Source organism: Rhodoferax potami, from assembly GCF_032193765.1.
GTDB classification, from domain to species: Bacteria; Pseudomonadota; Gammaproteobacteria; order Burkholderiales; family Burkholderiaceae_C; genus Allorhodoferax; species Allorhodoferax potami.
In genome coordinates this window covers 2,445,100-2,669,958 of the sequence record NZ_JAVBIJ010000001.1, presented here as the reverse complement: position 1 = coordinate 2,669,958, position 224,859 = coordinate 2,445,100, and the positions used below count along the sequence as shown (strand labels likewise).

Below are 224,859 nucleotides of genomic sequence, written 5' to 3'. Positions count from 1 at the left end.
GGCGAGTTGCCGGATGATCCGGTCGCCATGAAGCGGATCGCCAAGTCCGTGGGCTACCCGGTCATTATCAAAGCGGCAGGTGGCGGTGGCGGACGCGGTATGCGTGTGGTTCACACCGAAGCCGCGTTGGTCAATGCGGTTGCCATGACCAAGGCGGAAGCCGGTGCGGCATTCAACAATCCGGCGGTTTATATGGAGAAGTTTCTCCAGAACCCGCGGCACATTGAAATCCAAATCCTCGCGGACAAGCACAAGAATGCGGTTTACCTTGGCGAGCGCGATTGCTCGATGCAGCGCCGTCACCAAAAGGTGTTGGAAGAGTCCCCCGCGCCGGGCATCAACCGCAAGTTGATTGAACGCATAGGGGAGCGTTGCGTCAATGCTTGCAAGAAGATCGGCTATCGCGGAGCGGGAACTTTCGAATTCCTCTACGAAGACGGTGAGTTCTACTTTATTGAAATGAACACCCGTGTTCAGGTGGAGCATCCGGTCACTGAAATGGTGACGGGTATCGATATCGTGAAGACGCAGATCATGGTGGCTGCCGGTGAAAAGTTGCCGTTTACCCAGCGCCAGATTGAAGTGCGCGGTCACGCCATCGAGTGCCGGGTGAATGCCGAGGATCCTTACAAGTTCATCCCTTCGCCAGGACGCGTCACCATGTGGCACGCGCCGGGCGGCCCGGGTGTCCGTGTGGATTCGCATGTGTACACCAACTACTTTGTGCCCCCGAACTACGACTCCATGATCGGCAAGATCATTGTGCACGGCGATACCCGCGAGCAGGCGATGGCCCGCATGCGTACCGCGCTGGCGGAGACGGTCGTGGAAGGAATCAATACCAACATTCCTTTGCATCGTGAGTTGATGGTGGATGCCAAGTTCATGGACGGTGGAACCAACATCCACTACCTGGAGCACTGGCTGGAACAACACAAGCGATAAGGCGTTGCATGTTTGAATTGCGTTTGATGTGTCCCGAAGACCGGGTCGAAAACCTGAGTGATGCGCTGGACGCATTGGATGCACTGAGTGTCAGCGTTGAAGACGCTGATGCCCAGACGGATGCCGAACAGGCATTGTTTGGTGAGCCCGGTATGCCTCCGCCGAAAGACGGATGGCAGCGCTCACGGGTGATTGCCTTGTTTGCAGAGCGCACGCAAGCCGATGAGGCTTGTGCGCTGTTGCAGGCCCAGGATTTCTTTGAAGGCTGCCAGGTTCTGGGGATCGATGCCTTGGAAGACCAGGATTGGGTGCGCTTGACCCAGTCGCAGTTTGCGCCGGTGGAGATTACCCCTGAGTTCTGGATCGTGCCTACATGGCACGAGCCTCCCGCGCAGGCCAAAGAGGTGATTCGCTTGGATCCCGGACTGGCTTTTGGTACCGGCACGCATCCGACGACGCGCATGTGCTTGCGCTGGATCGCAGGCCACGGTGCGACAGGTCGAGTGCTGGATTACGGGTGTGGCTCCGGCATTCTTGCGATTGGGGCAGCCAAATTCGGTGCGACTGAAGTGATCGCGGTCGATATTGATCAGGCCGCGGTCGACTCCACAGTGCTGAATGCGCAAGCTAACCAGGTGGAGCTGTCTGCCGGTTTGCCCGAAGCGGCTCAGGGCGAGTTTGATGTGGTGTTGGCCAATATATTGGCGACCCCATTAAAAGTGCTCGCGCCCTTGTTGCGTGCGCATGTCAAGACGGGCGGGCACCTCGTGCTGGCCGGAATTCTGGAGCGCCAAGCGGACGAGCTGAAAGCGGCCTATGCGCCTTATTGCACCCTTTCGGTGTCAGACACCGAAGACGGGTGGATCTTGATGACAGCTGCCGTATAACTGCGGTGTTTGCGACCACTACAATGTGACGCAATGAGTCTGATTACCCAGTGCCCGGCATGCTCCACGATGTTCAAAGTCGTGCCGGACCAGTTGCGTATTTCAGATGGCTGGGTGCGGTGCGGTCAATGTGATGAGGTGTTTGATGCCAATGCCCACTTGCACACCGCAACAGAAGCACAACCGGCCCCAGAGCCCGAGTCCCGTGAAGTGGCTGCGCCTACCAGTCCTGACCCGGACTGGGCTGCCTCTCTGCGATTCGAGTCTGACGATACTGCTCCACCTGAAAAGGTCGCTGTTGAGCTGCTAGACGCAGAGACTCCGCCTCCTGAGCCGTGGTCTTCGGCGCCCGCACAACCGGTTGACAACGATCCTGCGCTGGATGATTTCCTTGCCCAGGGCCCTGGCGCTCTCGCCGGTGGGGCAGAGCCGGATACGCCACCTCTGGAGTCTGATAACAAGAGCGATCTAGACGCCCTTGGTTCGCCCGCGCCCCGCTATACGCAAGCAACTCCGTCTCCAGCAACTGGCGAGCCAAAGCTCTCATTTATGCCCAAGGGCGATGGGCTTGTGTTTTGGGACCGGACCTTGGTCAAGTGGGGTCTTGCCGGGATTGCTGGTGTATTGGTGCTCGCCCTGGGGTTGCAATACGCGTATGTAGAGCGCGACCGCATTGCCGCTTATCAGCCTGAAGCCGTTCCTGTGTTGGAGGTTCTGTGTGAGTGGGCCGGATGCCAGCTCGCACCCTTGCAGTCGATTGAAGCGGTCGTGATCGACAGTTCTTCGTTTACCAAACTCCGTTCGGACGTATACCGTTTGAATGTGGCCATCAAGAATACCGGTACGGTTCCGGTGTTGCCTCCCTCTTTGGAGCTCACGCTCACCGACATGCAAGACCAAAGCATGATTCGCAAGGTGTTGGCGCCACGTGATATCGGCTGGATGGCGTCCACTCTGGAGCCCGGTGCCGAGTTCACTGCGTCATTGCCGCTTGCCGTGAAAGCAGCTTCGCCTACAGAGCGGGTTTCTGGGTACCGTTTGCTGGCTTTTTACCCTTAACAGGCGAGTCGCAACGAAAAAAAAGCCCGGACCTTCAAGGTTCCGGGCTTTTTTGTAGGTGCAGGCTATTAAGGCTTGCTGGAAGTTGGAAACGGCCACGCAGCTTGCGGGTTCAGTGTGGTTTGCGCTGCTGGAGCGGCTGCCTTGGCAGCCTTTTTTGCAGGGGCTGCAGGCTTTTTGGCTACTGCGGCTTTCTTCGCGGGAGCTGCTGCTTTTTTGGCAGGAGCGGCCTTCTTGGCTACTACGGCTTTTTTCGCGGGAGCTGCTGCTTTTTTGGCAGGAGCGGCCTTCTTGGCTACTACGGCTTTTTTCGCGGGAGCTGCTGCTTTTTTGGCAGGAGCGGCCTTCTTGGCTACTACGGCTTTTTTCGCGGGAGTTGCTGCTTTTTTGGCAGGAGCGGCCTTCTTGGCTACTACGGCTTTTTTCGCGGGAGCTGCTGCTTTTTTGGCAGGAGCGGCCTTCTTGGCTACTACGGCTTTTTTCGCGGGAGCTGCTGCTTTTTTAGCAGGAGCGGCCTTCTTGGCCACTACGGCTTTTTTCGCGGGAGCTGCTGCTTTTTTAGCAGGAGCGGCTGCCTTCTTCACTGGGGTTGCTTTTTTCGCTGGAGCGGCTTTTTTTGCCGCTGGTTTTTTTGCAGTTGCCATCATGTTCTCCTTGTTCAAGGTGCAAAGAGCACTTCCTGCTACGTATTTGGCAGAAAGCGATTCATGCCACTGGACGCAGTTCCAGTGGCATGAACTTGGTAACGCCCGCCCTTCGTTGTGATCACGCGATCTACGAAAGGTGGCGAAAACTTTAACGGCATAACGAGCAAGTTAATCCCAGGACAGCGCGCCGCCGGACTGGTACTCGATAACACGCGTTTCAAAAAAGTTACGTTCTTTTTTGAGGTCAATCATTTCGCTCATCCATGGAAATGGATTTTCTTCGTTCGGGAACAAGGCCTCAAGGCCGATCTGTGTCGCACGGCGATTGGCGATGTATCGCAGGTAGCCCTTGAACATCGAGGCGTTCATGCCCAACACGCCACGGGGCATGGTGTCTTCGGCGTAGCGATATTCCAGCTCCACCGCCTTCTCAAACAGTGTTTTGATCTCTGCCTTGAATTCCGGTGTCCACAAGTGCGGGTTCTCCAGCTTGAGCTGGTTGATCAAGTCAATGCCGAAGTTGCAGTGCATGGACTCGTCCCGGAGGATGTACTGGTACTGCTCTGCTGCACCCGTCATTTTGTTCTGGCGGCCGAGCGCCAGAATCTGGGTAAAGCCCACATAGAAGAACAAGCCCTCCATCAAGCAAGCAAACACGATCAGCGACTTCAGAAGCGTCTGATCGGTGGCAGGTGTGCCGGTATGGAAGTTGGGATCCATGATCGCTTCAATGAAGGGGATCAGGAACTCATCTTTGTCGCGAATCGATTGGACTTCGTTGTACGCATTGAAAATCTCGCTTTCGTCCAGGCCGAGAGATTCCACGATGTACTGGTAGGCGTGCGTATGGATAGCTTCTTCAAACGCCTGGCGCAACAAAAACTGGCGGCACTCCGGTGCAGTGATGTGGCGGTAGGTGCCCAACACAATGTTGTTAGCAGCCAATGAGTCGGCTGTCACAAAGAAGCCGAGGTTGCGCTTCACGATGCGGCGTTCATCCTCTGTCAGACCATTAGGGTCTTTCCACAACGCGATGTCGCGGGTCATGTTGACCTCTTGTGGCATCCAGTGATTGGCACAAGTGGCGAGGTATTTTTCCCAAGCCCACTTGTACTTAAATGGCACCAATTGGTTAACGTCGGTCTGTCCGTTGATGATGCGCTTGTCTGATGCATTGACGCGCTTGCCACTGGCGCTGGCCTTGGCCACTTGCACTGCTTGGGACATGGAGGCGCTGTACGCCGAAGTGCCTGTCGCAGACGACACCGACGCCTGCGCGCCCTGACTGTTTTCAGACGGATTGCGCGCGTAATTCGACGGCGATGCGGGCTTGACTTCTTCGTCCCAGGACAACATAGTTTTTTCCAATCTTCGGATTATGTGAGCAGTGAATTGAATTGAAAAGCGTTCATTCAATTCACTGAAAATTTGTGTTGCTCACGAGCATCGCAAGTGGTCTTGCGATGCTGATGAACTTACTGGCAGGACTCGCAGGTCGGGTCGTCCACGCCACAGAATTTGATGTCGGTCGCAGCACTACTAGACAGCTGCATCTGCTCTTGCGCAGCCGCCGCAGCGGCTTCAAGTGCGCTCGACATCTTGGGTGTGCCTTGGCTTTCATTGCCGGAAGACACCGCGTTCAGGCGACCCGCGCTGACGGTGGATTTCTCCACGTGCGTAGCAGACATGGTGCGGAGGTAGTAAGTGGTCTTGAGACCACGCAACCAGGCCAGCTTGTAGGTCTCATCCAGCTTCTTGCCGGAGGCGCCCGCCATGTAAATGTTCAGCGACTGTGCTTGGTCGATCCACTTCTGGCGACGTGCGGCAGCTTCCACCAGCCAGCGTGTTTCTACTTCAAATGCGGTGGCGTAGAGCTGCTTGATTTCTTGTGGTACACGGTCGATCGGGTGGAGGGATCCGTCAAAGTGCTTGAGGTCCATCACCATGACGTCGTCCCACAGGCCCAGTTGCTTCAAGTCGCGTACCAGGTAGCTGTTGATGACCGTGAATTCACCGGACAGGTTGGACTTGACGGACAGGTTGCCGAAGCAAGGCTCGATGGACGCATCCACACCAATGATGTTGGAAATCGTCGCTGTAGGAGCAATCGCTACGCAGTTGGAGTTGCGCATGCCGTCTGCTGCAATTTTGTTGCGCAGAGCATCCCAATCCAGCGTAGATGAGCGATCTACCTCTACGTAGCCACCGCGTGCGGTGGCCAGCATATCGATGGTGTCCAGTGGCAGGATTCCCTTGTCCCACAGGCTACCCTTAAAGCTGTGGTACTTGCCGCGTTCGCGTGCCAAGTCTGTCGATGCCCAGTAGGCGTAGTAGCTGATCGCTTCCATGGATTTGTCGGCAAATTCAACGGCAGCTTCGCTGGCGTAGGGGATGCGCAACTCGTAGAGGCTGTCCTGGAACGCCATCAGACCCAAGCCAACAGGACGGTGACGCATGTTGGAGTCACGTGCCTTTTTCACGGCGTAGTAGTTGATGTCGATCACGTTGTCCAGCATGCGCATGGCAGTCGAAATCGTGCGCTTGAGCTTATCGTGGTCGAGTGCACCATCTTTCAAGTGCTGCAGCAAGTTCACAGAACCCAAGTTGCAGACGGCGGTTTCGGTGTCGGATGTGTTCAGTGTGATTTCTGTACACAGGTTCGACGAATGCACCACACCTGCGTGTTGCTGGGGCGAGCGGACGTTGCAAGCATCTTTGAACGTGATCCAAGGATGACCGGTTTCAAACAGCATGGTCAACATCTTGCGCCAGAGGTCGCTGGCCTGCAGGGTGCGTGATGGCTTGATTTCACCGCGAGCAGCCTTTTCTTCGTAAGCCACGTAGGCCTTCTTGAAGTCAGCGCCGAACAGATCGTGCAAGTCGGGCACGGTAGATGGGGAAAACAGTGTCCATGTACCTTTTTCCATGACCCGGCGCATGAACAAGTCAGGAATCCAGTTCGCCGTGTTCATGTCGTGGGTGCGGCGGCGGTCATCGCCGGTGTTCTTGCGCAGCTCCAGAAACTCCTCGATATCCAAGTGCCATGTTTCCAGATAGGTACATACGGCGCCTTTGCGCTTGCCGCCCTGGTTCACCGCTACAGCCGTGTCGTTGACCACCTTCAGGAACGGGACCACGCCTTGTGATTCGCCGTTGGTTCCTTTGATATGGGAGCCCAAAGCGCGTACGCGGGTCCAGTCGTTGCCCAAGCCGCCGGCGAACTTCGACAACAGTGCGTTTTCTTTGATGGATTCGTAGATGCCGTCCAGATCGTCGGGCACTGTGGTCAAGTAGCAGCTCGACAGTTGCGAACGCAAGGTGCCGCTGTTGAACAGGGTAGGCGTGCTCGACATGAAGTCGAAGCTGGAGAGCACTTCATAGAACTCAATGGCACGTGCTTCACGGTCAATCTCATTCAGCGACAGGCCCATGGCGACGCGCATGAAAAATGCCTGTGGCAGTTCGATGCGGGTCTTGCCTTCATGCAGAAAGTAGCGGTCATACAGGGTTTGCAGACCCAGGTAGTCGAACTGCAGGTCTCGGCTGGCCTTGAGGGCTTGACCCAGGCGCTTCAAGTCGAATTGCTGCAGTTTTTCGTCCAGCAGTTCGGCTTCGACGCCGCGCTTGATGAAGCCAGGGAAGTAGTCCGCATAGGCTTCTTGCATGTCGGCTTGCGCCACATCACGACCCAGCACTTCGCGGGAAATGGTGTGAAACAGCAAACGCGCAGTGGCGTAGGTGTAGTCGGGGTCTTTTTCGATCAGGGTCCGCGCTGCCAGGATGGCTGCCTTGTACACCTCGTCCAAGGGGACGCCGTCGTACAGGTTGCGCATGGTTTCTGCCAAGATGGGGGCAGCCTTGACGTCAGCACCCAAACCACTGCATGCCGTCTCGATGCGGGATTGCAGTTGGGCCAAGTCCAGAGGTACGCGCTGGCCATTGTCGATAACGTGGATCACCGGAGCGGCAGGAGCCTCGGTGGCGACTTGTTTGGCACGCTCTTGAGTGCGGCGCTCGCGGTACAGCACATACGCACGGGCGATTTCATGGTGACCACCGCGCATCAGGCCCAGCTCTACTTGATCCTGCACGTCCTCAATATGGAAGGTGCCGCCGCCCGGACGGGAACGTACCAGCGCGCGAATCACTTGCTGCGTCAGGCCATCGACCGTCTCGCGCACGCTGGCGGATGCTGCGCCTTGGGTGCCGTGCACTGCAAGAAACGCTTTCATCATGGCAACTGCAATTTTGTTCGGCTCAAATGGCACCACTGCGCCGTTGCGGCGGATGATCTGGTAGTGCGAATAAGCTTGCGTCGCCGGCGTTTCGTTGCCGGGAACGGGGGACAGCAGCGGGGCGGGTGCCGTGGGTACGGCCGTGGAAATAGATTGCATAGTTTCCTCGTCTAAATCGGGTGTATTTTTGTGTGATCTGTGTGCCGCGTGGCTTGCTGCGACTAAGGGGCTTCGCACCCGCGCATCAACCAAGGCACACTATATCTGGGGTCTGGGGTGCTTGCAACCCACTACCGGTAGTGTATCTGCTCAGCACCCTTATATTTTGATCAGGGCCTTTGCCCTTCGCATTCCACTTGCCGGAAAGGGTGCATCAAAGCCTTGATTGGCGTAAAGTTTTCAAGCCGAATGAGGTTTGATGCGGCTTGCAGCAGCATTTGGCGTGGAACGGCACGATGGATGCGGGTGTCGTGCTTTCAGGGGCGTCTGATCGACACTCAAAATTTTTTCAGAAGCTTGGCGATCTGTTCAAGACTTGTGGCTTTCTTGCCATGGAGCGGGTAACTCCCAGTCCGAAATTGCACCCCAGAGCTTCAGTCGTTCCCACTCGAATCCGGGACCCGGGTCGGTCTTCCTGCCGGGCGCAATATGCTCATGGCCCGCGACGTACCGGATTGCATAGTTCTGCGCGATTGCCGCACACAAGCGCTCCAAGCTCTCGTATTGATGGGCGGTAAACAAGTCGTTGTCCATGCCCTCCAACTCAATGCCAATCGAGTTGTCGTTGCAATTGGGTTTTCCGCGATAGGTGGATGCGCCCGCGTGCCAGGCACGTGCATCGCAACTGACAAACTGGCACACAGTGCCCGTGCGCGTCACAAAGAAATGGCTGGAGACTTCCATGCCCCGGATCGTTTGGTAATACGGGTGCGCATCCCAGTTCAGGGTATTGGTGAATAGTTGGCGCACACCGTCGCCTCCATATTCGCCGGGGGGCAGCGAGATAGAGTGCAGTACTACCAAGTCGGTGTCTGCATCTGCAGGCCGTGAGCCGAAATTGGGCGAGGCCTCGTGGAGCGCTTCGCTCCACCAGCCTTCTGACCAGCTGCCGGTCGCACCTCGGGGGGGGTTATTCCGGTTTTCCATCGTCATGTTCGGGCGCATCGATGGACAAGCGCTCCATCCGGTAACGGATTTGCCGCAAACTGATGCCCAAGCGCTGGGCTGCAGCGGTCCGGTTGAAACGGGTCTCACGCAGGACGTGGATCAGGATTTCACGCTCCTGAGCGTCCAAATGGCTTTGCAAATCGGCGGGGATGCTGAACGAGCCGGGCTCAGACGCCGGTGCCACGGGGGCGGGCAGATCCGTCGCGCCCAAACCAGCGGGCTCGAATTCGTGGCCATGGGTGTCGAGTTCCAAAACATCGCCTTCAGACAACGCCAACGCGCGATGCAGCAGGTTTTCCAACTCCCTGACGTTGCCCGGGAGCGGCAGCGCTTTCAATTGCGCGAGCAGGTTTGCTGAGAGCGAGGGCGCCGGCACACCCGTCTCTTCACAAATTCTGGCGACCAGTGCCCGGCAGAGGGCCTCCAAGTCGTCTCTGCGCTCCCGCAGCGGTGGCAGCTGCAGGTCGATCACGTTCAAGCGGTAATACAAGTCCTGGCGAAAGTGCTGTGCCGCAACCTCCGCCACCAGATCTTTGTGGGTGGCGCTGACCAGGCGGACATCCACACTCTCCTCCTGGTTGCTGCCGAGAGGGCGGATTTTTCGCTCCTGAATTGCCCGCAACAGCTTGGCTTGCATCGCCAGAGGCAAGTCGCCGATTTCATCCAAAAACAACGTGCCGCCGTGTGCCGCCTGGAAAAAACCTGGCCTGTCTTGGGTCGCGCCGGTATAGGCACCCTTGCGGGCGCCGAAAAACTCCGCTTCCAGCAAAGACTCCGGAATGGCACTGCAATTGACCGCCACCCATGGCCCGGAGGCCCGGTGACTGTTGGCATGCAGGGCTCGCGCAGCCAGCTCTTTGCCGGTGCCCGACTCGCCCCGGATCAGCACCGGCGCCATGCTGCGCGCCACCTTGGCAATACGCTCCTTCAGGGCCACCATGGTGTGGGATCGCCCTACCAACTGATCCAGCGCTTTGGCGCCTTCAGTGCCAGTGTCGGCAGGGCCCTTAACAGATCGCTCGGTGTGTGCGCCAGCGCCAGGGCTGGTGCCACCCAAGGCTGCCATGACCGCGCTGCGGAACTGCTTCAAGTCCACGGGCTTGGTCAGGTAATCAAATGCGCCGGCCTTTAGCGACTCGACCGCATTCTCGGCCGAGCCATACGCCGTAATCACAATGCAGCGCTCTTTGCTTTTGAGCTCACGCAGAGCGTGCAGGATGTCGATACCCATGCCGTCGGGCAGGCGCATATCGGTGATCACTAAGTCATATTTATGGGCGGCGACTGCATCCAGGGCCTCGTGTACCGAGGCAGCGGTGTCTACCTGATGGCCTTCGCGCAGTAGTGTGAGCTCATACAAGGTCCGCAGGTCCGGCTCATCATCGACCACCAGGATGCGGGCGTTGTTCAGTACAGGGATGCTTGCCATAGAGAGTTGCCGTCGGTGTCCTGGGTCATGGGGCCCTTGATAAGGCTCAGTGTCAGCGTGAAGTCATTGCCTTCGTGGAGTTGCCCACTCCGGATGCGGGCGCTGCGTTGGTACCGCAGGGTGGCACCGTGGCGTTCGCAGAGTTCGCGTGAAATGTACAGCCCTAAGCCGCTGGAGCGGCTCTCGGACGAGAAAAACGGCTCAAACAAATGCCGCTCCACCGTCTGGTCCATACGGGCTCCGTCGCTCCACACCGAGACGCAAGCCGCAGTGTCGGTGTAGGTCACCGTGATTTGCACAGCTTCCAGCTGTTTGCTCGCGTAGCGCAGCGCGTTGTCGAGCAGATTAATCAGAACTTGGCGCAGGTGCTCCGGGTCAAAGCGCACTGCGTGTGGACGGGGGTCAATGTCGATACCTATCAGCCCGCCAATGCTCTTGTGTTGTGCCCAGTCTTGCGCCATGCGGTGAACCGTCTCGCTCAGGCCATACAGGGCGTCGTGTTCGCCTGCAGATGTGGTGCGGGCACGGGCCACATTCAAAATGTCGTCCACGATTTTGCCCAGCCGCTTGGCATTCTGGCTCACCATCGTAGTCAGGCGCAGTTGCTTAGGATCCTGCAGCTCCTCAGACAACAGCGCATTTGCCTGCGCAATCGCGGCCAAGGGGTTGCGTATTTCGTGGGCTACGGCGGTCGACATGCGCCCCATACTGGCCATCTTTTCGGTGCGGATGCGGGCCTCCGCATGGCGCTGGTCTTGCAAAAACAGCACACACAGACTGTCCTCGCCGATGCCTTGAGGCGCCGCGAGCCGGGTCCGCGCCAGTACCTTGAGCGCACTGCCGTGGTCGTGCACGAGTTCCACCTCGGCTTCCTGGCTTTGGCCACTCCCGTGGCTCAGCCGGGTGAGTAGCAACAGCGGGCGCCATGCCGGGTCTGCCTTCAGGTCAAAGAGTGCGGAGCGCAGCCGGTCTTCGTCGCCCAGCAGGGCACGAGCCGCCGGGTTCGCGGCCCGCACGATTCCGCGCTGATCCACAATGACGACCCCCTCGGGCATTGCCTCAATGACCAACTCGTTCACCTCACGTTGGATGGAGGCTGCCAATTGGTTTTGCCGGGCCCGGTGCCCCTCATTGGCCAAGCGAGTTGCCAGTTGGTTGGCCAAAAAGGCCACCGCAAAGTAGCCAATGCCGCTGAGCCCCGCCTGGGCAAACGCAGCCGGGTTGTCGATGTCGTTGACCAGCTGTGTCCAGCTGGCGCCGCCCAGCAGCAGCATAGTCACGCCAGCCGCCGTGCCCAATGCCAGCCGCAGCGAGCCCAGCACCGAGGCCAGCAACACCGGCAAGGCGAACAGGGGTGTGTAGTTCAGGTTGTTGCCGTTGAGCCACTGCAGCGCTGAAAAAACCAGAACATCAATTCCGATCAGCACGCCCCAGGTTTTGCTGAACGCACCGCCCAAAGGCCGGGGTTGCAATAGCAAGCGCGCCCCCAGCGTACTGACGAAGTACACCGCGGTGATGACCAGCAAGGTTTTGCTGTGTGTGGTGCTGGTGACAAACAACGTGGTTTGCAGGCCCACCAAAGCGGCTCCCAGCACCCAGCGCGCGGTCATAAAGGCCTGCCATAGGCGCTTGAAGTCACTGGTGTCCGGCGTTTGCTCGGGGGGCGCCTCCAGCGATGACGCACCAAACCAAGAGTTTTCGCCCGGGTCGTTCGTCATCCGTTTTCTGCCAAGCGCAGGTGTTCCGCGCTGCAATAGGCGCCACGCTGGCCTTGCACCAATTCGCTAGCGGGCACATGCAGCTTGCAATACGCACAAGCCCCCATGGCGACGCTGCCTGCCTTGGGCGGCGCCTCCGGCGGCGGTGCAGTGGGCGGGCGCTTGGCTTTCTGGCTGCGCCAGTACCAGATCACCCCGAAGATGACCAGCAGGATCACCAGGTTCTTCATGCCGACCGGCCCAACAAGACTTCGAGCACAAACCGGGACCCCACATACCCCAGCAACAACAGCACACTGCCGGTGTAGAGCACCGCCACGGCGCGTTTGCCCCGCCAGCCGAAGCGTGCGCGGCCCAGCAGCAAGACGGCAAACGTGATCCACGACAGTACCGAGAAGACGGTTTTGTGATCCCAGTGCCATGCGTGGCCTTTGCCATAGACCACATCGCCAAACAGATAGCCCATGCCTAGCGTGGCAGTCAGCAGTACGAACCCGGCCGCGACAAACCGGTAGGTCAGTCGCTCCAGAGTCAACAAGGGCAAACCACTGTGCGGGTCTGCGGCTTGGCGGATGCGGGCCTCTGCGCGACTCATCAACCACGCGTGCACTACGGCAGTACCAAACAGCCCGTAGCTGGCGACGCCAAAGGCCAGGTGCGTCGGCAACCAAATGGTTGCCGTGCTGGGCAGGGGGGCGCCCGGGAAAATGCAGGCCAACAGCACCGCCGCCGCACCCACTGCAGACAAGGCCCACCGGGTTTGGAGTTGCGGGTAAATCTGGCTTTCAATCGCGTACACCGCAGCCACGACCCACGCCGTCATGGAGAGTGCGGTGGCAAAACCAAAGTAGGTGGGCGGCAAAAGCAGGCCCCAGGCGAGTGCCGCCCCGTGCAAAAACCAGGCCCACGCCACCCATGCACGGGCTGCGTTGGAGCTCAGGTGCGCGGCCCTGAGTGCCGGCCACGCATAAGAACAGGCCGCCAAAACCGACAAGGCTAAGCTGGTGGGGGACGCACTGGCTAAAATCATGTGCACAGTTTAGCGTTTTGCTCCCTGCCGGCACTGTCCGGCTCACACCGCAGGTTGCGCCTGCCGGAATACTTCAATATGGCCTCCGCTCTTACCGACAAACTTTCCCGCCTCGTTAAAGACCTGCGAGGCCAGGGGCGTATCACCGAGTCCAACGTCACCGACATGCTGCGCGAAGTGCGCATGGCGCTCCTGGAGGCCGACGTGGCCCTGCCGGTGGTGCGCGACTTCATTGCCCGGGTGAAAGAAAAAGCACTGGGACAAGAGGTGCTGGGCTCCTTGCAGCCCGGCCAGGTGCTGGTGAGTATCGTCAACCGCGAACTCTCCGCCACCATGGGCGAAGGCGTAAGCGACATCAACCTCGCTGCCCAGCCGCCCGCGGTGATCTTGATGGCCGGTTTGCAAGGTGCCGGTAAAACCACCACCACCGCCAAGCTCGCCAAACACTTGATCGAAAAGCGCAAAAAGAAAGTGCTCACGGTATCCGGCGACGTGTACCGCCCCGCGGCGATTGAGCAGTTGAAGACGGTGACTGCGCAGGCTGGCGCGGAGTGGTTCCCTTCCACGCCCGATCAAAACCCGGTCGACATCGGCCGTGCCGCGTTGGACTACGCCAAAAAGCACTTCTTTGATGTGCTGCTGGTCGACACCGCAGGCCGCTTGGCGATTGACGAAGCCTTGATGGCGGAAATCAAAAACCTGCATGCAGCGTTGAACCCGGTCGAAACGCTGTTCGTGGTAGACGCCATGCAGGGCCAAGATGCGGTCAACACTGCCAAGGCCTTCAAGGAAGCCCTGCCACTGACCGGCATCATCCTCACCAAGACCGATGGCGACTCGCGTGGTGGTGCTGCGCTGTCAGTACGCCAGATCACCGGCGCACCCATCAAGTTTGCCGGTACCAGCGAAAAGCTAGATGGACTAGAGGTGTTCGACGCCGAGCGCCACGCCGGCCGCATTCTGGGCATGGGCGACATCGTGGCGCTGGTGGAGCAGGTTACCGCCGGTGTAGACATCGAAGCCGCCAAAAAGCTGGCGGACAAGGTCAAGAGTGGCGCAGGTTTCGACCTGAATGACTTTTTGGCCCAGATCCAGCAAATGAAGCAGATGGGCGGCCTCTCCAGCCTGATGGACAAGCTGCCTGCCGCCATGGCGGCCAAGGCCGGCCAGGTGGACATGGACAAGGCCGAGAAAGACATCAAGCGCAAGGAAGGCATCATCCACAGCATGACGCCGCTGGAGCGCCGCAAACCCGAGCTCATCAAGGCCACGCGCAAGCGCCGCATCGCTGCCGGTGCGGGCGTGCACGTGCAGGAAGTCAACCGCATGCTCAAAGAGTTTGAGCAAATGCAAGAGATGATGAAGAAGATGAAGGGCGGCGGCATGATGAAGATGATGAAGCGGCTCGGGGGCATGAAAGGCATGCCCAAGATGCCCTTCTGATGGCCGAACACACGCAGCAACAAGTATTGAAGGGCATCGGCCTGGCCATTCTGGCCATGGCCTGCTTTGCCACCTTGGATACCACCACCAAATGGGTGTCGCTGAGTGCCCCGCTGATGGTGGCCATGTTTTTCCGCTATGCGTTTCAGGCCCTCGCCACCACGGCGATTGAGCTGCCCCGGCAGGGGCGCGCCTTGCTGCAGACCGAGCATTTGGGCTTGCACATCGCGCGTGGCGGTTTGTTGCTGGCGACCAGCATCTTTGCGTTTCTGAGCCTCAAGCACATGCCGGTGGGCGAGTTCACCGCCATCGTGCTGCTGACCCCGCTCATCGTGACACTGCTGGCCGCCCGCATGCTGCATGAAAAAGTGTCGCGCCTGCGCTTGTTGCTCGTGGCCGGCGGGTTTGCCGGTACCTTGGCGATCGTGCGGCCTAAAGGAGCAGATTTCAATTGGGCGCTGCTGTTTCCAGTGTGCGTGGTGCTGGCCAATGCAGGCTTTCAGCTGCTCACTAGCCGCATGGCCCGCACCGAAGACCCGATGACCATGCAGTTCTACACCGGCTGGACCGGTGCATTGGTGGCTGCGGTGGCATTGCCCTTTGCATGGGCGCCTATCACTTCGCCAGCGGTTTGGAGTGGCCTGCTGTTGATGGGCTTTCTGGGGAGTCTGGGCCACTTCATCTTCATCCAGGCTTTTAAGCGCGCGCCGGTGGCGGTGCTCATGCCCTACATGTATGCCCAGATTGCGTTTGCCATGCTCGGTGGTTGGTTGATGTTCTCCCACGTGCCTGACCACTGGACCTTGGCTGGCATGGGGCTGATTGCGGTGTGCGGCGCGGCAGGGGCGTGGCTCACCGCGCATGAAAGCCGGGCCGCGGCGGAGGCGCCGGAGCACTGAGTGCTGCACGGTGTAGAGGAAATCAGGCTGAAGCGCAGGGGCTGGGTTGAGTCTGCACGCTTGGTGGGCATCGTATTGTTGATGTGCGTGTTTGTGGTGTTGACCATCGCTTACGCGTAATAACATGCAGCAGCGCCAACTTTTCTCTTACCCACCATGACAAACAAACACAAATGGCTGTTCACGGCTATCTCCTTGGTGCTGGTGTTTGTTGGGCTACTCGCCATCGTCACAGAAACCCACACCGGATCGTCGAAGTACACCGGCATTTGGACGATGGTGGGCGACGACGCCATATGGTTTGGCAAAACCTGCCTGCTATTGGCGGTGCTGCCCCTGATCGTCTGGCTGCCTAAATCTTGGGTCGGCTACGGTGTTGCAGCATGGTGGTTGGGCCTGATGGCATGGCTGTTTCTGCCATTCGTTTTGCGCTAGCCCACCCGCAGTGTCAGAGTGCATTTTTAAGCGAAAAGAGGCACTGGCCCCTATGAAGTATGCGCGAGCAGCTCCTAAATCAATAGCAAGTCAAAGCATCCGCCCCGTCTTCACAAACCGGTCGTGCCACGACAGCGCCTCGTTCAGGATGTGCGGGGTGTGGCGGCCGGGGGCTGTTTGCAGGGCGCGGTTGAAGTAATCGCGCAGGGCGGGGCGGAAGTCGGGGTGGGCGCAGTGCTCGATGACGAGTTGGGCCCGCTGGGTGGGCGACTTGCCGCGCAGGTCGGCTAGGCCTTGTTCGGTGACGATGATCTCCACATCGTGCTCGGTGTGGTCGGTGTGCGAAACCATGGGTACGATGCACGAGATGGCGCCGTCTTTGGCGGTCGAGGGCGTCATGAAGAACGACAGGTAAGCGTTGCGGGCAAAGTCGCCTGAGCCGCCAATGCCGTTCATGATGCTGCTGCCCATGATGTGGGTGGAGTTCACGTTGCCGTAGATGTCTGCCTCGATCATCGCGTTCATGGCAATCAGCCCCAGGCGGCGTATCACCTCGGGGTGGTTGCTCATCTCTTGCGGGCGCAGAACGATGCGCTCGCGGTAGAAATCGATATTGGCGTTGAACTCGTCCAGCGCCGCCGGGCTGAACGAGAGCGCCGTGGCTGAGGCCATGGTCAGCTTGCCGGACTTGATCATCTCCAGCATGCCGTCTTGCAGCACCTCGGTGTAGGCGCTCAGGTGGTTGAACGGGCCTCGGTTCAGCCCGATGAGCACCGCGTTGGCAATATTGCCTACGCCGCTCTGCAGCGGCAGCAGGTCGGCCGGCAGGCGGCCGGCGTTTACCTCTTGCTGCAAGAAGTTGATGATGTGGCCGGCAATACGTTCGGAGGTTTCATCCGGGGGAGAAAAGGGCGAGTTGCGGTCGTGCTCGCTGGTTTCCACCACCGCAATCACCTTGGCCGGGTCGCAGTGCAGGTAGCAGTCGCCAATACGGTCCCCGGGTGCCACCAGCGGGATCGGCTGGCGGTGCGGCGGAATGCGGGTGCCGTAGTAAATGTCGTGCATGCCCTCCAGCCCGGCGTGCTGATGGCTGTTGACTTCCAGAATGATGTGGTCGGCCAGGTCCAGCCAGGTCTTGTTGTTGCCCACCGAGGACGAGGGAATCAGCCGTCCGTCCGGCAGGATGCCCGCCACTTCCACCACCGCCACTTTGAGTGGCCCGAGAAATCCGAACCACGCCAGCTGCGCCACATGCGAGAGGTGGATGTCGGTGTACTGCATCTGCCCGGCGTTGATCTGCTTGCGCACCGTGGGGTCGGACTGGTAAGGCAGGCGCATGGAGACGCCGTGCGCTTGGGCCAGCGCGCCATCCAGCTCGGGCGCGGTGGAGGCACCAGTCCACAGGCCGATTTGAAAGTCTTCGCCCGCGGCGTGCAAGGCGTCCATCCGCTGGGCTAGCGCCTGCGGCACTGCCTTGGGGTGGCCGGAGCCGGTAAAGCCGCTCATGCCCACATTGGCGCCAACGGGGATGAGCGCGGCTGCGGCTTCTGCAGACATGATCTTGGCCTGAAAGGCAGGATGTTGAATACGGCTGGCCGTTGGCATGTCAAAAAGCTCCGGGTCGGTGGCGTGAACGTGGCCGGTTCGGTGAATGCCGGCGCGAGCCATCTTACGTCCGCCTTGCGGGTTTACCCGTGGGAGTTTCTTGACTTAAGGCAAGCAAAAAGCAGAAAGGGCTCCCGAGGGAGCCCTTGGCTTACAGCGTGTCTGCTTAAGCGTTGGCTTGCGCTTTGCGGCGGCGTACCACGGCACCCAACAAGCCCAAACCTGCGAGCAGCATGGCGTAGGTTTCTGGTTCTGGGACGGGGGTTACCGGAACGCTTTCACCTTGAACAAACGCGCCAACGACCAGCATCTTGGTCACGGCCGTGTCTGTGTCGTTGCTATAAATTGCTTGCAGGGTCTTGGCCTCACTGTTCAAGCCAGTCATGTTGATGCCGTGGGTAAACACAGAGGATGTTGGAAGGGCATCACGAATCTCGAAGTAAGTGCCTGCAAAACCGTATTCACCCAGTGCCTTAGTGAAGCTGGTGCTCAATGACGACAAAGCACCAAAGGTAATGCTAGTGTGCGCATTAAGGGTGAAACTCAAGCTGGCGTAGCTAATGGCGTCGTAACGGTTGTTGTTGTTGCTCCCGCCTTCGGCCATGAAGACTGCGGCGTCGAAACTATTGCCGGTAATGCCGGTGGTAGAAAACGCATCAGCGGAGTTCGCAATGATGGGGGCATTCGTAGAGGTCGTTAGGACTTTTTCGTCGAGCGTGTTTCCGAAATTGTCGCGAACCGTTGCGCGCTTGTACAAGTCAGGCTGGCTGCTTACGAAACCACCGCTGCTGAGGGTCACGGTGAAGTTGGAAATGGACGCGAAAGAATTTGAAGCTGCGAATGCTGGCAAGGCGGCAGACATCGAAAATGCTGCGGAGACGGCAAGCAGGCTGAAACGCGAAAATGACATAGGGCTCCCTGTATGAATAGTGGTACACGGAGTATCCCTACAGAACGCAAGGTCGCCCATAGGCCGTTCGGGTAAACGCCACAGGGCTTGGCGGCCCACGGACATGCCTCTCTTGCCGAGGTGCACGCCAACAGTAAAAAGGGCCCCCTAAGGAGCCCTTGGCTAAAGGCAAATCGGCTTAAGCGTTGGCCTGCGCTTTGCGACGGCGTGCCACAGCACCCAACAAGCCTAAACCTGCGAGCAGCAGAGCGTAGGTTTCTGGTTCTGGCACTGCCGGAATCACCGCGCCATTGCGCACGCTGAAGTTGTATTGCCCTTCAACACCGGAGTCGAGTTGGTTGTGCGTCAATGCGTTGCTGCCGGAGTTCAGCAGCGCTCCGTTGACGGCTGAGCCTGCAAGTTCAAAAGACTTGGTGGTCCCATTGGACCAGCCCGCGCGTGCAGATGAACCGCCGAATCCATTGGTGCCGCCGCTGGCGCTACCGGTTTCCCAGCTGATGTTGTCGTAGTTGAATTGAAAGTCAAAGTTACCAGCGCCCGTGTCTGAGCGATCAGTCACGATCAGTTGAAAGGAGTTGGTCTTGTCGGCCTTGGAGTCGAAGTAGCCCACGTTGATCCAATTCACGCCAAACGTCTGGCGTCCATTGATAGTGGCTTGGCCGTATTGGGTGAGTCCGCTGGCGATGTTGCGTGTATCCACATCGGCAAAGAATGGCGCCAGCATTGCGTTGCTGGTGCTCAACAGGCTGAACGGTGTGTAGGTCGGCAACCGGGTATTGAACGAGACGTTGCCGTTGTTGTTCACATACAGCTGATTGAAGCTTTGGCCATAAAAATTGATGCTGAACCCGATATCGACCAAGTCTGTGGAGCTATCGTCATTCGCGGCCAGCGTATTGCTGGTGAAAAGGTTGGCGTCGTGCACGGCCGCCGCCATGGCGGGCGTGGCAACGCACGTGATGGCCAGTGCGGCACTGGCAATGATGTTTTTGAACATACTTTTACTCCCTGTTGATGGAGCTGAAAGTATGTTCAATAACGCTTTGGCGGTCACTGCCGCACCATGGTGCCGATGGACTATGAGATCCGTCAGCTTTGTAAAAACTTGCTACTGCCTGCCGTCAGCACCTCACCCCGCAAAGGTGTAGCTGCGCGTCTCCGTAATCGTCTCAACTACCAACTGCCCTATCACACGCGGATTGCAGGCAAAGTTCACCACGCGGTTGCACTCGGTGCGGCCCATCAGTTCGCCGTTGTCGCGCTTGCAACTCTTGCAAGCAGGACCCGGAATCCCCGCGCGGCGAATGCGGTGGTTTACCCCATTCGTGATTTCGGGCCACTTTGTGGGGGGAGTAGCGGACCACAAACACCACATACAGATTGGCTTCATGACGCTGCAATCATGAAGCCAACGAACTGCGATCAATTTTTCTAGGCCCTGATTGGTGCCCAATACCCCTTGCCGCCCCTCTAATTTCGCAAATAAATCAGTGTCATAGGAATCCGAACAGGCTATTGCCGTTATTCAACCACCCTTATTTAATGAGGAGGTTTCAATAAATTAGGGATGGAAAGTAATGAAAATTGTTGCACTTGTATGTTTGCTGACGGCATCTTTAGCGTCTACAGCGCGCGCTGATAACTTGGTTGTCAACGGTAGCTTTGAGAATGGACTGACTGGTTGGCTAAATGCGGGTGAAGCTCTTCCCTATAAAGACTATGGGGCAACTGACGGAAGTTGGTCCTTGATATTTGCACATGGAAATAACGCTGGATCTGTGCTTTCCCAAGAAATTGACACCATCTCCGGTACGAAATACAGCGTGGCCTTCGATTGGAAATCTACCCACCCGGCCGCATCGAGTGAGCAGAGCCTCTCATTTTTTGCTGAAGGCTCTGCGAAAGTGAAGTTGACGGAACTGTCGGCTTTCGGAAGTTACGGAGGGCCGTTTAATGCCAACAGCCCTTTCTTGCATTTTTCGACAACATTCGTTGCGAATAGCAGCAAGACAAATATCGTTTTTTCAGATTCCAGTGCTTCGAGTTATCAGGCAGATCAAGTTCTGGATCGAATTACGGTATCCACAGTCGCGGCAGTTCCAGAACCAGAAACCTATGCCATGTTGCTTGCTGGGCTTGGCCTGATGGGGATGGTGGCTCGCCGCCGTCAAGCTCAGCAAGGCTAAAGCTCGAATAGATCAATTGTTGAACGGGAGCTTTGGCTCCCGTTTTTCATTCATTCGAATTGGTGTAATTTACCTATGGCAAGCAATGAGTAATGAGTGGCATCACTGGGCGGCAACAGCTAGTGGGAATGCACTTCATATGACATTCGCCGTGCTTCAAATAGAAGCGACGACCTTTGGCGCGGGTCTTGATGCCCTGGGAGCCTGAAAGATCACACAAAGTCCGTTTGGGTCGCAGCCACTTTGATTGACTAACGGACTTTTTGGTCAGGCCACAGTCTCAGCTGTCAGCACTTCACCCCGCAATGTGTAGCTGCGCGTCTCAGTAATCGTCACATCCACCAGCTGCCCGATCAAGCGCGGGTTACCGGCAAAGTTGACGACGCGGTTGCACTCGGTGCGGCCCATCAGCTCGCCGTTGTCGCGCTTGCTGCCGCCTTCTACCAAGATGCGCTGCACCGTGCCTAGGCGCTGGTTGCTGATGGTGGCAATGTTGGCGTTGATGGCGGCTTGCAGCTCTTGCAGGCGGGCCAGCTTCACTTCGTGTGGGGTGTCGTCATGAAGGTTGGCTGCCGGCGTGCCGGGGCGGGGGCTGAAGATGAAGCTGAAGCTGTTGTCAAAGCCGATGTCGTGGATCAGCTTCATCATCTTGGCGTGGTCTTCGTCCGTCTCGCCTGGGAAGCCGACGATGAAGTCGGAGCTGATGCTCATGTCCGGCCGAATGGCGCGCAGCTTGCGGATGGTGCTCTTGTATTCCATGGCGGTGTAGCCGCGTTTCATAGCCATCAAAATCTTGTCGCTGCCGTGCTGCACCGGCAGGTGCAGGTGGCTCACCAGTTTGGGCAGCTTTTCGTAAGCCGCAATCAGGCTGGGTGTGAACTCGTTGGGGTGGCTGGTGGTGTAGCGGATGCGTTCAATGCCGGGGATGTCGCTCACGTATTCCAGCAGGGTGGCAAAGTCGGCCATCTCGCCCGAGTCACCCATGGCGTTGCGCCAGGCGTTCACGTTCTGGCCCAGCAGGTTGACTTCTTTCACGCCCTGGTCGGCCAGGCCGGCAATCTCTACCAGCACGTCTTCAAACGGGCGGTTGATTTCCGTGCCACGGGTGTAGGGCACCACGCAGTAACTGCAGTATTTGTTGCAGCCTTCCATGATGCTCACAAAGGCGCTGGCGCCATCCACCTTGGCGGGGGGCAGGTGGTCGAACTTTTCAATTTCGGGGAAGCTGATGTCGACTTGCGGCTTGTCCAGCGCCTTGCGGGCGTTGAGCAGCTCCGGCAAGCGGTGCAGGGTTTGCGGGCCAAACACCACGTCCACATAAGGTGCCCGCTTGATGATCTCGGCACCTTCCTGGCTGGCCACGCAACCGCCCACACCGATTTGCACGCCCTTGGCCTTCAGGTGTTTGATGCGGCCCAGGTCGCTGAACACTTTTTCCTGCGCCTTCTCGCGCACCGAGCAGGTGTTGAACAAAATCAGGTCAGCCTGCTCCACATCATCAGTGGGCTCGTAGCCTTGGGCGGCGCCGAGTACGTCAGCCATCTTGTCCGAGTCGTACTCGTTCATCTGGCAGCCGAAGGTTTTGATAAAGACTTTTTTGGACATGACGTATCCCGTGAAGATGCTATGAATAAAGGAGCGGATGGCACAAGTAGCGCGTGCGCTACAGGCCGAAAAGGCAAATAAGCCCTTGGGTGGCTTATCGGGAGTACGACGGCTTGGTGGGGTAAAGCGCGACTTCAGTCTCGTTCAATATCCACACGTCGTGCAGCATGGATTGGCTGTCCAGGACGGTCATCACTTGCAGGGTCTGACCGACGGCGCTGGCAGACATCAGCAGCATGCCGTTGGCTCCGCGGATCCGGGCGCCGGGGGAGAGGCGTGCCACCATGTTGTTAAACAAGACTTCGGGTGGTTGCACCACCTGCAGAGTTCCGCGCAAAGCGGTGGATGGGAACGTGCGCACCGTCACAGAGTTGCCATTGCGGTCGGTAATGACCTGTGCGGTGGGGCTGGTTTGCGCCATGCTGCCCAGGGGCAAGGCGGCCAGCAAAGTGAGTGCGCTCAGGGCGCGAAGGCAGCGGTTCATGGTGTGTATCCAGAGGCTGTGAATGAAAGAAGGGCCCGATTTTACCGGGCCCGTCGTTCAGCGGGGCTTTTGCAGGCGCTGCAGCATCAGTTCTTGCGCGATCCGCATGCGCTCCACGGCAGCGGACAGGTTCTTGAACTCCAGCACCTTGATGCTGGCCACCGGCTTGGTGGACTCGCCGCGGCTCAGGGCGTCGACCAAGGTCGTCAGGTTGCGGATGGGCTCAGTCACACTCTTGGGCAGGCTGATCAACAAGTACAAACCAATGCCGATGCCAATCAGCACGCTTGCCATGACGCCGTAGATCATTTTGTTGAATCCCTCGTTGGTCACCGTGGTCAGTGCCAGCGTAGCTTCACTCTTCTGGGCAAAGGTGGTGGCAACGCCTTTGATCAGGTCGGCAGAAAAACGGTCTTTACCCGCCTTGATCAGGTCATTGGCTTCATCTGGCAGCAGCATGCGCGTGCCTTCCAATACAGGTGTTGCCTCTTTGGTCTTGGCGCCCTTGGTGCTGGCGGCTTGCTGTTCGGCGGCCTGGGCTGTGGCCGCTTCTTCCTGCATCTTGTTGGCGCGGGCGTTCACCTCAGCAAACACCTTGGTCATTTCTGCCGCATAAAACTCACTCGCTGCGGCCCACTGGCCCACGCGGCTCAAGTCATCAGCGCTCAAGGCGCCGCTGCTGTTGGCGCGCATGCGACCGAGCAGCGCGGTGATCTTCTCCATCGTGCCGGTCCATTCCTTTTGGTACTGGGTGCGCTTCTCGGGGTTGTTCACGTAGATGAAGTATTCTTTTTCGTACCGGCGAATCTGCTGCGCCATGGTCGACAAATCGGCCAAGTCCACCTGGGCTACGGTGTTCCTACGCGCCACCTCCACCACTTCGCGCTCGGTGTAGCGGCCCATGGTCAGCACGCCGGCGGCTTGCAATATAAAAAATACGATGATGGCAATCAGCCCCACCGTGAGGTTGCGGTTGATGGATGTTGTTTTTTTCATGGCTTACTTTTGAAGAGGGGTGATGGGGGCTGGGGCTGTGGGGGTGCACCGCTCCAGAATGGTCTGGCGGATATGTTCATTGGGCAGTCCGGCAGGCAACTGCTGGCTGAGGTTGATCAGGAACGAGCGGAGGTGGGCTTCGTGGTTGGCTTGCGGCAACGCGTGGCTGGATGCGGTGGCATCCATGGCGTCTTCGACCACAAACCGGGCTGCCACGCCGAGATAGTCGACAAGGACTTGGGTGGCGGTTTGAGCCACATGTTCTGGATTCCACACCTGAGGTTCTGCTTTCTTGAAAGTTCAGCCATGCTTGGCTGGCGACGCCGGTGGCATCGTTTTCAAGAATTCTAGGTGTCGGGCAGGGCTTTGCCTGGGGGTGCGAGGCGAGCGCCCATGAAAAAACCCGCAACGTGTGAACAATTGCGGGTTTTTGATTTGGTGGTCGTAGGTGGACTTGAACCACCGACATCAGCATTATGAATGCTGCGCTCTAACCAACTGAGCTATACGACCGAGACGGGTATTATAGACCAGATTTATTGATGCGTAAAGTTTGCAGCGCGTTTGTTCACAAAAGCGTCCATGCCTTCCTTTTGATCGGCGGTCGCAAACAAAGCGTGGAACATGCGGCGCTCGAAGGCAATGCCATCTGCCAAGGTGCCTTCAAAGGCGCGGTTGACCGATTCTTTGGCCGCCATGGTCGCCACTTGTGAGAAGGCGCAGATTTGCAAAGCGGCGCCCAAGGCTTCCTCTTGCAGCTTGTCCAGCGCCACCACGCGGCTTACCAGGCCGGCGCGCTCGGCCTCGGTGGCGTCCATCATGCGGCCGGTCAGGGCCAGGTCCATGGCCTTGGATTTGCCCACCGCACGGGGCAGGCGCTGGGTGCCACCGGCGCCGGGGATGATGCCCAGCTTGATTTCCGGTTGGCCGAACTTGGCGTTGTCGGCGGCGATGATGAAGTCGCACATCATGGCCAGTTCGCAACCGCCACCCAGCGCAAAGCCGCTCACGGCGGCGATGACCGGTTTGCGGATCGTGCGGATGGTCTCCCAGTTACGGGTAATGAAGTCGCCTTTGTAGGCATCGGCAAAGCTGAACTTGGCCATGGCGGTGATGTCGGCGCCTGCCGCAAACGCTTTTTCGCTGCCGGTGATCACCATGCAGCCGATGGCGGGGTCGGCGTCAAAACCCTTGAGGGCAGCGCCTAGCTCGTCCATCAACTGGTCGTTGAGGGCGTTGAGCTGCTTGGGGCGGTTCAGGGTGATGATGGCAACCTTGTCGCCTTCCACGCGGGTGGTGATGCATTCGTAGCTCATTCAGTGGTCTCCTGTTTTGTGTCGAAATGAGGGGGCTGGGCGCACTATAGCCAAGCGAATTTGCGCCGCGCTGACGCGAGCTGCGGTTTATGCGCCGTCCAGCCAGCGGTTAGCGGCGGCCGCATCGCGCACCGACAGGCGCACCGCCTGGGTGGGGGCCGGCAGGGTGAGGGTCAGCTGCATCAGGCGCTTGTCGCGCGAAACGAGAGCTGTCACTTTCTTGGCCTTGCCGGCATAGAGCATCAGGTCATCCAAGGCCTGCATGCGCCAGGGCATGCCCTCAGTCTGCACGGCCAACCACTCGTCGCCCGCCGCAAAGCCGGCTTTTTCTGCGGCTCCACCCCGCAGCACCTGTTGGATGAACAGCCCACCGCTTTCTTTGACTCGCAGTCCGAGTTGCTGGGCGGCCTGGTCGGGCTCGCGGTTGACTTGCACACCGTGCTGCTCCAGCAGTTCGGGCACGGGCAGATCTTTGGTGCTGTGCACCCAGCGGGCCAAATCTTTGGCGAACGAGCGCCCGCCAAGGTCTTGCAGCACGGCCAGCAGGTCTGCCTCGGTCATGGGGCCGCCGGCGCAGCGCGTCCACAGGCCGCGCATGACGGCATCGAGGTGGGTTTTGCCTTCGGCGCGCAGGGTCAGGTCAAGGCACAGGCCCACCAGTGAACCCTTGGTGTAGTAGCTCACGGTGGCGTTGGCGGTGTTTTCGTCTTGGCGGTAGTACTTCACCCACGCGTCAAAACTGCTCTGCGCCACGCTTTGCACCAGCCGCCCCGGGGTTTGCTGGACCTGGTTGATGGTCTTGCTCAAGAGCTTCAGATAAGCGGCGTTGTCGATGCGTTTGGCACGGCGCAGCAGCAAGTCGTCGTAGTAGCTGGTGAAGCCTTCAAAAAACCACAGCAGTTCGGTGTAGTTCTCTGCGCGATAGTCGTAGGTGGCGAGTTCGGCGGGGCGCAGGCGCTTGACGTTCCAGGTGTGGAAGTACTCGTGGCTGATCAGCCCCAGCAGCGTGGTGTAGCCCTCGGGCTGCTTGTGGGTGGTGGGGGCCAGCGTGGTGCGGGGCAGGCGCGGCAGGTCTTTGCGGTTGCAAATCAGGGCGGTGGAGTTTTTGTGCTCCAACCCTCCATAGCCATCGTGCACCGCGGCCAGCATGAAGACGTAGTTTTTGAATGGAATCGGGCTTGGGGCCTCGTCTTTATTGCGGGAGCTGCTATCTTTTTGATACTGTTCAAGTGCGCTTCCGTGCCAGAAGCGCATTTCCGCTTCGCAAATGGCGCGGGTGTCGGCCAGAAGCAACTCGCCGTCAAAGCTGGGCGGTGCGCCTGCCACCACAAAGCGGTGGGGAATGCCGAACACCTCAAAACTGCCGCTCCAGAACGGTCCCATTTCCACCGGGCAGTCGACCAGGGTGTCGTAGTCAGGGGCGTGGTACAGGCCAAAGCCCGCCTTGTCTATAGTGACCGCCGACAGTCCGGTGGCCAGCTGCCAGTCCGTGGTGCCGGAAACCGGCGCGATGTCCAGGGTGTGAGGCTCTGCCGCCGCTTCGGGCACCTGCAGGCACAGGCTGGTGCCATTGAAAAAGCCGCGCTGCGCATCCAGCCAGGCGGTGCGCACCGAGGCGTCAAAGGCGTACACCTCGTAACTGACCTCCAACGGCAGGCCGGCGCGGCAACTGACTTGCCAGGTGGCTTTGTCCAGCTGCGTCACCGGGATGCGTTTGCCGCCTTGCCGACACTCCAGCTGCTGCAGGTGTTTGGCAAATTCGCGCAGCAGGTAGCTACCCGGAATCCAGGCTGGCAGGCGCAGGGTTTGGGTGCTGGCCGGCGAGGCTACGGTCATCTGCACCGTGAACAGGTGGCTGTGCACATCGGGCACTTCGATCCGGTAGTGCACCGCGGATGCGGGTGCAGCAGTTGCGAGGGATTTGGACGACTTGGACGAAGTTTTCATGCCTAAACACCGGTTGGCGCCCGCTATGCTTGCGCGAGCAGCTATGAATTCAGGAGCAATTTGTGAAGGGCTCCGGCCCGCGCCGGGTGCCCAGTGGCTTTAGCTTTTGGCGTCTTTCAGGTGTTTTTCGATTTGCTGGGCGTCAATCGCACCGGGCACGCGGTTGCCATCCTCAAACAGCAGCGTGGGCGTGCCTTGGATGCGGTAGGTCTTGCCGAACTCCACATTGCGGGCGAGCGGGGATGTATCGCACATGGCTGCTGCGGCCGGTGCTGGCTGGTCGCGCAGCATCCAGTCTTGCCAGGCCGCGACCTTGTCTCTGCTGCACCAGATCGCCTTGGATTTTTCTGTCGAGTCCGGCCCGAGGATGGGGTAGAGGAACATGTAGATCGTCACGTTGTCGATCTTTTGCAGATCGCGCTCAAAGCGTTTGCAATAGCCGCAGTTCGGGTCTTCAAAGACGGCCAGCTTGCGCGAGCCGTTGCCCCGCACGATGGTGAAGGCGTCTTTGAGAGGCAGGCTGCTGAACTTGATGGCGGTGAGCTTGTTGATCCGCTCCTCGGTCAAGTTGCGAAGCCCTTTGGTCTCGTACAGGTTGCCTTGGATCAGGTAGTTGCCCTTGGCATCGGTGTAATAAATCTCGACGCCATTGGCCCGGACCTCATACAAGCCGGGGATGCCGGCCGGGCGCACTTCGTCGATGGACTTCAGCTGAGGCACCCGTTTGGCAATGGCCTCGCGGATGGCGGCCTCCTGGGCGAAGGCACCCGTGGCAAAGGCGGAGAGCGCCAGGCCCACGGTGGCAAACAAACGGGGGAAGTGCATAAACAAAATTTCCGGAAAAAGTAAAAAGACGGAGCGAGCCCGGGCGCTTACAGGCCCATGGCCTGCCGGGCAACCCAGTGTTTGAGCGGGGCGCAACTGTCAAAGCCGCGCATGCCCCAGCTGCGGGCGTTTTCCGCCCAGGCGTGGGGGTGGGCAAATAGCTGTTGCAGGGAGTTGCCACTGCCACCCACCACTGCGAAGGCCGCCTTGCGGGCCCGCTCGTAGCGGCGCAGCAAGCGCATATCGTCCACAGGGCGCCAGTAGCCACGGGTATCGAGCACCTGCACCAGCTCGGCCACATCACCCAAACCGAGGTTCAGGCCCTGGCCCGCCAGTGGGTGCACGTTGTGGGCCGCGTCGCCCGCCAATACCCAGGCGCGCCGCTGGCCGTCCAGGGTAGTTGTACCTGTCCAGCGGGTGGCGACGGCATGCTGCAGGGTCCAGCTCGCGCGGGGGCTAGCCAGACGCAGGGTACCCACCGCCATGCGGGTGGCCGTTTGCAGGGCGTTGGTGAATTCCAGATCGGTGTATTGCATCAGGGCTTGTGCGCGCTCTGGGGACACCGACCACACCAGGGCGTGAAAGTTCCCCTCCGGCCCTTGCATCGGCAACAGCGCGGTCACTTCACCTTCGCTAAACCACTGCCGGGCGGTTTGTTGGTGGGGCAGCGAGCTCTCCACCCGGGCGGCTACCGCGGTCTGGGCATAGCGATGTGTTTCGAACTCCACGCCGAACTCGTCGCGGGTGGTGCTGGCGCGCCCTTCACACACGACGGTCAGGGTTGCGGGCTGCGGTGTGTCGACCACAGAAATGAGGGGTTGGAACTGCACGGCCTGGGCGAGCTGTTGCTCGAGCACCGGCACGTCCACAATCCAGTTCAGGGCGTCTACGCCTTGCGGTACCGCATCAAAGCGGACCTCGGCGTCCGCATCGGCCACGACCGCCATGTGCAACACCGGAGTGGCATGGGCGTCCGCCGGCCAGCAACGGATGGCTTCGAGCAGTTGGCGCGAGCGGGCGTTCAGGGCGTATGCCCGCACATCCGGGCTAGACGAGGGCTGGGGGGGCGCCTCAACCAGCGCCACTTTCAGGCGTTTGGCCGCCAAGTGCAGCGCCAGGGTGCGCCCCACGATGCCGGCGCCACGGATACAAATGTCATAGGTTTGGGCCATTCAGTCATTGTAGGAGGGCTGTGCACAATGCTGGCTCTATGCACCAGGAAACCCCCATGACCCCACAATTTGAAGCCGATATTCACGGACACATTGCCGCGCTGATGATTTACCCGGTGAAATCGCTCGCCGGTATCGCGGTGGAACATGCACGCCTGCTGGACACCGGGCTGGAGTGGGACCGGCACTGGATGGTGGTGGATGGCGAGGGGCTTTTTGTGAGCCAGCGCGAATATCCCCGCATGGCGCTGGTGCAGCCGCGCCTGCTGGCACAAGCACTGGAGTTGCAGTGTCCCGGCCTGAGCCCTCTGGAGATAGCGCTCGACGCGCAGGGGCCGCAAACCCGGGTCCAAGTCTGGGACGACATATTGGATGCCCTCGACATGGGGGATGCCGCCGCTCTGTGGTTGCAGCAAGCGCTGGGTTGCGAAGGAGTGCGCCTGGTGCGCTTTGCGCCCGAGGGGCGGCGGGCGTGCAGCCCCCGCTGGACCGGCGGTGCGCAGGGGCACACCCAATTTGCCGACGGATACCCGGTGCTGGTCACGACCGACGCCTCCATGGCGCCGCTCAACAGCCGGTTGGCGGCCGCGGGTTTGCCGCCGGTCGGCATGCGCCGTTTCCGGCCCAATGTGGTGTTGGGCGGAATGGAGGCAAATGATGAAGACCACATGGCGGTCTTGCAGGTCATGGCCGAGGAGGGCGGCGCCACCCCCGCGCAACTCACTTTGGTGAAGCCGTGCGCCCGCTGCCCGATACCCAATATTGACCCCGACACGGCTGAGAGCCACCCCGGCGTGGGGGATGCCCTTCAAAGCTACCGCCGGGACGCCCGCTTGAACGGCGCGATTACCTTCGGGATGAATGCCATCGTGCAGGCCGGCGCAGGCCAGGTGCTGCGGGTGGGGCAGACGGTTGCTGCGTCATACCAGTTTGATGGAGCCGCTGCCCCGTAAGTTACGCCGGCCATGGCGAGCGCTGTGCCCGCGGTCAGCTCGACAGCGAGGAGTGCAAGCTGGCTAGTTGGGTGGGTACAGGCTCAAGAAAACGGATCGGCCGGCGGGTTCGCGGAGATATGCCGGCCAGCACGCCTGCCAACTCGTTGAGGGCTTGTGCAGGTTCGACCGGGTTTTCATGCAGGAGCACGCACGCAGCTTGAAACTGCAGCGTGACCTCGGTGGGCATGCCTTGCAAGGGAATCAGCCCCGAGGCCACCAGTTTGACCAGCCGCTCGGTGAGCACCTGCCGCGAACCGACACCCTCCAGCAGCAGGGCAAACCGCGCGCTACCCACCCGTGCCGCCGGGTCCACATCCCGTAGCACCCGGTGCAGCTTGATCACGGCGCGCAAAAGGCACTGCTCCGCGGCAGGATCCCCCATGTTGTGGCGGATGTGGTCCAAGTTTGCAATGTTCACCAAGACTAGTGCCAAGGGCTCGCGGTGGGTGATGGCGCGTTCATAGGCCTCGGTGAGGTGGGTTTGGAAGGCATGTGCCGTGAGCAAACCGGTCAATGCGTCTTGGGTCGGGAGGTGTTCTGCCCGGGCCACGACTTCTTTGCGGTCATGGGTGGCGCGCCCCAAGGCATAGACCAAGGCGGGCACCGAAGCCGCCACGGTGAGTGTGAGCAAATAGCGCACCGGCCAGAATGCGGGCAGACTGCCGCCGGCCTCCAGCGTCATCCAGATCACCAGGGCGAATTTGGGGGTGTATGTCCACAGCAGCCAAGCTCCCAAGGGGGAGCCCGCCCTCCAGTTCACCGCCGTAGCCAACAGGCTGCAAGCGGTGCCCAGCAGAATCACGATGCCCGAGACCGTATCCGCCAGGGTGCGGTCCAGGAACAGGTAGCAGGCAACCGAGGCCAGTGCAGCAACACCCAGCACGCCGAGCAACTTATCAAACCACGGGTAGTGGGTGGAGAGCGCATACAGGTGCCGCACATAGAGCAGGGCGACCCCGATAGCCAGTGACGGCAGCACACTGCTGGCGTAGTCTGCCCACAAGGGGGCGCCGGGCCAGAGCAGTGAGTTGAGGATGCCGTTGAATTGCGCCAGCGTGAGCGCAATCATCACGCTGTAAAGAGCGGCGCCCAGGTCCGACACATTGCGGAACTCTGCATAGCGCATGAGTGAGACGGCCGCCAGGGTGAGGATCAGCCCGAACATGACGCCGAGGCCAATGCCCTCTGCCAGGCGCTGGCCCTCGCGCAGGTTGGCCGGGACCATCCGCAAAGGGATGGCGAGCGGCTTGAAGTTGCGAATCTGCAGCAACACCTCGGTAGGCTGTCCGGGCGGCAAGTACAGCTCAAATTCGGGGTACAGGCCGCGCACGTTCCAGTGGCGCTGGGCGTGCTTGTCGCCTGCTGTTTGGGGGTACCAGGCGCCGTCTTGTCGCTCAAAGAGCACCACATGGTCAAGGTAGGGCTGGGGAATGTTTAGCGTCCACCGGCCGGTGCTGCCGGTCGCACGAACCAGCGTGAGCTTGATCCAAAGGGTGTTTTTGGCGTTGAGGGGCGCAGCGTGCTCCATGTGGGCGGCTTCAAACGGCGCGGCCCAGGCTTGTGCCGCTGTCGCGTTGCGGCCCGGTTCCAGCCACTGCATGGAGCTGTTTTGAAGGGGCCACGGCTCGCTGTTGTCTGTCAATAAAAGCGGACTGGCAGCGCGGGCTTCGGCGACAAATCCATGCGCCCAACCCGCTCCCGCCCAAAGTGCCAGCGCCACCAACAGGCGCAGGAACAGGTATGGCATACACTTGTCACCCAGTTTTTAGAGGTTTTTTATGAGTTTGAAGTGTGGCATTGTAGGCCTGCCCAACGTGGGCAAAAGTACCCTTTTTAATGCGCTAACCAAGGCGGGCATTGCTGCAGAAAACTACCCGTTTTGCACGATTGAGCCCAATGTGGGCGTGGTTGAGGTGCCTGATCCGCGTCTGCAGCAGCTGGCCGACATCATCACCCCCGAGCGCATTGTTCCGGCCATCGTGGAGTTTGTGGATATTGCAGGTTTGGTGGCGGGCGCCAGCACCGGCGAAGGACTGGGCAACAAGTTCCTGGCACACATCCGCGAAACAGACGCCACCATCAATGTGGTGCGCTGCTTTGAAGACGACAACGTGATTCACGTTGCTGGCAAGGTGGACCCAATTGCCGATATCGAAGTCATTCAGACCGAGTTGTGCCTTGCTGATTTGGGCGCGGTGGAAAAAGCCTTGCACCGTGTAACAAAGCTGGCCCGCTCCGGCGACAAGGAGTCGAACAAACTGGTGGCGATTCTGGAGAAGTGCCAGGCGGCGCTCAACGAAGCCAAGCCGGTGCGTACCTTGGACTTCAGCAAAGAAGAGTTGCCTTTGCTCAAACAGTTTTTCCTGATCACAGCCAAGCCCGCGATGTTCGTGGCCAACGTGTCGGAAGACGGTTTCGAAAACAACCCCTTGCTCGACCGCTTGACCGCGTTTGCGACGGCCCAGGGCGCGCCTGTGGTGGCCATTTGCGCCAAGATGGAAGCCGAACTTTCTGAGATGGACGATGCGGACCGGCTGGAGTTCCTGCAGGAGCTCGGCCAAACCGAACCCGGTTTGAACCGCCTGATTCGCTCTGCCTACAGCCTGTTGGGCTTGCAAACCTACTTCACTGCTGGGGTGAAAGAGGTGCGCGCCTGGACTATCCATGTGGGCGACACCGGCCCCCAAGCGGCTGGCGTGATCCACACCGATTTCGAAAAGGGTTACATCCGCGCCCAGACTATTGCCTTTGATGACTTCATCAGCCACAAGGGTGAGCAGGGTGCCAAAGACGCGGGCAAGATGCGCGCCGAAGGCAAGGAATACGTAGTCAAAGATGGCGACGTGATGAACTTCCTGTTCAGCTCTTGATGGCACTTGCCGCGGCGGCAGCGTGACGCTGTCTTTTGATTGGTTGGCCCTGGGCGCTGCGGCTTGCTGGGCGGTGACCGGGCTGATTTCAGCCCCTCAAGCGCGCCATCTCGGCGCGTTTGCATTTACCCGTTGGCGCATGGGGCTGGTGTTTGTGATGCTGGCGCCCGTGGTCCTGCTCAATGGGGCTTGGCACAGCATCCATGCCGAGCAAGCCTGGGTTTTGATTCTCAGTGGATTGATCGGCATCTTCATTGGCGACACCGCCTTGTTTGCCTCCATGAACCGGCTAGGCCCACGCCGCACCGGGGTGCTGTTTGCCACGCACGCCTTGTTCAGCGCACTGCTGGGGTTTGTGGTGCTGGATGAGCGCATGGGGCCCCAAGCCATGATGGGCGGCGCCCTGGTGGTGGGCGGCGTCATGACGGCGATTGCCTTGGGCAGCCGCAAAGACGAGTCGCATGCCCTGGAGCAGCTTCGCGGCCATATTCCCTCGGGGATCGCGCTGGGCCTGTTGGCCGCCTTGTGCCAGGCAACCGGTTCTTTGATTGCCAAGCCTGTGATGGCCTCGGGGGTGGACCCGGTCGCGGCCACGGTGCTGCGGGTGGGGGCTACTTGTGCCGCCCACTTGGTGCTTCTGTGGGCGGGCGCTTCGGTAGCTCGCACCCAAAACCCCTTGTCTTTGGCCGTATTGGGCAAAGTCGCGTTGAGCGGCATGATCGGCATGGGCTTGGGGATGAGCCTCATCCTGCTGGCGCTGCAGCGTGGCAATGTCGGGATGGTGGGCATCTTGTCATCCGTGTCGCCGGTATTGGTGTTGCCCTTGTTATGGTGGCACCTGGGCCGCTCGCCCGCGCAGGGCGCTTGGTGGGGCGCCGGTCTCACGGTGCTGGGCACGGTGTTGGTGTTGGTCCGTTAAATGGGTCGGTTAATGAGGGGATGCCCGTGACTTCTGTGAATCACACGTTTGCTGACATCGAGCAGTTGTCTACCTTTGATGCGGTGATCGACGCGCGTTCGCCCGGCGAATACGCGTTGGACCATATTCCCGGCGCCATCAACTGCCCGGTGCTGAATGACGAGGAGCGTATCCGCGTCGGCACGATGTACAAGCAGGTCTCGCCGTTCGAGGCCCGCAAGGTCGGGGCCGTCTTGGTCGCGCGCAATGTAGCGACGCACATCGAAAGCTTATTTGCGGCGCACCCCAAGTCGTGGCGGCCGCTGGTGTATTGCTGGCGCGGTGGCCAGCGCAGCGGCTCTTTCACCCACATCCTGAACGAGGTGGGTTGGACGGCCCGGCGCTTGTCAGGGGGCTACAAGTCGTGGCGCCACCACGTGCTTGAAGAGTTGGTGCGGGTGCCCGCGCAATTCCGCTTTCAGGTGCTGGCGGGCCCGACCGGCTCGGGCAAGACCAAGGTGCTCGAAGCCTTGCAGGCCCAGGGACACCAGGTGCTGAACCTGGAGGCGCTGGCGGCCCACAAGGGCTCGGTACTGGGTGGCTTGCCGGATCAGGCTCAGCCGTCTCAGAAAATGTTCGAGACTCAGATACTCCACACCCTCTCCAGCTTTGACCCGGGGCTCCCGGTGTATGTCGAGGCGGAAAGCAAGCGCATCGGTTTGCTGCGATTGCCTGATTCGATTTACCAAGGTATCCAGCAAGGCCAGTGGTGGGGGCTGGATGTGCCGGTGGGGCTCAGGGTGCAGTTTTTGTTGCAGGACTATGCCTACTTTCTGCACAGTGACACGCTTCTGGATCAGCTGGACCGTTTGGTCGCGACCTGTGGCAAAGCCCAAGTGGACCAGTGGAAAGAGTGGGTGGCAGCGTCGCGCTATGCGGAGTTGGTGGAGGATCTCTTGGTCAAGCACTACGACCGGTACTACGACCGCTCCATGCGCCAGCTCCAATCCGGTGAGGCGCGGGACTTTCTCTTGAGTACCGACGATGTCTCAGACGCCGGCTTCATGGACCTCGCCAGCCGCTTGGCACTGCGCTCGCAACTCACCACAGTCGCACCAGTCCGGTAAGTGCCGCCGTCATGGTGATGTAGCGCAGGCATTTGCCGATCGCCATATAAATCACGCACGGCCAAAACGGAAGGCGCAGCCATCCGGCAACCGCACACAAAGGGTCGCCGACGACCGGCAGCCAAGACAGCAAGCAGGCCTTGGGCCCGAGGCGTGTGAGCCATGCAAGGGCCCGCACATGACTGGCGGAGCGGCCATACCGGTTTGCGAGATGGCTGGCCGCGTGGCCCATCCACCAGGTGATGGCTCCGCCAAGGGTATTGCCGGCAGTGGCCACTGCAATAACCCGCCAGAACCAATCCGGCTGCAACTGCACGAGCCCGAAGACAACCGGCTCTGACCCCATCGGCAACAAGGTGGCAGACATCAGCGAGACCGCAAACACCGTGCTCAGCCCGAATTCGGGGAGCGAGAGCCATTGCAACAAAGAGTGAAACCAAGCATCCATAGCGGCCCAGTATAGGGAGCAGAGCGCGGCCGCCGGTGAAGTGCCTGCGCATTTCAATTGCTGAAATTTTGAGCAGTTAGAATGCAGGCCGGGCCCGCTGAAATGCGGGCCTTCACGCTTTCTAACGCCCCCAGCTTTCCTCATACCCATGCAAATCGGCCCATTCGCTTTGGCGAATCACCTCTTTGTTGCCCCCATGGCGGGGGTGACGGACCGGCCCTTCCGCCAGCTTTGCAAGAAGCTCGGCGCAGGGTATGCGGTGAGCGAAATGGTGACCTCCCGCAAGGACTTGTGGAAGAGCCTCAAGACCTCGCGCCGGGCCAACCACGATGGGGAACCCGGCCCGATCGCCGTGCAAATTGCCGGCACCGATGCGCAGATGATGGCGGAAGCCGCGGTCTACAACATCGACCGTGGTGCCCAGATCATCGATATCAACATGGGTTGCCCTGCCAAAAAGGTGTGCAACAAGTGGGCTGGCTCCGCCCTGATGCAGGATGAGCAGCTCGCTATCGAAATCGTGGCGGCCGTGGTGAACGCCTGCGCCCCCCGCAATGTGCCCGTGACCCTGAAAATGCGCACCGGTTGGTGCCAGGCAGAGAAGAACGCGGTGGTGCTCGCCCGTGCCGCCGAGGCCGTGGGCGTGCAAATGGTGACGGTGCACGGCCGCACCCGGGAGCAGGGCTATCAAGGGCAGGCCGAGTACGACACGATTGCGGCGGTGAAAGCGGCCTTGCGCATTCCGGTGGTGGCTAATGGCGACATCACTACCCCTGAGAAAGCGCGTGAGGTGCTGGCCGCGACCGGCGCAGACGCCATCATGATCGGCCGCGCCGCCCAGGGCTACCCATGGATATTCCGGGAAGTGGCGCATTTTCTGGCCACTGGCACACACCTTGCACCGCCGCTCGTGAGCGAGGTGAGAAAGCTGTTGGTCGAGCACCTCTACGACCACTACAGCCTCTATGACGAATTTATCGGTGTGCGCTCGGCCCGCAAGCACATCGGCTGGTATTTGCAGGATCTACCCGGTGGCGAGGATTTCCGCCAGGGCATGAATCTGCTGGAAGACAGCGCCTCCCAGGTGGCGGCGGTCGAAGCGTATTTGGACACGTTGAACGAAAAAATGGATCGCATCCCAGCAAGGGGATCTGCGAACGGTCAGGCAAGGGGACATGACATGACGGAATTGGCAGTATGAGCGGCACGAATTTGGATGATTGCGTGCGCGCAAGCCTGGAGCTTTACTTTGCAGACCTCGACGGCACAGAGCCCGCCGGCATGTATGACATGTTGGTGCGCGCAGTAGAAAAGCCTTTGCTGGAGGTGGTGATGGCGCAGGCAGACCACAACCAATCCAAAGCAGCGCAATGGCTGGGCCTGAATCGCAACACCCTGCGCAAAAAATTGGTCGAGCACAAGCTGCTCGCATAAGCCCCCCACCGGCATCCGCCTTGGTGCGGTTGCCCGGTGAAACGTTTTCTGGTTTTACTTTACTCCCGCACTATGAACGCACAAAAAACTGCATTGCTGTCGGTCTCCGACAAGACCGGCATCGTTGAACTCGCCCAGGCGCTGCACGCTCAGGGTGTCAAGCTCTTGTCTACTGGGGGCACTGCCAAGCTGCTGGCCGACAAAGGCCTGCCCGTGACCGAAGTGGCCGAGATGACCGGCTTCCCTGAAATGCTGGACGGCCGTGTGAAGACCCTGCACCCCCGCGTGCACGGTGGCTTGCTGGCGCGCCGCGACTTCCCTACCCACATGGCCGCATTGGCCGAGCACAACATCAACACCATCGACTTTCTGGTGGTGAACCTGTACCCGTTTGAAGCCACCGTGGCCAAAGCTGGTTGCACGCTGGAAGACGCGATTGAGAACATCGATATCGGCGGCCCCGCCATGGTGCGCAGCGCCGCCAAGAACTGGAAAGACGTGGCGGTGCTGACTGACGCAGCACAGTACGACACCGTGATCGCCGAGCTGAAAGCTAATGGCGTGGTGAGCGACATGACCAAGCTGGGCCTGTCCATCGCTGCGTTCAACCGCATCAGCCAGTACGACGGTGCTATCAGTGACTACCTGTCTGCCATTCAGATTGGTGATGAGGTGCCTGCAGGCGATAAGGCCCCGGTGTTGGACCTGTTCCCCGGTCAGAGCAACGGCCGCTTCATCAAGGTGCAAGACCTGCGCTATGGTGAGAACAGCCATCAGCAAGCCGCGCTGTACCGCGACCTGATGCCTGCCCCCGGCTCGCTGGTGACTGCCAAGCAGCTGCAAGGCAAAGAGCTGAGCTACAACAACATCGCCGACGCGGATGCCGCCTGGGAATGTGTGAAGAGCTTCGACACGCCAGCCTGCGTGATCGTCAAGCACGCCAACCCTTGCGGCGTGGCTGTCGGCGCTAATGCCTTGGAGGCCTACAGCAAGGCCTTCCAAACCGATCCCACCAGCGCGTTCGGCGGCATCATTGCCTTGAATACGGAGCTGGACGAGGCCGGTGCCCAGCAAATCTCCAAGCAGTTTGTGGAAGTGTTGATGGCGCCTAGCTTCACAGCCGCAGCGCTGGAAGTCTTCAAGAGCAAGGTCAATGTGCGCATTCTGCAAATCGACCTGCCCAAGGGTGGAGCGTCGGAATGGGACCAAGGCCGAAACCTGATGGACATGAAACGCATCGGCTCCGGCATCCTGCTGCAAACGGCTGACAACCATGAGCTGGCCCTGAGCGACCTGAAGGTCGTGACGACCAAGCAGCCTACGGCTGAAGAACTCAACGACCTCCTCTTCGCATGGAAGGTGGCCAAGTACGTCAAGTCCAACGCCATCGTCTTCTGCAAGGGCGGCATGACCATGGGCGTGGGCGCCGGCCAGATGAGCCGCCTGGACTCTGCCCGCATCGCCAGCATCAAGGCCGGCCACGCGAATCTGTCCTTGGCTGGCACGGTCGTCGCGAGCGATGCGTTCTTCCCCTTCCGCGACGGCTTGGATGTGGTGGTGGACCATGGCGCGACCTGTGTCATCCAGCCCGGTGGTTCTATGCGCGACCAGGAAGTCATTGACGCGGCCAACGAGCGCGGCGTGTCTATGGTGTTCAGTGGCGTGCGCCACTTCCGCCACTGATCGGCCTGCCATGAACGCTTTGCGATTCGTCACTCTCGTTGGTGCCCTTGTGTTGGGCGTCTCTAGCAGTTGGGCCCAAGGGGCGAACAAGCCGATCCGCCTCGTGGTTCCTTATGCCGCAGGCGGTCCGCTGGACATTACCGCCCGAGTGCTGGCCGAGCGGGTCAAAGACAGCCTCGGCACAGTGGTGGTGGAAAACCGCCCCGGTGCCGGCGGCAACATCGGTGCGGATGTAGTGGCCAAAGCTGCGCCTGACGGTTACACCATCGGCATCGCGGCCACCGCCACGCATGCGGTGAACCCGTGGCTGTTTGCCAAGATGCCCTACAACGCAGCGACGGACTTTGCCGGTATCACGCAGATGGTGCGTGTGCCCAACGTGCTGGTGATGAATGCCGAGGTGGCCCAGCGCCTGCGCATCGGGACCCTGGCGGACCTGATCGCTTACGCCAAGGCCCATCCTGCCAAGCTCAACTACGGCAGCGGCGGCAACGGCAGTGCCGGACACTTGGCGGGGGAGATGTTCAAGAAAGAAGCCGGAATTTTCGCGCTGCATATCCCTTACAACGGTGGAAACCCTGCGCAACTGGCATTGCTCAGCGCGCAGGTGGACTTCAATCTGGACAACCTGGCCACGGCAGCGCCCAATATCCGCTCCGGCAAGCTCAAGGCCTTGGCGGTCACTTCCCTCAGCCGCAGCACAGCCCTGCCGGAGGTGCCTGCCATGTCCGAAACGCTCAAGGGTTTTGCGATTGACACATGGTGGGGGCTGGTCGCTCCGGCAGGTACGCCCAAGGAGCGGATCGCGCAGCTCCACCAGGCCTTTACCGCGGCTCTGCAAGCGCCTGAGACCAAGACCCGCTTCAACACCTTGTTTGCCGAACCCGCACCCTCCACTCCCGCTGCCTTTGATGCGTGGATGCAGGCAGAGCGCCGCAAGTATGAAAAAGTAGTGAAAGACACGGGCGCCCGCGTGGATTGAAGGGCGCTGCATCGATAAAAAAGCCGCTCTTGAGCGGCTTTTTTATGCCTATTTGATCTGTAGCCCTCGCAAAATAAGCGCAGCTAGCTACTATTTTTATAGCAAATCAAGGTTTGGGTGAGGCCTGTATCGGGTCTTGCGCTGCGGTCGATCCGGGCTAGTGGGGATTGCGCGAAAATGGGCGCCATGCAAAACCACATCACCTCCAGCCTGCAAGAGGCGCACACCGCATTGACCAACCTGCTGGCCAACCCGGCCGCGTTGGCGACCATCGAGCAGGCAGCGCAACTGCTGATCGCCACCTTTGAGAGTCAAGGTCGTGTGTACTCCTGCGGGAACGGCGGCTCCATGTGCGATGCCATGCACTTTGCCGAAGAGCTGACCGGTCGCTACCGCAAGGACCGCAAAGCCTTGGGCGCTACTGCTATCAGCGATGCCGGCCACCTGACTTGTGTGGGCAATGACCATGGTTACGAGCAAGTGTTCGCCCGCTACGTCGAAGGCCACGGCCGCCCCGGCGATTGCCTGGTGGCGCTCAGCACCAGTGGCACAAGCAAGAATGTGATCAAGGCCGCCGAGGCGGCCAAGGCATTGGGCATGAAGGTCATCATCCTCAGCGGCAAGCGCAGCGAAAAGCTGGAGCCCTTGAGCGATGTGTACATCTGCACCCCCGGTGGCACTTACGCAGACCGGGTGCAGGAGCTGCACATCAAGGTGCTGCACATCCTGATTGAGCTGATTGAGCGCTACTTCTTTCCAGAGAACTACGTCGGCGAGTGAGCGCGTAGTCCACCCCACCATAAAACAAGGGCTGGAAGCCAAATCGGCTTCCAGCCCTTGTTTTATTTGCGCGAGCAGCTTCTATTTTGATAGCAATTTGAACACGTCACCCGCTGCGGCGACCGTCTCTGCAATGTCGGCATCGGTGTGCGCTGCGCTCATAAAACCTGCCTCATAGAGCGCTGGGGCGATGTAAACACCGCGGTCCAGCAGGCCGTGGAACAGGGTGTTGAAACGCGCGTTGTCGGTGGTCATGACCTTGGAGTAGTTTTGCGGCAGTTCTTTGAAGAAGAAAAAGCCGAACATGCCGCCCTCAGAGTCGCCGCAGAAATCGACTCCCGCTTTGTCAGCTTCAGCTTGCAGGCCGCTGATCAGGGACTGTGTTTTGCGGCCCAGGTCTTCGTAAAAGCCGGGTTTGCTGATTTCTGCCAGCGTTGCCAAGCCGCAAGCGGTAGCCACCGGGTTGCCGGACAACGTACCGGCTTGGTACACAGGGCCCAAGGGCGCCAATTGCTCCATCACCGCGCGCTTGCCGCCAAAGGCTGCCAAGGGCATGCCGCCGCCAATGACCTTGCCCATCACTGTCATGTCAGGCTCAAAGCCGGGAATGCTGCGGGCATAGACCTGCTGGGCGCTGCCGGGGGCGACGCGAAAACCCGTCATCACTTCGTCAAACACAAACAGCGCGCCGTATTCGGTGCACAGTTCGCTGCAGCGTTTGATGAAGGGCACGCTGGCGCGCACGAAATTCATGTTGCCGGCAATCGGCTCGATCATCACGCAGGCCAGCTCTTTGCCGTGCAGGGCAAACGCTTCTTCCAATTGCTGGATGTTGTTGTACTCCAGCACCAAGGTGTGCTGCACCACTTCGGGGGGCACCCCGGCGCTGGTGGGGTTGCCGAAGGTGGCCAAGCCGGAACCGGCTTTGACCAGCAGTGCGTCGGCATGGCCGTGGTAGCAGCCTTCAAACTTCAAAATCTTGCTGCGGCCTGTAGCGCCGCGGGCCAGGCGGATGGCGCTCATGCCGGCCTCGGTGCCACTGCTGACCAGGCGCACCATGTCCATGCTGGGCACCAGTGCCAGGATGGCCTCGGCCAGTTCGACTTCGCGTTCGGTGGGGGCGCCAAACGAGAAACCGTCCAGCGCTGCTTTTTGCACCGCCTCCAGTACCGCAGGGTGGCCGTGGCCCAGGATCATGGGCCCCCAGGAGCCAATGTAGTCGATGTAGCGCTTGCCGTCGGCGTCCCAAAAGTAGGCGCCTTGGGCACGTTGCACGAAGCGCGGTGTGCCGCCCACGGCCTTGAATGCACGCACAGGCGAGTTCACGCCACCGGGAATCACGCGCTTGGCGCGCTCAAAGAGTTCTAAATTACGATCTGTCACAAAATTTCTGCCAGTTAGTGTCGGGTGGAGTTGGGAGGGACTTCGAAGTCGGCTTCAAGGGCACTGATGGTGCTTTCGTCGTCGTCATCGGATTCTGGTTGTGCCCAGAAGAGCCGGTCTGGAATCACGTGCCCCATGCCGGGGCGGAACCCGTTTTCCAGGCATCGGTCCAGGTAACTCAGGGCTTCGGTCACGGCTTCGTTCAGTTCGGTGCCGCTGGCAATCAATGCTGCCAATGCTGCGGAGAGGGTATCGCCTGCTCCCGTGAAGATGGCTTCAAAGCGCTCAAACTTTTCACTGCACAACACAGAGGTGGGCGAGGCCAACACGTTATCAATGAACTGGTCCGGCAGTGGGATGCCGGTGACCAGGGTGTAGGGCACTCCAAAGGCATTGGCCGCTTTGGCGATGTCACGGGCCGAGGGGCTTTTGTCGGCGCTCCAGTCCGGTAGCAGCCAGCGCGAGAGCGTGCTGTGGTTTCCTACCAACAGAGTGGTCTGTGGCAAAAGTAACTCTGTGCAAGCGTCTTGATACAAATCGATCTTGTCTTCCTCCCACCAGGAGAGGTCGGGCATGTAGGCAACCAGCGGGACATCGGCATAGTCAGAGGCCAGTTCCGCAATCGCAGAAAGGTTCTCTGGTGTACCCACAAAACCGACCTTGAAGACCTGTGCAGGAACGTCTTCCAGAATGATGCGGGCTTGCTCGGTGACCGCCTCGTCATCAAAGGGGAAATGGTCCACGATCTCTGTGGTGTCGCGGGCATAAGCACCAGTGACGACGGGCAGGGCATGGGCGCCTACGGACGCAATCGCAGTGAGGTCGGCAGAGGTCCCGGCGCTACCGCTCGGGTCGTTGGCGTTGAATGCCATGACGCAAGCCGAAGGGCCGTCGTCGTCCATGGTTTCGTCAAGTTCGGGGGGAGGGATGCCGACATCTAGAGGCCTCTATTAGGGTAAGTCATCGTGCAGAATGGCGTTCTTTAGATGGGCGGTCGTCTTTTTCACAAAACCTGCTCTATACAATCGTTGGATTCTATTTGAAGGCTCAATAAGCTGTGACTGATACCAAAACTTGGATGTGCTTGATTTGCGGTTGGATTTACGACGAAGCCGCCGGAGCGCCTGACCATGGCATCGCACCCGGTACTTTGTGGGCGGATGTTCCGATGAACTGGACTTGCCCCGAATGTGGTGCTCGTAAAGAAGATTTTGAAATGGTGCAGATCTGACACCCATTGCAGGTGTGAAATTTGCTTGTGCTGACGTATCTCGCCAACGCGGGGAGCATTCCTCTTAACGTATGACCATTCCCACCTTCAAAGTGCTCGTGATAGACGACAGCAACACGATAAGACGTAGCGCGGAAATCTTTCTCAAGCAGGGTGGGCACGATGTCCTGTTGGCAGAGGACGGTTTCGATGCGCTCGCCAAGGTAAATGATTACCAGCCGCACATCATCTTCTGTGACATTCTCATGCCACGGCTGGACGGCTATCAGACTTGCGCCATCATCAAGCGCAACACCAAATTCTCTAGTGTGCCGGTGGTCATGTTGTCCTCCAAGGACGGTGTCTTCGACAAAGCCCGGGGCCGCATGGTCGGCGCGCAGGACTACCTCACCAAACCATTTACCAAAGACCAATTGCTGAAAGCGGTTCAGCAATTCGGAGCTGCCATGCAAGGAGCGAATTGATGCCTATCCAAAAAGTACTGATCGTTGATGATTCCAAAACAGAGTTGCTGTTTCTTACCGAGATTTTGCAGAAGAACGGATTCAGCGTCCGTTCGGCAGAAAACGCTGACGAGGCGTTCAAGCGTCTCACAGAAGACCGTCCGCACCTTATTTTGATGGACGTGGTGATGCCCGGGCAAAACGGCTTCCAGTTGACGCGGGCGATCAACCGCACGCCTGAATACGCTGACATCCCGATCATCATGTGCACCAGCAAGAGCTTGGAGACCGATCGTGTCTGGGGCATGCGCCAGGGCGCCAAAGACTACATCACCAAGCCGGTCGATGCATCCGAGTTGCTAGCCAAAATCAAGGCTCTGGGCTAACGCCGACTTGATATGGCCAACAGAGACGCACTCCGAGAATTACAAGCCCGGCTCGCGAGCCGTTTGCAAGCTGCGAAGACCGAAGGTATGTCGGTGGCGTGGTTGGCCGTGCAGGCCGGCGCCCGGAAGTATCTGTTTCCATTGGGTCAGTCCGGCGAAATCGTTCCTGTGTCCTATCTGCAAGCGGTCCCCTACTCGGTGGACTGGTTCTTGGGTGTCATGAATATCCGGGGCGGTCTTTTCGGAGTCGTCGATCTTGCGGCGTATTTGGCGCAAGACGGGGTGGGTTCCAGGCAGGTAGTTGCCGGGGAGCCCAGTGTGGTGACGCTCAATGCAGCATTGGATGTGAATTGCGCGTTGCAGGTGGATGTTTTGTCCGGCCTGCGCGGCGCTGATGCGTTCACCCAGTCACATGGTCCGGCAGAAGGCTCTCCGCTTTACCTGGGGAATGTGTTCATCGATAGCGCGGGTGAGTCTTGGCAAGAAATCAACTTGCGCGTTCTCTCCCAGTCTCCGCAGTTTTTAAGCATCACCGCTTAGTTCACCTGTAAGGTCTCAACATGTCTGTCGTCGATCAATTGAAGAATTTGTTTTCTAAGAAGCAGCTTGACTCTGAGCTGGACTCGCGTTTGAGTTTGGCTATGCCCGATGTGACTATCGTCAATACAGACAATGAGATGCAACCCGAGTCGCGGAACGCGCCTTTGCAGGGTTCAGCAGCGGCAGCAGTTGAAGAGGCAGCGCCTACAGAGGGCGACTTGATCACCATTCCGGTGCTAGGGCGCAAGACGGTGGTGGAGCACCAGCGGACGTTGTTTGTTCTGTTGGGGGGCGCATTGATTGTTTTGGCCGGCGTTACTTTTTATGCGCTGAATCAATCGGACCGTGTCGCTCAACAATTGGGTGCGACAGGCCAGTCTTTGATGCAGTCGCAACGCTTGGCGAAGTCAGTGTCCCAGGCGGTGGTGGGCAGCGCCCAGGCCTTCCCTGACGTGTCGGACAGTGCCAGTATTCTGTCGAAATCGGTACGGGGTCTCCAGGCAGGTGATGACGAGATGCGCATCAACCCGCTGAGCGAAGACTACGCGCCGGAGCTCGGCAAGGTTCTCCCCCTCGTAGAGCGCGCCGACAAGAACGCCAAGGCGGTGATCGCGCAACAAAAAATGTTGACCCAGATCGGGTCCGCGCTCCGCTTGATTAACCGTCAGTCCTCTGACTTGCTGGAAGTTGCGGAAACCGTTTCTTCCTTGAAGCTGCAACAGAACGCGCCTGCCGCTGAAATTTCTGCGGTCGGTCAGTTGGTGATGTTGACGCAGCGGATTGGCAAGTCCTCCAACGAGTTCCTGACCGCCGAGGGCGTGAGCCCTGAGGCTGTGTTCTTGCTGGGTAAGGACTTGAACACCTTTAAGGAGATTTCAGAAGCGCTGCTGTCGGGAAGCACCGAGCTCCGACTCACCGCCACTAAAGACGAAGCCACCCGCGAGCAACTCGAAGCACTGATCAAGATGTATGAAGAAACCCGGGTACAAGCGGGCGCGATCTTGGGCAACTTGCAGGGCTTGGTGTCTGCGCGTGAAGCGCAAGGCGCGATCATTGCGGATAGCGAACCCTTGCGCCGCAACCTGGAAGACTTGCAGGCCAAGTTGTCCGGTCAAGCTGGTATCGGTGGCGCCTCTCTGGCATTGCTGATCTTGGCGGCGCTGTTTGCGCTGGTGTGTGCGGGTGGACTGTCTTATGTGCAGCTGCAAGACAGCCGCAAGCGTCAAGTGGTGGCCGAAGACCAACGTTTGGAAGCGGAGCGTCAAGAGCAGGAAGCCAAGCGCGTAAACGACGCCAACCAGGCTGCGATTTTGCGTTTGATGAACGAACTGCAAACGGTTGCGGAAGGTGATTTGACCCAAGAAGCGACCGTGACGGAAGACATTACCGGCGCTATTGCTGACTCGGTGAATTACACGGTGGAAGAACTGCGCTCGCTGGTGTCGAACGTACAAAACACGGCGGCCCGGGTGGCACAAACGACCGCAGATGTGGATGCCACTTCGACTGAGCTGCTTGCAGCATCCAACGAGCAACTGCACGAAATTCGTGAAACCGGTAAGTCGGTACTCGATATGGCGGGCCGTATTAACGAAGTGTCTGCACAAGCCCAAGAGTCTGCGACGGTAGCCCGTCAATCCTTGCAAGCGGCGGAGTCCGGTTTGCAGGCGGTGCAAAACGCGATCGGCGGTATGAACTCCATCCGTGACCAGATTCAGGAAACCTCTAAGCGGATCAAGCGACTGGGTGAATCCTCTCAAGAGATTGGTGAAATTACAGAGCTGATTTCTGACATTACCGAGCAGACCAACGTGTTGGCTTTGAACGCCGCCATTCAGGCCGCATCGGCTGGTGAGGCTGGTCGCGGATTCTCGGTGGTGGCGGAAGAAGTGCAGCGTCTGGCTGAACGCTCCGCCGATGCGACGCGCCAGATTGCGGCGCTGGTGAAGGCCATTCAGACGGATACGCAGGATGCCATCGGCGCGATGGAGCGCTCCACGCAGGGTGTGGTGGAAGGGGCCAAGCTTTCCGATAATGCCGGTACCGCGCTGACTGAAATTGATCGGGTGTCCCGCCAAGTGGCCGACCTGATTGAGCAGATCTCGAACGCTGCTTCCCGCGAAGCAGGTTTGGCGAACGTGGTTGCTGACAACATTCAGCACATTTTTGCGGTGACCGAGCAGACTGGTGAAGGTACCCGCGCGACTGCTAATCAAGTGCGTGAACTCTCCCGCATGGCCGAGGAACTCCGTCAATCGGTGTCCCGGTTCAAGATTTCCTGATCGCGTGCCCACGTGACCTTCCGCCCCGTGATTTCCAGGAGTGCCTGAACCCATGTCGTCCAACCTTCTTGATTCCGGAGATAACGAACTCGCTATCGGTGACCTGGGGCCGTTGGCTTGGGTGCTCGAAGAGCTCCGCAAGTCCTTAGACGGAGCCACCAAGGCGATGCGTCGTTTTGTCCGCGATGCTGAAATGGCCCGCGGAGCGGATTTGACGGAGTTGGATGCCAGCCACCTGCGCATAGCGCGCCAGCAGCTGCATCAAGCAGTGGGTGCTTTGGAAATGGTGGGGCTAGAGGCGCCCGCTAAGTTTGTGCGAGCCATGGAAACACTGGCTCAAAAGTTCGTACAAAGGCCGGAGCAGTGCAGCGATGACGCGGCGAACGCCATGGAGCGCGCCAGCTTCGCCTTGACGGAATACCTGGATGGTGTCATCAAGGGCAAGTCGGCTTCCTCGGTGGCGTTGTTCCCGCAGTACAAAGTTCTGCTCGAGATGGCGGGCGCGGAACGGATTCACCCTGCAGATTTGTGGCCACCGGCGTGGCAATGGATCCCGGTGCAGGTGCCCGAAGGTGTGGAGCCGCACACTGCGGGCCCGCAGGTCCGCCGGGAGATGGATCATGCAGTGTTGCGACTCGTCAAATACGGCGAGAAAGAGGCGGCACTTCGCTTGTTGCAAGTCAGTCTGGGCTTGGCTGCCGCAGCGCAGTTCATGGAGGAGCGCACCTTTTGGATGGTCTGCGGTGCCTATTTCGAGGGCATGTCGCAAGACCTGTTTGATAGCGACATCTATACCAAGCGCGCCGCATCGCGCATCCTACAGCAATATGTGGTGCTGACAAAGGGTGAAACTGCAGTGTCTGAGCGACTTGCCCAAGACATTGTGTTTTTCTGCTCCCGGGCGATACCTGCAGACCCCACTGTGGCACCTGTGTTGACGGCAGTCCGCACTGCTTACGGCTTGACCCGCAACAAGCAAGTGGACTATGTCAGTGAGCAGTTCGGTCGCTTTGACCCTGCGATGCTAGTTCTCGCGCGCAAGCGTATCGCGGCAGCTGCAGAGACATGGTCGGCCTTGGCAGGCGGAGATGTCAATCGCCTCAAAGCAGCAGCTGAACAGTTTGCTGCCGTGTCGGAGGCCGTGACCAAATTGCACCCTGAGAGTGGTGAGTTGGCTCGCGGCTTGTCGCAGGTGATCGAGGCAACTGCCCGCTCTGGCGTGGCGCCGACACCGGCGGTGGCGATGGAAGTCGCCACTTCGATTCTTTACCTCGAAGCGGCTTACGAAGATCTCGACCCCACAGACAACCAGTTGGCTGAGCGCAGTGCCCGGTTGGCGCAGCGACTCCAGCATGTGACGGACGGCGAAGAGCCGGAGCCGCTGGAAACGTGGATGGAAGAGCTGTACCGCCGCGTGAGTGATCGCCAAACCATGGGCAGTGTGGTGGATGAGCTCCGCACGACTCTGGGAGATATTGAGAAGTCGCTGGATCAATTCTTCAGGGACCCGCGCGACAAAAGCCCCCTTCGCAGCGTACCCGGGCAGTTCGCCCAAATGCGCGGCGTGTTCTCAGTGCTGGGGTTGGATCAGCCCTCGCTCGCTGCTTTGCGGATGCGCACGACGGTGGAGCAGCTGCTGGTCGATGAGGTCGACGCTTCCACCGCGCCCACAGGCGTGTTCGAAAAGCTCGGTAACAGCTTGGGTGCGTTGGGCTTCTTAATCGACATGTTGAGCTTTCAGCGGTCGCTGGCCAAGACCCTTTTCGTTTATGACGAGAGCCTTGGCGAGTTCAAGCCCGTGATGGGCCGCGAGCGGATGGTGGTTCCAGAGGTGGAGGTCGTGCAGGACGACGTCCAAGACGATCTGGCCAGCTTGGCGGCGGTTGCAGCGGCTGCCCCAACTCCCGCCAGCGCGCCTGCCCAGCCCGCCGCCGCGGACTTGGACGAGGACGATGCGGCAGAGCTCCAGGACATCTTCCTCGAAGAAGCCCGTGACGTTATCGAGCGCGGACGCGAGGCGCTTGCCGCATTGCGTCTGGACCCGACCAATCTTGCAGACCAAACCACTTTGCGCAGGGCGTTCCATACGCTCAAGGGCAGTTCCCGCATGGTCGGTTTGGATGACTTCGGCGAGGCATCTTGGGCGTTTGAGCAGCTCCTCAATACATCGTTGGCCGAACAGCGGCCTGCGAGCAACGCGCTGATGGATGTCGCAGACCAGGCCATCGCCGGTCTGGCGCGCTGGGTCACCGATATTGCTCAGGGGCAAGCATCGGGCTGGAGTGCTGTGCCTTTCCGGGCCACCGCTGATGCATTGCGATTGCATGGCCAAAGCGTGGCACTGGATATTCCGTCAGATCTTCCCGATGCGGTAATTTCCTCGGATGAGGCCCTAATCGAGCCAGAGGCTTCGCTCGCACAAGACGCTCCGTCAATCGAGCAACCTGCAGAAGAAGCGCCGGAGCTGGAGTTGCCTGAACTCGAAGAGATTCAGGTCGACTTTGCAGCCACCGAAATGGGGTCTATCGTTTTGGATGACCTGCCTTCTCCGCCGCCGCTCGAAGAGGCCAAGCCAGATTTCGTGGCAACACAGATTTTCGACTTCGACGCGACAAGTCTGGATACGGCCGAGCCCACTGCGCAGTCGTTGGACTCCGTGGAAAGCGTCGAGCTCTCAGATGTCGACTTGGGTGACTTCGACTTTTCTGATTTCGATGCGCCTTCGCAAACGATCCATGCGCCGCTGGAAACCCGCTTGCTCGATATCAACGAGCTGGAGAGCAGTGAAGCTCCTGTAGCAGATGCTCTGGACGAGCCGGAAGAGCCTGTAGCAGCGGAATTCGATAGCGAAGAACAAGTTGAAGAGCAATCGCAGCCCGCCACCACAGGGCTGGTGTTGCAATTCCCTGAACGTGTTTCTGCAGATCCCGATGAAGGCATGAAGGTCATCGGCCCGCTGCGCATGAGTATTCCGCTCTACAACGTCTACCTGAACGAGGCCGATGAATGGTCTCGCAGGCTGCAAACAGAGCTGGGTGAGTGGGCCATAGAGCTTCAAGAGCCAGTGTCTGACACCGTCATTTCGTTGGCTCATTCCTTGTTGGGCAGTTCCGCAACAGTAGGCTTTACAGCGCTTTCAGAAACCGCCAAAGCCTTGGAGCAAGCGCTTCAGCATGTTCAGTTGTACCGGCAGGTGCAGGCAGACCACGCAGATGTGTTTTGCGACGCCGCGGAAGACATTCGCCGCCTGCTGCACCAGTTCGCCGCAGGTTTTGTGAAAGATGCGGATTCACACGTTTTGCAAGCTTTGCAAGACATCACCGAGACGGAGTTCCCGGCACCTGTGATGGAGTCCGGGGATACCTTGCAAGAGCCGGACGAGGAGTCGGACTTCAATAGCCTCGAGTCGGTCGCGCCCGTGGCTTCCGAGCCACTGCCGCTCGCCGAGCCACAAGCCCCCGCGGATGTGTCCTTGCCGCCCGAAACACCAGCCTCCGAGGCGGTGAACGCGCCAACGCCTTTGCCAGAAGCTGCTCCCCTCATCGTGTTGGATGGGGATGATGAAGAATGGGTCGCGCAAGACAGCCTCGATGTGGACTTGCTGCCCATCTTTGAAGAAGAGGCCACTGAGTTGATGCCTCAGTTGGGGGCCGCGCTGCGCCAATGGGTGTCTCATCCCGACGAGATGGCCGCCCGGCAAGAAGTGATGCGTTTGCTCCACACACTCAAGGGCAGTGCGCGCCTTGCGGGTGCCATGCGCTTGGGTGAAATGGGGCACCGGATGGAGTCTTCCATCGAGACCTTGGGTGCCGAAGGTTTGCAATCTCTGCAGCTAGAACCCTTGCTCACCCGCTTTGATGCGATGCAGGCGGTGTTTGTGGGCTTGGGCAAAGCGCTCCAGGACGCGGAGCAAGAAGCGGCTATGCCGACACCCCCAGTGTCCACGCCGGCAACCGAAGCAACGGCTCCTGAGTCGGGTGTAGCGGCACGCCTGCCCAAGCTGTTGCCCGCAGTGGCGGCTACGGCTCCCCAGCCACGCGCGCAAGGCAACCAATCGGTGCGAGTGCGCGCGCAGCTGTTGGATCGGCTGGTCAACCAAGCGGGCGAGGTCATGATTGCGCGTTCGCGGGTGGATGAGCGAATCGGTCAGATCCGCATGTCGCTGGGCGAGCTTTCGGGCAACTTGGATCGCTTGCGCCAGCAACTGCGCGACGTCGAATTGCAAGCCGAGTCACAAATGCAGTCTCGACTGGCGCAGACCAAAGACTCGCAGCAAGCCTTCGATCCGCTGGAGTTTGACCGGTTCACACGCGTACAGGAGCTGACCCGCATGATGGCTGAGTCGGTGAACGACGTGGCCACAGTGCAGCGCAATTTGCTCCGCTCGGTGGAAGGCGCCGAGGACGACTTGATCGCGCAAGGCCGCCAAGCCCGCGAACTGCAAAAAGACTTGCTCCGCACCCGGATGGTGGAATTCGACAGCGTGTCAGACCGCCTGTATGGCGTGGTCCGCCAAGCGGCGAAAGATGTCGGGAAGCAAGTCAAGCTAGACATCATCGGGGACGCGATTGAAGTGGACCGCGGGGTGCTGGATCGTATGGCCCCCGCCTTTGAGCACTTGTTGCGCAATGCGGTGGCACACGGTGTCGAGATGCCTGAAGTGCGAGTGGCCGCGGGCAAGCCGGCGGCAGGCTCGATTCAGGTGCGGGTCTTGCAAGAAAGCAACGACATCACGGTTGCCTTCAGTGACGACGGTGCCGGGCTGGATCTGGCGCGTATCCGCAGCAAAGCCGAGGCCAAACAGCTGATTGAGTCGGGCGCCGCCATGAGCGACGCTGATGCGGCGAATTTGATTTTTATGCCGGGCTTTTCTACGGCGGATGAAGTCACCGAGCTCTCCGGGCGCGGTGTCGGCATGGATGTGGTGCGTGCAGAGGTGCATGCGCTCGGTGGGCGCATTGAGACCCAAAGCCAAGCAAACGCCGGGACTTCGTTCAAGCTGGTGTTGCCACTGACCACTGCCGTGACCCAGGTGGTGATTCTGCGGATGGGGGATTTCTCCATCGGTGTGCCGGCCAACATCATGGAAACCGTGTTGCGAGTGCCCAGCGGGCAGCTCAAAGACGCATATGCCGCGCAGAGTTTTTCATTCGGTGATGAGTCCGTGCCTTTCTTTTGGGGCGGAGCATTGTTGCAAGTGTCCGCACAAAGTGAAGAAATGGCGGGCAAAACACTGCCGGTGGCCATCTTCCGGAGTGCGGGCCAGCGGCTGGCGGTTCACGTCGACGAAGTTCTGGGCAACCGCGAAGTGGTGGTGAAGAACCTCGGCCCACAATTGGCCCGCTTGCCCGGTTTGGCAGGTATGTCTGTGCTGGCTTCGGGTGCTGTGGTGTTGATCTACAACCCGGTCGCGTTGGCATCGGTGTACGGCGATCAAGCCCGCGCCTTGGTGACGCAGCGCCAGGATCGCAGTGCACAAGGCACAGAGCGAGCCGAGGCACAGCAACCAGCCACAGTGGTTGCGGCTACCCAGCTGCCACTGGTGCTGGTGGTTGACGATTCGATCACGGTGCGACGCGTGACCCAGCGTTTGCTCAAGCGTGAAGGTTACCGTGTCGCGCTGGCGAATGACGGCTTGCAGGCCTTGGAGCGTTTGCAGGAAGAAGTGCCTGCGGTGGTCTTGTCTGACATTGAGATGCCGCGTATGGACGGCTTCGACTTGGCTCGCAACATCCGTGCAGATGCCAAGTTGCGTGGCCTGCCTATCATCATGATCACGTCGCGCATTGCCGAGAAACACCGCGAGCACGCCCGCGAGCTCGGTGTGGATCACTATCTCGGCAAGCCCTACTCAGAAGATGAACTGCTGGGCTTGGTGCGGGCTTATTGCTCGGCGGCGGTTCCCGCCTGATCCCCTGACTTTTTGAGAAAGCCATAGCGCGCCAAGGTGCGCTCCCTGGCTTGCGCATGGTCCACAACGGGAGCAGGGTAGTTCACGCCCAACTCCACCCCGGCGGCGAGCAGCTCCATCGGCTTGGCGGCCCAAGGTGCGTGGATCGCTTTGTCTGACAGGCCCGCGAGTTGGGGGAGGTAGCGCCGGATGAACTTGCCCTGCGCATCAAAGCGCTCGCTTTGGGTCACCGGGTTAAAAATCCGGAAATAGGGTTGCGCATCGCAGCCACTCGAGGCGACCCACTGCCATCCACCGTTGTTGGCAGACAAGTCAAAGTCATTGAGATGGGTCGCGAAGTAGCGTTCGCCCCAGCGCCAATCCAGCCCCAAGTGTTTGACCAAAAAGCTTCCGGCCACCATCCGCAAGCGGTTGTGCATATAGCCGGTCTGGTTGAGCTGGGCCATCGCGGCATCAACGATCGGGTAGCCGGTGCGGCCCTCGCACCACGCCGCATACAGGGCTTCGGCGTGCTCGCCGCTCTCCCATTGGATGTGGTCGTACTCCGGTTTGAAGGCGTGACGGGCCACCCGGGGAAAGTTCGACAGAATCTGAAAATAAAAATCGCGCCACGCCAGTTCTGCGAGCCAAACAGATGCCCCTTGGCTCCCGGCACGCACCCGCTCCAAGGCCAGGTTGACCAAGTGCCGGATGGACACAGTGCCAAAGCGCAAATGAACACCCAGGTAGCTCGGGCCCTTGAGGCTAGGGTAGTCACGGGCCTCGCCATAGCGATCCATGCGCACCACAAAATCGTTCAGCAGCGTCTGGCCTGCGGCCTCGCCGCCGTGCATGCCGAGTGATTGAAGATTGGTCGCCTCGAAACCCAGAGCGGTTAGGGAGGGGATGCCGCTGCCCAATTCATGAGGCACCGGGGCCAATACTGCCGCTATGTTCTCGGGGAGCTGATGTTGGGCCACGGTATTCGCCCCGATGCGGGCCAGCCAAGCGCGGTGATAGGGGGTAAACACGCCGTAGGGCTTGCTCATCTGCGTCAAAACTTCGCGCTCTTCAAAAATCACCTGGTCTTTGACCAGTTTGAGCTGGCAGCCTTCGCTCAGTAGTTGTTGCTGCACGGCGGTGTCGCGCTCAAGGGCTGCGGGCTCGTAGTCCCTGGCTGCGAATACTGCTTGCACATCCAAGCGCGCTGCCAACTCGGGAATCGCGTCCACCGAATCCGCATGCAGAACGATCAACCCGCCTCCGCCCGGTGCCATCGCGCCAAGCCGGGTGTGCAGTTCAGAAACCGCGCCATGAATGAACTCCACACGCCGGTCCTGCCGGGGAAGGTGGTTCAGGATTGCCTTGTCGAACACAAAAACGCAATACACCGCCTCGCAAGATGCGGCCGCGAGAGCCAATGCCGCGTTGTCTTGGGTGCGTAAATCGCGGCGGAACCAAACCAGCCCTTTGGAGAATTCAGATTGCATGTCAGCCGTTAAAATCAGGGAATGTCCGGCGATTCTGCACCTTTCAATCTCACCCATCATTTCCTGATCGCAATGCCCGGGCTGGACGATGAGATGTTCTCCAAAAGCGTGGTCTTTTTGTGCGAGCACTCAGAGCGCGGGGCCTTAGGCCTGATCATCAACAAGCCCGCAGACATGCCGTTGACGGCGTTGTTCGACAAGATCGACCTGACCTTGCAGCGGGCAGACCTGCTCGAGCAGCCGGTATTCCAAGGTGGCCCCGTACAAACCGAGCGCGGCTTTGTCTTGCACGAGCCCGTGATCACCGGAGGCCCTGAGGCCGGCGAATCTCTTTATGCCTCCACCATGACCATACCCGGCGGGTTGGAGATGACCACCTCCCGCGATGTGCTCGAGGCGCTGTCGATGGGCTCTGGCCCCAAACGTGTGCTGGTCACCTTGGGTTATGCAGCTTGGGGCGAAGGGCAGTTGGAAACCGAGTTGGGCGAAAACAGCTGGCTCACCACGCCCGCAGATCACGCAGTCATTTTTGATACGCCGGTAGACCAGCGCTACGACCGGGCGCTGGGCCTGCTCGGCCTGCAGTCGTGGATGATTTCTCAGCAAGTGGGGCACGCATGAGCGAGGCCGCGGTGCCCGTTCCCGAGGCATTCACGACCTTCATTGCTTTTGATTTCGGCTTGAAGCGTACCGGCGTTGCGGTGGGCAACCGCTTGATGCGAACCGCCCAGCCGCAGGGCTCCATCCATGCCGAAGGCAATGCCCGCTTTGACGGCGTGGCCGCCAAGCTCAAGGAATGGCAGCCCGACGCCATCGTGATCGGCGTGCCCTACCACCCCGATGGCGCCCCGCACGAGAACACCGCGCGCGCCAAAAAGTTCGGCCGCCAGTTGCAGGGGCGATTCGGCCTGCAAGTGTTTGAGGTGGACGAGCGCTACAGCACCACCGAGGCGATTGCCAGCGGCGCCAAAGACGCCGATGCCATGTCAGCCTGCATTATTTTGGAACAATTTTTGAGGAACCTCCCGTGACCACTTTGGCTTTGGATGCAGAGGCGCTGTACCGCGAACTCCTGCGCGGCGTACAGCAGTTGTGCAATGCAGATACCCGCTTGGTGGGCATCACCTCGGGCGGCGCCTGGCTGGCCGAGCGCCTTCAGGCGGACCTGAAACTCGCAGGCAAGCACGGCACGATCTCTTCCGCCATGCACCGTGACGACTTCGCCAAGCGTGGCCTGTCCTCCGGCGGCCAGACCCAGTTGCCCTTTGATGTGAACGGCGCCGACATTCTGGTGCTGGACGATGTGCTCTACACCGGCCGCACCATCCGCGCAGTGATCAACGAGCTGTTTGACTATGGCCGCCCCGCGCAAGTTCGCTTGGCAGTGCTGGTAGACCGCGGCGGGCGCCAGTTGCCCATCCAGGCCGAATTCGCGGCCGCTCGGGTCAGCTTGGCAGCCAACCAGTCTTTGGCTCTGGCGCGCAGCGCTGAGGGTGTGTTTTCTTTTGATGTGCAGGAGGCCTGAGCATGTTGTACAAGCGCAATCCGCAACTCAACAAACACGGCGAGCTGATCCACCTGCTGTCCACCGAAGGGCTGCCCAAAAACATCCTCACCCACATTCTGGACACCGCCACCAACTTCGTGTCGCTCAATGACCGCGAAGTCAAAAAAGTGCCCCTGCTCCGCGGCAAAAGTGTGTTCAACCTGTTCTTTGAGAACAGCACCCGCACCCGCACTACTTTCGAGATTGCGGCCACCCGACTGAGCGCGGACGTTATCAACCTCGACATCGCGCGCTCCAGCGCCTCCAAAGGCGAGTCCCTGCTGGACACCATCGCCAACCTGAGCGCCATGGCCGCCGACATGTTCGTGGTGCGCCACAGCGAGTCCGGGGCGCCCTATCTGATCGCCCAGCACGTCGCACCCCATGTGCATGTGATCAATGCCGGCGATGGCCGCCATGCCCACCCCACCCAGGGGCTGCTGGACATGTTCACCATCCGGCACTACAAAAAAGACTTTTCCAACCTCACGGTCGCCATCGTGGGCGACGTGTTGCATTCGCGCGTGGCGCGCTCTGACATCCATGCGCTGACCACTCTGGGCTGTGCCGAAGTCCGGGTAGTCGGCCCCAAAACACTGGTGCCCTCCGACATGGCCCAGATGGGCGTGCGCGTGTGCCATACCTTGGAAGAGGGCATCAAGGACTGCGATGTCATCATCATGCTGCGCCTGCAAAACGAGCGCATGAGCGGCGCGTTGCTGCCATCTATGCACGAGTTTTTCAAGAGCTTTGGCCTTACACCCGAGAAGCTGCAACTCGCCAAGCCCGACGCCATCGTCATGCACCCCGGCCCCATCAACCGCGGTGTGGAAATTGACTCGGCGGTGGTGGATGGCGCACAAGCCGTGATCCTGCCGCAGGTGACCTTCGGTATCGCCGTGCGTATGGCGGTCATGAGCATCGTCGCGGGCAACGAGGCCTGAGGCCCCAGATTCAAGGACTGAAGCAATGCAAATTCTGATTCAAGGCGGCCGCGTTATCGACCCTGCCAGCGGCACCGACACCGTGGCCGATGTGGCCATCTCAAGCGGCCGCATTCTGGCTATTGGCGCTGCGCCCGCCGGCTTTGCCCCGCAAACTACCATCAACGCCCAAGGCTGCGTCGTCGCGCCGGGCCTGGTCGATTTGTCCGTGCGCTTGCGTGAACCCGGCCACGAGCACGAAGGCATGTTGGCCAGCGAAACCGCCGCCGCGGTCGCGGGTGGCGTCACCAGCGTGGTGTGCCCGCCCGATACCGAGCCGGTGCTGGACGAAGCCGGTCTGGTCGAAATGCTGCGCCACCGCGCCGAGCGCTTGCACCAGGCCCGCGTGTTTCCTCTCGGTGCTTTGACCCGCAATCTGCAAGGCGAAGTGCTTACCGAAATGCTGCAGCTCACCCAAGCCGGCTGCGTGGCCTTCAGCCAGGCCGAAGTGCCCTTGCTCAATACTCAGGTCACCCAGCGTGCCCTGCAGTACGCCAGCACCTTCGGCTACACCGTGTGGCTGCGCCCGCAAGAGGCCTACCTCGGCAAGGGCGTAGCTGCCAGTGGCCCCTTGGCTACCCGCATGGGCCTCTCCGGCGTGCCGGTGGCTGCAGAAACCATTGCCCTGCACACTATCTTTGAGCTGGTGCGCTCGACCAAGGCCCGCGTGCACCTGTGCCGTATCAGCAGCGCCGCCGGCGTGGAGTTGGTGCGCCAGGCCAAGGCCGAAGGCCTGCCCGTGAGCTGCGATGTGAGCATCAACTCCCTGCACCTGACCGATGTGGACATTGGCTACTTCGACAGCCGCATGCGCCTGAACCCGCCCCTGCGCCAGCAGCGTGACCGCGATGCCCTGCGCGCCGCCCTGGCCGATGGCACCATCGACGCGCTGGTCTCTGACCACAACCCCGTCAGCGCGGATGAAAAAACACTGCCTTTTGCCGAAGCCGAGCCCGGCGCCACCGGCCTGGAGCTGCTGCTGAGCCTGGCCCTCAAGTGGGCGCAAGAGAGCGGCTTGGGCATGGCAGAGGCGGTGGCCACCGTCACTAGCCGCTCAGCAAACGTCTTGGGCGGCGCGTTGGGCACCTTTGCCGCCAGCGCAGGCCGGCTCACAGCAGGTGGCGCAGCAGACATTTGCGTGTTCGACCCTGCCGCCCACTGGGTGGTGGAGCCATCCGCACTGGTGAGCCAAGGGCAGCACACCCCGTTCGGTGGCTACGAGCTGCCCGGCCGGGTGAAAGCCACGTTGGTCGGCGGCCGCGTGGCCTACACCGCAGCCTGAAGCCGTACCGAGCCACAAGCCTATGCGCCAACTCAAAGCCTTGTGGCGAATCAGCCGAGTTCTCCTGCACGTGCTGGCGGGCGCATGGCGCATTCGCACGGTGTTCCCCCGCCTGACGCAGCCTGAGCGTGATGCAGAAGTTCAGGCCTGGGCCCAGGCCATGCTTGCGCGGCTAGCTATCAAATTGGTAGTAAACGGCACGCCACCCGCAGGCGGTCCGGTGCTGCTGGCGGCTAACCATATCTCCTGGTTGGATATCGTGGTCATCCATGCGGCGCGGCATTGCCGCTTTATCTCCAAGGCCGATATTCAGCATTGGCCCGTGGTGGGCACGCTGGCGACCGGTGCCGGCACGCTGTATATCGAGCGCGAATCCCGCCGCGACGCCATGCGCGTGGTGCACCACATGGCCGAGCGCTTGAGCGCAGGCGATGTGCTGGCCGTGTTCCCCGAAGGCACCACCGGCGACGGCACCCATGTGCTGCCTTTTCATGCGAACCTGCTGCAGGCGGCTATTGCGGTGAATGCGCCCATCCAACCGGTGGCCCTGCAGTTTGCCGACGACCAAGGCCAGCAAAGCTTTGCCCCTTGCTACATCGGAGACGACACCCTGCTCGGTTCCCTCTGGCGCACGTTGTGCAGCGACGGCATTCAGGCGGTGGTGACGTTTGGAACTCCGCAAACCGCCGACGGGCGCGACCGCAGGACGTGGTCGGCCGCTGTGCGGGAAGACATCATTGCGCTGCGTCAGCGCTGATTTGCTCACTTTTTGATAGCTGCTTGCGCATATCTCATGGGCGCCAGAGCCTGATTTGATGCAAAAATGGCTGGTGCCCCCGACAGGAATCGAACCTGTATCTGCCCCTTAGGAGGGGGCCGTTCTATCCATTGAACTACGGAGACCGGACGCGGGATTGTATCGGCCTGCGCGCGGGGCATCCCCCGTCGCAGAGTGCTGCCTACTTGGTCAGCTGCCGCATGGCCTCTTCCAGGCCTTTGAGGGTGAGGGGGTACATCTTGTTTTGCACCAGCTGCTGGATGACCGCGATGCTCTGGCGGTACTGCCAGACGCCTTGGGGCTCAGGGTTGATCCAGGCAAACTTGGGGAAGGCGTTCATCAGCCGCTGCAGCCATTCGGCTCCGGGCTCTTCATTGTTGTACTCCACGCTGCCGCCGGGCTGCAAAATTTCGTAGGGGCTCATGGTCGCGTCGCCCACAAAGATCAGTTTGTAGTCCTTGTTGTACTTGCGGATGATGTCCCAAGTATCAAACTTCTCAGCAAAGCGACGGCGGTTGTTCTTCCACATGAAGTCATAGACGCAGTTGTGGAAGTAATAAAACTCCAGGTGCTTGAACTCGGTCTTGGCCGCGCTGAACAGCTCTTCCACTCGCTGGATGTGGTCGTCCATGGTGCCGCCCACGTCCATCAGTAGCAGCACCTTGACGTTGTTGTGCCGTTCCGGGCGCATCTTGATATCGAGGAAGCCGGCGTTGGCCGCAGTCTTGCTGATGGTCTCGTCCAGGTCCAGCTCGTCTTCATGGCCTTCGCGGGCAAATTTGCGCAGACGGCGCAGCGCCACCTTGATGTTGCGGGTGCCGAGTTCCTGGGTGTCGTCGTAGTCTTTGTAGGCGCGCTGGTCCCAGACCTTCACGGCGCTGCGGTTGCGGCTCTTGTCCTGCCCGATGCGAATGCCTTGCGGGTTCTGTCCGTAAGCGCCAAAAGGGGATGTGCCGCCCGTGCCAATCCACTTGCTGCCACCCTCGTGGCGTTCTTTTTGTTCTTCGAGGCGCTTCTTGAGCGTCTCCATCAGCTCGTTCCAGCCCATGGCCTGCAGCTTGGCTTGCTCTTCAGGCGTCAAAAACTTCTCGAGGTTTTTGCGCAGCCATTCGGCTGGAATGTCTTTGGTGAAATCGCTGACCTGCTCGATACCTTTAAAGTAAGCCCCGAAGGCCCGGTCGAACTTGTCGTAGTGCTTCTCGTCCTTCACCAGTGTGGTGCGGGCCAGAAAGTAGAAGTCGTCAATGCTGTAGCCGCTGGCCTCGCCCTCACCATCCGCCGGATGCGAGTTCGGCCCTACCACTCCTTTTTGCAGCGCCTCGAGCAGGGTCAGGTATTCCTTGACCGAGACGGGTAGCTTGGCGGAGCGCAGGGTGTAGAAGAAGTCCAGCAGCATGGGGGTGCCCTCAGGTGCGCGGTTTGTCCAACAGGTACAAGAGCTGTGCCTTCACTTCAGGCCATTCGCCGCAGCGCAGGCTGTACATCACGGTGTCGCGGATGGTGCCGTCGCGGCGCAGGGCGTGGCCACGGATCACGCCGTCCTTTTTTGCGCCCAAGCGCTCGATGGCTGCTTGGGACGCGAAATTGAAGTTGTCGGTGCGCCAGCCCACCACATGACAGCCCAAAGTCTCGAAAGCGTGGGTCAGCAGCAGTAGCTTGGCGGTGGTGTTGACGTGGCTGCGCTGGCTGCTTTTGGCGTACCAGGTCCAGCCGATTTCGACGCGCTTCACTGCCGGCACGATGTCGTGGTAGCTGCTGCAGCCCAGCACCTTGCCAGTGGCCGTTTCGGTGACGGCGAAGGCAAAGCGGTTGCCAGCTTCGCGCATGGCGAGCGCGTCTTCGATGTATTTGCGGGTGTTTTCCGGCTCGGGGACCGAGGTCACGCGGATATTCCAGAGCTCGCCGTCGGCCGCGGCAAGGCGCAAGCCCGCTTCGTGCTCCAGCGCCAGCGGAAGCAAAGTGATGCCTCGGGCACTCAGGATGACGGGTTCGACGAATGCCATGGGCTTAGTCTGCCTTGTCCTGGTTGCGATTGCGCCAGCGGCGCGCAGCCTGAAGGCCCAGTCCACCGCCCACACCCACCAGCACAATGCCGCCGATGCTGGCGGCTCCGTAGCCCTGCGCGAATACATCAAGTCCTAACAAGCGGCCCAACCAGAAGCCCAGTAATGCACCACCCACAAAGCCTATGGCGTCGGATAGGCCTTCGATCAACGGATTATTTTTCATCGGGTATGGCTCAGCGGTTGTGGCGTTGCATGAACATCAGCTTTTCAAACAGCGTGACGTCTTGTTCGTTTTTCAGCAGCGCACCCACCAGCGGGGGCATAGCCATTTTGTCGTCTTTGCTTTGCAGGGCTTCGGCCGGAATGTCTTCAGCCAGCAGCAGCTTGAGCCAGTCCAGCAGTTCGCTGGTGGACGGTTTTTTCTTGAGGCCCGGCAGGTTGCGCACCTCGAAGAAGGTTTTCATGGCGGCGCTGACCAGCTCTTTTTTCAGGCCGGGGAAGTGCACATCCACAATGCTCTGCATGGTGGCCGCGTCCGGGAACTTGATGTAGTGGAAGAAGCAGCGGCGCAAAAACGCGTCGGGCAGCTCTTTTTCGTTGTTAGAGGTGATGAACACCAGCGGCCGGTGCTTGGCCTTGATGAGCTGGCGTGTTTCGTAGCAGTAAAACTCCATGCGGTCGATTTCGCGCAACAGGTCGTTGGGGAATTCGATGTCGGCCTTGTCGATTTCGTCAATCAGCAGCGCCACGGGTTGGTCGGCGGTGAAGGCCTGCCACAGCACGCCCTTGATGATGTAGTTGTTGATGTCTTTGACGCGCTCACCGCCATCCACATCCGAGAGCTGCGAGTCGCGCAGGCGGCTCACGGCGTCGTACTCATACAGGCCCTGCTGGGCCTTGGTGGTGGACTTGATGTGCCACTGCAGCAAGGGCATGCCCAAGGCATCAGACACCTCTTCGGCCAGCATGGTTTTGCCGGTTCCGGGCTCGCCCTTGACGAGCAAGGGGCGCTGCAGGGTGATGGCGGCGTTGACCGACAGCATCAGGTCCTGGGTGGCAACGTAGTTGGAGGTACCGGTGAATTTCATAGCAAAAGCGTCTGTGTTGCTGCTTGATAGCGATCAAACATAGGGGTTCTACGGAGGGCCTTCTCGATATAATGGTTTCACAAAACCACCACGTCATCACTCTGTGATTGTCATCGCAAAATGAACAAACTTCTCTTGTCGCTGTCCGCCGCGCTTGTCGCTTCTGTGACCGTTTTCGCTGCTCATGCTGAGGGTGTGCAGGGTGATGTGAAGGCGGGAGCCAAAAAGAACGCCATGTGTATTGGCTGCCATGGCATCGTGGGTTACCAGTCCAGCTTCCCTGAAATCCACAAGGTCCCCAAGATTTCCGGGCAAACCGGCCAGTACATTGCGGCCTCGTTGAATGCCTACAAGAAGGGCGAGCGCAAGCATCCCTCCATGAAGGGTATCGCGGCCTCCTTGACCGACCAAGACATCGCGGACTTGGCGGCTTATTACGAAGCCAGTGGTGTGGTGGCCGGTGCCCCTGCACTGGGCAAAGCGGCTGCAGCCTCTGAAAAGGTCAACGCACTGCTGACCAAAGGCAACTGCGCCTCCTGCCACGGCGAGTCTTTGAGCAAGCCTATCGACCCGACTTACCCCAAAATTGCCGGCCAGCACAGCGATTACCTGTTTGTTGCGCTCAAGGCTTACAAAGTTGAAGGCAACGCCAACATCGGTCGTGGCAACGCGATCATGGGTGGTATTGCCAAGCAGTTCAGCAACGCTGAACTCAAAGAGCTGGCGAATTACGTGGGCTCCTTGCCCTCCGATTTGCAAGTGGTGCCGCAAAACCGATTCAAGTAATCGCCACTGCCTCCCTCAACTCAAAGCCGCTGTTTCAGCGGCTTTTTGTTTGGGGGCGCGTTAAGTCCGTGCCGGGTGAATCGGGATGACAGGTTTGTCTTGACCGCCCGAGACATAGTAGCTGGGGCATTGGTATCGGGCGATGTCATGGCCGTGGAGCGGAAACGAACCACAGTTGGACCAACGGCGCAGCGGGGAGTGATAGATACCACATTGAAATTTTTCTGCGCCTGCAGGCTCCAGAAACATGCATTGGTGGTTCATGCAGCAGTTGCCGCACTGCACGCATTCACCTTCAATGTGCTCCGGCACTTGTTTCACCTGGCCAGCCACGTCCCGGAAGTAATGCAGTGCAGGGCCCTGCCGCAGCGCCTGAATATGGGTCAGCGTTTTGCGCATGGTGGTCCGGTAGCGGAGCAGGTATCGCCGCCGCCAAAACACCAGGCTGGCTACGGCCGGAGCCACCGGAACGCTGAGATACGCGCAGCCAATCAACGCATGGGTAGCCCAGTGGGCAAGTCGGTGTCGCAAGGCAGGCTCCGGTAGCAAGTTTCGCAGCATGCTAGGGACGGATTGCGGCAAATCCATGACACGGCTGCGTCACGGGGCGTGTCACGCAGGCTTCATAACCCACGGGCAGCATGCGCAGCTTTACTCTCTGCAACGCTATGCCGAACTCCAGTCGCCCCATGCCCCGAGCGTTCTACTTGTTGTTGGGTGTTCAATTTCTCTCCACCCTTGCGGACAACGCGTTTTTGATTGTGGCGATCGCCCGGGTGATGGAGTTGGCAGAGGCGGATTGGCGGATACCAATGCTCAAAATCGGGTTCACCGTGTTTTATGTGGTGTTGGCACCATTTGTGGGGCCCGCGTCAGATGCATTCCGCAAGGGGCGGGTGATGGTGTTGTCCAACGCATTCAAGGTCATTGCCATGTTGCTGTTGTTGCAGGGGGTGGATCCTCTGCTGGCCATTGCGGTGGCAGGGTGGGGTGCCGCTCTTTATGCGCCGGCGAAATACGGGCTGATGACCGAGTTGCTGCCGCCCGCAGCGCTGGTGCGTGCGAATGGATTTTTTGAAGGGGCCACGGTGTGTGCCGTTATTTTGGGCACGGTTCTGGGGGGACTCTTGATCAGTCCCCTGTTGCTAGCCTGGCAGCCCGCTGAGGGCAGTGCTTACGCGGGGGGCATGGTGGTCTTGCTGCTGTTGAACAGCATCGCCATGGTGGTGTGCCTCTGGATCCCCGATAGCGGCGCCCGCTACGACGCCCATTCGATTCACCCGCGTACGTTGGTGTTGCGGTTCTGGCGCGAAAACCTGGTGCTCTGGCGCGACAAGGTCGGGGGCATGTCCATGGCGGTGACCACCTTGTTGTGGGGCGTCGGCGCCACGCTGCAACTGGTCGTGTTGCGTTGGGCGCACGAGGCGTTTGGCCTGCCTCTGGATCAAGCCGCCTACCTGCAGGGGGTAACCGCTCTGGGTGTCGTGGTCGGCGCCATCGCTGCGAGCCGATTTGTGGTGCTGGAGCGGGCTGTCCATCTGTTGCCGCTGGGGCTGTTGCTGGGTGTTGTGATACCGATGATGCTGTGGGTGCAGTCGATTTATGCCGCCGCGGTGCTGATGATCGTGGTGGGCGCTATGGCTGGGTTTTTTGTAGTCCCCATGAACGCGCTGCTGCAGCATCGGGGTTACACCTTGCTCACAGCGGGGCGCTCGATTGCGGTGCAGGGTTTCAACGAAAACGCAGGCATGCTGGTCATGCTGGTGGTTTACGCCGGTGTCACTGCGCTCAACCTGCCTTTGCACACCTTGATATGGGGCTTTGGCATCATGGTGGTTGTGGGGATGGCGCTGGTGTGTGGGCTCTACCGCGGGCAATGGTGGCCGCTGCGGGTGGCGTGAGCGACGCCAAACTGTCAAAAAAGCATCATCAAGCTGTTATGTGCGGTGCCTAGTCTCGGGTGTGTGAAAACCTCCGACGACCTCCTCATCGAGTCCTTCGCTCCGCAGCTCTCCAGTTTGCGGATTGCCGTCGTGACAGAAACCTTCCCCCCTGAAGTCAATGGCGTGGCCATGACGCTGGGGTGGCTTGTCAACGGCATGCTGCAAAAAGGCCACTCAGTGCAGGTGGTGCGACCGCGCCAGCCGCGCGAGCAAGCTGGATTGCAGCATGAGGGGCTGGATGAAGTGCTTTCCAAAGGCGTGCCTTTGCCGGCTTACGGTGAGCTGCGATTTGGCATGCCCTCCAAAAGCCGTCTGATCAAGCTCTGGGGGGAACGCCGACCCGACATCGTGCACGTGGTCACCGAAGGGCCGTTGGGTTGGTCTGCGGTAGCGGCAGCGCGCAAGTTGCAGCTGCCGATCACCAGCTCGTTTCACACCAATTTTCAGAGCTATTCGCAGCACTACGGCATTGGCCTCCTAAAGACGCCGATCGAGTCTTACCTGCGCAAGCTGCACAACCGCACCCAAGCCACCATGGTGCCCACCCGCAGCCTAGTGCAAGACTTGACCGCACGAGGCTACGAGAACGTGACGCTGCTGTCGCGCGGCGTTGCGCTGGAGCAGTTCGGCCCGCAACACCGATCGGATGCGCTGCGCCGCCAATGGGGCGTGCAGGGCGATGAGCCCGTCATCCTGCTGGTGGGGCGCTTGGCCAAAGAGAAAAACGTGGGCTTAGTGGTGGCTGCGTTCCGCGCCATCAAGGCCCGTGTGCCGAATGTGAAGCTGGTGTTTGTGGGCGATGGCCCTCTGCGCAAGGCGCTGACCGAGGCGTGCCCGGAAGCCACCTTTGCCGGTGTGCAAAAGGGCGGCGACCTTGCTGCGCACTATGCGTCGGCGGACCTGTTTTTGTTCCCGAGCATGACAGAGACCTACGGCAACGTGGTGCCCGAAGCATTGGCCAGCGGGCTAGCGGTGGTGTCGTACGACTGTGCCGCAGCGCTGGAGTTGATTGAAAGTGGTGACAACGGGGTGTTGGTGCCCACAGGCGACGACGTGTCTTTCGTCAATGCCGCAGTGCAAATGGCGGTGGACCCTGAACGCATCGCGCGCTTCCGTGCGGCGGCTGCCAAGGCCGTGGCCGACCGCAGCTGGGATGCGGTGGCCGATACCTTCTTGAACACCTTGCGCTCGGTGCTGGAGCGCCACGGCAGACCTTTTGCGTCGGCCGCAGCGAGCAGGGCAAGCGCCTCAGGATTGCCAGCGAAGGAGCGGCTGGCCCATTCGCACCCGCGACCCTTGCTCTAAGCCTGCGTCGAGCACAAAGCCTTTGGGCGCCAGCACGATCACGGTGGAGCCATGCTGAAACCAGCCCATTTCCTGCCCGCGCTCAAAGCTTGCGTTACAGGCGATCTTTTTGGGGCCGGTGTACTTCAGGTGAAGCAACACATCCAGAAAGTGCAGCCGGATGCTGGCTACCAGCACCGCAGCCACCGGCACCAATGCCACGCGTTGCCCCTGCAGCGGGCCCGGGCCGTTCAGCCGGGTTCCGATGAAGGCGCGCTCGTTTTTACAGAACAGTTTTTCCACCCGCTTGAGGGCAATCGGGTTCACGTTCCAGGTGTCGCCCGAGAAGTAGCGCACTTCGTCCACGGTGCAGTGGTGGGGGGCGTGGAAGCGGTGGTACATGCTGGATGTGAGGCGCAGGGTGACAAAGCTGCCGTCACGCCATTCGCTGACGTCTGCGTCCGGGCCCAACAGGTCTTCCAGGGTGTACGGGAAGCCTTTGGCCTGGAACACGCGGGTGCCTTCAATGGGGCCGCTCGCGCCCACGATGGCATCGACCGGGCTGGTCATGGCATCCACATCTTGTGCCACGGGTCGTGCGCCGTCTTTGAGTTCGCGGGTGAAGCAGTCGTGCATGCTGGAAAAGCGCTGTTTTTTGGCTTCGCGCAAGTCCAGGTCGCTAAAGAACTTCCAGATACCGATCGAGGCATCCCGCACCAGCGGCTGCTCGATCTTGCTGAACCACCCCAGAAAGCGGGTGAGCGCCTGGCGCGGAATGCGGTTGGTCAGCATGAAGTTCAGGTCTTCCTGGCTGAGGATTTTTTGAATCTGTGCACGTAGTTGCATGGTGATTGTTGATAGTGAAGTTGGATTGAAAGGTGAATGTCGTGAATGAATCTCTAGAACTCCAAACCCTGCTGTTGGCCGGCGTGGGCACGGCGGCGGCCATAGCGGCTTTGCGCAAATTGAAGGCGCGTGCCGAGCTCTCGCTGGCCAAGCACCGCTCGCTGGCAGGCCATCCGCGTAATGCGCGTTTGCTGGCTTCTTTGCTGCCCAACTACAGCTACGACGAGCAGCAGGTTTTCGCCGTAGACGGCGCACCAGTCGATGTGGTGGCACGCCGCAAGGCAGCATTTGCCGCACTGGTGCAAGGTATTGCACAGCGTTACCCCAAGACCTTGGAGGCGGGCGCCTCGGTGATCGATGGCTTGTCGGACATGCAGTTCGTCAGTGCCTACCGCGTGCCTTACCAGTTCAAGTCCATGGTCAAGCAGGGCTTGAAGATCGGCTCGTTTTTGCAGTCGTCTTCCGGCGTCACCGTGACCGATCTGGACGGCAATGTGTTCATCGACCTCACCGGCTCGTATGGAGTGAACCTGATGGGCAATGACTTTTACAAGGAGTGCATTGACGAAGGTGCAGCCATCGCCCGCGACCTGGGTCCGGTGCTGGGGGCTTACCACCCGATCATGGTGGACAACGTGCAGCGCCTGCGCAAAGCCTCGGGCATGGACGAGATGTCTTTCCACATGTCCGGCACCGAAGCGGTGATGCAAGCGGTGCGCCTGGCCCGCTACCACACCGGCCGCAAGAAGCTGGTGCGCTTTTGCGGTTCCTACCATGGCTGGTGGGGTGATGTGCAGCCCGGCATCGGCAACCCGATGACGGCCAAAGATACCTTTACCTTGTCTGAAATGGGCGAGGGCACTCTGCGCGTGCTGCGTAAGCGCCGCGACATTGCCTGCATCTTGATCAACCCCTTGCAGGCCCTGCACCCCAATATGCCGGCGCCCAGCGACGGCTCTTTGCTGGACGGTTCGCGCAAAGCCGGGTTCGACAAAGCGGCCTACGCCGCGTGGCTGCAAACCCTGCGCACCATTTGCGATGAGCGCGGTATTGCGTTGATCTTTGACGAGGTGTTTGTCGGCTTCCGCCTGGCGCCCGGTGGCGCACAGGAATACTTCGGCGTGCGTGCCGATATGGTGACCTACGGTAAAACACTGGGTGGCGGGCTGCCCATCGGCGTGTTGTGCGGCAAGCGCGAATGGATGCGCCGCTTCCGCGATGAAGCACCCGCAGATATCTGCTTTGCCCGCGGCACGTTCAATTCGCACCCCTATGTGATGGGCGCCATGAATGCCTTTATGCGCAGGCTCGAAACACCCGAGGTACAAGCGCTCTACACCGATCTGGACGGTGTCTGGAACCGCCGCGCATCGCAGCTTAACCATGCCATGGAGGCGGCGGGTCTGCCGGTGCGCGTGGCCAACCTGTCGACCATTTGGACCGTGACCTACACGCAGCCCGGCTGCTACCACTGGTTGTTTCAGCACTATTTGCGTTTGCAAGGGCTGGCCTTGAGCTGGGTGGGAACCGGTCGCATGATCTTCAGCTTGAATTTCAGCGATGCGGACTTTGAGGAGGTAACCCGCCGGTTTGTGGCGGCAGGCCAGGCGATGCAGCAGGATGGTTGGTGGTGGACCGATGGCGCCCAGACGCACAAGGTCATCAAGCGCCGCATCCTGCGGGAGATGCTGGCCGCCAAGTTCTGAGCCGCAGAGGGCCGGAACCTGGCGACGGGTTCCGGTCAGGTGGGTGCGTGGTCCATATTGCCGCGGGGCTCAATGAGTTCGCCACGCATCAGGGCCAGAGGTGCCTTGTAGTAAAGCTTGATGTCGTGGAAGGGGTCGGTGATGATTTTGGTCATCCACACCAGACCGGACAACACGTCTTTGATAAAGAAGAGGTGCACGGTGCGGAAGATCAGGCCACCCACGCCCACGGCCAGCCAAAGTTCGCCGGTATGACGGGCAAAGGCTTCAAAGCCGGTGGTGGCCTCGTAGTAGCCGAACAGGGTGGGGTCGATCCAGAGCATCACAGGGGCTGCGGCCCAGATGGCCATGAGCACCACTTTGCGCTGCAGGTTGTAGCCGACCTTGATCTCTTCTTTGTATTCGTGGGTGGCCTTGTTGACCTCGTCATAGCCCCGCGGTTCAAAGAAAAAGTGGCCGGATTGGCGGGCCGTCATCGAGATCAGCCAGGCGACCAAAGCCGCCACGGCGGGGTCTTTGAAGAGCAGCGCATAGGCCACCACAAAGCTGATCGCGCTGACCAAGTGCAAAGACTGGTTGATGCGGCTGTGGTGGTAATAGCGATGGTCATCCCAGCGCTGGATTTTGAGTTGCTTAAAAAATTCCTGCATGGACGGAGTCTCCTGTAAACAGAAGATTCATGCTATCGCCGCATGATGGCAGCGGCGTGACAAGGTCCATGACAGTTGCGTGAAAGCGCAGGCTCAGTCTTTGGTGGCGTGGCGCTGCACGCAGTCAATATAGGCATTGCCGTCGGGTGGCCGGCCGGCCCGCTGGCTTTCCCAGAGCATGGTGCCCAGGCACTCCATGGTTTCGTGATGGGCCTGGTGCAAAGAGTTCCGCTTGTGGGTCAGCAGCTCCACCGCCTGCCGTATGCCCCGCGGCTGATCGATGCTGCACTGCTCGCTGATCGACAAATGCATGCTCAAGTGCAAAAAGGGGTTGGTGCGCCCTTCGGTTGCCTCATACACCGTGGCCAGCGCGGTGTCCAGGTTGGCAAAGTCTTCGCGGTACTCGGGGTGCTCGTCCATCCATTGCGACGCTATGATTTCGATAGCTTCAAGTGATTGGCCCGCCTTGGCTTTGGCGTAGGTGGAGCAGAAAAATCGACGTACGTCTTCTTGGGATGGATTGAACATGGGCTCAAGGTTAGCACGGTGAGAATTAGTCCACCCACCGGGTGGTATCTCGTTTTTCCTGGTCTGCCCGCTCTTGGGCCATTTGCTCTTCGAGTTGCTGGCGGCCTTGTTTGATGGTGGCAATCAGCTTGCTGCGGTCTTTGAAGTGAGGGCGCATTTTTTCAAACAAGGCGAGGTTGTGTTGGCGAAAGCGCATGGTGGTCTGGCGTGCCGCATGGGCGGGTTGGCCCAGCAACTGCAACACGCTGCGGGCGCTGCGCAGGCTCGACTCAAACAGCTCCCGCTCTACCAAGGTGACACCGCGTTCGCGCAGCTGGTTCCAGTGGGTGACGTCCCGGGCACGGGCCACGATGTGCAGCCCGGGGAAATGGGCCCGCACCAGATCGACCACCGCTAGCGATTGCTCCACATCATCCACAGCGACGATCAGCACTTTCGCCTGCTCCGCGCCTGAGATGCGCAGCAAATCCAGCCGGGTTGCATCGCCGTAAAACACGCGGTAGCCCAGCTTGCGGGCAACTTCGACCATTTCGGCATCATGGTCCAGCACGGTGGTGGAGATGCCTTCTGCCAACATGATCCGGCCGACAATTTGCCCGTAGCGCCCGAAGCCGGCAATGATGACAGGTGCATCCTGCTGCTCTGCGATTTCCTCAAGGGGCGTACCGCCAGAACCGGCAAAACGCGGCAGCAACAGGCGATCCACCGCAACCAGCACCAAGGGGCTCAGCAGCATGGAAACCGCGACCGCGCCAATCAGCAGCGACGCAGTCTCGGCCGGAAACACGTGGGCTCCGGCCGCGGCCTGAAACACGACAAATGCGAACTCACCCCCTTGGGCCAACAACAAGGTGAACACCGGGCGCTCGGCCAATGGGAGTTGGATATGGCGTGCCAGGGTGTAGATCACGGCGCCCTTCACCGCCAGAAAGCCGAATACGACGAGAGCCATCGCACCCGGGGATTCGCGCAGAACGCCGAAGTCGATGCTCATGCCCACCGCAATAAAAAACAGCCCGAGCAGCAGGCCCTTGAAGGGCTCAAGGTCGGTTTCCAGCTCGCGCCGGTACTCGCTGTCTGCCAGCAGCACGCCCGCCAGAAAGGCGCCCAAGGCCATGCTCAAGCCAACCAGCAGCATCAGGGCGGAAATGCCAACCACCAGCAGCAGGGCTGCGGCGGTGAAGATCTCCGGCGTGTTGGAGCGTGCAATCCAGCGAAACAGGGGGCGCAACAACAAGCGCCCACCCAAGATGATGCTGGCGATGACTGCTATTGTTTTAATAGCTGCTTGCGCATATTCAACGGGGGCTAGATCACTGTTTTGCCCTGAAGAAGCGCCGAGCAAAGGCAGTAGCGCCAGGATCGGGATGGCCGCCACATCCTGAAACAACAAAATGGAGAAGGCCGCCTGGCCGCTGGGCGTGGGGAGCTGGTTGCGCTCTTCCATTACTTGCAGGGCGATGGCGGTGCTCGACAGCGCCAAGCCGAGCGCGCCCACCAGACTCAAGCGCCAGCCCACACCACAGGCCATGGCCACGAGCATCAAAAGCGCGGTGCAGCCTAGCACTTGCATCGCGCCCCAGCCGAAGATGGATCGGCGCAGGCTCCAGAGCCGGCGCGGCTCCAGCTCCAGGCCCACCAAAAATAGCATCAGCACCACGCCGAACTCGGCAAAGTGAAGAATGTCTTCCACATTGGTGACGAGGCCTGCGCCCCAGGGGCCAATGGCGATACCTGCGGCCAGGTAGCCAATGATGGCGCCCAGCCCCAGCGCCTTGGATATCGGGACCGCGATCACTGCGGCGCTCAGGTAAATCAGGCTGTTGAGCAGCCAGGCGGGTGCGTGTTCCATCTCAGTGCTCCCCTGCAGGGCGGTCCTGCTCCGGCACTTCGCAGGCGACACAGTCCGCCAGGTCATCAAGCTCCGGCCAGTGCGGGTAGGTCTGCAGCCGTTCACGGAAGGTGCTCACGTGCTCAGCTACCAACGCTGCAGGCGCGCTATGGGCGCCATGCAGCACCATCGGCGGGAGAAAGCGCATGCCGCACAGCGCCGCGGTCTGCTCGTAGGGGGGCAAAAAGGCGTCAAAAAAGTAGCGGTTGTAGCCCTGCGGGTGGTACGACGACTCCGCCCCGCCCGTGCTGGCCACCAGCCAAAGGTCTTTGCCTTTGAGGGCGCTGGCGCCCTGTCCATACGCCCAGCCATAGCTCAGCACTTCGTCGACCCAGAGCTTGAGCAGTGCAGGCATGGAGTACCACTGGACCGGGTGCATCAGCACGACCAGTTGGGCCGCTTCGAGCTTGGCTTGCTCGGCCTGTATCTCGATGGCGTAATCGGGATAGGTTTCATACAGGTCGCACACGCTTACGCCTGCGGTGGTGGTTGCGGCGGTGTGCAGCTGGCGATTGACCCGCGAGTCGCGCCAGTTCGGGTGCGCCGCGATCACGTAAATAGGGGAAGGTTGGTTTTCATTGACCATGCCGATAACATAGCGCAGTTATTTGCAGGAGACTTTGTTTATGCCCGTGGTTGTTGTTGCGAACCCCAAAGGCGGGGTGGGGAAGTCCACGCTGTCCACCCAAATTGCCGGGTTTTTCGCGTCCCAAGGGCACGCCGTCATGCTGGGAGATGCCGATCGTCAGCAATCCTCGCAGCTCTGGTTGAGTTTGCGCCCGGCCGCGGCCAAGCCGATTACCGGTTGGGCCCTGAGCGACGATGGCGTTGCCAAGCCGCCCAAAGGCACCAGCCATGTGGTGCTGGATACCCCCGCCGGCTTGCACGGCAAGCGCTTGAAAGAAATTTTGAAGATCGCGACCCATGTGGTCGTGCCCTTGCAGCCCAGTATTTTTGACATTTTTGCGACCAAGCCTTTCTTGGATGAGCTGGCTGCCAGCTCGCGCGCCGACAAATTCAAGGTGGGCATTGTCGGGATGCGGGTCGACGAGCGCACACTGGCTGCCGAGCAGCTCCAGCACTTTGTCACCGGCTTGGGCTTGCCGGTGCTGGGTTCGGTGCGCGATACCCAGAACTACATCCAGACGACAGCGCGAGGGCTCACCATATTTGACGTAGCGCCAGGCAAGGTCGAGCGCGACTTGCAGCAGTGGCAACCGATTTGCGACTGGTTGAGTACCTGACCCGCTGTCACCCGGGCTACATGCGCCCCGACCACCATTGGCTAGAGTTTGCGCATGAAAATCTTTGACACACTGGCGGAGTTGTCCGCCCAAGTCGGCACCACGGTCGCAGTTAGCGACTGGCTCACTATCAACCAGTCTCAGATTGATTTGTTTGCCCAAGCGACGGGAGACCACCAGTGGATCCATGTGGACCCGGTGCGCGCGGCCCAGGGGCCTTTTGGCACCCCGATCGGGCACGGCTTTTTGACCTTGTCTTTGATTCCCCGGTTTATGGAGTCCAGCTTGGCAGTGACCGAGGCCCGCATGGGGGTCAATTACGGGCTCAACAAGGTCCGCTTTGTGTCACCGGTGCCGGTGAACAGCCGGCTGCGTGCCCATTTGAAGCTGCTGTCGGCAGAGCCGATTGATAACGGGGGTGTCCAGCAAAGCTGGGAAGTCACGATCGAGCGCGAAGGGGCTACCAAGCCTGCTTGTGTGGCAGAGGCCTTGGTCCGCCAGTACCCCTGAGCCACCCCGTGAGGGGGCGCCGTCCGGCGTCAGCTGCCGAAACCGTTTTGGCGCCAAGCCTCGAACACGGTGACCGCGACCGCATTCGACAGGTTGAGGCTGCGTTGCTCCGGCCGCATGGGCAAGCGCAAACTGCGCTCGGGGCTGAATGAAGTCCGCACAAAGTCGGAAATTCCCTTGGTTTCTGAGCCGAAGACCAGCCAATCCCCCGCTTGAAACGCGACCTCAAAGGGGCTGCGTGTTCCTCGGGTGGTGAGCGTAAAGAGGCGCTCAGGATCAGGTTTCTCATCCTCCAGAAACTGCTGCCAGCTGGCATGCCGCTTGAGTTGAGCGTACTCATGGTAGTCCAGGCCTGCGCGCCGCATGTGCTTGTCGTCCATCGAAAAGCCCAATGGTTCCACTAAATGCAATTGGCAGCCGGTGTTGGCCGCCAGCCGGATCACGTTGCCGGTGTTGGGCGGAATTTCTGGTTCAACTAAAACAATATGAAACATGCCCTGATTGTCTACGCTCCGGCATCCGCCCGGGCTGTGCGCGCAAACACCAATGCTGTGATGTGCTGAGCGCCGGCACGCTGCAAGACGATGCTTGCGGCGGCCATGGTGGCGCCACTGGTCATGACGTCGTCCACCAATATGATGTTTTGGCCTTGCAAGCGCGCGCCGCTGTGCGGTTCCATCGCAAAAGCGTGCTGCAGGTTGTGTTGCCGCTCTTCGCGTGACAGCCCACTTTGCGGCGGGGTGTGATAAAGGCGCAATAGCCAATCCTCCCGCACTTTGGCAGGGCTCAGGTGGCGGGCTATTAGCGCGGATTGGTTAAAGCCCCGCTCCAGCAGCCGTTCCCGGGCCAATGGCATCGGGATGACCCAGTCAGCCGCTTCCAAAGCGGGCTCTACCCAAGGCGCACTCCGCATGACGGTGGCGAAGTGGCGCGCCCAAGCCGGGTTGCCTTGGAACTTGAAGTTCGCAATCAGCCGGTCCCAGGGGTAGCCATAGTCCACGGCCGCAAGTGCTGCATTCCATACGGGCGGTGTGTCAGTGCAGGCTCTACAGCTGATGCAAGGTAGTCGGGATGGCGAGCGCGCATACCGCGCAGCGGTGTACCGGCTGGGCAAATGCGTGCACACAGTCTTCGCACACCGGGTGCGAGGGCCATACTCTGCAAACCCGGCATACGCTGGGTACTTGGCGGCTTAACCCTTGGAGCAAGGCGCTGAACATGGGGCCAATATACTCGCGGACCGACGATTTTCCTGGCCATGACTGATCACAAGCCCCCCACCATAGACCCGGTTGCCGCAGCCCGTTGGGCGCACGCGCCGGTGGAGTCCGCCCCTTGGCTGCATGAGGAGATCGCCCGCCGCATGGAGGACCGGTTGCAGTGGATCGTGCAAAAACCGGCAACGTGGTTGGATTGGGAGCCCTCGCGGGGCGGCTATGAAGGGCATTTGCTGGTGCAAAAGCGCTATCCCAAAGCACAAAGTTACGTGTGCGAAAGCACCTCTGCCAGGCAACTGCATTCGCGGAAGATCCTTACACCGGCGTGGTGGAGTCCCGGGCGGTGGACGGGCGCCACGCCCCGGTTTGAAAAAGCGGCAAATCCGGTGCAAATGTTGTGGGCCAATATGGCGCTGCACATGGCCGCGGACCCACAGGCGTTGATCCGCGAGTGGCACTCCAACTTGGCTGTCGACGGGTTTGTGATGTTTTCTTGCTTCGGCCCCGATACCTTGCGGGAGTTGCGTCGTGTTTTTGACGTGGCGGGTTGGCCGCAGCCGCATCACCAGTTCACTGACATGCACGACTGGGGTGACATGCTGGTGCATGCCGGCTTTGCGGAGCCTGTGATGGACATGGAGCGCATTACCCTGAGCCACTCGTCAGCGGAGCGTCTATTGGAAGAGTTGCGTGGTTTGGGGCGTAATTTGCACACGAACCGCTTTGCCGGCACCAGAACCAAAGCGTGGCGCAAAGAATTGTTGGAGCGCCTCACCCGCGAGCTGGGCGCAGAGGATGGCCGCTTGACGATCACTTTTGAAGTGGTTTACGGACATGCCTTCAAGCCCAAGCCGCGTTTGAAGGTCACACCAGAGACGCGTGTTTCCTTGGGTGACATGCGCGCCGCCCTGAAAAACTAGGCAAAACCCCTACGGATTCCCCTTTGCGTGGCGCCGGGCTGACGCCTGTCAAGTTCGTTACTGTCATACAATGTTAGGAACGAGGTGATGGCATATTCCCCCTCCAGTTTGAACTGAGTATTTATCGACCCAGTTCATTTCGGGTGACACGCATGACGAATCCGGGTTTTCGCTTTGCGACAGTTGAAGGGCAACAGGTCCACTGGCTTCTCCGGCGGAATTGTTCCGTAACGCCCCTGCAGTTGGTATGGACTTATGTGGCGCTATGCGTGGTTTCCATCGGGATCGGGCTTTTCTTCTGGTTCCAAGGTGCTACGTTGGTGATTCCATTCGCCTCCTTGGAGTTGATCGCAGTCGGGCTGGCCTTTTACGTGTACGCGAGGCATTCGACCGACGGAGAGCACATTGCATTGCTGGACAACCGGCTCGTTGTTGAGCTGGAGTGTGGCGGTAAGCTGGAAAAAGCAGAGTTTCAAAGAGGCTGGGTGAGAGTTGAGCCGCGCGCAAGTGATACTTCGCTGATTGAGCTGTCAGAGCGTGGGCGAACCATTCAGGTCGGGCGGTACATACGCCCGGAGTTGCGACCGCAACTGGCTAGAGAGATTCGTTCGGCTTTGCGTGCTGCCTGAGGGCAGGCGTGAATCCGGTGCGGTGAATTATTTTGGGGCATCTAAAAGTGAACGAGATGAAGAACACAACGAACAAACTGGCTTCAATGCTGTGGACTGCCGGTGCTTTTGCCGGGACATCCCTCTTGACGCAAGCGCATGCTGTGAATGATTTGCCGGGCGGCCCAGCTGTGAATCAGCTGAATCTCGCACCTGCAGTCACCAAAATTGCCCAAGAGCAGCAATGGCTTCACTGGTTCATGTTGATCGTGTGTTCCGTGATCTTTGTGGCGGTTTTTGCCGTCATGTTCTATTCCATCTGGAAGCACCGCAAGTCGGTGGGTTACAAACCCGCGACCTTCCATGAGTCGGTCACAGTTGAAATCATCTGGACGATCGTTCCCTTCGTCATTGTGATTTTGATGGCGCTACCTGCTACCAAAGTGGTGGTCGCCATGAAAGACACCACCAATGCTGACTTGACGATCAAGGCGACAGGCATGCAATGGAAATGGGGCTACGACTACATCAAGGGCGAGGGCGAGGGCATCGGTTTCGTATCTACCTTGGACAGCGACCAGCGCGCCTTGTCAGATGCTGGTGGCCCCAAGAAAGGCGAGTCCATCGACAACTATTTGTTGAAAGTGGATAACCCATTGGTGGTTCCCGTGGACAAGAAGGTCCGCATCATCACTACGGCCAATGACGTGATCCACGCCTTCATGGTCCCTGCATTCGGTATAAAGCAAGACGCGATCCCTGGGTTTGTGCGTGACACTTGGTTCCGTGCTGAGAAAACTGGCGACTTCTATGGTCAGTGCGCTGAGCTGTGCGGAAAAGAGCACGCCTACATGCCCATCCATGTGAAGGTGCTCTCTGCAGAAGACTACTCCGCTTGGGTGGCCGGCGAGAAGAAAAAGCTTGCTGCCAAAGCAGACGATCCATCTAAAGTCTGGGCTCTGGATGACATCTCCAAGCGCGGTGAAAAGGTTTATGCCCAGAACTGTGCAGCCTGCCACCAAGCTAATGGCAAGGGCGCTGGACCCATTAAGGCGTTGGACGGCGCTGCCGTGGTGCTCGACGCTGACAAGAGCAAACAAATCGCTATTTTGTTGAATGGTCAAAACAACGGCTCAATGCCCGCATGGAAAACATTGAGCGACACAGACATCGCTGCTGTGATCACTTACACGAAGAACAACTGGTCTAACAAAACCGGTCAGGTTGTGCAGCCCGCCGAAGTGCTGGCTTTGCGCAAATAAAGTCTTCAGGCAGAACGTAGAAATTTGAGAAGGACCTCACCATGAGCGCCGTACTAGACCACCACGATCACGCCCACGACGATCATCACCATGCCCCTACGGGTTGGCAGCGTTGGGTGTTTGCGACTAACCATAAAGACATCGGTACTTTGTACCTGTTGTTCAGCTTTACGATGTTGATCATCGGCGGCGTGCTAGCTTTGCTGATTCGCGCTGAGTTGTTCCAACCCGGCTTGCAGCTGGTCAATCCCGAGTTGTTCAACTCGTTGACAACGATGCACGGCTTGATCATGGTGTTCGGCGCCATCATGCCGGGCTTTGTGGGTTTCGCGAACTGGATGATCCCGCTGCAAATCGGTGCATCCGACATGGCCTTTGCTCGCATGAACAACTTCAGCTTCTGGCTGATGATCCCTGCCGCGCTGATGCTGGTGTCTTCGTTCTTCATGCCTGGTGGCGCACCTGCTGCTGGCTGGACTTTGTACGCGCCTTTGACCCTGCAAATGGGTCCTTCGATGGATGCCGGCATTTTTGCAATGCACATCCTGGGCGCTTCGTCCATCATGGGGTCGATCAACATCATCGTCACCATTTTGAACATGCGCGCTCCCGGCATGACCCTGATGAAGATGCCAATGTTCTGCTGGACATGGTTGATCACTGCCTACTTGCTGATCGCTGTAATGCCAGTGCTGGCTGGCGCCATCACCATGACACTGACAGACCGTCATTTTGGTACGAGCTTCTTCAATCCCGCCGGTGGTGGTGACCCAGTGATGTACCAGCATATTTTCTGGTTCTTTGGTCACCCTGAGGTGTACATCATGATCTTGCCGGCCTTCGGCATCGTGAGTCAGATCGTTCCTGCATTTGCCCGCAAGAAGCTGTTTGGTTACGCCTCCATGGTGTACGCCACTTCTTCCATTGCAATCTTGTCTTTCATCGTGTGGGCTCACCACATGTTCACAACCGGCATGCCAGTTACGGGTCAGCTGTTTTTCATGTATGCGACCATGCTGATCGCCGTCCCTACTGCTGTGAAGATCTTCAACTGGATCGCCACCATGTGGCAGGGTTCGATGACCTTCGAAACTCCCATGTTGTTTGCAGTGGGCTTCATTTTCGTGTTCACCATGGGCGGATTCACTGGCCTGATTTTGGCCATGGCGCCCATCGATATCCAATTGCAAGACACGTACTACGTGGTGGCTCACTTCCACTATGTGTTGGTGGCGGGCTCTTTGTATGCGATGTTTGCCGGCTTCTATTACTGGGCACCTAAGTGGACCGGTGTGATGATCCCTGAGTGGAAAGGCCGTTTGCACTTCTGGTGGTCGCTGATCGCGTTTAACGTGACTTTCTTCCCGATGCACTTCTTGGGTCTGGCGGGTATGCCACGCCGCTATGCGGACTACCCGATGCAGTTCGCTGACTTCAACATGATTGCGTCCATTGGCTCTTTTGCCTTCGGTTTGGCGCAGGTGTATTTCTTCTTTGGTGTGGTCTTGCCTGCCATGTTGGGCAAAGGTGAAAAAGCGCCCCAGAAACCTTGGGAAGCTGCCGAAGGTCTGGAGTGGGAAGTGCCTTCTCCTGCTCCATTCCACACTTTTGAAAACCCACCCAAATTGGACGCTACTGCGACCAAGGTGATCGGCTAATGTCTGAGCCTACTAATCAGAAGAAGGCGAACGCACGATTGGGGCTGATTCTGGCCTCGGTGGCGGCCGTCTTCTTCCTCGGGTTCATGGCCAAAATGATTTTGTTGGGGAAGTAGCATGGCCAATGTCCGCGCAAACCGGAAAATGATGGGCAAGCTGGCGGTGATCACCGTCAGTATGTTCGCCTTCGGTTATGCGTTGGTGCCTTTGTATCAAGCCATTTGTGAGATGACCGGGATCAATATCTTGGCCCTCGGTGAACAAGTGATCATGGGTAAAAAGGCCCCGCCGGTGAATTCACAGGTGGACACCTCCAGGAGCATCACCGTCGAGTTCGACGCCAACTCCCGTGGGCCCTGGGAGTTTCGCCCGGCTCAGCGATCCATGGTCGTTCACCCCGGCGAAATGACCACCGTGGTTTATGAGTTCCAGAACGTGCAAAACCGCCGGATGTCAGCGCAAGCTATTCCCAGCTACGCACCGATGCAAGCCTCTGCGCACTTCAACAAGCTGGAGTGCTTCTGTTTCAGCCAGTACACCTTGGAGCCGGGCGAGAAGAAATCGTGGCCTGTGGTCTTCGTCATTGATCCCAAACTGTCGAAAGACGTGACGACGATTACTTTGTCGTATACCTTTTTTGAAGTCGGTGGAAAGACGCCCCCGGCACCCGTGGCGGTGGTGAAGCCCTCGCTTGATGAGTCTGCAGGTTCTTGATGGCACAAGAAGCCACATCAGGGAAGGTGTCGTTTCTGACCAGTGTGAAGCTGGTGGCTTGGTCTTTTTTGGGGATTCGCAGTAGCAAAGGCTATCGGGATGATCTGTCCAAGGTGAACCCTTTGCATGTGGTGCTGGTGGGTTTGATAGCCGCCGTGCTTTTGGTGGTAGGGCTGATCAGTCTAGCGAAGTGGGTGGTGGGCGCTTAAGCGTGCACCACCTCAGTGTAAAGATTCGGATTTGAGAAGAAATGGAGAAGAAATGAGCTCAGCGACACACGGCACAACGCCTTATTACTTTGTGCCCGGCCCCTCCCGTCACCCTGTGATGGCGTCGGCCGGTTTGTTCTTCGTGATTCTCGGCGCTGGTCAGTGGATCAACGGTTCTGCCTGGGGCAAATACTCTTTGATGCTGGGTATGGTCTGGTGGCTGTTCGTTTTGTATCAATGGTTCCGTGATGCCGTGATGGAGAGTGAAGGCGGCCAATATGGCCGGAAGATCGACATCTCCTACCGCTGGAGTATGAGCTGGTTCATTTTTTCCGAAGTCATGTTCTTCGGCGCCTTCTTTACTGCGCTCTGGTGGGCACGTTCACATTCGGTGCCTGCGCTCGGTAGCTTGGAAAATTCCTTGCTCTGGCCCGATTTCAAGGCTGTTTGGCCCAGTGTCGCTGCCGGCATGACAGCTTCCCCCGGCGGCATCGTCGAGCCCTTTACCACCATGGGTCCTTTCTGGCTCCCCACGATCAACACGGCACTGTTGTTGACATCGGGTGTCACTTTGACGATCGCTCACCACGCCTTGATTGACGGTAATCGGTCAAAGACGATCGCCTTCATGTGGGCCACTGTTTTGTTGGGTGTAACCTTCTTGTTCGTTCAAGGCTACGAGTATTACCACGCTTACACCGCTTACAACTTGAAGCTGAATTCTGGGGTGTTCGGTTCGACCTTCTACATGCTGACCGGTTTCCACGGTTTCCACGTGCTGGTGGGTATGTTGATGTTGCTGTTCATCACACTGCGTCTACAAAAGGGCCACTTCACCCCCGAGCGCCACTTCGGCTTCGAAGGCGCAGCCTGGTACTGGCACTTCGTGGACGTGGTCTGGTTGGGGCTCTACGTGCTGGTTTACTGGTTCTGATCGTGCACACCAACAAAAAAGGCACCCTCGGGTGCCTTTTTTGTTTCAGTCACAATCAGCGGCCTTCAGGAATACCTGTCGGATGGATGTAGCCCAATTTCCAAGCCACCAAAATACAAAGAAATAAGAATACGGATACACCGACACGCAAGCCCAAGGCGCGGGCCATGTTTTTCGATTTTGCGTGCTGGGAATTTCCGCCGCGCAACATGAAATAGAGGGCGGCTCCCAGGCTACCCAGAATTGCAACAAAGGCCAAGATTGCGAGATAGGTCATGAAAGGCATTATTACGTGAATAGGAATACGCGCTGGTGGACGATGGCAATAGCCGCTTTTCTGTCTGCTGCGCTGACACTATCGCTTGGCTTTTGGCAGTTGCGTCGTGCCGCCGAGAAGCAGGATTTTGTCCGTGCAATGCAAGTCGCCCAAAACGCAGCCCCCTTGGTCGGTGACGATTGGATCAAGGACAAAGACCCCTCGTCGGTATTGCATCGACCGGTTCAGCTGCGTGGGCAATGGATCGCTGACCGCACCGTTTTTTTAGATAACCGGCAGATGAACGCCAAGGTCGGGTTCTATGTCCTTACGCCTTTGCGTATCCAGAACACCGACACTGTGGTTATGGTCCAGCGTGGCTGGGTCCCGCGTAATTTTGTGGATCGCAGCCAACTCCCGGTGGTCGAGTCGCCTATGGGGTCGGTGGATGTCACCGGTCGAATTGCCTTGCCGCCATCCAAGCTTTATGAGATGGGCGACCCAAGCGTTGGGGCGATACGGCAAAATCTGGACTTGCCGCAATTTCGCCTGGAGACCGGGCTCGCACTTGCGACCCATGTGACGGTAGTTCAAACCGGACCAGCCTCTGAGGGGCTCTTGCGGGATTGGCCTGTCGTCAACGCCGGGGTCGAAAAACACCATGGTTATGCAGCGCAGTGGTTTGCACTCACCGTGCTGATTGTCGGACTGTTTGCCTGGTTTCAATTGCGACGACGCACTTCACTACCCAAGGATCCTGATTTCCATGTCTAGCCCGCAGATTCCTGATGACCGCCCGCTGGGACTGACCGTTCACTCCTTGCCAGAGCCTTCCGGCGAGCTCCAGACCCGTGCAGTCAATACGCGTGCCGGGCGCTGGCGCATGTTGGCTGTCATGTTGGTATGTGCCGCGCCAGTGATTGCCTCGTATTTCACTTACTACGTCATCCGGCCCGAAGGGCGTCGCAATTTCGGTGAGTTGATTCAACCGCAGCGACCTTTGCCGGCTGTTGCTGCTGCCAACTTGCAAGGTGCTCCGGTGCAACTTCCGGCGCTCAAGGGGCAGTGGCTCTTTGTGAGTGTGGCCAGCGGTGCGTGTGAGTCCGCATGCCAACAGCATCTCTACCTGCAACGCCAACTGCGCGAGGGTCTGGGGAAAGAGAAAGACCGCCTCGATTGGGTCTGGCTGGTGAAGGATGAGGTGCCGGTATCTGCCGAGTTGCAGCCTGCACTAAAAGACGCCACCGTACTTCGGGTGCCCGGGGAGGCATTGGCCCAGTGGCTGCAGGCAGAGCCGGGCCGCCAGCTGGAAGATCATTTGTATCTGGTGGACCCTTTAGGCAACTGGATGATGCGTTTCCCTGCGGGCTTGAACGCGGAAACAGCCCTCAAGGTCAAGCGTGATTTAGACCGTTTGATGCGCGCAGCCCAGTTCTGGGATCGTGCAGGGCGCGAATAGGTACCACCATGGAAACTAGCTTGTACGACTTGAGCCCGCTCTTGCGGGTACTGGTGATCGGTGCCTTGATTGCCAGCGTGCCCGCACTCTGGGTCTATCTGCGCCACCGGGGCGGCTCCGGCCCCAGCCGCTACCAGGCGTTGGTCGCAGTGACCCTGTTCTTGACCTTCGACCTGGTGCTATTTGGCGCATTTACGCGGCTGACGGACAGCGGACTCGGGTGCCCTGACTGGCCCGGCTGCTACGGCAATGCCAGCCCCCTGGGCGCCAAACATGACATCGCCATGGCGCAGTCCCTATTGCCCGAGGGCCCTGTGACCCACGGAAAAGCCTGGATCGAAATGGTCCACCGCTATATGGCAACCGGCGTGGGCGCATTGATCACGCTCATGACTGTCTGGGCTTGGCGGAGCTATAAGCGTTCTCCGTCGACCTCCGTGAACCCATGGTGGCCGACGGTTACGCTGGTGTGGGTCTGTGTGCAGGGCGCTTTTGGTGCCTTGACGGTCACCATGAAGCTTTTTCCTGCGATCGTCAGTTTGCACTTGCTGGGGGGTTACACCTTGCTGGCACTGCTCGTGGCGCAAGTGGCCATGGGGCAACCGAAGAGTGTGCTGTCCTCCCGCAGCCGGAAATTGCCGCGTTCTTATGTGATCTGGACCGTAGCTGGCCTTGCCCTGTTGGTGCTTCAGGCGGCATCGGGTGCATGGGTCAGCACCAACTACGCGGTCTTGGCCTGTACCGAATTCCCGGGATGCCAAGGCACCATGTGGCCACCTATGGACTGGGCTGCCGCCCTCGAGTTTTGGCGCCCTTTGGGGCTGACAGCCTCTGGGGAGTCGCTGAGCTTTCAGGCGCTCACCGCAATACACATGGGACACCGCATGATGGCGATGCTCACCTTTGCCTTGTTGGGGGCCTTGGCTTGGTATTGGTACCGGCAGCCGGTGCTGAAACGACCGGCGCTTTGGTTGTGCGCCTTGTTGCTGCTGCAACTAGCCACCGGCTTGAGCAACGTGGTACTCGGCTGGCCCTTGCTGGCCGCCGTCATGCACACAGGCGGCGCAGGCGCGCTGGTCATGGTGTTAGTGTGGGCGTGGGTCCGGAGCCGCAATGCGGATGCCGCCGGCTGATAGAACAAAAACCAGAGAATCCGAATGACTGTTGATATGGCCGCCCCCAAGCCCTCTGTGCTGGCGCAATTCCACGCCCTGACGAAGCCCCGTGTGATTCAGCTGATTGTTTTTTGTGCGCTCATCGGCATGGTGCTGGCTGTGCCGGGCGCGCCGACGGCAGCGCAAGTACTCCATGCCGCGGTAGCTTGCTTTGGCATTTACCTCGTTGCCGGCGCGGCGGCGGCGTTCAATTGCATCGTGGAAAAAGGCATCGACGCCAAAATGAAGCGCACTGCGTGGCGTCCCACTGCGAGGGGCGAGTTGAGCGACACCCAGACGCTGATCTTCTCAGCCATGTTGTGTGCAGCCGGCTCTGCCATCTTGTACTTTTGGGTCAACCCGCTCACCATGTGGCTTACTTTCGCCACCTTTGTCGGCTACGCGGTGATCTATACCGTGATCCTCAAGCCCTTGACTCCTCAGAACATCGTGATCGGCGGCGCATCGGGCGCCATGCCGCCCGTGTTGGGCTGGTCGGCCATGACCGGGGATGTCGGCCCTGAAGCCCTGATCCTGTTTTTGATCATCTTCTTGTGGACACCTCCGCACTTCTGGGCCTTGGCCTTGTACCGCGTCGAGGACTACCGCAAGTCGGGCCTGCCGATGTTGCCCGTCACCCATGGCAGCGAATTCACCCGCCTGCAAATTCTGCTTTACACCTTCATGTTGCTGGCTGCGTGCTTGTTGCCCTTTGTGTATGGCATGAGCAGCTGGCTGTATCTGGTGGTGGCGGTGGGCCTGAGTCTGGGTTTTTGCTGGTATGCGGTGCGACTGCTGCGCCATTACTCGGATGAGCTGGCACGTGCCACCTTTCGCTTTTCGCTCATTCACCTGAGTGTGTTGTTTGCGGCCTTGCTGCTGGATCATTACTTACTATGAAAAAACGTTCTGCTATCGGTTTGATAGCTACCGGCGCACTATTTGCGGGCGTTGGTGGCTTGTTGAGTGCTTGCTCTGAGTCCAAGCCCCAGTTTTCATCGGTGGATGTGACCGGCGTGACCTATGCCAAAGACTTTGAGCTCACCGACCACAATGGCCAGGTACGCCGCCTCGGAGACTTCAAAGGCAAGATCGTGGTGATGTTTTTTGGCTTCACCCAGTGCCCAGACGTGTGCCCGACCTCCATGACCGAGTTGGCTGAAGTCAAAAAAGCGCTGGGGGCCGATGGGGACAAGTTGCAAGGCCTCTTTGTGACCGTGGACCCCGCGCGCGATACGCCCGAGGTGCTCAAGGGCTACATGGAGAACTTTGACCCCACCTTCCTCGCGCTCTACACCACGCCCGACAAGCTGGCCGCATTGGCGAAAGATTTCAAGGTGTACTACAAGCGCGTCGATGGCCAGACCCCGACCAGCTACACCATGGACCACTCCGCCGGTAGCTACATCTATGACACCAAAGGCAACCTCCGCTTGTTCACCCGCTATGGCAGCGGGGCGAAGGTGCTTGCAGCCGATATTCAGCACCTGCTGAAGTCCTGAGCTGCTTGTAAAGGTGAGCGCCACACCCCTGCCGTGGGGGCGCTCAGACGGGCGATGCTCGCCGCTTAATCGGTTTTGATGCCCTGCTGAGTGATGATGCCGCCTAGCAGGGCGGTATCCGCTTTGATCCGGTTGGCCAGTCCTTCGGCCGAGGTGCCCTGCACCGTCCAGCCCTGCTGGAACATTTTTTGACGCATCTCCGGGCTGCGGGCAATCTCACTGAACAAGCGGGACAAACGCGCCACCACCGGCTTGGGCATGCTGTTGGGCGCGGCTACGGCGTTCCAGATCTCCAGGTTCAGGTCCTTCACCCCGGCTTCTGACAAGCTGGGAATCTCCGGAACCAAGGCACTGCGCACACTGGCGGTGATGCCGATGGCTTTGAGCTTGCCGGCCTTGATTTGCGCAGATGCCAGGGCAGGGGGCAACAGGCTCAGCTGCAAATCACCCGCGATCATGGCAGTAGCCACTTGCGGGTAACCGGCGTAGGGCACGTGCAGGGGAGCGATGCGCGCTTTGGCTTTGAGCAGTTCCATGCCGATATGACCCACGGTGCCCACGCCCGGTGTGCCGTAGTTCCACTTGTCGCCGGAGGCCCGCGCTGCGGCCAGAAACTCGGTGGCATTGTTGCCCGGTGCACCAGCAGGCGCTGTAAGCACCAGCGGCGACACGCCCAGCAGGCTCACCGGCGTCAAGTCTTTGAGCGGGTCATAGCTCAGCTTGGGGTTGAGCAACTTGGCAATCGTCATGTTGCCGTTGATCATCAGCCCGATGGTGTGGTCATCCGAGGCTTTGGCAACCGCGTCGGCGGCGATGTTGCCCGCAGCACCCACCTTGTTTTCCACAATCACCGGCTGCCCCAAGGCTTTGGACAAGGGTTCGGCAAACGCCCGCGCCGTCAGGTCTGGCGATGATCCGCCCGGGAAGCCGACGATGATGCGGACCGGTTTGGTCGGCCATGCAGCTGTTTGGGTGTTGTTTTGGGCGTTGGCGCCCATAGATAGAGCGCAGGTAGCTATGGAAAGCATAGCAACTGCAGCGGTGCGGCGTGTAGGTGTCATTGACTCTGTGTCCAAGAAAAAGCCCCTGCAGGCGGGGCCGGCAGGGGCATTGTGCGTGAAGTTGTGCGGCCTGTGCCGCTGCAGCCTCAGGCGTAGGCGGCGAGCGCCGTTTTCATCTTCTTCATGGCGGCCACTTCGATCTGGCGAATGCGCTCGGCGCTCACGCCGTATTCGGCGGCCAGGTCGTGCAGCGTCATGCCGCCGGAATTGTCGTCGTTCACCTTGAGCCAGCGCTCTTCCACGATGCGGCGGCTGCGGTCGTCCAAGCTGTTCAGCGCAGTGGCGATGCCGTCTGTGGCTAACACGTCGCGTTGGCGGGCCTCAATCATCGCCACCGGCTCGTGGTTGGTGTCCGTCAGATAGGTGATCGGGCCGAAGGCATCTTCGCCATCGTCCGAAGGGCTGGGGTCCAGCAGCACGTCGCCACCGGCCAGGCGTGCTTCCATTTCCAGCACCTCTTCGGGCTTCACGTTCAGTTCCCGCGCCATGGTGCGGACTTGGTCGGGGTTCAGGGTGTCGCGGTGGGTGTCGAGGTCGGCAGCAGCGTCTTCGCCCTTGAAGCGTTGCTTCATCGAGCGCAGGTTGAAAAACAGTTTGCGCTGGGCCTTGGTGGTGGCCACCTTCACCATGCGCCAATTTTTCAGGATGTATTCGTGGATTTCGGCCTTGATCCAGTGCAGTGCGTAGCTCACCAAGCGTACACCTTGTTCGGGGTCGAAGCGTTTGACCGCTTTCATCAGGCCCACATTACCTTCCTGAATCAGGTCGCCGTGGGGCAGGCCATAACCCAGGTATTGGCGGGCAACCGACACTACCAAACGCAAGTGAGAGAGCACTAACTTACCGGCAGCCTCAAGATCGTTGTCGTTCTTGAACTTGCGGGCGTATTCCTGCTCTTCTTCCAGCGTGAGCAGCGGCAAGCGGTTGGCGGCGGAAATGTAGGCGTCCAAGTTCCCCAACGGCGGCACCAGTGACCACGGGTTGGCCGTGGCCAGGGCGGTGCGGGGGGCAGCGATCAATGCGGACATAGGGAACTCCTTCTCTTCAAACTTTATATTAGCACTCGTTGGAGGTGAGTGCTAACGAAGAAGTTCAATCCACCAATCAGAGTAGGGGTGAGGCCCTCGGTATAGCGCGAAATCAAAAACCTTGTGCTGGCGCCCTAGGCTGAAAGCGGCGCACCATACGCCAGGAATTTAATTTCGCCCCGATTCATTAAAGGACACCTTGATATGCAACGCACACTCTCCCGTATCGCCTTGGCCGTTGGCCTGCTCGCCGGCGCCATCGCCGCGCCCAACGCTATGGCGGATGCGCCCATGGTCAAGACCCAGGCGCCCGGGTTTTACCGGGTGATGGTCGGTGACTTTGAAGTCACCGCCATTTCCGACGGCACGGTCAAGCTGCCCATGCTCAAGCTGATGAACAACCAGCCGCCCGAGAAAATTGCAGAGGCGCTCAAGCGCGGCTTCCTCAAAGAGATGGTGGAAACCTCGGTCAACACCTACCTGATCAACACCGGCAGCAAGCTGGTGCTGGTGGACACCGGCGCAGCGGGCTTGTTTGGCCCCACCTTGGGTAACTTGCTTGCGAACCTGAAGGCGGCTGGCTACCAGCCCGAGCAGGTGGACGAGATTTACATCACGCACATGCACCCTGACCATGTGGGCGGGCTCATGGCGCAAGGCAGCATCGCGTTTCCGAACGCCACCTTGCGCATCGACAAACGCGATGTGGACTTCTGGCTGAGCGACGCCAATCTGGCCGCCGCGCCCGAAGGCAACAGGGGCTTTTTCCAAGGTGCCATGGCCTCGGTCAAGCCCTATGTGGCGGCCGGCAAGCTCAAGCCGTTTGAGGGCAATACTGAGCTGGTGCCCGGCATCCGCGCGGTGTCTACCTATGGCCACACCCCCGGTCACGCCAACTATGTGGTCGAAAGCAAGGGTGAAAAGCTCATGCTCTGGGGCGACTTGATGCACTTGGCCGCGGTGCAGTTTGATGATCCGAGTGCCACCATCGCTTTCGACACAGACAACAGCGCAGCCCAGCAGCAGCGCGCAAAGGCGTTTGAAGAGGCAGCCAAAGGCGGCTACATGGTCGGTGTGACCCACGTGGCTTTCCCCGGCTTGGGTAACCTGCGGCCCGCGGCCAATGGCAAAGGCTATATCTGGGTGCCGCTGAATTACTCCTCCTTGAAGTAATCAAACATCTCGGTAATGAAAAAGGGGCCCTATAGGGCCCCTTTTGTTTGGCAACGCAGCTGTGCGCTTATGCCCAGCGCACTTTGTCCTTGCCGGAATACCAGTTGGAGAGCTGTGGCTCTACCGCGGACTCAATGCGGGCGCGCTTGATTTTCATGGTGGGTGTCAGCATGCCGTTTTCAATCGACCATGGCTCCGGTGCCACCACCAGCATTTGCAGCTTTTCGTAGTCCGGCAGTTCCGCGTTGACGCTGTCGAGCAATTGCTCGAGTTCGGCATGGACAGCGGCTTTGAACGCGGGGTCTGCCTTTACCTGGGGGCGCACGGTTTCCGCCAGCACCACGATGGCATAGGCCGATGGCTGGCCTACGCCGGACACCATGCTGGTTTCAATGCGGTTGCAGGCGTTCAGGCGGTTTTCAATCGGCGCAGGCGCCACGTATTTGCCCTTGGATGTTTTGAACAGCTCTTTCACCCGACCGGTGAGTTTGAGCAGGCCATCGGCACGGCGCTCGCCCTTGTCGCCGGTGCGGAAGAAGCCGTCTTCGGTGAACACCTCAGCATCCAGGTCCGGGCGCTTGTAGTAGCCCACAAACTGGCCTGGAGACTTGATGAGCACTTCGCCTTCTTCGCTGATGCGCACTTCCACGCCCTTGAGCGGTACACCCACGCAACCGGGTGCATTGATCTTGTCGGTGGAGTTGTGCGAATACGCAAAGTCTTCCGTCATGGCGTAACCCTCGATCAGGTTCAGGCCCAAGCGGCGGTACCAGGCAATCAGCTCAGCCGGAATGGGCGCAGAGCCGCTACCCGCCAGCAAGGCGTGGTCCAGGCCCAAGCCCTTGAGCACCTTGCGGCCCACGATCTTGCCCAGAATCGGGATGCTCAGCAGCCGGTCCAGCTTCTTGGGCGGCATCTTGGCAAACACACCTTGCTGGAACTTCAGCCAGAGGCGGGGTACGGAGATGAACGTGACGGGCTTGGCGCGGTTCAAGTCCTGAATGAAGGTGTCCAGCGACTCGGCAAAAAACAGCTGGGTGTTTCCGTTCACCAGCGTGGCCGACTCGACCCACGCGCGTTCGAACACGTGCGCCAAGGGCAGATAAGACAACATGCGGTTGCGGGTGTTGGAGCCAATGCGCGCCTGGGTATCGTTGTTGATGCCCTCAGCCGCTGCGGTGATGCGCTCAAAGCTGTGCATCACGCCCTTAGGCTGTCCGGTGGAGCCGGAGGTGTACATCAGGATGGCGATGTCCTTGCCGCCACGGGCCGGCTGGCCGGTCAGGGGCTTGGTGCGGCCGGTGATGGCATCCCACGCCTCGTAGCTGTTCTTCGGGGCCAGCGGGAAGGCAATGATGGGCATGCCAGCAGGAATGCCGGGCTGCTGCTGGTCAAAGGTGTCGAGCTTGCCGACGAACAGCAGGCTGGCCTCGCTGTGCTCGAGCACATAGCGCACGGTGTCCGCGGTCTCGGTCGGGAAAATGGCAACCGTCGTGCAACCGGCCATCCAGATGGCGAGCTCCGCCATGATGAAGTGGGCACAGTTCTTGGACAGGATGGCGACGCGCGCACCGGGCTCCAGGTTCTGCGCCTTCAAGTGCGCGGCCATGCGGCGCGCCTGGTCGAGGGTTTGTTTCCAGGTGTAGTCCACCACCTGCCCACCGCCGACCGGTTGGGTCATGAAGATCTGATCGGCGTGCGTGGTTTCGTGGCTGTAAACGTAGTCCAGCATGAGTTTGGCTTGGGCCATTTTTGTCTCCTCGTTATGGTTTGTTCGCACCATTGTCTGGTCTTTTGAGCGCAAAAGAGAGCTTTATGTGACCAAGTCCCCCTGGAATAGAGGGGGGCTACTATTTGTGGGTCATTTTGGTCGAGCCGTGTTTGGCGTTTTTTGTCCTCTGCTTGTCGTGTATCGTGGTTTTGCGCATATTCAATGGCGGGTAGCATTGGATCACCGTATAACCAAAGGTGTCCTTCCATGTCCTCCGTATCTACCCTGAAGCCCGCGCTCATCATCATTGATGTGCAGCAATCTTTCACCCAAATGCCCTTTTGGCAGCAGGGCATTCTGGGCCCCTTTGAGGCCGCTTTGCTGCGCCTGGAAGCCGGTTGCCGCGCGGCGGGTGTGCCGGTGGTACACATCTTTCATGTGGGGCTGGCCGGCCCCTTCCGCGAAGACTCCGGGTTTGTGAAGCCCTTGCCCTGGTTGCCCGGTAACCCGGATGTGCGGTTTGACAAACACACCCACAACGCCTTTACCGATACCGGGCTGGACTTGTGGCTGCGTCGCCAAGGGGTGGGCAAGCTCCTCATCTCCGGCATTCGCACCGAGCAATGTTGCGAAACCACCGCCCGTGTCGGCTCGGACCTGGGCTACGCCGTGGACTTTGTGTCTGAAGCCACCTTGACCTTCCCCATGACCCACGCCGGCAGTGGGCGCACCTTCAGCGCTGAAGACATCACCACCCGCACCGAGCTGGTTTTGCAAGACCGGTTTGCGCGTATCGTCGATGTCGATACCTGTCTCGCCGGCCTGCCTTCCGCCCACTAAATCGTCGCCCTGAGGTCGAAACCGCCATGCTCCAACTCCGCCCCAACTGCGAATGCTGCAACACCGATTTGCCGCCCGCCGCCCTGAATGCCCGGATCTGCTCGTTTGAATGCACCTTCTGTGCGGACTGTGCCGACACCAAGCTGCAAGGCATCTGCCCCAATTGTGGTGGCGAGCTGGTGCGCCGCCCGGTGCGCCCGGCCGCCAAACTGGCCAACAACCCGCCCTCCGCTGAGCGCGTGTTCAAGCCGCAGGGATGCGCGCCCCAAGCGGACTCGGCGGTATCTGCATGAGCGCAGCCTTGCCCATGCGGCCCAAAGACTTGGGGCTGGCGCTGCTGGTCATTCTGGTGTGGGGCGTGAACTTTGCCGTCATCAAGGTGGGGGTGGTGGGCGTGCCGCCCTTGTTGCTGGGGGCGTTGCGCTTTGCGCTGGCCGCGTTCCCGGCGCTGTTGTTTTTGAAGCCGCCCAAGGTGCCCCTGCGCTGGTACCTGGCCTATGGCCTCACCATTTCGGTGGGGCAGTTTGCATTTCTGTTCACCGCCATCCATGTAGGCATGCCATCGGGGCTGGCGTCGCTGGTGTTGCAGTCGCAATCGTTTTTTACCCTGTTGCTGGCGGCCTGGTGGCTCAAAGAGCGTTGGCAGGCCAACCAGATGGCCGGGCTGTTGCTGGCCGCCTGCGGCTTGGTGCTGATTGGCAGCGCAGCAGGGCCGGCAGGCGCTGGTGTGTCCATGCCGCTGCTGGGCTTTTTGCTTACGGTGGCAGCGGCCGTCATGTGGGCCTGCGGCAATATCGTGACCCGCACCGTCAGCCGCTACGGCCCGATGAATCAGTTGGCCTTTGTGGTGTGGGCGAGCCTGGTGCCGCCGCTGCCGTTTCTGGCGCTGTCGCTGGTGATAGAAGGGCCTGACGCGATCGCCACGGCCTTGCAGAATATCGGCTGGAGCACCTTCGCGGCCATCGCCTATTTGGCTTGGGCTGCCACTTTGCTGGGCTACGGTTTGTGGACGCACCTGATGTCCCGCTACGCCACCAACCGGGTGGCGCCGTTTACCTTGCTGGTGCCGGTGGTCGGCTTGACCACGGGTTGGGTGGTGTTCGGCGAGGCCCTGCGGCCAGTGCACTTTGCCGGTGGTGCGCTGTTGATGGCGGGACTGCTGCTCAATGTGTTCGGCGCGCCGCTGCTGGCGCCGTGGGTGGCGCGCTGGCAGCGCGGCCGGTCTGAGTAATGCGCACACCATGACGGCTGCCACACCGCTTCACATTTACCTGGTGCTCACGCCCAATGTGCTGATGCTGGACTACGCCGGTCCGGCCGAGGCGCTGCGCATGGCGCGTGACATGGGTGCACCGATCGCGCTGCACGCGTGCGGCCCGCAGGGCGATATTCCCACGTCCCTGAACACCGGCCTGACCGGCCTGGAGGCACTGCCTAGCGCCTTGCCCGAGCGCAGCCTGGTGCTGGTGGTGGGCAACAGCAACGAGGCGGTGGACTACGCCACCGACGCCGCACGCGCTGTGGTGCACTGGCTGCAGGCTTTGCCACCGGGCACCCGCTTGGCGAGCATTTGCTCCGGGGCCTTGCTGCTGGCGCAAGCCGGCTGCCTTGACGGCCGGCACTGCACCACCCACCACACCCTGATTGCCGACTTGCAGGCCCTGGCCCCGCGCGCGCAGGTGGTGTCTGACCGCATTTTTGTGGACGACGGCGAGGTGCTCACCAGTGCGGGCATTACCACCGGCATAGACCTCGCGCTGTACTTGATCGAGCAGGAGGCAGGGGCTGAACTGGCCGCCCGCGTGGCCCGCCGTTTGGTGATGTACCAGCGCCGCGGCACCCACGACCCGCAGGTTTCACCCTGGCTGGCGCACCGCAACCACATGCACCCTGCAGTGCACCGCGCGCAAGACGCGGTGGCCCGCGAGCCGCAGCGCAACTGGACCTTGGCTGAGCTGGCGGATGTGGCTTGCGTGAGCCCGCGCCATTTGACCCGCTTGTTTGCGCAGCATGCCGGCATCAGCGTGGTGGTGTACCAGCAGCAGTTGCGTATTGCCCGCGCCAAACAACTGCTGGCGCAGCACGGCTGGCCGGTCGAGCGGGTGGCCGAGGCGTGTGGCTTTGCCTCCGCGCGTGACTTGCGCCGGGTGTGGCGCAAATACGAGCCCGGTTCGCCGGCCAGCGCCCGCGCGGCCGATTGAAGACCGTTCGGCAGCGAACCGACATGCCACACCGCACCTTCTAACCTGCTTTGATGCGGTGTCTTGCCGCACGTCCATGGCAGGAGAAATGCAATGTTGAAACACAAAGTGGCGCTGGTGACCGGTGCTGCGTCGGGCATAGGTCGTTCGGTGGCCTTGTTGTTGGCGCGTGAGGGTGCCCGTGTCGTGGTGTCTGATGTGCAGTTGGACGCAGGTGCCGACACCGTAGCCCTGGTCCGCGCGCAAGGTGGCGAGGCCATATTTGTGGCCGCCGATGTAGGCAAGCCCGCCGAGGCGCAGGCCTTGGTTGCGCGCGCGGTCGTGCATTACGGCCGGCTGGATATTGCGGTCAACAACGCCGGCATTGCCGGCCCCACGGCGCCCACGGCCGACTACCCGCTGGACGGCTGGGCCCGCGTGCTCAACATCAACCTCAATGGCGTGTTTTACGGCATGCAGGCCCAGATTGAAGCCATGCTCAAGCATGGTGGCGGCTCCATCGTCAACATGGCCTCGGTGCTGGGCGCAGTCGGCTTTAGCGGCTCGGTGGCCTACACCGCCGCCAAGCACGGCGTGGTGGGGCTGACCCAGGTGGCTGCACTGGAGTACAGCGCGCAAGGTGTGCGGGTGAATGCGGTGGGCCCGGGCTTTATTGAAACGCCCATGGTCAGCAAACTCTCCGAAGACCCCGCCACCCACGCCATGCTGGTGGCTGCCCACGCTGCCGGCCGTTTGGGTCGGCCTGCCGAGGTGGCCGAGCTGGTCGTGTGGCTGGCCTCAGACCGCGCCTCGTTCGTCACCGGGGCGTATTACCCGGTGGATGGCGGCTATCTCGCCCGGTAGTCGGTTATTGGCTGGCGTAGAGGTTGCGCTCGATGATCTTTTGTATTTCGCCGCGCGCATAGCCCTGCCGGATGACTTCGTTAAACCCCCGCAGCCAATCGCCCATCTGCATGGTTTTGGGGAAGGCCAGGTAGTTCGGGTCGCGGCGCAGCGGCACCGGCAGCACTACAAAGTTCTTCCACTGGCTTTTGGGTATTTTGTGGAGGCGCAGGGTTTCTTGAAACCCGGCCTTGCCCACATTGAAGAGTGCGCAGTCAATCCGCCCGGCGGCGAGTTTGCTCAGGCGGTTGCGCGCGCCGTTGTCCCTGTCGATCGAGAACACGCCGTCTTGGTGCGCGCGGTCAAAGGCACTGCCAAAACTGGCGCCCCGCACCGTGCCCAGGGTTTTGCCTTGCAGGTCGCTCAGGCTTTGGTAGTTGAACTCGTGGCCTTTGCGCACCACGATCACTACCTCGTCATAAAACAAAGGCTCGGAGTAATCAAACACCTCATCGCGCCGCCATGTCCAGGAAATGCCCAGCAAGCCCCCCTGGCCTGATGCCGACGCCATATAAGCCCTGGCCCACGGGTACAAACTCAGCTCGAAGCGGTGTTGCGGCATCTGCTTGTCCGCGTAGTTCAAGATGTCAATCAGCACGCCACGCTGCTCGCCCTCGTGCACAAACATCTTGGGGGGCGAGCCATCGCCACTGAAGACCGGAATCACAGGCGCTGTCGCATAGGCACTGCCGGCCAGGCTGAGCGCCAGCATGCAAAGCCTCCCCATGAATGCGAACCAGCGTTTCAAAGCAATCCTTTTTTGCGATTTTGTCTAGTAAGTGAACTAATGTTGCGGCCGCAAGTATGCAGGTTTTTGAAAACGGTTTCCACGTCGTTGCCTTGCCCCGTGTTTCAATAGCGAGCCGTACTGTTTGCTGCACTCCATGACCCCCGAAGCCCAAAAACTCTGGCGCGCCCCGCAATGGGCGTTTTCCATCCTGCTCGCTTTGCTCGGCATGTTGGGGCCGTTCTCTATCGATACCTATTTGCCCGCGTTTGCCGGCATCAGCCAGTCTTTGGGGGCCACGCCGGTGCAGATGCAGCAAACGCTGTCGGCCTACCTGTTCGGCTTCGCCTTCATGGCGTTGTTCCATGGTTCCATTTCAGACAGCTTCGGCCGGCGCCCGGTGGTGCTGTGGGGGCTGGCAGCGTTCACTATTGCCTCGGTCGGGTGTGCGCTGTCGCAAACCATCGGCCAGCTCATTTTCTTCAGGGCCATGCAGGGCTTGTGTACCGGTGCGGGCATTGTGATTTCACGCGCGGTCATTCGTGATGTGTATCCGCCCTCGCAGGCGCAAAAGGTCATGAGCCAGGTCACCATCTTCTTCGGTGTGGCGCCTGCGATCGCACCCATGGTGGGGGGCTGGCTGCTGATTCATGCCAGCTGGCACGGCATCTTCTGGTTCCTGGCCGCAGTCGGCGTGGCGCTGTGGATGTCTAACTACTTTTTGTTGCCAGAGACCTTGCCACCGGCACAGCGCCAGCACTTCCATGTCAAAAACCTGTTGGCCGGGTATTGGAAGCTGGGCTCCGACCCGCGCTTTTTGTTGCTGGCGCTGGCCAGCGGCATTCCGTTCAACGGCATGTTTTTGTATGTGCTGAGTGCGCCGGTGTTTTTGGGTGAGCACTTGGGGTTGCAGCCCCAGCAGTTTTTCTGGTTTTTTGTGCTCACTATCAGCGGCATCATGGGCGGCGCGTTTGTCAGCGGCCGGGTGGCCGGCAAGATTGCGCCCAAGCGCCAGATCCGCAACGGCTTTCTCATCATGCTCGCCATCGGGGTGATCAACCTCGTAGCCAACCTGCTGTTCAAGGCGCATGTGAGCTGGGCGCTGTTCCCCATCGCTATCTTCGCCTTCGGGTGGGCGCTCATGGTGCCGGTGGTGACCTTGCTGGTGCTGGACTTGCACCCCGACCGTCGGGGCATGGCGTCTAGCCTGCAGATGTTTGTGGGCTCCACGGCCAATGGCATCGTGGCCGGGGTGGTGTCGCCGCTGGTCATGCATTCCACCATCGGCTTGGCCAGTGCCTCGGTGCTGATGATGTGCGTGGGCCTGTGCTCGTGGGTGTTCATTCGCAGCCGCTGGCCCGAGATCGGACGGCGCGTGGAGGAGTTGTGATGCGAGCGCTGTGTGGTTTGCTGCTTGCCAGCGCGGTGCTGGTGTTGGCTGGCTGTTCGAGTGCGCCTACGACCCCTTCATCGCCTGCAGCAGTACCCCAGCCGGCTGCCCGCTTGACGCTGGATCAGGCTAACGACGTTACCGTCATGGCCATTGGCCTGGTGGGCACGCCCTATCGCTACGGCGGCAACACACCCGCTAGCGGGTTCGATTGCAGCGGCCTGATTGGCTATGTGTACCAACAGCGCGCCGGTGTCGTGGCGCCGCGCACCACCGGTGGTTTGATTGATTGGGGCACCAGCATCCCCGCGCCCAGCTTGCGCACCGGTGACCTGGTGGTATTCGCCCAAAACGGCCGCGCCAACCATGCCGGCATCTACGTGGGCGAAGGCCGCTTTGTGCATGCGCCGTCTACCGGTGGCACCGTGCGGCTGGATCGGTTGAATTCGTCGTACTGGGCCAAGCAGCAGGTGAGTTACCGGCGGCCCTGAGGGGGGCTTAACTTTGATGAGTTTTTTCTATTGACTTGGCGTTGATAGGGCTAAGTAATTTGGCGCATTTGCGCCAAATCCCATTTACTTAGTTGTCCCTGCAAAACCCCTGCAACCCGCATGAACGCTTGTGATCTGGGGTGATTCCGGATGGTCAGAACTCTCAAATAGATATTCAATGGAGTCTGTTTTCTGGGAGTTTTTGAAAGCAGCGCCATGACCGATGACTTTTTCCGCAACCGCCTGGATCAGATGATCGATTTGCGCCACCCTCTGGCGGTGCTTGCTAACCGCATGCCTTGGCAAGAGATCGAAGCCTCCCTCGTCCAGCGCTGGGCACGCCAGGTCAAGTCTGGCAAGAAGATAGAAGACTTGGACTTGTTTGGTCCGGTCTCGGCCGTTGCCGGTGGCGGCGTCTCCAATGCCGGCCGTCCCCGTCTGCCCACCCGGTTGGGTATTTCGGACGAACGTGAACAGCCATTTCGGGCAACGTGAACGGGCGTTTTGATAGCTTGCAGCTAAGGATTTCGGCATCGTGAACGTTGATTTCGGAGTCGTGAACAGCGAATGTGGCGCAGGCGTATGCCTGCATAGAAGTGGGGACTGAAGTTGCGCAAATGAGACCACCCTGGCGGGTAGGCTGCCTGATTTTTGACAGGAGGCCGGATGCCCGCCCGAAAGATCGCGATGCGCAAAGTTAAAGAAACATTGAGATTGAGCCTGGAGTGCAGGCTACCCTACGATCAGATATCCCAAGCCCTGGGACTGTCCAAAGGCGTCATCTCCAAATACATCCGTCAGGCTCTTGCAGCAGGACTGGATTGGAGTGCCATAGAAACCTTGGATGAGGGAGAGTTACACCGCAAATTGCGGGGCCAGCAAAGTGAGCCCGTTGTCTTTGTTGCGCCTGACTACGCACGGGTGCACTTGGAGCTGCGCGGCAAAGGCGTTACGTTGATGCTGCTGTGGCAAGAATACTGCGCCAAGTGGGCCGAAGACACCCAGGTCAGGCCTTACCAGTACACCCAATTCTGCGAGCACTACCGCCGGTTTGCCAAGACACTGAAGCGCTCAATGCGCCAAGTGCATCGCGCCGGAGAAAAACTGTTCATTGACTACGCTGGCCCGACCATTGTGCTGGCCGAGGGTGGTAAAGCCAATATCTTCGTGGCCGCCTTGGGCGCCTCAGGTTACGCCTTCGCGTGGGCGACACCTGCACAGACCACGGCAGATTGGCTGGAGGGGTGTGTCAAGGCGCTGACCTTCTATGGTGGAGTGCCGCAGCTAATCGTGCCGGACAACCCGCGCGCAGTGATTGCGCAGGTCAGCCGTTACGAGCCCCGAGCTACTGACACCGTGCTGGACTTTGCATGCCATTACGGCTGCAGCGTACTACCTGCGCGTGCCTACCACCCGCAGGACAAGGCCAAAGTCGAGTCCACGGTCCAGATTGTTGAGCGCTGGATATTGGCGCGACTGCGGCATCAATCGTTTCTTAGCGTCACTGAGGTCAACGCAGCCATTGCCCCTTTGCTGGAGTATCTGAACAACAAACCGTTTCAGAAGCTACCCGGATGCCGGGCAAGCGCGTTTACCGCCCTGGATGTGCCAGCATTGATGGCCCTGCCGCCTGAACCGTTTGAGCTTGCGGTATTCAAGACGGTCAAAGTACACATTGACTATCACGTCGAGTTTGAAGGCCACCGCTATAGCGTTCCACATGCACTGGTGGGCCAGACGCTGGAGCTGCGGGTGACCCGCACCACACTGGAGATTCTGAACCGGGGCCAGCGGGTGTGCAGCCACCTCAGAAGCGCTCGCCGGGGCGGCTTCACCACGACGGATGAACACATGCCAGAGGCACACCGGGCGCATGCACAGTGGAGTCCGGAGCGGCTTCTGGCCTGGGGCGAGCAAATCGGCGTGGCCACGGCCGGGGTAGTGAGCAAGATGCTGGAGCGCCAGCGCCACCCTGAACATGCCTACCGGGCCTGCTTGGGTTTGCTCTCCCTGGGGCGCCGATACGGCCATGCCAGGCTGGAAGCGGCGAGCTTGATGGCGCTGCAGTTGGGCACCTGCAAATACAGCCATATCCGCGACATCCTGGTCAACCGCGGGGATCAGTTGCTTAAGACCGAGGCCCCCGAGTGGAGCAGCCCGGCACATGCTCACGTGCGCGGGCCTGGCTATTACCAATAGAGACGAATGGAGAGACCCCCATGATGATGAATACGACATTAGCCCAACTGCGTGAATTGAGGCTGGAGGGCTTGGCCACGGGGCTGCAGGAGCAGCTCAGTCAAGCAGGCGTGGCGGCCATGAGCTTTGAAGAGCGGTTGGCGCTATTGGTAGACAGGGAGGTGCACTGGCGCAATGACAAGCGCCAAACCCGCCTGTTGAAACAGGCTAGGCTGAAGTATCCGCAAGCGGCTATCGAAGACATTGACAGCCGCGCCGGGCGCGGCATTCAACGCAGTGCAGTGATGAGTCTGGCCCTGGGCGGGTGGGTGCAAAGCGGACATGCTGTGCTGATTACGGGGCCGACCGGGGCGGGTAAATCCTGGCTGGCCTGTGCGTTGGCCCAACATGCGTGCCGGCGGGGCTTCAGTGCCCACTACCAGCGGGTGCCACGACTGGGGGAGGAATTGCGTATCCGCCATGCCAACGGCACGTTTGGCAAGTGGCTCGATCAGATCCGCAAAACCGATGTCCTGCTGCTCGATGACTGGGGCATGGCTGCGCTGGACAGCCAGAGCCGGGCGGACTTGCTGGAGATCATTGATGACAGGACATCAAGTCGGGCCACGATCATTACCAGTCAGTTGCCCATTGAGCATTGGCACGAGTGGATTGGTGACCCGACAGTGGCCGATGCGATGCTGGACCGGTTAATGGAGAACCATCATCGCTTCACGATCACGGGTGAGTCGTTGCGAAAGAAACCTGCACCCGGAAAAGGCAAAACCGCCAACGCTGAGTCCGCGGCGGGTTGATTAAGAAAAGCCCCAATCAACCAACCTGACAAGGAGTCACTCTGCCGAAAAACCACCTCGGCCTAAAATAAAAGAGCGCAATATCAGTTCCTCACTGCCGCTGCGTTCATATTGGCCGGAATCCATGTTCACGATCCCGGAATCGCCGTTCATCTTCGCCGAAATACGCACCCGGTTAATGGTTGCCTTGCTGTACCTCAAGCATGCGTTCAATGAGAGCGACGAGGACGTGATCCAGCGCTGGGGTGAGACCCCCACTTGGCAGTACTTTTCTGGCAACGAATACTTTGAACACCAGTGGCCGTGCGACCCGACACAACTGGGGCGCTTTCGTAAAGCTCTGGGCGAAGAAGGCGTGGAAGAACTGCTGGCCCGCACCATGGAAGTGGCGGTCACCCTCAAGCTGATTGCCAAGAAAGAATTGACCCGCATGATCGTGGACTCCACGGTGCAAGAAAAAGCTGTGGCACATCCCACCGACAGCAAGCTGCTGGAGACCGCCCGATCCAAGGTGGTCGAGTTGGCCAAAGCCAATGGCATCGAGCTCAAACAGACCTACGCCAAAGAAGGCCAACTGCTGGGCTACAAGGCTGGGCGCTATGCCCATGCCCGCCAGTTCAAGCGCATGCGCAAAGCCATCAAACGCCAGCGCACCATCGTTGGACGGCTGCAGCGCGAGGTGGCTCGCAAGATGACCACGCTCAGCCAAGCCATACAAGAGACCTTGGGCCAGACCTTGGACAAGGCCAAACGCTTGGTCACGCAGACCGGCAGTCGCAAGGCAGTGGACAACCGCGCCAAGCTCTACAGCTGGCATGCGCCCGAGGTGGAGTGCATCTCAAAAGGCAAGAGCCGCAATCCGTACGAGTTCGGCGTGAAGGTGGGTCTGGCCATGACGCTCAAGGGCAATTTGATCGTGGGAGCCAGGAGCTTTCCCGGTAACCCGTATGACGGGCACACCATGCACGAGCAGATCGAGCAAAGCGCTATCCTGATGCAAGGCTTGGGGGTCAAGCCCGAGGTGGTGTACGCAGACTTGGGCTACCGGGGTGTGGACAAAGACAACCCGGACATTGAGATCAAACACCGGGGCAAGGACAAGCGGTTGACCGATGAAGAGCGCAGACTGCTCAAACGGCGCCAAGCGATCGAGCCGATCATCGGGCACCTCAAAGCGGATCACCGCATGGACCGCTGCCACCTCAAAGGCTCAGCAGGCGATGCACTGCACGCGGTGCTGTGCGCGGCGGGCTACAACATCCGCTGGCTGCTGCGGATGATCGCCCGGAAAGGCCTGGGCCTTTTGTTGTGCCTGCTGCAGGTGAGCGGTTTGACGGGCTTGTTTGAGAAATTGGCCAAAATCATCGGCCTCAACCGACTGCAAGGCTCAGATCGGCGCTGGGGGGTGGCTTGAAGTGAATTTTGCAGGGACGACGATGTAGCCTCGCTCTGGCAGTGACTCGAAAATCTTCTTTCGAGAGTCAATGACGATTTCTTGTCCACATGCGGGGCAGGCTGGGTAGATATTGCTCACGCTATTTTTGCACGGCGTCACGATACGATTCAAATTTTGTTTGTATCAACGTAAAATACAAGAGCTTTCGAGCCCGTAACCAATATTACGTACGGACTTAATTGGAGCCTTTAAGCCCGAAATAACTTCAATTTTTTTACGAAGCCTACTGATAGAAACCTCAATCCTTCGATCGTCGTAAACCATAAAGTTAGCGCCAAGTGCAGTAACAAGAGATTTTCTACTTGCGATTTTTTCTGGTTGACTGAATAGCTCTTTCATTAATCTGGATTCCGTAAGTGTCAAGGATATTTTGTGCCCGTTAGGCGAAACCAGAAGTTTTTCTATCGGAAAAAGTTGCCAACAACTAATACTGGATGTGGCGTTTCTTCTGGATTCAGCTCTGTGAATAACAGCATCAAGCTCTCTGAAACTCACTGGTTTTGAAAGAAAAGTGTCTGCTCCGGCTTCAAAGCTGCGTACACGTGACTCAACATCGCAGCACGCCGTCAGCATTACGATGCTCAGACCAGATGTACTGTTATATCTACGAGCTATCTCAATTCCGCTTTCACCTGGAAGCCCAATATCAATAAAAAGCAAGCTTGGAACTGTATTTTTAATCAAAGAATCAAGCTCCAGCGAGTTCGACAACCCAAAAACACTGTGCCCATGCCTTGTTAAATAATAAACTAACTCGCACCTAAGCTCTACATGATCTTCAACAATTGCAATAATCATAGCCTCTTACCAAGAAAAATGGAGAACTAAATAACTAGTTAGTTTTAAATTTTTTTTTAAAGATTTCTTGCAAATTCTTGCGTTTACGCCGTAAATGATCTATATTTTTATAAAATCAACTACCTTTAAGTTGATATCTATAAATACCGTCAATATACACTATTTTTCATTTGTACGATATTCACGGAACAGATTATATCTACTGCATGCGCATGGTTTGCTTTTAAGCAAATAGTGCCCATCATCCAAATTCTCCATTAAGCAGAATTTGAATATCAAACATTATTCAATAATTAACGAATGATCTCTGCCAAGACCTTGATTTGCGTTGAATTACATGCCACAAAAATAGACTACTAGGTCGTCCCTGCAAAATTCACTTCAAGCCACCCCCCAGCGCCGATCTGAGCCTTGCAGTCGGTTGAGGCCGATGATTTTGGCCAATTTCTCAAACAAGCCCGTCAAACCGCTCACCTGCAGCAGGCACAACAAAAGGCCCAGGCCTTTCCGGGCGATCATCCGCAGCAGCCAGCGGATGTTGTAGCCCGCCGCGCACAGCACCGCGTGCAGTGCATCGCCTGCTGAGCCTTTGAGGTGGCAGCGGTCCATGCGGTGATCCGCTTTGAGGTGCCCGATGATCGGCTCGATTGTTGATTAGTTGTCCCTGCAAAACCCCTGCAACCCGCATGAACGCTTGTGATCTGGGGTGATTCCGGATGGTCAGAACTCTCAAATAGATATTCAATGGAGTCTGTTTTCTGGGAGTTTTTGAAAGCAGCGCCATGACCGATGACTTTTTCCGCAACCGCCTGGATCAGATGATCGATTTGCGCCACCCTCTGGCGGTGCTTGCTAACCGCATGCCTTGGCAAGAGATCGAAGCCTCCCTCGTCCAGCGCTGGGCACGCCAGGTCAAGTCTGGCAAGAAGATAGAAGACTTGGACTTGTTTGGTCCGGTCTCGGCCGTTGCCGGTGGCGGCGTCTCCAATGCCGGCCGTCCCCGTCTGCCCACCCGGTTGGGTATTTCGGACGAACGTGAACAGCCATTTCGGGCAACGTGAACGGGCGTTTTGATAGCTTGCAGCTAAGGAGTCGTCCCTGCAAAATTCACTTCAAGCCACCCCCCAGCGCCGATCTGAGCCTTGCAGTCGGTTGAGGCCGATGATTTTGGCCAATTTCTCAAACAAGCCCGTCAAACCGCTCACCTGCAGCAGGCACAACAAAAGGCCCAGGCCTTTCCGGGCGATCATCCGCAGCAGCCAGCGGATGTTGTAGCCCGCCGCGCACAGCACCGCGTGCAGTGCATCGCCTGCTGAGCCTTTGAGGTGGCAGCGGTCCATGCGGTGATCCGCTTTGAGGTGCCCGATGATCGGCTCGATCGCTTGGCGCCGTTTGAGCAGTCTGCGCTCTTCATCGGTCAACCGCTTGTCCTTGCCCCGGTGTTTGATCTCAATGTCCGGGTTGTCTTTGTCCACACCCCGGTAGCCCAAGTCTGCGTACACCACCTCGGGCTTGACCCCCAAGCCTTGCATCAGGATAGCGCTTTGCTCGATCTGCTCGTGCATGGTGTGCCCGTCATACGGGTTACCGGGAAAGCTCCTGGCTCCCACGATCAAATTGCCCTTGAGCGTCATGGCCAGACCCACCTTCACGCCGAACTCGTACGGATTGCGGCTCTTGCCTTTTGAGATGCACTCCACCTCGGGCGCATGCCAGCTGTAGAGCTTGGCGCGGTTGTCCACTGCCTTGCGACTGCCGGTCTGCGTGACCAAGCGTTTGGCCTTGTCCAAGGTCTGGCCCAAGGTCTCTTGTATGGCTTGGCTGAGCGTGGTCATCTTGCGAGCCACCTCGCGCTGCAGCCGTCCAACGATGGTGCGCTGGCGTTTGATGGCTTTGCGCATGCGCTTGAACTGGCGGGCATGGGCATAGCGCCCAGCCTTGTAGCCCAGCAGTTGGCCTTCTTTGGCGTAGGTCTGTTTGAGCTCGATGCCATTGGCTTTGGCCAACTCGACCACCTTGGATCGGGCGGTCTCCAGCAGCTTGCTGTCGGTGGGATGTGCCACAGCTTTTTCTTGCACCGTGGAGTCCACGATCATGCGGGTCAATTCTTTCTTGGCAATCAGCTTGAGGGTGACCGCCACTTCCATGGTGCGGGCCAGCAGTTCTTCCACGCCTTCTTCGCCCAGAGCTTTACGAAAGCGCCCCAGTTGTGTCGGGTCGCACGGCCACTGGTGTTCAAAGTATTCGTTGCCAGAAAAGTACTGCCAAGTGGGGGTCTCACCCCAGCGCTGGATCACGTCCTCGTCGCTCTCATTGAACGCATGCTTGAGGTACAGCAAGGCAACCATTAACCGGGTGGGCAGACGGGGACGGCCGGCATTGGAGACGCCGCCACCGGCAACGGCCGAGACCGGACCAAACAAGTCCAAGTCTTCTATCTTCTTGCCAGACTTGACCTGGCGTGCCCAGCGCTGGACGAGGGAGGCTTCGATCTCTTGCCAAGGCATGCGGTTAGCAAGCACCGCCAGAGGGTGGCGCAAATCGATCATCTGATCCAGGCGGTTGCGGAAAAAGTCATCGGTCATGGCGCTGCTTTCAAAAACTCCCAGAAAACAGACTCCATTGAATATCTATTTGAGAGTTCTGACCATCCGGAATCACCCCAGATCACAAGCGTTCATGCGGGTTGCAGGGGTTTTGCAGGGACAACGATAAGGCTTTGCGGTAGGGGCCTGATGTTTTCAAGGAACGCCCACTGATCAGGAAGTTGCTGCAAGTTCTCATCGACAAAGACGCTGCGTCCAAGGTCACGGGGTTCCTTTTGTAACGGCAAGGCGATCAGGTTGCCAAATCCGCCATTCGGCATGGCGTCTTGATTTGGGAACAATCGGTCGTACGATTTAAGGGCCAATTGGCGAGTGCGGGCGCAAGTCGCACTGATCAGCGCCGCGCCAAGACGTCGCGCATCTCTTGCAAGCGTCGCGTTCGCAAAGAATAGCCAGAGGTGAGCTCCCTCGCCGGAGCGCGATATTTCCAGCGCTGCGGGGAGAGCATTGTCGAGGCAGGTTTGTAGCACCGCTCGGGCATCTTCGAGCCAGTCCGCGTCATCAAAGTCGATGGCAAGAAAATGGCATCGATTGTCGACCAATAGTGGGTATATGCCGGCGGTAATCTCGCCTCTAAGATGCTGGCGAATGATGTCGTCAGTGATGGGCGCATACAGGCTATAACTGCACACGCTACATTTTATTACTGGCAATTTGCAAACGCCGGGTTTCCATTTGTTGGTGCAGAGGGGCGAATACCCAGGTTTGCCCGCTTTGTTTATGGCTCTGTCACCTTATCGTGTTGGAATTTACTCCAATGTTGATGTTTCAGAGGGGCCGTTGGGTCTCACACGCGGTCTGGATATGACATCCTTTATCAAGTCTTCAGGGACTCGTGACCATCCGCTCTCGTCGTAGAACCGGAACCACGCCAAGTAGACAGGGAGGTACTTCGTTGCAACTCCCTTAAAGGGTTTGAACCAGCTCTTCATGCGACTGTGCAGAGCGTTAACGTTCTGGATGTGATACGGCCCCAGCTTGTGAGTCCCCCTGGGGATTTGACGGATAACAATTCCCAAGTTCTTGGCTGCGGTTTTATACGAACTTGCTGAGTCCGATACCAAGACCGTATCTTTGGACAGGAGCGGCCCCAAAGAAGAAGTAATCGAGGAAGCACTTGGTACACCAGGTAACACAGACATGAAGCTTGTGCGGGAGCCGCGGGATACGGCTGTAAGTACAGGAATCTGCTCTTTGGAGATTCCTCGCTTGCCCGCCGGCATAGCGCGCTTATGGGCTGTTCGAGGCATTCCTTTCTTGAGACCCTTAAACGACTCCCGAAAGAAGGCTTCATCGACCTCTGCCACTCCCTCTAATGCTTCGGGTTGATGCGCGCTATTTGGCGGCATCAGTCGGTGTCGCCAACGAAACACCACATTGCGGTGCAGTCCGAGTTGCTCAGCAGTCTCTCGCACGCTCAAACCGACCTTCATGCACTGGGCGTACTCCAGCAGCAGACTTTTATGCCAGAGGCCGTTTAACGGGGAACCCGTGAGCCCGGTGAAGCTCTTGAAGCACTTCTTGCACCGGTATCGCTGCTCCCCGGACGCAGTAGTCCCCCACCGCTGGAACGCATTACCTTGGCAGTGAGGGCATTGCCCCTCACGTTCCACATGCGCAGTTACGAGCTCCCGCACGGCAGTTTGCTGGGCGAGCTTGCTTACGGTCTCGTCCAGTTGACGCAATTGATGGGGGCTGAGGGACTCTAAGGACTCCACCAACCGCTGGAAATCTCGGCGGCGCATAGCGCCAAAGTGTACTCACCAACACGATAAGGTGACAGAGCCTTGTTTATCCATCGAACTGGATAGATATCATCTCGCCCGCGAAAGAGTCGTCGGAAGAGCTGAACCTTTGCCGTTTGCGACAACCCGTTCGCAGTTGGCTGCAGCGCAGCATCGCCAGTGTTGAATTTAGACGGTTGCGGTACCGCGATATCGTGCTTTGCAAGCAGTGCCTTCAGCGCTTCATTCTCAGCACGTAACTGGATGAATTCTGCTTCTGTCGTTGACATGCGCGGCTCGCTTTATTTGATAGAAAAACCGATCCGCAGGCCACTTGAGGCTGGGGCGGCTTGCCCAAAATTGGCTACTTTTGCACACCCAAAACAAGGTAAAGCCACCAATTTATTCGCTGTGACGTATGTCGATTGGTTTCAATGAGTGGCTGATCTCATTTGAATGCAATGTCACCCACCCCAGGAGAAATCTACCGTAACTCGCTCGGAGGTAACTTGGGGCATCACCGTTCGACCATGTTTGGTTAGTGTGACCAATCCATATTGAGCCATGGTGTGCAACGACCGCGAAACGTTGGGTACATGTTTTCCCACGGTTTTGGCCAAGGCATCCATGGAGTCTGGGTGACTCTCACGAATGACCTTGAGCAACGCCATGTTCTCATCTGACAAGACTCTTGCCATGGCGGTCACAGAGGGGAACCAAACGTTGGGTTCGTCTTTGGCGCGTTGGCGTGTTCCAGCCGCAATGGCCAGCGATCGTGCACGCTGCATAGGCACTGGCGCAATACCAAACTTCAATACCTTGTTCATGGACTGACCTCTTTCAAAACGCGATCAACTTCAGCATAAAAATCACTGACCAACTGGTAAGCGGTGTCAAACTCATACAACACACCCTCATCCAGAGCGTGTCGATGGCGATGGTCGTATGGAAACCTTTTACCAGCATGCTTGAACCGCGAGCCTGCTGGTCTCACACTATGGGCATTGTCGAAACCAATTAGCCGAGTGTTGTCCGGCGCATGAAGTGTCAAGCTGTACCTGATGCCATGCGGTCGCTCAGCCGTCACATCCGCACTCGAAACTTCCATCTTGACCCAGTAGCCTGCATCATTTTGAACTTCAATATTGCCATCCAAGCCAAGCAAATATTCCAAACCAATGGCCAGTGAACGTTGTGAACCCATGCCAAAGCTTATCATGAACTGATAAGCTTTTCAATGACAAATTGGGGTAGATGTGCCAACCCTTGGTTCATTGAGGCGCTAGGCGTTTGGTGACCCAAAAGCATCCCGCATTTGCCGCGCACGCTTGGCTTGATCAGTGTGAAGGTACACGGAAGTGGTGGACACCGAAGCATGCCGCAAGTTATCTCTCACAGTGGTCAGTTCAGCTCCTCGTGCCAAAGCATGTGTAGCGTGGGTGTGCCTCATCCAGTGGGGACTTGCACGGCGCAGCTTCTCAGCTGTTTTCGGCGACTCAGACTCAATGGCATCCGCAGATGTCACGAAAAATCGCTTGGTGACGCTCCACAACCTCGTCGAAGTAATGCGATCCTGACCATTATTGGCCTGCAAGTCGGCAATGATCGGAGTGGACGGCTTCCACATGGCTGGTGTTGTTGGCACACCTCGCTGCATCAAGTAGTGGTCCAGCGCCACGCGAGCCAACGGGGGTAAGGTCACCTTTCCAGCCTTGCTGCCTTTGCCGACCAACTTGAGCCAATGGTCTCCTTGGGCATCCGTTTCAATCTGCCCCAGGGTTGCACCCACGAACTCACTGGACCTCAGACCCGTTGCATACGCGAAGTCCAGCACAAAGCGTAGTCGCTGAGCGGCAGCAAGCTTCCATCCGTATGACCACTCCAGTCCATTGGCAATGGCCCGGATGATGGCCCACTCACCCTCAGAGAAAACGCGCCCTTCATCCATGGGCGTGCTTCGGCTGCTACCGCGCACCTTGATGCCGGCAAACGGGTTGGCCACCACATAGCGCTGCTCAATCAGCCAACGAAACATCGCACCAATGACAGTCAGGGCGTACGCAGTGGAACGGGGTGATAACCCGGCCGCGAATGGGCGCCACTCGGCAGAAAACCGTGTCTGCGGTGGCCCAACCCATCGGCTGCGTGGCGTGGGATTGCGCAGGAACCCCCGGTAGGCAGTGGCATCCTCGGTTGTGAGCGACGATAGCGCGCGACCACGCTCCAAAACGGCCCACAGAATCAAGCGTTCGGCCTCCTTGCGATAGGCCCGTTTTGTCGCACTGGATTCGTGTAGTGCCAGCCATGCCTGCACGGCCTCATAGTCATTGTCGGCACTGAGCGTGCAGCCCGATGGTGGCCCGCGGAAAGTGCCTTGCGTGCCGTTGAGTTCTTCCGGCACTTGCAGGCGCTCCCACGGAACAACTGTCTGTACTGTTTCGCTGACCATCAATTCCCGCGCCCGTTCGGTCAATTGCGGGTGGGCCGCAAAGAAGACTTCGATTTGGCGGGCCCCTTGTGCTCCCAGCCCAGGGACCACCGTCCACCAGCGCCGACGCCTGGGTACCCGCACCGTCAGTTGTGCCAAGGTCTTGATGTCCTGGGCGTACAGGGCATTTGCAGCACGAACTGAGAGCCACAGGTTCACGTCGTCGGTAATCCTGGGCACAGGCTCAGGGGCAATGCGCAGCGCTTCGATGGCATGGGCAACGGTCCTCGCATGCCGGGCACGCTCATTCGCTGGATGGTCAAGTAGGGCCACCAAATCAGCCCGGTGTCGCTGGCGGGCAATTCGGGTCAATTGACGACGGATGCCTCCAATTATTCCTCGTGATGACTCTCCCGAGACCTTCTGCGTTTCCAGGTATTGGGCCGCGGATTCGCGCGAAGACAGACCGGCATACCAGCCACGCAAGGCGGCCAGTTCGGCTTCACCGGGAAAGCCGTCCGCGCGCTTATCGTTTCCCAATCCGGGCGGTGGGGACATCGGCAGATTTTTCATGGATGCCAGTTTAGAATAATGGAATTACGGCTGTGATAAGCCTTCTTATTGAAATATCACTATTTTGTGTCTAAACTGGCCTTCGTGAAAACACGCCAGCCCTCGCATCCTGAAGGCGCGGACTCCAAATGCCTGCCGGATGCGGCATCGCTGGCCGCGCTGCGGGCTTGGTATGAAGGCTTGTCCGCCCGCCAGGCCGTGGCCCGTTATCTCGGGCACACCAAGGCCGACGGCCAGTCCTCACGAGGCATCCTCGGCGCCATTCGGCGCCAGCTGATCTCGCTGGCCAGGGGGCGGCACCGTGAGGATTTCGCGGCACTGTTCGGTCACCCGGTGTCCGAGCGCAGCAAGCATGCCCGCGCGGTGTCGCGCGCGATCGAGTTGCTGCCGTCATTGCCGACGCCTGAACCGCTGATCGGCGACGACCTCGCGCAGTGGCTGGAGCCACGCGCCGTGCGCGCCCTGCAGACGCAGGGCATCAAAACATTGGCTGCGTTGACGGTGCGCATCCCGCGTCGGCGCCGCTGGTGGGCTGCGGTCCCCGATCTGGGGGTGGCCGGCGCTCGGAAGATCGAGGCTTTCTTCGCGGCACATCCGAAGCTAACCGAGCGCGCCCGCGCGCTCGTAGTCGCCCAGGCGCCACAGGACCTCTCGCCTTGGGAGCAGCTGGCGGTGCCGCACGAGGTCGACGGTTCGCGCGGAACGTTCCGCGCACCGCGTTCGACATGCACGCTCACCGCAGACAACGACTATGAGGCCGTGCAGGCTTGGCTCGCATTGCACGAATCGCCAGCCACCAAGAACGCCTACCGCAAGGAAGCCGAACGGCTGATCCTGTGGGCGATCGTCGAGCGTAGGCGGGCCTTGTCGTCGCTGACGACCGAGGATGCGGTGGCCTACCGTGCGTTTCTGAGGCATCCGTCGCCGCGCGGGCGGTGGATCGGGCCGCCGCGGCCGCGCGCGTCACCGCAGTGGCGACCATTTGCGGGCGACCTGTCATCTCGCTCGATAGCGTATTCGCTATCGGTACTCGGTGCGCTGTATCGATGGCTGATGCAGCAGCGCTATGTACTGACCAACCCGTTCGCCGGCATCAAGGTGCGCGGCGTCGCCAAAGGCGATACGCGTGCAGCCATGCGGGCCTTCACCGAGGGCGAATGGTCGATGATCCAGGCCGTCGCCGAGGCGCTGGAATGGTCCTACGGTTGGGAGCTGGCGGCCGCCCATCGGCTGCGCTTCGTGCTCGACTTCGCCTACGCCACCGGGCTGCGAGCCAGCGAACTTGTCCACGCCAAGCTTGGCATGATCGAGGAAGACCCCAAGGGTGACCGCTGGCTGCACTTGGTCGGCAAGGGGGGCAAATCGGGCAAGGTGGCCCTGCCGCCGATGGCGCGTGCCGCGCTCGACCGATATCTGGCGCAGCGCCGGCTGCCGACCACCCGGTCCAGATGGGCTCCATCGACCCCGCTATTGGGCAGTCTGGAGCAGGACAGCGCAACGGGCATCACGGCCCCGAGGCTGTGGACAGTCATGAAACGGTTCTTCGTCCAGGTGGCGGACGTGATCCGGGAGCAGAGCCCGGCGACCGCCGAGAAGCTGCGGCGGGCCAGCCCGCATTGGATGAGGCACACACATGCCACTCACGCCCTGGAGCGTGGGGTGGACCTCACTACGGTCCGCGACAACCTCCGTCACGCTTCCCTGTCGACCACCTCGATCTATCTGCACACCGACGAGGAAAAGCGGGCGAAGCAACTAGGTGCAGCTTTCGGCGGACAGGCGCGCTGAACCAAGCGGCAGTCACTGAGACACCCTCGGAAAAAAATCAGGTTTGGGCTTACAACCCCGATCTGCCGTTTTTTTGAAATTCATAAAGCTGATTCCCGATGTTGAAGAAGCTTCAATTCTAAAAAAGCGGGCTTAAAGCGAGCTTAAGGTTCGGTCATCTCAGGGTAACCGGTCACTGGCCAGCGTTATTGCCTACGTTACCAAACCGTGTAATGGTGAACGCAATGTATTCTCGGCGAAGTGCTGCTTCCATTGACGAGGCGTCAGTTCTGAAACCCTGGAGGCGGGGTGGTGGCCTACGCGTTGCAAGACATCAACCAGGTAGGTGTAGGGGTCAATGTCATGTAAACGGCATGTCACGATCAGGCTCTGCATGATGCCCGCGTGCTTGGCGCCCACCTCCGTCCAGCAGAACAACCAATTGCGCCTGCCCATTGGTATCGCGCGCAAGGCGCGTTCCAGATGGTTCGTATCCATGGCCGCATCCGCATCGCCCAGAAACACCTGCAGTTGCGCGCGGCGCTCGCGTGCATAGGCCAATGCCTTGGTCAACGGATTGCTGGGCAGGAAGCCTTGCCGCTCGAACTGCAAATCCACCCATTCAAAGAAGTTCTGCACCAGCGGTTTGCTGTGGCTTAGACGGTGCTCTCGTTTGGCATCCCCGTAGAGGTCACGTTCACGAATGGCTTCTTCCTGGGCGTAAATCTCGCCAATTTGCTGCAGCGCCTGGCCAGCGGCCTGTGGCTCGGCCCCTAGAGCTTCAAAGAAGCCACGCCTGCAGTGCGCCCAGCATTGGGCATGCGTAATGCCGGTCTTGGCAGCGTAACGTGCATAGGCCTCATAGCCGTCAGTGAGCAGCACGGCATCTGTGGCCCCTGGCAGCCCCAATGCCTGCTGTACGTGCTCGTGGCGGCGCGACTCGAAATAGGCAAAGCACACCTCATCGAGTTCGCCGTACACAGGCCAGAAGTAGGCCGACTTCATCTTGCAGGGCCCACTGCGCCCGGCCTTGATGGGGGTCTCGTCCATTGCCTTGACCCGGCTGTTGCGGATCGACTCGAGCTGCGTGTCGTAAATCGGCTCCAGCAGGGAAATGGTCTTTTGCGCCAGTTGCGTCAGCCACGCCCGGCTGAGTTTGAAGCCCGCTTGGCTCAGGCGCTGGTGCTGCCGGTACAGCGGAATGTGCCAGGCAAACTTGTCAACAACAACGCCTGCGAGCAAGCTCACGTCAGCGCGGCTGCTCTCAATGATGCCTGTTGGCGCGCCCGCACAGTGCAGGGTTTGCGTGTTGTGGCGCTTGATGACAGAGCGCACATACTTCAGCACCACATAGGCACCGGGGCGCTGTGCCAAGCGGTGGCTGACCTTCTGGCTGACAACCTCGTACTGATCGGGCGAGAGGTCTTTGGTCTCGGGGTTGGCCAGCTCGATGGTGTGCACGGGCACCTTGGTTTCGTCAAAGAACGATGCGGGCGTGCCCTCGTCGGCAAAGTTGCTGCGGGGTTTGCGTCGCTGGTGTGCAGGGATGGTGTTGGAGTCGGAGTCGGCTTCGGGCGCATCAGTGGCAGGGAGGTCGCCCAGGAGTTGCCCCAGGTGCATTTGCTGCGCATCGGGCAAGGGTGCAAAGCGCTCGCTCTTCTTGCCAAAGAGTTGGCGTTTGAACCATTCGAGCTGCTGCTCCAGCGCGCTGATGCTGGCGGCCTGTGCTTGCAGTGTCTGCGCGATGCTCTGCGGCGACAGCCCCATGACCGTTTCGACGGTAAATGTGGGAGTGCTGGTATTGGGCATCGACATGGGCCTTATCTTGCGGCCTTTAGGGACAAAGCAAAAGAGTGCTTCTCCGGATTGAAAATGGGCACATCGTCACCTCCGCGCAGGGTGTTGGTAGCGTTTGTGGCGTCGGCGCACTTCGATGCCTTCGAGCATCAGTTTGAGCGCCGTGCAGTCGATCTCGCCACTGCCGCCTTGAACGCCTTTACGGGAGAACTTGCCGCTCTCCAAACGCTTGCACCACAGGCACCAGCCGCTGCGGTCAAAGTACAGCACCTTCATCTGTGTTTGCCGCCGGTTGATGAAAACAAACATGTGTCCGGCCAGCACATCCACTTCAAACCCCTGGCGTGCCAGAGCGTACAAGCCGTCGTAGGACTGGCGCATATCGGCAGCTTGGCCATACAGGAACACGCGAATGCGGCCCTCGGGAAAGAACATTACCGGCGTACCAGATGCAAACTCATGCCCGAGCCGAGTTCGATGCGTAACCCCATGGCTCCATTGCCGCTGCCGTGCACTCCAGCAAGGTCGCCCAGATCAACGAACGCCGCCTTCGGCACGGTGGTGGGGGCTACCTTGTTCGTTCGCAGCGGGGACGCGATTCCCCTCTGTTTATTCCTAAGCGTGCGTCGGCGAGCAAGGCTGCTGCGACTGATGCCTTCGCGGCTGCAAAATTTATCTATCGTCAATCCAGCGCGGTCAAAACGATCCAGTACCTCAGCCCAAGTCTGTTCACTCAACACTGCACGCCTGAGCACGCTCTGCGTCTCTTCCATATCCGACCCCGTCCTGTTTGTTGATCAGGGCGCATTCTTTGGTACCTGCAATCAGTTCGCAAGAACGCCGGACAGTGACCGGTTACTCATCAAGCGCAAATGGAACAGGAGGAATTGGTTGTCCCTGCAAAACCCCTGCAACCCGCATGAACGCTTGTGATCTGGGGTGATTCCGGATGGTCAGAACTCTCAAATAGATATTCAATGGAGTCTGTTTTCTGGGAGTTTTTGAAAGCAGCGCCATGACCGATGACTTTTTCCGCAACCGCCTGGATCAGATGATCGATTTGCGCCACCCTCTGGCGGTGCTTGCTAACCGCATGCCTTGGCAAGAGATCGAAGCCTCCCTCGTCCAGCGCTGGGCACGCCAGGTCAAGTCTGGCAAGAAGATAGAAGACTTGGACTTGTTTGGTCCGGTCTCGGCCGTTGCCGGTGGCGGCGTCTCCAATGCCGGCCGTCCCCGTCTGCCCACCCGGTTAATGGTTGCCTTGCTGTACCTCAAGCATGCGTTCAATGAGAGCGACGAGGACGTGATCCAGCGCTGGGGTGAGACCCCCACTTGGCAGTACTTTTCTGGCAACGAATACTTTGAACACCAGTGGCCGTGCGACCCGACACAACTGGGGCGCTTTCGTAAAGCTCTGGGCGAAGAAGGCGTGGAAGAACTGCTGGCCCGCACCATGGAAGTGGCGGTCACCCTCAAGCTGATTGCCAAGAAAGAATTGACCCGCATGATCGTGGACTCCACGGTGCAAGAAAAAGCTGTGGCACATCCCACCGACAGCAAGCTGCTGGAGACCGCCCGATCCAAGGTGGTCGAGTTGGCCAAAGCCAATGGCATCGAGCTCAAACAGACCTACGCCAAAGAAGGCCAACTGCTGGGCTACAAGGCTGGGCGCTATGCCCATGCCCGCCAGTTCAAGCGCATGCGCAAAGCCATCAAACGCCAGCGCACCATCGTTGGACGGCTGCAGCGCGAGGTGGCTCGCAAGATGACCACGCTCAGCCAAGCCATACAAGAGACCTTGGGCCAGACCTTGGACAAGGCCAAACGCTTGGTCACGCAGACCGGCAGTCGCAAGGCAGTGGACAACCGCGCCAAGCTCTACAGCTGGCATGCGCCCGAGGTGGAGTGCATCTCAAAAGGCAAGAGCCGCAATCCGTACGAGTTCGGCGTGAAGGTGGGTCTGGCCATGACGCTCAAGGGCAATTTGATCGTGGGAGCCAGGAGCTTTCCCGGTAACCCGTATGACGGGCACACCATGCACGAGCAGATCGAGCAAAGCGCTATCCTGATGCAAGGCTTGGGGGTCAAGCCCGAGGTGGTGTACGCAGACTTGGGCTACCGGGGTGTGGACAAAGACAACCCGGACATTGAGATCAAACACCGGTGTCACGCGCAGTATGAAAATGACACGCAAACGCGGTGAGGAATTGATACACCTCGACTAACGTGCCAAGCCATCCGAACCATGGATGGGACTGGCAATGATTACGAACGAGGAGTACATGGAACTCAAGGTTTTAAGGAAGCACAGGCTGAGCTTGCGCGAGATATCGGCGCAAACTGGAATGGCAGTCAACACGGTGCGTAAGTATTTGGAGGGCGGTCCGCCGGCCATGAAGAAACTGCCGGAACGTAAAAGCAAGCTCGATCCATTCAAGGACTACTTGGCTGGACGTATTCAGGCGGCCAAGCCTGATTGGATTCCCGCAACGGTGCTGCAGCGTGAGATTGCCGCACAGGGGTATACGGGCTCCGTGCGCATCCTGCAGGAGTACCTCAAGGAGTTGCGTCCACAGGCGCGCCCGGATCCGGTTGTGCGGTTCGAGACCCAGCCCGGTGAGCAAATGCAGATGGACTGGATCGAGTTCCGCAAGTCTGGGCATAAAGACGGCATGTTGGCGGCGTTTGTGGCAACGCTTGGCCACAGCCGGGCGACCTTCGCGGAGTTTGTCACAGACATGAAGCTGGAGACACTACTGGCGTGCCATGTCAGGGCGTTCGAGAGCTTTGGTGGAGTCACCCGTGAAGTGCTGTACGACAACATGAAGACCGTCATCCTCAAGCGTGACGCCTACGGCAAGAACCTGCACCAGTTCCAGGGTGCCTTTGCTGACTTTGCGCACCACCATGGCTTTGTGCCGCGGGTGTGCAAGCCCTATCGGGCCAAGACCAAGGGCAAAGTCGAACGCATGAATGGCTACATCCGGCGCAGCTTCTGGGTGCCATTGGTGGCGAGTATGAAGCAGCAATGCTTGGTGGTGGACGCGGACACAGCCAATCGGGAAATGCGCACCTGGCTGCGTGACGTTGCCAATGTGCGGATCCACGGAACCACTGGGTGTGTGCCGGCACTGGCTTTGCAACAGGAGCGCACACATCTGCTGGCCATCCCCAGCGCCTACAGTGGGCGAACAGTGCGTCAATTGCAAAAAGTCACCGGTAGCGGCGCAGCAGTCCGGCCAATTCCAGCCGCGGCATGGCGAGGCCTGCAGCATCCTCTGGCGATGTATGACACGCTGGTGCACAACCAAGCCTCAGCAGGAGGACGACCATGAGCCTGCAAATGGAAAGACTGCGTGAACTGTGTGATCAGCTGCGCCTGCTCAACTTACCCGATCAGCTTGCCCACTTGGGGCAAATGGCGGCCAAGAAAGAGCTGGGGTACCTGGAGTTCCTGGAGCAAGCCTTGCGTGGCGAGGCTCTAGCCAGAGTGGAGAGAACACGCGCCATGCTCACGCGCATAGCGGGCTTCCCCGCCATCAAGACGCTTGATGAGTTTGACTTCCAGTTTGCCAGCGGCGTGCCCAAACCCCTGGTACAGGAGCTTGGCAGTCTGGCCTTCGTGGAGCGCAGCGAGAACGTGGTCTTGCTGGGCGCCAGTGGGGTGGGCAAAACCCACTTGGCCATCGCCTTGGGCTACAGGGCAACCCAGGCTGGAATCAAGACGCGTTTCATCACGGCGGCAGATCTGCTGATGACACTGAGCACGGCACTACGGCAGAACACCCTGGAAGAGGCTATCAAACGCATCGTGCGTCCCTACCGGCTGTTGATCATTGACGAGGTCGGGTACCTTCCCATGAATCGGGAACAGGCGAATCTTCTGTTCCAAGTCATTGCCAAACGCTATGAAGTGGGAAGTCTCATCCTGACCTCCAATCTGCCGTTTGGGCAATGGGACCAGACGTTTGCAGACGATGCCACGCTGACAGCGGCGCTACTTGACCGACTGCTCCACCACGCCCATGTGGTCCCGATTTCAGGAGACTCCTATCGCCTGAAAGATAAGCGGCGTGCCGGTGTGATTGCCGCCAGCAGCAATACCCTACTCAAACGAAAACGCAGTCACCTTGATACACAGGAGGAACAGGCAGCCTAAGGGCGCCAAGCAGTCAGTGGCGAGCCACTGACTGCTTGAAAGACAAGCAAAGACAAAACAGACAATCGCCCCACACAACGGTGTATCAAATCCATGCCGCGTTTGCGTTCGACAGCTGTATCAAATCGAAACTGCGTTTGACACTCGGCGAGGCATTCCAGTTTGACTGGAGCTGCGAATACGTAGTAATTGGGGGCTTACGCAAACGTCTGGAAGTGGCGCACACCAAGCTGGCGGCCAGTCGGGCATTCGTGCTGGTGGCGTACTTCACCCAGTCCCACGAGATGCTGTTTGATGCGCATACCAAGGCCTTTGAAGTGTTCGGTGGCGTGCCCAAGCGCGGTATCTACGACAACATGCGAACGGCCGTGGACAAGGTGGGTAAAGGTAAGGAGCGCAGCGTCAATGCCCGGTTTGAATCGATGACAGGGCACTACCTGTTTGAGGCCGAGTTCTGCAACCGCGCAGCGGGCTGGGAGAAGGGGCGCGTGGAGAAGAATGTCCAGGACCGGCGTCGGCACATCTGGCGGGAAGCGGCCGAGAAGCGCTGGACCAGTCTTGCCGAGCTCAATGACTGGTTGCTGCAGGCCTGTCAGGACAGTTGGGCAGAACTGAGCCACCCGGACTGGCCGGAGCTCACAGTAGCCGACGTCATGCAGGATGAGCGTAGCCGCCTGTTGGCCTTGCCCAAGGCATTTGACGGCTATGTGGAGCAACCTTTGCGGGTCACCTCCACGGCGCTGATCCACTTCCAGCGCAACCGCTACAGCGTGCCTTGCGAATGGGTGAACACGGTAGTGAGTCTGCGGGCGTATCCAGAATTCCTTCGCGTGGTGGACAGCCACGGCGAAGTGGTTGATCTGGTTCGCAGCTTTGAGCGTGATCAGACCTTCTATGACTGGCGCCACTACATCAGCCTGATAGAGCGCAAGCCCGGTGCCCTGCGCAACGGCGCCCCCTTCAAGACCATGCCCGAGCCACTTCAGGAGTTGCAACGGCAGTTACTTAGTCGTCCCTGCAAAATTCACTTCAAGCCACCCCCCAGCGCCGATCTGAGCCTTGCAGTCGGTTGAGGCCGATGATTTTGGCCAATTTCTCAAACAAGCCCGTCAAACCGCTCACCTGCAGCAGGCACAACAAAAGGCCCAGGCCTTTCCGGGCGATCATCCGCAGCAGCCAGCGGATGTTGTAGCCCGCCGCGCACAGCACCGCGTGCAGTGCATCGCCTGCTGAGCCTTTGAGGTGGCAGCGGTCCATGCGGTGATCCGCTTTGAGGTGCCCGATGATCGGCTCGATCGCTTGGCGCCGTTTGAGCAGTCTGCGCTCTTCATCGGTCAACCGCTTGTCCTTGCCCCGGTGTTTGATCTCAATGTCCGGGTTGTCTTTGTCCACACCCCGGTAGCCCAAGTCTGCGTACACCACCTCGGGCTTGACCCCCAAGCCTTGCATCAGGATAGCGCTTTGCTCGATCTGCTCGTGCATGGTGTGCCCGTCATACGGGTTACCGGGAAAGCTCCTGGCTCCCACGATCAAATTGCCCTTGAGCGTCATGGCCAGACCCACCTTCACGCCGAACTCGTACGGATTGCGGCTCTTGCCTTTTGAGATGCACTCCACCTCGGGCGCATGCCAGCTGTAGAGCTTGGCGCGGTTGTCCACTGCCTTGCGACTGCCGGTCTGCGTGACCAAGCGTTTGGCCTTGTCCAAGGTCTGGCCCAAGGTCTCTTGTATGGCTTGGCTGAGCGTGGTCATCTTGCGAGCCACCTCGCGCTGCAGCCGTCCAACGATGGTGCGCTGGCGTTTGATGGCTTTGCGCATGCGCTTGAACTGGCGGGCATGGGCATAGCGCCCAGCCTTGTAGCCCAGCAGTTGGCCTTCTTTGGCGTAGGTCTGTTTGAGCTCGATGCCATTGGCTTTGGCCAACTCGACCACCTTGGATCGGGCGGTCTCCAGCAGCTTGCTGTCGGTGGGATGTGCCACAGCTTTTTCTTGCACCGTGGAGTCCACGATCATGCGGGTCAATTCTTTCTTGGCAATCAGCTTGAGGGTGACCGCCACTTCCATGGTGCGGGCCAGCAGTTCTTCCACGCCTTCTTCGCCCAGAGCTTTACGAAAGCGCCCCAGTTGTGTCGGGTCGCACGGCCACTGGTGTTCAAAGTATTCGTTGCCAGAAAAGTACTGCCAAGTGGGGGTCTCACCCCAGCGCTGGATCACGTCCTCGTCGCTCTCATTGAACGCATGCTTGAGGTACAGCAAGGCAACCATTAACCGGGTGGGCAGACGGGGACGGCCGGCATTGGAGACGCCGCCACCGGCAACGGCCGAGACCGGACCAAACAAGTCCAAGTCTTCTATCTTCTTGCCAGACTTGACCTGGCGTGCCCAGCGCTGGACGAGGGAGGCTTCGATCTCTTGCCAAGGCATGCGGTTAGCAAGCACCGCCAGAGGGTGGCGCAAATCGATCATCTGATCCAGGCGGTTGCGGAAAAAGTCATCGGTCATGGCGCTGCTTTCAAAAACTCCCAGAAAACAGACTCCATTGAATATCTATTTGAGAGTTCTGACCATCCGGAATCACCCCAGATCACAAGCGTTCATGCGGGTTGCAGGGGTTTTGCAGGGACAACTAAGTAAATACTTTATCAGAGCCATTGCAGTACACAAACAATACAATCTATCAATTTATTGAAAATGTGAATAGCACAAAGCATTTGTCACGACTAACTTTAGGAGGAAAGCTCATAACAAACCGTTGCCCGATGAATATTTCAAACTTAGTGCATTAATGGTCTTCAAACGCTGAACGTGAACGAGGATTAAGCTTTAATCTCAATTGACTCCACAGTTCAACGTTGAATTACACGAGGCAACCACATTTGGACCGAAAATCCAACGCCTTGGTTATTAAAAGCTTCAACACCCCCCCCCTGCCTTTCAATCATTTCACGCGCAAGGGCCAATCCCAAGCCGTCGCCGAGCGAAGTATTCGAGTTTTCCCCCGGAAATTTTGCTTAAATAAGAATGGAAAATCTTTATCAGAAACACCTGGGCCATCATCAGACACCTCCAAAATAAAACCGCCATCGTCAAGTCGACCATTAAAATTGATGTTGGTACCAGCCGGAGTATATGTAACGGCGTTGCATGCAAATGCACGTAGAGCTAACGAGGTAAGTACCGGATCACATAAAATCGTATCCGGTAAATCTTCGAGGTTCATATGAAATTTATGTCGTGTAGAAATAGATCTAGCTGCATCGTGTGCTTCATAGACCATATTACAGACATCTGCTTCTTCTCTCGATACTCCAGCTGGATTTCCAAAGCAATTTATCGCGCTTAAGCAGGTCTGAATTAAATTTATCAATTGATCGACTGTTCTCCTAATTCGATTGCAGCGCATACGTAAAGCTTCGGCACTTGTTGGTAAATCCAACTCTATATTCATTGCCATGGAATCCACAAGGGACAATGGTGTTCTCAATTCATGTGACAACATTCGAGTCAGGGACTTTTGATATTGACGTGTCTGCCAAATCAAATTCGAAGCATCCTCAAGGCGAACAAGAGCATCAGTCAATTCTTCTGTTCTCTTTGATAACTGAAGCTCTAGTTCAGCATACTTAAATTTAATATTTTCAATTTCTTCCATGCCCTATCCATTTATTGATTGATTGAGAGTCGATGCTTATTAAGCCAATTTTCGAAAAATATCAAATGAATCATAAGTTGAAATTTAGGGATGGTGTCCAAAACTCAACGCCGAAGCGGCTGTAAATGTCTGAATCCCGCATAACGGATCTGACGGATTCCATTTCAATTGAATCTGCGCTGCAGCCATCGAAATCCTGGCGTTTTCGCGCCCGATCTGGGCGCCCTGGCCGTTTGCGGGCGCACTCATGCCTGCGATCCTGCTGCCAGTTTCTTGCGAACCATCCACAGGTTCGAGAGCATGAACAGCGTGAACAACTGCGCGGTGTTCTTGGACAGACCGCGATAGCGCACCTTGTTGTGGCCAAACTGACGCTTGATCACCCGAAACGGATGCTCCACCTTGGCTCGAATGCTGGCCTTGAGTTTTTCAATCTGGTCGGTGATCGCACCCAGCGTGCTCGTCTTGTCCAGTGCCCGGCGCTTGCCCGGCCGCATGGCTACATGCCAGTTGACATCCATGCCTTGGGTTTCTTCGCGCTTGCCCACCCCCTGGTAGCCGGCATCGGCATACACGTCGCTCTCGCTTCCATGCACCAGCGCATGGGCCTGCGTGACATCGTTGACGTTGGCCGCAGTGCCCACCATCGAGTGAACCAGGCCAGAGTCAGCATCCGAGCCAATGTGCGATTTTATGCCGTGATGCCACTGATTGCCTTTCTTGGCCTGGTGCATCTCAGGGTCGCGCTTGCCGCTGCTGTTCTTGGTGGAGCTGGGTGCATCGATGACGGTGCCACTGTTGAGCATCAGGCCACGAGCCTTGAGCATGGCATTGACGGTCTCGAAGAATGCCTTGGCCAGGTTGTGCTTCTCCAGCAGGTGGCGAAACCTAAGAATGCTGACCCGATCGGGCAATCGGTCGTTCGTATCCAAGCCGGCAAATTCGCGGTACAGCGGCGTCTCAAACAGAGCTTCTTCCATGGCGAAGTCGCTCAGACCAAAGAGTTGCTGCAGAAGATGCAAGCGCAGCATGGTCTCATGCCCAAAGGGCGGGCGGCCCGTTGTCTTGGGCGGCGACACCGCTATGAGCTGGGCCACCAGCTCAGGCCAGGGAACCACGCAATTCATCAGCTCCAGCAGTTCCATCTTGCGCGTGCGGCGCGTGTTCAGGTCAAGACCAAGGTCGGTTTGTTTCATGCCGTCATTGAACGCAATTTATGTGCCTCAATCATGCAAATCGCCGGAGAGTTTTGAACACATTCCTTAGGTATTAGAAATACACAAATACAATCTTATCACAGCAACAAAGGTAACTAAATACATTTTATTATTCCCGCGGGCGGAAAGCTGAACCAATTTTAATCAAAGTCAGACATGTCAATTGAATGAAATATACAAAATATGCATCAAGACTAGGGAATGTGTTCAAAACTCTCCGGCGATTTGCATGATTGAGGCACATAAATTGCGTTCAATGACGGCATGAAACAAACCGACCTTGGTCTTGACCTGAACACGCGCCGCACGCGCAAGATGGAACTGCTGGAGCTGATGAATTGCGTGGTTCCCTGGCCTGAGCTGGTGGCCCAGCTCATAGCGGTGTCGCCGCCCAAGACAACGGGCCGCCCGCCCTTTGGGCATGAGACCATGCTGCGCTTGCATCTTCTGCAGCAACTCTTTGGTCTGAGCGACTTCGCCATGGAAGAAGCTCTGTTTGAGACGCCGCTGTACCGCGAATTTGCCGGCTTGGATACGAACGACCGATTGCCCGATCGGGTCAGCATTCTTAGGTTTCGCCACCTGCTGGAGAAGCACAACCTGGCCAAGGCATTCTTCGAGACCGTCAATGCCATGCTCAAGGCTCGTGGCCTGATGCTCAACAGTGGCACCGTCATCGATGCACCCAGCTCCACCAAGAACAGCAGCGGCAAGCGCGACCCTGAGATGCACCAGGCCAAGAAAGGCAATCAGTGGCATCACGGCATGAAATCGCACATTGGCTCGGATGCTGACTCTGGCCTGGTTCACTCGATGGTGGGCACTGCGGCCAACGTCAACGATGTCACGCAGGCCCATGCGCTGGTGCATGGAAGCGAGAGCGACGTGTATGCCGATGCCGGCTACCAGGGGGTGGGCAAGCGCGAAGAAACCCAAGGCATGGATGTCAACTGGCATGTAGCCATGCGGCCGGGCAAGCGCCGGGCACTGGACAAGACGAGCACGCTGGGTGCGATCACCGACCAGATTGAAAAACTCAAGGCCAGCATTCGAGCCAAGGTGGAGCATCCGTTTCGGGTGATCAAGCGTCAGTTTGGCCACAACAAGGTGCGCTATCGCGGTCTGTCCAAGAACACCGCGCAGTTGTTCACGCTGTTCATGCTCTCGAACCTGTGGATGGTTCGCAAGAAACTGGCAGCAGGATCGCAGGCATGAGTGCGCCCGCAAACGGCCAGGGCGCCCAGATCGGGCGCGAAAACGCCAGGATTTCGATGGCTGCAGCGCAGATTCAATTGAAATGGAATCCGTCAGATCCGTTATGCGGGATTCAGACATTTACAGCCGCTTCGGCGTTGAGTTTTGGACACCATCCCTAGATTTCAGTGTAGTTACTTTCAGCATGTAAATTTTAATTTACAAATTAATCTCGTAATTAAAACTTGCAGTTCTTAAAAATCGGCAAAAATTAATTTTTAAAATCCCAAAGAATGAAAGAAATTGCAAGCTTTAAAATGGCGGATGCAGTATATTTATTTTGGCTAAAAATAATATTTTAACACATGCGTGCAGCATGTCCAGTAGCCCAAATTTATCTAGGCAGATCTAATCTGACTTTGGGTAAGTCAGATAATTACGTGCGGGCATCAAAGATTAATGCAGGAAGCCTAAAACTACAAAAATGGAATTTTCAAAATTAAATTTGCTTGAAACTTTTGATTACTATGACGAGTCTATTTCGTTGATTGACTTGATTGAGTCTGCAATTAAAGAGCAGCTATTGCGGCATAGAGAAATCAAACTTTGCCGACTCAGTGCTGGTAATCAAGATGGTCCAATTTATATTCAAAGCAAATATGGTTTGTTGAAAATAGCTCTTCAGATTTTATTTGATTCATTTCCAACTGGAAATCTACCACTTAAAATAGACGTAGAAATATTGCCAGGCGATAAAAAATTTGTTGCATTAAGCGGTAATGTCGGAGCAGGAGATCGTCTAAAGCAAATTGATGAGCCTGAATTGCAAGTGTTACCGCACTTAAATTCCACCATATTGCTGGATTTAGCAAGCCTAATAACAAATCTGCATGGCGGACAGCTTGAGGTACTCAAATGTAGAGTTGGCAACTGTCCCCGCTCGGAAATTTATTCGTTTTTGTTAATGTTGCCAATTTGCAATTATTTGAAAATTAATGATTCTTTAAGTAAGCCAAGAAACACCGTGCTGAAACCAACCGGTGGAGTCAATGTACATTCAGGTATTAACTCGGATCCCCCTATAACATTTTCATTATCTCGACAAGAGATAGAGTATTTAAATGAGATTGCACTAAATCTGGCTCATCGAGATAATCTAAAGGAAGGATAGGAAAAATGAAAAAAGTTCTGCTTGTCGACGACAAAGAGATAAATTGCAAACTCCTTTCAATTCACCTTGTGGCTGGTTATGAGGTATTTGAAGCGTGTAATGGCATCCAGGCACTAGAAATAATTAAGCGTGAAAAGCCATACGCCGTCTTGCTTGATATCATGATGGCGGGAGAGCTAGATGGTTTGGACGTATTGAACTCCATTAAAACCGATCCACTCCTAAAAGATATATTGGTTGCTATGGTTACCGTACGAGACAAAGAAAAAGATATCAAGGTTGGCGAGAAATATGGTGCAGATGCTTATTTCTCCAAACCCTTTGATACAAAAAAAATCCTTCATTGGCTAAGTGCGGGTTGAATCGCAACAAATCATAATATTTATGCAAAAATTCTGCTGTGAATATGAAGATTCAGATGATGGGGAAGTCTGCCATCCTTTGCATTTAAGGAAGTTCTCAACCATATTAGGATTTTTTGTTTAGCTTATTTATGTCTGATCCATTTTTTGTCTCTGGCGCGAGTAGTATCAATTCTACGAGTCAAATTCGTGCGGAAAAAGATGATTATTCAAATATATGCAAGCAGCGCGATTTAAAGTCGAGTTTGCCCGCTCGAAATCGATCTGTTTATGATGGCTGCATTACAGGTCAGGTTGGGGACTCCAACGCAGTGAGCTGTAAGAATATATTAAGTTTTAAACCGAGCGAGAGATGTATATATACTGCGCGAATTTGCTCTCACATAATGCAGAATTATTTGGTGAGCATATCAAATGCATCAAATAACTATGTTATAAATGAAGCTACTTCACATTGGAGCGAAAGCGCGGAAGCGATAGCTTCAATTATCCAGGCTCTTTTACCTTCAATTCTATTGCTCATCGATCCTTGTTTCCAGAAGCATCAAAGACTGCAGCAATATGTAAAAACTTTGGCAAATCAATTAAGTGGGAAAGAGAAGTATAAAGAATCTCTTAGTCTTTGTAATGTTGATTTATTGTCTAAACTTGTTCCGTTGTACAATGTGGGTATAGCCTGCATATCAAATGAAATTATCAATAAAACGCAGCCGCTTACATCCAACGAGTCGAGTCTATTGAAGACCTATCCGCTACTCGGTCTAGATCTTTTTGAGGAGGTTGAAAGTCATCTTGGTTTCAACTTAGGTTTTTTTAGGTTAGCAAAGGAAATTATTAGTTCTCATAGGGAGTTATGGGATGGCTCTGGTTATCCGTTTGGCTTAAGTGGGGAATTTATACCGATCACTGCTCGAATTTTGGCAGTTGCAGAAGCATATGACATTGCGACTTTTCGCTGCCTTAGAGGCCAAAGCTTGACACATGATAGTGCGCTAGATGTACTAATTGAACGTTCGGGCTCAATGTACGATCCAGAAGTAATTCATGCATTTATTGAAGTGGAAGACGAAATCCGCTATTTTAGTGAGAATCTAAATTCTTGCTTACAAGGTGCTAGCAAGTCTTTTCTATCAAATGAAATCATCTTTAAACCAGAACTCTTACTTAAAGATGTGAAGATAAAACTGGATTCCTTGCCTGTTGAATCGCTTCCCTATATTTTGGCGATTCTTTCCGAATCATCCTATGCATTCAACCCGATAACGGATGTGGTTCTCCCTTTACTTGCCGATGATGCTCCAATAACTTTTGGGCCGACTCATCGAACGTTAGTTGAACTATATGATCTTAGGCATGGCAGTAATTATATTGCGACTGAAGAGCATCTCGACAAATTAGATATTTTTAAGGCAGGCCATAATAGTAGGGCCGCGAATGTTGCGTTGAGATTCTTGAGTGACCTTCCCGCTTTTATGCCTACATCGGCTCTGAATCAAAGATTGCGGTAATGAGATTTGCAAAATATCAAGCCCTTTATCGGATCATTTCTGCTAACTTTTGTATTTATCCTACCGTTGGTATTTGTGTATTTTGAGGCCCCATGTGAAATTTCTCTGAGTCCTTGCGTGCAATTACGCTTTACTAGACTGAGATAGAGTGATTTTTATTTCTTAAATTCCCAGTAGGATACGCCTAGAAATTTGTTACATTGGCTTTGACCCGAACAACTGACCCAAGTGCCTGTTGCGCCGCAATCAGTTTCCAGTCGTAGGTCCTCCCGCTGTCATTAAATCAAATTCCAAACGTTCAGCGCTTCTGTGCTGTAATATCCTGTTGATATATCTCGACATATGCGTTCTGTGTAGGCCTGCGAGACTGGGTGTGATCGGGTCTACACACTTGGTCTTAGTCTATTCTGCCAGTCCATATTCAATTAATTCAAAGGCATCCGTCCTGAGGGATGTTCAGCTGTGGGTAATCCCCCCGATAAACCAAAGGCCCCAGAAGTAGAATTTTCTAAGAAGTTGTCCCTGCAAAACCCCTGCAACCCGCATGAACGCTTGTGATCTGGGGTGATTCCGGATGGTCAGAACTCTCAAATAGATATTCAATGGAGTCTGTTTTCTGGGAGTTTTTGAAAGCAGCGCCATGACCGATGACTTTTTCCGCAACCGCCTGGATCAGATGATCGATTTGCGCCACCCTCTGGCGGTGCTTGCTAACCGCATGCCTTGGCAAGAGATCGAAGCCTCCCTCGTCCAGCGCTGGGCACGCCAGGTCAAGTCTGGCAAGAAGATAGAAGACTTGGACTTGTTTGGTCCGGTCTCGGCCGTTGCCGGTGGCGGCGTCTCCAATGCCGGCCGTCCCCGTCTGCCCACCCGGTTAATGGTTGCCTTGCTGTACCTCAAGCATGCGTTCAATGAGAGCGACGAGGACGTGATCCAGCGCTGGGGTGAGACCCCCACTTGGCAGTACTTTTCTGGCAACGAATACTTTGAACACCAGTGGCCGTGCGACCCGACACAACTGGGGCGCTTTCGTAAAGCTCTGGGCGAAGAAGGCGTGGAAGAACTGCTGGCCCGCACCATGGAAGTGGCGGTCACCCTCAAGCTGATTGCCAAGAAAGAATTGACCCGCATGATCGTGGACTCCACGGTGCAAGAAAAAGCTGTGGCACATCCCACCGACAGCAAGCTGCTGGAGACCGCCCGATCCAAGGTGGTCGAGTTGGCCAAAGCCAATGGCATCGAGCTCAAACAGACCTACGCCAAAGAGTTGTCCCTGCAAAACCCCTGCAACCCGCATGAACGCTTGTGATCTGGGGTGATTCCGGATGGTCAGAACTCTCAAATAGATATTCAATGGAGTCTGTTTTCTGGGAGTTTTTGAAAGCAGCGCCATGACCGATGACTTTTTCCGCAACCGCCTGGATCAGATGATCGATTTGCGCCACCCTCTGGCGGTGCTTGCTAACCGCATGCCTTGGCAAGAGATCGAAGCCTCCCTCGTCCAGCGCTGGGCACGCCAGGTCAAGTCTGGCAAGAAGATAGAAGACTTGGACTTGTTTGGTCCGGTCTCGGCCGTTGCCGGTGGCGGCGTCTCCAATGCCGGCCGTCCCCGTCTGCCCACCCGGTTAATGGTTGCCTTGCTGTACCTCAAGCATGCGTTCAATGAGAGCGACGAGGACGTGATCCAGCGCTGGGGTGAGACCCCCACTTGGCAGTACTTTTCTGGCAACGAATACTTTGAACACCAGTGGCCGTGCGACCCGACACAACTGGGGCGCTTTCGTAAAGCTCTGGGCGAAGAAGGCGTGGAAGAACTGCTGGCCCGCACCATGGAAGTGGCGGTCACCCTCAAGCTGATTGCCAAGAAAGAATTGACCCGCATGATCGTGGACTCCACGGTGCAAGAAAAAGCTGTGGCACATCCCACCGACAGCAAGCTGCTGGAGACCGCCCGATCCAAGGTGGTCGAGTTGGCCAAAGCCAATGGCATCGAGCTCAAACAGACCTACGCCAAAGAAGGCCAACTGCTGGGCTACAAGGCTGGGCGCTATGCCCATGCCCGCCAGTTCAAGCGCATGCGCAAAGCCATCAAACGCCAGCGCACCATCGTTGGACGGCTGCAGCGCGAGGTGGCTCGCAAGATGACCACGCTCAGCCAAGCCATACAAGAGACCTTGGGCCAGACCTTGGACAAGGCCAAACGCTTGGTCACGCAGACCGGCAGTCGCAAGGCAGTGGACAACCGCGCCAAGCTCTACAGCTGGCATGCGCCCGAGGTGGAGTGCATCTCAAAAGGCAAGAGCCGCAATCCGTACGAGTTCGGCGTGAAGGTGGGTCTGGCCATGACGCTCAAGGGCAATTTGATCGTGGGAGCCAGGAGCTTTCCCGGTAACCCGTATGACGGGCACACCATGCACGAGCAGATCGAGCAAAGCGCTATCCTGATGCAAGGCTTGGGGGTCAAGCCCGAGGTGGTGTACGCAGACTTGGGCTACCGGGGTGTGGACAAAGACAACCCGGACATTGAGATCAAACACCGGGGCAAGGACAAGCGGTTGACCGATGAAGAGCGCAGACTGCTCAAACGGCGCCAAGCGATCGAGCCGATCATCGGGCACCTCAAAGCGGATCACCGCATGGACCGCTGCCACCTCAAAGGCTCAGCAGGCGATGCACTGCACGCGGTGCTGTGCGCGGCGGGCTACAACATCCGCTGGCTGCTGCGGATGATCGCCCGGAAAGGCCTGGGCCTTTTGTTGTGCCTGCTGCAGGTGAGCGGTTTGACGGGCTTGTTTGAGAAATTGGCCAAAATCATCGGCCTCAACCGACTGCAAGGCTCAGATCGGCGCTGGGGGGTGGCTTGAAGTGAATTTTGCAGGGACGACCAAAGAAGGCCAACTGCTGGGCTACAAGGCTGGGCGCTATGCCCATGCCCGCCAGTTCAAGCGCATGCGCAAAGCCATCAAACGCCAGCGCACCATCGTTGGACGGCTGCAGCGCGAGGTGGCTCGCAAGATGACCACGCTCAGCCAAGCCATACAAGAGACCTTGGGCCAGACCTTGGACAAGGCCAAACGCTTGGTCACGCAGACCGGCAGTCGCAAGGCAGTGGACAACCGCGCCAAGCTCTACAGCTGGCATGCGCCCGAGGTGGAGTGCATCTCAAAAGGCAAGAGCCGCAATCCGTACGAGTTCGGCGTGAAGGTGGGTCTGGCCATGACGCTCAAGGGCAATTTGATCGTGGGAGCCAGGAGCTTTCCCGGTAACCCGTATGACGGGCACACCATGCACGAGCAGATCGAGCAAAGCGCTATCCTGATGCAAGGCTTGGGGGTCAAGCCCGAGGTGGTGTACGCAGACTTGGGCTACCGGGGTGTGGACAAAGACAACCCGGACATTGAGATCAAACACCGGGGCAAGGACAAGCGGTTGACCGATGAAGAGCGCAGACTGCTCAAACGGCGCCAAGCGATCGAGCCGATCATCGGGCACCTCAAAGCGGATCACCGCATGGACCGCTGCCACCTCAAAGGCTCAGCAGGCGATGCACTGCACGCGGTGCTGTGCGCGGCGGGCTACAACATCCGCTGGCTGCTGCGGATGATCGCCCGGAAAGGCCTGGGCCTTTTGTTGTGCCTGCTGCAGGTGAGCGGTTTGACGGGCTTGTTTGAGAAATTGGCCAAAATCATCGGCCTCAACCGACTGCAAGGCTCAGATCGGCGCTGGGGGGGGGGCTTGAAGTGAATTTTGCAGGGACGACTAAGTGCAATGGACTGAACTTTTGTATTTCGCGTACCCACTCACATGTGTAAACAACTTGGAGATTGAAACATGGTCCAGACATTACCGCCAATGCCCGCTGGCCCTGCAGCGATGCCAGGGGATCACTACATTCGCGCATCCGCTAAGCGCTCAACAGAGTTGCGCCGCAATGCAGAAAAATTGTTTGCACTCATGAGCGAACCGGTATCCGGTGCCCACGCACAAGCCAAGCTGGATGTGTTGCAAGGCATGCGTGCGGCGCTGTCTCAGTCCGTTCAAGAAGCTCACACGGACAACAAGCCTCGGCCACTCAGCGCACGACGACACCCACCCGGTTTTGTCTGAACCCCCAGCGGTACTGTCAGTCAGTTCTCTTTTTACAACAATACAAGGGTTATTTATATGTCCATTACTTCAGCTATTGATTCCGTTGGCACAGTTCGAAATGTCGGGCTGAAAAATGACTTGCTTGTCATCGAATTGGCAAAATCCTTCATTGATTGTCTGGAGTTCATGCAGGGCGAACTGCTCGGCAAGATGAACAATGATCGCCAGCAAACCGACGCGTTGAAGGAACGACTCAAATTGCAGCAAAACTTAGCACGACTAGTTACGGACCCGGGATCTGACGAACCCAAATACTCAGGGGTCTGGACCTTTGACAGTTCGAGTGTTTCCCCTTTTCCCGATATGAAGCAAACAGACCTTAGCATATATTCAAACTCGAGCAAAGGACCAGTCTTCAATGGAATGTCTTCCTACGATCTGAAGACCGCGGGAATGAAGTACTGGGCGACTACTGATGGCAAAAATACCCTGTCGTCCAAACAGGTGTTTACCTACCTTGATCAGCAGGCGGAGTACACCAAGTCGGCCATTACTGCGCTGAATTCGCTCACGTCCCAGGACAACCTGACGCTGCAGTCGCTGCGTTCAAAGATTGAAAGCGTGACGCAGTTCCTGTCCACGCTCATGAAGAGCAGTTACGACGTCGGGGCCGGCGTGTTGAGAAACTTCCCTGGCTGAATGGATGGCTGGAATGGCCATGTCGCTCGCTCCCACTCCTGCAGAAACCCTGGCTTCCCGGCCCAAAACGGTCGGCGAGGTGGAGCGCCTTTACGCCGCCGCCATGGGCGACTACGCGCAAGGGCGTTACATGTCGGCGGCGAAGACCTTCTTGGGGTTGATTTTTATCGACCCTTCGCAGGCCCGGTTCTTCAAAGGTGTAGCGGCGTGCATGCAACTCAGTGGTCAGTACCAGCAAGCTGCCATGGGCTATGCCAGCGCTTACAGCCTTCAGCCGGAAGACGCCACGGTACTGTTTTACCTCGCCCAATGTTTCATGGGGGTAGGCGGGTGGATGCAGGCCAGTGAGGCGGCGCAAACCTTTCTGGACGAAACCGCCGGTTCCGAGGTCCATGCCGACATGCGCAGCCGGGCGCTCGGTATTGTCAAGTCCGCAGCAAAGAAGATGCACTCAAAGGAATCCATGCCATGAGCACTGTGAACTACGCCAACAACAGCCTGAACCTCTCATGGTTGTCCAACATCAACGCCGATGTCGGACAACCCCCCGTGAACACAGGCCTCCCGCCCCCCTCCCGCGCCAATGACACCATCATCCATGTGTCGGCCTCGTCCAAAGCCGCCCCCAGGCGCGACGCATCGCCGGCACTCAGTGCGCCGTTGGCGGCGAACTTCAACTCCAGTGAGCCTTTGCCAGCCAGTGCTTCGACCGAACTCCTTTCGCAGGGCTCGACGTTGAATGATTTCTTGCTGGGGTTGACGAAATCCCTCGATGTCAAGATGTCCACCGCCTTCCGTAACAGCTCCATGACGATGGATGATGTCATCGAAACCGTGCGGGATGGGCTGGTTTACGCCTGCGACAAGCAGAAGATGCAGGCGGAGATCATTCAGAAGGTCCACAAGAAGGCCATCCAGGAAGCGTCCGAGGCCGCCTCCGCTGGCATCCTTTCGAAGATCTTTGGCTGGATTGCGCAGATCTTCGCCGCGGTTGCCCTTGTGCTGTCAACGGTTGCCCTGCTGGCCACGGGGCAGGTCGGCCTGGCGGCCCTGACCATCGGGGCCCTTGTGCTGACGGTCATGGAAATTGCCAGCTCCATCTCCCAGCATTGGGGCGGGCCCGACATCAGCCTGGCCGGCTTCGTCGCGGCCATGATGAAGATCGGGGGGCATGGTGCCCAGGTGGTGGAAGATGTTCGAAAATGGCTGGGCCTCGCGTTTCAGATCGTCACCGCGGTCATGGGCGCGGTTGGCGGAGGTTTCGCCGCCTCCGCACTCAAGGCTTCCACAGACGCCGTGGCCAAGTCTCTTCAGGCGCTCGTGACCCTCTTGTCGGGTCTGACAGCCATCGCATCGGGCAGCGCAAACATTGTTTCTGCAAAAGAGAACATGGAGCTCGCCGAGATCCAGACCCTGGAAATGCAAAGCCAAGCCTTCCTGGATTTCCTTGCAGAAAAGGCCAAGCGATACGCTGACGACCTTCAGGGCTTTCGGGACGTACTGGACACCTTCTTGACGCAACGCCAGAAGCTGCTGAGCAGCGAGGATGCGCTGAACAAGAGCATTTCCGCGTGAATCCACCAGGATCACCCCGGATTTCATTGTTTCTTATTCTTTCTTATTCTTTCACTTAGGAGAACCACATGAACACCATTACCGAGACGCTGGCACCTCCATGGGCCGCGCGGGTGAGTGACGATGAACCTCTCACCAGTGGGGCGCCTAGTGTGTCGCCCGGAAGTCTCAACGCTTCTGCTGCGGCAATGACGCCGACCTATGTGGACAAGCCAACAACCCCCTCCGTAAGTGCTGCGACCGGCATCCGGTTGAGTCCCAAACAGCAGTTGATGGCGGACCTGGCAGCCTTGCTGGGTGTGTATCTAGAAATTTTCACCATGTCCAGATTGGCAGCCCGCGAACAGAGTACGTTTACCGTGATGACCATGATGCGCATGGTGGAACTCGCCGCAGCCAAAATGTTGAGTGCGGCGTTGGCGCAATTCATTGGCGGCGTAGTGCAGGGGGTCGCGGGTATTGTGTCGGGGGGCATGCAGGTGTTCAGCGCCTTGCAGTCCATGCAGACGCTGAAATCCGGAATGGTAAGGACGCAGGGGGGCCTGGCCGAGGCCAAACAGGACCTCAAGCTCGCAGAAGCGGAGTTCAGAAAGTTGAAGAGTGCTCCTCCTGACGACCCGGGCAAGATTGCTGCGCACGAAAAACTCAGAGATGCCCGCCAAAACTACGTGGATAAGCAGCAGTTGGCCAATGCGGAATGGAAGACCTTCACAGAGAGCAGCGAGTTCAAGGGGATGGAAGCCGATGCCACCCTCTGGCATGGAATGGCTACCGCAACCAAGAATCTCGGCGAGCTCCTGGAGAGCATTTGCAAGTACTACTCTTCGGGGGTGGAGAAAGACAAGATGCTGATAGAGGCACTGGAGAAGTATCTGCAAGGCGCGCAACAAAACAACCAAGAGTTCGAGCGCGATCTGGGCGAGATGGTAAGGCGTTTGCTGGACCAGTTGAAGTCGAAAATAGACAGCGAACACCAAGTCAACATGAACACCGCGCAAAACGTCTGATCTGCCGGATAAGTCTGGAGCCATGGCTATGCTCGGCACGCATTCTCTAACCACTTCATGGACGCCTGCTGAGCTGGCTCAGCAGGCGTCCCTGCTTTCTCGTGGTTCTAACACGCCGCCTGCCGACTCTCTCACCAATATGGCGGAGGAGATGGCGCAATTCTTTTCTGAAGCCCGCCGGCAGCAGCGTTCGCTGCAAGAGCGTGCGTTGCTGCCTTACGAGTCGCCGGCGCTGCGCCGCTTGGAGCAGATTGAAGCGATGCTGGAGGTGCTGTGGCACAACCCACAGCACAAGAAGAACGACGCGCGGCGTCTTGCCTCGCAATTGCTGGAATCTGCGCGGCATCCGGGCTCCCTGCAGCTGGCGCTGAAGTCCCTCAGTGGCTCCACGGAACAGTTTCTGTTGCTGTCGCATGCACTGGCCCAGGGCGAAGAGCGGGGCGAGAGCAATCCCGCGCTGGAGGTGCTGCGCGATCGCATCGACGTGCTGTGGGCACGTGATGGCGTTCGAATCCGTGCCGATGTCAACATCGCCCCGGCACTCGCGGACGCCGATGACCGCGGTGCGAAGGACCGCAAGGCCTACCACGATGCGGTGCTGGACGGCGGCACGTTGTCGCGCACGCTATCGTTGCTGCTGGAGCGTTATGGCGACAACATCGAGGCTGCGGTCGAGCGCTTGCGCCGTGCGCTGGGTGCCGACATGGGGGCGGCCCGCCCGTCGCTGCCCACCGAACGGTTGCAAGCCATCTTGCATGAACTGTTCCTCATGGGGGCGTTGTTGCCTTTCCTCAAGAACTGCCGCGACCTGGGTCGCCGTGCACGCTTGCGCAGGCGGGGTCACCCGCAGAGCAGCCGTTCCAGCCAGGACGGAGCAGGCGCAGCCGATGCAGACGAGGGCGCTTCGCTGCTGGGCGCTCTCGCCGAATGGGTGTCGCAGTGGTTGACGCTGGGCGATGTTCGATCCCTCCTGTACCAGTACGGGATGAACTTGGAGCAGAAGCATTCCGCTTGGACCTACGGCGTTGCGCTGGGCTCTGGCGATGCGTCAGATGAAGCCAGAAAGTCCGCAGGGGAATCGTCCGCCGCTGGCAGCATGAACGAGCCCGAGCGCGTTCTTGTTTTCCTGCATGGCCTCAAGGCCATCTTGCGGCAGGTGCCCGAACGCATGTTCCCTGACGCCGATCACAAACTCAATGCTGACCAGGTGCTGGCCAGCCTACTCGACACCATGATTCTGGGAGATGCTGATGAATCACCACAGCCCTCGACCTGAGACACCCGATCTGTTTTTTCGTGGTGCGCTTTGTGTTCGCCTAGATGAGGATGCCGCTGGGTGGACTACTCTAGAGGCGCGGGATCATGAAGACCTGACTCTTACACGCGTCATATCGAACGCCCCAAATCTCATGGCTGTGGCGTGCAGTGCCCTTGAAAAGGCTAACCTGCGCGGACCCCAGCGTGTTGCCGTGGCCGTTGGCGTGCATGCCGATTCGCTGCTGCTGACCATCCGCCTGGAGCGTAGCTGTCTCACGGCCAGCGCCGTGGACAGCGCGCGCGCCGATCTGCTGCGGTTTGCTGTTGCCTGTTGCTGAACATGACGGACCCCGTTTCGAACCCTGTCGGCATCGGCCCCGCGATCAACTGGGTCGTTTCCCGGTTGCCATATCTGGACGCGGGGTCGCGGAGGGGCGGGGAGAGCGCCGCCGGGCTGCCCGGGAGCGCGCATTCCCGTGCCCTCGTGTCGCCAGGCGTTGCGCAGGGGCCCTCCGGCCAGTCGGCCGTGGGCAGCCCGGCGGACGCTGGCCTGGGGCGAGGCTGGAGCGAAGACCGAATGCTGGCGGAACTGGAGGGCAGACTGTTGCCACGATCGCCCGCTTCTCAGACCGACCACCTCAGCGCATTGCGTTCCGCGATCACGCAGCTGGAAGCCGACCCGGTGCAGGCCAATGCCGTGCGCGTGCTGAGCAATGCCTTGACCTGCTACGCCGTGGTCCTGCAGGGACGAAACGCACTGCTCGGGGTGTGACGTGATGACCTTTGATCTATCGCAAGCTCAGGCCGTCATTGTGCTGGCATGGCGCCATCTTTCTTGTGGACGCCCTCAGGAGGCTTCTATTCTGTTCGATTTACTGGTGAAGTTGATGCCCGCGAGCAGCGAGCTACGGCTGGCACTAGCGAGTGCCCAGCTGGGATGTGGCAGGCCAGCCGATGCCGCTGCCACACTCAGCGTGCTGGAGTCATCGCACGACCCCGTCGCCCATTTCTTGCGCGGCAGGGCTTTGGCGCGCATGGGGCACATGGACGACGCTCGCATGGCGTTCAACAAATACAGGGAGTGCCGCAAGGCACTGCCTTGACGTCGGGTTGTCCATGGAAAACGCTCTGTCATCCCTTCAGCGCTTCATTGCTGTTGCTGCCCGTCGTGCTGACCTGGTGCTTGCGGTCATCCTCATGGCCGTGGTGTTCATGCTGGTTTTGCCATTGCCCACTTTGCTGGTCGATGTGCTGGTGGCCATCAACATCGCGGTGTCGGCGCTGTTGCTGATGGTGGCGATGTACCTGCCCAGCCCGCTGGCATTCACATCGTTTCCTTCGGTGTTGCTGATCACCACCCTGTTCCGTCTTGGGCTGTCGATCGCCACCACGCGTCTGATCCTGCTGCAGGCCGATGCGGGGTACATCATCGAGGCCTTTGGCAACTTCGTGGTGGGAGGGAATCTGGTGGTGGGACTGGTGGTGTTCCTGATCCTCACCATCGTGCAGTTCATCGTGATCACCAAGGGCGCCGAGCGGGTGGCGGAAGTGGCTGCGCGGTTTTCGCTAGACGCCATGCCCGGGAAGCAGATGTCCATCGACGCGGACATGCGTGCTGGCGCCATCGACATGAATGAAGCGAGGCGCCGCCGCACACGGCTGGAGAAAGAGAGCCAACTCTACGGGGCCATGGATGGCGCCGTGAAGTTTGTGAAAGGAGACGCCATTGCCTCCATCATCATCGTCATCGTGAACCTGGGAGGGGGGCTGCTGATCGGCACCATGCAGCGCGGCCTGCCGGCGAGCGAGGCTATGACGATCTACTCTGTGCTCACCATCGGCGAAGGACTGATCGCCCAGATTCCGGCATTGCTGACTTCCATCACGGCCGGCATGATTGTGACGCGCGTGACCAGCGAGGACAGTGGGCGCAGCAACGTGGGCCGCGACATTGCGGAGCAGATACTGGCACAGCCCAATGCACTGCTGGTGGCCGGCGCCATCATGCTGGGCTTTGCGCTGATCCCGGGCATGCCGGGCTCGGTGTTTATGGTGCTGGCCCTGCTCGCAGGCGGTGTCGGGTTTGTGTTGTTGCGCCGTGGACTGAACGGCGTGGCAACGCCTGCTGATCGAACCGCCGGCCCCACGGCGCGTGCGGGGGCCTCCAAGGACCAGGGTGATGCCGACGAGAAGTCAGCCGCTTCCTACACGCCCACCATGCCATTGGTGCTGGATCTGGCACACGAACTCGAGCAAACGCTTGACGCGAAGGTGCTGATCCCCGAGCTGCAGAAAGTGCGCGAAGATACTTATTTGGAGCTTGGCGTGCCACTGCCGGCCGTGCACCTTCGCTACAACAAGGGCCTGGCCCGCAACGCGTACCAGATCCTTGTGCACGAGATCTCCGCTGCGCATGGGCTGTTGCGCCCTGGGCATCTGCTGGTGCGCGAGGCTCCGGAGAATCTGGAAGCCCTGGACATTCATATTGAGGAGGCCGCACCGTTTCTGCCCAACATTCCCACCCTATGGACGCCAACGCAAGGGGCGGCCCAGCTGCGCGAATACGGCATCCAGTCACTGGACACGATGCAGATACTGGCGCACCACCTGCGGCTGACGCTCCAGCGCCATGCACGAGAGTTCATTGGTATCCAAGAAGTACATTTCCTGGTGTCGCAGATGCAGGCGGACTATCCCGACCTCATCACCGAGCTGCACCGTGTGGTGCCTGGCCAGCGGATGGCCGACGTGCTGCAGCGGCTGGTGGGCGAAGGGGTTTCGGTACGCAACCTGCGCGCTATCGCCGAAGCGTTGGTGGAGTGGGGCGGCAAGGAGCGTGATGTGGTGCTGCTGACGGAGCACTTGCGCACGGCGCTCAAGCGCCAGATTTCGCACCAGTTCGCCGACAGGCAACGGATGCTGTCCGCGTACCTGATCTCGCTGGAAGGCGAGGATGTCATCCGCAACGGCATCCGCCAGACTTCGATGGGGAGCTACCTGGCACTCGATGCAGCGGTGACCAGTGACATCGTGGACCGCATCCGTGCGGCGGTGGGCGACCTGTCCGCCATCAGCCACAAGCCCGTGATTCTGACCAGCATGGACATCCGGCGCTATGTGCGCAAGATGATCGAAGAAGAACTGTATGAAGTGGCGGTGCTGTCGTACCAAGAGTTGTCACCGGAAATCAGCGTGCAACCGCTCGCCCGCATCGAGTTCGGATAAATGCAGGAACACCGGCCCATGGAAGAAATGACTGGATCGATCGAGCTTCGCGTGCTGGCGGGCCTGCAGGCGGGTGCACGCCTGACCCTTGCCGAGGGGCGGCATGTGCTGGGCAGCAGCGAGGCGTGCGACATCGTTCTGGTCGGCCCGCGTATCGATCCGCAGGCCATGGAGATCGTGGTGGAAGGGATGCAGTTGCGTCTGGAGCCCGGCCAGCCGGGTTGTGGCATCGCCCCCGGTGACAGTTTGAGCGAGCCTTTCATGCTGGCACCGGGCGTTCCATTCCATGTAGGCGATATCTGGTTGGTCGTTGACCATCAAAACCGTGCATGGCCGGAAAATCACTCATGGTTGGTCCCGTCACAGGGTTTCATGATTCCGGATGTTTCTGTGACCGGTGGTACGGAGGAGGGGCAGAGAGAGCTGGCGCCCAATCTTTCCTCAGAGGTGAGCGCCCCCTCGAAAAGGAGGCTGTGGCTGATCGGGACGGGGACGTCCATCGTCTTGTTTGTTCTCGCAGGGCTGGCGTCGCTGGTCTGGATCAAATTTGGTCGTGAATACCTTTCCAACATGCGAACGCTGTCTATGGGGTCTTTCTTTCATCCTCAGCTCGACCCCGCTTCGAAGTCTGTCAACCTCGATGCGAGTCCGTCTTTCGCACCGCCGGTTGCTGCAGTGGAACCTCTGCCGAAGCCGCCCTCGCAGGAGCTACTATTGCTGCCGCCTGCGGCTGCAGCGTCGATTGAATCTGTTCCCGATCGACCGACTCTGGGGTTTCCCTTGAGAAACACCCACCACGCCTTGGCTCATGAGACCGATGTCCCAGAACGGCCAGACCGCAGCGCCACATCGGCGGAAGGTTTGACCCGATTGCCCTTCGTGGTCCGGCAAGTGGCGTGTGGAAACCTGTCCAGCATCACCACCGAAAACGGCATCAAGTTCTTCGAAGGTGCGAGTCAAATGGGCTACAAACTCGAAAGAGTCTCTGCGGATCGGTTGCGACTGCGGGGGCGCCATGACGTCGAATTGCCATGCTGAGGGGCTCCGATGCCGAACGGGTCCATGCGAATTCGCTTTTGCGAAAGCCTCTGGCATTCGCTGCGTCGCTGAATGACGCACTGGAGACGGCCTCAATCGTCACTGTGCGCGGCCGCGTGAAGGAAGTGCTGGGTACGGTCATTCGTGCGACGGCCTCCAGCGCCCGCATCGGTGAGATGTGCGTGCTGCACACGCCGGGCGAGGTCTTTCGCCTGGAAGCGGAAGTCATCGGTTTCAGTGATGGTGATGCATTGCTTGCGCCTGTGGGCGACATGCGCGGCGTGTCGTCCAGCACAATTGTCATACCGGCTGGTCAAGCCCATAAGGTGAGCGTGGGAATGGGTTTGCTGGGCCGGGTTGTCGATGGCTTCGGTCGCCCTCTAGACGGGGGAAGCCTGCCACAAGCAGAGGCCTTCTACCCCGTCTATGCTGATGCTCCACACCCCTTGCAGCGGCGCATGATTGACCGCCCGATGCACATGGGTGTGCGGGTGCTGGACGGCATGCTTGCTTGTGGAGAGGGGCAGCGCCTTGGCATATTCGCGGCCGCAGGCTGTGGCAAGAGCACGCTGATGGGCATGTTGGCGAAAAATGCTGAGGTGGATGTCACCGTGATTGCTTTGATCGGTGAGCGTGGGCGTGAGGTGCGTGAGTTTGTTGAGCGCGAACTCGGAGCTGAGGGGATGAAGCGCGCGGTCGTGGTGTGCAGCACCTCCGAAAAAGCCCCGATGGAACGCTTGAAAGCGGGTTTCGTGGCCACCGCGATCGCCGAATACTTCCGCGACCGAGGCATGCGCGTGCTGATGCTCATGGATTCGCTGACACGACTTGCAAGGGCGCAGCGCGAGATCGGCCTGATGGCCGGTGAGCCACCCACACGCCGAGGCTTTCCCCCATCGGTGTTTGCGATGTTGCCCCGTCTGCTGGAGCGCACAGGCATGAACGAGCGTGGTTCCATCACCGCCATCTATACCGTGCTGGTGGAAGGCGACGACATGAACGAGCCGGTGGCGGATGAGAGCCGATCCATCCTGGACGGTCACATCGTGCTGTCGCGCAAGCTGGCGGCTGCGGGGCAATATCCAGCGGTGGATGTACTGGCCAGCGTGAGCCGTGTGATGAATTCGGTGATCAGCGCACACCACCGCCGCGGGGCGGAGGCCGTGCGTGCACTGATGGCCAAGCATGACGAGGTCGAACTGCTGGTGCGCCTGGGCGAGTACAAGCGGGGCTCCGACGCGCTGGCCGACCATGCCATTGATCGCATGGCCGACATTCGGGCGTTCCTGTGCCAGCGTCCTTCCGAGTACACCAGCGCCGCCGAAATGCTCAGGCAGCTAGGAGCGGCCGCAGCATGAAGAAACTCTTTGAAATCGACAAACTGCATCGGCGTCGGCTGAGCACACGGGAGGCCGCGTTGAAGGACGCGCGCGCCGCGCAGACGCAATGCGAAACGGTGCTGGTGGAGCAACAACGTGCGGAGGTGCAAGCGCGTGAGCACGGGTTGCAGGTCAAACGCGACGTCGATGCGGTGTTGTTCGCGAGTGCGGTGAAACGCCCCGAAATTGGGCGCGCACAGCACCAACTGATTGCGGCCAAGGAAGCTGTGGTTGCGGCCAGGGAGGCTGTGGTTGCTGCCGAGATCGATGTGGCTGCGGCTACCCTGCGCACGCAAGAGGCTGTGCGGGCATGGCGTATGCAAGCCGCCCAGGTGGAGAAGTTCGACATCATCGTGCAACTCAAGCGCGAAGAGCGAAACGTTGAGTTGCTCTACCGCGAAGAGCTTGAGCTGGAAGACATTCCAAGGAGAAGAACATGAAAGTTGAGGCGCAACGCACCGAGGCCCGCACCCAGCGAGCGCGCGAACTGCATCAGCGCGACGTCGCCGACGATGACAAGTCCCGCAGTTTCAAGAAGCAGCTGCAGCGCCGCCATGATGAAGAGATGCTGGCGCAGACCGCAATCGGCGGGGTCTTCGAGTTGATGGACCTGCTGCGCCAGAGGGAGCCGGAACCTGCGCTGCAGGCGGCCGCCCCGATGATCTGTCAGGACAATGCTTTGCCCACGGACGCCTTGGCCCGCACCCTGCCCAGTGAGCCCGTGGTGGATGCGGACGCCGTTCAGGCACGGATGCAGGACAGCGTGCGTCTGGACACGCTGGCCCGTGCAGCAGTGGATGCTGGGCTGAAGGCCAGCATGACCCAAGGCAGCAGCGAATACCAGGTGGAGCTGGGTTCCACATTTTTTGTGCGCACGCGCTTGCGGGTGCGCACGGGCGACAACCATCGGCTCGAGGTACGTTGCGAGAGCGACAGCGCTTCCGAGCGTGAATGGTTCGGCCGTAACCACGAGGCGCTCGTTGGACGCATATCTGGACTCACCGGGCGTGACGTGCAGCTGGACATTCAGGAGCCTTTGGTTTGACGACGCTGGATGCGCCGAACGACCTGGTGCCTGCTCCGCAGGATCGAGGCGGAAGGGCGTCTGTTGAGCATCGGTTGAACGTGCGCCGATTGAACGCGCGCGCGGTGGCCCTGGCCAATGCGCTTGGCCGGCAACCCCCATGGGGGCTAGACTGGTTCGGCGTGTCCGCACAGGTGCGCGTCGCCGGGGTGCAATGGGTCGACAAACCCGCGTCATGCCATTACGACCTGCTTGCCAGCATGCACTGGCGCGGGGTGGCAGGTTATCTCGGTCTGACCTACCTGGGGGCAGAAGCCGCGCTGGGCGGTCACCACGGTGTGGTGCTATGGGAGGCCCTGCCGCCCGCGGTGGCGTTGGCCTTGTTGCAGGACGCTACAGACCGATTGAGCAAGGCGCCTGCGAATACACACCTCGGCCCTGTCCGGTTTCAGGCGATGCAAGACGCTCGGGCGCTCGCTGGGCCCCTGTTCGCGGTGAGGTTGAGCGTCACGCCCGAAGACGGTGGCGAGGTGAACTGCCTCGATTGGCTGGTGAACGCCGACGGAGTCGACCCTGGAAACTTCTCTCCGCTGAGAGTTGCACCGGCGCGCAATGAGATGACGTGGAGCCAACTGGCGAAGTGGGGGGGCCTGCCAGTGCCGGTGGCATTTGAACTCGGTTGGGTGAATCTTCCACTCAATGAGTTGCGGGACCTCAGGAATGAGGACGTGTTGCTACCCGATTGCTGGTGGGCGCAGAAGGGGAAAAGCCGCGTCAGTCTGCGTGTGGGGTCACATGGGGGCTCTCGCTTGGGCTACGAAGGCGTACTCGACGAAGAGAACCAACACATTACGGTGAAAGGACTGCAAAAAATGGAACAGAATCTACCGGAAGAGACATTCAGTGTGGGCGGACCCCACGATGACCATGATCTGGACGTCAATCCACCAACAGGTGGCGCCCCCGGTGCCGGGTCGTGGAATGTAGGTGCATTGGGTGACTTGCCGGTGCGCCTCACTTTCGATCTGGGCGAGCACAGCCTCACGCTGCAGGAACTCACCGCCATCGGCGCCGGCTATGTGTTCGACCTGGGGCTTTCGCCACGGGGCAGCGTGAACCTGCGGGTGAACGGGCTGCGGGTGGGCGAAGGGGAAATCGTCGAGATCGACGGACGCATCGGGGTTGCCGTGACGCGAATTGTTCCGCCCCGCGTATGAACGGATCTGATCCGCTATCGCTCGTCGTCCTAGTGGCGATGTTGTCTGTCGTGCCGCTGCTGATGGTGGTAGGCACAGCGTTCCTGAAGATCTCCACGGTCATGCTGCTGGTGCGCAATGCACTGGGCGTGCAGCAGGTTCCACCCAACGTGGCGCTGTATGGGCTGTCACTGATTCTCACCCTCTACGTAATGGCGCCTGTCGTGCAGGACTCTGTCGAACGGCTGCGCAGCGAGAAAGCGCCGCTGGCCAACATCGGGGCCATGATCAGGGCGGCAGACGTCGGTTCGGAGCCGATGCGCCAGTTTCTGGTCAAATTCAGCAAGCCCGACCAGCGGGCCTTCTTCCTGCAGGCCACGCAGAGGATGTGGCCGCCCGGGCAGGCCGAGCGCGCGCGCGATACCGATTTCCTGATCCTGCTGCCAGCCTTCGTCGTGGGGGAGCTCACTTCGGCGTTCGAGATAGGCTTTCTGCTGTACCTGCCGTTCGTGGTGATCGACCTGATCGTCTCCAACGTGCTGTTGGCGCTGGGCATGATGATGGTGTCGCCTTCTACAATCTCGCTGCCGCTCAAGCTCTTCCTGTTTGTCATGGTGGACGGCTGGACGCGTCTGCTGCACGGGCTGGTGCTGTCGTATGCCTAGGCTCGCCTTCATCGCCGCAATGGCCGCGGAGGCCACATGATCCAGGCTGCTGACTTGGTTGCCCTCGCCGTCAAGGGGCTCTACTTGAGTCTGGTGTTGTCGATGCCGATGGTGGCCGCCGCCGCCATCGTCGGCACCCTGATGGCAGTGATTCAGGCCCTGACACAGATCCAGGAGCAGACGTTGGGCTATGCGGTGAAGCTGATTGCCACTGCCGTGGCGCTGGCGCTCACGCTGAACTGGATCGGCAGTGAACTCCTGCAGTACACGCGCCAGTTGTTCGACCTTATCCCGGTCATAGGAAGGTAGGGCTGTATGCCGGGCATGCAAGAGATACAAGGGGCCGTTCTCGGGCTGATGCTGGGCATGGCCCGCCTCGTGGCGCTGCTGTCCCTGTTGCCCTACTACTCCAAACAGGCCAGCTCCGCGCTGGTGCGCGTGGCAATTGCCATGGCGTTCACCTTTCCGGCGCTGCCCATGCTCATGGAGCAGTACAGCCAGAGCATTTCTGTCGACACCCTCTTTCTCGGCCTGTTCTTCAAGGAAGCCTTCATCGGCTTCTGCATAGGCTGGGCCATTGCACTGCCGTTCTGGGCGGCGGAGGCAATCGGCTTCATCATCTCGAACCAATACGGCGCCACCGTAGGCAACTCGACCGATGCGATCACGGGCAACGAGACGTCGCCACTGGGCGTTATCCTGCTGCAGCTGTATCTGGTGCTGTTCCTGTTGCACGGCGGGGCCAACGCGGTGCTGGAGACGTATTACGCGAGCTACACTGTGTGGCCGCTCTCGGCGACTTGGCCCACGCTGGGCGATGGCTTTCCGGAGCACTGGCTGAAGCTGTTCGACGCAATGATGCGCCTGTCAGTGACGCTGGCCGCGCCCGCGATGATCGCCATGTTGCTGGCCGAAATTGGCCTGGCCATTGTCAGCATGTTTGCGCCGCAGTTGCCGGTGTTCTTTCTTGCGATGCCCGTGAAAGCCTGTATTGCGTTGTTCGTGCTGACGCTGTACCTCGCCACGCTCATGGGGTACCTCGGCGACCATGCGCGCGCAATGGCGGTGATTCTTCCCGATCTCGGCAGGCTGGCGCGGTGAGTGAAAAAACCGAACAGCCCACCCAAAAGCGCCTGACCGATGCGCGCGAGAAGGGCGACGTGGCCCATTCCAAAGATGCGGCCAAGGCCTTGATGATCTGGGCCTGTGCAGGCTACCTGTTGTTTTCCGCGAAAGAGCTGATCGATTCGATTCTCTTCATGCTCGAGTGGTCAGGTGCGCAAGCGAATGGCCCGTTTCGCGAAGTGCTTCCCGCCTTCCTGCGGCTGGCTGCCAGCCAGCTCATCGCCGTGTTGTTGCCATGGATGCTGGTAGTCATCGTGGTCGGCATCTTCGGTGAGTTCATGACGGCGGGCCCCATCTTTGCGCCGGAGAAGATGAAGTTCAGCTTCCAGAAGATGGATGTGATCGCCAACGTAAAGAATATCTTCACCGCGCGCAATGCCATCGAAGGGTTGAAATCCATCGTCAAGGTGCTGTTCCTTACCGGGGTTGTATGGAAGCTGGTGCATGACAACCTCGGCACGCTTATGCTGCTGGCTGGTGCCGGCATTCACCCCGTGATGGCGGGTTTTGGCCTGCTGATGAAGTCGCTGCTGATGTCAACGGCCATTGTCTTTACCGTCATCGCGGGTTTCGATATGATCATTCAGCGCATGTTGTTCACCCGCCAGCAAATGATGACCAAGGACGAAGTCAAGCGCGAGCACAAGGAGTCCGAAGGCGCGCCTGAGATAAAGAGCGAGCGGCGCTCGTTTCACCAGGAGATCGTGAACGGCCCCGGGGGAAAGCGCAAGCCTTCGGTGGTGGTGACCAACCCCACGCACTTGGCCGTGGCGCTGTTGTACGTGGAGGACGAAACCCCACTGCCGCAGGTGCTGGCCAAGGGTGCGGACCTGAATGCCCAGGCCATTGTTGCCGAGGCCCGCCGCGAAGGCGTGCCCATCATCCAGCACATTCCGCTGGCCCGAGCGCTGACGGCCCAGGTGGATGTGGACGACTTCGTGCCAGCGCACCTGTTTGAATTGGTGATCGACGTGCTGAAGGCTGTGAAGGACGTTGCGCCAGCCGAACGGCCTCAGCCATGACGCGTAAAGTGCGGTTCTGTCGCAGTAAGCGTAAACAACAATCTTGCCCATGCTTGTTTCGCCAAGGCCTGATCAGCAGCACCTTGCGCAAGGTGCTCAAGCGGTTGCATGACCCTTTTGGGGTGATGCTGACCTGTGTGCGCTGGTATGCGGCCTACCCGCTGAGCCTTCGCCATATCGAGGAGATGACGCAGGAGCGCGGTGTTTTCATGGATCACGTCGCGATTCACCGCTGGGCGATCAAGGTGCTGCCGGTACTGGCCGCCGTGTTCCGCCGATGTAAGCGCCCCGTGGGTGGAAGCTGGCCCACGGACGAAACCAACATCAAGCTTTCAGGCCAGGCTCATTCAGCAATGCCTTCGTTGTCTCGTGGGTCGACCGGGGTATCTCTGTTCGGGTAATCACTCATGTTTACCAATGAACTTGTGGACGAGCCATCCCACTCACTAGAGAGATTCAAATTTCCTAGTTTGTTAAAAAGGCCAATTCATGCCGATAGCCAATACGTCTAATAATACTAGATGTGCATACGAAAATTTAAAGCTGCAGGCAGGGAACCCCCATTTACCTGCGCCGAAGGGTGATATGGTTGAAATCGAAGATGTCCCTTCAGATGTCCCTGAAAATGACTTGAGTAACGATCCTGGCTTTCGGGAGCAGTTTTTTCTGAACAGCATGAGTATCAATGCGAAGCTCTCTCGCCAGTTGAGAGAAAACAAAGAAGAGCCCTCTGTAATCCGTTTAGACGAAAGAAGAACCACTCTGAGCAACGGCTCGGAATTGATACCCAAGAATAAAGCCACAGTACCTTCCCAGCCAGATCCCGTTATCAAGGCTAAAGTGGCGCAGATCTTGATGCGCTGCTTCGGAGCGCCTGTGGCAGACCCAACGAACTGTGGGATTCCCGAGGATAAATTTTACCTGGGATGGAGTGCGACCACGTTGTTAGGGGCTTCAACTTCAGTCCAAACACCATGGATTTCGTTCGGCTCTTCGCAATTTCGTATTCTCGATGGCTATCTTTGCCACAAGGGCTACGAGAATGCCTCGCTTGAAAACCAAAGAGAACTGCATGACTGCCTCAATTACTTGAATGCTATGTGGGCAATCCAGACGCTTGCGGAGCTCAAGCGAGCTTCTAGCGAAGAGGACCAGCCGTTGATCATTGAAGCTGAAACGCAAGTTCAGGATTTGGCGTCCAAAAAGTATTCAACGTTCGCAAAGTATGTTGCCGATGAAATCAAGCTTGCGGCCAAGTTGGGGTATTCGCGCGATGTAATTATGTCAGGTATCAGTACGCTCCATGTAGGCAACACAATCGCGGCTACATTCCTGAAAGACGTTCCGCAAACACAGCTGAGTGGCTCCGCCAAAGAATTCCTCGGTGTTGTTCCATTTTTGGGGCCGTCGTTGGGCATCCTCTCTGGCTTTTCGAGCTCTATTCAAGGGATTTTGGAGGCAAATAGTGCGTCCGATTTAGAGGAAGCCTTGTTGGAGGCCCAGCGTTTAGAACAAGAGGTGTTCGCCTCCTCCGATTACGGGGACGCCAATATTCAAAAGTTGTTATTGAATTTGATCTGGCATCGCCAGCAAAGGCGAGACTTGGAGCTCTTGAAAGCCAAACTGCTCAAATACAATGGGACCTTCAGGACAACGAACGGGGTCATCGGCATAGGTGCAAGTGCGACAGCAATTGGCCTTTTCGCGGCAGGTGGCGCGGCTGTGTTTAGCGCCGCAACCTTGGGCATTTCAGCCATAGTCGGAGGGGTGGCTGGGGGGCTATTTCTGCTGTGGGCCAATATTAGTTCCACCATCGCGCAGCATGTACAGAAGAGTTACGACAAGGTGTGGAGATCCATCAACGCCAAAAACCAGGGGGGGCCGCAAAATATCAGCAAACTTCCCACGGATAGCAGCCGTCAATCGATCCAGGAGATCAGTAATGCCTTCGCTCAAAAAATCGCCGACCAAGAAACGAGGTCAAAAACTATTGAGCTGTTGGTGGCCCTGGGCATTCCTAGATTGATTGCCGAGACGGCAGGCGCTGATGGTGGCAAGCGACTGGCCGATCACCTGATACCTCCCCGCGGCATCCCGATGTCTAATGAGGATGCGTTGCGCAAAGTTTATTTAGGGCCCGGCACCGCGCAGGGGAAGCTGCTCGCTGTGCAGGAGTGGTTGGCCGACCCGGTTCTGCAAAAGACTGATCTTGAACAGATCGCCAAAAGAACCAATGAGAACACGCTGGCCTGGAGCAAGTACCTAGCACCGGGCGAAAACATGGGAGATATTTGCAAATCCAGGCTGACGCTGAAGCGCATAGAGGCGCACTGGGGTGATGACACGTTCAGGAAGTTCATGAAGGCGTCATTAAATACGGAATCAGTAGTTAATGCGGGCGATGCATGGAGACTATTGCAATCACAACGCGAGGAAACGAAGACGCAGGAGAAGGCAAGTGCGACCGTTGCCGCCTGGATCAATGGAATGAAGGTCGACAGCATCCTGAATTGTCTGGAGTCACCCAAGACGGATGCATTGACGCTTGAGTACAAAAAGGTACTCGAGTCCTTTGGCATTGGTACAGATTACAAGGACATCGACGGCATCAAGAAAGCTTTACGGGCCCACGTGAGCACTACTGACTTAAACGTCAATACGATCGGGAATTTCATGGCGGTTTACAAGGAAACTTCGGAGAACGACAAAGTACCGCTTCGCAGGAAGATGAAAGATTTCTGGTTGACGACCGTCGATAATATGCATAAAGACGAGCAAAAAGAATTCATGCAGATGCTCGGCGTCAATGACGGTGTTTCCGGTCCGTCAGAAGCCGAACAAATGGATGCGATGCTGGGAAAGATTCATAAGTTTCTGCTCGTCTCCGAGAAGCTTCAGGGCCAGACACTGACAAAAGTGATTGCTTCGCTGCATGAGTACCCGACCGATGGCAGCATCCCAAAAGACATTGCCCGGATCGCGGCGATCCGCGAACTTCGAGCCAGATGCAGCACTGCCGATCAGACCGATGTTGGGCATACCCTGGCGCTGGCCAAGGAGCTCTCGAGCGGGCAACTGCACGAACGCACTTTTGGAGCCGGCGAAGGGGGGGCGTGCTTGGCTTTGGTGGCTACCGCCTGAACGAGAAAGGCAAGATCGTCCGAGAGTTGGTGGAGCGGTGTCTGGGCCAAGGCTAACCCATCAACTCGTTTTCCGCCGACATGGCCGAGCAATTGCGCGCGACAGCGAAACAGAACTTTAGCGACAAGTATGTTAAAGCACTCACCCATTGGACGAAAAAGTTGATTGGCGAAGTAGTCAAGGTAGATGAGACCGATTTGTCGAAACTTGCGGATACGCTTGACTTGTATCGAACGCCGGGGAAACTGGAAGAGGCACTCGAAAGCAGTGACAGTGACGTGCGCGACCCAGCGATAACATGTCTTCAAAATAGGCTGACCATCGCAAGCGAACAATTGAAAAAAACCGCCGCTGTTTGGGAAAACCCCATAACAAGGATGGGGTTCGACTCTGCAAGCTTCGTCACGCAGTTAACGGAATTTTTCTCGCTGGAAAAACTCGCGGCAGAGCACGAATTAACTTATCAAAAGCTGGTCTTGCCGCTTGAAATCACGGATCGGCTTGACTTTTATCGCGCTGCACTTGAATGGCCTAACGAAACGGCACGCGCCAAAAACATCACGGCCATTAAACGGGAGCTCGATAACCTGAAGACGGGTGGATTGGCCGCCAACCCCTTCTGGTCAGCAAAGTTTCTGAACTCTAACCCGACCTGGGTGGAGAATGAGTCTGGCAGAATGAGGACGCGTTATGACTGGTTGAAGTTAGGAGATCCTTACAAGAGTTTAGTGAAGAAGGTCAATGCGCTGGATTCTATGCGTCTATCAAGCCTGCACCGTGCCGTCAAGAAGGGTGATTCGGCTGGGAGTAATTGGATTAACAACCAGTTTGCGCTCTACGGCCTGGCAAAGCCTGAGGTGACGGAGCTGAAAACGGCAGCGAAGAGAGGAAAATTCGCTCTTCTGAAAGCCCTTGTGGAAATGCGGCAGAAAGCCTTGGAGGATAAGGTGAAGAAAGAGTTCATGACGAGTCGGGCGAAAGAGTTATCGCCAATAACTGGCTAGATTCACGGTTGCAGAACGGCAATCGTCCATCGAGTCATGAATGCGCTGAACGATACCGGCCGAGACCCTGGGCACCGCTTGATTGAGCAGCGCCGCCAGGTTGTCGGCCAGCGCCCGGGTAATCCCCCCGATAAACCAAAGGCCCCAGAAGTAGAATTTTCTAAGAAGGAAGTTCTACGTGAAGAAGTCGAGATTTACCGACAGCCAGATCATGGCTGCCTTGAAGCGTGTTGAAGCGGGCCTGCCAGTCCCGGAGATATGTCGTGAGCTAGGCATCAGCACCGCCACCTTTTATAAGTAGCGCGCCTAATTTGGCGGCATGGACACCTCCATGATGACCCGTATGAAGGGGCTCGAAGACGAGAACCGCCGCCTCAGGAAGATGTACCTCGAAGAGAAGCTCAAGTCGGAGATTGTTGCCGAGGCCCTCGCAAAAAAGTGGTGAGGCCGTCTCGCCGGCGCGAGATGGCCCAACGCGCAGTTCAGACACACAGCATCCCCATACGGCTGGCCTGTGCAGCGTTTATGTTGAGCGAGTCCTGCTACCGCTATGAGCCCAAGCAAGACGCCGAGAACGCCCTCATAGCGGACTGGCTGATTCGCCTGACGGACAACCACCGCAACTGGGGATTTGGACTGTGTTACCTGTACCTGCGCAACGTGAAGAGTTTCGGGTGGAACCATAAACGCGTGTACCGCATCTATCGTGAGCTGGAGTTGAACCTACGTATCAAGCCTAGGAAGCGCTTGGTGCGTGAGAAACCCGAGCCTTTGGCTGTGCCAGAGGCCATCAATCAGGTCTGGTCGATGGACTTCATGCACGACAAGCTGGAGGACGGCCGTAACCTGCGCTTGTTCAATGTCATCGACGACTTCAACCGTGAGGCGCTGGGCATTGAGGTGGACTTCTCGCTGCCGTCGGAGCGGGTGATCCGAGCATTGAAGCAGATCATTTCCTGGCGTGGCAAGCCGCAAGTGATTCGATGTGACAACGGGCCCGAGAACATCAGTGGCACCATCCAGAACTGGGCCGAGGAATGGGGCATCCGGTTTGAATATATCCAGCCGGGCAAGCCACAGCAGAATGCCTATGTCGAACGGTTTAACAGGACTGTTCGATACGAATGGCTATCCCAGTATTACTGGTCCAGTATTGAAGAAATTCAGGACTTCGCCACGCAATGGATGTGGTCCTACAATCACGACCGCCCGAATATGGCCCTGGGCGGTTTCACCCCAATGCAGCACTTGGCCATGGCTGCATAACCGTTCTACTTTTAGGTCCGGTGGAAATTGGGGGGATTGCCGGCTACTATTAAAACGTAAATATCTAAGAGCGCTAATATGAAAAAATTGAATTCGGCAAAGGCAAAACCTTCAACAAATCATATTGATGCAGCGATTGATAAAAATGCTCCAGACTTGGTCCAACTTGGAAATCGGCGGATACGAAATAAAAAGAGTGAACGCAACTTACAGAATGAAGATGCTCATCGAGAAAATCTTGAGCCTTTGGAGTTTGGTAGAAACGCTGAACTCGACCCCCCAGAATATTCTGCCGCAGACCAGCGAGCCGTTTTGGATGGTAGCGCAAACCTAGAGGCTGAAGCTGTAACTTCCAACAGTCTTGAGTCATATAGCCGCTTGGGTACTCCAGCAAAATCGGATCCCATCTTATCAATTGATGATCGAGGTAATACAGAAAGCTTTGGTCAAATGATGGAGACATCTCCATCAAGCGCTGGCTCATCTTCAATTGCTGCTATTCCAAATATTGCTTCAGAAATAGATTCTCTAGAAATTGCTAGCTCTGTTGTTTCTAATGCCTCCTCAGGCCTAGGTATTTTATCCGGTGGCTTAGGTATTCTTTCAGCGACCGCTGTTGTGGTGAATGCCACAAAGAATACGCCATCCACAGCTGAGTCGGCATCAGGAGTGGTGACTCTCAATGGTTCTATCGTTGCTGGACCTGTCGTAGCTGGAAATCAACTCACAGTTGTGGTGTCGAGAGCCGATAATAATGGCGAATTGGGTCGAGTTAAAGTGAATGATGATGGCACTTATTCTGTTAGCTTTGATGCTAAATATACAGGTGTGGTCATTGCTCGGGTTGTTGACGGCGATGATGCCGGAGCGGATTATTTGGATGAAGCAAGTCGATTGCAAATTGATTTGCCGGTGAATTTGCGTGCAGCAGCGGTTATCAATGGAGCTGGGCAGTACACGTTGGTTATTTCCCCGATTACAGAAATCGCCGTCCGCCAGTTGGATATTGAAGGTAAAGTGGCAGGGGGCTCGGGGTTGGATATAACTTCAGTCAACTCTATAAACTCAAGGGTCTCAACAGTTTTTGGTCTTACTGATATCACTAGGGTAAAGCCGGTAGCTGTTAATGATATTAATTTTTCCTCAGCAGAGGCTGAGTCAAAAAAATACGGATATGCACTTGCCGCTCTTTCGGGAGCAGATCAAAACTTGGTCGGCATGGAGGCTACATTAGCGGCAGTTGCAAATGGTATTTCCTCTAGTGTCGTTCCGACGGTTAGCAACAATGTGCAGCGGATCTTGTTTCAAGGAGCAGATACAGTCGGGACGAAGTTAGGGGTTGATATTTACAACGTAGTTTGTTATCAGTTTAATTTCAGTGAAGCTTCTCGCAATTCTGCCCCCGGCTGGGCTAGTGACGTTAAAGCTCTTGGGCAACAAGATTTGGTCTCAGCTTTGCCGAAGGATATTGCTGGCCTCACGTCAACTCAGCTTTCATTGATGACCGCGCAACAAATTGGTTGGATCCCTCCGGTTGCAATCAGTAGCTTGTCCGGTACGAAAATTTCATTTATCGGAGCGGGCATATCGGGCATGACTGGAACTCAAGCTGCATCTCTTTCAGCTGTTCAAATTGATGCACTTGTTGGGTCTGGTCTGATTCGTAAGCTGTCTTCTGAAGCGCTCGCTTCCTTGCCAAATGCACAAGATGGCTTTAAGTTGATAGTAGGGGGAGCGGGTAATGGCGGCACCGCACCTACGACTCAGACATACAAGGACATCGGAGTCACGGGGGTGGATGCGGGCAACATTGCATCGATCAACGATGCCCTCAAGGGACTGCCCGGTGCGAACAAGGACACGGCCGCTGAAGTACAGGGCATTGTCGACGCCTACCGAAAAGTGCTGGCCGCGGCCGACGCGGTGGCAGGCAACACAGACGCTGCCAATCTGCCCAGTCTGGCTGAGTACGGCAAGATAGGCGTGAGCGAAGTCACTACTATCACTCAGGCAGCGCTGCTGGGCAGCGTGATCGACGGCAAGAACAAGATTGACGCGGATACGGTGTCAGAGATCAAGGCGTTAGCGCTTGCATCCAATGCCGTATTGGAGGCGGCAGCGTCGGCCAATGGAGCCTCGCTGAGCATGGCCCAGCTCGAGCAGCTGGGGATCAAGGGCGTTACGGCGGACAACCTGGCAGTAGTGCGTCAAGCAATAGCTAACAGCGCCGATGATGGCAGCGCCATCGACAGCCTGACCAAGCTGCAAAGCGTGGTGAGTGCAACGACAACGCAAGTCGCAAGCGTGCTGACTGGTTTGCAAAGCTACAACGGCGCTAACGGACAGAGCGCACCTACGACTCAGACATACAAGGACATCGGAGTCACGGGGGTGGATGCGGGCAACATTGCATCGATCAACGATGCCCTCAAGGGACTGCCCGGTGCGAACAAGGACACGGCCGCTGAAGTACAGGGCATTGTCGACGCCTACCGAAAAGTGCTGGCCGCGGCCGACGCGGTGGCAGGCAACACAGACGCTGCCAATCTGCCCAGTCTGGCTGAGTACGGCAAGATAGGCGTGAGCGAAGTCACTACTATCACTCAGGCAGCGCTGCTGGGCAGCGTGATCGACGGCAAGAACAAGATTGACGCGGATACGGTGTCAGAGATCAAGGCGTTAGCGCTTGCATCCAATGCCGTATTGGAGGCGGCAGCGTCGGCCAATGGAGCCTCGCTGAGCATGGCCCAGCTCGAGCAGCTGGGGATCAAGGGCGTTACGGCGGACAACCTGGCAGCAGTGCGTCAAGCAATAGCTAACAGCGCCGATGATGGCAGCGCCATCGACAGCCTGACCAAGCTGCAAAGCGTGGTGAGTGCAACGACAACGCAAGTCGCAAGCGTGCTGACTGGTTTGCAAAGCTACAACGGCGCTAACGGACAGAGCGCACCTACGACTCAGACATACAAGGACATCGGAGTCACGGGGGTGGATGCGGGCAACATTGCATCGATCAACGATGCCCTCAAGGGACTGCCCGGTGCGAACAAGGACACGGCCGCTGAAGTACAGGGCATTGTCGACGCCTACCGAAAAGTGCTGGCCGCGGCCGACGCGGTGGCAGGCAACACAGACGCTGCCAATCTGCCCAGTCTGGCTGAGTACGGCAAGATAGGCGTGAGCGAAGTCACTACTATCACTCAGGCAGCGCTGCTGGGCAGCGTGATCGACGGCAAGAACAAGATTGACGCGGATACGGTGTCAGAGATCAAGGCGTTAGCGCTTGCATCCAATGCCGTATTGGAGGCGGCAGCGTCGGCCAATGGAGCCTCGCTGAGCATGGCCCAGCTCGAGCAGCTGGGGATCAAGGGCGTTACGGCGGACAACCTGGCAGCAGTGCGTCAAGCAATAGCTAACAGCGCCGATGATGGCAGCGCCATCGACAGCCTGACCAAGCTGCAAAGCGTGGTGAGTGCAACGACAACGCAAGTCGCAAGCGTGCTGACTGGTTTGCAAAGCTACAACGGCGCTAACGGACAGAGCGCACCTACGACTCAGACATACAAGGACATCGGAGTCACGGGGGTGGATGCGGGCAACATTGCATCGATCAACGATGCCCTCAAGGGACTGCCCGGTGCGAACAAGGACACGGCCGCTGAAGTACAGGGCATTGTCGACGCCTACCGAAAAGTGCTGGCCGCGGCCGACGCGGTGGCAGGCAACACAGACGCTGCCAATCTGCCCAGTCTGGCTGAGTACGGCAAGATAGGCGTGAGCGAAGTCACTACTATCACTCAGGCAGCGCTGCTGGGCAGCGTGATCGACGGCAAGAACAAGATTGACGCGGATACGGTGTCAGAGATCAAGGCGTTAGCGCTTGCATCCAATGCCGTATTGGAGGCGGCAGCGTCGGCCAATGGAGCCTCGCTGAGCATGGCCCAGCTCGAGCAGCTGGGGATCAAGGGCGTTACGGCGGACAACCTGGCAGCAGTGCGTCAAGCAATAGCTAACAGCGCCGATGATGGCAGCGCCATCGACAGCCTGACCAAGCTGCAAAGCGTGGTGAGTGCAACGACAACGCAAGTCGCAAGCGTGCTGACTGGTTTGCAAAGCTACAACGGCGCTAACGGACAGAGCGCACCTACGACTCAGACATACAAGGACATCGGAGTCACGGGGGTGGATGCGGGCAACATTGCATCGATCAACGATGCCCTCAAGGGACTGCCCGGTGCGAACAAGGACACGGCCGCTGAAGTACAGGGCATTGTCGACGCCTACCGAAAAGTGCTGGCCGCGGCCGACGCGGTGGCAGGCAACACAGACGCTGCCAATCTGCCCAGTCTGGCTGAGTACGGCAAGATAGGCGTGAGCGAAGTCACTACTATCACTCAGGCAGCGCTGCTGGGCAGCGTGATCGACGGCAAGAACAAGATTGACGCGGATACGGTGTCAGAGATCAAGGCGTTAGCGCTTGCATCCAATGCCGTATTGGAGGCGGCAGCGTCGGCCAATGGAGCCTCGCTGAGCATGGCCCAGCTCGAGCAGCTGGGGATCAAGGGCGTTACGGCGGACAACCTGGCAGTAGTGCGTCAAGCAATAGCTAACAGCGCCGATGATGGCAGCGCCATCGACAGCCTGACCAAGCTGCAAAGCGTGGTGAGTGCAACGACAACGCAAGTCGCAAGCGTGCTGACTGGTTTGCAAAGCTACAACGGCGCTAACGGACAGAGCGCACCTACGACTCAGACATACAAGGACATCGGAGTCACGGGGGTGGATGCGGGCAACATTGCATCGATCAACGATGCCCTCAAGGGACTGCCCGGTGCGAACAAGGACACGGCCGCTGAAGTACAGGGCATTGTCGACGCCTACCGAAAAGTGCTGGCCGCGGCCGACGCGGTGGCAGGCAACACAGACGCTGCCAATCTGCCCAGTCTGGCTGAGTACGGCAAGATAGGCGTGAGCGAAGTCACTACTATCACTCAGGCAGCGCTGCTGGGCAGCGTGATCGACGGCAAGAACAAGATTGACGCGGATACGGTGTCAGAGATCAAGGCGTTAGCGCTTGCATCCAATGCCGTATTGGAGGCGGCAGCGTCGGCCAATGGAGCCTCGCTGAGCATGGCCCAGCTCGAGCAGCTGGGGATCAAGGGCGTTACGGCGGACAACCTGGCAGTAGTGCGTCAAGCAATAGCTAACAGCGCCGATGATGGCAGCGCCATCGACAGCCTGACCAAGCTGCAAAGCGTGGTGAGTGCAACGACAACGCAAGTCGCAAGCGTGCTGACTGGTTTGCAAAGCTACAACGGCGCTAACGGACAGAGCGCACCTACGACTCAGACATACAAGGACATCGGAGTCACGGGGGTGGATGCGGGCAACATTGCATCGATCAACGATGCCCTCAAGGGACTGCCCGGTGCGAACAAGGACACGGCCGCTGAAGTACAGGGCATTGTCGACGCCTACCGAAAAGTGCTGGCCGCGGCCGACGCGGTGGCAGGCAACACAGACGCTGCCAATCTGCCCAGTCTGGCTGAGTACGGCAAGATAGGCGTGAGCGAAGTCACTACTATCACTCAGGCAGCGCTGCTGGGCAGCGTGATCGACGGCAAGAACAAGATTGACGCGGATACGGTGTCAGAGATCAAGGCGTTAGCGCTTGCATCCAATGCCGTATTGGAGGCGGCAGCGTCGGCCAATGGAGCCTCGCTGAGCATGGCCCAGCTCGAGCAGCTGGGGATCAAGGGCGTTACGGCGGACAACCTGGCAGTAGTGCGTCAAGCAATAGCTAACAGCGCCGATGATGGCAGCGCCATCAACAGTCTGAGCAAACTTCAAACCTTGGTATCTGGCGCAGCTTTTTCTCCAAGCGATGTCCAATTGTCAAACGACACCGGCAGTTTCTCCACAGATTTTGTAACAACGGTCAATAACCAGACCATCAGTGCAAAACTCAGCACCGTTATCTCTGCTGGTGACACATTGGAAGGATCTGTGAATAGCGGCGCTACCTGGGAAAAAATAAACAGCATGGTCACTGATCGCGCCATCACTTGGACGGGCGTGACTCTGAATTCCGGTGTCAACAACATAGTATTCAGGCTGACCAAGCAAGATGGTAGTCAATACCTCAGCAGCGCGCAGACCTACACCCTGGACAACACCGCACCTGCGGCACCCACCCTGGTGCTGGATGCAGCCTCGGACACGGGCATCAGCAACAGCGACCGCGTAACCAACAACAACACACCCACCATCAGCGGCACGGCTGAATCCGGCAGCAGCGTCAAGCTGTATGACGGCAGCACGCAAGTGGGCAGCGCCACGACCGGTGGCGACGGCAAGTGGAGCATCACGCCGGGCAGTGCCCTGGTCAATGGCACGCACACCCTCACGGTCAAAGCCACCGATGCGGCGGGCAACGAGTCTGCGGCCTCAAGTCTCAACGTGACGATAGATAAAGAAAGCCCCAGATTGAGCAGCAACACGCCTGTGGACGACGCTACAGATGTGGGCATAAGCGCCAATCTGACGCTGAGCTTCAGTGAAAACATTGCGCTGGGCAGCGGCAACATCACGCTCAAGGCGATCGATGGCGCTGCTGATGTAGTCATTGATGTTGCCAGCCACAGCAACCAGCTCAGCATCAGCGGCAATACGCTCACCATCAACCCGAGCAGCGATTTGGCGAGAGGCAAGCAATACGCCGTACAAATAGGCAACACAGCCATTACAGATACCGCAGGCAATACCTATGCAGGCATCAGCGACCTGAATACGCTGAACTTTACGACATCCAACTCGCAACCCGGCGACGCCTCAATTAGCCTGGGTTCAATGGGTAAGCTTATTGCTCCAATTCAAGTGGAAGGTAATTGGTATTACTTCTATGACAAAAGTGGCAATGGCGTTGCGGATTCCGCGGATTGGATTTCATTAGAACAATTAGCCATCAATTTAGGAACTATTGCCAGCGCGATCACCGAGAGCAACCGGACGTTCACGATTAACGGCGTTACGGTGAAATTGCCTACTTATGGCGGCCCGGTGGGGGTCGACGGTAAGCCAACGAGTTTTGGTTCTAAAAACGGCACCAGTTACAGCGCAAATCCGCTAGTTAGCGGGGATAACCTTAATGACCCTACGCCCAACGGCAACGCTACCTACAACGACTATCTGGCGATTTGGGATGGTGTTAACGGCAGTGGAACCGGAATCGATCAGTACGGCGTGCCGGCTAGTTGGGGCATCAGCAACTACTGGTCTGCGACGCCCTCGGCCTCTGGCCACGCCTATGTCAACCTGGGCTATGGCTACGTCTACGGCACCTATGACAACACCATCGCTTACGTTGCCTTTCAGGTGTTGTGAGGCGGTTTTCGCGGAGCCTGTTTGGGATTTGAACTTTGATATTTGACTTTGGGTACGGCCTTCGGGCCGTTTTTTAGAGCGCACGGCGGGAGAGCCTTGGTAAGCAACCGGTCAACACACATTGACGGCGCAATGTTTACGTGGTCTGCGGTGCCCAGTTGTGAGGCAGCAATTCCCCGATCTGACTGGCCCGCTGCGTGGGCAAGCGTGTGAGTACGTCTTTCAGATAGGCGTACGGATCGTGCCCATTGAGCTTGGCACTCTGAATCAAACTCATCACCGCCGCCGCACGTTGACCAGCACGCAGGGAACCCGCGAATAACCAGTTGCCCCTGCCGACAGCTGCCGGGCGAATTTGGTTTTCGCACCAATTGTTATCTATGGGTACTTGCCCATCGTCCAGATACAGCGTCAACGCCTCCCAACGTTTGATGCTGTAGTTAATCGCTTTTGCGGTGGCCGATCCACTGGGCACCTTGCTGGCCTGCAACAGTAGCCACTGGTGCAGTAGGTCGGCAATGGGCCTGGATTTTTCCTGCCGGATTTGCAGACGAATGGCCGCTGGTAATGACTTGATGTCACGTTCGACGTCATACAGTAGGTCGAAGAATTTCAGTCCCTCTGCGGCAATCAGACTGCTGTGATTGGCGTGCAGTTCAAACAGCTTTCGGCGTGCATGCGCCATGCATCCGGCTTCTTTGACGCCTTTGGTGAACAGCGATTTATAACCCCCGTAATCGTCGCAAACCAGAGAGCCACGCCAGCCACGGTCATCGTCATCAGACTTCCCCAGAAACGTTCTGGCATTCTGGCCGGCGCGGGTCTCGCAGAAGTCGTAGACGACGGCGTGTATCTGCTCAAAGGCACCAGGAGCGTATGCCCACAAGTAGGCCTTGTGGGTCTTCTTATTGCCGGGCTTGAGCATCGGGATCGGAGTCTCATCGGCATGCACCACAGCGTGACTCAGTACCGTCTCTTTCAACGCATCCACCAGCGGCTGCAATTGCACGCCGCACATGCCCACCCAGGCTCCCAGCGTGGAACATGCAATCTCCAAGCCGGCGCGGCCAAAGCTTTTCTCTTGCCGGTACAGCGGCAAGTGATCCGCATATTTGGCCACCAGCACCTGTGCCAACAGGCCAGCGGTTGGAATGCCTTTGTCAATGACTTGGGCCGGTACCGGCGCCTGAATCAGTGTTTCACACTGGCCACACGCCCATTTGCCGCGAACATGCAGCTCAACAGTGAATACGCCGGGCGTGTAGTCCAGCTTTTGCGCGACGTCCTGGCCAATGCGCTTGAGCTGGCAGCCACAAGTGCAGGTGGTGGAGTCTGGTTCGTGGTGGATTTCTACACGGGGCAGGTGATCCGGCAGCGCTGCACGTTTGGGCTTGCTACGGTGGTCTTTATCGGGCTTGGGCGCCGGCGTGAGGTTTTTGAGTTCTTGCTCAATTGCCGCCAGGTCTTCATCGCAGGCTTCATCGAGCAGACTGGTCTGCGTGGCATCGAGTTGTTCGCGGCTACGACCAAACTGCAGTCGCTTCAAGGTCGCCATCTCGTGCGTGAGCTGGTCGATCTTGCTCTGACGGTACAGCAGCTCTTTGCTCTGCGTGCTGACCTTTTCCATCTGTCACGCGCAGTATGAAAATGACACGCAAACGCGGTGAGGAATTGATACACCTCGACTAACGTGCCAAGCCATCCGAACCATGGATGGGACTGGCAATGATTACGAACGAGGAGTACATGGAACTCAAGGTTTTAAGGAAGCACAGGCTGAGCTTGCGCGAGATATCGGCGCAAACTGGAATGGCAGTCAACACGGTGCGTAAGTATTTGGAGGGCGGTCCGCCGGCCATGAAGAAACTGCCGGAACGTAAAAGCAAGCTCGATCCATTCAAGGACTACTTGGCTGGACGTATTCAGGCGGCCAAGCCTGATTGGATTCCCGCAACGGTGCTGCAGCGTGAGATTGCCGCACAGGGGTATACGGGCTCCGTGCGCATCCTGCAGGAGTACCTCAAGGAGTTGCGTCCACAGGCGCGCCCGGATCCGGTTGTGCGGTTCGAGACCCAGCCCGGTGAGCAAATGCAGATGGACTGGATCGAGTTCCGCAAGTCTGGGCATAAAGACGGCATGTTGGCGGCGTTTGTGGCAACGCTTGGCCACAGCCGGGCGACCTTCGCGGAGTTTGTCACAGACATGAAGCTGGAGACACTACTGGCGTGCCATGTCAGGGCGTTCGAGAGCTTTGGTGGAGTCACCCGTGAAGTGCTGTACGACAACATGAAGACCGTCATCCTCAAGCGTGACGCCTACGGCAAGAACCTGCACCAGTTCCAGGGTGCCTTTGCTGACTTTGCGCACCACCATGGCTTTGTGCCGCGGGTGTGCAAGCCCTATCGGGCCAAGACCAAGGGCAAAGTCGAACGCATGAATGGCTACATCCGGCGCAGCTTCTGGGTGCCATTGGTGGCGAGTATGAAGCAGCAATGCTTGGTGGTGGACGCGGACACAGCCAATCGGGAAATGCGCACCTGGCTGCGTGACGTTGCCAATGTGCGGATCCACGGAACCACTGGGTGTGTGCCGGCACTGGCTTTGCAACAGGAGCGCACACATCTGCTGGCCATCCCCAGCGCCTACAGTGGGCGAACAGTGCGTCAATTGCAAAAAGTCACCGGTAGCGGCGCAGCAGTCCGGCCAATTCCAGCCGCGGCATGGCGAGGCCTGCAGCATCCTCTGGCGATGTATGACACGCTGGTGCACAACCAAGCCTCAGCAGGAGGACGACCATGAGCCTGCAAATGGAAAGACTGCGTGAACTGTGTGATCAGCTGCGCCTGCTCAACTTACCCGATCAGCTTGCCCACTTGGGGCAAATGGCGGCCAAGAAAGAGCTGGGGTACCTGGAGTTCCTGGAGCAAGCCTTGCGTGGCGAGGCTCTAGCCAGAGTGGAGAGAACACGCGCCATGCTCACGCGCATAGCGGGCTTCCCCGCCATCAAGACGCTTGATGAGTTTGACTTCCAGTTTGCCAGCGGCGTGCCCAAACCCCTGGTACAGGAGCTTGGCAGTCTGGCCTTCGTGGAGCGCAGCGAGAACGTGGTCTTGCTGGGCGCCAGTGGGGTGGGCAAAACCCACTTGGCCATCGCCTTGGGCTACAGGGCAACCCAGGCTGGAATCAAGACGCGTTTCATCACGGCGGCAGATCTGCTGATGACACTGAGCACGGCACTACGGCAGAACACCCTGGAAGAGGCTATCAAACGCATCGTGCGTCCCTACCGGCTGTTGATCATTGACGAGGTCGGGTACCTTCCCATGAATCGGGAACAGGCGAATCTTCTGTTCCAAGTCATTGCCAAACGCTATGAAGTGGGAAGTCTCATCCTGACCTCCAATCTGCCGTTTGGGCAATGGGACCAGACGTTTGCAGACGATGCCACGCTGACAGCGGCGCTACTTGACCGACTGCTCCACCACGCCCATGTGGTCCCGATTTCAGGAGCCTCCTATCGCCTGAAAGATAAGCGGCGTGCCGGTGTGATTGCCGCCAGCAGCAATACCCTACTCAAACGAAAACGCAGTCACCTTGATACACAGGAGGAACAGGCAGCCTAAGGGCGCCAAGCAGTCAGTGGCGAGCCACTGACTGCTTGAAAGACAAGCAAAGACAAAACAGACAATCGCCCCACACAACGGTGTATCAAATCCACGCCGCGTTTGCGTTCGACAGCTGTATCAAATCGAAACTGCGTTTGACATCCGCGCAGGGTGTTGGTAGCGTTTGTGGCGTCGGCGCACTTCGATGCCTTCGAGCATCAGTTTGAGCGCCGTGCAGTCGATCTCGCCACTGCCGCCTTGAACGCCTTTACGGGAGAACTTGCCGCTCTCCAAACGCTTGCACCACAGGCACCAGCCGCTGCGGTCAAAGTACAGCACCTTCATCTGTGCGTATTTCGGCGAAGATGAACGGCGATTCCGGGATCGTGAACATGGATTCCGGCCAATATGAACGCAGCGGCAGTGAGGAACTGATATTGCGCTCTTTTATTTTAGGCCGAGGTGGTTTTTCGGCAGAGTGACTCCTTGTCAGGTTGGTTGATTGGGGCTTTTCTTAATCAACCCGCCGCGGACTCAGCGTTGGCGGTTTTGCCTTTTCCGGGTGCAGGTTTCTTTCGCAACGACTCACCCGTGATCGTGAAGCGATGATGGTTCTCCATTAACCGGTCCAGCATCGCATCGGCCACTGTCGGGTCACCAATCCACTCGTGCCAATGCTCAATGGGCAACTGACTGGTAATGATCGTGGCCCGACTTGATGTCCTGTCATCAATGATCTCCAGCAAGTCCGCCCGGCTCTGGCTGTCCAGCGCAGCCATGCCCCAGTCATCGAGCAGCAGGACATCGGTTTTGCGGATCTGATCGAGCCACTTGCCAAACGTGCCGTTGGCATGGCGGATACGCAATTCCTCCCCCAGTCGTGGCACCCGCTGGTAGTGGGCACTGAAGCCCCGCCGGCACGCATGTTGGGCCAACGCACAGGCCAGCCAGGATTTACCCGCCCCGGTCGGCCCCGTAATCAGCACAGCATGTCCGCTTTGCACCCACCCGCCCAGGGCCAGACTCATCACTGCACTGCGTTGAATGCCGCGCCCGGCGCGGCTGTCAATGTCTTCGATAGCCGCTTGCGGATACTTCAGCCTAGCCTGTTTCAACAGGCGGGTTTGGCGCTTGTCATTGCGCCAGTGCACCTCCCTGTCTACCAATAGCGCCAACCGCTCTTCAAAGCTCATGGCCGCCACGCCTGCTTGACTGAGCTGCTCCTGCAGCCCCGTGGCCAAGCCCTCCAGCCTCAATTCACGCAGTTGGGCTAATGTCGTATTCATCATCATGGGGGTCTCTCCATTCGTCTCTATTGGTAATAGCCAGGCCCGCGCACGTGAGCATGTGCCGGGCTGCTCCACTCGGGGGCCTCGGTCTTAAGCAACTGATCCCCGCGGTTGACCAGGATGTCGCGGATATGGCTGTATTTGCAGGTGCCCAACTGCAGCGCCATCAAGCTCGCCGCTTCCAGCCTGGCATGGCCGTATCGGCGCCCCAGGGAGAGCAAACCCAAGCAGGCCCGGTAGGCATGTTCAGGGTGGCGCTGGCGCTCCAGCATCTTGCTCACTACCCCGGCCGTGGCCACGCCGATTTGCTCGCCCCAGGCCAGAAGCCGCTCCGGACTCCACTGTGCATGCGCCCGGTGTGCCTCTGGCATGTGTTCATCCGTCGTGGTGAAGCCGCCCCGGCGAGCGCTTCTGAGGTGGCTGCACACCCGCTGGCCCCGGTTCAGAATCTCCAGTGTGGTGCGGGTCACCCGCAGCTCCAGCGTCTGGCCCACCAGTGCATGTGGAACGCTATAGCGTCGTCCCTGCAAAATTCACTTCAAGCCACCCCCCAGCGCCGATCTGAGCCTTGCAGTCGGTTGAGGCCGATGATTTTGGCCAATTTCTCAAACAAGCCCGTCAAACCGCTCACCTGCAGCAGGCACAACAAAAGGCCCAGGCCTTTCCGGGCGATCATCCGCAGCAGCCAGCGGATGTTGTAGCCCGCCGCGCACAGCACCGCGTGCAGTGCATCGCCTGCTGAGCCTTTGAGGTGGCAGCGGTCCATGCGGTGATCCGCTTTGAGGTGCCCGATGATCGGCTCGATCGCTTGGCGCCGTTTGAGCAGTCTGCGCTCTTCATCGGTCAACCGCTTGTCCTTGCCCCGGTGTTTGATCTCAATGTCCGGGTTGTCTTTGTCCACACCCCGGTAGCCCAAGTCTGCGTACACCACCTCGGGCTTGACCCCCAAGCCTTGCATCAGGATAGCGCTTTGCTCGATCTGCTCGTGCATGGTGTGCCCGTCATACGGGTTACCGGGAAAGCTCCTGGCTCCCACGATCAAATTGCCCTTGAGCGTCATGGCCAGACCCACCTTCACGCCGAACTCGTACGGATTGCGGCTCTTGCCTTTTGAGATGCACTCCACCTCGGGCGCATGCCAGCTGTAGAGCTTGGCGCGGTTGTCCACTGCCTTGCGACTGCCGGTCTGCGTGACCAAGCGTTTGGCCTTGTCCAAGGTCTGGCCCAAGGTCTCTTGTATGGCTTGGCTGAGCGTGGTCATCTTGCGAGCCACCTCGCGCTGCAGCCGTCCAACGATGGTGCGCTGGCGTTTGATGGCTTTGCGCATGCGCTTGAACTGGCGGGCATGGGCATAGCGCCCAGCCTTGTAGCCCAGCAGTTGGCCTTCTTTGGCGTAGGTCTGTTTGAGCTCGATGCCATTGGCTTTGGCCAACTCGACCACCTTGGATCGGGCGGTCTCCAGCAGCTTGCTGTCGGTGGGATGTGCCACAGCTTTTTCTTGCACCGTGGAGTCCACGATCATGCGGGTCAATTCTTTCTTGGCAATCAGCTTGAGGGTGACCGCCACTTCCATGGTGCGGGCCAGCAGTTCTTCCACGCCTTCTTCGCCCAGAGCTTTACGAAAGCGCCCCAGTTGTGTCGGGTCGCACGGCCACTGGTGTTCAAAGTATTCGTTGCCAGAAAAGTACTGCCAAGTGGGGGTCTCACCCCAGCGCTGGATCACGTCCTCGTCGCTCTCATTGAACGCATGCTTGAGGTACAGCAAGGCAACCATTAACCGGGTGGGCAGACGGGGACGGCCGGCATTGGAGACGCCGCCACCGGCAACGGCCGAGACCGGACCAAACAAGTCCAAGTCTTCTATCTTCTTGCCAGACTTGACCTGGCGTGCCCAGCGCTGGACGAGGGAGGCTTCGATCTCTTGCCAAGGCATGCGGTTAGCAAGCACCGCCAGAGGGTGGCGCAAATCGATCATCTGATCCAGGCGGTTGCGGAAAAAGTCATCGGTCATGGCGCTGCTTTCAAAAACTCCCAGAAAACAGACTCCATTGAATATCTATTTGAGAGTTCTGACCATCCGGAATCACCCCAGATCACAAGCGTTCATGCGGGTTGCAGGGACAACTATAGCGGTGGCCTTCAAACTCGACGTGATAGTCAATGTGTACTTTGACCGTCTTGAATACCGCAAGCTCAAACGGTTCAGGCGGCAGGGCCATCAATGCTGGCGCATCCAGGGCGGTAAACGCGCTTGCCCGGCATCCGGGTAGCTTCTGAAACGGTTTGTTGTTCAGATACTCCAGCAAAGGGGCAATGGCTGCGTTGACCTCAGTGACGCTAAGAAACGATTGATGCCGCAGTCGCGCCAATATCCAGCGCTCAACAATCTGGACCGTGGACTCGACTTTGGCCTTGTCCTGCGGGTGGTAGGCACGCGCAGGTAGTACGCTGCAGCCGTAATGGCATGCAAAGTCCAGCACGGTGTCAGTAGCTCGGGGCTCGTAACGGCTGACCTGCGCAATCACTGCGCGCGGGTTGTCCGGCACGATTAGCTGCGGCACTCCACCATAGAAGGTCAGCGCCTTGACACACCCCTCCAGCCAATCTGCCGTGGTCTGTGCAGGTGTCGCCCACGCGAAGGCGTAACCTGAGGCGCCCAAGGCGGCCACGAAGATATTGGCTTTACCACCCTCGGCCAGCACAATGGTCGGGCCAGCGTAGTCAATGAACAGTTTTTCTCCGGCGCGATGCACTTGGCGCATTGAGCGCTTCAGTGTCTTGGCAAACCGGCGGTAGTGCTCGCAGAATTGGGTGTACTGGTAAGGCCTGACCTGGGTGTCTTCGGCCCACTTGGCGCAGTATTCTTGCCACAGCAGCATCAACGTAACGCCTTTGCCGCGCAGCTCCAAGTGCACCCGTGCGTAGTCAGGCGCAACAAAGACAACGGGCTCACTTTGCTGGCCCCGCAATTTGCGGTGTAACTCTCCCTCATCCAAGGTTTCTATGGCACTCCAATCCAGTCCTGCTGCAAGAGCCTGACGGATGTATTTGGAGATGACGCCTTTGGACAGTCCCAGGGCTTGGGATATCTGATCGTAGGGTAGCCTGCACTCCAGGCTCAATCTCAATGTTTCTTTAACTTTGCGCATCGCGATCTTTCGGGCGGGCATCCGGCCTCCTGTCAAAAATCAGGCAGCCTACCCGCCAGGGTGGTCTCATTTGCGCAACTTCAGTCCCCACTTCTATGCAGGCATACGCCTGCGCCACATTCGCTGTTCACGACTCCGAAATCAACGTTCACGATGCCGAAATCCTTAGTTGTCCCTGCAAAACCCCTGCAACCCGCATGAACGCTTGTGATCTGGGGTGATTCCGGATGGTCAGAACTCTCAAATAGATATTCAATGGAGTCTGTTTTCTGGGAGTTTTTGAAAGCAGCGCCATGACCGATGACTTTTTCCGCAACCGCCTGGATCAGATGATCGATTTGCGCCACCCTCTGGCGGTGCTTGCTAACCGCATGCCTTGGCAAGAGATCGAAGCCTCCCTCGTCCAGCGCTGGGCACGCCAGGTCAAGTCTGGCAAGAAGATAGAAGACTTGGACTTGTTTGGTCCGGTCTCGGCCGTTGCCGGTGGCGGCGTCTCCAATGCCGGCCGTCCCCGTCTGCCCACCCGGTTAATGGTTGCCTTGCTGTACCTCAAGCATGCGTTCAATGAGAGCGACGAGGACGTGATCCAGCGCTGGGGTGAGACCCCCACTTGGCAGTACTTTTCTGGCAACGAATACTTTGAACACCAGTGGCCGTGCGACCCGACACAACTGGGGCGCTTTCGTAAAGCTCTGGGCGAAGAAGGCGTGGAAGAACTGCTGGCCCGCACCATGGAAGTGGCGGTCACCCTCAAGCTGATTGCCAAGAAAGAATTGACCCGCATGATCGTGGACTCCACGGTGCAAGAAAAAGCTGTGGCACATCCCACCGACAGCAAGCTGCTGGAGACCGCCCGATCCAAGGTGGTCGAGTTGGCCAAAGCCAATGGCATCGAGCTCAAACAGACCTACGCCAAAGAAGGCCAACTGCTGGGCTACAAGGCTGGGCGCTATGCCCATGCCCGCCAGTTCAAGCGCATGCGCAAAGCCATCAAACGCCAGCGCACCATCGTTGGACGGCTGCAGCGCGAGGTGGCTCGCAAGATGACCACGCTCAGCCAAGCCATACAAGAGACCTTGGGCCAGACCTTGGACAAGGCCAAACGCTTGGTCACGCAGACCGGCAGTCGCAAGGCAGTGGACAACCGCGCCAAGCTCTACAGCTGGCATGCGCCCGAGGTGGAGTGCATCTCAAAAGGCAAGAGCCGCAATCCGTACGAGTTCGGCGTGAAGGTGGGTCTGGCCATGACGCTCAAGGGCAATTTGATCGTGGGAGCCAGGAGCTTTCCCGGTAACCCGTATGACGGGCACACCATGCACGAGCAGATCGAGCAAAGCGCTATCCTGATGCAAGGCTTGGGGGTCAAGCCCGAGGTGGTGTACGCAGACTTGGGCTACCGGGGTGTGGACAAAGACAACCCGGACATTGAGATCAAACACCGGGGCAAGGACAAGCGGTTGACCGATGAAGAGCGCAGACTGCTCAAACGGCGCCAAGCGATCGAGCCGATCATCGGGCACCTCAAAGCGGATCACCGCATGGACCGCTGCCACCTCAAAGGCTCAGCAGGCGATGCACTGCACGCGGTGCTGTGCGCGGCGGGCTACAACATCCGCTGGCTGCTGCGGATGATCGCCCGGAAAGGCCTGGGCCTTTTGTTGTGCCTGCTGCAGGTGAGCGGTTTGACGGGCTTGTTTGAGAAATTGGCCAAAATCATCGGCCTCAACCGACTGCAAGGCTCAGATCGGCGCTGGGGGGTGGCTTGAAGTGAATTTTGCAGGGACGACTTGTTAAGTGCACACCTCGATGGAGTGTGTCTTGAGCCAAGAATGCCCGTCATATCAGTGGCATGCAATGAAGGTATTCGCCGGACTCTTACCGACGTTTTACAAGTGACGAGCCAAATACGGCGGTATGGACGTGCCGATGATGGCGCGCATGAAAGAGCTGGAAGACGAGAACCGGCGGCTCAAGAAGATGTACCTTGAGGAAAAGCTCAAGGCCGAGATCGTGGCGGAGGCGCTTGAAAAAAAGTGGTGAGGCCATCTCGCAGACGGGAGATGGCCCAAAAGGCCGTGACAGAACGCGGTGTGTGTATACGGGTGGCGTGCCAGGCGTTTGGCATCAGCGAATCGTGCTACCGCTACGAGCGCAAGCTCGATGCCGAGAACGCCGAGGTGGCCAGTTGGCTGATGGGGCTAACAGACAACCACCGCAGTTGGGGCTTTGGCCTGTGTTTCCTGTACCTGGGCAACGTCAAGGGCTTCAAATGGAGCCACAAGCGTGTGTACCGCATCTACAAGGATCTGGAGCTCAATTTGCGGATCAAGCCCCGCAAGCGGCTGGTGCTGGAGAAACCTGAGGCGCTGACGGTGCCACAGGGCATCAACCAGGTGTGGACGATGGACTCCATGCACGACCAGCTCGAAGACGGCAGAACATTTCGGTTGTTCAATGTCATTGACGACTTCAATCGCGAGGCCAATGGGATGGAGGTCGATTTTTCTATGCCTTCGGAGCGGGTGATTCGGGAACTCAAGCAGATCATCTCGTGGCGCGGCAAGCCGCAGGTGATTCGGTGTGACAACGGCCCGGAATACATCAGCTCAGCGATCCAAAACTGGGCGATTGAATGGGGCATCAGACTGGAATACATCCAGCCGGGTAACCCACAGCAAAATGCTTATGTTGAGCGGTTCAACAGGACGGTCAGATACGAATGGTTGTCACAGTACTATTGACATGACTTAGCAGAAGTCCAGGACTTTGCAACAAAGTGGATGTGGTCTTACAACCATGACCGACCCAATATGGCCTTGGGCGGATTTACACTAAAGCAGCGACTGGCCATGGCTGCGTAACGTTTCTACTTCTGCGACCTCTTGCAAAAGAGGGGGGGGAGACCTACGCCTTTCGTAGTTTATCAAAAATTTTGAAAATTTGAAGAGGTTGCTTGCAAGCCTATAAACTTGAAGTCAGATTGGACTGATAAAAATGCACTGCATAGTGATGGATCAATGGACTCGCCAAAGGCTGACATAACACCATCTACAGCATTTTTGTGACGTACTTCTATCGAGCCAAACCCCTCTCTGAAAATATCATCATAACAAACTAGCATTGGAAACAATGCTGCAAGTAAGTGCATACTTTGCCTTTCACATTCCGTCAAATTAATAGAGTATTTAAAACTGCCACGGACAGCGTGTAACGCATGAAGTGCAACTGAACAATGCTTATTCAAATCAACTTCCGCGCCCTGTTTAATTTGAACTTGACTGCTAAATTCATCATACTGTAATTTCGAATTATCCAAGGGCAAGTTGATAGACTTCGGATAAGAGCAGCTCGTTAACAGAAAATCCAAGCGCAAATCATGAATTAATGCCATCCTCCCTATATTTTCCACTGAAGCATCTAAACAATCTTGAGAGTCAATATTGAGTGCTGATAGGATCGAGCGGGAATACTGTCTGATACGGTCTGCCCGACATACAGTCGAAGACCGATCCGGAAACAATACAGTGAGCAATAGTTTTTCCAAAAAACGGTCATGCTTGATTAATTTCTGGATATCGAAATTATCAGCATCGAAATCAATATTTATGTCTTGCATTATATGACTTCCAATATAAATTTTATTTACACGGAAGATAATAAGCGGAATGACTGCAAGTTAGCTTTCAGAAGCTTTCTTTTTTTTGATTTGGATTGGTTTTCGCGCAGATATTCAGACCATATTCAAGTTTCATTTATATATGATAATTGCTCATTTCTAGATTCTATTTTCTCACAAATGGCCACTGTATTGCAGTAAATTTGGATCTATGGAGTTGTCCCTGCAAAACCCCTGCAACCCGCATGAACGCTTGTGATCTGGGGTGATTCCGGATGGTCAGAACTCTCAAATAGATATTCAATGGAGTCTGTTTTCTGGGAGTTTTTGAAAGCAGCGCCATGACCGATGACTTTTTCCGCAACCGCCTGGATCAGATGATCGATTTGCGCCACCCTCTGGCGGTGCTTGCTAACCGCATGCCTTGGCAAGAGATCGAAGCCTCCCTCGTCCAGCGCTGGGCACGCCAGGTCAAGTCTGGCAAGAAGATAGAAGACTTGGACTTGTTTGGTCCGGTCTCGGCCGTTGCCGGTGGCGGCGTCTCCAATGCCGGCCGTCCCCGTCTGCCCACCCGGTTAATGGTTGCCTTGCTGTACCTCAAGCATGCGTTCAATGAGAGCGACGAGGACGTGATCCAGCGCTGGGGTGAGACCCCCACTTGGCAGTACTTTTCTGGCAACGAATACTTTGAACACCAGTGGCCGTGCGACCCGACACAACTGGGGCGCTTTCGTAAAGCTCTGGGCGAAGAAGGCGTGGAAGAACTGCTGGCCCGCACCATGGAAGTGGCGGTCACCCTCAAGCTGATTGCCAAGAAAGAATTGACCCGCATGATCGTGGACTCCACGGTGCAAGAAAAAGCTGTGGCACATCCCACCGACAGCAAGCTGCTGGAGACCGCCCGATCCAAGGTGGTCGAGTTGGCCAAAGCCAATGGCATCGAGCTCAAACAGACCTACGCCAAAGAAGGCCAACTGCTGGGCTACAAGGCTGGGCGCTATGCCCATGCCCGCCAGTTCAAGCGCATGCGCAAAGCCATCAAACGCCAGCGCACCATCGTTGGACGGCTGCAGCGCGAGGTGGCTCGCAAGATGACCACGCTCAGCCAAGCCATACAAGAGACCTTGGGCCAGACCTTGGACAAGGCCAAACGCTTGGTCACGCAGACCGGCAGTCGCAAGGCAGTGGACAACCGCGCCAAGCTCTACAGCTGGCATGCGCCCGAGGTGGAGTGCATCTCAAAAGGCAAGAGCCGCAATCCGTACGAGTTCGGCGTGAAGGTGGGTCTGGCCATGACGCTCAAGGGCAATTTGATCGTGGGAGCCAGGAGCTTTCCCGGTAACCCGTATGACGGGCACACCATGCACGAGCAGATCGAGCAAAGCGCTATCCTGATGCAAGGCTTGGGGGTCAAGCCCGAGGTGGTGTACGCAGACTTGGGCTACCGGGGTGTGGACAAAGACAACCCGGACATTGAGATCAAACACCGGGGCAAGGACAAGCGGTTGACCGATGAAGAGCGCAGACTGCTCAAACGGCGCCAAGCGATCGAGCCGATCATCGGGCACCTCAAAGCGGATCACCGCATGGACCGCTGCCACCTCAAAGGCTCAGCAGGCGATGCACTGCACGCGGTGCTGTGCGCGGCGGGCTACAACATCCGCTGGCTGCTGCGGATGATCGCCCGGAAAGGCCTGGGCCTTTTGTTGTGCCTGCTGCAGGTGAGCGGTTTGACGGGCTTGTTTGAGAAATTGGCCAAAATCATCGGCCTCAACCGACTGCAAGGCTCAGATCGGCGCTGGGGGGTGGCTTGAAGTGAATTTTGCAGGGACGACTTGTTAAGTGCACACCTCGATGGAGTGTGTCTTGAGCCAAGAATGCCCGTCATATCAGTGGCATGCAATGAAGGTATTCGCCGGACTCTTACCGACGTTTTACAAGTGACGAGCCAAATACGGCGGTATGGACGTGCCGATGATGGCGCGCATGAAAGAGCTGGAAGACGAGAACCGGCGGCTCAAGAAGATGTACCTTGAGGAAAAGCTCAAGGCCGAGATCGTGGCGGAGGCGCTTGAAAAAAAGTGGTGAGGCCATCTCGCAGACGGGAGATGGCCCAAAAGGCCGTGACAGAACGCGGTGTGTGTATACGGGTGGCGTGCCAGGCGTTTGGCATCAGCGAATCGTGCTACCGCTACGAGCGCAAGCTCGATGCCGAGAACGCCGAGGTGGCCAGTTGGCTGATGGGGCTAACAGACAACCACCGCAGTTGGGGCTTTGGCCTGTGTTTCCTGTACCTGGGCAACGTCAAGGGCTTCAAATGGAGCCACAAGCGTGTGTACCGCATCTACAAGGATCTGGAGCTCAATTTGCGGATCAAGCCCCGCAAGCGGCTGGTGCTGGAGAAACCTGAGGCGCTGACGGTGCCACAGGGCATCAACCAGGTGTGGACGATGGACTCCATGCACGACCAGCTCGAAGACGGCAGAACATTTCGGTTGTTCAATGTCATTGACGACTTCAATCGCGAGGCCAATGGGATGGAGGTCGATTTTTCTATGCCTTCGGAGCGGGTGATTCGGGAACTCAAGCAGATCATCTCGTGGCGCGGCAAGCCGCAGGTGATTCGGTGTGACAACGGCCCGGAATACATCAGCTCAGCGATCCAAAACTGGGCGATTGAATGGGGCATCAGACTGGAATACATCCAGCCGGGTAACCCACAGCAAAATGCTTATGTTGAGCGGTTCAACAGGACGGTCAGATACGAATGGTTGTCACAGTACTATTGACATGACTTAGCAGAAGTCCAGGACTTTGCAACAAAGTGGATGTGGTCTTACAACCATGACCGACCCAATATGGCCTTGGGCGGATTTACACTAAAGCAGCGACTGGCCATGGCTGCGTAACGTTTCTACTTCTGCGACCTCTTGCAAAAGAGGGGGGGGAGACCTACGCCTTTCGTAGTTTATCAAAAATTTTGAAAATTTGAAGAGGTTGCTTGCAAGCCTATAAACTTGAAGTCAGATTGGACTGATAAAAATGCACTGCATAGTGATGGATCAATGGACTCGCCAAAGGCTGACATAACACCATCTACAGCATTTTTGTGACGTACTTCTATCGAGCCAAACCCCTCTCTGAAAATATCATCATAACAAACTAGCATTGGAAACAATGCTGCAAGTAAGTGCATACTTTGCCTTTCACATTCCGTCAAATTAATAGAGTATTTAAAACTGCCACGGACAGCGTGTAACGCATGAAGTGCAACTGAACAATGCTTATTCAAATCAACTTCCGCGCCCTGTTTAATTTGAACTTGACTGCTAAATTCATCATACTGTAATTTCGAATTATCCAAGGGCAAGTTGATAGACTTCGGATAAGAGCAGCTCGTTAACAGAAAATCCAAGCGCAAATCATGAATTAATGCCATCCTCCCTATATTTTCCACTGAAGCATCTAAACAATCTTGAGAGTCAATATTGAGTGCTGATAGGATCGAGCGGGAATACTGTCTGATACGGTCTGCCCGACATACAGTCGAAGACCGATCCGGAAACAATACAGTGAGCAATAGTTTTTCCAAAAAACGGTCATGCTTGATTAATTTCTGGATATCGAAATTATCAGCATCGAAATCAATATTTATGTCTTGCATTATATGACTTCCAATATAAATTTTATTTACACGGAAGATAATAAGCGGAATGACTGCAAGTTAGCTTTCAGAAGCTTTCTTTTTTTTGATTTGGATTGGTTTTCGCGCAGATATTCAGACCATATTCAAGTTTCATTTATATATGATAATTGCTCATTTCTAGATTCTATTTTCTCACAAATGGCCACTGTATTGCAGTAAATTTGGATCTATGGAGTTGTCCCTGCAAAACCCCTGCAACCCGCATGAACGCTTGTGATCTGGGGTGATTCCGGATGGTCAGAACTCTCAAATAGATATTCAATGGAGTCTGTTTTCTGGGAGTTTTTGAAAGCAGCGCCATGACCGATGACTTTTTCCGCAACCGCCTGGATCAGATGATCGATTTGCGCCACCCTCTGGCGGTGCTTGCTAACCGCATGCCTTGGCAAGAGATCGAAGCCTCCCTCGTCCAGCGCTGGGCACGCCAGGTCAAGTCTGGCAAGAAGATAGAAGACTTGGACTTGTTTGGTCCGGTCTCGGCCGTTGCCGGTGGCGGCGTCTCCAATGCCGGCCGTCCCCGTCTGCCCACCCGGTTAATGGTTGCCTTGCTGTACCTCAAGCATGCGTTCAATGAGAGCGACGAGGACGTGATCCAGCGCTGGGGTGAGACCCCCACTTGGCAGTACTTTTCTGGCAACGAATACTTTGAACACCAGTGGCCGTGCGACCCGACACAACTGGGGCGCTTTCGTAAAGCTCTGGGCGAAGAAGGCGTGGAAGAACTGCTGGCCCGCACCATGGAAGTGGCGGTCACCCTCAAGCTGATTGCCAAGAAAGAATTGACCCGCATGATCGTGGACTCCACGGTGCAAGAAAAAGCTGTGGCACATCCCACCGACAGCAAGCTGCTGGAGACCGCCCGATCCAAGGTGGTCGAGTTGGCCAAAGCCAATGGCATCGAGCTCAAACAGACCTACGCCAAAGAAGGCCAACTGCTGGGCTACAAGGCTGGGCGCTATGCCCATGCCCGCCAGTTCAAGCGCATGCGCAAAGCCATCAAACGCCAGCGCACCATCGTTGGACGGCTGCAGCGCGAGGTGGCTCGCAAGATGACCACGCTCAGCCAAGCCATACAAGAGACCTTGGGCCAGACCTTGGACAAGGCCAAACGCTTGGTCACGCAGACCGGCAGTCGCAAGGCAGTGGACAACCGCGCCAAGCTCTACAGCTGGCATGCGCCCGAGGTGGAGTGCATCTCAAAAGGCAAGAGCCGCAATCCGTACGAGTTCGGCGTGAAGGTGGGTCTGGCCATGACGCTCAAGGGCAATTTGATCGTGGGAGCCAGGAGCTTTCCCGGTAACCCGTATGACGGGCACACCATGCACGAGCAGATCGAGCAAAGCGCTATCCTGATGCAAGGCTTGGGGGTCAAGCCCGAGGTGGTGTACGCAGACTTGGGCTACCGGGGTGTGGACAAAGACAACCCGGACATTGAGATCAAACACCGGGGCAAGGACAAGCGGTTGACCGATGAAGAGCGCAGACTGCTCAAACGGCGCCAAGCGATCGAGCCGATCATCGGGCACCTCAAAGCGGATCACCGCATGGACCGCTGCCACCTCAAAGGCTCAGCAGGCGATGCACTGCACGCGGTGCTGTGCGCGGCGGGCTACAACATCCGCTGGCTGCTGCGGATGATCGCCCGGAAAGGCCTGGGCCTTTTGTTGTGCCTGCTGCAGGTGAGCGGTTTGACGGGCTTGTTTGAGAAATTGGCCAAAATCATCGGCCTCAACCGACTGCAAGGCTCAGATCGGCGCTGGGGGGTGGCTTGAAGTGAATTTTGCAGGGACGACTACTTAGTTCACAGAATATAGCGAGCTATTCTTTTTCCATTGCGATGGATGTAGTGTTTGGGTAAGCCCACATGGCACCTGTAATCATGTCTGTGATTCCCAAGTCAATAAACGCGCCGCCAACAACGCCAGATGTTTCAGCTGAACTCGTTAAACGAGTGATTTTTTGTTTAAAACCAGGCGCAGTGCATCGGACAATGATGTCGTCTTTAGTCGTCCCTGCAAAATTCACTTCAAGCCACCCCCCAGCGCCGATCTGAGCCTTGCAGTCGGTTGAGGCCGATGATTTTGGCCAATTTCTCAAACAAGCCCGTCAAACCGCTCACCTGCAGCAGGCACAACAAAAGGCCCAGGCCTTTCCGGGCGATCATCCGCAGCAGCCAGCGGATGTTGTAGCCCGCCGCGCACAGCACCGCGTGCAGTGCATCGCCTGCTGAGCCTTTGAGGTGGCAGCGGTCCATGCGGTGATCCGCTTTGAGGTGCCCGATGATCGGCTCGATCGCTTGGCGCCGTTTGAGCAGTCTGCGCTCTTCATCGGTCAACCGCTTGTCCTTGCCCCGGTGTTTGATCTCAATGTCCGGGTTGTCTTTGTCCACACCCCGGTAGCCCAAGTCTGCGTACACCACCTCGGGCTTGACCCCCAAGCCTTGCATCAGGATAGCGCTTTGCTCGATCTGCTCGTGCATGGTGTGCCCGTCATACGGGTTACCGGGAAAGCTCCTGGCTCCCACGATCAAATTGCCCTTGAGCGTCATGGCCAGACCCACCTTCACGCCGAACTCGTACGGATTGCGGCTCTTGCCTTTTGAGATGCACTCCACCTCGGGCGCATGCCAGCTGTAGAGCTTGGCGCGGTTGTCCACTGCCTTGCGACTGCCGGTCTGCGTGACCAAGCGTTTGGCCTTGTCCAAGGTCTGGCCCAAGGTCTCTTGTATGGCTTGGCTGAGCGTGGTCATCTTGCGAGCCACCTCGCGCTGCAGCCGTCCAACGATGGTGCGCTGGCGTTTGATGGCTTTGCGCATGCGCTTGAACTGGCGGGCATGGGCATAGCGCCCAGCCTTGTAGCCCAGCAGTTGGCCTTCTTTGGCGTAGGTCTGTTTGAGCTCGATGCCATTGGCTTTGGCCAACTCGACCACCTTGGATCGGGCGGTCTCCAGCAGCTTGCTGTCGGTGGGATGTGCCACAGCTTTTTCTTGCACCGTGGAGTCCACGATCATGCGGGTCAATTCTTTCTTGGCAATCAGCTTGAGGGTGACCGCCACTTCCATGGTGCGGGCCAGCAGTTCTTCCACGCCTTCTTCGCCCAGAGCTTTACGAAAGCGCCCCAGTTGTGTCGGGTCGCACGGCCACTGGTGTTCAAAGTATTCGTTGCCAGAAAAGTACTGCCAAGTGGGGGTCTCACCCCAGCGCTGGATCACGTCCTCGTCGCTCTCATTGAACGCATGCTTGAGGTACAGCAAGGCAACCATTAACCGGGTGGGCAGACGGGGACGGCCGGCATTGGAGACGCCGCCACCGGCAACGGCCGAGACCGGACCAAACAAGTCCAAGTCTTCTATCTTCTTGCCAGACTTGACCTGGCGTGCCCAGCGCTGGACGAGGGAGGCTTCGATCTCTTGCCAAGGCATGCGGTTAGCAAGCACCGCCAGAGGGTGGCGCAAATCGATCATCTGATCCAGGCGGTTGCGGAAAAAGTCATCGGTCATGGCGCTGCTTTCAAAAACTCCCAGAAAACAGACTCCATTGAATATCTATTTGAGAGTTCTGACCATCCGGAATCACCCCAGATCACAAGCGTTCATGCGGGTTGCAGGGGTTTTGCAGGGACAACTCTTTATCTTTTCCAACAGTAACAGTGTTGTTCTTGGCTGATATTGAACCGATTTCACCATCCCCATCACGGGTTAAAACACATCGCGCTGAATCAGGGTCTAAATTGAATACGAGTGTTTGACTCGTTCCCTTTGTGATCGATGCGCACCCACTGATGATTAAGCATGCTGCAAAGATTATTGAAATTTTCATGTTTATCCCTTTTTAAAATACAAATTTAACTCAATTTCATCGGGTCTCGCAGCTTCATTTTGTTTTTTATGAAATTTATATTGCTTTGATGCGCATGAGTTCTTATGTATTTCTTGGGCCCTCCCTTTTTTTATAGTTTCTCATTTACCCCTTCCCCAATCACAAAAAACTGCCCACCCGCCACATAGTGCAGCGTGCGCAAATCATCCGGTGCTTGGTCGAATTCCCAGTGTCCGTTGATGAACACGCGGCTGTCCGCCCAGGCGTGGGCTACTTCACCGATGAACAGGTCGTAGGTTTGTTGGTTGTGTGGCTCGGGCAGCACTTTGCACAGCAACCAGCCCACGCAGCCCTGCACCAGTGGCACAGAGCTTTCCTGCGGTGTAAACGTGTGGATGCCATGGCGCTGCAGTTTGTCAGGCGTGGTGAGTGCGCTGTCGGTGCCCACTCCCAGCGTGGCTTGCGCCAGAGCGCGAGCCGGGATGTTCAGCGCAAACCAGCCACCGCCTTCTACCAGCGCACGGGTGCGGGTGGCCTTGTCGATGACCACTGTCACCTTGGGCGGCTGGAAGTCCAGTGGCATGGACCAGGCAGCGGCCATCACGTTGTGTTCGCCGGCGTGCGCGGACGACACCAACACTGTGGGGCCATGGTTGAGCAGGCGGTACGCCTTGTCCAGTGGGACGGGGGAGCAGAAGTCGGGCAGGGTGTTCATGGGGGAGTGTGGTTAAGCCACTGCCTGCGCCAGATTGACCCGCGCACGGGCCTCTAGTGTGGCGTGGAAGTGGTCGGTGCCGTAGATGCGGGGGCGGGCTGCGAAGGACTGCAGCACCTCTTTGCGCTTGGTGCGGAACAGGTCCTCGGGCACGAAGGCGTATTCCTTGCGGATCTGTTGCCCGTATTGCGCAAAGCGCTGCGCGTCGGCGCCGAGGATGGAGAGGTCGATGTCCACCAGCAACTGCGCATCGCCTGCGGCGGGCGCACTGGTGTGGCGGGTGGCCATGACCAGCTCGTAGACGCGCTCTGCCACGTCTGCCTGCACCCCGGCCGTGGTGAGCGCCTGCCGGGCCCAGGCGGCACTTTGTGCCTCGTTGTCGTGGCCATGCACGTCATACACCGCGTCGTGAAACCAGAGTGCCAGCGCCACTTCGGCAGGCCGCTGCGCTAGATGCCGCACCACTTCAAACCCTTGCAGGCACTCGGCCAGATGCTGGGTGCTGTGGTAATGACGCTGCGGCTCGGCGTAGGCCCCCAGCAGTGCGTCGCACAGCGCGGTGCCGTCGGTGTGTGCGCCGGCATCGTGCCAGGCAGATGCAAACAGGGGTTTCAGGGCGGTCAAAGACGGTGCGGTGTTCATGGCAGGCACTCTAGCAAAACCGGCCACCCCGCTAGCGCCCGCCAGGCCTGCAAACTCTGTTCTTGATTTTGATAGCAGAGGGCTTTTCCATATACTGTTTAAAAATACAGTAATTTATTGAAGCCCTTGCCATGACTAGCGCTGCGCGCCATTCCCATCTTGCTGACACGGCCTTGGCCACCGGTGTGCCGGACCCGCAGGACATCCACGCCGGTGTCTGGCACGCGCACACGCTGGCCACGCCCACAGAGGCGGTGCAGGCCACGGGCGATGCGCTCTTGGACGCACATTTGCCCGGCGGCGGCTGGCCGGTGGGCGCTTTGGTGGAGCTGTTGCAGCCTGCCGGCGCGCACAGCGAGTGGCGCCTGCTGCTGCCAGCGCTGGCAGCGTGCGGGCGCGGCCCGGTGGTGATGGTGGGGCCGCCGCAGCTGCCGTTTGCGCCGGCGCTCTCCCGGTTGGGCTTGCGCTCGGGGCGGCTGCTGTCGGTGCTGGCGTCTGCCGCTGTAGGAGAGCGCGCGCGCGTCAAAGATGAAGCGAGCGGACGTCTCTGGGCCACCGAGCAGGTGCTGCGCTGCGCCGAGGTGGATGCTGTGTTGGCCTGGCTGCCGCAGGCCCGGGGCGACCAGCTCCGCCGCTTGCACTTGGCGGCCGCCGAGCACCACAAGCTGCTGTTTGTGATGCGGCCAGACCGTGCGCGCAGCGACGCGTCGCCCGCCGTGCTGCGCCTCTTGGTGCAGCCGATGGCCCGCGCCCGGCACGCGCGGCAAGGCCCATTGCACGGGCGGTGGCTCGACGGGTTGGAGGTCGACATCCTCAAGCGGCGCGGCCCGCCCTTGGCCGAGCCTTTGCACTTGCAGGCCCGCAGCCAGCAATTGGGCCTACTGTTGGCCGCCAGTCGTGCCTTGACACAGGGCATGGAGCAAGAGCGCGCTTCAGCGTGGGGCATGTTGTCTGACACGCCGCTGGATGCACAGGCCACGCGCGCCGCTTTTCAGCAGCAGGCGCTGGGGGGCGCGCAGAGCCAAGCACTGCCGTGGCCACCGCTACCGCCCGCGCAAGGCGAGCTGGCCGTGGCGGCGCACGGAGCGGCCGATGCGCTTGGGCCTATGGATGAGGAGGCAGGCCATGCACTGGATCGCGCTGCGGCCGTCGCCTGATGCAGCGGCCACTCCGACCGAGCCTGCGCTGGTGGATACCGCCACCGCGCTGGCATGGTGGGCGTTGCGCTTTACACCGCTGGTGGCCCGCGTGGGCGATGTACTGGTGCTGGAGGTGTCGGCCAGCGAGCGCCTGTTCGGCGGGCGCACAGCGTTGCTGCGGCAACTTTTAGAGCCAAATAAGCCTGTAGCGCTCGCGGAATATGCGCAAGGTGCTACATCTTTAATAGCGCTGGCGGCGCTGCAGGTGCACGCCTGTAGGGTGGGGCAGGCCGCGCCGGTGCGTGCGGTGCTGCCCGATGCCCTGCCGGTCCACACCCTAGCCGCGGCCCACGCGCACCTGCCCACGCTGGCCCGCCTGGGCGTGCGCACCTGGGGGCAGCTGCGGGCTCTGCCGCGTGGCGGTGTGGTGCGGCGCTTTGGCGCCGAGGTGGTGGACGCACTGGACCGCGCCTACGGCCAGCGCCCTGAGGTCTACCCCTGGCTCACGCTGCCCGATGTGTTTGATGCCCCGCTGGAGCTGGCGGCCAGTGTGGATTCGGCGCCGGCCTTGCTGTTCGGCGCGCGCCGCCTGCTGGCGCAACTGCTGGTGTGGCTGCGCGCCCGCCAGGCCGGTGTGCTGGCGCTGGAGCTGCTGTGGGAGCTGGATGCGCGCCGCGCCAACACCCGCCATGTGGACGCCCACCATCAAGGCGGCCAGCAAGGCCGCCTGGAACTGCGCACCGCCGAGGCCACGCAGGACATGAGCCACCTGCAGCGCATTCTGGGTGAGCAGCTGGCCCGCGTGACGTTGCCCGCGCCGGTGTTGTACCTGCGCCTGCGCAGCCTGCAGACCCAGCCGCTGGGCGGCGAGAGCCACAGCCTGCTGCCCGAAGACGTGCGCAAAGGCGACAGCCTGCATCAGACTCTGGAGCGCTTGGCCGCCCGGCTGGGCGCGCACAGCGTGCAGTGCGCCACCCCGCAGGCCGACCACCGGCCCGAACGCATGCAGCGCTGGCAGCCGTGGCGGGCAGATACGACACGCAAAGAAAACCAATCTGCTATGAAATCAGGAGCTGCTCGCGCACATTCCATGAGCGCCAGAGGCCTAAAAGACTCTGAATCAGAGCGTGATGTGTTGCCCGCGGCCGACCTGTATCCCACCTGGCTGCTGCCGGTGCCGCAGCGTTTGGTGGTGCGCCAAAGCATTCCCCACTACCACGGCGCACTCACGCTACTGGCCGGCCCGCAGCGTCTGGAGACCGGCTGGCTCGAAGGCGAGCCCGCTTTGCGCGACTACTACATGGCCCGCAGCCCGCAGGCAGGGTTGGTGTGGGTGTACCGCGAGCGGCTGGCGGCGCACACCGAGGCTGCCTCGGGGCCTTCAGACCCGGACGCACTAGCGTGGTTTCTGCACGGCCTGTTTGCCTGAGCGTGGGCTTAGGCGCGTGGCTCTGTGGAAGTGTCGTCGTGGGCGCTATCGGCGGGGTAAGCCTTGGCCAACGCTTGGATCACTTCGCGCGCCAGCTTGCGCTGCGGAGCGGGCAGCTTCATGAACGTGTCAAACGTTTCCCGCTCCAGATAACCCACCCCCTCGTCCCAACGCTGCCGCTGCGCCTGCACTGAATGGCGTACCGCTTCGCCGAAGCGCAGTACTTCTGGTTCGATCTTTAAGACCTCTGCCAGCGTAATCAGCTTGTCTTGACCCGGTATGGCTTCACCGCGTAGCCAGCGAGAAACGGCCTGAAACGTCACTGAGCGCCCCCAGTAATTGGTGTTGAAGACATTGAGCAACACCGCCGGACGCGGCTCTAACCCGGCAGCGCGCATGGCGGCTTGCAATCGTTCTGCGAATTCCAGCTTTTGGTCCATGCCGGAACCCTAAATTTCAGTTGAATTTCGATTGAACTTTGTGTTGTACGATTGGTTTAACTTTTCATTCAACTATTGGTTGATATGCGGCGCATACGCGCTGCCCAGTCGCACGCCATGCCCAAATCCCTGCTTGAACAACTCCCCGAAATCGTGGCTCAAGGCCGCAAAGAAGCCGAAAAAATCCTGGAGAGCATCGAAAGCCGCCACCGCGTCAGCCTGCAAACCCGCGAGGTGGTGCTGCCTGCCAAAGACAGCTCCGCGACCGACTGGATCACCGCACAGACCCGTGCCGACCGGCGCGAAGTCTTTGCGCCGGGGCAAGGCAGCTTGCTGGAGAGTGCGCAACCACTGCTGGGTGCAGCGCAAGCAGAGGCACCCTGGGCGAACCGCCTGATTTACGGCGACAACCTGCTCGCTATGGCTGCACTGTTGGCGGGGGACGACACCACGCCCAGCCTGCGAGGCAAGGTGGATTTGATCTACATCGACCCGCCGTTTGACAGTAAAGCCGACTACCGCACCAAGGTCACGCTACCGGGCTTGGAATTGGAGCAAAAGCCCACGGTGATTGAGCAGTTCGCGTATTCCGATACGTGGAGCGACGGCACGGCTTCGTACCTGGCAATGATCACGCCGCGTTTGATATTGATGCGGGAGTTGCTGGCGGATACCGGCTCCATCTATGTGCATCTGGATTGGCACGTGGGGCATTACGTAAAGCTGGTGCTGGATGACGTGTTTGGGAAGGACAACTTCGCAAATGAAATCGTTTGGCAAAGATCAAGTGCGCACAACGATTCAAAGAGGGCTACCTCTTACGGGACTGTTCATGACGTCCTGTTTTGGGTAAGGAAGTCTTCAAAGTACATTTGGAATACACAGTTTTCTGCCTATTCGGACGAATACGTAGACAAGGCTTACAACAAGCAAGATGCAGCCGGGCGCCGATTCAAAACAAGTGATCTGACCGCAAACAACCCTGGTTACCACTACGCTTGGAATGGCGTTTTCCCTTCGAGCGGGCGCTACTGGGCATATTCATTTGATCGGATGTGCGAGCTGGACGCACAGGAAAAGATTTATCACTCAAGCAGCGGAATGCCTTACCTCAAGAATTTCGAGGAGGACATGAACGGGGTATTGCTCCAGGACATATGGACAGACATTTCCATTGCTCCTGCAAAAGAACGCGTGGGGTATGCAACACAAAAGCCAGAAAAACTTTTAGAACGCATCTTGTTGGGCCACACACGCCCTAACTCCATCGTCGCTGACTTCAACGGTGGCTCCGGCACCACTGCCGCCGCCGCCGAAAAACTAGGCCGCCGCTGGATCACCACCGATCTGGGCAAACCCGCCTGCATGATCATGCGCAAGCGCCTGATCGACCTAGAAGCCAAGCCCTTTTTGTATCAAGCGATTGGCGACTACCAAGTAGAAGCCGCCAAGGCCACATTGGGCCGTGACTTCCGCATTGGCGACCTGTCGCATATCGTGCTCTCACTCTACGGCGCGCTGCCCCTGCCTGCGGATGTGAACCCGCAGCGCAACCTAGGCCAGATTGCGGGTGTGGAACTGGGCGGCAAGCGCGGCAGCAAGACATTGGTGCTGGCGGACTCGCCCAACAAGCTCACCGGCATGGCGACTCTCAAAAAAGCCATCGCCCAGCGGGACAACCTGCTGGGCGGCTGGGACCGCGTGGTGGTGCTGGGCTGGAACTTTGAGCCCAGTATTGGTGAAACTATTACTGCGCTCAACGACTCGCGCCTGGAAGTGCTGGTGATTCCTCCCGATCTGATGGACCGGCTCAAGAAGAAGGGGGGCATCGACAAGCTGCGCGGGCAGGTGCGCTTCTCCAGCCTGCAGTACCTCACCATCCACCCCATTACGCGCAAGCTTGACGGCGATAACGAGACCCTGACCGTGCAGCTTAAAAACTACGTGCTGCTCTCGCCAGAAGCTATCAATCTGGACGATACCAACCGCCTCAAGCTGCAGCAGATTGCCAATGCCGAGCCGCTTGCCCTGATCGAGTACTGGGCGGTGGACCCGGACTACGACGGCAAGGTGTTCCGCTCCGTGTGGCAAGACTACCGGGGCAATACGGCAAACGATGCCGACTCGTTGCGCGTGGTGACTACCGCAACCGTGAGCACCAAAGCCAAGGTAGGCACGCGTAAGGTGTGCGTTCGGGTGGTGGATGTGTTCGGCTTTGAAGCCGAGGTGGTGACCACGGTAGGTGCCGCATGAGCGCCAAAACTGATGACCAACTGGCACTTGCCGCAGGCCTGACCGCCAAGACTCAGCAACTGTGCCTGGGGCTAGAGTCCGGCGCAGCGGATATTCTGGATTTGGTGACACCCACTACCGCGGAGCTGTTGCTGTGGTGGTTTGGCGAAGACATGGTGTTGGCCCGGCAGGGGCTGAACTTCCATGCCGGGCAGAAACAGGCCATTTTGAATGCCATCGTAGCGCACGAGGTGCTAGGTCAAGAGCGCGAGCACTGGACGCTGTTGGACTTGTACCAAGCTTGTGCGCCCGATGCGCTGTTGACTGGCAACCGCATGAGCGAGGTTGCCTCTAGTAAACACGCGCACCCTAAATACTGCTTCAAGATGGCCACAGGCACCGGCAAGACCTGGGTGATGCAGGCGCTGATGGTGTGGCAGTTGCTGAACAAGACAGCGACCTTGGCTGAGGGTATCAACGATGCGCGTTTTACCCGGCAGTTCATGGTGGTAGCGCCGGGGCTGATTGTGTACGAGCGGCTGCTAGACGCGTTTTGCGGCAAGCTGGTGGCGGGTGGTACGGGGCGAGATTTCAGCACCTCAGACGTTTTCAAGTTTGCCGACCTCTTTGTGCCCGAGGCCTACCGTGATGCCGTGTTTGCCTTTGTGCGCGGCAATGTGTGTAGCAAGGCCGAGATTGGTCTTAAAGCCACCGGCAACGGCATGATTGCCATCACCAACTGGCATCTGTTGGTCGAGGGTGATGTGCTGGATGACGAAGTTGAAGACGTAGAGGCCTTGGGCGCACCGCTGGACCCGCACTTGGTGGTGGGGGCCGTGTTACCACTCACGCCGGGTCGCGCCACAGGCAACAGCTTGGACGTGCTTGACCGACGCTACGCACGCGGCAATGTGCTGGATTTTCTGGCAGGTCTGCCCGAGTTGATGGTGTTCAATGACGAGGCGCACCACATCCACGAGTTCAAGAAAGAAGGCGAAACCACTGAGGTTGAATGGCAAAAAAGCCTGAGTCGCATTGCTGCCACCAAAGGGCGGCGCTTTGTTCAGGTGGACTTTTCAGCCACGCCCTACAACGACGTGGGCAGCGGTAAGAACAAACGTAAGCTGTACTTCCCACACATCGTGGTGGACTTCGATTTGAAGAGCGCCATGCGCGCGGGGCTGGTGAAGTCGCTGGTGTTGGACCGGCGCAAGGAGATTGGCGCGCTGCCCCTGGAGTTCAAGGCTGAGCGGGACGAGTCCGGCAACCCGGCCTTGAGCGAAGGTCAGCGCGTGATGTTGCGTGCAGGCCTCAAAAAGCTGCGCAAGCTGGAGGCTGACTTTGCCAAGATCGATCCCCTCCGCCATCCAAAGATGCTGGTGGTGTGCGAAGACACTACGGTGTCGCCCTTGGTGGCGGCTTTTTTGCAAGATCAAGAAGGTCTGAACGACGATGAGGTGATGACCATCGACTCCGGCAAAAAGGCAGAGCTGGGCGAGAAGGACTGGGCCCCTGTGCGGGAGCGCTTGTTCAGTGTTGACAGTCATTCCACACCGCGCGTGATCGTCAGCGTACTGATGCTGCGCGAGGGCTTCGATGTGAACAACATCTGCGTCATCGTGCCTTTGCGCTCCAGTCAGGCGCAGATTCTGCTGGAGCAAACTATCGGTCGCGGTTTGCGCCTGATGTGGCGCGACGACGAATACACCGACCTCAAGCGTGAGAATCGTGAGCGCATCAATGCGGGGCAGGAGCCGGGTAATTTGATGGATGTGCTGTCTATCGTGGAGCACCCAGCGTTTCAGTCCTTCTATGACGACCTCTTGAACGAAGGTCTGGCGGGCACTACGGGCGACGATACGGACGACACATCCAGCACCGGCGATGTGATTGCGTCGGAGCTGCGCGAGGGTTTTGAGGCGTTTGACTTTGGCATCCCGTTCATCTTGCAAGAGGCAGATGAACTGCATGCCCATGATGGATTGGATGTCTCGACACTGCCGACTTTCACCACCATGAGTGTTGAGCAGCTGACCGGCATGCTGGGCAAGGGCGACACCTTCATTTCGCAAGACTTGCAAAGCGCCACGCTGTTTGGCGACTACCGGGTGGATGGTGCGGTGATGAATGTCGGGGGCTACAACGAATACCTGTCGCGCCTGACTCGGCGTATCAGTCAGGCACTGAGCGAACCCATGCCCAAGGGCAACAAGATCGCCACCCACCTTGCTAAGCCCTATTTGCAAGTGAACACGGCAGAGCTAACCGGCTGGCTGGACGACTACATCTGGAGCCATCTGTTCGGTGCCACCTTCAACCCGCTGGACGGGGAGAACTGGCGGGTCTTGTTACTTCAGCCAGTTGTGGATCACATCACCAAAGTGTTTGCTGTGTAAGCAACCGGTCAACACACATTGACGGCGCAATGTTTACGTGGTCTGCGGTGCCCAGTTGTGAGGCAGCAATTCCCCGATCTGACTGGCCCGCTGCGTGGGCAAGCGTGTGAGTACGTCTTTCAGATAGGCGTACGGATCGTGCCCATTGAGCTTGGCACTCTGAATCAAACTCATCACCGCCGCCGCACGTTGACCAGCACGCAGGGAACCCGCGAATAACCAGTTGCCCCTGCCGACAGCTGCCGGGCGAATTTGGTTTTCGCACCAATTGTTATCTATGGGTACTTGCCCATCGTCCAGATACAGCGTCAACGCCTCCCAACGTTTGATGCTGTAGTTAATCGCTTTTGCGGTGGCCGATCCACTGGGCACCTTGCTGGCCTGCAACAGTAGCCACTGGTGCAGTAGGTCGGCAATGGGCCTGGATTTTTCCTGCCGGATTTGCAGACGAATGGCCGCTGGTAATGACTTGATGTCACGTTCGACGTCATACAGTAGGTCGAAGAATTTCAGTCCCTCTGCGGCAATCAGACTGCTGTGATTGGCGTGCAGTTCAAACAGCTTTCGGCGTGCATGCGCCATGCATCCGGCTTCTTTGACGCCTTTGGTGAACAGCGATTTATAACCCCCGTAATCGTCGCAAACCAGAGAGCCACGCCAGCCACGGTCATCGTCATCAGACTTCCCCAGAAACGTTCTGGCATTCTGGCCGGCGCGGGTCTCGCAGAAGTCGTAGACGACGGCGTGTATCTGCTCAAAGGCACCAGGAGCGTATGCCCACAAGTAGGCCTTGTGGGTCTTCTTATTGCCGGGCTTGAGCATCGGGATCGGAGTCTCATCGGCATGCACCACAGCGTGACTCAGTACCGTCTCTTTCAACGCATCCACCAGCGGCTGCAATTGCACGCCGCACATGCCCACCCAGGCTCCCAGCGTGGAACATGCAATCTCCAAGCCGGCGCGGCCAAAGATTTTCTCTTGCCGGTACAGCGGCAAGTGATCCGCATATTTGGCCACCAGCACCTGTGCCAACAGGCCAGCGGTTGGAATGCCTTTGTCAATGACTTGGGCCGGTACCGGCGCCTGAATCAGTGTTTCACACTGGCCACACGCCCATTTGCCGCGAACATGCAGCTCAACAGTGAATACGCCGGGCGTGTAGTCCAGCTTTTGCGCGACGTCCTGGCCAATGCGCTTGAGCTGGCAGCCACAAGTGCAGGTGGTGGAGTCTGGTTCGTGGTGGATTTCTACACGGGGCAGGTGATCCGGCAGCGCTGCACGTTTGGGCTTGCTACGGTGGTCTTTATCGGGCTTGGGCGTCGGCGTGAGGTTTTTGAGTTCTTGCTCAATTGCCGCCAGGTCTTCATCGCAGGCTTCATCGAGCAGACTGGTCTGCGTGGCATCGAGTTGTTCGCGGCTACGACCAAACTGCAGTCGCTTCAAGGTCGCCATCTCGTGCGTGAGCTGGTCGATCTTGCTCTGACGGTACAGCAGCTCTTTGCTCTGCGTGCTGACCTTTTCCATCAGTCCACTGACCAGATTGCACACATCGTACGCGCTCATTTGTTGCAGTGAATCGGGCGTAAAAACCATGGATCGAAGTGTGCCAAATGGCGCAGAATTTCGCCATCGGTGCATGCACTAATGGACGCCAAGTACGCGCGCTACTCGATTGGCAAACCATTGGCGTACACGCCCACCCCTCAGACGACGGTGATGATTCCTGCGCTTCCAATGCGCTGCCAGGGAAGTCCCAATACCAGCGCTTGGAGCTGTTCATTGCTGAGTTGCTGGTGCCGACCGACGCCCGGTGTGGGCCAGACAAATTTGCCTTGATGGAGCCGACGCGCGGCCAGCCAGATGCCAATGCCGTCATGTACCAGAACCTTCATGCGGTTGGCACGGCTGTTCGCAAATAGGTAGGCATGGTGCGGGTGGGCAGCGCCAAACACCTGCACGACTCGCCCCAGCGCCGTATCCGTACCCGCACGCATGTCCAGTGGTTGGACTGCCAACCAGGCGAAGTCGATGCGGATCACTTGAGAAGGGCGCCCGACCAGCCGGCAAATTCATGGGCAGCAGACATGGGCCAAGTGACGGTCATGCTCAAACTACCTTTGCGGACCTCCACACGAATCGTGCGCTCCACGGGCTCTGCCGTTTGCGTGAGCAGGGGCACCGGGATAAATGCTGGCATGTCTATCGGCTCTGACGGAAGGGCTTCGGCGTGAGCGTCCGGCTGTGCTTGCTCCTTCAGCCAGCGGTGCAACACATTGGCGTTCATGCTATGCGCGCTGGCGACCGCTGCGATGGACGCGCCCGGCGCCCTGCACGCGGCAAGCAACGCGGCTTTGGTATCTGCTGAATAGGTTCGCTTGGTACGGCGCACGGCGTACCTCGGGGTGTCTGAGTCTTTGAGCATTGTGTCCACGATCAATTGTTGTGGACGCAATGTTGCAAGGTCGAGGGTCGGTCAACAAGGTGACTTCGCTGGCCGCTTACTTTGCTGTGGCCATGTTGGAGTCCGAGCAAAAGCATGTGAGTGGCCAGACCGAAGTGCATTTGCGCGCCTTGAGCGAGGTGCCCAAGTTGATGATGCGAGAGAGCCATTCGGTGGAGGTGAGCAAGTGCATTTACAACCGCTTGGGATGGCCCGCGCGCAACGGCGGGTTAGAGCGGACTTTCATCCACTGGGCGCAGGCGGACTCGCATGTGCAAGCCTTCTGCAAGATCAGCGAAAACCGGCACACCTTTGCAAGGCTACGCTACGTGAAGGAAGACGGTTTGCCTGCTTTCTATTCGCCTGACTTCCTGGTGCGTACGGAGGGTGCGGTGTTCTTGGCAGAAACCAAGGCCCAGCAACAAACCATGCATCCCAATGTGCAGCGCAAGCTCAAGGCGGCATTGGCTTGGTGCGAACGTATCAATGCACTAACCCCAGAGCAGCGCGGCGGCCCGCCGTGGCATTACGTACTGCTGGCGGAAAACGTAGTCTATGAATGGCAGGCCAAGGGCGCTCGGCTGGCGGAACTCTTGGACTATGCAAAGCTTCGGCCTTTGGCGGATGCATCCTTGCAAGCACGATTGCTATAGAAAATGGCTGTAGCGCTCGTAAATATTGCGCGAGCAGCTATGTAATTTATAGCGTTTTGATCTGGCCCCGGTACACATGCCAGCCATCAAAGTCGCCTTTGCTGAGTGGCAGGCCGTGCTGGCGCAGCAGCGCGTAGACCATGCTGAGGTGGAAAAAGAAGTTGGGTAGCGCGTACTGCTGCAAAAAGGTGCTGCCATCCAGCGCCACAGTCGTCTCGCCGGCCGGGTCGTGAATAGTGCGTTCAGCGGCAGCGGCAAAGTCGTGGGGCTGCAGGGTGTGCAAAAAGGCTTGTGCCGCGGCCACCCGCGCTTGTAACGTGGCCAAGCTTTCACGGTGTTCGCCGAAGGGCGGCACGGGCTGGCCGGCCAGCGGGGCGCAGGCCCGCAACACAAAGTTCACCGCAATCTCTACCTGCACGCCCAGTGGCAGCATGTCGGGCGCCAGGAGGGCCTGCAGCAGCGCCGCCTCCGGGGTACCTTGCTGTGCGCAGTGCACTGCGGCCTTGCTCAACAAGCCTTGCAGCTGACCGAGGTAGCGGGCGAACACCGGCACGCTGGCATCAAATAAAAAATGGGGTGACATGCGCGGAATCCTACTCCCGACTCCGGGAATGAAAAAGGGCCCCTCAGGGCCCTTGTTTTTAGCGTTTCAACCGTTCTCAGGCTTTGCGCTTGCGCATTGCGGCACCGACCAGTCCCAAGCCCGCCAAGAGCAGGGCATAAGTTTCTGGCTCAGGAACAGCGCTTACTACCAAGTCTTTGGAGAGCAGCTCGCCCATTTTCTTCTTGTCGCCCAAGCTGCCCAGGAATTGGACTTTGATGTGTGGTGTGTCAAACACCAAAGGTGCCGCGGCGGTGAAGTCAATACGCCATGTCATGTTGCTTGTCAGCGCCAAGGGGGTCGCAAAAGAAAAACAGGTGCCCCTAGTGCCGCCGGTTGTACAGCCCAAGTTGGCCGCTACCCCAGCAGTTACGGAGCCGAAGCTCAGTGCTGTTACACCGGGGCCGCTGATAAGTTTGCCGGAAAGGACTTCGGTGCCCAATCCCTTGATTTCAAATGCCTTCAAGAAGCTCGCACCGCTCCAGTCGCCAGTGGCGTGATTGGAGTTGAGGATAGAGAACTCCAGCGTATCGGCATCAATCGCCTGAGACGCGAAGGTCACGCCTTGGAAAGTCAAAGAGCTGACGGCTTGTGCGCCGAACGACAGCAAGCCGAAAATGACGGCGATTGCTTTTGTGTGGATGTTCTTCATAGAGAAATCTTAACAATTTGTAACTGACTTTATTTTTGCAAATTACGCCATTCGGCGCAGTAGTCCGAACGGATGCGTGGCGAAAAGTGTGAACAATCGCATGATTCGCGTTTTTCACTACTTTCTGGCCCATGAACTTGCCCACCCACCAACTCTCCATGACTGTGCTCATGTCGCCCGACATGGCCAACTTCTCCGGCAACGTGCACGGCGGCGCCATCCTCAAGCTGCTTGACCAGGTGGCCTATGCCTGTGCCAGCCGCTATGCCTCGCGCTATGTGGTGACGCTGAGTGTGGACCGGGTGCTGTTTTTGCAGGCCATCCATGTGGGGGAGCTGGTGACCTTTCTGGCCAGTGTGAACTACACCGGCAAGTCGTCCATGGAGGTGGGCATCAAGGTGATTGCCGAAAACATCCGCACCCAAGAGGTGCGCCATGTGAACAGCTGCTTCTTCACCATGGTGGCGGTGGACGACCATGGCAAGGCCGCGCCGGTGCCGGCGCTGCAGCCCGAAACTGACGATGAAAAGCGCCGCTTCGAGGCAGCCCAGATGCGCAAGGCCCTGCGCCACGAGCTCGAAGAAAAATTCCGCAAAACCACCCGCCAGCCCGGCACGGTCTGAGTCTTTTATAGCCTGTGCTCAGCCGTCGGTGCTCAGCGCATCGGCGCTGTGGTGCGGCACCCGCAGCAGCCCGTCCGCCCCTGGAATGGCTTCGATGCTGATCACCGGGGTGCTGCTTTGCACGGAGCCGAAGATGGTGGCAAAGGCCACGTCGGCCGCATCGCGCCCGGTGGCAAAGCGCACCAGGCCCATGGGGATGGCGGTGCCTGAGGGATCAAACAAATACCAGCGGTCGCCCACATAGGCTTCCACATAGGCATGGAAGTCGGTCGGCCCCAGCGCGGGGTCGGCCCCGTAGTCGATGCCGGTGGTAAAGCGGGCCGGCACATTGGCTGCGCGGCACAGCGCAATCATCAGGTGCGCAAAGTCGCGGCACACTCCCACATGGCTTTGCAGGGTGTCCAAAGCTGAGGTGTTGCTGTTGGAGGTGTTGGGGCTGAAGGCGGTGTGCTGCAGCACCCAGTCGCGAATGGCCTGCACCCGGCTGTAGCCCTGCCAGCGCTGGCCGAACTCCTGCTGGGCAAACTGCAGCAGCAAATCCGATTGGCAGTAGCGGCTGGGGTAAAGATAGGGCAGCACGTTGGTAGGCAAGCGGCTAACCGGCACTTCTGCGATGGTGGCGGGCGCTGCCACCCAATGGTCCAGATCCACCGTGGCGGCATAGGCCACTTGCAGCATGCCGGGCAGGGCGTTGGTACGCAGGACGCGGTTGGTGGAGGGCGGGCTGCTCTCCAGTGTGTAGGCCAGGGGCTGGCTGAAGTGCAGCGACTCGGACACCACCCGCTGGCGCGGCGTGAAGGCCGCGTGCAAGTGAAATACAAAGTCGCCGCCCGGGGGCTGCACTTGGTAGTGCAGCTGGATGGCAAGGCGAAGGCGGATCATCCCCCCTTCTACAGGTTTGGCGCGCTTTTGTCTGTGCGCCGCCCTGCAAGGGGGTGTGCTTTCAGGTGCCGGGCAGGCGCAGGGGCTGGTCTTCGAATTCGGTGTTCAGCACCACGGTGCTGGTGGTGCGCGCCACCCCGGGGATGGCCTTGATCTGCAGCAGCACCGCCTCCAGGTCGCGGGCATGCGGGGTGCGCACCTTGGCCAGCAGGTCGTATTCGCCGGCCACACTGTGCAGTTCTTGCACCGAGGGCAGCTCGCGCAGGCGGGGTGCAATGTCGCGGCAGTGGGCGCCGCCATCGTTGCGAATCGCCACAAACGCGGTGAAGTTCAGCCCCACGGTGTGCGGGTCCACGCTGATCGAGAAACGGCGAATCACGCCGCGCTCCAGCATCTTCTTGACCCGCTCATGCACCGCGGCGGTAGACAGGCCTACATCCGCACCCACCTCGGCGTAAGAACGCCGGCCGTCTTCGCCTAACGCCGTAAGAATTTTGGCGTCGATGGCGTCTGTCTGAATATTTGCTTGCATTGGGCTGGTTTTTCGGTAATATCACGCCCAGCGGCGCTGGTTGCCGTAAATTTTACGGACTATTCATGATTTCGGCACTCAATATTCAGCAAGGCTGGCGTTTGTCCCCATTCTGGCGCCTCATGGTGGCGCTCTGGTTGGTCTACATCGTCTGGGGCACCACCTACTTTGCCATCGGCGTGGCGGTGCATAGCTTCCCACCGCTGTGGATGAATGCCACCCGATTCACGTTGGCCGGCGTGATCATGCTGGCCTGGGCCCTGTGGCGCGGCGAAAAGCTGCCCAGCTGGCGCCAGTGGCGCAATGCTGCGCTGGTGGGCGGGCTGATGGTGTTTGTGTCCATGAACCTGGTGGTGTTTGCGCAAAAGCAGGGCATCGGCTCCGGGCTCATGGCCACCGTCATCACAACCATGCCCATGTGGCTGGCGCTGTGGACACGCCTAGGCGGCGAACGTGTGCCCACTACCAGCTGGGTAGGCTTGGTGCTGGGTGTGGCGGGGGCTTTGCTGCTGGCCATGGAGGGCGACTTTTCTGCCAGCTGGCTGGGTGCCTTGGCTGCCTTTGGCGCACCGCTGTGCTGGAGCATGGGCTCTTACGCATCCCGCAAGCTGGATTTACCGGGCCCTGCCATGGCCTCGGCCACTGAGTGGCTGGCCGGCGGGCTGATGGGGGGGGTGGCAGCCTCGCTCATCGAGCCGCAAGGGTCGCTGGGCAATGTGTCGCACGAAGCCTGGTTGGCCTGGTGGTACCTGCTGGTGTTCGGCACGCTCATAGCGCTCAATGCCTACCTCTGGCTGCTGCAAAACACCACGGCTGCGGTGGCCGGCAGCTACTCGTTTGTGAACCCTGCTGTGGCCCTGGTGGTGGGTGTGGTGATTGGCAAGGAAGTGCTCACCGGCTGGGTGTTCCTGGCCCTGCCGCTGATTGCCGGTGCGCTGGCCATGATCATGTACGGCCCGGCCATTGTGGGTTGGGTGCGCAGCCGCACAGCCCGGGCGTAAATGTAGGGTTTGAGCCGGTTTAGATCGAGGTCAGCCCACCGTCCACCGTGTGGGCCAGGCCGGTCACAAAGCTGGACGCATCCGAGCTAAGCCACAGCACCGCAGCGGCCACTTCATCGGGCTCGCCGATGCGGCCGATCGGGTGGGCGCCTGCTACGGTGGCGGCGACCTTGGGGTCGGCTTGCACGGCGCGCTCCAGCATCACCGTGCGGATCACGCCAGGGCACACCGCATTCACGCGAATGCCTTTGCGCCCGTACTCCACCGCGGCAGATTTGGTAAGGCCAATCACCGCATGTTTGCTCGCGCTGTAGGCCGACATCTTGGGCGCGCCCACCAGCCCGGCCACCGATGCGGTGTTGACGATGGCGCCGCCACCTTGGGCAAGCATCTGCGCAATCTGGTACTTCATGCACAGCCACACGCCTTTGACGTTCACGCCCATGATGCGGTCGAAGGTGGCCTCTTCGCAGTCGGCCAGGCGCATGTGTTCTTCTTCAATGCCGGCATTGTTGAAGGCGCAGTCCAGCCGCCCGAAGTGCGCCACCACTTGGGCCACCATGGCTTGCACCTGCGCGGCCTGCATCACATCCGCCGCAATGAACAGCGCCTCGGCTCCCAGCGCTTTGACTTGTGCTGTGGTTTCTTCGCCTGCTGCCACGTCGCGGTCGGTCACCGCCACCTTGGCTCCCGCACGCGCAAACGCCAGCGCACTGGCCCGCCCGATGCCACCGCCACCGCCGGTGACCAGCACCACTTTGTTGTCAAACCGAATGTCCATGGAATGCCCCTTGCCGCAAAAAAAGGCATCTTAGGCCGCGGCATAGCGCCACGCCGCCGCTGGCGTAACCCGCGCGACAGGGCGCGGGCCGTACCCGCCAGTGCCGGATACTCGGGGCACGTTTTTCACCGGAGTTATTGCTGTGCAAATCCAGTCCCATGAAGTTGACCTCTCCACCCCCACCGGCGTGATGCGCTGCACTGTGTACCGCCCCAAAGAGGCTGAGGGCGCAGCGCCCAAGCAGTACGCGGCCATCATTCTGTATTCCGAGATTTTTCAGCAGACCGGCCCCATTCGCCGCAGCGCGCAGATCATGGCCGGGCACGGTTTTGTGGTGGTGGTGCCTGAGGTGTTCCACGAGCTCAACCGCATCGGCACCGTGCTGGGCTATGACGACGCAGGCCGAGACAAGGGCAACGCCGACAAAGTGGTCAAGACGCTGGAAGCGCACGACAGCGATGCGCAAGCCATCATCGACCACCTGCGCACCTTGTCTTACTGCTCGGGCCGCGTAGGCGCCATGGGCTTTTGCTTAGGGGGCGGGCTGGCGTACCGGGCGGCCATGAACCCGGCCATCAGCGCCACGTCGTGCTTCTACGCCACCGACATCCATTCCGGCATGGTGCCCTCAAGCGCCGGCAACGACAGCCTGACCCGCACGCCCGAAATCAAAGGTGAGTTGCAAATGATCTGGGGCAAGCAAGACCCCCACATCCCACCCGAAGGCCGGGCGCTGGTCTACAGCACCCTGGTGAAGGCCGGCGTTAACTTCACATGGCACGAGTTCAACGGCGTGCACGCCTTCATGCGCGACGAAGGCGAGCGCTATGACGCCGAGCTGCAGCTGCTGGGCTACCAGATGGCGATTGGCATGTTCAGGCGGGTGCTGTACTAAACGGGGAATTCAGGCAGAAGAGATGAGCTTCAACCCGCGCAGTTGCTGCTCCAGTTCCGCCATGCTGCCCCAGGGAAGGATGGGAGAGTTCTGACGTTCATCCGGTGGATTGGCGGGCAGGGATTCTGACCATCCACCGCATCCCATCAAGGGCAGAAGCGGCCGCTTGTGCAGCCAGGCCAAGCAGACTTCAGAGATCGTGCCGGCACGGCCGCCGATGACCAGGCAGGCATCGCCCGCCAGCGCCATGAGGAGGTTTCGCGCATCCCCCATGCCGCACGGCACGACCACGGTCGCTGGCCAGTCGGGTGGCGGCATTTCGTCGGGCGGCACGATGCTGAGCACCAGCCCTCCTGCGGCGATGGCGCGTTCAGCCGCCACACGGGTAGCAGGGCTGCCGCAGCCGCTGACCAGCGTAATACCGTGACGCGCCAGCAGCGCACCTGCTTGGCCGGCCAGCTCATAAGCGGCGGAGCCAGGTTCGGCACTACCGAGAACGCAGACTTGTGGTTTGCGGATGGACGTGGTTTGCAATCGGAACTCCTTGAGGGTGAGGTGCGTTGCTTGTTTCGCAGCGTTACCCAGCCATTATGTAAGTGCAGTGCCCGGGTGCATGGCGGAGGTCTGCTTTGCAGAATTTGCGTCTCTTTTATATACTGTCTTTTTATACAGTTAAATGTCAACCCCAAAGCCCATAAAGCCCCAGCCGCCGGTAGCCACCACGACACCGGCCTATGCCGAGCTGCATTGCCTCTCCAACTTCAGCTTCCAGCGCGGTGCCTCGCAGCCGGAGGAGCTGGTGGAGCGGGCGCACCGGCTTGGGTATGCGGCGCTGGCTATTACCGACGAATGTTCGGTGGCCGGGGTGGTGCGCGCGCATGGCGAGGCGCAGCGCCTGGGGCTCCAGCTGCTGCCGGGGGCGGAGTTTGCGGTGCCTTACCCGGCTGCGCCGGGTGGTGTGGCAGCGGGGGCCAGCTTCACCGTGGTGGTGTTGCCGCACAACCTGCAGGGCTGGGGCAACCTGTGCGAGTTCATCACCCGCGCGCGCATGGCGGCGCCCAAGGGCGAATACCGGGTCGCCTGGTTGGGGCAGCCGGATGCCTCGCCCTGGCACACGCTGCGGCATTGCGAGGTGCTGCTGCACCTGCCACTTGCTATCAAAACAGAAGCTGCTTGCGCAATAGCAGCGGGCGTCAGAGGCCTATTTGGCCAAAATTGCTGGCTGGCAGTCACAGCGGGTCTGGGCGGCATGCAAGCTTTGGAGCGGGCGCATTGGCAGCAGATTGCAGCGGTGAGCGGGCTGGCCCCTATTGCCACCGGGCAGGTGCGCATGCACACCCGCTCGCGCAAGCCGCTGCACGATGTGCTGACCGCCGTGCGCTGCGGCCTGCCGGTAGCGCAGTGCGGCTTTGCGCTGCAGGCCAATGCCGAGCACCACCTGCGCAGTCGCGCCCGGCTCGCGGCCCTGTTCACGCCCGATGAGCTGGCCCACACGCTGGTGGTGGCGGGGCGCTGCAGCTTCACACTGGATGCGCTGCGCTACCAGTACCCCATGGAGGCCGTGCTGCCCGGCCACACCCCGGCGCAGACTCTGCGGCAGTACACCGAGGAGGGCGCCTTGGAGCGTTATCCGGCCGGTATGCCGCCCAACGTGCGCACGCAGGTGGAGCATGAGCTCGCGCTGATTGCCGACATGAAGTACGAGATGTACTTTCTCACCGTGCACGACCTGGTGCGCTTTGCGCGGGGGCGCGGCATCTTGTGCCAGGGGCGGGGCTCGGCGGCGAACTCTGCGGTCTGCTATTGCCTGGGCGTGACCGAGGTGGACCCCAGCCGCATGAACGTACTGTTTGAGCGCTTCATCTCCAAGGAGCGCGACGAGCCGCCCGACATTGATGTGGACTTTGAGCACCAGCGGCGCGAAGAGGTCATCCAATACATCTACGCCAAATACGGCCGGGAGCGCGCCGCCATTACCGCCGTGGTGGCCAGCTATCGACCGCGCAGCGCACTCCGTGATGTGGGGCGGGCGCTGGAGATTCCTGAGGTGCTGATTACGGCCATGGCCAAGGAGCATCCGGGCATGTACAGCCGTGCGGTACTGGTGGAGCGGCTGCAGGCTGCTATCGAAAAAGTAGCTGGTAGCGCAGATTCCGTGAGCGCTGGAGGTGGTTTTGATTCAAAAGTGCAGGCTTATGGTGCGGCAGGACAGAGCCAGAGTGGCAGGGCGCACAGCGTAGGTCAAGGAGGAGCCCGCAACGCGGGCGGGGGACACGGAGCTGGGCGCCCTGCCGCTCTGGCTTCCGAGGGTGGCGCTGCTGAGCTTGGCCTGTTGGTGGACGGTTCGCCCCTGCCGCCTTTGCGCCGCCTGCAACTCTGGCTGGACCTTGCCACGCAACTGCAAAATTTTCCTCGCCACCTGAGCCAGCACGTAGGCGGCTTTGTGCTCACGCAAGGCCCGCTAACCCGGCTGGTGCCGGTGGAAAACGCATCCATGCCAGACCGCTCGGTCATCCAGTGGGACAAGGACGACCTTGATGCGGTGGGCCTCTTGAAAGTGGATGTGCTGGCCTTGGGCATGCTCAGCGCCATACGCCGCTGCCTGCACCTCATCGGCCAGTGGCGCGGCGCGCCCATGCGCATGCAAGACGTGCCTGCCGAAGACCCCGCCACCTACGCCATGATCTGCCAGGCCGACACGGTGGGCGTGTTCCAGATCGAGAGCCGGGCGCAGATGAGCATGCTGCCGCGCCTGAAGCCGCAATGCTTTTACGACCTGGTGGTGGAGGTGGCCATCGTGCGGCCGGGGCCGATTCAGGGTGGTATGGTGCACCCCTACCTCAAGGCGCGTGCCAACCCGCAAGCGGTGATGTACGAGTCTCCTGCTCTGAAAGAGGCTTCGAAGCGCACCCTGGGTGTACCGATTTTTCAGGAGCAGGTCATGCAGATCGCTATGGCGGCGGCCGACTTCACGGCGGGCGAGGCCGACCAGCTGCGCCGCTCTATGGCCGCCTGGAAGCGCAAGGGTGGCGTGGGCAAGTTCTACGAACGGCTGGTGGGTGGCATGCTCAAAAACGGCTACACGCAGGAGTTTGCTGACACGCTGTTCAAGCAGATTGAGGGCTTTGGCGAATACGGCTTTCCCGAGAGCCATGCAGCCAGCTTTGCGCTGCTGGTGTACGTGAGCTGCTGGCTCAAGCGGCATGAGCCGGCTTGTTTTCTGGCAGCCATGCTCAACAGCCAGCCGCTGGGTTTTTACGGCCCGGCACAGCTGGTTCAAGACGCTCGTCGCCATAGTGTCCAAGTGCACGCCGTGGATGTGCTGCACAGCGCGTGGGACTGCACACTTGAGCAGCCGCAAACGCCTGATAGCGATCCGTACGGATGGGCATTGCAAACCCAACCCGCCATCCGATTGGGGCTGCGCATGGTGAGTGGCTTGCAGAAAGAAGTGGCGGAGCGCATCTGCGCTGCACGCGAAAACGGCCCGTTCACCAGCACGCAGGATTTGGCTCTGCGCTGCGCCCTCGATGCAGGTGACCTCAAAGCGCTCGCCAGTGCCGATGCCCTCATCAGCCTCAGCGGCCACCGCCGCCAGCAGGTGTGGGACGCCTCCGCCCTGCGCCCCGCACCCGCGCTGCTACAGGGCGTGCCGATTGAGGAGGATGTGTTGGAGCTTCCTCCGGCCGACGAGGGTGAGGAAGTGACCTTTGACTACGCCGCTACCGGTCTCACTTTGCGCTCCCACCCCTTGCAGCTATTGCGGGAGCAGCTATCAAAACAGAAGCTGCTGACCGCGGCCCAGATGAGCAACTATCCCAGTGGCCGCCTGGTGCGTGCCTGCGGTATCGTCACCTCCCGCCAGCAACCGGGTACCGCCAAAGGCGTGGTGTTTGTGACACTTGAGGATGAAACCGGCAGTGTGAACATCATCGTCTGGAAAGCGGTGAAAGAGCAGTTCCGCGACGCAGTCTATCGCGCCCGGCTGATGGCGGTGTACGGCGTGTGGCAGCGTGACGAGGCCACCGGCGGCCAAGTCCGCCATGTGATTGCCAAGCGCGTGGTGGACATGACGCCCCTGCTGGGCGAGCTGGCGACGACCAGTCGGGACTTTCATTAGCAAATTTGATCCAGCGCAATGTGCCACAAGCTACAGGGCCTCTGGTGTACGAATCGCGCCGAAGTCGATAGCCTCGGGCTTTTGTACACCTTAAAAGGCGACTGATATGAAGATTCTCCTGGCGGTTGATGGAAGTGCTTACAGCAAGAAAATGTTGGCCTATTTGGTTAATCACGACACCTTGTTCACCCCTTCCAATGAGTACACCGTGCTCACCGTACCGTTTGCAGTACCCCCAAGAGCGCGTGCTGCTGTGGGCAAGGCGATCGTCGAAAAATACTATGCCGACGAGGCTGAGAAGGTCATTGCTCCGATCGACAAGTTCTTGCAGCGCCACAACATCAGCGCCAAGAGCATGTGGAAGGCGGGTTCGCCGGGCGAGGTGATTTCCAAGATCGCAACCGAGGGCAAATATGACCTCGTCATCATGGGTTCGCATGGCAATGGCGCGGTTGCCAGTTTGGTAATGGGTTCTGTCGCCACCCAGGTGCTGGCGCATTGCAAAGTGCCTGTGTTGTTGGTGCGTTGATACTGTCAAACAGAACTCGAATCCGGGGCTGAATCCAAAAGCCATCGGCGTGCGTATCCGGTGGATGAACCACCGGATCAGCCTCTTCTTTGCACTCTTGACCACCCTGGCGAACCCCGCAGCCCTGGCTGCAGGCTTTTCGCCCGTGGATGTGTTGAATTTTTTAACCCCCTCACGGACTTACACCTTGCACGAGGGCGTGACCTACGGCCCACTGCACCGCCAGCGCCTTGATGTGTATGTGCCACGCGCCGCACAGCCGGCCAAGGGGTGGCCTGTGGTGGTGTTTTATTATGGTGGCTCATGGAACCGCGGCGAGCGGGCGCAGTACCGCTTTGTGGGGGAGGCGCTGGCCTCGCGCGGAATACTCACCCTGGTGGCCGACTACCGGCTGTACCCCGAGGTGCGCTACCCCGATTTTCTGCGGGACAGCGCGGCCGCCTTGTCATACGGGCTGGACCATGCTGCCGACTGGGGCGGCAACCCCGACAAGGTGTATGTCATGGGGCATAGCGCGGGCGCCTACAACGCCGCCATGATGGCGCTGGATCCCCGTTGGTTGGCCGCCCACGGGCGCTCACCCCAGCAATTGGCCGGCTGGATTGGCTTGGCCGGCCCGTATGACTTTTTGCCCCTGACCAATCTAGACGCGATGCCGGTGTTCCACCACCCGAACTACCCCGCCAACTCCCAGCCACTCGACCATGTACAGCCGGGCGCCCCACGTGCCTTGCTGCTGGCCGCTTTGGAAGATGACTTGGTCAATCCCCAGCGTAATACCGCGGGTATTGCTAAGCGCCTGGGCGCTGCTCAGGTGCCGGTGCTCGTAAAAATGCACACCCGGGTGAACCACATCACGCTGGTGGCTGCTTTGTCACGCCCCTTGCGGTGGATGGCGCCGGTGCTGAACGATGTGGTGCAGTTCATTCAAGGGCCGGCCCGCCCTTAAAACTTGTGGCGGTAGCCAAAGCTCAGAAAGTCTTCGCCGTTGGCCCCGTAATTGTTGAGCAGGTCGTAAATCGCACAACGGTGGTGCAAGCGCACAAAAAACTCATGCGCGGTGGCCCTCGGGCTCGAGAATGCCGCCTCTACAAACAAGTAGTTCAGGGTGCGGCTGCCACGCCCGTCGGGCCCCGTTTCCATGGGGCCGACCCGGCTGGTGTAAGACACGCCCAGGGGCGCCAGCCGGATGTCGGTGCGCAAAACATCCCGCCAAGGAAAGCCACTCCAGCGCAAAGCGGGCGCGAAGGCAACCTCTGTCAGGTTGGCCAAGCCGCTTTGCTGGCCCGCCATCGCATCCAACTCAATGGCGATAGGCCACTCTGAGTGGCGCCACACGGTTTTGCTGCCGGTCACAGCGAACATGTAGTGCTCGGCGTAATTTGCGCGACCTGCCAAAGCACCTGCAGGCTCCGCGTCGTGGTATTTGCCAACATAAGTGCCGATGCTCCAGTCGAACTCGTCAGCGTTTGCCGGGCTGATAGCCCCCACGCCGACAGCCAAGCTCCACATGAGCCAAGCGGCGGCGTGCTTAGCCCGCCTGAAGTGGGGCAGCCTAGGGGGAGCAGGCAGGTGGAGAAGTGGCATGGCTTAAAAAGTCGAAGGAGTAGTAGGGCAGTTACAAATGGTAGCTACAGCCCCCAGATTGCCGCAAGCTCGACCGAAAATCCCCGCGAACGCAATGTCTTCAGCAAGAGCCCGCGCGCTTCAAGCCTGGGCATAGCCCGAATGGATGCCCCCTGCGTACGCTGGCGCACTGAGTGGAATCAGTCCACGCAAAACAATGGCTCCGAGCGCTCAAGGTGTCATCTTGATGCAGGCTCAATCAACCCATGCACGGGAGCCCCCATGAAACTTAAAGCCCTTTCCATCGCCACTTTGCTGTGCCTGTCTGCCGGCGCACAAGCCGGAACCATGAGTGTGTTTTTGAACGAAACTGCACCTGGCTTCTGGCAAGCTAGCTATGACTCCAAATTTCTCACCGGCCCCTTGTTGGGTGGCGCGCCCAATGTGGCCGGCACCGATACCATCACCTTTCAAAGCGTCAGTGGCCCTTGGCCAGAGGGGGCGTACTACGTGGAGCTGAACTTCATGGAGCAGGCCAGCGGCAACGTTGCGACCCGTGATCCCATCACCGTCACATCCGCTACGCTGAACCAGATCCCGATCAGCTACATGGCCACGCGCTCTTTTGATATTGATGGCACCACCAACCCCACCTTTGTATTCAAGGTGAATGGTTACAGCAATATTGCCAGTACCGGTTATCACGGCTCCATTTCTGTGACAGCGGTTCCCGAGCCTGAGACCTACGCCATGTTGCTGGCAGGTTTGGGCCTGATGGGCGCTATTGCCCGCCGCCGCAAGGACAAGGCTGCCTGAGCCGCGTCTCAAAACCTAGCTGACGGGCGGGCCTTCGGGCCCGCTTTTGCTGTTGGCTACACAATGCCGGTGTAGGATGTCACGCAGGGTTTCACAACACCGCTCGAGGCATTTTTTGATGACGGACACTACCCACCTGGAAGCCAAAGTACTGTTGCTGGAGCACGATGCCCACCAGTGCAAGTTGCTCTCTGATTTTTGCGATTCTGTAGGCTTGCTCCCCTTGCTGCGCACCTCCCATGACGCATTGGGCTGCCTTGAGCAAAATAAAGATTTGGCTGGTGTGCTGCTGGCGGAGGACTTGCCCTGTGGCACCCATGATGCGCTGCATCTTGCAGAGTCGATCCACCGCTTGCGCCCCGAGCTCCCGATTTTTTTACGCAGGACTACCTTCGGCGACTTGAATGCGTTGTACCGGGAATTCATCCGGTACCCTTGGGCTACGGGGGAGATCGAGCAGTTACGCCTCGGCGTCGAGCGCTCCATCTTTAGCCTGCGCTACCCCACGGCGTTGGTGGAGGGCATTGTGGATCTGACCTTGTCTTCCATGCGTTCCATGTTTCCTAACGCGACCGTGACGGCCGAGCCCCCGTATGTGGTGCACGACCGCATCATCCATGGCGAGGTCTCTACGATCATCCCGCTGGAGAGTTCATGGTGTCGCGGTTACATGATGCTGCAGACCGAAGAGAGCGCCCTGCGGCAGGGCATGCTCAAAGGCTTCAGTTATGACGGCGTTGGCGGTGAGCTCAACTTCCGGGATCTCAACAACATGCTGGGCGAGACCACCAACCTGATCTGGGGGGCGTTCAAGAACCGCTACATCGCCCCCATCAGCGTCTCGACCCAGTTGGCCCAAGTGCCGATCGTGATCAATCACGCCCACAAATACATCTCTTTCGGCTCGCCCGATCCTCAGCTCTGTGTGCGTTACTCGCTCTGCGAGAGCACCCGCCGGGGCGGCCAGCCGCTGGTGATCGTGCAGCGGTTTATATTCAACCTCCATTGGTCACCGGAGCAATTTGCGGAATATGCAGCCTCCAACTCCAGCGAGGCGGGTGAACTTGATTTGTTTTAAATGGCGCCAAGCGCCACTGACAGTGCGGACAGGAAGTAGGTAGAGATGGCGAATGTTTTGGTAGTGGACGACTCCAGCACGATGCGGGAGATCGTCTCCAGCTACTTACAGCAACATGGATTCGAGGTCACACTGGCCACCGACGGGCGCGATGGGCTTCTGCAGCTACAGGCAGATCCCGGTATCAAACTGGTCATCAGCGATGTGAACATGCCCAATATGGATGGCTTGGCCATGGCCGAAAAAATCCGGACCGAGCAGGGCAATAAGCTGGTACACATCATCATGCTGACCACCGAGGACAACGCCGTGATGCGCGCGCGCGGCCGCGCCATTGGCGTGACCGGATGGATCGTCAAGCCCTTCCGCGGAGACGCGGTGCTCGGGCCATTCAAGAAGTTTTGCGGCTTGGTGTAAGCCGGCTTCAGTCTGCTACCAGCTTTTGGTAGCGCCGGTGGGTATGCCAGACCGCGACACCCAAGGCCAAAGTGGCAGGTAGTGTCCACCACGCGCCGTTGAGAGCCTCCAGCATTAGGTAGCGGATTTGGTGCCCGCCATCAGTGAACGAGGTAATTTGACCAAGACCCGTGGCATCAAAAGAAGGTGTGCCCTTAGCCAGCTCGGTGTAAAGCGGCGCCATCCTGGATGAAATCAGCAGGAAGCTCACCACCACCGGGATACCTGCCAATACGGCGCGGATCACATTACCCCTGAACACCAGCACGGACATGGACATCACCGAGATGAGGTTGGACAGGTCCCCCAGCGGCAGAACCTGATTGCCCGGTAACACCAGCGCAATCACGATCGCCAGTGCCATGAGCAACAGCCCGGTGATAACGACTGATTTGTGGTGCATGAGAAACCCCGTATCCATCGCCACGACCAGTTGACCACGCGATGGAAAACGCTTCTCCACCCGCTCCCGCAGCGCGGTCGTGATCGGGATCATGGCCTCGCCAATCAGACCTGCGCTCTTGGGCAATATGAACATCACAGCAGCAATGTGGACTGCCAGCTCCAGGGTGTTTTTCACGTCGTAGCCAGCGGCTAGGGCTAATGCAAGGCCCATCAGCAGGCCGATCATCATCGGTTCACCCGCAAACGCAAGGAAAACACTACCTTGCCCGTCGCGGGCGGCCTGGTGTTCTTTCTGCGGGTTATAGGTCCAGCGCTTGAGTCCGGGCACCTTATTCATCACGGCATCTGCACAAGCGAAATAGGGCAACAAGCCATTCACCGACACGGGCGACACCGCAATACCTTTGAGTCCGGTTTCGCGTTCAACTTCAGGTGCGTTCCACTCGGTCATTTTGAAGCAGTACACCGCCAGTGCCAGCGTTGCCGCAAGCCCTACCCACCACTGGTTGCTCACTGTCATGGCCAAGGCACCCATCAGTGCGAAGTGCCAATAATTCCAGATGTCGATATAGATCGCCCGTGTCCAGCCCAAGCCCAGCATGGCGATATTGAGCGCCAGCACGACGGGGATAGAAATAGCCGCCAAGGGAGATGCCCATGTGATCGCTGCCAAGGGTAACCAGCCGACGTCCAGCACTTGAAAATCAAGTCCGCGCGCTTGGGACAGTTGCTGTACGGCAGGGCTGATGTTGGCCACAAAAAAGTTAAAAGCAATAAAAACCCCCGCAAAACCCGCAGCGAGGCTGACGGTGCTGAGAACCGCCTGCCGTGCGGGTACTCGCGCTACAAGCGCAATGACCAGCATCAGGATGGGCAGCATCACATACGCTTTGAAGCTGAAAAACGCGGCAATAGAGGTCTGCAGGGTAGTCATTGTGTGTATTTTTATTTGCGCTTCTTGTCCACGCACGCAGCGCGCAAAAACTGGCCAGCTACAAAGATGTCGCGCTCTACCGCGCGGCGCACGGCGGCGCTGTCGCGCTTCTGCAGGGCTTGCACCAGATCGTCGTGGGCGTCGTTGAGCACGGCGCTCGCGTCCGGGGTGTCAAACAGGCGGTTGGAAATGGGGCCGGCGCGCAGCCACAGGGTGTCTATCAGCTGAAACAGCAGGGGTGAGCCGGCAGCCTTGTAAAGCATCACATGGAAGTCTTCGTTGATGTCCAGGTAGCGCTTGGCATCACCCATCTGCAGAGCAGCGGCCATGTCGGTGCTCCAGCTTTGCAGGGTGGCAATTTGCACCGCGTCTAGTCGAAGACAGCCACGCTCGGCGGCTTCGCCCTCTAGCATCATGCGCATTTGCAGTAGGTCATCAAACTCGGGCAGCGAGAGGCGGGGCACGGTCACCCCGGCGTTGGGCACGTTGATGAGTGCGCCCTCAGCAGCCAGGCGCTGCAAGGCCGCGCGCACCGGCATCTGGCCCACGCCCATGTCGGCCGCCACATTGCGGATCTTGAGCCGCTCGCCGGGCAGAAAGCGCCCCACCGTGATCCACTGGCGCAGCGTGGTGTACACGCGGTCCTGGTCGGTGCTGGTGCTTGTCTCTGGGGTGGGGGCTTCGCTCATGGGGCGATAGTGTCCACCACAAACGCTTCCATGCCGGCTACCAGGCGGTCCACATCGTCTGCGGTGGTGTCGGGGCACACCAGCATCATGTTGTGAAACGGCGTGATCACCAGGCCCCGGTTCAGCAGGTAGAGGTGAATGTTCTGTTCCAGCACCGGGTTCAAAATGCGGTCTGCCTCGCTGCCGTTGCGGGGCGGCGTGGGGGTGAATTGGAACTCGGTGCGCGCGCCCACTTGCGTGACGCACCAGCCCAAGTTGTGCCGCGCAATCATGGCGCGCAAGCCATTGGCCAAGCGGGTCGCCAGCGTGGACATGTGGGCGTAGGCCGCGTCCGTCATCACCTCGGCCAGGTTGGCGCGCATGGCGGCCATGGTCAGCAAATTCGCGGTGAGCGTGGTGCCTATGCCGCTGTGACCGGGCGGTGCGTTGCGTTTGGCGGCTTCGGCGCGGGCTGCGGCCTCGGCGCTAAAGCCATACACCGCGCAGGGCACGCCACCGGCCACTGGTTTGCCCAGCACCAGCAGGTCGGGTTGCAGGCCGTGGGCGCGGGTGTAGCCGCCGGGCCCGGTGCTGATGGTGTGGGTTTCGTCGATCAGCAGCAGCGTGCCGTAGCGGCGGCACAGGGCCTGCGCCGCCTCCCAAAAGCCGGGCTCGGGCAGCACCATGCCGATGTTGGTCATGGCAGGTTCGGCCAGCAGGCAGGCCACCTGGCCGTCGGCCAGTGCAGCTTCCAGCGCGGCCAGGTCGTTGAACTCCACGCTGCGCGTGGTGCGGGTGATGTCCACCACCTGGCCCAGCAGGCTGTCGCGCGTGCGGGGCTGGCCGTCCACCAGGTCTACAAACACATCGTCCACCGTGCCGTGGTAGCAGCCATTAAAAATCAGCACCTGCGTACGCCCGGTGAGCGCCCGCGCCCAGCGGATGGCAAAGCGGTTGGCGTCAGACGCCGACAACGCAAACTGCCACACCGGCAGCCCGAAGCGGCGGGCCAGCTCCTCGGCCACCCACACGCCGTCTTCACCGGGCAGCATGGTGGTAATGCCTTGCGCGGCCTGTGCGGCAATTGCGCGCGCTATCGCCGGCGGGCTGTGGCCAAACATGGCGCCCGTGTCGCCAAGGCAAAAGTCCACATAGCGGTGGCCATCGGCGTCGGTGAGCTGCGCGCCCTGGGCGTGGGCCAGGTGCAGCGGAAAGGGGGTGGACCAGTCGTTCATCCAGTGCAGCGGCACGCCAAACATCAGGTGCTTGGCCGCCCGTTGCGACAGGGCGTGGGACGTGGGGTTGGCAGCGGCGTAGGCGGCGCGCTCGCGCTCGCGCACGGTGGTCAGGCGTTGCGGGTCCAGGTGGCGAAAGGCGGATGTGTGGTTCTGTGTCATGGCGGTTCTCCGGTGCGTGCGGGGTCTAGACCAAGAGCAACAAGTGCTCGCGCTCCCAGGAGCTGATCACACGGTTGTAGGTGGCGTACTCCAGCTCTTTCACGGCGCAAAAGGCGTCCACAAAACCGGCGCCCAGCACCTCGCGCATGGGCTCGCAGCTGCGCATGGAGGCAATGGCGTCTTCCAGGTGGCGGGGCAGTTCGTGGCTCACGTTCCAGGCGCTGTCTGTGGTGGGGGCGCTGGGCGTCAGGCCCTGGGTTAGCCCTAAGTAGCAGCAGGCCAGCGTGGCGGCCATGGCGAGGTAGGGGTTCACGTCCACGCCGGGCACGCGGTTTTCCACCCGGCGGTTGCCGGGACTGGACTTGGGGATGCGAATGCCGCAGGTGCGGTTGTCATGCCCCCAGCGCACATTGATGGGCGCCGACATAAAGGGCGAGAGCCGCCGGTATGAATTCACATACGGCGCAAACATGGGCATGAGCTGCGGAATGTAGGCCTGCAGCCCTGCAATGCACTGCCCGAACAGCGGGCTCGCCGAGCCATCGGGCAGGCTGAAGATATTGTTGCCCTCGGCATCCAGAATGCTCTGGTGGATGTGCATGGCGCTGCCCGGCTCCTGCTCCATGGGCTTGGCCATGAAGGTGGCAAAAATGCCGTGGCGCAGCGCCGTCTCGCGCACCGTGCGCTTGAACAAAAACACCCGGTCCGCCAGCTCCAGCGCATTGCCGTGGCTGAAGTTGATCTCCATCTGGCCGGGGCCGGCCTCGTGGATCAGCGTTTCCACGCCCAGGTTGTGCTGCTGGCAAAAGCTCGACAGCTCCATGAAGAAGGGGTCAAAGTCGTTGACAGCATCGATCGAATAACTCTGCCGCCCCGCCTCAGGCTTGCCGGTGCGGCCCAAAGGCGGCTGCAGTGGTTCGTGCGGGTTTTGCTGGCGGGCTACGAGGTAGAACTCCATCTCAGGCGCCACCACCGGCGTCCAGCCACGCTCGTCAAACAGCTTGAGCACCCGGCGCAGCACGCCGCGCGGAGAGATTTGCACCGGGCTGCCATCCCACTCCTGGCAGTCGTGAATGACCACCGCCACCGGCTCGGCCGCCCAGGGCACCACACGGGCGGTGCTTACGTCGGGCAGGCACACCATGTCGGGGTCGGTGTCGCCCACATAGGGCCCGTTGTCGGGCTGCTGACCATTCACTGTGTTGAGCAGCACGCTTTTGGGAATGCGCATTTCGCCCGCCGCCAAAAACAGGTCGCGCGGCAGGATCTTGCCGCGCGCAATGCCCGTCATGTCGGGGATGACGCACTCCACCTCGTGGATGCGGTGCTGGGTCAAAAAAGCTTCAATGGCGCTGGGAGTAGACATGCGTATAGCCGGGAGTGGAGATGGCCAAATTCTAGTGCGCAATAATCAATTTGTGATCACAAATAGTAGAATTATTCGAAATTTTGATTTAAATCGATCATCTGTGATCGAAAAATTTGAGAGTTAGCCTAGTTTTTGAACCGGCTAGACTCCCGCCTCCGCCTCCTGTTTCGTTCCATGTCCCGCACCACCCAAGCCCACAGCGCCTACGACTGGCGCACCATCACCGCGCTGAACGCGGTGTCCACTCTGGCCCAGATCGGGCAGTTCGGCATCATCTTTGTCATCGTGCCGGTGTGGCTGGCCCTGCAGGGCCTGAGTGCTGCGCAGCTGGGCTTTTTTGCGGCTTCGTTGTGGATGGGGCAAATGCCCGGGCTGGGCCTGGCGCCCTGGTTGTGCCGCCACTGGGGCGCACGCACCGTGGTGGTGGTGGGGCTGGCCGGCTCGGTGGTGGCGCTGCTGGGCATTGCATGGGTGCCTATGGCGTCTCTGCCGTGGCAAGCGTACTTGGCATGCGGGCTGCTGGCCGGTCTGGGCATGGGCCTGCGCTGGGTGGGGCTGGAGCCCTGGCTCTACAACATTGCCCCCGCTCACGCACGCGGGCGCTTGGTGGGTTTTCATGAAACGCTGATTGCCGCCGCCCCCGTGGTGGCCCCGGCCATTGCCGCTTGGGTGGGCGTGCAGGGCCACACCATTTTGTGGGTGGGCGTGGGCTTTACCGTATCGGCATTGGTGCCGCTGGCATTGGCCCGCACCCCGCCGGTAGAAGAGGCACACGAAGTGAACAGTTGGCCCCAGTCTGCTCGCGCAGCGTGGCCGCACCATATCTTCCGGCAGGGGCTGCTGATCGCGCTGTGCGGCGGCATGCTGGAGTCGGCGCTGGCCGGCTTGTTTGCCGTGTTTGCGGGCGACCGCGGGTTTGAGGCCGAAGGCATCGCCCACTTGCTTACCGCTTTCGGGCTGGGCGGCTTGCTGCTGCAATACCCCGTGGGCTGGATGGCCGACCACTGGGGCCTGCGCGCCGCCGGCGTTCTGGCCGCGCTGGGAACCGTCCTGGCTGCTGCACTGTTGGCTTGCGTGACCGGTGTGACTGTGGCGTTTGCCACCATGTTTGTGCTGGGCGGGTTGATCACCGCCTTCCTCACCCTGGCACTGATTGCCGCCACCAAGACGCCCACGCCCGACATGGCCTGGAACGTCAGCAGCCTCTCCATGGCCTACTCCCTCAGTGCCGTCGTCGGCCCGGTGGTGGCTGGCGGCGCCATGACCGCTACCAGCAGCGTGGCGCTGATGTGGTTTGCCGCTGCGGTGGGTGTGGTGATGGTAGGGTTGCTATTAAAAAAGTAGCTGGTCGCGCAGTTTTTATAAGGGCTAGAGTCTGATTCAATGCTTGCTTCCGACCCAACGCGGCCTACATAGAATTCTTAGACTTCGTCCACGGGGCGTCGTACCACCTTTGCTGTCATCCCGTCCCCCCGTATTTGAGTAGCAAATGATGTTGAAGCCCAATCCCATACGACAGGAGATTGGACCGCCTAGGCATAAACCCAGAGAAACGCAGGGGCCAGTAATTCTTGATTTTGGCTGGCCAATTCGCCCTCACAATCCCCCCGAAAGAAATGAGTGAGTTTCTAAATAGCCTTCTGGCTCCGACAGGCTACATTCCAACGAGAACAATGATCCTTGGGAAGGGAATGTATGACTTACTGCGTTGGGCTACGTACAAAAAAAGGTGTTTTTATTGCGGCTGACAGCGTCTTCAGTTCAGCGACTCCATCGACATATATGGCTGCTGCCAGCAATACGACGGTGTTTGGCGAGCAACAGGGTAACGTGGGATTAAATTCACTCCGGTACGTGTCGGAGGAAGGTTTGAAAGTCTCCGTAGGAGATGGTGCTGTCGTTGGGTTTGCGGGCGACGTTGACACCGCTAGAGCCCTTACACAAGCCTACTTCGACGGAAGGAAGTCTAGCCTTGGTCATCGTGATGCTGTCAATGTTGCGCTCCTTAGTGTCACTCCCTGCGAAGGTAAATCAGAAGTTCTCTTCGCCTTCTATGAAGGCGAAACACCTTGCCTACTGCTGGTCGATACGTCAAATCAGTCAACGCACGATGTAGAAGGACTCGTGCAACTGGGAAGTGAGCTGTCGAGTGGCCAGCATGAGTGGACTGCAAAATTCGTAACATCGTTCCTGCGGCTGCTCGATCAACTTGGCCCGCATCCACTGCACACCGAGCGGATGTTCACAAATCTGGTTGCTTTGTTGCAGAGTTATGGGGTCCATGACTACCTGCTCAAATACGGCGTTGGTGGAGCATTCGTAGCCGCCTGGGTGACACCAGCTGGCGCAAGGTGGCAAGGGGATCACCTTTACCAAATTCACGGAGAAATACCGGTCTTTGAGGATCCTATGTGCGCCACGATGGTCCGCGACGACTTACTCTGCCTAATTAACAACCAGACCAATTCGAACAAATTGGTGGGCTGGGCGCGTCCGAGCCACAGCCCGGAAGAAACAAATGCAAGAGGTGATGCTGCACTTAAGACATGTCTTGCAGCTTGGGACAGTGGAACGTTCGACTACTTCATCTCAATCAATAGTGCCAAGCACATCGTAACCATCGTTGAGATGCGAGGGAACCAACACCACGCACTGGTGTCACTGCATGTATCGCATATTGCCGAGCGACTTGGAATCGTATGGACGATGGAACTCATTGCCCGCGCGAATACCATTGCATTGGACGGTGAGCCCGATTCAGGCCATATGACGGTCAACTTCTTTCCATTCCAAGAACTCAGCACGGAAGAGCAATTCGAGCGAGAGCAGTTTGGATGGGAGGGGTTCGTAGAATGGAATGGTGAACCTGGTGAAAAAGGGATTGCGCAGTGAAATACGAAATGCGGTTGCAGAGTGACCGTGAATGACGAAAGTCGACACTACTGGCGAAATCCAATCAGATAATTAAAGTGATTCAATACAGACTGTCTTCTCAGAAGCACCCACTCGTCAAAGTATGTAGCTTGCCCAGAGCAGTCCACAGTCCATCGCAAAGTTGACAAACCAAAGGCCCCGCAGGCATTCACCTGCGGGGCCTTTGTCTTTCCGCTGTCTAGCGGCGCAACTCAGATGTAGCTGTTCAGCAGGTTCTCAATCCGCTCCTGGCGGCCGGAGACGGGTTGCACGTCCACGTTTTGGTCCAGCACGCGTTGGGCTACGGCGTCCAGGCCGAGCTTGCCGGTCAGCACGTCTTGGCCGAAGCTGCCTTTCCAGCCGGCGTAGCGGTCTTCGGTCACTTGGGCGAATTGGCCGTCGTTGATCATCTTCTCGGCAATCAGCAGGGCGCGGGCGGATACGTCCATGCCGCCGATGTGGCCGTGGAAGATGTCTTCGGGGTCGATGCTCTGGCGGCGCACTTTGGCGTCAAAGTTCAAGCCACCGGTGGTGAAGCCGCCGCCCTTCAAGATCAGGTACATCGCCAGCGCGGTCTCGGGGATGTTGTTGGGGAACTGGTCGGTGTCCCAGCCGCACTGCATGTCGCCGCGGTTCATGTCGATGGAACCGAACAGCCCCAAGTCAATGGCCGTGGCAATTTCGTGCTCAAAGCTGTGGCCCGACAGGGTTGCGTGGTTGGCTTCGATGTTGACCTTGATTTCCTTCTCCAGGCCGTAGCGGCACAGAAAGCCGTAGACGGTGGCGGTGTCAAAGTCGTATTGGTGCTTGGAGGGTTCGCGGGGCTTGGGTTCGAGCAGGATGGTGCCCTTGAAGCCGATCTTGTGTTTGTACTCCACCACCATGTTCAGGAAGCGGCCCATCTGGTCCAGCTCGTGGCCCATGCGTGTGTTGAGCAGGGTCTCGTAACCTTCACGGCCGCCCCACAGCACGTAATTTTCACCACCCAGTTTCAGGGTGGCGTCCATGGCTTCTTTCACCTGCAAGGCGCCCATGGCAAAAACTTCGGGGTTGGGGTTGGTGGCCGCGCCCGACATGAAACGGCGGTGGCTAAACAGGTTGGCCGTGCCCCACAGCAGCTTCATGCCGGTGGCTTGCTGCTTGGCGCCCAGGATGTCGACCATCTCGCGCAGGTGGTTCACGCTCTCGCGTGGGGTGGCGCCTTCGGGGGCCACATCGCGGTCGTGGAAGCAGTAGTAGGGCGCGCCCAGCTTGGCAAAAAACTCAAACGCCACTTCGGCCTTGGCCTTGGCGGCGGCCATGGGGTCGGGCATGGCGTGCCAGGGGCGCTGGAAGGTGTCGCCACCAAACGGGTCCAGCCCGTTCCAGCAGAAGGTGTGCCAGTAGCAGCTGGCAAAGCGCAGGTGCTCTTCCATGCGCTTGCCCAAGACCATGCGGTCTTTGTCATACCACTTGAAGGCCAGCGGGTTGGTGGATTGCGGGCCTTCATAGGCAATGGGCGCCGCGACGGTAGAGAAGTAGGTACTCATGGTGGTCTCCTGGGGTGGTTTAGTTGTCTGGTCGAATTAAATGGGCGGCCCAACACATGGTCAGGCACTGGTTTTAGGTGTTGCGGTACAGGCTGCGGAAGGTCGCGTAGCGCTCCAGCAGCAAGGCTTGTTCGGCGGGGTCGGGGTGGTAGGTGGCGTCTACCTCGGGGCTCAGGCACACGTCGGCAGACGCAGCACCGGTGGCCAGCCAGCCCAGGCGGGCTGCCCCTAGGGCACCGCCCACTGCCGAGCTGCCGTGGGTGACGATTTCCACATCCAGCGCGGTGGCCAGTTGCTGTGCCCAGAAGGTGCTGCGCGCACCGCCGCCCACGAGCGAGAGGCGTTGCACGCTGCTGCCTGCGGCGTTGAGCGCGGCCAGGCCGTCCTTCAGGCCGAAGGTCACGCCTTCAATCACGGCGTAGCCCAGGCGAGCGGCGTCGGTGTCAAAGCTCAGGCCATGAAAGCTGCCGCGCACATTGGCGTCGTTGTGCGGGGTGCGTTCGCCGCCCAAGTAGGGCAAAAACAGGGGGGACGCAGCGCGCTGTGCCGCGCTCAGGGCGCCCGCTTTTTCGGCTACCACACCCGCGTTGGGCGCGCCTAGCAGGTCGGTCACCCACTGCAGGCTGCTGGCGGCAGAGAGCATCACACTCATCTGGTGCCAGCGGCCGGGCACCGCGTGGCAAAACGCGTGGGTAGCGCTGGCCGCATTGGGCTGGTAGCTAGGGGTCACCACAAACAACACGCCGCTGGTGCCCAGCGACAAAAAGCCCTGGCCGCTGTCCACCGCGCCCATGCCCACGGCGCTGGCGGCGTTGTCGCCCGCGCCCCCGGCCACCACGATGCCTACGGGCAGGCCCAGGGTGCGGGCCACATCGGCCTTTAGGGTGCCGCCGGGCGCACTGCCTTCCACCAAGCGGGGCATGTGGCTGCGGTTCAGGCCGGTCAGCGCCAGCAGGGCATCCGACCAGTCGCGCTGTTGCACGTCCAGCCAGAGGGTGCCGCTGGCGTCAGACATGTCGCAGGCGTATTCGCCAGTGAGCATGAGGCGCACATAGTCTTTGGGCAGCAGCACTCTGGCCACCTGCTTGAATATCTCGGGCTCGTGCTTGGCCACCCAGCGCAGCTTGGGCGCGGTAAAGCCGGGCATGGCCAGGCTGCCGGCCAGGTCGGTCAGGCCGGGCAACTCGGCCATCATCTCGGTGCACTCCAGGGCGCAGCGGGTGTCGTTCCACAAAATGGCGGGGCGCAGCACGCGGTCTTGCGCGTCCAGCAGCACCGCGCCGTGCATCTGGCCGGAGAGGCCAATGGCCCGGGCTGCTGCGTATTCGGTGGGGTGCGCGGCACGCAGCTTGCCCAAGGCGCTTTGGGTGGCGACCCACCAGTCGGCGGGGGCTTGCTCGCTGTGGCCGGGGTGGGGGCGCTGCACCGTCAGTGCGGTGCCGGCCGAGCCGATGATGCGGTGGTCGTCCGAGAGCAGAAGTGCTTTGACTTCCGAGGTGCCGATATCAATACCTAAAAACATAGTTAGACCGTAGTGCTCGCTGTCATGGAAAGAGATTCATCCGGGGTTTCCAGCGCCTGGACAAGCGGCGCCTGCAATCGGGTGTGCATCGGGCGCAATTCGTGGTGCAGTACCAAGGCCGCTGCACCCACGGCAGAGGCCAGCAGGCCATAGCGGGCTGCGCGGACTTGCGGGGGCGACATGCCGGCGGCGTCTGCATAGGCTTGCAAGGTGGTTTGCGCGACCTTGACGATGCCGGGGTAGGTGTCACACGAGGGGCCGCCCACCACCAAGGTACTGGGGTTAAAGGTGGTCCACAGGTTTTGCAACACCACGCCCAAATAGCGGCCGCCCTGGGCCGGGTCAGGCAACTTGGCCAGGGTGCGGGCGCCAAAAAAGGTCTCGGCACAGCCTTTGCGCCCACACGAGCACAGCGGCCCGTCGATCAGCAGAGTGCTGTGGCCGATTTCGCCGGCCATGCCCTGTTTGCCGGTGAACAAGCGGTCATTGATCACAATGCCCGCGCCCACACCGGCGCCGCAGGTCACAAAAATCAGGGAGTCGTGGGCGTCGCCATCGGCAAACTCGTATTCGCTGAGCGCGGCCGTGTCGGCCTCGTTTTGCACATGCACCGGCACTTCGGGCACTTTGGCGTGGGCGAGTGCCTGGGTGATCATGGGCAAAAAGTCCACATTGCGCCAACCGAGGTTGGGGGCAAAGCGCAGCATGCCTGTTGCCTCGTCAAACGCGCCGGGCAAGCCCACGCCCACGCCGGTCAGGGCGATGCTGCGCTGCTGGAGTTGGGCATAGGTGCGGGCCACCAGCCGGGCCGTTTGGCGGCACACGTCTTCGGGTTTGGTGCCGATGAGCGCCTCTTCGGCCGCGCACAGCACCTGCCCGGTGAGCGAGACACCCACGACTCGCAAAGCCTCGACCGCGACTTCCACCCCGATCAGTCCGCGCGAGCGGCCATCGATATGCAGGGGTGTGGAGGGGCGGCCCAGGCCTTGGGCGGCGGTGATGTCGGTTTCTGTGACCCAGCCTTCGTCAATGAGCTCGCGCACCAGCAGGCTCACGGTGGATTTGGTGAGCCCGCTGCCGGTGGCCAATTGGGCTCTGGAGTAACCCGGCTGTGCGCGCAACAGCCGCAGCAGCACGCTACGGTTGATACGTTTGACTAGCTGTTGATCGCCGGTGGTTTTCATGATGTCGCGGGTAAATGGCACAGGCCTACAGGGTGTGGGTCTGTGCTTTTCCTTCAGGTTGTTTGCCAGCGATGATCATGCCAAGAACTTCGTCCTCCGCCACGTCTGTCGTGCGATATGTACCTACTAATTTGCCGTTTTTCATGACCGAGAGGCGGTCGCTGAGCCCGAACACGTCGGGCATGTCGTGGGTGATCAAGAAAATACCCACACCTTCGGCCTTGAGCTGGCGCACCAGGTTGCCCACCATCGCGGTTTCTTCGGGGCCCAGGGCAGCGGTGGGCTCGTCCATGATCAGGATCTTGGCGTTGAAGTAAATCGCACGCGAAATCGCCACCACCTGCCGTTGCCCGCCCGAGAGGCGGCGCACGGGCGTGCGCACATTTTTGAAGTTTTTGTTGAGCCGGTGAAACACCTTGCGGGCGTCCGCGTCCATGCGGTGGTCGTCCAGGGTGTTCCAGCGGGTCAGTAGCTCACGGCCCAAAAACAGGTTGGCGACTGCGTCCAGGTTGTCGGCCAGGGCCAGCGTCTGGTAAATCGACTCAATGCCGCAGTGCTGGGCGTCCACCGGGGTGCGGATGTTGGCTTTGTCGCCATTGATCAGCACTTCGCCGCTGTCAATCGGGTAGGCACCGGCCAGCATCTTCATGAGGGTGGATTTGCCTGCGCCGTTGTGACCCAGCAGGGCCACCACTTCGCCGGGGTAAAGGTTGATGCTCACATCCTCTACCGCATGCACGCCACCAAAGGCTTTACGGATGTTGCGCATAGCAACCAAGGGAGTGCGTGGCTCGCTCATACGGTGTCTCCTGTCATGCGGCGATAAATCACATCAAACACCACCGCTGCAATCAGCACCTGCCCGATGATCACGTAGCGCACCCCGATGGATACGTCCAGCAGCAGCATGCCGCTGTCAATACTTTGCATGATGAGTGCGCCCAGTACTGAGCCCACGATTGACCCGCTGCCGCCGGCCAGTGCAGTGCCACCGATCACGGCAGCGGCAATCACATACAGCTCCATGCTGGTACCCAGCGAGTTGGTGCCGGCATTCAGCCGCGCAATCGAGACCATGGCCGCAATCGTGATGAGCACACCCATCAGTGCAAACAGCATCAGCGTGACCTTGCGCACCGGGATACCGACCAGCGCCGCAGCCTCCGGGTTGCCACCCATGGCGAACACATAGCGCCCGAAGCGGGTGCGGTGCACGATGAAAGACAGCACCAGCGCCACACTGGCCCAGATCAACACCGGAATCGGCACACCCTGGGGCGCGTCTTTGCTGGGGATCTGGTAGCGGTTCATGGCGGCCACAAAGCCCACCACGAGGATGACTGGCACCAGCACCATGAGTGCATCCAGCCACAAGGGGTTGTTGGGCACTTCGTAAGAGGCTTTGGCGCGGCGCTTGGCCCACATTTGCAGTACCAGGGCCAACACAATCGCAACAGCCAGCGCCCAGCTGGCGCTCACACCGATAGCGCCATCAAAGCCGCCGCCCAAGCGCTGGAAAAACAAATCGTTCACCGGCTGGGTTTTGCCATCGGCCACCAGAAAGGCGGCGCCGCGAAACGACATCAGCCCGCCCAGCGTGACTACAAACGAGGGCACCCCCAGCTTGGCTGTCAGGGCTCCTTGGTACAGCGACACGGCAATGGCGACCGCCAGCCCGGCCAGCGAGGCCGGCACCCAGTGCCAGCCGCCGGTGTACATGAGGGTGGCAATCAGCACGCCCACAAAACCCATGACCGAGCCCACCGACAGGTCGATATGGCGGGCCACAATCACGAGCACCACCACGGTGGCGACCACGCCAACCACCGCGGTTTGCTGGGCAATGTTGTAAAGGTTCTCGGGGGACATAAACAGTCCGCCGGACAGGATGTTGAACACGATGGCAATCGCTGCCAACACGGTGCCCATCATCACCAGACGCCAATCGATGGACGCCTGTTTCAAGGAATTCATTACGGGGTTCACAACGCTTCTCCGCCAGACATAAAAAAACCGCAGGCTGCTACCAACCCGCGGTTGGGGGGCAAGTCAACTCCGCGCGCCAAGGTAGCGCTACCAGGGCGTCCGCGGAACTGGCTAAGGCAGGCCGCTGGGCGCGCCCCCCTTGAGGGGGGAGCTGCGTAGCGGCTCAGGGGGTGCCTACTATTTACAAGCTGCGGGAGCCTTGGCTGCGTCTACGCCCTTGCACAGGTCGTCCTTCTTGATCCAGCCGGCTTTCACCACTACATCGAGGTTCTTGGCGGTAATCGGCACGGGCTTCAAGAACTGGGCCTGCAGGGCCACTTTCTTCTCGCCACCGCTCCAGGTTTGGGCGGCTGCCACCTTCTGGCCCTTGGCCAACACCACCGCAGCTGCGGCAGCGTCACGGCCCAGGTCGCGGGCGTCTTTCCAGACCGATACGGTCTGGCTGCCCAGAGCCACGCGGTTCAGCGCGGCGTGGTCACCATCCTGGCCGGACACCGGAATGCCCTTAATGCCCTTGGCCGTCAAGGCCGCCACTACACCGCCGGCGGTGCCGTCGTTAGAGGCCACCACGGCGTCGATCTTGCCGCCGGTTTTGGTGATGATTTGCTCCATGTTTTTCTGGGCAACTTCGGGCTTCCAGCCGTCGGTGTATTCCTCGCCCACGATCTTGATATCGCCCTTCTTCACCGCAGCATCAATGATTTCTTGCTGGCCACCGCGCAAGAAGTTGGCGTTGGGGTCGGTCGGCGAGCCCTTGATCATCACGTAGTTGCCCTTGGGCTTGGCTTCCAGAATGGCGCGGGCTTGCATGCGGCCCACTTCCACGTTGTCGAAGGTGATGTAGAACACGCCGGGCGCTTCAATCAGGCGGTCATAGGCCACCACGGGGATCTTTTGCTGGGCCGCTTTGTTGATGGCGGGCAGGATGGCGTCTTTGTCCATCGCCAGAATGATCAGGGCCTTGGCGCCCTTGGCAATCAGACTGTCGATGTCGGCCAATTGCTTCTCGGGGGAGCCACCGGCATCCGCGCTGATGTAGCTAGCACCGTCTTTGGTGAGCTGGGCTTTGATCGCGGCTTCGTCCGTCTTCCAGCGCTCTTCCTGGAAGTTGGACCAGCTCACGCCCACCACTTGGGCAAAAGCACCCGCGGCGCCCAAGCTCAGGGCGAGTGCGGTCAGTGTTGTCTTCAATTTCATCGTTGTCTCCAGTGATTGGGTCTGTCCCAGACCTTTGGTTTTGGAAGGACTCTGCCGAGTCATCGCACCGATTTAAATGCGAAACCGGCATTTAGTAAGAGCGACAAACTAATTGTTTGAGACTTCGTTCTTTCCGCGAATAGGGATAAACCCGACATAGTTTATTGATCGAACTTAATAAGATTGGGTCGACTATTCATACTTCGTAAAGGTTTGCGGCGTGCGACTTTCCCTCCCGTTTTTGCCCGGCTCGAGCCTGGGGCTGGCGCTCTTGTGTGGCGCGGCCGCTTGGGCTCAGGTGCCTGTGTTCGGTATGCTGCCATCCACGCCCCGCTTTCAGGAAGAGACCGACACCGCCGGCCTGCAAAGCCGCTTTGAAGGCGAGGGCGAATACATGGTGGGTGGCGGTGTGGCCACCTTCGATTGCGATGGAGATGGACTGCCCGAGGTGTATGTGACCGCCGGGGTCAACAAAGCCAAGTTTTACCGCAACCGCAGCGCGCGGGGCGGTGCACTCAAGCTGCAAGAAGACCGCTCGGGCTTGGAGCTGACCAATGCCGTGGGTGCCTACCCCCTCGATGTGGATGGCGATGGCCAAACTGACCTGGTGGTGCTGCGCGTGGGCGAGGTGCAGGTCTACAAAGGGCTGGGTCAGTGCAAGTTTGAGCGCGCCAACGAGGCCTGGAGCATTCGCACCGGCAACGGCTGGCACACCGCGTTCAGCGCTACATGGGAGGCGGGGCAACGCTGGCCCACACTGGCATTCGGCACCTACACCGACCGCAGCAAACCCGACTTTCCCTGGGGTAGTTGTACGCCGGGCCTGTTGCTGCGCCCCCGCGAGGGAGGCGGCTATGGGGCGCCGCAGCCACTGCAACCGGGGCACTGCGCCTTGTCGATGTTGTTTTCGGACTGGAACCGCTCAGGCGCCGCCGCGCTGCGGGTGAGCAACGACCGCGAGTACTACAAAGGTGGGGAAGAGCAGCTGTGGCAACTGCCGCCGGGCCAGGCACCCGCGCTGTACACCGTGGCCCAGGGCTGGAAGCCGCTGCAGATCTGGGGCATGGGCATCGCCAGCCACGACCTGACGGGTGATGGCTACCCCGAGGTGTTTTTGACCAGCATGTCTGACAACAAGCTGCAAACCCTGGAGGCCGGCGCGCAACAGCCCCGCTACACCGACATGGCTTACAAGCGCGGCGTCACTGCCCACCGCCCCTATGTGGGCGGCGATGTGCACCCCAGCACTGCGTGGCACGCCCAGTTTGCCGACCTGAACAACGATGGCTTGGCGGACTTGTTCATCGTCAAGGGCAATGTCTCCACCATGCCCGACTTCGCCACCCTGGACCCCAACAACCTGCTGTTGCAAAAGGCCGATGGCAACTTTACTGAGGTGGGTAGCCAAGCGGGTCTTGCCAGCTTCAAGCGGGGCCGCGGCGGCATGGTGGTGGATTTGAATGGCGATGGTTTGCTCGACGTGCTGGTGGTCAACCGCTGGGACAAGGCCCAGGTCTGGCGCCAGTTGCCTGCTGCCACAGCAGGTAGCTCTGCTGTTGCGGGCCACTGGCTGCAGCTGCGCCTGCGCCAAGCTGCAGGCAACCGCGATGCGGTGGGCGCTTGGGTGGAACTGCGCTGGGGCGAGGGCGATGCGGCCCGCGTGATCCGGCAAGAGTTAACGGTGGGCGGTGGCCATGCCAGCGGCCACCTCGGGTGGATGCATTTCGGTGTGGGTGATGCCACCCGCGTGCAGGTCCGGGTGCAGTGGCCGCACGGCGCATGGAGCGAGTGGGCCAGTGCAGACACGAATGCCTTTTACCAATTCAGCGAGGCGGGCTTGCGCCCGGCAGGACAGCCATGAAAACCCTCTGGATTCGCTGGGTAGCTGCCGTCTGCATCGCGTGGGCTGCGGTGCCGCTGGCAGCACAGGGCCAGGTACAAGGGCAGGCACAAGTGACGTCGCCTGCACCGGTGCAGCAACCGGCAGCGAGCTACAGCGCACAAGTGGCAACCGAATGGTTCAGCCTTGCATTGCAGTTAACGCAGCAGACACCGGGTTTCAGCCCGCCGGTGGCGTCGCGGGCTTTGGCCTATTTGGGCTTGACCCTGTACGAGTCGGTGGTGCCCGGTATGCCGCAGCACCGCAGCCTAGCGGGGCAGCTCAACGAGCTGCAATCGCTGCCATGGGCACAGCCGGACGAGGTCTTGCACTGGCCTACCGTGGCCAATGCGGCGCTGGCCACCATGACGCGCATGATGTTTCCCAACGCGAGTGCTGAAAACAAAGCCCGGATCGACCTGCTGGAGCGCAGCCTGCCGCTCAAGCTGGCGCGGGACTTTGACCCGTCCCGCGTGACCCCCGAGATCACCAACCGCTCGGAGACTTTCGGCAAGCTCATGGCCATGGCAATCATGACCTGGGCGCGCACCGATGGCGGGCACGAGGCCTGGGGCCCCTTGCGCCGCCATCAGCTCAACTATGTGCCGCCCAGCGGCGAAGGCACCTGGAGTGCCACACCACCTGCATTTGCTCCGCCCCTGTTGCCGTGGTGGGGCGATGTGCGGCCGTTTGCACTGCCCAGCGCCACCACCTGCCCGGCGCCGCCGATTCCGGCCTACTCCGAGGTGCCGGGCTCGGCGTTTTACAAGGAGGCGGAAGAGGTTTACCGCATCAGCAACCAGGCCACCCAGGCGCAGCGCCAGGTGGCCCTGTACTGGGCGGACGACCCGCTCAAAACCCCCACCCCCGCAGGCCACTGGGCCTTCATTGCGGGCGACCTGCTGCAGCAGCGCCAAGGCAACCTGGCACTGGCTGCGCAGACTTATGTGCAGCTGAACCTAGCGATGGCAGATGCCTTCATTGCGGGGTGGAAAACCAAATACACCGTGAACCTGCTGCGGCCGGTGACCTATGTGCAGCTGGTGCTGGACAGCAACTGGGTGCCGGGCTTGATGCACACGCCGCCCTTCCCCGAATATCCATCGGGCCACTCGGTGCAGTCCAGCGCTGCAGCGGCGGTGCTGGACAAGGTGTTTGGTGCGGGCCAGCCCTTCACCGACAACACCCACAACGACAGGGGCTGGGGCCCGCGCACCTTCGCCAGCTTCCAGGCGGCTGCCAACGAGGCAGCCCTGTCCCGCCTGTATGCAGGTATCCATTTCCGAAGCGGCATCGAAGGTGGCAAAGTGCAGGGTCGCTGCGTGGCGCAGCAGGTGCTGGCGCTGAAGCTACTGCGGTAGCGCTTACGCCTCGCCTAAGCCTCGCCGACGCCGATCGGCGCGGGCGCTCGCATCACGATTCGGGTGAACAGCCGGTCGTACACCGGATCGCGCCGGCCCTTGGTGGCCAGCGGGTCGCGGTTAGCCTCGAAGGCTGCGTCCAGCTCGGCCCAGTCCTGGTTGGAGAGGGCGGTCTGGGCCACTGGCAGGATGGCGGTTTCTTCCAGCTGCATGTGGGCTAGGTAAGACTGCACATAGCGGCGCACTGCGGTGTCAAAGGCGGCGCGCCGGCTCTCGCCAATCAGCTCCCAGCCCAGGAGCAGGTGCTGCAGGTCGCGCACCGCCGTTTCGCTTTGGGCGTGGTCGGCCTCGAGTTGGATGATGGCGTCCATCACCTGCGGTGCGACCCTTGCCACCCGGGGAAACAGCAGGTTGGACTCCTTGGGGTGGTGCAGTTTTTCAGGGAACTCATCGATATAAAACAGCATGGCGCGCACGACATCAAAAAACGACTCGGCCTCGTCGCCGGGGCCACGGTCCAGCATCATGGTGAGTGACTGCAGCATGGCCTTGAGCGCGGCATGCTCGTCCCTGATGATTTGCAGGCTGCTTTGTTTCACGGGTGTCTCCTCGGGTCTTTTGCCAGAGCTTCCCATGCCGGCGCGCCATAGGGGTTGATGCAAGTCAACAGAGGCTGCCATGGCTGCCGTGAATCTCTTGCTTGGGTACCATCAAGGGGCACGCTACTCCACGAATTCTTGTCATGACTCCACGCGCTCTTGTTTCTTCCCCCTGGTTTCGCCGTTTGGCGTGGGGGCTCGGTGCTTTGCTGGCCCTGTGGGCGTTGGCCTGGGCAGCGGTTCCGGCACTGGCCAAAAGCCAGGCCCAAAGCCGCTTGGGCGAGCTGCTGGGCCGGCAGGTCACTGTCGGGAGCATTGCGTTTTCACCCTGGTCGCTGGAGCTCACGGTGCGCGATCTTGCGGTGGCCACCGCGGACGGCAAGGGCGTGCAGTTCTCGCTGGACCGGGTGTATGTGGATGCAGAGGCGCAGTCCCTGTTCCGGCTGGCGCCGGTGATTGATGCAGTCACGGTAGATGCGCCCAAAGTGCAGCTCACCCACTTGGGCGACGGCCGCTACGACATTGACGACATCCTCGAGCGACTGAACAAGCCCGACGACACCCCCGCCGGCCCCACTCCCAAATTTGCGGTCTACAACCTCACCCTGAGCCAGGGCAGTGTGGATTACGCCGACCGCGCCGGTGGCGCAGAGCGCCAGCACACCCTGCGGGACTTGCAGATCAGCCTACCGTTTTTGAGCAGCTTCGACTCCAAGCGCGATGTGCTGGTCGCGCCCCGCCTGGCCTTTGTGCTCAATGGCAGCCGCTTTGACTCCGAAGCCGAAGGCACGCCGTTTGCCCAAAGCCGCAAGGGCGATGCCGCACTCACCATCCGCCAGCTGGACTTGGCGCCTTATTTGCCCTACCTGCCCGCCAACTTGCCGGTCAAACCCCAAAGCGCAGTGGTGGATGCCGACATCCAACTGGGCTTTGTGCAGAGCCCGCAAACGGCGGTGACCTTGTCGGGCAGGGTCACTGTGAGCCGCTTGGCGGTGCAAGACACCAAGGGCAAACCACTCTTTTCTGCCGACAGCTTGCAGGTGGGGTTGGCCGATGTGCGCCCGCTGGAGCGCAGCGTGAAGCTCTCGGGCATCACGCTCAACGCGCCAGTGCTGAATGTGGTGCGCGCGGCCGATGGCAGCTTGAACCTGCTGCCACCCGGCCCCGCCAAACCAAGTGCTCCTAAAAAGATAGCTGCTCGCGCAGACCCTGCGAGCGCTAGTGCCCCAAAAGATGCTGAAAAGCCAGCGCCCACCCCCTGGGCGCTCCAGCTGGATACGCTGGCCCTGAAAGATGCATCGATAGATTGGACCGACCAGGTCACTGCCCCCGCTACCCGCTTGGGGCTGCGGGACTTCCAGGCCACGGTCTCCAAGCTGCAGTGGCCCATGAAAGAAGCCGCTACCCTGGATTTGAAGGCCCGCTTGCAAAGCCTGGCTGCGGGCGCCAAGGCACCCGTGGCCCAACTCAGCCTGCAAGGCGAGGGCACGGTCGATGCGGGCAAGGCCGAGGCCAGCGTGTCGGACTTCGGGCTGGGGCTGGTGTCGGGTTATGTGTCGCCCTATTTGGTGCCAACCTTGCGCGGGCAGGCGGATACCCGGGTGAACCTTGCTTGGGACGGCGAGCGCCAGACGGCCATCGTGCAAAAGCTGGCCCTGCGCGATGTGGCGTTGGTGGGCGACAAGCCGGCTGCGGAACCCCGCGTGAATGGCAACAACAACGGCCCCAGCTCAGGCGATATGCCGCAGTTCAAGTTGTTGGAGGTGAGCGATGTGCGGGTGGACACCCAAGCCCGCAGCGCGACGGTGGGCAAAGTACTGTTGCAAAAGCCCAGCACCGGCGTGCGCCGCGACGCAGAAGGCCGCTGGATGTTTGAAAGCTGGCTCAAACCCACCGAAGCTGCTGCACCGGTAGCAGATGCCACTGCCAACAAACCTGCAGCCCCGAAGGCCGCAGACACCAAAACCGTGGTGGCCAAGTCACCGGCCCCATGGAAGCTGAGTCTGGGCGAATTCAAGCTCGAAGAGGGCCACGTGGTGTTCTCGGACCGCCTGCCCGCGCGCCCGGTGCGCCTGGAGCTCAGTAGCTTGCAAGTGCAAGCTAAAAACATCCAGCCCGACGGCAAAAAGCCCATGCCGCTGCAAGTGGCCGCCAAGCTCAAATCCGGCCAGGCCGATGCAGGTAGCCTGCGCTACACCGGCAATGTGATGTGGGACCCGGTAGTCGCCCAGGGTGAGGTAGACATTGCCGATCTGCCGGCCCATGCGCTGCTTGGCTATGCCGGCCTCGGCCTGAACCTAGACGTGCTGCGCGCCGACACCAGCTTCAAGGGCCAGGTGCGCTTT

At 58.9% G+C, this 224,859-nt stretch carries 202 protein-coding genes, 2 tRNA genes and 14 pseudogenes (2 of these 218 cut by a window edge); 122 read left to right on the top strand and 96 right to left on the bottom strand.

Features of this window, described 5'->3' with window-relative positions; translation table 11 throughout:
* The 3 genes in view from accC to RAE21_RS12810 are tightly spaced (at most 33 nt apart) and all read left to right on the top strand, a layout consistent with a single transcriptional unit that may run on beyond the window.
* A protein-coding gene (gene accC / locus RAE21_RS12820) for an acetyl-CoA carboxylase biotin carboxylase subunit (RefSeq protein WP_313881686.1) crosses the window boundary here: on the top strand, positions 1 to 945 show its 3' portion. Its footprint begins 405 nt before the window's first position; 945 of the gene's 1,350 nt are visible here — the last part of the coding sequence; its start codon lies off the left edge, out of view; its stop codon occupies positions 943 to 945.
* 8 nt (positions 946 to 953) lie between these two features.
* Positions 954 to 1,832: a 50S ribosomal protein L11 methyltransferase gene (gene prmA, locus RAE21_RS12815; RefSeq protein WP_313881685.1), complete on the top strand. Its 879-nt coding sequence runs from the start codon at positions 954 to 956 to the stop codon at positions 1,830 to 1,832.
* A gap of 33 nt (positions 1,833 to 1,865) precedes the next feature.
* The gene (locus RAE21_RS12810; protein ID WP_313881684.1) at positions 1,866 to 2,891 is read left to right on the top strand and encodes a DUF3426 domain-containing protein; all 1,026 of its coding nucleotides are present in this window, start codon (positions 1,866 to 1,868) and stop codon (positions 2,889 to 2,891) included.
* A 68-nt stretch (positions 2,892 to 2,959) separates the two neighbouring features.
* Here the strand turns inward: RAE21_RS12810 and RAE21_RS12805 are convergent, their stop codons facing one another.
* The 8 genes from RAE21_RS12805 to RAE21_RS12770 all read right to left on the bottom strand — a co-directional run bounded on the left by RAE21_RS12805 (position 2,960) and on the right by RAE21_RS12770 (position 13,117).
* Positions 2,960 to 3,535 carry a histone gene (locus tag RAE21_RS12805; protein ID WP_313881683.1) on the bottom strand — a complete coding sequence of 192 codons (576 nt, stop codon included), beginning with the start codon at positions 3,533 to 3,535 and terminating at the stop codon, positions 2,960 to 2,962.
* A 171-nt stretch (positions 3,536 to 3,706) separates the two neighbouring features.
* Positions 3,707 to 4,894, bottom strand: coding sequence for a ribonucleotide-diphosphate reductase subunit beta (locus RAE21_RS12800; protein ID WP_313881682.1), 1,188 nt, complete (start codon positions 4,892 to 4,894; stop codon positions 3,707 to 3,709).
* Between the two features lie 119 nt (positions 4,895 to 5,013).
* Positions 5,014 to 7,932 (bottom strand): ribonucleoside-diphosphate reductase subunit alpha, encoded by a 2,919-nt coding sequence (locus RAE21_RS12795; RefSeq protein WP_313881681.1) that lies wholly within the window; start codon positions 7,930 to 7,932, stop codon positions 5,014 to 5,016.
* 369 nt (positions 7,933 to 8,301) lie between these two features.
* Positions 8,302 to 8,919, bottom strand: a complete 618-nt coding sequence (ampD, locus tag RAE21_RS12790; RefSeq protein WP_428984066.1) for a 1,6-anhydro-N-acetylmuramyl-L-alanine amidase AmpD — start codon at positions 8,917 to 8,919, stop codon at positions 8,302 to 8,304.
* Positions 8,903 to 10,369 (bottom strand): sigma-54-dependent transcriptional regulator, encoded by a 1,467-nt coding sequence (locus RAE21_RS12785; protein WP_313881679.1) that lies wholly within the window; start codon positions 10,367 to 10,369, stop codon positions 8,903 to 8,905. The genes ampD and RAE21_RS12785 overlap by 17 nt, the downstream gene beginning before the upstream one ends.
* Positions 10,348 to 12,087 (bottom strand): sensor histidine kinase, encoded by a 1,740-nt coding sequence (locus RAE21_RS12780; protein WP_313881678.1) that lies wholly within the window; start codon positions 12,085 to 12,087, stop codon positions 10,348 to 10,350. Before RAE21_RS12780 ends, RAE21_RS12785 begins: the two co-directional genes overlap by 22 nt.
* Positions 12,084 to 12,317, bottom strand: a complete 234-nt coding sequence (locus RAE21_RS12775) for a PP0621 family protein (protein ID WP_313881677.1) — start codon at positions 12,315 to 12,317, stop codon at positions 12,084 to 12,086. The genes RAE21_RS12780 and RAE21_RS12775 overlap by 4 nt, the downstream gene beginning before the upstream one ends.
* Positions 12,314 to 13,117, bottom strand: coding sequence for a cytochrome C assembly family protein (locus tag RAE21_RS12770; protein WP_313875120.1), 804 nt, complete (start codon positions 13,115 to 13,117; stop codon positions 12,314 to 12,316). The genes RAE21_RS12775 and RAE21_RS12770 overlap by 4 nt, the downstream gene beginning before the upstream one ends.
* Positions 13,118 to 13,195: 78 nt before the next feature.
* On the opposite strand from RAE21_RS12770, the gene ffh reads away from it, so the two are divergent.
* From ffh to RAE21_RS12755, 3 genes are all read left to right on the top strand, one after another.
* Positions 13,196 to 14,560, top strand: coding sequence for a signal recognition particle protein (gene ffh / locus RAE21_RS12765; protein WP_313881676.1), 1,365 nt, complete (start codon positions 13,196 to 13,198; stop codon positions 14,558 to 14,560).
* Positions 14,560 to 15,459, top strand: a complete 900-nt coding sequence (locus tag RAE21_RS12760) for a DMT family transporter (protein WP_313881675.1) — start codon at positions 14,560 to 14,562, stop codon at positions 15,457 to 15,459. Before ffh ends, RAE21_RS12760 begins: the two co-directional genes overlap by 1 nt.
* Before the next feature lie 156 nt (positions 15,460 to 15,615).
* On the top strand, positions 15,616 to 15,894 hold the full coding sequence (locus tag RAE21_RS12755; protein WP_313881674.1) for a hypothetical protein: 279 nt from the start codon (positions 15,616 to 15,618) through the stop codon (positions 15,892 to 15,894).
* Between the two features lie 90 nt (positions 15,895 to 15,984).
* Here the strand turns inward: RAE21_RS12755 and scpC are convergent, their stop codons facing one another.
* The 4 genes and pseudogenes from scpC to RAE21_RS12735 all read right to left on the bottom strand — a co-directional run.
* A complete protein-coding gene (gene scpC / locus RAE21_RS12750) occupies positions 15,985 to 17,499 on the bottom strand; it encodes a succinyl-CoA:acetate CoA-transferase ScpC (protein WP_313882704.1) in 1,515 nt (504 codons plus the stop codon).
* A gap of 166 nt (positions 17,500 to 17,665) precedes the next feature.
* Positions 17,666 to 18,409: a PEP-CTERM sorting domain-containing protein gene (locus RAE21_RS12745; protein WP_313881673.1), complete on the bottom strand. Its 744-nt coding sequence runs from the start codon at positions 18,407 to 18,409 to the stop codon at positions 17,666 to 17,668.
* Positions 18,410 to 18,587: 178 nt separating this feature from the next.
* Positions 18,588 to 19,406 (bottom strand): nidogen-like domain-containing protein, encoded by an 819-nt coding sequence (locus tag RAE21_RS12740; RefSeq protein ID WP_313881672.1) that lies wholly within the window; start codon positions 19,404 to 19,406, stop codon positions 18,588 to 18,590.
* 92 nt (positions 19,407 to 19,498) lie between these two features.
* A pseudogene (locus tag RAE21_RS12735) lies at positions 19,499 to 19,673 on the bottom strand (TRAM domain-containing protein); the annotation flags it as partial.
* A 313-nt stretch (positions 19,674 to 19,986) separates the two neighbouring features.
* Between RAE21_RS12735 and RAE21_RS12730 the strand changes: the two are divergent.
* Positions 19,987 to 20,595, top strand: coding sequence for a PEP-CTERM sorting domain-containing protein (locus tag RAE21_RS12730; protein ID WP_313881670.1), 609 nt, complete (start codon positions 19,987 to 19,989; stop codon positions 20,593 to 20,595).
* Between the two features lie 267 nt (positions 20,596 to 20,862).
* Here RAE21_RS12730 and miaB read toward each other — a convergent pair whose 3' ends face one another.
* The 9 genes from miaB to RAE21_RS12685 all read right to left on the bottom strand — a co-directional run bounded on the left by miaB (position 20,863) and on the right by RAE21_RS12685 (position 28,940).
* Entirely contained in the window at positions 20,863 to 22,200 is a 1,338-nt protein-coding gene (gene miaB / locus RAE21_RS12725; RefSeq protein ID WP_313881669.1) for a tRNA (N6-isopentenyl adenosine(37)-C2)-methylthiotransferase MiaB, read from the bottom strand.
* A gap of 94 nt (positions 22,201 to 22,294) precedes the next feature.
* The gene (locus RAE21_RS12720; protein WP_313881668.1) at positions 22,295 to 22,684 is read right to left on the bottom strand and encodes a hypothetical protein; all 390 of its coding nucleotides are present in this window, start codon (positions 22,682 to 22,684) and stop codon (positions 22,295 to 22,297) included.
* Positions 22,685 to 22,741: 57 nt separating this feature from the next.
* Positions 22,742 to 23,680, bottom strand: coding sequence for a hypothetical protein (locus RAE21_RS12715; protein WP_313881667.1), 939 nt, complete (start codon positions 23,678 to 23,680; stop codon positions 22,742 to 22,744).
* A gap of 3 nt (positions 23,681 to 23,683) precedes the next feature.
* Complete coding sequence (locus tag RAE21_RS12710; protein WP_313881666.1) at positions 23,684 to 23,956, bottom strand: hypothetical protein; 273 nt, start codon at positions 23,954 to 23,956, stop codon at positions 23,684 to 23,686.
* Between the two features lie 160 nt (positions 23,957 to 24,116).
* Positions 24,117 to 24,193, bottom strand: a tRNA-Met gene (locus RAE21_RS12705).
* A gap of 23 nt (positions 24,194 to 24,216) precedes the next feature.
* Positions 24,217 to 24,996: an enoyl-CoA hydratase gene (locus tag RAE21_RS12700; RefSeq protein ID WP_313881665.1), complete on the bottom strand. Its 780-nt coding sequence runs from the start codon at positions 24,994 to 24,996 to the stop codon at positions 24,217 to 24,219.
* A gap of 87 nt (positions 24,997 to 25,083) precedes the next feature.
* The gene (locus RAE21_RS12695) at positions 25,084 to 26,943 is read right to left on the bottom strand and encodes a M61 family metallopeptidase (protein ID WP_313881664.1); all 1,860 of its coding nucleotides are present in this window, start codon (positions 26,941 to 26,943) and stop codon (positions 25,084 to 25,086) included.
* A 99-nt stretch (positions 26,944 to 27,042) separates the two neighbouring features.
* Positions 27,043 to 27,768, bottom strand: a complete 726-nt coding sequence (locus tag RAE21_RS12690; protein ID WP_313881663.1) for a DsbC family protein — start codon at positions 27,766 to 27,768, stop codon at positions 27,043 to 27,045.
* 47 nt (positions 27,769 to 27,815) lie between these two features.
* Positions 27,816 to 28,940: an FAD-dependent monooxygenase gene (locus RAE21_RS12685; RefSeq protein ID WP_313881662.1), complete on the bottom strand. Its 1,125-nt coding sequence runs from the start codon at positions 28,938 to 28,940 to the stop codon at positions 27,816 to 27,818.
* A 56-nt stretch (positions 28,941 to 28,996) separates the two neighbouring features.
* Here RAE21_RS12685 and RAE21_RS12680 point away from each other — a divergent pair, with 56 nt between their 5' ends.
* On the top strand, positions 28,997 to 29,893 hold the full coding sequence (locus tag RAE21_RS12680) for an MOSC domain-containing protein (RefSeq protein WP_313881661.1): 897 nt from the start codon (positions 28,997 to 28,999) through the stop codon (positions 29,891 to 29,893).
* Positions 29,894 to 29,927: 34 nt separating this feature from the next.
* Here the strand turns inward: RAE21_RS12680 and RAE21_RS12675 are convergent, their stop codons facing one another.
* Positions 29,928 to 31,682 (bottom strand): sensor domain-containing diguanylate cyclase, encoded by a 1,755-nt coding sequence (locus RAE21_RS12675; RefSeq protein WP_313881660.1) that lies wholly within the window; start codon positions 31,680 to 31,682, stop codon positions 29,928 to 29,930.
* Between the two features lie 31 nt (positions 31,683 to 31,713).
* Here RAE21_RS12675 and ychF point away from each other — a divergent pair, with 31 nt between their 5' ends.
* From ychF to mnmH, 3 genes are read left to right on the top strand one after another with little or no spacing between them, the layout of a single operon-like run.
* Entirely contained in the window at positions 31,714 to 32,805 is a 1,092-nt protein-coding gene (ychF, locus tag RAE21_RS12670; protein ID WP_313881659.1) for a redox-regulated ATPase YchF, read from the top strand.
* 22 nt (positions 32,806 to 32,827) lie between these two features.
* The gene (locus RAE21_RS12665; RefSeq protein ID WP_313875139.1) at positions 32,828 to 33,724 is read left to right on the top strand and encodes a DMT family transporter; all 897 of its coding nucleotides are present in this window, start codon (positions 32,828 to 32,830) and stop codon (positions 33,722 to 33,724) included.
* A 26-nt stretch (positions 33,725 to 33,750) separates the two neighbouring features.
* Positions 33,751 to 34,830, top strand: a complete 1,080-nt coding sequence (mnmH, locus tag RAE21_RS12660; RefSeq protein WP_313881658.1) for a tRNA 2-selenouridine(34) synthase MnmH — start codon at positions 33,751 to 33,753, stop codon at positions 34,828 to 34,830.
* Here the strand turns inward: mnmH and RAE21_RS12655 are convergent.
* Complete coding sequence (locus RAE21_RS12655; protein ID WP_313881657.1) at positions 34,805 to 35,278, bottom strand: YqaA family protein; 474 nt, start codon at positions 35,276 to 35,278, stop codon at positions 34,805 to 34,807. The genes mnmH and RAE21_RS12655 overlap by 26 nt on opposite strands.
* Before the next feature lie 148 nt (positions 35,279 to 35,426).
* Here RAE21_RS12655 and dusB point away from each other — a divergent pair, with 148 nt between their 5' ends.
* From dusB to RAE21_RS12630, 5 genes are all read left to right on the top strand, one after another.
* Positions 35,427 to 36,479, top strand: a complete 1,053-nt coding sequence (dusB, locus tag RAE21_RS12650) for a tRNA dihydrouridine synthase DusB (protein WP_313881656.1) — start codon at positions 35,427 to 35,429, stop codon at positions 36,477 to 36,479.
* The gene (locus RAE21_RS12645) at positions 36,476 to 36,712 is read left to right on the top strand and encodes a Fis family transcriptional regulator (protein ID WP_313875143.1); all 237 of its coding nucleotides are present in this window, start codon (positions 36,476 to 36,478) and stop codon (positions 36,710 to 36,712) included. The genes dusB and RAE21_RS12645 overlap by 4 nt, the downstream gene beginning before the upstream one ends.
* 72 nt (positions 36,713 to 36,784) lie before the next feature.
* A complete protein-coding gene (gene purH / locus RAE21_RS12640) occupies positions 36,785 to 38,395 on the top strand; it encodes a bifunctional phosphoribosylaminoimidazolecarboxamide formyltransferase/IMP cyclohydrolase (RefSeq protein WP_313881655.1) in 1,611 nt (536 codons plus the stop codon).
* 10 nt (positions 38,396 to 38,405) lie between these two features.
* On the top strand, positions 38,406 to 39,377 hold the full coding sequence (locus tag RAE21_RS12635; protein ID WP_313881654.1) for a Bug family tripartite tricarboxylate transporter substrate binding protein: 972 nt from the start codon (positions 38,406 to 38,408) through the stop codon (positions 39,375 to 39,377).
* A 186-nt stretch (positions 39,378 to 39,563) separates the two neighbouring features.
* Entirely contained in the window at positions 39,564 to 40,157 is a 594-nt protein-coding gene (locus RAE21_RS12630) for an SIS domain-containing protein (RefSeq protein WP_313881653.1), read from the top strand.
* A gap of 81 nt (positions 40,158 to 40,238) precedes the next feature.
* Here the strand turns inward: RAE21_RS12630 and hemL are convergent, their stop codons facing one another.
* Both hemL and thiD read right to left on the bottom strand, forming a co-directional pair.
* Complete coding sequence (gene hemL, locus RAE21_RS12625; protein WP_313881652.1) at positions 40,239 to 41,540, bottom strand: glutamate-1-semialdehyde 2,1-aminomutase; 1,302 nt, start codon at positions 41,538 to 41,540, stop codon at positions 40,239 to 40,241.
* A 14-nt stretch (positions 41,541 to 41,554) separates the two neighbouring features.
* On the bottom strand, positions 41,555 to 42,442 hold the full coding sequence (thiD, locus tag RAE21_RS12620) for a bifunctional hydroxymethylpyrimidine kinase/phosphomethylpyrimidine kinase (RefSeq protein ID WP_313875147.1): 888 nt from the start codon (positions 42,440 to 42,442) through the stop codon (positions 41,555 to 41,557).
* 176 nt (positions 42,443 to 42,618) lie between these two features.
* On the opposite strand from thiD, the gene RAE21_RS12615 reads away from it, so the two are divergent.
* The 6 genes from RAE21_RS12615 to RAE21_RS12590 all read left to right on the top strand — a co-directional run bounded on the left by RAE21_RS12615 (position 42,619) and on the right by RAE21_RS12590 (position 52,333).
* The gene (locus RAE21_RS12615; RefSeq protein WP_340283487.1) at positions 42,619 to 42,771 is read left to right on the top strand and encodes a rubredoxin; all 153 of its coding nucleotides are present in this window, start codon (positions 42,619 to 42,621) and stop codon (positions 42,769 to 42,771) included.
* A gap of 71 nt (positions 42,772 to 42,842) precedes the next feature.
* Positions 42,843 to 43,235 carry a response regulator gene (locus tag RAE21_RS12610; RefSeq protein ID WP_313875148.1) on the top strand — a complete coding sequence of 131 codons (393 nt, stop codon included), beginning with the start codon at positions 42,843 to 42,845 and terminating at the stop codon, positions 43,233 to 43,235.
* A complete protein-coding gene (locus RAE21_RS12605; protein WP_313875149.1) occupies positions 43,235 to 43,600 on the top strand; it encodes a response regulator in 366 nt (121 codons plus the stop codon). Before RAE21_RS12610 ends, RAE21_RS12605 begins: the two co-directional genes overlap by 1 nt.
* Positions 43,601 to 43,612: 12 nt before the next feature.
* Positions 43,613 to 44,140 carry a chemotaxis protein CheW gene (locus RAE21_RS12600; RefSeq protein ID WP_313881650.1) on the top strand — a complete coding sequence of 176 codons (528 nt, stop codon included), beginning with the start codon at positions 43,613 to 43,615 and terminating at the stop codon, positions 44,138 to 44,140.
* Between the two features lie 20 nt (positions 44,141 to 44,160).
* Complete coding sequence (locus tag RAE21_RS12595; RefSeq protein WP_313881649.1) at positions 44,161 to 46,422, top strand: methyl-accepting chemotaxis protein; 2,262 nt, start codon at positions 44,161 to 44,163, stop codon at positions 46,420 to 46,422.
* Between the two features lie 52 nt (positions 46,423 to 46,474).
* Entirely contained in the window at positions 46,475 to 52,333 is a 5,859-nt protein-coding gene (locus RAE21_RS12590) for a hybrid sensor histidine kinase/response regulator (RefSeq protein ID WP_313881648.1), read from the top strand.
* Here RAE21_RS12590 and RAE21_RS12585 read toward each other — a convergent pair.
* Positions 52,306 to 53,802, bottom strand: a complete 1,497-nt coding sequence (locus RAE21_RS12585; protein WP_313881647.1) for a cryptochrome/photolyase family protein — start codon at positions 53,800 to 53,802, stop codon at positions 52,306 to 52,308. The two genes, RAE21_RS12590 and RAE21_RS12585, sit on opposite strands and share 28 nt — an antisense overlap.
* Before the next feature lie 21 nt (positions 53,803 to 53,823).
* Here RAE21_RS12585 and RAE21_RS12580 point away from each other — a divergent pair, with 21 nt between their 5' ends.
* Genes RAE21_RS12580 through RAE21_RS12555 form a run of 6 tightly spaced genes read left to right on the top strand, consistent with a single transcriptional unit; the run spans position 53,824 to position 58,370 of the window.
* Positions 53,824 to 54,423, top strand: coding sequence for a YqgE/AlgH family protein (locus tag RAE21_RS12580; protein ID WP_313881646.1), 600 nt, complete (start codon positions 53,824 to 53,826; stop codon positions 54,421 to 54,423).
* Positions 54,420 to 54,833 (top strand): Holliday junction resolvase RuvX, encoded by a 414-nt coding sequence (ruvX, locus tag RAE21_RS12575; protein ID WP_313881645.1) that lies wholly within the window; start codon positions 54,420 to 54,422, stop codon positions 54,831 to 54,833. Before RAE21_RS12580 ends, ruvX begins: the two co-directional genes overlap by 4 nt.
* Positions 54,830 to 55,327 (top strand): bifunctional pyr operon transcriptional regulator/uracil phosphoribosyltransferase PyrR, encoded by a 498-nt coding sequence (gene pyrR, locus RAE21_RS12570; protein WP_313875156.1) that lies wholly within the window; start codon positions 54,830 to 54,832, stop codon positions 55,325 to 55,327. Before ruvX ends, pyrR begins: the two co-directional genes overlap by 4 nt.
* Before the next feature lie 2 nt (positions 55,328 to 55,329).
* Positions 55,330 to 56,292: an aspartate carbamoyltransferase catalytic subunit gene (locus tag RAE21_RS12565; protein WP_087496363.1), complete on the top strand. Its 963-nt coding sequence runs from the start codon at positions 55,330 to 55,332 to the stop codon at positions 56,290 to 56,292.
* Between the two features lie 25 nt (positions 56,293 to 56,317).
* On the top strand, positions 56,318 to 57,613 hold the full coding sequence (locus tag RAE21_RS12560) for a dihydroorotase (protein ID WP_313881644.1): 1,296 nt from the start codon (positions 56,318 to 56,320) through the stop codon (positions 57,611 to 57,613).
* 22 nt (positions 57,614 to 57,635) lie between these two features.
* Complete coding sequence (locus RAE21_RS12555) at positions 57,636 to 58,370, top strand: lysophospholipid acyltransferase family protein (RefSeq protein WP_313881643.1); 735 nt, start codon at positions 57,636 to 57,638, stop codon at positions 58,368 to 58,370.
* Positions 58,371 to 58,441: 71 nt separating this feature from the next.
* Here RAE21_RS12555 and RAE21_RS12550 read toward each other — a convergent pair.
* From RAE21_RS12550 to RAE21_RS12530, 5 genes are all read right to left on the bottom strand, one after another.
* Positions 58,442 to 58,516, bottom strand: a tRNA-Arg gene (locus tag RAE21_RS12550).
* A gap of 56 nt (positions 58,517 to 58,572) precedes the next feature.
* Positions 58,573 to 59,787 (bottom strand): vWA domain-containing protein, encoded by a 1,215-nt coding sequence (locus RAE21_RS12545; RefSeq protein WP_313881642.1) that lies wholly within the window; start codon positions 59,785 to 59,787, stop codon positions 58,573 to 58,575.
* Between the two features lie 10 nt (positions 59,788 to 59,797).
* Positions 59,798 to 60,394: a GNAT family N-acetyltransferase gene (locus tag RAE21_RS12540; protein WP_313881641.1), complete on the bottom strand. Its 597-nt coding sequence runs from the start codon at positions 60,392 to 60,394 to the stop codon at positions 59,798 to 59,800.
* 4 nt (positions 60,395 to 60,398) lie between these two features.
* Positions 60,399 to 60,620, bottom strand: a complete 222-nt coding sequence (locus tag RAE21_RS12535) for a hypothetical protein (protein WP_313875162.1) — start codon at positions 60,618 to 60,620, stop codon at positions 60,399 to 60,401.
* A 10-nt stretch (positions 60,621 to 60,630) separates the two neighbouring features.
* Positions 60,631 to 61,485 carry an AAA family ATPase gene (locus RAE21_RS12530; protein WP_313881640.1) on the bottom strand — a complete coding sequence of 285 codons (855 nt, stop codon included), beginning with the start codon at positions 61,483 to 61,485 and terminating at the stop codon, positions 60,631 to 60,633.
* Positions 61,486 to 61,605: 120 nt separating this feature from the next.
* Here RAE21_RS12530 and RAE21_RS12525 point away from each other — a divergent pair, with 120 nt between their 5' ends.
* The gene (locus RAE21_RS12525; RefSeq protein WP_313881638.1) at positions 61,606 to 62,271 is read left to right on the top strand and encodes a c-type cytochrome; all 666 of its coding nucleotides are present in this window, start codon (positions 61,606 to 61,608) and stop codon (positions 62,269 to 62,271) included.
* Between the two features lie 60 nt (positions 62,272 to 62,331).
* Here the strand turns inward: RAE21_RS12525 and RAE21_RS12520 are convergent, their stop codons facing one another.
* Entirely contained in the window at positions 62,332 to 62,802 is a 471-nt protein-coding gene (locus RAE21_RS12520) for a hypothetical protein (RefSeq protein ID WP_313881637.1), read from the bottom strand.
* Positions 62,803 to 62,939: 137 nt separating this feature from the next.
* Here RAE21_RS12520 and lplT point away from each other — a divergent pair, with 137 nt between their 5' ends.
* Both lplT and RAE21_RS12510 read left to right on the top strand, forming a co-directional pair.
* The gene (lplT, locus tag RAE21_RS12515) at positions 62,940 to 64,172 is read left to right on the top strand and encodes a lysophospholipid transporter LplT (RefSeq protein ID WP_313881636.1); all 1,233 of its coding nucleotides are present in this window, start codon (positions 62,940 to 62,942) and stop codon (positions 64,170 to 64,172) included.
* A 63-nt stretch (positions 64,173 to 64,235) separates the two neighbouring features.
* Complete coding sequence (locus RAE21_RS12510) at positions 64,236 to 65,519, top strand: glycosyltransferase family 4 protein (protein WP_313881634.1); 1,284 nt, start codon at positions 64,236 to 64,238, stop codon at positions 65,517 to 65,519.
* Here the strand turns inward: RAE21_RS12510 and asd are convergent.
* Positions 65,463 to 66,344: an archaetidylserine decarboxylase gene (gene asd, locus RAE21_RS12505; protein WP_313881633.1), complete on the bottom strand. Its 882-nt coding sequence runs from the start codon at positions 66,342 to 66,344 to the stop codon at positions 65,463 to 65,465. The two genes, RAE21_RS12510 and asd, sit on opposite strands and share 57 nt — an antisense overlap.
* 41 nt (positions 66,345 to 66,385) lie before the next feature.
* Here asd and RAE21_RS12500 point away from each other — a divergent pair, with 41 nt between their 5' ends.
* The gene (locus tag RAE21_RS12500) at positions 66,386 to 68,050 is read left to right on the top strand and encodes an aminotransferase class III-fold pyridoxal phosphate-dependent enzyme (RefSeq protein ID WP_313881632.1); all 1,665 of its coding nucleotides are present in this window, start codon (positions 66,386 to 66,388) and stop codon (positions 68,048 to 68,050) included.
* Positions 68,051 to 68,085: 35 nt separating this feature from the next.
* Here the strand turns inward: RAE21_RS12500 and RAE21_RS12495 are convergent, their stop codons facing one another.
* From RAE21_RS12495 to kefF, 4 genes are all read right to left on the bottom strand, one after another.
* The gene (locus RAE21_RS12495) at positions 68,086 to 68,700 is read right to left on the bottom strand and encodes a hypothetical protein (protein WP_313881631.1); all 615 of its coding nucleotides are present in this window, start codon (positions 68,698 to 68,700) and stop codon (positions 68,086 to 68,088) included.
* A gap of 93 nt (positions 68,701 to 68,793) precedes the next feature.
* Positions 68,794 to 69,228, bottom strand: a complete 435-nt coding sequence (locus tag RAE21_RS12490) for a DUF1841 family protein (protein WP_313875171.1) — start codon at positions 69,226 to 69,228, stop codon at positions 68,794 to 68,796.
* Between the two features lie 25 nt (positions 69,229 to 69,253).
* Positions 69,254 to 71,080: a glutathione-regulated potassium-efflux system protein KefC gene (gene kefC, locus RAE21_RS12485; protein ID WP_313881630.1), complete on the bottom strand. Its 1,827-nt coding sequence runs from the start codon at positions 71,078 to 71,080 to the stop codon at positions 69,254 to 69,256.
* A 1-nt stretch (position 71,081) separates the two neighbouring features.
* Positions 71,082 to 71,705: a glutathione-regulated potassium-efflux system oxidoreductase KefF gene (gene kefF, locus RAE21_RS12480; protein WP_313881629.1), complete on the bottom strand. Its 624-nt coding sequence runs from the start codon at positions 71,703 to 71,705 to the stop codon at positions 71,082 to 71,084.
* A gap of 40 nt (positions 71,706 to 71,745) precedes the next feature.
* Between kefF and RAE21_RS12475 the strand changes: the two genes are divergently transcribed.
* Together RAE21_RS12475 and RAE21_RS12470 are read left to right on the top strand one after the other, a co-directional pair.
* Positions 71,746 to 72,363, top strand: a complete 618-nt coding sequence (locus tag RAE21_RS12475) for a ParA family protein (protein WP_313881628.1) — start codon at positions 71,746 to 71,748, stop codon at positions 72,361 to 72,363.
* Between the two features lie 54 nt (positions 72,364 to 72,417).
* On the top strand, positions 72,418 to 72,873 hold the full coding sequence (locus RAE21_RS12470; protein WP_313881627.1) for a MaoC family dehydratase: 456 nt from the start codon (positions 72,418 to 72,420) through the stop codon (positions 72,871 to 72,873).
* Between the two features lie 29 nt (positions 72,874 to 72,902).
* Here the strand turns inward: RAE21_RS12470 and trmL are convergent, their stop codons facing one another.
* Both trmL and RAE21_RS12460 read right to left on the bottom strand, forming a co-directional pair.
* The gene (gene trmL / locus RAE21_RS12465; protein WP_313875176.1) at positions 72,903 to 73,367 is read right to left on the bottom strand and encodes a tRNA (uridine(34)/cytosine(34)/5-carboxymethylaminomethyluridine(34)-2'-O)-methyltransferase TrmL; all 465 of its coding nucleotides are present in this window, start codon (positions 73,365 to 73,367) and stop codon (positions 72,903 to 72,905) included.
* A gap of 11 nt (positions 73,368 to 73,378) precedes the next feature.
* Complete coding sequence (locus RAE21_RS12460; RefSeq protein WP_313881626.1) at positions 73,379 to 73,873, bottom strand: ComF family protein; 495 nt, start codon at positions 73,871 to 73,873, stop codon at positions 73,379 to 73,381.
* A 258-nt stretch (positions 73,874 to 74,131) separates the two neighbouring features.
* Between RAE21_RS12460 and RAE21_RS12455 the strand changes: the two genes are divergently transcribed.
* The 8 genes from RAE21_RS12455 to RAE21_RS12420 all read left to right on the top strand — a co-directional run bounded on the left by RAE21_RS12455 (position 74,132) and on the right by RAE21_RS12420 (position 80,395).
* Complete coding sequence (locus RAE21_RS12455) at positions 74,132 to 75,010, top strand: methyltransferase domain-containing protein (protein WP_313881625.1); 879 nt, start codon at positions 74,132 to 74,134, stop codon at positions 75,008 to 75,010.
* Between the two features lie 152 nt (positions 75,011 to 75,162).
* A complete protein-coding gene (locus RAE21_RS12450; RefSeq protein ID WP_313875179.1) occupies positions 75,163 to 75,639 on the top strand; it encodes a DUF2244 domain-containing protein in 477 nt (158 codons plus the stop codon).
* 56 nt (positions 75,640 to 75,695) lie between these two features.
* Entirely contained in the window at positions 75,696 to 76,880 is a 1,185-nt protein-coding gene (gene coxB / locus RAE21_RS12445; protein ID WP_313881624.1) for a cytochrome c oxidase subunit II, read from the top strand.
* A 41-nt stretch (positions 76,881 to 76,921) separates the two neighbouring features.
* Positions 76,922 to 78,538, top strand: coding sequence for a cytochrome c oxidase subunit I (ctaD, locus tag RAE21_RS12440; protein ID WP_313881623.1), 1,617 nt, complete (start codon positions 76,922 to 76,924; stop codon positions 78,536 to 78,538).
* Positions 78,538 to 78,654, top strand: coding sequence for a cytochrome oxidase small assembly protein (locus RAE21_RS12435; RefSeq protein WP_313875182.1), 117 nt, complete (start codon positions 78,538 to 78,540; stop codon positions 78,652 to 78,654). Before ctaD ends, RAE21_RS12435 begins: the two co-directional genes overlap by 1 nt.
* A gap of 1 nt (position 78,655) precedes the next feature.
* Positions 78,656 to 79,252, top strand: a complete 597-nt coding sequence (locus RAE21_RS12430; protein ID WP_313875183.1) for a cytochrome c oxidase assembly protein — start codon at positions 78,656 to 78,658, stop codon at positions 79,250 to 79,252.
* A complete protein-coding gene (locus tag RAE21_RS12425) occupies positions 79,252 to 79,461 on the top strand; it encodes a DUF2970 domain-containing protein (protein ID WP_313881622.1) in 210 nt (69 codons plus the stop codon). Before RAE21_RS12430 ends, RAE21_RS12425 begins: the two co-directional genes overlap by 1 nt.
* A gap of 52 nt (positions 79,462 to 79,513) precedes the next feature.
* Entirely contained in the window at positions 79,514 to 80,395 is an 882-nt protein-coding gene (locus RAE21_RS12420) for a cytochrome c oxidase subunit 3 (RefSeq protein WP_313881621.1), read from the top strand.
* A 55-nt stretch (positions 80,396 to 80,450) separates the two neighbouring features.
* Here the strand turns inward: RAE21_RS12420 and RAE21_RS12415 are convergent, their stop codons facing one another.
* Positions 80,451 to 80,672 carry a twin transmembrane helix small protein gene (locus RAE21_RS12415; protein WP_313875186.1) on the bottom strand — a complete coding sequence of 74 codons (222 nt, stop codon included), beginning with the start codon at positions 80,670 to 80,672 and terminating at the stop codon, positions 80,451 to 80,453.
* 42 nt (positions 80,673 to 80,714) lie between these two features.
* Between RAE21_RS12415 and RAE21_RS12410 the strand changes: the two genes are divergently transcribed.
* From RAE21_RS12410 to RAE21_RS12390, 5 genes are read left to right on the top strand one after another with little or no spacing between them, the layout of a single operon-like run.
* A complete protein-coding gene (locus tag RAE21_RS12410; protein ID WP_313881620.1) occupies positions 80,715 to 81,425 on the top strand; it encodes an SURF1 family protein in 711 nt (236 codons plus the stop codon).
* Positions 81,418 to 82,110: a hypothetical protein gene (locus tag RAE21_RS12405; protein ID WP_313881619.1), complete on the top strand. Its 693-nt coding sequence runs from the start codon at positions 81,418 to 81,420 to the stop codon at positions 82,108 to 82,110. The genes RAE21_RS12410 and RAE21_RS12405 overlap by 8 nt, the downstream gene beginning before the upstream one ends.
* Positions 82,111 to 82,118: 8 nt before the next feature.
* A complete protein-coding gene (locus tag RAE21_RS12400; RefSeq protein WP_313881618.1) occupies positions 82,119 to 83,243 on the top strand; it encodes a COX15/CtaA family protein in 1,125 nt (374 codons plus the stop codon).
* 24 nt (positions 83,244 to 83,267) lie between these two features.
* Entirely contained in the window at positions 83,268 to 84,164 is an 897-nt protein-coding gene (gene cyoE, locus RAE21_RS12395) for a heme o synthase (protein ID WP_313881617.1), read from the top strand.
* Positions 84,161 to 84,766, top strand: a complete 606-nt coding sequence (locus RAE21_RS12390; protein ID WP_313881616.1) for an SCO family protein — start codon at positions 84,161 to 84,163, stop codon at positions 84,764 to 84,766. The genes cyoE and RAE21_RS12390 overlap by 4 nt, the downstream gene beginning before the upstream one ends.
* 65 nt (positions 84,767 to 84,831) lie before the next feature.
* Here the strand turns inward: RAE21_RS12390 and RAE21_RS12385 are convergent, their stop codons facing one another.
* Both RAE21_RS12385 and rpoH read right to left on the bottom strand, forming a co-directional pair.
* Complete coding sequence (locus RAE21_RS12385; RefSeq protein WP_428984023.1) at positions 84,832 to 85,794, bottom strand: Bug family tripartite tricarboxylate transporter substrate binding protein; 963 nt, start codon at positions 85,792 to 85,794, stop codon at positions 84,832 to 84,834.
* A gap of 119 nt (positions 85,795 to 85,913) precedes the next feature.
* A complete protein-coding gene (gene rpoH, locus RAE21_RS12380; RefSeq protein WP_313881615.1) occupies positions 85,914 to 86,855 on the bottom strand; it encodes an RNA polymerase sigma factor RpoH in 942 nt (313 codons plus the stop codon).
* Positions 86,856 to 87,059: 204 nt separating this feature from the next.
* Here rpoH and RAE21_RS12375 point away from each other — a divergent pair, with 204 nt between their 5' ends.
* Positions 87,060 to 88,028, top strand: a complete 969-nt coding sequence (locus RAE21_RS12375; protein ID WP_313881614.1) for an MBL fold metallo-hydrolase — start codon at positions 87,060 to 87,062, stop codon at positions 88,026 to 88,028.
* A gap of 67 nt (positions 88,029 to 88,095) precedes the next feature.
* On the opposite strand, the gene RAE21_RS12370 is transcribed toward RAE21_RS12375, so the two are convergent.
* Positions 88,096 to 89,778: an AMP-binding protein gene (locus tag RAE21_RS12370; RefSeq protein ID WP_313881613.1), complete on the bottom strand. Its 1,683-nt coding sequence runs from the start codon at positions 89,776 to 89,778 to the stop codon at positions 88,096 to 88,098.
* Between the two features lie 228 nt (positions 89,779 to 90,006).
* On the opposite strand from RAE21_RS12370, the gene RAE21_RS12365 reads away from it, so the two are divergent.
* The 5 genes from RAE21_RS12365 (at position 90,007) to RAE21_RS12345 (ending at position 93,623) form a co-directional block, all read left to right on the top strand.
* Entirely contained in the window at positions 90,007 to 90,579 is a 573-nt protein-coding gene (locus RAE21_RS12365; protein WP_313881612.1) for an isochorismatase family protein, read from the top strand.
* 26 nt (positions 90,580 to 90,605) lie between these two features.
* Positions 90,606 to 90,872 (top strand): DUF1272 domain-containing protein, encoded by a 267-nt coding sequence (locus tag RAE21_RS12360; RefSeq protein WP_313881611.1) that lies wholly within the window; start codon positions 90,606 to 90,608, stop codon positions 90,870 to 90,872.
* A 14-nt stretch (positions 90,873 to 90,886) separates the two neighbouring features.
* Positions 90,887 to 91,810: an EamA family transporter gene (locus RAE21_RS12355; RefSeq protein WP_313882702.1), complete on the top strand. Its 924-nt coding sequence runs from the start codon at positions 90,887 to 90,889 to the stop codon at positions 91,808 to 91,810.
* Between the two features lie 10 nt (positions 91,811 to 91,820).
* Complete coding sequence (locus tag RAE21_RS12350) at positions 91,821 to 92,780, top strand: GlxA family transcriptional regulator (protein WP_313881610.1); 960 nt, start codon at positions 91,821 to 91,823, stop codon at positions 92,778 to 92,780.
* A 93-nt stretch (positions 92,781 to 92,873) separates the two neighbouring features.
* A complete protein-coding gene (locus RAE21_RS12345) occupies positions 92,874 to 93,623 on the top strand; it encodes an SDR family NAD(P)-dependent oxidoreductase (protein ID WP_313881609.1) in 750 nt (249 codons plus the stop codon).
* A gap of 4 nt (positions 93,624 to 93,627) precedes the next feature.
* On the opposite strand, the gene RAE21_RS12340 is transcribed toward RAE21_RS12345, so the two are convergent.
* The gene (locus RAE21_RS12340) at positions 93,628 to 94,374 is read right to left on the bottom strand and encodes a substrate-binding periplasmic protein (RefSeq protein ID WP_313881608.1); all 747 of its coding nucleotides are present in this window, start codon (positions 94,372 to 94,374) and stop codon (positions 93,628 to 93,630) included.
* A gap of 172 nt (positions 94,375 to 94,546) precedes the next feature.
* Here RAE21_RS12340 and RAE21_RS12335 point away from each other — a divergent pair, with 172 nt between their 5' ends.
* From RAE21_RS12335 to RAE21_RS12310, 6 genes and pseudogenes are all read left to right on the top strand, one after another.
* On the top strand, positions 94,547 to 95,779 hold the full coding sequence (locus tag RAE21_RS12335; protein ID WP_313881607.1) for a multidrug effflux MFS transporter: 1,233 nt from the start codon (positions 94,547 to 94,549) through the stop codon (positions 95,777 to 95,779).
* Positions 95,779 to 96,270 (top strand): C40 family peptidase, encoded by a 492-nt coding sequence (locus RAE21_RS12330; RefSeq protein ID WP_313875202.1) that lies wholly within the window; start codon positions 95,779 to 95,781, stop codon positions 96,268 to 96,270. Before RAE21_RS12335 ends, RAE21_RS12330 begins: the two co-directional genes overlap by 1 nt.
* Before the next feature lie 216 nt (positions 96,271 to 96,486).
* Positions 96,487 to 96,723: pseudogene (locus tag RAE21_RS12325) on the top strand (IS5/IS1182 family transposase); the annotation flags it as partial.
* Positions 96,724 to 96,936: 213 nt separating this feature from the next.
* Positions 96,937 to 98,469, top strand: coding sequence for an IS21 family transposase (gene istA, locus RAE21_RS12320; protein ID WP_313881606.1), 1,533 nt, complete (start codon positions 96,937 to 96,939; stop codon positions 98,467 to 98,469).
* A 20-nt stretch (positions 98,470 to 98,489) separates the two neighbouring features.
* A complete protein-coding gene (gene istB, locus RAE21_RS12315) occupies positions 98,490 to 99,263 on the top strand; it encodes an IS21-like element helper ATPase IstB (RefSeq protein ID WP_313881564.1) in 774 nt (257 codons plus the stop codon).
* A 172-nt stretch (positions 99,264 to 99,435) separates the two neighbouring features.
* Positions 99,436 to 100,677: pseudogene (locus RAE21_RS12310) on the top strand (IS5 family transposase); the annotation flags it as partial.
* 165 nt (positions 100,678 to 100,842) lie between these two features.
* Here RAE21_RS12310 and RAE21_RS12305 read toward each other — a convergent pair.
* Positions 100,843 to 101,517 (bottom strand): response regulator transcription factor, encoded by a 675-nt coding sequence (locus tag RAE21_RS12305; RefSeq protein WP_313881605.1) that lies wholly within the window; start codon positions 101,515 to 101,517, stop codon positions 100,843 to 100,845.
* 381 nt (positions 101,518 to 101,898) lie between these two features.
* Positions 101,899 to 102,165: pseudogene (locus tag RAE21_RS12300) on the bottom strand (hypothetical protein); the annotation flags it as partial.
* Between the two features lie 134 nt (positions 102,166 to 102,299).
* Between RAE21_RS12300 and RAE21_RS12295 the strand changes: the two are divergent.
* Positions 102,300 to 102,536, top strand: a pseudogene (locus tag RAE21_RS12295) (IS5/IS1182 family transposase); the annotation flags it as partial.
* A 93-nt stretch (positions 102,537 to 102,629) separates the two neighbouring features.
* Here RAE21_RS12295 and RAE21_RS12290 read toward each other — a convergent pair.
* The 7 genes from RAE21_RS12290 to RAE21_RS12260 form a co-directional block, all read right to left on the bottom strand.
* The gene (locus RAE21_RS12290; RefSeq protein ID WP_313880209.1) at positions 102,630 to 104,102 is read right to left on the bottom strand and encodes an IS5 family transposase; all 1,473 of its coding nucleotides are present in this window, start codon (positions 104,100 to 104,102) and stop codon (positions 102,630 to 102,632) included.
* A 92-nt stretch (positions 104,103 to 104,194) separates the two neighbouring features.
* Positions 104,195 to 104,845 (bottom strand): TOTE conflict system archaeo-eukaryotic primase domain-containing protein, encoded by a 651-nt coding sequence (locus RAE21_RS12285; protein ID WP_428984065.1) that lies wholly within the window; start codon positions 104,843 to 104,845, stop codon positions 104,195 to 104,197.
* A 27-nt stretch (positions 104,846 to 104,872) separates the two neighbouring features.
* A complete protein-coding gene (locus tag RAE21_RS12280; RefSeq protein WP_313881603.1) occupies positions 104,873 to 105,868 on the bottom strand; it encodes an IS1595 family transposase in 996 nt (331 codons plus the stop codon).
* Positions 105,829 to 106,137, bottom strand: coding sequence for a hypothetical protein (locus RAE21_RS12275; RefSeq protein WP_313881602.1), 309 nt, complete (start codon positions 106,135 to 106,137; stop codon positions 105,829 to 105,831). Before RAE21_RS12275 ends, RAE21_RS12280 begins: the two co-directional genes overlap by 40 nt.
* 174 nt (positions 106,138 to 106,311) lie before the next feature.
* A complete protein-coding gene (locus RAE21_RS12270) occupies positions 106,312 to 106,674 on the bottom strand; it encodes an HVO_A0114 family putative DNA-binding protein (RefSeq protein WP_313876442.1) in 363 nt (120 codons plus the stop codon).
* Positions 106,671 to 107,051, bottom strand: coding sequence for a toxin-antitoxin system TumE family protein (locus RAE21_RS12265; RefSeq protein ID WP_313876443.1), 381 nt, complete (start codon positions 107,049 to 107,051; stop codon positions 106,671 to 106,673). Before RAE21_RS12265 ends, RAE21_RS12270 begins: the two co-directional genes overlap by 4 nt.
* Before the next feature lie 78 nt (positions 107,052 to 107,129).
* On the bottom strand, positions 107,130 to 108,833 hold the full coding sequence (locus RAE21_RS12260) for a site-specific integrase (RefSeq protein ID WP_428984064.1): 1,704 nt from the start codon (positions 108,831 to 108,833) through the stop codon (positions 107,130 to 107,132).
* Positions 108,834 to 108,932: 99 nt separating this feature from the next.
* Between RAE21_RS12260 and RAE21_RS12255 the strand changes: the two genes are divergently transcribed.
* A complete protein-coding gene (locus RAE21_RS12255) occupies positions 108,933 to 110,636 on the top strand; it encodes a site-specific integrase (protein ID WP_313881600.1) in 1,704 nt (567 codons plus the stop codon).
* Between the two features lie 192 nt (positions 110,637 to 110,828).
* On the opposite strand, the gene tnpC (RAE21_RS12250) is transcribed toward RAE21_RS12255, so the two are convergent.
* From tnpC (RAE21_RS12250) to RAE21_RS12240, 3 genes are all read right to left on the bottom strand, one after another.
* The gene (tnpC, locus tag RAE21_RS12250; RefSeq protein WP_313881599.1) at positions 110,829 to 112,430 is read right to left on the bottom strand and encodes an IS66 family transposase; all 1,602 of its coding nucleotides are present in this window, start codon (positions 112,428 to 112,430) and stop codon (positions 110,829 to 110,831) included.
* A 69-nt stretch (positions 112,431 to 112,499) separates the two neighbouring features.
* Positions 112,500 to 112,847, bottom strand: coding sequence for an IS66 family insertion sequence element accessory protein TnpB (gene tnpB / locus RAE21_RS12245; protein ID WP_313873004.1), 348 nt, complete (start codon positions 112,845 to 112,847; stop codon positions 112,500 to 112,502).
* On the bottom strand, positions 112,847 to 113,185 hold the full coding sequence (locus RAE21_RS12240; protein WP_313881598.1) for a hypothetical protein: 339 nt from the start codon (positions 113,183 to 113,185) through the stop codon (positions 112,847 to 112,849). The genes tnpB (RAE21_RS12245) and RAE21_RS12240 overlap by 1 nt, the downstream gene beginning before the upstream one ends.
* 242 nt (positions 113,186 to 113,427) lie before the next feature.
* Between RAE21_RS12240 and RAE21_RS12235 the strand changes: the two genes are divergently transcribed.
* The 4 genes and pseudogenes from RAE21_RS12235 to istA (RAE21_RS12220) all read left to right on the top strand — a co-directional run.
* Positions 113,428 to 114,615: an IS5 family transposase gene (locus RAE21_RS12235; protein ID WP_313881597.1), complete on the top strand. Its 1,188-nt coding sequence runs from the start codon at positions 113,428 to 113,430 to the stop codon at positions 114,613 to 114,615.
* A 58-nt stretch (positions 114,616 to 114,673) separates the two neighbouring features.
* Positions 114,674 to 115,747, top strand: coding sequence for an IS21 family transposase (gene istA, locus RAE21_RS12230; RefSeq protein WP_428984048.1), 1,074 nt, complete (start codon positions 114,674 to 114,676; stop codon positions 115,745 to 115,747).
* Positions 115,744 to 116,571 (top strand): IS21-like element helper ATPase IstB, encoded by an 828-nt coding sequence (gene istB / locus RAE21_RS12225; RefSeq protein WP_313879687.1) that lies wholly within the window; start codon positions 115,744 to 115,746, stop codon positions 116,569 to 116,571. The genes istA (RAE21_RS12230) and istB (RAE21_RS12225) overlap by 4 nt, the downstream gene beginning before the upstream one ends.
* A 143-nt stretch (positions 116,572 to 116,714) precedes the next feature.
* A pseudogene (gene istA / locus RAE21_RS12220) lies at positions 116,715 to 117,587 on the top strand (IS21 family transposase); the annotation flags it as partial.
* A 13-nt stretch (positions 117,588 to 117,600) separates the two neighbouring features.
* Here the strand turns inward: istA (RAE21_RS12220) and RAE21_RS12215 are convergent.
* The 4 genes from RAE21_RS12215 to RAE21_RS12200 form a co-directional block, all read right to left on the bottom strand.
* On the bottom strand, positions 117,601 to 119,073 hold the full coding sequence (locus RAE21_RS12215; protein WP_313880209.1) for an IS5 family transposase: 1,473 nt from the start codon (positions 119,071 to 119,073) through the stop codon (positions 117,601 to 117,603).
* Positions 119,074 to 119,509: 436 nt separating this feature from the next.
* The gene (locus tag RAE21_RS12210; protein WP_313881596.1) at positions 119,510 to 120,223 is read right to left on the bottom strand and encodes a sensor histidine kinase; all 714 of its coding nucleotides are present in this window, start codon (positions 120,221 to 120,223) and stop codon (positions 119,510 to 119,512) included.
* Between the two features lie 84 nt (positions 120,224 to 120,307).
* Positions 120,308 to 120,472, bottom strand: coding sequence for a hypothetical protein (locus RAE21_RS12205; protein ID WP_313881595.1), 165 nt, complete (start codon positions 120,470 to 120,472; stop codon positions 120,308 to 120,310).
* Positions 120,469 to 121,419, bottom strand: coding sequence for an IS5 family transposase (locus RAE21_RS12200; RefSeq protein ID WP_313881594.1), 951 nt, complete (start codon positions 121,417 to 121,419; stop codon positions 120,469 to 120,471). The genes RAE21_RS12205 and RAE21_RS12200 overlap by 4 nt, the downstream gene beginning before the upstream one ends.
* Before the next feature lie 285 nt (positions 121,420 to 121,704).
* On the opposite strand from RAE21_RS12200, the gene RAE21_RS12195 reads away from it, so the two are divergent.
* From RAE21_RS12195 to RAE21_RS12050, 30 genes and pseudogenes are all read left to right on the top strand, one after another.
* Positions 121,705 to 122,655, top strand: a complete 951-nt coding sequence (locus RAE21_RS12195; protein WP_313881593.1) for an IS5 family transposase — start codon at positions 121,705 to 121,707, stop codon at positions 122,653 to 122,655.
* Positions 122,656 to 123,118: 463 nt separating this feature from the next.
* Entirely contained in the window at positions 123,119 to 123,805 is a 687-nt protein-coding gene (locus tag RAE21_RS12190) for a hypothetical protein (RefSeq protein WP_313881592.1), read from the top strand.
* A gap of 5 nt (positions 123,806 to 123,810) precedes the next feature.
* Positions 123,811 to 124,167, top strand: coding sequence for a response regulator (locus RAE21_RS12185; protein ID WP_313881591.1), 357 nt, complete (start codon positions 123,811 to 123,813; stop codon positions 124,165 to 124,167).
* 131 nt (positions 124,168 to 124,298) lie between these two features.
* Positions 124,299 to 125,675 carry an HD-GYP domain-containing protein gene (locus tag RAE21_RS12180; protein WP_313881590.1) on the top strand — a complete coding sequence of 459 codons (1,377 nt, stop codon included), beginning with the start codon at positions 124,299 to 124,301 and terminating at the stop codon, positions 125,673 to 125,675.
* Between the two features lie 640 nt (positions 125,676 to 126,315).
* Positions 126,316 to 126,942: pseudogene (locus tag RAE21_RS12175) on the top strand (transposase); the annotation flags it as partial.
* A gap of 124 nt (positions 126,943 to 127,066) precedes the next feature.
* The gene (locus tag RAE21_RS12170; RefSeq protein WP_313880209.1) at positions 127,067 to 128,539 is read left to right on the top strand and encodes an IS5 family transposase; all 1,473 of its coding nucleotides are present in this window, start codon (positions 127,067 to 127,069) and stop codon (positions 128,537 to 128,539) included.
* Positions 128,523 to 129,419: pseudogene (locus RAE21_RS12165) on the top strand (transposase); the annotation flags it as partial. The gene RAE21_RS12170 and the pseudogene RAE21_RS12165, both read left to right, overlap by 17 nt.
* Positions 129,420 to 129,506: 87 nt before the next feature.
* Entirely contained in the window at positions 129,507 to 129,782 is a 276-nt protein-coding gene (locus tag RAE21_RS12160) for a hypothetical protein (protein ID WP_313881589.1), read from the top strand.
* Positions 129,783 to 129,839: 57 nt separating this feature from the next.
* Entirely contained in the window at positions 129,840 to 130,463 is a 624-nt protein-coding gene (locus tag RAE21_RS12155) for a hypothetical protein (RefSeq protein ID WP_313881588.1), read from the top strand.
* Between the two features lie 19 nt (positions 130,464 to 130,482).
* Complete coding sequence (locus tag RAE21_RS12150; protein ID WP_313881587.1) at positions 130,483 to 130,935, top strand: hypothetical protein; 453 nt, start codon at positions 130,483 to 130,485, stop codon at positions 130,933 to 130,935.
* Complete coding sequence (locus RAE21_RS12145) at positions 130,932 to 132,038, top strand: hypothetical protein (RefSeq protein ID WP_313881586.1); 1,107 nt, start codon at positions 130,932 to 130,934, stop codon at positions 132,036 to 132,038. The genes RAE21_RS12150 and RAE21_RS12145 overlap by 4 nt, the downstream gene beginning before the upstream one ends.
* 68 nt (positions 132,039 to 132,106) lie before the next feature.
* Positions 132,107 to 133,045, top strand: a complete 939-nt coding sequence (locus RAE21_RS12140; protein ID WP_313881585.1) for a hypothetical protein — start codon at positions 132,107 to 132,109, stop codon at positions 133,043 to 133,045.
* 151 nt (positions 133,046 to 133,196) lie between these two features.
* Complete coding sequence (locus RAE21_RS12135; RefSeq protein WP_313881584.1) at positions 133,197 to 134,321, top strand: HrpJ domain-containing protein; 1,125 nt, start codon at positions 133,197 to 133,199, stop codon at positions 134,319 to 134,321.
* Positions 134,296 to 134,640: a hypothetical protein gene (locus tag RAE21_RS12130; protein ID WP_313882730.1), complete on the top strand. Its 345-nt coding sequence runs from the start codon at positions 134,296 to 134,298 to the stop codon at positions 134,638 to 134,640. Before RAE21_RS12135 ends, RAE21_RS12130 begins: the two co-directional genes overlap by 26 nt.
* 266 nt (positions 134,641 to 134,906) lie before the next feature.
* On the top strand, positions 134,907 to 135,074 hold the full coding sequence (locus tag RAE21_RS12125; protein ID WP_313881583.1) for a hypothetical protein: 168 nt from the start codon (positions 134,907 to 134,909) through the stop codon (positions 135,072 to 135,074).
* 4 nt (positions 135,075 to 135,078) lie between these two features.
* A complete protein-coding gene (locus RAE21_RS12120; protein WP_313881582.1) occupies positions 135,079 to 135,405 on the top strand; it encodes a tetratricopeptide repeat protein in 327 nt (108 codons plus the stop codon).
* Positions 135,406 to 135,418: 13 nt separating this feature from the next.
* Positions 135,419 to 137,527 (top strand): type III secretion system export apparatus subunit SctV, encoded by a 2,109-nt coding sequence (gene sctV, locus RAE21_RS12115; protein WP_313881581.1) that lies wholly within the window; start codon positions 135,419 to 135,421, stop codon positions 137,525 to 137,527.
* Between the two features lie 18 nt (positions 137,528 to 137,545).
* Positions 137,546 to 138,565, top strand: a complete 1,020-nt coding sequence (locus tag RAE21_RS12110; RefSeq protein ID WP_313881580.1) for an FHA domain-containing protein — start codon at positions 137,546 to 137,548, stop codon at positions 138,563 to 138,565.
* Positions 138,559 to 139,923 (top strand): type III secretion system ATPase SctN, encoded by a 1,365-nt coding sequence (gene sctN / locus RAE21_RS12105; protein WP_313881579.1) that lies wholly within the window; start codon positions 138,559 to 138,561, stop codon positions 139,921 to 139,923. Before RAE21_RS12110 ends, sctN begins: the two co-directional genes overlap by 7 nt.
* On the top strand, positions 139,920 to 140,384 hold the full coding sequence (locus RAE21_RS12100) for a hypothetical protein (RefSeq protein WP_313881578.1): 465 nt from the start codon (positions 139,920 to 139,922) through the stop codon (positions 140,382 to 140,384). Before sctN ends, RAE21_RS12100 begins: the two co-directional genes overlap by 4 nt.
* Positions 140,381 to 140,989 (top strand): hypothetical protein, encoded by a 609-nt coding sequence (locus RAE21_RS12095; RefSeq protein WP_313881577.1) that lies wholly within the window; start codon positions 140,381 to 140,383, stop codon positions 140,987 to 140,989. Before RAE21_RS12100 ends, RAE21_RS12095 begins: the two co-directional genes overlap by 4 nt.
* Before the next feature lie 80 nt (positions 140,990 to 141,069).
* The gene (gene sctQ, locus RAE21_RS12090; RefSeq protein ID WP_313881576.1) at positions 141,070 to 142,185 is read left to right on the top strand and encodes a type III secretion system cytoplasmic ring protein SctQ; all 1,116 of its coding nucleotides are present in this window, start codon (positions 141,070 to 141,072) and stop codon (positions 142,183 to 142,185) included.
* On the top strand, positions 142,182 to 142,829 hold the full coding sequence (gene sctR / locus RAE21_RS12085) for a type III secretion system export apparatus subunit SctR (RefSeq protein WP_313881575.1): 648 nt from the start codon (positions 142,182 to 142,184) through the stop codon (positions 142,827 to 142,829). The genes sctQ and sctR overlap by 4 nt, the downstream gene beginning before the upstream one ends.
* 36 nt (positions 142,830 to 142,865) lie before the next feature.
* Positions 142,866 to 143,138, top strand: a complete 273-nt coding sequence (gene sctS, locus RAE21_RS12080) for a type III secretion system export apparatus subunit SctS (protein WP_313876406.1) — start codon at positions 142,866 to 142,868, stop codon at positions 143,136 to 143,138.
* Between the two features lie 6 nt (positions 143,139 to 143,144).
* A complete protein-coding gene (sctT, locus tag RAE21_RS12075; RefSeq protein WP_313881574.1) occupies positions 143,145 to 143,930 on the top strand; it encodes a type III secretion system export apparatus subunit SctT in 786 nt (261 codons plus the stop codon).
* A complete protein-coding gene (sctU, locus tag RAE21_RS12070) occupies positions 143,927 to 144,976 on the top strand; it encodes a type III secretion system export apparatus subunit SctU (protein WP_313881573.1) in 1,050 nt (349 codons plus the stop codon). The genes sctT and sctU overlap by 4 nt, the downstream gene beginning before the upstream one ends.
* Positions 144,973 to 145,317, top strand: a pseudogene (locus RAE21_RS12065) (hypothetical protein); the annotation flags it as partial. The gene sctU and the pseudogene RAE21_RS12065, both read left to right, overlap by 4 nt.
* A gap of 244 nt (positions 145,318 to 145,561) precedes the next feature.
* Positions 145,562 to 148,117, top strand: a complete 2,556-nt coding sequence (locus tag RAE21_RS12060; RefSeq protein ID WP_313881572.1) for a hypothetical protein — start codon at positions 145,562 to 145,564, stop codon at positions 148,115 to 148,117.
* Positions 148,118 to 148,197: 80 nt separating this feature from the next.
* Positions 148,198 to 149,121, top strand: coding sequence for a hypothetical protein (locus RAE21_RS12055; RefSeq protein ID WP_313881571.1), 924 nt, complete (start codon positions 148,198 to 148,200; stop codon positions 149,119 to 149,121).
* A gap of 178 nt (positions 149,122 to 149,299) precedes the next feature.
* A pseudogene (locus RAE21_RS12050) lies at positions 149,300 to 150,387 on the top strand (IS3 family transposase).
* A gap of 73 nt (positions 150,388 to 150,460) precedes the next feature.
* Here the strand turns inward: RAE21_RS12050 and RAE21_RS12045 are convergent.
* Positions 150,461 to 150,871, bottom strand: coding sequence for a hypothetical protein (locus RAE21_RS12045; protein WP_313881570.1), 411 nt, complete (start codon positions 150,869 to 150,871; stop codon positions 150,461 to 150,463).
* Positions 150,834 to 151,070, bottom strand: a complete 237-nt coding sequence (locus RAE21_RS12040) for a hypothetical protein (RefSeq protein WP_313881569.1) — start codon at positions 151,068 to 151,070, stop codon at positions 150,834 to 150,836. Before RAE21_RS12040 ends, RAE21_RS12045 begins: the two co-directional genes overlap by 38 nt.
* A 1,009-nt stretch (positions 151,071 to 152,079) precedes the next feature.
* Here RAE21_RS12040 and RAE21_RS12035 point away from each other — a divergent pair.
* Positions 152,080 to 157,770, top strand: coding sequence for an Ig-like domain-containing protein (locus RAE21_RS12035; protein ID WP_313881568.1), 5,691 nt, complete (start codon positions 152,080 to 152,082; stop codon positions 157,768 to 157,770).
* Between the two features lie 136 nt (positions 157,771 to 157,906).
* On the opposite strand, the gene tnpC (RAE21_RS12030) is transcribed toward RAE21_RS12035, so the two are convergent.
* A complete protein-coding gene (gene tnpC / locus RAE21_RS12030) occupies positions 157,907 to 159,397 on the bottom strand; it encodes an IS66 family transposase (protein ID WP_313881567.1) in 1,491 nt (496 codons plus the stop codon).
* A 98-nt stretch (positions 159,398 to 159,495) separates the two neighbouring features.
* Here tnpC (RAE21_RS12030) and istA (RAE21_RS12025) point away from each other — a divergent pair, with 98 nt between their 5' ends.
* Both istA (RAE21_RS12025) and istB (RAE21_RS12020) read left to right on the top strand, forming a co-directional pair.
* A complete protein-coding gene (gene istA, locus RAE21_RS12025) occupies positions 159,496 to 160,569 on the top strand; it encodes an IS21 family transposase (RefSeq protein WP_428984048.1) in 1,074 nt (357 codons plus the stop codon).
* Positions 160,566 to 161,393: an IS21-like element helper ATPase IstB gene (istB, locus tag RAE21_RS12020; RefSeq protein WP_313881566.1), complete on the top strand. Its 828-nt coding sequence runs from the start codon at positions 160,566 to 160,568 to the stop codon at positions 161,391 to 161,393. The genes istA (RAE21_RS12025) and istB (RAE21_RS12020) overlap by 4 nt, the downstream gene beginning before the upstream one ends.
* A gap of 120 nt (positions 161,394 to 161,513) precedes the next feature.
* Here istB (RAE21_RS12020) and tnpB (RAE21_RS12015) read toward each other — a convergent pair whose 3' ends face one another.
* The 5 genes and pseudogenes from tnpB (RAE21_RS12015) to istA (RAE21_RS11995) form a co-directional block, all read right to left on the bottom strand.
* Positions 161,514 to 161,720, bottom strand: coding sequence for an IS66 family insertion sequence element accessory protein TnpB (tnpB, locus tag RAE21_RS12015; protein WP_313881565.1), 207 nt, complete (start codon positions 161,718 to 161,720; stop codon positions 161,514 to 161,516).
* A gap of 173 nt (positions 161,721 to 161,893) precedes the next feature.
* On the bottom strand, positions 161,894 to 162,667 hold the full coding sequence (gene istB / locus RAE21_RS12010) for an IS21-like element helper ATPase IstB (RefSeq protein ID WP_313881564.1): 774 nt from the start codon (positions 162,665 to 162,667) through the stop codon (positions 161,894 to 161,896).
* 20 nt (positions 162,668 to 162,687) lie between these two features.
* Positions 162,688 to 163,194 (bottom strand): annotated as a pseudogene (locus tag RAE21_RS12005) (Mu transposase domain-containing protein); the annotation flags it as partial.
* Positions 163,195 to 163,202: 8 nt separating this feature from the next.
* On the bottom strand, positions 163,203 to 164,675 hold the full coding sequence (locus tag RAE21_RS12000) for an IS5 family transposase (RefSeq protein WP_313880209.1): 1,473 nt from the start codon (positions 164,673 to 164,675) through the stop codon (positions 163,203 to 163,205).
* A 106-nt stretch (positions 164,676 to 164,781) separates the two neighbouring features.
* A pseudogene (gene istA, locus RAE21_RS11995) lies at positions 164,782 to 165,834 on the bottom strand (IS21 family transposase); the annotation flags it as partial.
* 272 nt (positions 165,835 to 166,106) lie between these two features.
* On the opposite strand from istA (RAE21_RS11995), the gene RAE21_RS11990 reads away from it, so the two are divergent.
* Entirely contained in the window at positions 166,107 to 167,579 is a 1,473-nt protein-coding gene (locus RAE21_RS11990) for an IS5 family transposase (RefSeq protein WP_313880209.1), read from the top strand.
* A gap of 130 nt (positions 167,580 to 167,709) precedes the next feature.
* Positions 167,710 to 168,674: pseudogene (locus tag RAE21_RS11985) on the top strand (IS3 family transposase); the annotation flags it as partial.
* A 62-nt stretch (positions 168,675 to 168,736) separates the two neighbouring features.
* Here RAE21_RS11985 and RAE21_RS11980 read toward each other — a convergent pair.
* Positions 168,737 to 169,429, bottom strand: coding sequence for a hypothetical protein (locus tag RAE21_RS11980; protein WP_313881563.1), 693 nt, complete (start codon positions 169,427 to 169,429; stop codon positions 168,737 to 168,739).
* 341 nt (positions 169,430 to 169,770) lie between these two features.
* Between RAE21_RS11980 and RAE21_RS11975 the strand changes: the two genes are divergently transcribed.
* Both RAE21_RS11975 and RAE21_RS11970 read left to right on the top strand, forming a co-directional pair.
* Positions 169,771 to 171,243, top strand: a complete 1,473-nt coding sequence (locus RAE21_RS11975; RefSeq protein ID WP_313880209.1) for an IS5 family transposase — start codon at positions 169,771 to 169,773, stop codon at positions 171,241 to 171,243.
* A gap of 130 nt (positions 171,244 to 171,373) precedes the next feature.
* Positions 171,374 to 172,338: pseudogene (locus RAE21_RS11970) on the top strand (IS3 family transposase); the annotation flags it as partial.
* 62 nt (positions 172,339 to 172,400) lie between these two features.
* Here RAE21_RS11970 and RAE21_RS11965 read toward each other — a convergent pair.
* Positions 172,401 to 173,093 carry a hypothetical protein gene (locus RAE21_RS11965; protein WP_313881563.1) on the bottom strand — a complete coding sequence of 231 codons (693 nt, stop codon included), beginning with the start codon at positions 173,091 to 173,093 and terminating at the stop codon, positions 172,401 to 172,403.
* A 341-nt stretch (positions 173,094 to 173,434) separates the two neighbouring features.
* Here RAE21_RS11965 and RAE21_RS11960 point away from each other — a divergent pair, with 341 nt between their 5' ends.
* Positions 173,435 to 174,907 (top strand): IS5 family transposase, encoded by a 1,473-nt coding sequence (locus RAE21_RS11960; RefSeq protein ID WP_313880209.1) that lies wholly within the window; start codon positions 173,435 to 173,437, stop codon positions 174,905 to 174,907.
* A 254-nt stretch (positions 174,908 to 175,161) separates the two neighbouring features.
* Here the strand turns inward: RAE21_RS11960 and RAE21_RS11955 are convergent, their stop codons facing one another.
* The 4 genes from RAE21_RS11955 to RAE21_RS11940 form a co-directional block, all read right to left on the bottom strand.
* Entirely contained in the window at positions 175,162 to 176,634 is a 1,473-nt protein-coding gene (locus tag RAE21_RS11955) for an IS5 family transposase (RefSeq protein WP_313880209.1), read from the bottom strand.
* Between the two features lie 82 nt (positions 176,635 to 176,716).
* Positions 176,717 to 176,953, bottom strand: a complete 237-nt coding sequence (locus RAE21_RS11950; protein ID WP_313881562.1) for a hypothetical protein — start codon at positions 176,951 to 176,953, stop codon at positions 176,717 to 176,719.
* Between the two features lie 130 nt (positions 176,954 to 177,083).
* On the bottom strand, positions 177,084 to 177,668 hold the full coding sequence (locus tag RAE21_RS11945) for a flavin reductase family protein (RefSeq protein WP_313881561.1): 585 nt from the start codon (positions 177,666 to 177,668) through the stop codon (positions 177,084 to 177,086).
* Positions 177,669 to 177,680: 12 nt separating this feature from the next.
* Positions 177,681 to 178,310 carry an HD domain-containing protein gene (locus RAE21_RS11940; RefSeq protein ID WP_313881560.1) on the bottom strand — a complete coding sequence of 210 codons (630 nt, stop codon included), beginning with the start codon at positions 178,308 to 178,310 and terminating at the stop codon, positions 177,681 to 177,683.
* A gap of 131 nt (positions 178,311 to 178,441) precedes the next feature.
* Between RAE21_RS11940 and imuA the strand changes: the two genes are divergently transcribed.
* Positions 178,442 to 179,467: a translesion DNA synthesis-associated protein ImuA gene (gene imuA, locus RAE21_RS11935; protein ID WP_313881559.1), complete on the top strand. Its 1,026-nt coding sequence runs from the start codon at positions 178,442 to 178,444 to the stop codon at positions 179,465 to 179,467.
* Positions 179,436 to 180,878, top strand: coding sequence for a Y-family DNA polymerase (locus RAE21_RS11930; protein WP_313881558.1), 1,443 nt, complete (start codon positions 179,436 to 179,438; stop codon positions 180,876 to 180,878). The genes imuA and RAE21_RS11930 overlap by 32 nt, the downstream gene beginning before the upstream one ends.
* An 8-nt stretch (positions 180,879 to 180,886) precedes the next feature.
* On the opposite strand, the gene RAE21_RS11925 is transcribed toward RAE21_RS11930, so the two are convergent.
* A complete protein-coding gene (locus RAE21_RS11925) occupies positions 180,887 to 181,318 on the bottom strand; it encodes a helix-turn-helix domain-containing protein (protein ID WP_313881557.1) in 432 nt (143 codons plus the stop codon).
* A gap of 84 nt (positions 181,319 to 181,402) precedes the next feature.
* Between RAE21_RS11925 and RAE21_RS11920 the strand changes: the two genes are divergently transcribed.
* Entirely contained in the window at positions 181,403 to 183,571 is a 2,169-nt protein-coding gene (locus tag RAE21_RS11920) for a site-specific DNA-methyltransferase (RefSeq protein ID WP_313881556.1), read from the top strand.
* Entirely contained in the window at positions 183,568 to 185,946 is a 2,379-nt protein-coding gene (locus RAE21_RS11915) for a DEAD/DEAH box helicase family protein (protein WP_313881555.1), read from the top strand. The genes RAE21_RS11920 and RAE21_RS11915 overlap by 4 nt, the downstream gene beginning before the upstream one ends.
* 33 nt (positions 185,947 to 185,979) lie before the next feature.
* On the opposite strand, the gene tnpC (RAE21_RS11910) is transcribed toward RAE21_RS11915, so the two are convergent.
* The 3 genes from tnpC (RAE21_RS11910) to RAE21_RS11900 form a co-directional block, all read right to left on the bottom strand.
* Complete coding sequence (gene tnpC, locus RAE21_RS11910) at positions 185,980 to 187,539, bottom strand: IS66 family transposase (protein ID WP_313879806.1); 1,560 nt, start codon at positions 187,537 to 187,539, stop codon at positions 185,980 to 185,982.
* 110 nt (positions 187,540 to 187,649) lie between these two features.
* On the bottom strand, positions 187,650 to 187,985 hold the full coding sequence (gene tnpB / locus RAE21_RS11905) for an IS66 family insertion sequence element accessory protein TnpB (RefSeq protein WP_313879805.1): 336 nt from the start codon (positions 187,983 to 187,985) through the stop codon (positions 187,650 to 187,652).
* Positions 187,982 to 188,368 (bottom strand): transposase, encoded by a 387-nt coding sequence (locus RAE21_RS11900; RefSeq protein ID WP_313882625.1) that lies wholly within the window; start codon positions 188,366 to 188,368, stop codon positions 187,982 to 187,984. Before RAE21_RS11900 ends, tnpB (RAE21_RS11905) begins: the two co-directional genes overlap by 4 nt.
* Positions 188,369 to 188,397: 29 nt before the next feature.
* Here RAE21_RS11900 and RAE21_RS11895 point away from each other — a divergent pair, with 29 nt between their 5' ends.
* Positions 188,398 to 189,039 carry a hypothetical protein gene (locus tag RAE21_RS11895; RefSeq protein ID WP_313881554.1) on the top strand — a complete coding sequence of 214 codons (642 nt, stop codon included), beginning with the start codon at positions 188,398 to 188,400 and terminating at the stop codon, positions 189,037 to 189,039.
* A gap of 46 nt (positions 189,040 to 189,085) precedes the next feature.
* Here the strand turns inward: RAE21_RS11895 and RAE21_RS11890 are convergent, their stop codons facing one another.
* Both RAE21_RS11890 and RAE21_RS11885 read right to left on the bottom strand, forming a co-directional pair.
* On the bottom strand, positions 189,086 to 189,622 hold the full coding sequence (locus RAE21_RS11890; protein WP_313881553.1) for a DUF1993 domain-containing protein: 537 nt from the start codon (positions 189,620 to 189,622) through the stop codon (positions 189,086 to 189,088).
* A gap of 76 nt (positions 189,623 to 189,698) precedes the next feature.
* Positions 189,699 to 190,292 (bottom strand): PEPxxWA-CTERM sorting domain-containing protein, encoded by a 594-nt coding sequence (locus tag RAE21_RS11885; protein WP_313881552.1) that lies wholly within the window; start codon positions 190,290 to 190,292, stop codon positions 189,699 to 189,701.
* 131 nt (positions 190,293 to 190,423) lie between these two features.
* Between RAE21_RS11885 and RAE21_RS11880 the strand changes: the two genes are divergently transcribed.
* Positions 190,424 to 190,915 (top strand): acyl-CoA thioesterase, encoded by a 492-nt coding sequence (locus RAE21_RS11880; RefSeq protein WP_313881551.1) that lies wholly within the window; start codon positions 190,424 to 190,426, stop codon positions 190,913 to 190,915.
* Between the two features lie 18 nt (positions 190,916 to 190,933).
* Here RAE21_RS11880 and RAE21_RS11875 read toward each other — a convergent pair whose 3' ends face one another.
* Both RAE21_RS11875 and RAE21_RS11870 read right to left on the bottom strand, forming a co-directional pair.
* On the bottom strand, positions 190,934 to 191,797 hold the full coding sequence (locus tag RAE21_RS11875) for a transglutaminase-like domain-containing protein (RefSeq protein WP_313881550.1): 864 nt from the start codon (positions 191,795 to 191,797) through the stop codon (positions 190,934 to 190,936).
* 61 nt (positions 191,798 to 191,858) lie between these two features.
* Positions 191,859 to 192,329 carry an Lrp/AsnC family transcriptional regulator gene (locus tag RAE21_RS11870; protein WP_313878882.1) on the bottom strand — a complete coding sequence of 157 codons (471 nt, stop codon included), beginning with the start codon at positions 192,327 to 192,329 and terminating at the stop codon, positions 191,859 to 191,861.
* 65 nt (positions 192,330 to 192,394) lie between these two features.
* On the opposite strand from RAE21_RS11870, the gene RAE21_RS11865 reads away from it, so the two are divergent.
* Positions 192,395 to 193,330: an EamA family transporter gene (locus RAE21_RS11865; protein WP_313881549.1), complete on the top strand. Its 936-nt coding sequence runs from the start codon at positions 192,395 to 192,397 to the stop codon at positions 193,328 to 193,330.
* Positions 193,331 to 193,349: 19 nt separating this feature from the next.
* On the opposite strand, the gene RAE21_RS11860 is transcribed toward RAE21_RS11865, so the two are convergent.
* Complete coding sequence (locus RAE21_RS11860; protein WP_313881548.1) at positions 193,350 to 194,111, bottom strand: SDR family oxidoreductase; 762 nt, start codon at positions 194,109 to 194,111, stop codon at positions 193,350 to 193,352.
* 142 nt (positions 194,112 to 194,253) lie between these two features.
* On the opposite strand from RAE21_RS11860, the gene RAE21_RS11855 reads away from it, so the two are divergent.
* Complete coding sequence (locus RAE21_RS11855) at positions 194,254 to 195,006, top strand: dienelactone hydrolase family protein (RefSeq protein WP_313881547.1); 753 nt, start codon at positions 194,254 to 194,256, stop codon at positions 195,004 to 195,006.
* A 9-nt stretch (positions 195,007 to 195,015) separates the two neighbouring features.
* On the opposite strand, the gene RAE21_RS11850 is transcribed toward RAE21_RS11855, so the two are convergent.
* Positions 195,016 to 195,540 (bottom strand): SLOG cluster 4 domain-containing protein, encoded by a 525-nt coding sequence (locus RAE21_RS11850; protein ID WP_313881546.1) that lies wholly within the window; start codon positions 195,538 to 195,540, stop codon positions 195,016 to 195,018.
* Between the two features lie 142 nt (positions 195,541 to 195,682).
* Here RAE21_RS11850 and RAE21_RS11845 point away from each other — a divergent pair, with 142 nt between their 5' ends.
* From RAE21_RS11845 to RAE21_RS11835, 3 genes are all read left to right on the top strand, one after another.
* Positions 195,683 to 199,126, top strand: a complete 3,444-nt coding sequence (locus RAE21_RS11845; RefSeq protein ID WP_313881545.1) for an error-prone DNA polymerase — start codon at positions 195,683 to 195,685, stop codon at positions 199,124 to 199,126.
* Between the two features lie 106 nt (positions 199,127 to 199,232).
* Positions 199,233 to 199,655 (top strand): universal stress protein, encoded by a 423-nt coding sequence (locus RAE21_RS11840; protein WP_313881544.1) that lies wholly within the window; start codon positions 199,233 to 199,235, stop codon positions 199,653 to 199,655.
* Between the two features lie 64 nt (positions 199,656 to 199,719).
* Positions 199,720 to 200,604 (top strand): alpha/beta hydrolase, encoded by an 885-nt coding sequence (locus tag RAE21_RS11835; RefSeq protein ID WP_313881543.1) that lies wholly within the window; start codon positions 199,720 to 199,722, stop codon positions 200,602 to 200,604.
* Here the strand turns inward: RAE21_RS11835 and RAE21_RS11830 are convergent.
* The gene (locus RAE21_RS11830) at positions 200,601 to 201,242 is read right to left on the bottom strand and encodes a hypothetical protein (protein ID WP_313881541.1); all 642 of its coding nucleotides are present in this window, start codon (positions 201,240 to 201,242) and stop codon (positions 200,601 to 200,603) included. The genes RAE21_RS11835 and RAE21_RS11830 overlap by 4 nt on opposite strands.
* A 261-nt stretch (positions 201,243 to 201,503) precedes the next feature.
* Between RAE21_RS11830 and RAE21_RS11825 the strand changes: the two genes are divergently transcribed.
* The 3 genes from RAE21_RS11825 to RAE21_RS11815 all read left to right on the top strand — a co-directional run bounded on the left by RAE21_RS11825 (position 201,504) and on the right by RAE21_RS11815 (position 203,532).
* The gene (locus RAE21_RS11825) at positions 201,504 to 202,037 is read left to right on the top strand and encodes an FxDxF family PEP-CTERM protein (RefSeq protein WP_313881540.1); all 534 of its coding nucleotides are present in this window, start codon (positions 201,504 to 201,506) and stop codon (positions 202,035 to 202,037) included.
* Positions 202,038 to 202,155: 118 nt separating this feature from the next.
* Entirely contained in the window at positions 202,156 to 203,115 is a 960-nt protein-coding gene (locus RAE21_RS11820) for a chemotaxis protein CheX (RefSeq protein WP_313881539.1), read from the top strand.
* A gap of 45 nt (positions 203,116 to 203,160) precedes the next feature.
* Entirely contained in the window at positions 203,161 to 203,532 is a 372-nt protein-coding gene (locus tag RAE21_RS11815) for a response regulator (RefSeq protein ID WP_313881538.1), read from the top strand.
* A 7-nt stretch (positions 203,533 to 203,539) separates the two neighbouring features.
* Here the strand turns inward: RAE21_RS11815 and RAE21_RS11810 are convergent, their stop codons facing one another.
* The 4 genes from RAE21_RS11810 to RAE21_RS11795 are packed head-to-tail and all read right to left on the bottom strand — an operon-like array spanning position 203,540 to position 208,341.
* The gene (locus RAE21_RS11810) at positions 203,540 to 204,910 is read right to left on the bottom strand and encodes a PTS transporter subunit IIC (protein ID WP_313881537.1); all 1,371 of its coding nucleotides are present in this window, start codon (positions 204,908 to 204,910) and stop codon (positions 203,540 to 203,542) included.
* An 11-nt stretch (positions 204,911 to 204,921) separates the two neighbouring features.
* Positions 204,922 to 205,599 (bottom strand): GntR family transcriptional regulator, encoded by a 678-nt coding sequence (locus tag RAE21_RS11805; protein ID WP_313881536.1) that lies wholly within the window; start codon positions 205,597 to 205,599, stop codon positions 204,922 to 204,924.
* On the bottom strand, positions 205,596 to 206,975 hold the full coding sequence (locus RAE21_RS11800) for an aspartate aminotransferase family protein (RefSeq protein ID WP_313881535.1): 1,380 nt from the start codon (positions 206,973 to 206,975) through the stop codon (positions 205,596 to 205,598). The genes RAE21_RS11805 and RAE21_RS11800 overlap by 4 nt, the downstream gene beginning before the upstream one ends.
* Before the next feature lie 25 nt (positions 206,976 to 207,000).
* Complete coding sequence (locus RAE21_RS11795) at positions 207,001 to 208,341, bottom strand: glutamine synthetase family protein (RefSeq protein ID WP_313881534.1); 1,341 nt, start codon at positions 208,339 to 208,341, stop codon at positions 207,001 to 207,003.
* A 177-nt stretch (positions 208,342 to 208,518) separates the two neighbouring features.
* Between RAE21_RS11795 and RAE21_RS11790 the strand changes: the two genes are divergently transcribed.
* Both RAE21_RS11790 and RAE21_RS11785 read left to right on the top strand, forming a co-directional pair.
* Entirely contained in the window at positions 208,519 to 209,688 is a 1,170-nt protein-coding gene (locus RAE21_RS11790) for an MFS transporter (RefSeq protein ID WP_313881533.1), read from the top strand.
* 351 nt (positions 209,689 to 210,039) lie between these two features.
* Complete coding sequence (locus RAE21_RS11785; RefSeq protein WP_313881532.1) at positions 210,040 to 211,236, top strand: hypothetical protein; 1,197 nt, start codon at positions 210,040 to 210,042, stop codon at positions 211,234 to 211,236.
* A 233-nt stretch (positions 211,237 to 211,469) separates the two neighbouring features.
* Here RAE21_RS11785 and xylA read toward each other — a convergent pair whose 3' ends face one another.
* The 6 genes from xylA to xylF all read right to left on the bottom strand — a co-directional run bounded on the left by xylA (position 211,470) and on the right by xylF (position 218,675).
* Positions 211,470 to 212,786, bottom strand: coding sequence for a xylose isomerase (gene xylA, locus RAE21_RS11780; protein ID WP_313881531.1), 1,317 nt, complete (start codon positions 212,784 to 212,786; stop codon positions 211,470 to 211,472).
* 73 nt (positions 212,787 to 212,859) lie between these two features.
* Positions 212,860 to 214,308: a xylulokinase gene (xylB, locus tag RAE21_RS11775; RefSeq protein WP_313881530.1), complete on the bottom strand. Its 1,449-nt coding sequence runs from the start codon at positions 214,306 to 214,308 to the stop codon at positions 212,860 to 212,862.
* A 2-nt stretch (positions 214,309 to 214,310) separates the two neighbouring features.
* On the bottom strand, positions 214,311 to 215,492 hold the full coding sequence (locus tag RAE21_RS11770; protein WP_313881529.1) for an ROK family transcriptional regulator: 1,182 nt from the start codon (positions 215,490 to 215,492) through the stop codon (positions 214,311 to 214,313).
* Between the two features lie 25 nt (positions 215,493 to 215,517).
* Positions 215,518 to 216,291 (bottom strand): ATP-binding cassette domain-containing protein, encoded by a 774-nt coding sequence (locus tag RAE21_RS11765; RefSeq protein WP_313875236.1) that lies wholly within the window; start codon positions 216,289 to 216,291, stop codon positions 215,518 to 215,520.
* Positions 216,288 to 217,466 (bottom strand): sugar ABC transporter permease, encoded by a 1,179-nt coding sequence (locus RAE21_RS11760; protein WP_313881528.1) that lies wholly within the window; start codon positions 217,464 to 217,466, stop codon positions 216,288 to 216,290. The genes RAE21_RS11765 and RAE21_RS11760 overlap by 4 nt, the downstream gene beginning before the upstream one ends.
* A gap of 189 nt (positions 217,467 to 217,655) precedes the next feature.
* On the bottom strand, positions 217,656 to 218,675 hold the full coding sequence (xylF, locus tag RAE21_RS11755; RefSeq protein WP_313875238.1) for a D-xylose ABC transporter substrate-binding protein: 1,020 nt from the start codon (positions 218,673 to 218,675) through the stop codon (positions 217,656 to 217,658).
* Between the two features lie 220 nt (positions 218,676 to 218,895).
* Between xylF and RAE21_RS11750 the strand changes: the two genes are divergently transcribed.
* Both RAE21_RS11750 and RAE21_RS11745 read left to right on the top strand, forming a co-directional pair.
* Complete coding sequence (locus tag RAE21_RS11750; protein ID WP_313881527.1) at positions 218,896 to 220,536, top strand: CRTAC1 family protein; 1,641 nt, start codon at positions 218,896 to 218,898, stop codon at positions 220,534 to 220,536.
* Complete coding sequence (locus RAE21_RS11745) at positions 220,533 to 221,915, top strand: vanadium-dependent haloperoxidase (RefSeq protein ID WP_313881526.1); 1,383 nt, start codon at positions 220,533 to 220,535, stop codon at positions 221,913 to 221,915. The genes RAE21_RS11750 and RAE21_RS11745 overlap by 4 nt, the downstream gene beginning before the upstream one ends.
* Positions 221,916 to 221,929: 14 nt before the next feature.
* Here the strand turns inward: RAE21_RS11745 and RAE21_RS11740 are convergent, their stop codons facing one another.
* On the bottom strand, positions 221,930 to 222,514 hold the full coding sequence (locus RAE21_RS11740; RefSeq protein WP_313881525.1) for a hemerythrin domain-containing protein: 585 nt from the start codon (positions 222,512 to 222,514) through the stop codon (positions 221,930 to 221,932).
* A 143-nt stretch (positions 222,515 to 222,657) separates the two neighbouring features.
* On the opposite strand from RAE21_RS11740, the gene RAE21_RS11735 reads away from it, so the two are divergent.
* On the top strand, positions 222,658 to 224,859 hold the 5' portion of the coding sequence (locus RAE21_RS11735) for a DUF748 domain-containing protein (RefSeq protein WP_313881524.1). 1,593 nt of this gene lie beyond the right edge of the window; only the first 2,202 of its 3,795 coding nucleotides appear in the window; the start codon lies at positions 222,658 to 222,660; the stop codon falls past the right edge of the window.

What these genes read in the sequence shown, in the direction of transcription:
- RAE21_RS12265 (WP_313876443.1), bottom strand. Translation starts at nt 107,051, where the DNA reads ATGGGTTCACAACGTTCACTGGCCATTGGTTTGGAATATTTGCTTGGC.
- istB (WP_313879687.1), top strand. Translation starts at nt 115,744, where the DNA reads ATGAGCCTGCAAATGGAAAGACTGCGTGAACTGTGTGATCAGCTGCGC.
- RAE21_RS11790 (WP_313881533.1), top strand. Translation starts at nt 208,519, where the DNA reads ATGTCCCGCACCACCCAAGCCCACAGCGCCTACGACTGGCGCACCATC.
- RAE21_RS12795 (WP_313881681.1), bottom strand. Translation starts at nt 7,932, where the DNA reads ATGCAATCTATTTCCACGGCCGTACCCACGGCACCCGCCCCGCTGCTG.
- RAE21_RS11840 (WP_313881544.1), top strand. Translation starts at nt 199,233, where the DNA reads ATGAAGATTCTCCTGGCGGTTGATGGAAGTGCTTACAGCAAGAAAATG.
- RAE21_RS12355 (WP_313882702.1), top strand. Translation starts at nt 90,887, where the DNA reads ATGCGGCCCAAAGACTTGGGGCTGGCGCTGCTGGTCATTCTGGTGTGG.
- RAE21_RS11990 (WP_313880209.1), top strand. Translation starts at nt 166,107, where the DNA reads ATGACCGATGACTTTTTCCGCAACCGCCTGGATCAGATGATCGATTTG.
- RAE21_RS12610 (WP_313875148.1), top strand. Translation starts at nt 42,843, where the DNA reads ATGACCATTCCCACCTTCAAAGTGCTCGTGATAGACGACAGCAACACG.
- RAE21_RS12565 (WP_087496363.1), top strand. Translation starts at nt 55,330, where the DNA reads ATGTTGTACAAGCGCAATCCGCAACTCAACAAACACGGCGAGCTGATC.
- istB (WP_313881564.1), top strand. Translation starts at nt 98,490, where the DNA reads ATGATGATGAATACGACATTAGCCCAACTGCGTGAATTGAGGCTGGAG.
- RAE21_RS12675 (WP_313881660.1), bottom strand. Translation starts at nt 31,682, where the DNA reads ATGCCATACCTGTTCCTGCGCCTGTTGGTGGCGCTGGCACTTTGGGCG.
- RAE21_RS12340 (WP_313881608.1), bottom strand. Translation starts at nt 94,374, where the DNA reads ATGCTGGCGCTCAGCCTGGCCGGCAGTGCCTATGCGACAGCGCCTGTG.
- lplT (WP_313881636.1), top strand. Translation starts at nt 62,940, where the DNA reads ATGCCGAACTCCAGTCGCCCCATGCCCCGAGCGTTCTACTTGTTGTTG.
- RAE21_RS12690 (WP_313881663.1), bottom strand. Translation starts at nt 27,768, where the DNA reads ATGCACTTCCCCCGTTTGTTTGCCACCGTGGGCCTGGCGCTCTCCGCC.
- istB (WP_313881566.1), top strand. Translation starts at nt 160,566, where the DNA reads ATGAGCCTGCAAATGGAAAGACTGCGTGAACTGTGTGATCAGCTGCGC.
- rpoH (WP_313881615.1), bottom strand. Translation starts at nt 86,855, where the DNA reads ATGTCCGCATTGATCGCTGCCCCCCGCACCGCCCTGGCCACGGCCAAC.
- miaB (WP_313881669.1), bottom strand. Translation starts at nt 22,200, where the DNA reads ATGTCCAAAAAAGTCTTTATCAAAACCTTCGGCTGCCAGATGAACGAG.
- RAE21_RS11925 (WP_313881557.1), bottom strand. Translation starts at nt 181,318, where the DNA reads ATGGACCAAAAGCTGGAATTCGCAGAACGATTGCAAGCCGCCATGCGC.
- RAE21_RS11915 (WP_313881555.1), top strand. Translation starts at nt 183,568, where the DNA reads ATGAGCGCCAAAACTGATGACCAACTGGCACTTGCCGCAGGCCTGACC.
- RAE21_RS11960 (WP_313880209.1), top strand. Translation starts at nt 173,435, where the DNA reads ATGACCGATGACTTTTTCCGCAACCGCCTGGATCAGATGATCGATTTG.
- RAE21_RS12160 (WP_313881589.1), top strand. Translation starts at nt 129,507, where the DNA reads ATGGTCCAGACATTACCGCCAATGCCCGCTGGCCCTGCAGCGATGCCA.
- RAE21_RS12580 (WP_313881646.1), top strand. Translation starts at nt 53,824, where the DNA reads ATGTCCGGCGATTCTGCACCTTTCAATCTCACCCATCATTTCCTGATC.
- RAE21_RS11810 (WP_313881537.1), bottom strand. Translation starts at nt 204,910, where the DNA reads ATGACTACCCTGCAGACCTCTATTGCCGCGTTTTTCAGCTTCAAAGCG.
- RAE21_RS12335 (WP_313881607.1), top strand. Translation starts at nt 94,547, where the DNA reads ATGACCCCCGAAGCCCAAAAACTCTGGCGCGCCCCGCAATGGGCGTTT.
- RAE21_RS12730 (WP_313881670.1), top strand. Translation starts at nt 19,987, where the DNA reads ATGAAAATTGTTGCACTTGTATGTTTGCTGACGGCATCTTTAGCGTCT.
- RAE21_RS11870 (WP_313878882.1), bottom strand. Translation starts at nt 192,329, where the DNA reads ATGCAAGCAAATATTCAGACAGACGCCATCGACGCCAAAATTCTTACG.
- purH (WP_313881655.1), top strand. Translation starts at nt 36,785, where the DNA reads ATGAACGCACAAAAAACTGCATTGCTGTCGGTCTCCGACAAGACCGGC.
- RAE21_RS11825 (WP_313881540.1), top strand. Translation starts at nt 201,504, where the DNA reads ATGAAACTTAAAGCCCTTTCCATCGCCACTTTGCTGTGCCTGTCTGCC.
- RAE21_RS12150 (WP_313881587.1), top strand. Translation starts at nt 130,483, where the DNA reads ATGTCGCTCGCTCCCACTCCTGCAGAAACCCTGGCTTCCCGGCCCAAA.
- RAE21_RS11930 (WP_313881558.1), top strand. Translation starts at nt 179,436, where the DNA reads ATGCACTGGATCGCGCTGCGGCCGTCGCCTGATGCAGCGGCCACTCCG.
- ctaD (WP_313881623.1), top strand. Translation starts at nt 76,922, where the DNA reads ATGAGCGCCGTACTAGACCACCACGATCACGCCCACGACGATCATCAC.
- RAE21_RS12155 (WP_313881588.1), top strand. Translation starts at nt 129,840, where the DNA reads ATGTCCATTACTTCAGCTATTGATTCCGTTGGCACAGTTCGAAATGTC.
- RAE21_RS11860 (WP_313881548.1), bottom strand. Translation starts at nt 194,111, where the DNA reads ATGGACATTCGGTTTGACAACAAAGTGGTGCTGGTCACCGGCGGTGGC.
- RAE21_RS12455 (WP_313881625.1), top strand. Translation starts at nt 74,132, where the DNA reads ATGACTGATCACAAGCCCCCCACCATAGACCCGGTTGCCGCAGCCCGT.
- tnpC (WP_313881599.1), bottom strand. Translation starts at nt 112,430, where the DNA reads ATGTCGATGCCCAATACCAGCACTCCCACATTTACCGTCGAAACGGTC.
- RAE21_RS12810 (WP_313881684.1), top strand. Translation starts at nt 1,866, where the DNA reads ATGAGTCTGATTACCCAGTGCCCGGCATGCTCCACGATGTTCAAAGTC.
- RAE21_RS12630 (WP_313881653.1), top strand. Translation starts at nt 39,564, where the DNA reads ATGCAAAACCACATCACCTCCAGCCTGCAAGAGGCGCACACCGCATTG.
- RAE21_RS11845 (WP_313881545.1), top strand. Translation starts at nt 195,683, where the DNA reads ATGTCAACCCCAAAGCCCATAAAGCCCCAGCCGCCGGTAGCCACCACG.
- RAE21_RS12490 (WP_313875171.1), bottom strand. Translation starts at nt 69,228, where the DNA reads ATGTTCAATCCATCCCAAGAAGACGTACGTCGATTTTTCTGCTCCACC.
- RAE21_RS12060 (WP_313881572.1), top strand. Translation starts at nt 145,562, where the DNA reads ATGGTTGAAATCGAAGATGTCCCTTCAGATGTCCCTGAAAATGACTTG.
- RAE21_RS12605 (WP_313875149.1), top strand. Translation starts at nt 43,235, where the DNA reads ATGCCTATCCAAAAAGTACTGATCGTTGATGATTCCAAAACAGAGTTG.
- kefC (WP_313881630.1), bottom strand. Translation starts at nt 71,080, where the DNA reads ATGGAACACGCACCCGCCTGGCTGCTCAACAGCCTGATTTACCTGAGC.
- RAE21_RS12000 (WP_313880209.1), bottom strand. Translation starts at nt 164,675, where the DNA reads ATGACCGATGACTTTTTCCGCAACCGCCTGGATCAGATGATCGATTTG.
- RAE21_RS12290 (WP_313880209.1), bottom strand. Translation starts at nt 104,102, where the DNA reads ATGACCGATGACTTTTTCCGCAACCGCCTGGATCAGATGATCGATTTG.
- RAE21_RS12345 (WP_313881609.1), top strand. Translation starts at nt 92,874, where the DNA reads ATGTTGAAACACAAAGTGGCGCTGGTGACCGGTGCTGCGTCGGGCATA.
- RAE21_RS12415 (WP_313875186.1), bottom strand. Translation starts at nt 80,672, where the DNA reads ATGACCTATCTCGCAATCTTGGCCTTTGTTGCAATTCTGGGTAGCCTG.
- RAE21_RS12720 (WP_313881668.1), bottom strand. Translation starts at nt 22,684, where the DNA reads ATGAACCGCTGCCTTCGCGCCCTGAGCGCACTCACTTTGCTGGCCGCC.
- RAE21_RS11760 (WP_313881528.1), bottom strand. Translation starts at nt 217,466, where the DNA reads ATGAATTCCTTGAAACAGGCGTCCATCGATTGGCGTCTGGTGATGATG.
- RAE21_RS12180 (WP_313881590.1), top strand. Translation starts at nt 124,299, where the DNA reads ATGTCTGATCCATTTTTTGTCTCTGGCGCGAGTAGTATCAATTCTACG.
- RAE21_RS12215 (WP_313880209.1), bottom strand. Translation starts at nt 119,073, where the DNA reads ATGACCGATGACTTTTTCCGCAACCGCCTGGATCAGATGATCGATTTG.
- RAE21_RS11865 (WP_313881549.1), top strand. Translation starts at nt 192,395, where the DNA reads ATGATTTCGGCACTCAATATTCAGCAAGGCTGGCGTTTGTCCCCATTC.
- RAE21_RS12535 (WP_313875162.1), bottom strand. Translation starts at nt 60,620, where the DNA reads ATGAAAAATAATCCGTTGATCGAAGGCCTATCCGACGCCATAGGCTTT.
- RAE21_RS12540 (WP_313881641.1), bottom strand. Translation starts at nt 60,394, where the DNA reads ATGGCATTCGTCGAACCCGTCATCCTGAGTGCCCGAGGCATCACTTTG.
- RAE21_RS12240 (WP_313881598.1), bottom strand. Translation starts at nt 113,185, where the DNA reads ATGGAAGAGACGCAGAGCGTGCTCAGGCGTGCAGTGTTGAGTGAACAG.
- RAE21_RS11835 (WP_313881543.1), top strand. Translation starts at nt 199,720, where the DNA reads ATGAACCACCGGATCAGCCTCTTCTTTGCACTCTTGACCACCCTGGCG.
- RAE21_RS11770 (WP_313881529.1), bottom strand. Translation starts at nt 215,492, where the DNA reads ATGAAAACCACCGGCGATCAACAGCTAGTCAAACGTATCAACCGTAGC.
- istB (WP_313881564.1), bottom strand. Translation starts at nt 162,667, where the DNA reads ATGATGATGAATACGACATTAGCCCAACTGCGTGAATTGAGGCTGGAG.
- RAE21_RS12785 (WP_313881679.1), bottom strand. Translation starts at nt 10,369, where the DNA reads ATGGCAAGCATCCCTGTACTGAACAACGCCCGCATCCTGGTGGTCGAT.
- RAE21_RS12495 (WP_313881631.1), bottom strand. Translation starts at nt 68,700, where the DNA reads ATGCAGGAATTTTTTAAGCAACTCAAAATCCAGCGCTGGGATGACCAT.
- RAE21_RS12120 (WP_313881582.1), top strand. Translation starts at nt 135,079, where the DNA reads ATGACCTTTGATCTATCGCAAGCTCAGGCCGTCATTGTGCTGGCATGG.
- xylA (WP_313881531.1), bottom strand. Translation starts at nt 212,786, where the DNA reads ATGAGTACCTACTTCTCTACCGTCGCGGCGCCCATTGCCTATGAAGGC.
- RAE21_RS11795 (WP_313881534.1), bottom strand. Translation starts at nt 208,341, where the DNA reads ATGTCTACTCCCAGCGCCATTGAAGCTTTTTTGACCCAGCACCGCATC.
- ffh (WP_313881676.1), top strand. Translation starts at nt 13,196, where the DNA reads ATGGCCTCCGCTCTTACCGACAAACTTTCCCGCCTCGTTAAAGACCTG.
- RAE21_RS12140 (WP_313881585.1), top strand. Translation starts at nt 132,107, where the DNA reads ATGAACACCATTACCGAGACGCTGGCACCTCCATGGGCCGCGCGGGTG.
- xylF (WP_313875238.1), bottom strand. Translation starts at nt 218,675, where the DNA reads ATGAAATTGAAGACAACACTGACCGCACTCGCCCTGAGCTTGGGCGCC.
- RAE21_RS12370 (WP_313881613.1), bottom strand. Translation starts at nt 89,778, where the DNA reads ATGGCCCAAGCCAAACTCATGCTGGACTACGTTTACAGCCACGAAACC.
- istA (WP_313881606.1), top strand. Translation starts at nt 96,937, where the DNA reads ATGCCCGCCCGAAAGATCGCGATGCGCAAAGTTAAAGAAACATTGAGA.
- tnpB (WP_313873004.1), bottom strand. Translation starts at nt 112,847, where the DNA reads ATGTTCTTTCCCGAGGGCCGCATTCGCGTGTTCCTGTATGGCCAAGCT.
- trmL (WP_313875176.1), bottom strand. Translation starts at nt 73,367, where the DNA reads ATGTTTCATATTGTTTTAGTTGAACCAGAAATTCCGCCCAACACCGGC.
- kefF (WP_313881629.1), bottom strand. Translation starts at nt 71,705, where the DNA reads ATGGTCAATGAAAACCAACCTTCCCCTATTTACGTGATCGCGGCGCAC.
- RAE21_RS12235 (WP_313881597.1), top strand. Translation starts at nt 113,428, where the DNA reads ATGACCGATGACTTTTTCCGCAACCGCCTGGATCAGATGATCGATTTG.
- sctV (WP_313881581.1), top strand. Translation starts at nt 135,419, where the DNA reads ATGGAAAACGCTCTGTCATCCCTTCAGCGCTTCATTGCTGTTGCTGCC.
- sctS (WP_313876406.1), top strand. Translation starts at nt 142,866, where the DNA reads ATGATCCAGGCTGCTGACTTGGTTGCCCTCGCCGTCAAGGGGCTCTAC.
- RAE21_RS11830 (WP_313881541.1), bottom strand. Translation starts at nt 201,242, where the DNA reads ATGCCACTTCTCCACCTGCCTGCTCCCCCTAGGCTGCCCCACTTCAGG.
- RAE21_RS11895 (WP_313881554.1), top strand. Translation starts at nt 188,398, where the DNA reads ATGTTGCAAGGTCGAGGGTCGGTCAACAAGGTGACTTCGCTGGCCGCT.
- ychF (WP_313881659.1), top strand. Translation starts at nt 31,714, where the DNA reads ATGAGTTTGAAGTGTGGCATTGTAGGCCTGCCCAACGTGGGCAAAAGT.
- RAE21_RS12780 (WP_313881678.1), bottom strand. Translation starts at nt 12,087, where the DNA reads ATGACGAACGACCCGGGCGAAAACTCTTGGTTTGGTGCGTCATCGCTG.
- RAE21_RS12200 (WP_313881594.1), bottom strand. Translation starts at nt 121,419, where the DNA reads ATGAAACAAACCGACCTTGGTCTTGACCTGAACACGCGCCGCACGCGC.
- RAE21_RS12135 (WP_313881584.1), top strand. Translation starts at nt 133,197, where the DNA reads ATGGCGCAATTCTTTTCTGAAGCCCGCCGGCAGCAGCGTTCGCTGCAA.
- RAE21_RS12305 (WP_313881605.1), bottom strand. Translation starts at nt 101,517, where the DNA reads ATGATTATTGCAATTGTTGAAGATCATGTAGAGCTTAGGTGCGAGTTA.
- coxB (WP_313881624.1), top strand. Translation starts at nt 75,696, where the DNA reads ATGAAGAACACAACGAACAAACTGGCTTCAATGCTGTGGACTGCCGGT.
- RAE21_RS12270 (WP_313876442.1), bottom strand. Translation starts at nt 106,674, where the DNA reads ATGAACAAGGTATTGAAGTTTGGTATTGCGCCAGTGCCTATGCAGCGT.
- RAE21_RS12435 (WP_313875182.1), top strand. Translation starts at nt 78,538, where the DNA reads ATGTCTGAGCCTACTAATCAGAAGAAGGCGAACGCACGATTGGGGCTG.
- RAE21_RS12410 (WP_313881620.1), top strand. Translation starts at nt 80,715, where the DNA reads ATGGCAATAGCCGCTTTTCTGTCTGCTGCGCTGACACTATCGCTTGGC.
- RAE21_RS12685 (WP_313881662.1), bottom strand. Translation starts at nt 28,940, where the DNA reads ATGGCCCAAACCTATGACATTTGTATCCGTGGCGCCGGCATCGTGGGG.
- RAE21_RS12585 (WP_313881647.1), bottom strand. Translation starts at nt 53,802, where the DNA reads ATGCAATCTGAATTCTCCAAAGGGCTGGTTTGGTTCCGCCGCGATTTA.
- prmA (WP_313881685.1), top strand. Translation starts at nt 954, where the DNA reads ATGTTTGAATTGCGTTTGATGTGTCCCGAAGACCGGGTCGAAAACCTG.
- RAE21_RS11745 (WP_313881526.1), top strand. Translation starts at nt 220,533, where the DNA reads ATGAAAACCCTCTGGATTCGCTGGGTAGCTGCCGTCTGCATCGCGTGG.
- RAE21_RS12555 (WP_313881643.1), top strand. Translation starts at nt 57,636, where the DNA reads ATGCGCCAACTCAAAGCCTTGTGGCGAATCAGCCGAGTTCTCCTGCAC.
- RAE21_RS12430 (WP_313875183.1), top strand. Translation starts at nt 78,656, where the DNA reads ATGGCCAATGTCCGCGCAAACCGGAAAATGATGGGCAAGCTGGCGGTG.
- RAE21_RS12145 (WP_313881586.1), top strand. Translation starts at nt 130,932, where the DNA reads ATGAGCACTGTGAACTACGCCAACAACAGCCTGAACCTCTCATGGTTG.
- RAE21_RS11785 (WP_313881532.1), top strand. Translation starts at nt 210,040, where the DNA reads ATGACTTACTGCGTTGGGCTACGTACAAAAAAAGGTGTTTTTATTGCG.
- RAE21_RS11815 (WP_313881538.1), top strand. Translation starts at nt 203,161, where the DNA reads ATGGCGAATGTTTTGGTAGTGGACGACTCCAGCACGATGCGGGAGATC.
- RAE21_RS12055 (WP_313881571.1), top strand. Translation starts at nt 148,198, where the DNA reads ATGGCCGAGCAATTGCGCGCGACAGCGAAACAGAACTTTAGCGACAAG.
- RAE21_RS12530 (WP_313881640.1), bottom strand. Translation starts at nt 61,485, where the DNA reads ATGAAATTCACCGGTACCTCCAACTACGTTGCCACCCAGGACCTGATG.
- RAE21_RS12645 (WP_313875143.1), top strand. Translation starts at nt 36,476, where the DNA reads ATGAGCGGCACGAATTTGGATGATTGCGTGCGCGCAAGCCTGGAGCTT.
- RAE21_RS12190 (WP_313881592.1), top strand. Translation starts at nt 123,119, where the DNA reads ATGGAATTTTCAAAATTAAATTTGCTTGAAACTTTTGATTACTATGAC.
- RAE21_RS11875 (WP_313881550.1), bottom strand. Translation starts at nt 191,797, where the DNA reads ATGATCCGCCTTCGCCTTGCCATCCAGCTGCACTACCAAGTGCAGCCC.
- RAE21_RS11980 (WP_313881563.1), bottom strand. Translation starts at nt 169,429, where the DNA reads ATGCAAGACATAAATATTGATTTCGATGCTGATAATTTCGATATCCAG.
- RAE21_RS12425 (WP_313881622.1), top strand. Translation starts at nt 79,252, where the DNA reads ATGGCACAAGAAGCCACATCAGGGAAGGTGTCGTTTCTGACCAGTGTG.
- RAE21_RS11975 (WP_313880209.1), top strand. Translation starts at nt 169,771, where the DNA reads ATGACCGATGACTTTTTCCGCAACCGCCTGGATCAGATGATCGATTTG.
- RAE21_RS12745 (WP_313881673.1), bottom strand. Translation starts at nt 18,409, where the DNA reads ATGTCATTTTCGCGTTTCAGCCTGCTTGCCGTCTCCGCAGCATTTTCG.
- RAE21_RS12600 (WP_313881650.1), top strand. Translation starts at nt 43,613, where the DNA reads ATGGCCAACAGAGACGCACTCCGAGAATTACAAGCCCGGCTCGCGAGC.
- RAE21_RS12330 (WP_313875202.1), top strand. Translation starts at nt 95,779, where the DNA reads ATGCGAGCGCTGTGTGGTTTGCTGCTTGCCAGCGCGGTGCTGGTGTTG.
- RAE21_RS12805 (WP_313881683.1), bottom strand. Translation starts at nt 3,535, where the DNA reads ATGGCAACTGCAAAAAAACCAGCGGCAAAAAAAGCCGCTCCAGCGAAA.
- RAE21_RS12350 (WP_313881610.1), top strand. Translation starts at nt 91,821, where the DNA reads ATGACGGCTGCCACACCGCTTCACATTTACCTGGTGCTCACGCCCAAT.
- RAE21_RS12260 (WP_428984064.1), bottom strand. Translation starts at nt 108,833, where the DNA reads ATGTCCCCACCGCCCGGATTGGGAAACGATAAGCGCGCGGACGGCTTT.
- RAE21_RS12740 (WP_313881672.1), bottom strand. Translation starts at nt 19,406, where the DNA reads ATGTTCAAAAACATCATTGCCAGTGCCGCACTGGCCATCACGTGCGTT.
- RAE21_RS12545 (WP_313881642.1), bottom strand. Translation starts at nt 59,787, where the DNA reads ATGCTGCTGGACTTCTTCTACACCCTGCGCTCCGCCAAGCTACCCGTC.
- RAE21_RS11765 (WP_313875236.1), bottom strand. Translation starts at nt 216,291, where the DNA reads ATGAGCGAGCCACGCACTCCCTTGGTTGCTATGCGCAACATCCGTAAA.
- RAE21_RS11945 (WP_313881561.1), bottom strand. Translation starts at nt 177,668, where the DNA reads ATGAACACCCTGCCCGACTTCTGCTCCCCCGTCCCACTGGACAAGGCG.
- RAE21_RS12470 (WP_313881627.1), top strand. Translation starts at nt 72,418, where the DNA reads ATGAAAATCTTTGACACACTGGCGGAGTTGTCCGCCCAAGTCGGCACC.
- RAE21_RS11965 (WP_313881563.1), bottom strand. Translation starts at nt 173,093, where the DNA reads ATGCAAGACATAAATATTGATTTCGATGCTGATAATTTCGATATCCAG.
- RAE21_RS11955 (WP_313880209.1), bottom strand. Translation starts at nt 176,634, where the DNA reads ATGACCGATGACTTTTTCCGCAACCGCCTGGATCAGATGATCGATTTG.
- RAE21_RS12560 (WP_313881644.1), top strand. Translation starts at nt 56,318, where the DNA reads ATGCAAATTCTGATTCAAGGCGGCCGCGTTATCGACCCTGCCAGCGGC.
- RAE21_RS12615 (WP_340283487.1), top strand. Translation starts at nt 42,619, where the DNA reads ATGTGCTTGATTTGCGGTTGGATTTACGACGAAGCCGCCGGAGCGCCT.
- RAE21_RS12045 (WP_313881570.1), bottom strand. Translation starts at nt 150,871, where the DNA reads ATGAGCCAGCGCTTGATGGAGATGTCTCCATCATTTGACCAAAGCTTT.
- RAE21_RS12700 (WP_313881665.1), bottom strand. Translation starts at nt 24,996, where the DNA reads ATGAGCTACGAATGCATCACCACCCGCGTGGAAGGCGACAAGGTTGCC.
- RAE21_RS11805 (WP_313881536.1), bottom strand. Translation starts at nt 205,599, where the DNA reads ATGAGCGAAGCCCCCACCCCAGAGACAAGCACCAGCACCGACCAGGAC.
- cyoE (WP_313881617.1), top strand. Translation starts at nt 83,268, where the DNA reads ATGACTGTTGATATGGCCGCCCCCAAGCCCTCTGTGCTGGCGCAATTC.
- RAE21_RS11890 (WP_313881553.1), bottom strand. Translation starts at nt 189,622, where the DNA reads ATGTCACCCCATTTTTTATTTGATGCCAGCGTGCCGGTGTTCGCCCGC.
- RAE21_RS12405 (WP_313881619.1), top strand. Translation starts at nt 81,418, where the DNA reads ATGTCTAGCCCGCAGATTCCTGATGACCGCCCGCTGGGACTGACCGTT.
- RAE21_RS11880 (WP_313881551.1), top strand. Translation starts at nt 190,424, where the DNA reads ATGAACTTGCCCACCCACCAACTCTCCATGACTGTGCTCATGTCGCCC.
- RAE21_RS12420 (WP_313881621.1), top strand. Translation starts at nt 79,514, where the DNA reads ATGAGCTCAGCGACACACGGCACAACGCCTTATTACTTTGTGCCCGGC.
- RAE21_RS12365 (WP_313881612.1), top strand. Translation starts at nt 90,007, where the DNA reads ATGTCCTCCGTATCTACCCTGAAGCCCGCGCTCATCATCATTGATGTG.
- RAE21_RS12280 (WP_313881603.1), bottom strand. Translation starts at nt 105,868, where the DNA reads ATGCGCCGCCGAGATTTCCAGCGGTTGGTGGAGTCCTTAGAGTCCCTC.
- RAE21_RS12775 (WP_313881677.1), bottom strand. Translation starts at nt 12,317, where the DNA reads ATGAAGAACCTGGTGATCCTGCTGGTCATCTTCGGGGTGATCTGGTAC.
- tnpC (WP_313881567.1), bottom strand. Translation starts at nt 159,397, where the DNA reads ATGGAAAAGGTCAGCACGCAGAGCAAAGAGCTGCTGTACCGTCAGAGC.
- RAE21_RS12525 (WP_313881638.1), top strand. Translation starts at nt 61,606, where the DNA reads ATGAACAAACTTCTCTTGTCGCTGTCCGCCGCGCTTGTCGCTTCTGTG.
- sctR (WP_313881575.1), top strand. Translation starts at nt 142,182, where the DNA reads ATGAACGGATCTGATCCGCTATCGCTCGTCGTCCTAGTGGCGATGTTG.
- tnpB (WP_313881565.1), bottom strand. Translation starts at nt 161,720, where the DNA reads ATGAAGGTGCTGTACTTTGACCGCAGCGGCTGGTGCCTGTGGTGCAAG.
- xylB (WP_313881530.1), bottom strand. Translation starts at nt 214,308, where the DNA reads ATGTTTTTAGGTATTGATATCGGCACCTCGGAAGTCAAAGCACTTCTG.
- sctT (WP_313881574.1), top strand. Translation starts at nt 143,145, where the DNA reads ATGCCGGGCATGCAAGAGATACAAGGGGCCGTTCTCGGGCTGATGCTG.
- RAE21_RS12595 (WP_313881649.1), top strand. Translation starts at nt 44,161, where the DNA reads ATGTCTGTCGTCGATCAATTGAAGAATTTGTTTTCTAAGAAGCAGCTT.
- dusB (WP_313881656.1), top strand. Translation starts at nt 35,427, where the DNA reads ATGCAAATCGGCCCATTCGCTTTGGCGAATCACCTCTTTGTTGCCCCC.
- scpC (WP_313882704.1), bottom strand. Translation starts at nt 17,499, where the DNA reads ATGCCAACGGCCAGCCGTATTCAACATCCTGCCTTTCAGGCCAAGATC.
- RAE21_RS11885 (WP_313881552.1), bottom strand. Translation starts at nt 190,292, where the DNA reads ATGAAGAACATCCACACAAAAGCAATCGCCGTCATTTTCGGCTTGCTG.
- RAE21_RS11940 (WP_313881560.1), bottom strand. Translation starts at nt 178,310, where the DNA reads ATGAACACCGCACCGTCTTTGACCGCCCTGAAACCCCTGTTTGCATCT.
- RAE21_RS11800 (WP_313881535.1), bottom strand. Translation starts at nt 206,975, where the DNA reads ATGACACAGAACCACACATCCGCCTTTCGCCACCTGGACCCGCAACGC.
- thiD (WP_313875147.1), bottom strand. Translation starts at nt 42,442, where the DNA reads ATGGACGACGACGGCCCTTCGGCTTGCGTCATGGCATTCAACGCCAAC.
- RAE21_RS12195 (WP_313881593.1), top strand. Translation starts at nt 121,705, where the DNA reads ATGAAACAAACCGACCTTGGTCTTGACCTGAACACGCGCCGCACGCGC.
- RAE21_RS12275 (WP_313881602.1), bottom strand. Translation starts at nt 106,137, where the DNA reads ATGTCAACGACAGAAGCAGAATTCATCCAGTTACGTGCTGAGAATGAA.
- RAE21_RS12130 (WP_313882730.1), top strand. Translation starts at nt 134,296, where the DNA reads ATGAATCACCACAGCCCTCGACCTGAGACACCCGATCTGTTTTTTCGT.
- RAE21_RS12475 (WP_313881628.1), top strand. Translation starts at nt 71,746, where the DNA reads ATGCCCGTGGTTGTTGTTGCGAACCCCAAAGGCGGGGTGGGGAAGTCC.
- RAE21_RS12655 (WP_313881657.1), bottom strand. Translation starts at nt 35,278, where the DNA reads ATGGATGCTTGGTTTCACTCTTTGTTGCAATGGCTCTCGCTCCCCGAA.
- RAE21_RS12170 (WP_313880209.1), top strand. Translation starts at nt 127,067, where the DNA reads ATGACCGATGACTTTTTCCGCAACCGCCTGGATCAGATGATCGATTTG.
- sctN (WP_313881579.1), top strand. Translation starts at nt 138,559, where the DNA reads ATGCTGAGGGGCTCCGATGCCGAACGGGTCCATGCGAATTCGCTTTTG.
- ampD (WP_428984066.1), bottom strand. Translation starts at nt 8,919, where the DNA reads ATGGAAAACCGGAATAACCCCCCCCGAGGTGCGACCGGCAGCTGGTCA.
- RAE21_RS12390 (WP_313881616.1), top strand. Translation starts at nt 84,161, where the DNA reads ATGAAAAAACGTTCTGCTATCGGTTTGATAGCTACCGGCGCACTATTT.
- RAE21_RS12110 (WP_313881580.1), top strand. Translation starts at nt 137,546, where the DNA reads ATGGAAGAAATGACTGGATCGATCGAGCTTCGCGTGCTGGCGGGCCTG.
- RAE21_RS12680 (WP_313881661.1), top strand. Translation starts at nt 28,997, where the DNA reads ATGACCCCACAATTTGAAGCCGATATTCACGGACACATTGCCGCGCTG.
- RAE21_RS12400 (WP_313881618.1), top strand. Translation starts at nt 82,119, where the DNA reads ATGGAAACTAGCTTGTACGACTTGAGCCCGCTCTTGCGGGTACTGGTG.
- RAE21_RS12210 (WP_313881596.1), bottom strand. Translation starts at nt 120,223, where the DNA reads ATGGAAGAAATTGAAAATATTAAATTTAAGTATGCTGAACTAGAGCTT.
- istA (WP_428984048.1), top strand. Translation starts at nt 159,496, where the DNA reads ATGATTACGAACGAGGAGTACATGGAACTCAAGGTTTTAAGGAAGCAC.
- RAE21_RS12770 (WP_313875120.1), bottom strand. Translation starts at nt 13,117, where the DNA reads ATGATTTTAGCCAGTGCGTCCCCCACCAGCTTAGCCTTGTCGGTTTTG.
- RAE21_RS12375 (WP_313881614.1), top strand. Translation starts at nt 87,060, where the DNA reads ATGCAACGCACACTCTCCCGTATCGCCTTGGCCGTTGGCCTGCTCGCC.
- ruvX (WP_313881645.1), top strand. Translation starts at nt 54,420, where the DNA reads ATGAGCGAGGCCGCGGTGCCCGTTCCCGAGGCATTCACGACCTTCATT.
- RAE21_RS11950 (WP_313881562.1), bottom strand. Translation starts at nt 176,953, where the DNA reads ATGAAAATTTCAATAATCTTTGCAGCATGCTTAATCATCAGTGGGTGC.
- RAE21_RS12755 (WP_313881674.1), top strand. Translation starts at nt 15,616, where the DNA reads ATGACAAACAAACACAAATGGCTGTTCACGGCTATCTCCTTGGTGCTG.
- RAE21_RS12695 (WP_313881664.1), bottom strand. Translation starts at nt 26,943, where the DNA reads ATGAAAACTTCGTCCAAGTCGTCCAAATCCCTCGCAACTGCTGCACCC.
- RAE21_RS12185 (WP_313881591.1), top strand. Translation starts at nt 123,811, where the DNA reads ATGAAAAAAGTTCTGCTTGTCGACGACAAAGAGATAAATTGCAAACTC.
- RAE21_RS12590 (WP_313881648.1), top strand. Translation starts at nt 46,475, where the DNA reads ATGTCGTCCAACCTTCTTGATTCCGGAGATAACGAACTCGCTATCGGT.
- RAE21_RS12635 (WP_313881654.1), top strand. Translation starts at nt 38,406, where the DNA reads ATGAACGCTTTGCGATTCGTCACTCTCGTTGGTGCCCTTGTGTTGGGC.
- RAE21_RS12095 (WP_313881577.1), top strand. Translation starts at nt 140,381, where the DNA reads ATGAAAGTTGAGGCGCAACGCACCGAGGCCCGCACCCAGCGAGCGCGC.
- istA (WP_428984048.1), top strand. Translation starts at nt 114,674, where the DNA reads ATGATTACGAACGAGGAGTACATGGAACTCAAGGTTTTAAGGAAGCAC.
- RAE21_RS11820 (WP_313881539.1), top strand. Translation starts at nt 202,156, where the DNA reads ATGACGGACACTACCCACCTGGAAGCCAAAGTACTGTTGCTGGAGCAC.
- RAE21_RS12100 (WP_313881578.1), top strand. Translation starts at nt 139,920, where the DNA reads ATGAAGAAACTCTTTGAAATCGACAAACTGCATCGGCGTCGGCTGAGC.
- RAE21_RS11900 (WP_313882625.1), bottom strand. Translation starts at nt 188,368, where the DNA reads ATGCTCAAAGACTCAGACACCCCGAGGTACGCCGTGCGCCGTACCAAG.
- RAE21_RS12450 (WP_313875179.1), top strand. Translation starts at nt 75,163, where the DNA reads ATGACGAATCCGGGTTTTCGCTTTGCGACAGTTGAAGGGCAACAGGTC.
- RAE21_RS12205 (WP_313881595.1), bottom strand. Translation starts at nt 120,472, where the DNA reads ATGAGTGCGCCCGCAAACGGCCAGGGCGCCCAGATCGGGCGCGAAAAC.
- RAE21_RS11920 (WP_313881556.1), top strand. Translation starts at nt 181,403, where the DNA reads ATGCGGCGCATACGCGCTGCCCAGTCGCACGCCATGCCCAAATCCCTG.
- RAE21_RS12385 (WP_428984023.1), bottom strand. Translation starts at nt 85,794, where the DNA reads ATGCTTTCCATAGCTACCTGCGCTCTATCTATGGGCGCCAACGCCCAA.
- RAE21_RS12760 (WP_313881675.1), top strand. Translation starts at nt 14,560, where the DNA reads ATGGCCGAACACACGCAGCAACAAGTATTGAAGGGCATCGGCCTGGCC.
- tnpC (WP_313879806.1), bottom strand. Translation starts at nt 187,539, where the DNA reads ATGGTTTTTACGCCCGATTCACTGCAACAAATGAGCGCGTACGATGTG.
- RAE21_RS12360 (WP_313881611.1), top strand. Translation starts at nt 90,606, where the DNA reads ATGCTCCAACTCCGCCCCAACTGCGAATGCTGCAACACCGATTTGCCG.
- asd (WP_313881633.1), bottom strand. Translation starts at nt 66,344, where the DNA reads ATGCAACTACGTGCACAGATTCAAAAAATCCTCAGCCAGGAAGACCTG.
- imuA (WP_313881559.1), top strand. Translation starts at nt 178,442, where the DNA reads ATGACTAGCGCTGCGCGCCATTCCCATCTTGCTGACACGGCCTTGGCC.
- RAE21_RS12800 (WP_313881682.1), bottom strand. Translation starts at nt 4,894, where the DNA reads ATGTTGTCCTGGGACGAAGAAGTCAAGCCCGCATCGCCGTCGAATTAC.
- RAE21_RS12715 (WP_313881667.1), bottom strand. Translation starts at nt 23,680, where the DNA reads ATGAAAAAAACAACATCCATCAACCGCAACCTCACGGTGGGGCTGATT.